Source organism: Campylobacter vulpis (assembly GCF_014217995.1).
GTDB classification, from domain to species: Bacteria; Campylobacterota; Campylobacteria; order Campylobacterales; family Campylobacteraceae; genus Campylobacter_D; species Campylobacter_D vulpis.
In genome coordinates this window covers 57,672-287,709 of sequence record NZ_CP041617.1, presented here as the reverse complement: position 1 = coordinate 287,709, position 230,038 = coordinate 57,672, and the positions used below count along the sequence as shown (strand labels likewise).

General features: G+C 35.1%; 240 protein-coding genes, 6 tRNA genes, 2 rRNA genes and 4 pseudogenes (2 of these 252 only partly in view). 120 read left to right on the top strand and 132 right to left on the bottom strand.

The window, feature by feature from the left end; translation table 11 throughout:
• The 5 genes from CVULP_RS01520 to CVULP_RS01500 form a co-directional block, all read left to right on the top strand.
• Positions 1-305 carry the 3' end of a restriction endonuclease subunit S gene (locus tag CVULP_RS01520; RefSeq protein ID WP_099507293.1) on the top strand. 1,120 nt of this gene lie to the left of the window's left edge, so only the last 305 of its 1,425 coding nucleotides appear in the window; its start codon lies off the left edge, out of view; the stop codon is at positions 303-305.
• Between the two features lie 112 nt (positions 306-417).
• A complete protein-coding gene (locus CVULP_RS01515; RefSeq protein ID WP_099461446.1) occupies positions 418-1,929 on the top strand; it encodes an AbgT family transporter in 1,512 nt (503 codons plus the stop codon).
• A 4-nt stretch (positions 1,930-1,933) separates the two neighbouring features.
• Positions 1,934-2,872 carry a polysaccharide deacetylase family protein gene (locus CVULP_RS01510; RefSeq protein WP_213355911.1) on the top strand — a complete coding sequence of 313 codons (939 nt, stop codon included), beginning with the start codon at positions 1,934-1,936 and terminating at the stop codon, positions 2,870-2,872.
• Positions 2,872-3,900, top strand: a complete 1,029-nt coding sequence (locus tag CVULP_RS01505) for a hypothetical protein (protein ID WP_099507696.1) — start codon at positions 2,872-2,874, stop codon at positions 3,898-3,900. The genes CVULP_RS01510 and CVULP_RS01505 overlap by 1 nt, the downstream gene beginning before the upstream one ends.
• 48 nt (positions 3,901-3,948) lie before the next feature.
• Complete coding sequence (locus CVULP_RS01500; protein ID WP_004275275.1) at positions 3,949-4,170, top strand: acyl carrier protein; 222 nt, start codon at positions 3,949-3,951, stop codon at positions 4,168-4,170.
• A 31-nt stretch (positions 4,171-4,201) separates the two neighbouring features.
• Here the strand turns inward: CVULP_RS01500 and CVULP_RS01495 are convergent, their stop codons facing one another.
• Positions 4,202-5,254 carry an acyl carrier protein gene (locus tag CVULP_RS01495; RefSeq protein ID WP_099507697.1) on the bottom strand — a complete coding sequence of 351 codons (1,053 nt, stop codon included), beginning with the start codon at positions 5,252-5,254 and terminating at the stop codon, positions 4,202-4,204.
• A 28-nt stretch (positions 5,255-5,282) separates the two neighbouring features.
• Entirely contained in the window at positions 5,283-6,512 is a 1,230-nt protein-coding gene (locus CVULP_RS01490) for a DUF2920 family protein (protein ID WP_213355909.1), read from the bottom strand.
• A gap of 118 nt (positions 6,513-6,630) precedes the next feature.
• Between CVULP_RS01490 and CVULP_RS01485 the strand changes: the two genes are divergently transcribed.
• The 4 genes from CVULP_RS01485 (at position 6,631) to CVULP_RS01470 (ending at position 11,199) form a co-directional block, all read left to right on the top strand.
• Positions 6,631-8,748: a methyl-accepting chemotaxis protein gene (locus CVULP_RS01485; RefSeq protein WP_265415680.1), complete on the top strand. Its 2,118-nt coding sequence runs from the start codon at positions 6,631-6,633 to the stop codon at positions 8,746-8,748.
• A gap of 127 nt (positions 8,749-8,875) precedes the next feature.
• The gene (locus CVULP_RS01480; RefSeq protein ID WP_265575624.1) at positions 8,876-9,001 is read left to right on the top strand and encodes a sugar transferase; all 126 of its coding nucleotides are present in this window, start codon (positions 8,876-8,878) and stop codon (positions 8,999-9,001) included.
• Between the two features lie 277 nt (positions 9,002-9,278).
• Positions 9,279-10,751, top strand: coding sequence for a DUF2972 domain-containing protein (locus CVULP_RS01475; RefSeq protein WP_265415679.1), 1,473 nt, complete (start codon positions 9,279-9,281; stop codon positions 10,749-10,751).
• Between the two features lie 238 nt (positions 10,752-10,989).
• Complete coding sequence (locus tag CVULP_RS01470) at positions 10,990-11,199, top strand: 2-hydroxymuconate tautomerase family protein (protein ID WP_099461234.1); 210 nt, start codon at positions 10,990-10,992, stop codon at positions 11,197-11,199.
• On the opposite strand, the gene CVULP_RS01465 is transcribed toward CVULP_RS01470, so the two are convergent.
• On the bottom strand, positions 11,196-12,038 hold the full coding sequence (locus CVULP_RS01465; protein ID WP_099461235.1) for a carbon-nitrogen hydrolase family protein: 843 nt from the start codon (positions 12,036-12,038) through the stop codon (positions 11,196-11,198). The genes CVULP_RS01470 and CVULP_RS01465 overlap by 4 nt on opposite strands.
• Before the next feature lie 131 nt (positions 12,039-12,169).
• Between CVULP_RS01465 and radA the strand changes: the two genes are divergently transcribed.
• The 4 genes from radA to pyrC are packed head-to-tail and all read left to right on the top strand — an operon-like array spanning position 12,170 to position 16,625.
• The gene (gene radA, locus CVULP_RS01460) at positions 12,170-13,510 is read left to right on the top strand and encodes a DNA repair protein RadA (RefSeq protein WP_099507219.1); all 1,341 of its coding nucleotides are present in this window, start codon (positions 12,170-12,172) and stop codon (positions 13,508-13,510) included.
• 47 nt (positions 13,511-13,557) lie between these two features.
• Positions 13,558-14,286, top strand: a complete 729-nt coding sequence (gene dapB / locus CVULP_RS01455; protein ID WP_099461237.1) for a 4-hydroxy-tetrahydrodipicolinate reductase — start codon at positions 13,558-13,560, stop codon at positions 14,284-14,286.
• Positions 14,287-15,627, top strand: coding sequence for an amidophosphoribosyltransferase (gene purF / locus CVULP_RS01450; protein ID WP_099507220.1), 1,341 nt, complete (start codon positions 14,287-14,289; stop codon positions 15,625-15,627). It abuts the gene before it with no gap.
• 2 nt (positions 15,628-15,629) lie between these two features.
• Complete coding sequence (gene pyrC, locus CVULP_RS01445) at positions 15,630-16,625, top strand: dihydroorotase (protein WP_099507221.1); 996 nt, start codon at positions 15,630-15,632, stop codon at positions 16,623-16,625.
• 22 nt (positions 16,626-16,647) lie between these two features.
• Here the strand turns inward: pyrC and CVULP_RS01440 are convergent, their stop codons facing one another.
• From CVULP_RS01440 to CVULP_RS01425, 4 genes are read right to left on the bottom strand one after another with little or no spacing between them, the layout of a single operon-like run.
• A complete protein-coding gene (locus CVULP_RS01440; protein ID WP_099461240.1) occupies positions 16,648-16,869 on the bottom strand; it encodes a hypothetical protein in 222 nt (73 codons plus the stop codon).
• 24 nt (positions 16,870-16,893) lie between these two features.
• Complete coding sequence (locus CVULP_RS01435) at positions 16,894-17,604, bottom strand: class I SAM-dependent methyltransferase (RefSeq protein ID WP_099461241.1); 711 nt, start codon at positions 17,602-17,604, stop codon at positions 16,894-16,896.
• A 1-nt stretch (position 17,605) separates the two neighbouring features.
• Positions 17,606-18,988 (bottom strand): FAD-linked oxidase C-terminal domain-containing protein, encoded by a 1,383-nt coding sequence (locus tag CVULP_RS01430; RefSeq protein ID WP_099507248.1) that lies wholly within the window; start codon positions 18,986-18,988, stop codon positions 17,606-17,608.
• Positions 18,978-19,718, bottom strand: a complete 741-nt coding sequence (locus tag CVULP_RS01425) for a plasminogen-binding N-terminal domain-containing protein (RefSeq protein ID WP_372441739.1) — start codon at positions 19,716-19,718, stop codon at positions 18,978-18,980. Before CVULP_RS01425 ends, CVULP_RS01430 begins: the two co-directional genes overlap by 11 nt.
• Positions 19,719-19,819: 101 nt before the next feature.
• Between CVULP_RS01425 and pgp5 the strand changes: the two genes are divergently transcribed.
• Positions 19,820-20,968, top strand: coding sequence for a peptidoglycan metallopeptidase Pgp5 (gene pgp5 / locus CVULP_RS01420; RefSeq protein ID WP_099507223.1), 1,149 nt, complete (start codon positions 19,820-19,822; stop codon positions 20,966-20,968).
• Positions 20,969-21,376: 408 nt separating this feature from the next.
• On the opposite strand, the gene CVULP_RS01415 is transcribed toward pgp5, so the two are convergent.
• Genes CVULP_RS01415 through CVULP_RS01360 form a run of 12 tightly spaced genes read right to left on the bottom strand, consistent with a single transcriptional unit; the run spans position 21,377 to position 31,426 of the window.
• Positions 21,377-21,877, bottom strand: coding sequence for a flagellar FLiS export co-chaperone (locus CVULP_RS01415; protein ID WP_099461299.1), 501 nt, complete (start codon positions 21,875-21,877; stop codon positions 21,377-21,379).
• 52 nt (positions 21,878-21,929) lie between these two features.
• Complete coding sequence (locus tag CVULP_RS01410) at positions 21,930-22,508, bottom strand: ABC-type transport auxiliary lipoprotein family protein (RefSeq protein WP_099461267.1); 579 nt, start codon at positions 22,506-22,508, stop codon at positions 21,930-21,932.
• Positions 22,505-23,392, bottom strand: coding sequence for an MlaD family protein (locus tag CVULP_RS01405; RefSeq protein WP_099461268.1), 888 nt, complete (start codon positions 23,390-23,392; stop codon positions 22,505-22,507). The genes CVULP_RS01410 and CVULP_RS01405 overlap by 4 nt, the downstream gene beginning before the upstream one ends.
• A gap of 2 nt (positions 23,393-23,394) precedes the next feature.
• Positions 23,395-24,117, bottom strand: a complete 723-nt coding sequence (locus tag CVULP_RS01400; RefSeq protein WP_099507224.1) for an ABC transporter ATP-binding protein — start codon at positions 24,115-24,117, stop codon at positions 23,395-23,397.
• Positions 24,117-25,223, bottom strand: a complete 1,107-nt coding sequence (locus CVULP_RS01395; RefSeq protein ID WP_099461270.1) for an ABC transporter permease — start codon at positions 25,221-25,223, stop codon at positions 24,117-24,119. Before CVULP_RS01395 ends, CVULP_RS01400 begins: the two co-directional genes overlap by 1 nt.
• A 2-nt stretch (positions 25,224-25,225) precedes the next feature.
• Positions 25,226-27,112, bottom strand: a complete 1,887-nt coding sequence (tkt, locus tag CVULP_RS01390; protein WP_099507225.1) for a transketolase — start codon at positions 27,110-27,112, stop codon at positions 25,226-25,228.
• Between the two features lie 9 nt (positions 27,113-27,121).
• Positions 27,122-27,961: a polyprenyl synthetase family protein gene (locus tag CVULP_RS01385; RefSeq protein ID WP_099507226.1), complete on the bottom strand. Its 840-nt coding sequence runs from the start codon at positions 27,959-27,961 to the stop codon at positions 27,122-27,124.
• Complete coding sequence (locus tag CVULP_RS01380) at positions 27,958-29,046, bottom strand: DUF7488 domain-containing protein (RefSeq protein ID WP_099507227.1); 1,089 nt, start codon at positions 29,044-29,046, stop codon at positions 27,958-27,960. The genes CVULP_RS01385 and CVULP_RS01380 overlap by 4 nt, the downstream gene beginning before the upstream one ends.
• The gene (locus CVULP_RS01375; protein WP_099461274.1) at positions 29,043-29,354 is read right to left on the bottom strand and encodes a YbaB/EbfC family nucleoid-associated protein; all 312 of its coding nucleotides are present in this window, start codon (positions 29,352-29,354) and stop codon (positions 29,043-29,045) included. The genes CVULP_RS01380 and CVULP_RS01375 overlap by 4 nt, the downstream gene beginning before the upstream one ends.
• The gene (locus CVULP_RS01370; protein WP_099507228.1) at positions 29,355-30,641 is read right to left on the bottom strand and encodes a UDP-N-acetylmuramoyl-L-alanyl-D-glutamate--2,6-diaminopimelate ligase; all 1,287 of its coding nucleotides are present in this window, start codon (positions 30,639-30,641) and stop codon (positions 29,355-29,357) included.
• The gene (locus CVULP_RS01365; RefSeq protein WP_099507229.1) at positions 30,622-31,167 is read right to left on the bottom strand and encodes a histidine kinase; all 546 of its coding nucleotides are present in this window, start codon (positions 31,165-31,167) and stop codon (positions 30,622-30,624) included. Before CVULP_RS01365 ends, CVULP_RS01370 begins: the two co-directional genes overlap by 20 nt.
• Complete coding sequence (locus CVULP_RS01360) at positions 31,154-31,426, bottom strand: NifU family protein (RefSeq protein ID WP_099461277.1); 273 nt, start codon at positions 31,424-31,426, stop codon at positions 31,154-31,156. Before CVULP_RS01360 ends, CVULP_RS01365 begins: the two co-directional genes overlap by 14 nt.
• Positions 31,427-31,567: 141 nt before the next feature.
• On the opposite strand from CVULP_RS01360, the gene CVULP_RS01355 reads away from it, so the two are divergent.
• Together CVULP_RS01355 and CVULP_RS01350 are read left to right on the top strand one after the other, a co-directional pair.
• Positions 31,568-33,322, top strand: a complete 1,755-nt coding sequence (locus CVULP_RS01355) for a DUF262 domain-containing protein (protein WP_099507230.1) — start codon at positions 31,568-31,570, stop codon at positions 33,320-33,322.
• The gene (locus CVULP_RS01350) at positions 33,322-34,512 is read left to right on the top strand and encodes a multidrug effflux MFS transporter (RefSeq protein WP_099507231.1); all 1,191 of its coding nucleotides are present in this window, start codon (positions 33,322-33,324) and stop codon (positions 34,510-34,512) included. Before CVULP_RS01355 ends, CVULP_RS01350 begins: the two co-directional genes overlap by 1 nt.
• Here CVULP_RS01350 and rimP read toward each other — a convergent pair whose 3' ends face one another.
• The 9 genes from rimP to CVULP_RS01305 all read right to left on the bottom strand — a co-directional run bounded on the left by rimP (position 34,513) and on the right by CVULP_RS01305 (position 42,559).
• Complete coding sequence (gene rimP, locus CVULP_RS01345; protein WP_099507232.1) at positions 34,513-34,929, bottom strand: ribosome maturation factor RimP; 417 nt, start codon at positions 34,927-34,929, stop codon at positions 34,513-34,515.
• Entirely contained in the window at positions 34,919-35,275 is a 357-nt protein-coding gene (gene rbfA, locus CVULP_RS01340; RefSeq protein WP_099461281.1) for a 30S ribosome-binding factor RbfA, read from the bottom strand. Before rbfA ends, rimP begins: the two co-directional genes overlap by 11 nt.
• Positions 35,272-37,827 (bottom strand): translation initiation factor IF-2, encoded by a 2,556-nt coding sequence (gene infB, locus CVULP_RS01335; RefSeq protein WP_099507233.1) that lies wholly within the window; start codon positions 37,825-37,827, stop codon positions 35,272-35,274. Before infB ends, rbfA begins: the two co-directional genes overlap by 4 nt.
• Entirely contained in the window at positions 37,814-38,098 is a 285-nt protein-coding gene (locus CVULP_RS01330; protein WP_099461283.1) for a DUF448 domain-containing protein, read from the bottom strand. The genes infB and CVULP_RS01330 overlap by 14 nt, the downstream gene beginning before the upstream one ends.
• Positions 38,092-38,970: a homoserine kinase gene (gene thrB / locus CVULP_RS01325; protein ID WP_099507234.1), complete on the bottom strand. Its 879-nt coding sequence runs from the start codon at positions 38,968-38,970 to the stop codon at positions 38,092-38,094. The genes CVULP_RS01330 and thrB overlap by 7 nt, the downstream gene beginning before the upstream one ends.
• An 8-nt stretch (positions 38,971-38,978) precedes the next feature.
• Positions 38,979-39,380 carry a glycoprotease gene (locus CVULP_RS01320; protein WP_099507235.1) on the bottom strand — a complete coding sequence of 134 codons (402 nt, stop codon included), beginning with the start codon at positions 39,378-39,380 and terminating at the stop codon, positions 38,979-38,981.
• 35 nt (positions 39,381-39,415) lie between these two features.
• The gene (lpxC, locus tag CVULP_RS01315; protein WP_099507236.1) at positions 39,416-40,300 is read right to left on the bottom strand and encodes a UDP-3-O-acyl-N-acetylglucosamine deacetylase; all 885 of its coding nucleotides are present in this window, start codon (positions 40,298-40,300) and stop codon (positions 39,416-39,418) included.
• Positions 40,297-41,667 (bottom strand): peptidoglycan metallopeptidase Pgp6, encoded by a 1,371-nt coding sequence (pgp6, locus tag CVULP_RS01310; protein WP_099507237.1) that lies wholly within the window; start codon positions 41,665-41,667, stop codon positions 40,297-40,299. Before pgp6 ends, lpxC begins: the two co-directional genes overlap by 4 nt.
• A gap of 64 nt (positions 41,668-41,731) precedes the next feature.
• The gene (locus CVULP_RS01305) at positions 41,732-42,559 is read right to left on the bottom strand and encodes a prephenate dehydrogenase (RefSeq protein ID WP_099507238.1); all 828 of its coding nucleotides are present in this window, start codon (positions 42,557-42,559) and stop codon (positions 41,732-41,734) included.
• Between the two features lie 83 nt (positions 42,560-42,642).
• Between CVULP_RS01305 and bamA the strand changes: the two genes are divergently transcribed.
• The 7 genes from bamA to sodB all read left to right on the top strand — a co-directional run bounded on the left by bamA (position 42,643) and on the right by sodB (position 49,132).
• Positions 42,643-44,859 carry an outer membrane protein assembly factor BamA gene (gene bamA / locus CVULP_RS01300; protein ID WP_099507239.1) on the top strand — a complete coding sequence of 739 codons (2,217 nt, stop codon included), beginning with the start codon at positions 42,643-42,645 and terminating at the stop codon, positions 44,857-44,859.
• Between the two features lie 9 nt (positions 44,860-44,868).
• Entirely contained in the window at positions 44,869-45,711 is an 843-nt protein-coding gene (gene accD, locus CVULP_RS01295; RefSeq protein ID WP_099461290.1) for an acetyl-CoA carboxylase, carboxyltransferase subunit beta, read from the top strand.
• Between the two features lies 1 nt (position 45,712).
• On the top strand, positions 45,713-46,162 hold the full coding sequence (locus CVULP_RS01290) for a 23S rRNA (pseudouridine(1915)-N(3))-methyltransferase RlmH (protein ID WP_099461291.1): 450 nt from the start codon (positions 45,713-45,715) through the stop codon (positions 46,160-46,162).
• 8 nt (positions 46,163-46,170) lie between these two features.
• Positions 46,171-46,524 (top strand): RNA polymerase-binding protein DksA, encoded by a 354-nt coding sequence (gene dksA, locus CVULP_RS01285; protein WP_099507240.1) that lies wholly within the window; start codon positions 46,171-46,173, stop codon positions 46,522-46,524.
• Positions 46,521-47,504 (top strand): hypothetical protein, encoded by a 984-nt coding sequence (locus tag CVULP_RS01280; RefSeq protein ID WP_099461293.1) that lies wholly within the window; start codon positions 46,521-46,523, stop codon positions 47,502-47,504. Before dksA ends, CVULP_RS01280 begins: the two co-directional genes overlap by 4 nt.
• On the top strand, positions 47,501-48,418 hold the full coding sequence (locus tag CVULP_RS01275) for a tRNA dihydrouridine synthase (RefSeq protein WP_099461294.1): 918 nt from the start codon (positions 47,501-47,503) through the stop codon (positions 48,416-48,418). The genes CVULP_RS01280 and CVULP_RS01275 overlap by 4 nt, the downstream gene beginning before the upstream one ends.
• A 72-nt stretch (positions 48,419-48,490) precedes the next feature.
• Positions 48,491-49,132, top strand: coding sequence for a superoxide dismutase [Fe] (gene sodB, locus CVULP_RS01270; protein WP_099461359.1), 642 nt, complete (start codon positions 48,491-48,493; stop codon positions 49,130-49,132).
• Between the two features lie 4 nt (positions 49,133-49,136).
• Here sodB and hisIE read toward each other — a convergent pair whose 3' ends face one another.
• From hisIE to hisH, 6 genes are read right to left on the bottom strand one after another with little or no spacing between them, the layout of a single operon-like run.
• Complete coding sequence (hisIE, locus tag CVULP_RS01265; protein ID WP_099507241.1) at positions 49,137-49,760, bottom strand: bifunctional phosphoribosyl-AMP cyclohydrolase/phosphoribosyl-ATP diphosphatase HisIE; 624 nt, start codon at positions 49,758-49,760, stop codon at positions 49,137-49,139.
• Complete coding sequence (locus CVULP_RS01260; RefSeq protein ID WP_099507242.1) at positions 49,747-50,061, bottom strand: competence protein TfoX; 315 nt, start codon at positions 50,059-50,061, stop codon at positions 49,747-49,749. The genes hisIE and CVULP_RS01260 overlap by 14 nt, the downstream gene beginning before the upstream one ends.
• A complete protein-coding gene (hisF, locus tag CVULP_RS01255) occupies positions 50,061-50,828 on the bottom strand; it encodes an imidazole glycerol phosphate synthase subunit HisF (protein ID WP_099461356.1) in 768 nt (255 codons plus the stop codon). Before hisF ends, CVULP_RS01260 begins: the two co-directional genes overlap by 1 nt.
• A complete protein-coding gene (locus CVULP_RS01250) occupies positions 50,829-51,785 on the bottom strand; it encodes an HTH domain-containing protein (RefSeq protein ID WP_099507243.1) in 957 nt (318 codons plus the stop codon).
• On the bottom strand, positions 51,770-52,507 hold the full coding sequence (gene hisA, locus CVULP_RS01245; protein ID WP_099507244.1) for a 1-(5-phosphoribosyl)-5-[(5-phosphoribosylamino)methylideneamino]imidazole-4-carboxamide isomerase: 738 nt from the start codon (positions 52,505-52,507) through the stop codon (positions 51,770-51,772). The genes CVULP_RS01250 and hisA overlap by 16 nt, the downstream gene beginning before the upstream one ends.
• 8 nt (positions 52,508-52,515) lie before the next feature.
• Positions 52,516-53,097, bottom strand: coding sequence for an imidazole glycerol phosphate synthase subunit HisH (gene hisH, locus CVULP_RS01240; protein WP_099507245.1), 582 nt, complete (start codon positions 53,095-53,097; stop codon positions 52,516-52,518).
• A gap of 91 nt (positions 53,098-53,188) precedes the next feature.
• On the opposite strand from hisH, the gene CVULP_RS01235 reads away from it, so the two are divergent.
• Positions 53,189-54,457, top strand: a complete 1,269-nt coding sequence (locus tag CVULP_RS01235; RefSeq protein WP_099461228.1) for an aminotransferase class V-fold PLP-dependent enzyme — start codon at positions 53,189-53,191, stop codon at positions 54,455-54,457.
• Here CVULP_RS01235 and CVULP_RS01230 read toward each other — a convergent pair whose 3' ends face one another.
• Positions 54,458-55,225: a basic amino acid ABC transporter substrate-binding protein gene (locus CVULP_RS01230; protein WP_099507246.1), complete on the bottom strand. Its 768-nt coding sequence runs from the start codon at positions 55,223-55,225 to the stop codon at positions 54,458-54,460.
• Between the two features lie 108 nt (positions 55,226-55,333).
• Here CVULP_RS01230 and dcd point away from each other — a divergent pair, with 108 nt between their 5' ends.
• Positions 55,334-55,894, top strand: a complete 561-nt coding sequence (gene dcd / locus CVULP_RS01225; protein ID WP_099461230.1) for a dCTP deaminase — start codon at positions 55,334-55,336, stop codon at positions 55,892-55,894.
• Here the strand turns inward: dcd and CVULP_RS01220 are convergent.
• The 12 genes and pseudogenes from CVULP_RS01220 to CVULP_RS01165 form a co-directional block, all read right to left on the bottom strand.
• Positions 55,895-56,086 (bottom strand): annotated as a pseudogene (locus CVULP_RS01220) (glycosyltransferase family 2 protein); the annotation flags it as partial. It lies immediately after the preceding gene.
• A gap of 24 nt (positions 56,087-56,110) precedes the next feature.
• On the bottom strand, positions 56,111-56,278 hold the full coding sequence (locus CVULP_RS01215; protein WP_180753030.1) for a hypothetical protein: 168 nt from the start codon (positions 56,276-56,278) through the stop codon (positions 56,111-56,113).
• Between the two features lie 9 nt (positions 56,279-56,287).
• Positions 56,288-57,226 (bottom strand): NAD-dependent epimerase/dehydratase family protein, encoded by a 939-nt coding sequence (locus CVULP_RS01210; protein ID WP_099507247.1) that lies wholly within the window; start codon positions 57,224-57,226, stop codon positions 56,288-56,290.
• 20 nt (positions 57,227-57,246) lie between these two features.
• Entirely contained in the window at positions 57,247-58,284 is a 1,038-nt protein-coding gene (locus tag CVULP_RS01205) for a GDP-mannose 4,6-dehydratase (protein WP_213273088.1), read from the bottom strand.
• A 9-nt stretch (positions 58,285-58,293) separates the two neighbouring features.
• The gene (locus tag CVULP_RS01200; RefSeq protein ID WP_257874386.1) at positions 58,294-58,425 is read right to left on the bottom strand and encodes a hypothetical protein; all 132 of its coding nucleotides are present in this window, start codon (positions 58,423-58,425) and stop codon (positions 58,294-58,296) included.
• Between the two features lie 54 nt (positions 58,426-58,479).
• Positions 58,480-59,535 carry an NAD-dependent epimerase/dehydratase family protein gene (locus CVULP_RS01195; protein WP_099507564.1) on the bottom strand — a complete coding sequence of 352 codons (1,056 nt, stop codon included), beginning with the start codon at positions 59,533-59,535 and terminating at the stop codon, positions 58,480-58,482.
• Positions 59,528-59,875 (bottom strand): hypothetical protein, encoded by a 348-nt coding sequence (locus tag CVULP_RS01190; RefSeq protein WP_180753066.1) that lies wholly within the window; start codon positions 59,873-59,875, stop codon positions 59,528-59,530. The genes CVULP_RS01195 and CVULP_RS01190 overlap by 8 nt, the downstream gene beginning before the upstream one ends.
• A 9-nt stretch (positions 59,876-59,884) precedes the next feature.
• Entirely contained in the window at positions 59,885-60,418 is a 534-nt protein-coding gene (locus tag CVULP_RS01185) for a dTDP-4-dehydrorhamnose 3,5-epimerase family protein (protein WP_099507563.1), read from the bottom strand.
• 2 nt (positions 60,419-60,420) lie between these two features.
• The gene (locus CVULP_RS01180; RefSeq protein WP_099507562.1) at positions 60,421-61,668 is read right to left on the bottom strand and encodes a protoporphyrinogen/coproporphyrinogen oxidase; all 1,248 of its coding nucleotides are present in this window, start codon (positions 61,666-61,668) and stop codon (positions 60,421-60,423) included.
• Positions 61,668-63,488, bottom strand: coding sequence for a hypothetical protein (locus tag CVULP_RS01175; RefSeq protein ID WP_252195516.1), 1,821 nt, complete (start codon positions 63,486-63,488; stop codon positions 61,668-61,670). Before CVULP_RS01175 ends, CVULP_RS01180 begins: the two co-directional genes overlap by 1 nt.
• On the bottom strand, positions 63,470-66,688 hold the full coding sequence (locus CVULP_RS08800; protein ID WP_099507561.1) for a glycosyltransferase family 2 protein: 3,219 nt from the start codon (positions 66,686-66,688) through the stop codon (positions 63,470-63,472). Before CVULP_RS08800 ends, CVULP_RS01175 begins: the two co-directional genes overlap by 19 nt.
• A gap of 14 nt (positions 66,689-66,702) precedes the next feature.
• Positions 66,703-68,019 (bottom strand): glycosyltransferase family 2 protein, encoded by a 1,317-nt coding sequence (locus tag CVULP_RS01165; RefSeq protein ID WP_099507560.1) that lies wholly within the window; start codon positions 68,017-68,019, stop codon positions 66,703-66,705.
• A 78-nt stretch (positions 68,020-68,097) separates the two neighbouring features.
• On the opposite strand from CVULP_RS01165, the gene CVULP_RS01160 reads away from it, so the two are divergent.
• A complete protein-coding gene (locus tag CVULP_RS01160) occupies positions 68,098-68,685 on the top strand; it encodes an IMPACT family protein (RefSeq protein WP_099507559.1) in 588 nt (195 codons plus the stop codon).
• Positions 68,686-68,687: 2 nt separating this feature from the next.
• Here the strand turns inward: CVULP_RS01160 and CVULP_RS01155 are convergent, their stop codons facing one another.
• The 7 genes from CVULP_RS01155 to CVULP_RS01125 form a co-directional block, all read right to left on the bottom strand.
• Entirely contained in the window at positions 68,688-69,023 is a 336-nt protein-coding gene (locus CVULP_RS01155; protein WP_099460962.1) for a hypothetical protein, read from the bottom strand.
• Complete coding sequence (locus tag CVULP_RS01150) at positions 69,013-70,590, bottom strand: ABC-F family ATP-binding cassette domain-containing protein (RefSeq protein WP_099507558.1); 1,578 nt, start codon at positions 70,588-70,590, stop codon at positions 69,013-69,015. Before CVULP_RS01150 ends, CVULP_RS01155 begins: the two co-directional genes overlap by 11 nt.
• 91 nt (positions 70,591-70,681) lie before the next feature.
• Entirely contained in the window at positions 70,682-71,164 is a 483-nt protein-coding gene (locus tag CVULP_RS01145) for a hypothetical protein (RefSeq protein ID WP_099507557.1), read from the bottom strand.
• A 39-nt stretch (positions 71,165-71,203) separates the two neighbouring features.
• Positions 71,204-71,665, bottom strand: a complete 462-nt coding sequence (locus CVULP_RS01140) for a hypothetical protein (protein ID WP_252195515.1) — start codon at positions 71,663-71,665, stop codon at positions 71,204-71,206.
• 12 nt (positions 71,666-71,677) lie between these two features.
• Positions 71,678-72,028 carry a hypothetical protein gene (locus CVULP_RS01135; protein WP_099507556.1) on the bottom strand — a complete coding sequence of 117 codons (351 nt, stop codon included), beginning with the start codon at positions 72,026-72,028 and terminating at the stop codon, positions 71,678-71,680.
• Positions 72,029-72,038: 10 nt separating this feature from the next.
• Positions 72,039-72,476 carry a hypothetical protein gene (locus CVULP_RS01130; protein WP_099507555.1) on the bottom strand — a complete coding sequence of 146 codons (438 nt, stop codon included), beginning with the start codon at positions 72,474-72,476 and terminating at the stop codon, positions 72,039-72,041.
• Between the two features lie 26 nt (positions 72,477-72,502).
• Positions 72,503-72,796, bottom strand: a complete 294-nt coding sequence (locus CVULP_RS01125) for a hypothetical protein (RefSeq protein WP_099507554.1) — start codon at positions 72,794-72,796, stop codon at positions 72,503-72,505.
• A gap of 167 nt (positions 72,797-72,963) precedes the next feature.
• Here CVULP_RS01125 and CVULP_RS01120 point away from each other — a divergent pair, with 167 nt between their 5' ends.
• Positions 72,964-73,173: a transcriptional regulator gene (locus tag CVULP_RS01120; RefSeq protein WP_099507553.1), complete on the top strand. Its 210-nt coding sequence runs from the start codon at positions 72,964-72,966 to the stop codon at positions 73,171-73,173.
• Here the strand turns inward: CVULP_RS01120 and CVULP_RS01115 are convergent.
• The gene (locus tag CVULP_RS01115; RefSeq protein ID WP_099507552.1) at positions 73,170-74,822 is read right to left on the bottom strand and encodes a 4Fe-4S dicluster domain-containing protein; all 1,653 of its coding nucleotides are present in this window, start codon (positions 74,820-74,822) and stop codon (positions 73,170-73,172) included. The genes CVULP_RS01120 and CVULP_RS01115 overlap by 4 nt on opposite strands.
• Positions 74,823-74,880: 58 nt before the next feature.
• Here CVULP_RS01115 and selA point away from each other — a divergent pair, with 58 nt between their 5' ends.
• The 17 genes from selA to CVULP_RS01030 all read left to right on the top strand — a co-directional run bounded on the left by selA (position 74,881) and on the right by CVULP_RS01030 (position 91,672).
• Positions 74,881-76,200 carry an L-seryl-tRNA(Sec) selenium transferase gene (selA, locus tag CVULP_RS01110; RefSeq protein WP_099507551.1) on the top strand — a complete coding sequence of 440 codons (1,320 nt, stop codon included), beginning with the start codon at positions 74,881-74,883 and terminating at the stop codon, positions 76,198-76,200.
• Positions 76,194-77,984: a selenocysteine-specific translation elongation factor gene (selB, locus tag CVULP_RS01105; RefSeq protein WP_099507550.1), complete on the top strand. Its 1,791-nt coding sequence runs from the start codon at positions 76,194-76,196 to the stop codon at positions 77,982-77,984. The genes selA and selB overlap by 7 nt, the downstream gene beginning before the upstream one ends.
• Before the next feature lie 37 nt (positions 77,985-78,021).
• Positions 78,022-78,735: a bifunctional thiol oxidoreductase gene (locus tag CVULP_RS01100; protein WP_099507549.1), complete on the top strand. Its 714-nt coding sequence runs from the start codon at positions 78,022-78,024 to the stop codon at positions 78,733-78,735.
• On the top strand, positions 78,732-79,253 hold the full coding sequence (locus CVULP_RS01095) for a cupredoxin domain-containing protein (RefSeq protein WP_099507548.1): 522 nt from the start codon (positions 78,732-78,734) through the stop codon (positions 79,251-79,253). Before CVULP_RS01100 ends, CVULP_RS01095 begins: the two co-directional genes overlap by 4 nt.
• Positions 79,254-79,384: 131 nt before the next feature.
• The gene (locus CVULP_RS01090) at positions 79,385-81,217 is read left to right on the top strand and encodes a flagellin (protein ID WP_265415678.1); all 1,833 of its coding nucleotides are present in this window, start codon (positions 79,385-79,387) and stop codon (positions 81,215-81,217) included.
• Positions 81,218-81,273: 56 nt separating this feature from the next.
• Entirely contained in the window at positions 81,274-81,867 is a 594-nt protein-coding gene (locus tag CVULP_RS01085; protein WP_308216810.1) for a bacteriocin, read from the top strand.
• A 2-nt stretch (positions 81,868-81,869) separates the two neighbouring features.
• Positions 81,870-83,168: a Cj0814 family flagellar-dependent secreted protein gene (locus CVULP_RS01080; RefSeq protein WP_213276795.1), complete on the top strand. Its 1,299-nt coding sequence runs from the start codon at positions 81,870-81,872 to the stop codon at positions 83,166-83,168.
• A 204-nt stretch (positions 83,169-83,372) separates the two neighbouring features.
• Entirely contained in the window at positions 83,373-84,470 is a 1,098-nt protein-coding gene (locus CVULP_RS01075) for an ABC transporter substrate-binding protein (RefSeq protein WP_099507901.1), read from the top strand.
• The gene (locus CVULP_RS01070; RefSeq protein ID WP_099462637.1) at positions 84,467-85,516 is read left to right on the top strand and encodes a FecCD family ABC transporter permease; all 1,050 of its coding nucleotides are present in this window, start codon (positions 84,467-84,469) and stop codon (positions 85,514-85,516) included. The genes CVULP_RS01075 and CVULP_RS01070 overlap by 4 nt, the downstream gene beginning before the upstream one ends.
• Positions 85,503-86,282 (top strand): ABC transporter ATP-binding protein, encoded by a 780-nt coding sequence (locus tag CVULP_RS01065; protein ID WP_099507899.1) that lies wholly within the window; start codon positions 85,503-85,505, stop codon positions 86,280-86,282. The genes CVULP_RS01070 and CVULP_RS01065 overlap by 14 nt, the downstream gene beginning before the upstream one ends.
• Positions 86,266-86,703 (top strand): pseudoazurin, encoded by a 438-nt coding sequence (locus CVULP_RS01060; protein WP_099507897.1) that lies wholly within the window; start codon positions 86,266-86,268, stop codon positions 86,701-86,703. The genes CVULP_RS01065 and CVULP_RS01060 overlap by 17 nt, the downstream gene beginning before the upstream one ends.
• Positions 86,703-87,548 (top strand): ATP-grasp domain-containing protein, encoded by an 846-nt coding sequence (locus CVULP_RS01055; protein ID WP_099507895.1) that lies wholly within the window; start codon positions 86,703-86,705, stop codon positions 87,546-87,548. The genes CVULP_RS01060 and CVULP_RS01055 overlap by 1 nt, the downstream gene beginning before the upstream one ends.
• Positions 87,549-87,592: 44 nt before the next feature.
• A complete protein-coding gene (ilvE, locus tag CVULP_RS01050) occupies positions 87,593-88,507 on the top strand; it encodes a branched-chain-amino-acid transaminase (RefSeq protein ID WP_099507893.1) in 915 nt (304 codons plus the stop codon).
• A 9-nt stretch (positions 88,508-88,516) separates the two neighbouring features.
• Positions 88,517-89,602 carry a prohibitin family protein gene (locus tag CVULP_RS01045; protein WP_099462646.1) on the top strand — a complete coding sequence of 362 codons (1,086 nt, stop codon included), beginning with the start codon at positions 88,517-88,519 and terminating at the stop codon, positions 89,600-89,602.
• Between the two features lie 9 nt (positions 89,603-89,611).
• Complete coding sequence (locus CVULP_RS01040; RefSeq protein ID WP_257874423.1) at positions 89,612-90,142, top strand: DUF2393 domain-containing protein; 531 nt, start codon at positions 89,612-89,614, stop codon at positions 90,140-90,142.
• Complete coding sequence (locus CVULP_RS01035; protein ID WP_099462683.1) at positions 90,142-90,651, top strand: DUF2393 family protein; 510 nt, start codon at positions 90,142-90,144, stop codon at positions 90,649-90,651. The genes CVULP_RS01040 and CVULP_RS01035 overlap by 1 nt, the downstream gene beginning before the upstream one ends.
• A 1-nt stretch (position 90,652) precedes the next feature.
• A complete protein-coding gene (locus CVULP_RS01030) occupies positions 90,653-91,672 on the top strand; it encodes an ATP-binding protein (RefSeq protein ID WP_099462649.1) in 1,020 nt (339 codons plus the stop codon).
• On the opposite strand, the gene CVULP_RS01025 is transcribed toward CVULP_RS01030, so the two are convergent.
• The 3 genes from CVULP_RS01025 to coaE are packed head-to-tail and all read right to left on the bottom strand — an operon-like array spanning position 91,640 to position 93,667.
• Positions 91,640-92,359 (bottom strand): glucosaminidase domain-containing protein, encoded by a 720-nt coding sequence (locus tag CVULP_RS01025; RefSeq protein WP_099507891.1) that lies wholly within the window; start codon positions 92,357-92,359, stop codon positions 91,640-91,642. The genes CVULP_RS01030 and CVULP_RS01025 overlap by 33 nt on opposite strands.
• Complete coding sequence (dapF, locus tag CVULP_RS01020; protein ID WP_099462652.1) at positions 92,334-93,083, bottom strand: diaminopimelate epimerase; 750 nt, start codon at positions 93,081-93,083, stop codon at positions 92,334-92,336. Before dapF ends, CVULP_RS01025 begins: the two co-directional genes overlap by 26 nt.
• Before the next feature lie 2 nt (positions 93,084-93,085).
• Positions 93,086-93,667 carry a dephospho-CoA kinase gene (gene coaE / locus CVULP_RS01015; protein WP_099507618.1) on the bottom strand — a complete coding sequence of 194 codons (582 nt, stop codon included), beginning with the start codon at positions 93,665-93,667 and terminating at the stop codon, positions 93,086-93,088.
• Positions 93,668-93,728: 61 nt separating this feature from the next.
• Between coaE and purM the strand changes: the two genes are divergently transcribed.
• From purM to CVULP_RS01000, 3 genes are read left to right on the top strand one after another with little or no spacing between them, the layout of a single operon-like run.
• Positions 93,729-94,715, top strand: a complete 987-nt coding sequence (gene purM / locus CVULP_RS01010) for a phosphoribosylformylglycinamidine cyclo-ligase (RefSeq protein WP_099507617.1) — start codon at positions 93,729-93,731, stop codon at positions 94,713-94,715.
• Positions 94,712-95,686: a glycosyltransferase family 9 protein gene (locus CVULP_RS01005; RefSeq protein WP_099507616.1), complete on the top strand. Its 975-nt coding sequence runs from the start codon at positions 94,712-94,714 to the stop codon at positions 95,684-95,686. The genes purM and CVULP_RS01005 overlap by 4 nt, the downstream gene beginning before the upstream one ends.
• Positions 95,670-96,503: a substrate-binding domain-containing protein gene (locus CVULP_RS01000; RefSeq protein ID WP_257874422.1), complete on the top strand. Its 834-nt coding sequence runs from the start codon at positions 95,670-95,672 to the stop codon at positions 96,501-96,503. Before CVULP_RS01005 ends, CVULP_RS01000 begins: the two co-directional genes overlap by 17 nt.
• A gap of 19 nt (positions 96,504-96,522) precedes the next feature.
• On the opposite strand, the gene infA is transcribed toward CVULP_RS01000, so the two are convergent.
• On the bottom strand, positions 96,523-96,741 hold the full coding sequence (infA, locus tag CVULP_RS00995; protein ID WP_004275892.1) for a translation initiation factor IF-1: 219 nt from the start codon (positions 96,739-96,741) through the stop codon (positions 96,523-96,525).
• Positions 96,742-96,916: 175 nt separating this feature from the next.
• On the opposite strand from infA, the gene CVULP_RS00990 reads away from it, so the two are divergent.
• Positions 96,917-97,597, top strand: coding sequence for a F0F1 ATP synthase subunit A (locus CVULP_RS00990; RefSeq protein WP_099462660.1), 681 nt, complete (start codon positions 96,917-96,919; stop codon positions 97,595-97,597).
• On the opposite strand, the gene CVULP_RS00985 is transcribed toward CVULP_RS00990, so the two are convergent.
• The 15 genes from CVULP_RS00985 to CVULP_RS00915 are packed head-to-tail and all read right to left on the bottom strand — an operon-like array spanning position 97,594 to position 112,423.
• Positions 97,594-98,733 (bottom strand): LegC family aminotransferase, encoded by a 1,140-nt coding sequence (locus CVULP_RS00985; protein WP_099507883.1) that lies wholly within the window; start codon positions 98,731-98,733, stop codon positions 97,594-97,596. The two genes, CVULP_RS00990 and CVULP_RS00985, sit on opposite strands and share 4 nt — an antisense overlap.
• A complete protein-coding gene (locus CVULP_RS00980; RefSeq protein ID WP_099462664.1) occupies positions 98,726-99,697 on the bottom strand; it encodes a GDP-mannose 4,6-dehydratase in 972 nt (323 codons plus the stop codon). Before CVULP_RS00980 ends, CVULP_RS00985 begins: the two co-directional genes overlap by 8 nt.
• Positions 99,694-101,595, bottom strand: a complete 1,902-nt coding sequence (locus CVULP_RS00975) for a motility associated factor glycosyltransferase family protein (protein WP_099507881.1) — start codon at positions 101,593-101,595, stop codon at positions 99,694-99,696. The genes CVULP_RS00980 and CVULP_RS00975 overlap by 4 nt, the downstream gene beginning before the upstream one ends.
• Positions 101,595-102,353: a flagellin modification protein PtmA gene (ptmA, locus tag CVULP_RS00970; protein ID WP_099507878.1), complete on the bottom strand. Its 759-nt coding sequence runs from the start codon at positions 102,351-102,353 to the stop codon at positions 101,595-101,597. Before ptmA ends, CVULP_RS00975 begins: the two co-directional genes overlap by 1 nt.
• The gene (locus tag CVULP_RS00965) at positions 102,340-103,041 is read right to left on the bottom strand and encodes an acylneuraminate cytidylyltransferase family protein (protein ID WP_099507876.1); all 702 of its coding nucleotides are present in this window, start codon (positions 103,039-103,041) and stop codon (positions 102,340-102,342) included. Before CVULP_RS00965 ends, ptmA begins: the two co-directional genes overlap by 14 nt.
• Positions 103,038-103,955 carry a Gfo/Idh/MocA family protein gene (locus tag CVULP_RS00960; RefSeq protein ID WP_099507874.1) on the bottom strand — a complete coding sequence of 306 codons (918 nt, stop codon included), beginning with the start codon at positions 103,953-103,955 and terminating at the stop codon, positions 103,038-103,040. Before CVULP_RS00960 ends, CVULP_RS00965 begins: the two co-directional genes overlap by 4 nt.
• A complete protein-coding gene (locus tag CVULP_RS00955) occupies positions 103,936-104,970 on the bottom strand; it encodes a nucleotidyltransferase family protein (protein ID WP_099507871.1) in 1,035 nt (344 codons plus the stop codon). Before CVULP_RS00955 ends, CVULP_RS00960 begins: the two co-directional genes overlap by 20 nt.
• Positions 104,967-106,121: a UDP-N-acetylglucosamine 2-epimerase gene (gene neuC, locus CVULP_RS00950; RefSeq protein WP_099507870.1), complete on the bottom strand. Its 1,155-nt coding sequence runs from the start codon at positions 106,119-106,121 to the stop codon at positions 104,967-104,969. Before neuC ends, CVULP_RS00955 begins: the two co-directional genes overlap by 4 nt.
• Positions 106,114-107,112, bottom strand: coding sequence for an N-acetylneuraminate synthase (gene neuB / locus CVULP_RS00945; protein ID WP_099507868.1), 999 nt, complete (start codon positions 107,110-107,112; stop codon positions 106,114-106,116). Before neuB ends, neuC begins: the two co-directional genes overlap by 8 nt.
• Positions 107,109-107,783, bottom strand: a complete 675-nt coding sequence (locus tag CVULP_RS00940; protein WP_265415677.1) for a methyltransferase domain-containing protein — start codon at positions 107,781-107,783, stop codon at positions 107,109-107,111. The genes neuB and CVULP_RS00940 overlap by 4 nt, the downstream gene beginning before the upstream one ends.
• A gap of 58 nt (positions 107,784-107,841) precedes the next feature.
• Positions 107,842-107,985, bottom strand: a complete 144-nt coding sequence (locus tag CVULP_RS00935; protein WP_180753053.1) for a hypothetical protein — start codon at positions 107,983-107,985, stop codon at positions 107,842-107,844.
• Positions 107,945-109,066 (bottom strand): N-acetyl sugar amidotransferase, encoded by a 1,122-nt coding sequence (locus CVULP_RS00930; protein ID WP_099507449.1) that lies wholly within the window; start codon positions 109,064-109,066, stop codon positions 107,945-107,947. Before CVULP_RS00930 ends, CVULP_RS00935 begins: the two co-directional genes overlap by 41 nt.
• 49 nt (positions 109,067-109,115) lie before the next feature.
• A complete protein-coding gene (locus CVULP_RS00925; RefSeq protein WP_265575623.1) occupies positions 109,116-111,047 on the bottom strand; it encodes a methionyl-tRNA formyltransferase in 1,932 nt (643 codons plus the stop codon).
• Positions 111,040-111,708, bottom strand: a complete 669-nt coding sequence (locus CVULP_RS00920) for a class I SAM-dependent methyltransferase (protein WP_265415676.1) — start codon at positions 111,706-111,708, stop codon at positions 111,040-111,042. The genes CVULP_RS00925 and CVULP_RS00920 overlap by 8 nt, the downstream gene beginning before the upstream one ends.
• The gene (locus CVULP_RS00915; RefSeq protein ID WP_099506876.1) at positions 111,701-112,423 is read right to left on the bottom strand and encodes a class I SAM-dependent methyltransferase; all 723 of its coding nucleotides are present in this window, start codon (positions 112,421-112,423) and stop codon (positions 111,701-111,703) included. Before CVULP_RS00915 ends, CVULP_RS00920 begins: the two co-directional genes overlap by 8 nt.
• 98 nt (positions 112,424-112,521) lie before the next feature.
• On the opposite strand from CVULP_RS00915, the gene gatB reads away from it, so the two are divergent.
• The 12 genes and pseudogenes from gatB (at position 112,522) to CVULP_RS00855 (ending at position 120,886) form a co-directional block, all read left to right on the top strand.
• Positions 112,522-113,940 carry an Asp-tRNA(Asn)/Glu-tRNA(Gln) amidotransferase subunit GatB gene (gene gatB, locus CVULP_RS00910; protein WP_099461643.1) on the top strand — a complete coding sequence of 473 codons (1,419 nt, stop codon included), beginning with the start codon at positions 112,522-112,524 and terminating at the stop codon, positions 113,938-113,940.
• Between the two features lie 9 nt (positions 113,941-113,949).
• Entirely contained in the window at positions 113,950-115,011 is a 1,062-nt protein-coding gene (locus CVULP_RS00905; RefSeq protein ID WP_099506877.1) for an HdrB C-terminal domain-containing protein, read from the top strand.
• Complete coding sequence (locus CVULP_RS00900; protein WP_099461645.1) at positions 115,008-115,391, top strand: ornithine carbamoyltransferase; 384 nt, start codon at positions 115,008-115,010, stop codon at positions 115,389-115,391. The genes CVULP_RS00905 and CVULP_RS00900 overlap by 4 nt, the downstream gene beginning before the upstream one ends.
• Positions 115,390-115,971: pseudogene (gene rsmD / locus CVULP_RS00895) on the top strand (16S rRNA (guanine(966)-N(2))-methyltransferase RsmD); the annotation flags it as partial. The gene CVULP_RS00900 and the pseudogene rsmD, both read left to right, overlap by 2 nt.
• 88 nt (positions 115,972-116,059) lie before the next feature.
• Positions 116,060-116,374, top strand: coding sequence for a DUF2325 domain-containing protein (locus tag CVULP_RS00890; protein WP_004275916.1), 315 nt, complete (start codon positions 116,060-116,062; stop codon positions 116,372-116,374).
• A 75-nt stretch (positions 116,375-116,449) separates the two neighbouring features.
• Positions 116,450-116,941, top strand: coding sequence for a flavodoxin FldA (fldA, locus tag CVULP_RS00885; RefSeq protein ID WP_099461647.1), 492 nt, complete (start codon positions 116,450-116,452; stop codon positions 116,939-116,941).
• Positions 116,942-117,031: 90 nt separating this feature from the next.
• Positions 117,032-117,835 (top strand): 3-deoxy-8-phosphooctulonate synthase, encoded by an 804-nt coding sequence (kdsA, locus tag CVULP_RS00880; RefSeq protein ID WP_099506879.1) that lies wholly within the window; start codon positions 117,032-117,034, stop codon positions 117,833-117,835.
• 9 nt (positions 117,836-117,844) lie between these two features.
• On the top strand, positions 117,845-118,315 hold the full coding sequence (ribH, locus tag CVULP_RS00875; protein ID WP_099461649.1) for a 6,7-dimethyl-8-ribityllumazine synthase: 471 nt from the start codon (positions 117,845-117,847) through the stop codon (positions 118,313-118,315).
• Between the two features lies 1 nt (position 118,316).
• Positions 118,317-118,715, top strand: coding sequence for a transcription antitermination factor NusB (nusB, locus tag CVULP_RS00870; RefSeq protein ID WP_099506880.1), 399 nt, complete (start codon positions 118,317-118,319; stop codon positions 118,713-118,715).
• Complete coding sequence (pyrF, locus tag CVULP_RS00865; RefSeq protein ID WP_099506881.1) at positions 118,712-119,392, top strand: orotidine-5'-phosphate decarboxylase; 681 nt, start codon at positions 118,712-118,714, stop codon at positions 119,390-119,392. The genes nusB and pyrF overlap by 4 nt, the downstream gene beginning before the upstream one ends.
• A 13-nt stretch (positions 119,393-119,405) precedes the next feature.
• Positions 119,406-120,296, top strand: a complete 891-nt coding sequence (msrP, locus tag CVULP_RS00860; RefSeq protein WP_099506882.1) for a protein-methionine-sulfoxide reductase catalytic subunit MsrP — start codon at positions 119,406-119,408, stop codon at positions 120,294-120,296.
• The gene (locus CVULP_RS00855; protein ID WP_099506883.1) at positions 120,293-120,886 is read left to right on the top strand and encodes a ferric reductase; all 594 of its coding nucleotides are present in this window, start codon (positions 120,293-120,295) and stop codon (positions 120,884-120,886) included. Before msrP ends, CVULP_RS00855 begins: the two co-directional genes overlap by 4 nt.
• A 7-nt stretch (positions 120,887-120,893) precedes the next feature.
• On the opposite strand, the gene CVULP_RS00850 is transcribed toward CVULP_RS00855, so the two are convergent.
• Positions 120,894-123,635: an autotransporter domain-containing protein gene (locus tag CVULP_RS00850; protein ID WP_265415675.1), complete on the bottom strand. Its 2,742-nt coding sequence runs from the start codon at positions 123,633-123,635 to the stop codon at positions 120,894-120,896.
• A gap of 198 nt (positions 123,636-123,833) precedes the next feature.
• Positions 123,834-123,909, bottom strand: a tRNA-Phe gene (locus CVULP_RS00845).
• A 124-nt stretch (positions 123,910-124,033) separates the two neighbouring features.
• Here CVULP_RS00845 and CVULP_RS00840 point away from each other — a divergent pair.
• Together CVULP_RS00840 and CVULP_RS00835 are read left to right on the top strand one after the other, a co-directional pair.
• Positions 124,034-125,377, top strand: coding sequence for a TrkH family potassium uptake protein (locus CVULP_RS00840; protein WP_099461120.1), 1,344 nt, complete (start codon positions 124,034-124,036; stop codon positions 125,375-125,377).
• An 11-nt stretch (positions 125,378-125,388) separates the two neighbouring features.
• Complete coding sequence (locus CVULP_RS00835) at positions 125,389-126,039, top strand: potassium channel family protein (protein WP_099461119.1); 651 nt, start codon at positions 125,389-125,391, stop codon at positions 126,037-126,039.
• Here CVULP_RS00835 and CVULP_RS00830 read toward each other — a convergent pair.
• Together CVULP_RS00830 and CVULP_RS00825 are read right to left on the bottom strand one after the other, a co-directional pair.
• On the bottom strand, positions 126,036-127,196 hold the full coding sequence (locus CVULP_RS00830; RefSeq protein WP_099507289.1) for an amidohydrolase family protein: 1,161 nt from the start codon (positions 127,194-127,196) through the stop codon (positions 126,036-126,038). The two genes, CVULP_RS00835 and CVULP_RS00830, sit on opposite strands and share 4 nt — an antisense overlap.
• Position 127,197: 1 nt before the next feature.
• Positions 127,198-128,100, bottom strand: a complete 903-nt coding sequence (locus CVULP_RS00825) for an NAD(P)H-dependent glycerol-3-phosphate dehydrogenase (RefSeq protein WP_099461117.1) — start codon at positions 128,098-128,100, stop codon at positions 127,198-127,200.
• An 89-nt stretch (positions 128,101-128,189) separates the two neighbouring features.
• Here CVULP_RS00825 and CVULP_RS00820 point away from each other — a divergent pair, with 89 nt between their 5' ends.
• Entirely contained in the window at positions 128,190-128,564 is a 375-nt protein-coding gene (locus CVULP_RS00820; RefSeq protein ID WP_099461116.1) for a hypothetical protein, read from the top strand.
• Here CVULP_RS00820 and CVULP_RS00815 read toward each other — a convergent pair.
• The 3 genes from CVULP_RS00815 to CVULP_RS00805 are packed head-to-tail and all read right to left on the bottom strand — an operon-like array spanning position 128,535 to position 131,765.
• Positions 128,535-130,643, bottom strand: coding sequence for a heavy metal translocating P-type ATPase (locus tag CVULP_RS00815; protein WP_099507288.1), 2,109 nt, complete (start codon positions 130,641-130,643; stop codon positions 128,535-128,537). The two genes, CVULP_RS00820 and CVULP_RS00815, sit on opposite strands and share 30 nt — an antisense overlap.
• On the bottom strand, positions 130,640-130,837 hold the full coding sequence (locus tag CVULP_RS00810) for a cation transporter (protein ID WP_099507287.1): 198 nt from the start codon (positions 130,835-130,837) through the stop codon (positions 130,640-130,642). Before CVULP_RS00810 ends, CVULP_RS00815 begins: the two co-directional genes overlap by 4 nt.
• A complete protein-coding gene (locus tag CVULP_RS00805) occupies positions 130,827-131,765 on the bottom strand; it encodes a cation diffusion facilitator family transporter (protein WP_099461113.1) in 939 nt (312 codons plus the stop codon). Before CVULP_RS00805 ends, CVULP_RS00810 begins: the two co-directional genes overlap by 11 nt.
• Positions 131,766-131,843: 78 nt before the next feature.
• Here CVULP_RS00805 and CVULP_RS00800 point away from each other — a divergent pair, with 78 nt between their 5' ends.
• The 4 genes from CVULP_RS00800 (at position 131,844) to CVULP_RS00785 (ending at position 136,356) form a co-directional block, all read left to right on the top strand.
• Positions 131,844-132,659: a thiamine-phosphate kinase gene (locus CVULP_RS00800; protein WP_099507286.1), complete on the top strand. Its 816-nt coding sequence runs from the start codon at positions 131,844-131,846 to the stop codon at positions 132,657-132,659.
• On the top strand, positions 132,628-133,749 hold the full coding sequence (truD, locus tag CVULP_RS00795; RefSeq protein WP_099507285.1) for a tRNA pseudouridine(13) synthase TruD: 1,122 nt from the start codon (positions 132,628-132,630) through the stop codon (positions 133,747-133,749). The genes CVULP_RS00800 and truD overlap by 32 nt, the downstream gene beginning before the upstream one ends.
• A gap of 54 nt (positions 133,750-133,803) precedes the next feature.
• A complete protein-coding gene (locus CVULP_RS00790) occupies positions 133,804-134,412 on the top strand; it encodes a hypothetical protein (RefSeq protein WP_099507284.1) in 609 nt (202 codons plus the stop codon).
• A gap of 111 nt (positions 134,413-134,523) precedes the next feature.
• Complete coding sequence (locus tag CVULP_RS00785; protein WP_265415674.1) at positions 134,524-136,356, top strand: flagellin; 1,833 nt, start codon at positions 134,524-134,526, stop codon at positions 136,354-136,356.
• Between the two features lie 26 nt (positions 136,357-136,382).
• Here the strand turns inward: CVULP_RS00785 and CVULP_RS00780 are convergent, their stop codons facing one another.
• The 10 genes from CVULP_RS00780 to CVULP_RS00735 form a co-directional block, all read right to left on the bottom strand.
• The gene (locus tag CVULP_RS00780) at positions 136,383-137,564 is read right to left on the bottom strand and encodes a type II secretion system F family protein (RefSeq protein WP_099506885.1); all 1,182 of its coding nucleotides are present in this window, start codon (positions 137,562-137,564) and stop codon (positions 136,383-136,385) included.
• Positions 137,561-139,168 (bottom strand): GspE/PulE family protein, encoded by a 1,608-nt coding sequence (locus tag CVULP_RS00775; protein ID WP_099506886.1) that lies wholly within the window; start codon positions 139,166-139,168, stop codon positions 137,561-137,563. Before CVULP_RS00775 ends, CVULP_RS00780 begins: the two co-directional genes overlap by 4 nt.
• On the bottom strand, positions 139,165-139,731 hold the full coding sequence (locus CVULP_RS00770; protein WP_099506923.1) for a transformation system protein: 567 nt from the start codon (positions 139,729-139,731) through the stop codon (positions 139,165-139,167). The genes CVULP_RS00775 and CVULP_RS00770 overlap by 4 nt, the downstream gene beginning before the upstream one ends.
• A 1-nt stretch (position 139,732) precedes the next feature.
• Entirely contained in the window at positions 139,733-140,338 is a 606-nt protein-coding gene (locus CVULP_RS00765) for a P-loop NTPase family protein (protein WP_099506887.1), read from the bottom strand.
• Positions 140,331-141,740 carry a pilus (MSHA type) biogenesis protein MshL gene (gene mshL, locus CVULP_RS00760; RefSeq protein WP_099462480.1) on the bottom strand — a complete coding sequence of 470 codons (1,410 nt, stop codon included), beginning with the start codon at positions 141,738-141,740 and terminating at the stop codon, positions 140,331-140,333. The genes CVULP_RS00765 and mshL overlap by 8 nt, the downstream gene beginning before the upstream one ends.
• Positions 141,718-142,017: a transformation system protein gene (locus tag CVULP_RS00755; RefSeq protein WP_099462478.1), complete on the bottom strand. Its 300-nt coding sequence runs from the start codon at positions 142,015-142,017 to the stop codon at positions 141,718-141,720. The genes mshL and CVULP_RS00755 overlap by 23 nt, the downstream gene beginning before the upstream one ends.
• Positions 142,014-145,577 (bottom strand): pyruvate:ferredoxin (flavodoxin) oxidoreductase, encoded by a 3,564-nt coding sequence (gene nifJ, locus CVULP_RS00750; RefSeq protein ID WP_099506888.1) that lies wholly within the window; start codon positions 145,575-145,577, stop codon positions 142,014-142,016. The genes CVULP_RS00755 and nifJ overlap by 4 nt, the downstream gene beginning before the upstream one ends.
• 345 nt (positions 145,578-145,922) lie before the next feature.
• Positions 145,923-147,047, bottom strand: a complete 1,125-nt coding sequence (gene cydB / locus CVULP_RS00745) for a cytochrome d ubiquinol oxidase subunit II (RefSeq protein ID WP_099506889.1) — start codon at positions 147,045-147,047, stop codon at positions 145,923-145,925.
• Positions 147,047-148,582, bottom strand: a complete 1,536-nt coding sequence (locus CVULP_RS00740; protein WP_099506890.1) for a cytochrome ubiquinol oxidase subunit I — start codon at positions 148,580-148,582, stop codon at positions 147,047-147,049. Before CVULP_RS00740 ends, cydB begins: the two co-directional genes overlap by 1 nt.
• Positions 148,582-148,803 (bottom strand): DUF4492 domain-containing protein, encoded by a 222-nt coding sequence (locus tag CVULP_RS00735; protein WP_099462469.1) that lies wholly within the window; start codon positions 148,801-148,803, stop codon positions 148,582-148,584. Before CVULP_RS00735 ends, CVULP_RS00740 begins: the two co-directional genes overlap by 1 nt.
• A 90-nt stretch (positions 148,804-148,893) precedes the next feature.
• Here CVULP_RS00735 and CVULP_RS00730 point away from each other — a divergent pair, with 90 nt between their 5' ends.
• Genes CVULP_RS00730 through CVULP_RS00720 form a run of 3 tightly spaced genes read left to right on the top strand, consistent with a single transcriptional unit; the run spans position 148,894 to position 150,992 of the window.
• On the top strand, positions 148,894-149,613 hold the full coding sequence (locus CVULP_RS00730; protein WP_099506891.1) for a cytolethal distending toxin subunit A/C: 720 nt from the start codon (positions 148,894-148,896) through the stop codon (positions 149,611-149,613).
• A complete protein-coding gene (locus CVULP_RS00725) occupies positions 149,613-150,413 on the top strand; it encodes a cytolethal distending toxin subunit B family protein (protein WP_099506892.1) in 801 nt (266 codons plus the stop codon). Before CVULP_RS00730 ends, CVULP_RS00725 begins: the two co-directional genes overlap by 1 nt.
• A 9-nt stretch (positions 150,414-150,422) precedes the next feature.
• Positions 150,423-150,992 (top strand): RICIN domain-containing protein, encoded by a 570-nt coding sequence (locus CVULP_RS00720; RefSeq protein WP_099462463.1) that lies wholly within the window; start codon positions 150,423-150,425, stop codon positions 150,990-150,992.
• 625 nt (positions 150,993-151,617) lie between these two features.
• On the opposite strand, the gene CVULP_RS00715 is transcribed toward CVULP_RS00720, so the two are convergent.
• Both CVULP_RS00715 and CVULP_RS00710 read right to left on the bottom strand, forming a co-directional pair.
• Entirely contained in the window at positions 151,618-152,697 is a 1,080-nt protein-coding gene (locus CVULP_RS00715) for an NAD(P)-dependent alcohol dehydrogenase (protein WP_099506893.1), read from the bottom strand.
• Positions 152,698-152,748: 51 nt separating this feature from the next.
• On the bottom strand, positions 152,749-155,061 hold the full coding sequence (locus tag CVULP_RS00710; RefSeq protein ID WP_099506894.1) for an autotransporter outer membrane beta-barrel domain-containing protein: 2,313 nt from the start codon (positions 155,059-155,061) through the stop codon (positions 152,749-152,751).
• Positions 155,062-155,296: 235 nt separating this feature from the next.
• Here CVULP_RS00710 and ccoN point away from each other — a divergent pair, with 235 nt between their 5' ends.
• From ccoN to CVULP_RS00620, 18 genes are all read left to right on the top strand, one after another.
• Positions 155,297-156,763 (top strand): cytochrome-c oxidase, cbb3-type subunit I, encoded by a 1,467-nt coding sequence (gene ccoN / locus CVULP_RS00705; protein ID WP_099462457.1) that lies wholly within the window; start codon positions 155,297-155,299, stop codon positions 156,761-156,763.
• Between the two features lie 11 nt (positions 156,764-156,774).
• Positions 156,775-157,440 (top strand): cytochrome-c oxidase, cbb3-type subunit II, encoded by a 666-nt coding sequence (gene ccoO, locus CVULP_RS00700; protein WP_099462455.1) that lies wholly within the window; start codon positions 156,775-156,777, stop codon positions 157,438-157,440.
• 4 nt (positions 157,441-157,444) lie between these two features.
• The gene (locus CVULP_RS00695) at positions 157,445-157,708 is read left to right on the top strand and encodes a cytochrome c oxidase, cbb3-type, CcoQ subunit (RefSeq protein WP_099462453.1); all 264 of its coding nucleotides are present in this window, start codon (positions 157,445-157,447) and stop codon (positions 157,706-157,708) included.
• On the top strand, positions 157,708-158,586 hold the full coding sequence (gene ccoP, locus CVULP_RS00690) for a cytochrome-c oxidase, cbb3-type subunit III (RefSeq protein ID WP_099462452.1): 879 nt from the start codon (positions 157,708-157,710) through the stop codon (positions 158,584-158,586). The genes CVULP_RS00695 and ccoP overlap by 1 nt, the downstream gene beginning before the upstream one ends.
• Positions 158,586-158,804 carry a DUF4006 family protein gene (locus tag CVULP_RS00685; protein ID WP_099462449.1) on the top strand — a complete coding sequence of 73 codons (219 nt, stop codon included), beginning with the start codon at positions 158,586-158,588 and terminating at the stop codon, positions 158,802-158,804. Before ccoP ends, CVULP_RS00685 begins: the two co-directional genes overlap by 1 nt.
• Positions 158,801-158,902, top strand: coding sequence for a hypothetical protein (locus tag CVULP_RS00680; RefSeq protein WP_099462447.1), 102 nt, complete (start codon positions 158,801-158,803; stop codon positions 158,900-158,902). The genes CVULP_RS00685 and CVULP_RS00680 overlap by 4 nt, the downstream gene beginning before the upstream one ends.
• The gene (locus CVULP_RS00675; protein WP_099506895.1) at positions 158,899-159,522 is read left to right on the top strand and encodes a hypothetical protein; all 624 of its coding nucleotides are present in this window, start codon (positions 158,899-158,901) and stop codon (positions 159,520-159,522) included. Before CVULP_RS00680 ends, CVULP_RS00675 begins: the two co-directional genes overlap by 4 nt.
• Positions 159,515-160,087 carry a hypothetical protein gene (locus CVULP_RS00670; RefSeq protein ID WP_099506896.1) on the top strand — a complete coding sequence of 191 codons (573 nt, stop codon included), beginning with the start codon at positions 159,515-159,517 and terminating at the stop codon, positions 160,085-160,087. The genes CVULP_RS00675 and CVULP_RS00670 overlap by 8 nt, the downstream gene beginning before the upstream one ends.
• A complete protein-coding gene (locus CVULP_RS00665; RefSeq protein WP_099506897.1) occupies positions 160,084-162,468 on the top strand; it encodes a PD-(D/E)XK nuclease family protein in 2,385 nt (794 codons plus the stop codon). Before CVULP_RS00670 ends, CVULP_RS00665 begins: the two co-directional genes overlap by 4 nt.
• Positions 162,465-165,194 (top strand): RecB-like helicase, encoded by a 2,730-nt coding sequence (locus CVULP_RS00660; RefSeq protein ID WP_099506898.1) that lies wholly within the window; start codon positions 162,465-162,467, stop codon positions 165,192-165,194. The genes CVULP_RS00665 and CVULP_RS00660 overlap by 4 nt, the downstream gene beginning before the upstream one ends.
• A 7-nt stretch (positions 165,195-165,201) precedes the next feature.
• Complete coding sequence (locus CVULP_RS00655) at positions 165,202-165,483, top strand: GIY-YIG nuclease family protein (protein ID WP_252195519.1); 282 nt, start codon at positions 165,202-165,204, stop codon at positions 165,481-165,483.
• A gap of 81 nt (positions 165,484-165,564) precedes the next feature.
• Positions 165,565-166,488, top strand: coding sequence for an adenine-specific methyltransferase EcoRI family protein (locus CVULP_RS00650; protein WP_252195518.1), 924 nt, complete (start codon positions 165,565-165,567; stop codon positions 166,486-166,488).
• A gap of 44 nt (positions 166,489-166,532) precedes the next feature.
• Positions 166,533-167,204 (top strand): hypothetical protein, encoded by a 672-nt coding sequence (locus CVULP_RS00645; protein ID WP_099506899.1) that lies wholly within the window; start codon positions 166,533-166,535, stop codon positions 167,202-167,204.
• Between the two features lie 84 nt (positions 167,205-167,288).
• Positions 167,289-167,714 carry a 50S ribosomal protein L13 gene (gene rplM / locus CVULP_RS00640; protein WP_027304373.1) on the top strand — a complete coding sequence of 142 codons (426 nt, stop codon included), beginning with the start codon at positions 167,289-167,291 and terminating at the stop codon, positions 167,712-167,714.
• A 2-nt stretch (positions 167,715-167,716) separates the two neighbouring features.
• A complete protein-coding gene (gene rpsI, locus CVULP_RS00635) occupies positions 167,717-168,109 on the top strand; it encodes a 30S ribosomal protein S9 (RefSeq protein WP_099462434.1) in 393 nt (130 codons plus the stop codon).
• 34 nt (positions 168,110-168,143) lie between these two features.
• Positions 168,144-169,058: an OmpA family protein gene (locus CVULP_RS00630; protein ID WP_099506900.1), complete on the top strand. Its 915-nt coding sequence runs from the start codon at positions 168,144-168,146 to the stop codon at positions 169,056-169,058.
• Entirely contained in the window at positions 169,055-169,699 is a 645-nt protein-coding gene (locus CVULP_RS00625) for an HAD family hydrolase (RefSeq protein WP_099462429.1), read from the top strand. Before CVULP_RS00630 ends, CVULP_RS00625 begins: the two co-directional genes overlap by 4 nt.
• Positions 169,700-169,768: 69 nt before the next feature.
• A complete protein-coding gene (locus CVULP_RS00620) occupies positions 169,769-170,191 on the top strand; it encodes a PepSY-like domain-containing protein (protein WP_099462427.1) in 423 nt (140 codons plus the stop codon).
• Here CVULP_RS00620 and CVULP_RS00615 read toward each other — a convergent pair.
• Positions 170,188-170,820, bottom strand: a complete 633-nt coding sequence (locus CVULP_RS00615) for a poly(A) polymerase (RefSeq protein WP_099506901.1) — start codon at positions 170,818-170,820, stop codon at positions 170,188-170,190. The genes CVULP_RS00620 and CVULP_RS00615 overlap by 4 nt on opposite strands.
• The gene (gene typA, locus CVULP_RS00610) at positions 170,820-172,628 is read right to left on the bottom strand and encodes a translational GTPase TypA (RefSeq protein ID WP_099462423.1); all 1,809 of its coding nucleotides are present in this window, start codon (positions 172,626-172,628) and stop codon (positions 170,820-170,822) included. Before typA ends, CVULP_RS00615 begins: the two co-directional genes overlap by 1 nt.
• A gap of 131 nt (positions 172,629-172,759) precedes the next feature.
• Between typA and CVULP_RS00605 the strand changes: the two genes are divergently transcribed.
• The 6 genes from CVULP_RS00605 to CVULP_RS00580 all read left to right on the top strand — a co-directional run bounded on the left by CVULP_RS00605 (position 172,760) and on the right by CVULP_RS00580 (position 178,793).
• Positions 172,760-173,086, top strand: a complete 327-nt coding sequence (locus CVULP_RS00605; protein ID WP_099506902.1) for a hypothetical protein — start codon at positions 172,760-172,762, stop codon at positions 173,084-173,086.
• A gap of 14 nt (positions 173,087-173,100) precedes the next feature.
• Entirely contained in the window at positions 173,101-174,957 is a 1,857-nt protein-coding gene (locus tag CVULP_RS00600) for a flagellar hook-length control protein FliK (RefSeq protein ID WP_099506903.1), read from the top strand.
• Positions 174,958-175,011: 54 nt separating this feature from the next.
• Positions 175,012-175,884 (top strand): flagellar basal body rod modification protein, encoded by an 873-nt coding sequence (locus tag CVULP_RS00595; RefSeq protein WP_099462417.1) that lies wholly within the window; start codon positions 175,012-175,014, stop codon positions 175,882-175,884.
• Positions 175,885-175,887: 3 nt separating this feature from the next.
• Positions 175,888-177,525, top strand: a complete 1,638-nt coding sequence (locus tag CVULP_RS00590) for a flagellar hook-basal body complex protein (RefSeq protein ID WP_099462414.1) — start codon at positions 175,888-175,890, stop codon at positions 177,523-177,525.
• 96 nt (positions 177,526-177,621) lie between these two features.
• Positions 177,622-178,269 carry a ferritin family protein gene (locus CVULP_RS00585; protein WP_099462412.1) on the top strand — a complete coding sequence of 216 codons (648 nt, stop codon included), beginning with the start codon at positions 177,622-177,624 and terminating at the stop codon, positions 178,267-178,269.
• Positions 178,269-178,793 (top strand): ribonuclease HII, encoded by a 525-nt coding sequence (locus tag CVULP_RS00580; RefSeq protein ID WP_099506904.1) that lies wholly within the window; start codon positions 178,269-178,271, stop codon positions 178,791-178,793. The genes CVULP_RS00585 and CVULP_RS00580 overlap by 1 nt, the downstream gene beginning before the upstream one ends.
• Here CVULP_RS00580 and CVULP_RS00575 read toward each other — a convergent pair.
• The 9 genes from CVULP_RS00575 to CVULP_RS00535 form a co-directional block, all read right to left on the bottom strand.
• On the bottom strand, positions 178,786-179,442 hold the full coding sequence (locus tag CVULP_RS00575) for a sulfite exporter TauE/SafE family protein (RefSeq protein ID WP_099506905.1): 657 nt from the start codon (positions 179,440-179,442) through the stop codon (positions 178,786-178,788). The two genes, CVULP_RS00580 and CVULP_RS00575, sit on opposite strands and share 8 nt — an antisense overlap.
• The gene (gene carA / locus CVULP_RS00570) at positions 179,439-180,551 is read right to left on the bottom strand and encodes a glutamine-hydrolyzing carbamoyl-phosphate synthase small subunit (protein ID WP_099462405.1); all 1,113 of its coding nucleotides are present in this window, start codon (positions 180,549-180,551) and stop codon (positions 179,439-179,441) included. Before carA ends, CVULP_RS00575 begins: the two co-directional genes overlap by 4 nt.
• A complete protein-coding gene (locus CVULP_RS00565) occupies positions 180,548-181,099 on the bottom strand; it encodes a DUF507 family protein (protein WP_099462403.1) in 552 nt (183 codons plus the stop codon). The genes carA and CVULP_RS00565 overlap by 4 nt, the downstream gene beginning before the upstream one ends.
• Positions 181,100-181,164: 65 nt before the next feature.
• Positions 181,165-181,713 carry a MotE family protein gene (locus tag CVULP_RS00560; RefSeq protein WP_099462401.1) on the bottom strand — a complete coding sequence of 183 codons (549 nt, stop codon included), beginning with the start codon at positions 181,711-181,713 and terminating at the stop codon, positions 181,165-181,167.
• On the bottom strand, positions 181,706-182,134 hold the full coding sequence (locus tag CVULP_RS00555) for a flagellar export protein FliJ (protein ID WP_099462399.1): 429 nt from the start codon (positions 182,132-182,134) through the stop codon (positions 181,706-181,708). The genes CVULP_RS00560 and CVULP_RS00555 overlap by 8 nt, the downstream gene beginning before the upstream one ends.
• Entirely contained in the window at positions 182,131-183,381 is a 1,251-nt protein-coding gene (locus tag CVULP_RS00550) for an adenylosuccinate synthase (protein ID WP_099506906.1), read from the bottom strand. The genes CVULP_RS00555 and CVULP_RS00550 overlap by 4 nt, the downstream gene beginning before the upstream one ends.
• A 15-nt stretch (positions 183,382-183,396) precedes the next feature.
• A tRNA-Sec gene (locus CVULP_RS00545) sits at positions 183,397-183,494 on the bottom strand.
• A gap of 17 nt (positions 183,495-183,511) precedes the next feature.
• Positions 183,512-184,204, bottom strand: coding sequence for a DUF1796 family putative cysteine peptidase (locus tag CVULP_RS00540; protein ID WP_215729090.1), 693 nt, complete (start codon positions 184,202-184,204; stop codon positions 183,512-183,514).
• Between the two features lie 4 nt (positions 184,205-184,208).
• Positions 184,209-185,414: a saccharopine dehydrogenase family protein gene (locus CVULP_RS00535; protein ID WP_099506908.1), complete on the bottom strand. Its 1,206-nt coding sequence runs from the start codon at positions 185,412-185,414 to the stop codon at positions 184,209-184,211.
• Between the two features lie 101 nt (positions 185,415-185,515).
• Here CVULP_RS00535 and CVULP_RS00530 point away from each other — a divergent pair, with 101 nt between their 5' ends.
• Positions 185,516-186,685, top strand: a complete 1,170-nt coding sequence (locus tag CVULP_RS00530) for a putative transporter (protein WP_099506909.1) — start codon at positions 185,516-185,518, stop codon at positions 186,683-186,685.
• On the opposite strand, the gene CVULP_RS00525 is transcribed toward CVULP_RS00530, so the two are convergent.
• From CVULP_RS00525 to CVULP_RS00495, 7 genes are all read right to left on the bottom strand, one after another.
• Positions 186,682-188,115 (bottom strand): nicotinate phosphoribosyltransferase, encoded by a 1,434-nt coding sequence (locus CVULP_RS00525; protein ID WP_099506910.1) that lies wholly within the window; start codon positions 188,113-188,115, stop codon positions 186,682-186,684. The genes CVULP_RS00530 and CVULP_RS00525 overlap by 4 nt on opposite strands.
• Positions 188,021-189,043 (bottom strand): ribonucleotide-diphosphate reductase subunit beta, encoded by a 1,023-nt coding sequence (locus CVULP_RS00520; RefSeq protein WP_099506911.1) that lies wholly within the window; start codon positions 189,041-189,043, stop codon positions 188,021-188,023. The genes CVULP_RS00525 and CVULP_RS00520 overlap by 95 nt, the downstream gene beginning before the upstream one ends.
• Before the next feature lie 2 nt (positions 189,044-189,045).
• The gene (locus tag CVULP_RS00515) at positions 189,046-189,456 is read right to left on the bottom strand and encodes an RDD family protein (protein WP_099506912.1); all 411 of its coding nucleotides are present in this window, start codon (positions 189,454-189,456) and stop codon (positions 189,046-189,048) included.
• The gene (gene pyrE, locus CVULP_RS00510; protein ID WP_099506913.1) at positions 189,456-190,064 is read right to left on the bottom strand and encodes an orotate phosphoribosyltransferase; all 609 of its coding nucleotides are present in this window, start codon (positions 190,062-190,064) and stop codon (positions 189,456-189,458) included. The genes CVULP_RS00515 and pyrE overlap by 1 nt, the downstream gene beginning before the upstream one ends.
• A gap of 2 nt (positions 190,065-190,066) precedes the next feature.
• On the bottom strand, positions 190,067-190,624 hold the full coding sequence (gene frr, locus CVULP_RS00505) for a ribosome recycling factor (RefSeq protein ID WP_099462380.1): 558 nt from the start codon (positions 190,622-190,624) through the stop codon (positions 190,067-190,069).
• A gap of 8 nt (positions 190,625-190,632) precedes the next feature.
• A complete protein-coding gene (gene secG, locus CVULP_RS00500) occupies positions 190,633-190,983 on the bottom strand; it encodes a preprotein translocase subunit SecG (RefSeq protein WP_099462377.1) in 351 nt (116 codons plus the stop codon).
• Between the two features lie 97 nt (positions 190,984-191,080).
• Entirely contained in the window at positions 191,081-191,776 is a 696-nt protein-coding gene (locus CVULP_RS00495) for a Bax inhibitor-1/YccA family protein (RefSeq protein ID WP_099506914.1), read from the bottom strand.
• A 117-nt stretch (positions 191,777-191,893) separates the two neighbouring features.
• On the opposite strand from CVULP_RS00495, the gene CVULP_RS00490 reads away from it, so the two are divergent.
• Genes CVULP_RS00490 through CVULP_RS00480 form a run of 3 tightly spaced genes read left to right on the top strand, consistent with a single transcriptional unit; the run spans position 191,894 to position 195,272 of the window.
• A complete protein-coding gene (locus CVULP_RS00490) occupies positions 191,894-192,529 on the top strand; it encodes a carbonic anhydrase (protein ID WP_099462373.1) in 636 nt (211 codons plus the stop codon).
• A complete protein-coding gene (locus CVULP_RS00485) occupies positions 192,526-194,400 on the top strand; it encodes a mechanosensitive ion channel family protein (protein ID WP_099462371.1) in 1,875 nt (624 codons plus the stop codon). Before CVULP_RS00490 ends, CVULP_RS00485 begins: the two co-directional genes overlap by 4 nt.
• A complete protein-coding gene (locus CVULP_RS00480) occupies positions 194,397-195,272 on the top strand; it encodes a fumarylacetoacetate hydrolase family protein (protein ID WP_099506915.1) in 876 nt (291 codons plus the stop codon). The genes CVULP_RS00485 and CVULP_RS00480 overlap by 4 nt, the downstream gene beginning before the upstream one ends.
• Here CVULP_RS00480 and CVULP_RS00475 read toward each other — a convergent pair.
• The 3 genes from CVULP_RS00475 to CVULP_RS00465 are packed head-to-tail and all read right to left on the bottom strand — an operon-like array spanning position 195,267 to position 197,381.
• Positions 195,267-195,500, bottom strand: a complete 234-nt coding sequence (locus tag CVULP_RS00475) for a replication/maintenance protein RepL (RefSeq protein ID WP_099506916.1) — start codon at positions 195,498-195,500, stop codon at positions 195,267-195,269. The two genes, CVULP_RS00480 and CVULP_RS00475, sit on opposite strands and share 6 nt — an antisense overlap.
• Complete coding sequence (locus CVULP_RS00470) at positions 195,493-195,852, bottom strand: diacylglycerol kinase (RefSeq protein WP_099506917.1); 360 nt, start codon at positions 195,850-195,852, stop codon at positions 195,493-195,495. The genes CVULP_RS00475 and CVULP_RS00470 overlap by 8 nt, the downstream gene beginning before the upstream one ends.
• Positions 195,849-197,381, bottom strand: a complete 1,533-nt coding sequence (locus CVULP_RS00465) for a phosphoethanolamine transferase (RefSeq protein ID WP_099506918.1) — start codon at positions 197,379-197,381, stop codon at positions 195,849-195,851. Before CVULP_RS00465 ends, CVULP_RS00470 begins: the two co-directional genes overlap by 4 nt.
• 102 nt (positions 197,382-197,483) lie before the next feature.
• Between CVULP_RS00465 and CVULP_RS00460 the strand changes: the two genes are divergently transcribed.
• Positions 197,484-198,242 carry an exodeoxyribonuclease III gene (locus tag CVULP_RS00460; RefSeq protein WP_099506919.1) on the top strand — a complete coding sequence of 253 codons (759 nt, stop codon included), beginning with the start codon at positions 197,484-197,486 and terminating at the stop codon, positions 198,240-198,242.
• Here CVULP_RS00460 and CVULP_RS00455 read toward each other — a convergent pair.
• The 3 genes and pseudogenes from CVULP_RS00455 to mutY all read right to left on the bottom strand — a co-directional run bounded on the left by CVULP_RS00455 (position 198,239) and on the right by mutY (position 200,800).
• A complete protein-coding gene (locus CVULP_RS00455) occupies positions 198,239-198,799 on the bottom strand; it encodes a manganese efflux pump MntP (protein ID WP_099506920.1) in 561 nt (186 codons plus the stop codon). The genes CVULP_RS00460 and CVULP_RS00455 overlap by 4 nt on opposite strands.
• A gap of 144 nt (positions 198,800-198,943) precedes the next feature.
• Positions 198,944-199,812 (bottom strand): annotated as a pseudogene (locus CVULP_RS00450) (radical SAM/SPASM domain-containing protein).
• On the bottom strand, positions 199,802-200,800 hold the full coding sequence (gene mutY / locus CVULP_RS00445; protein ID WP_099506921.1) for an A/G-specific adenine glycosylase: 999 nt from the start codon (positions 200,798-200,800) through the stop codon (positions 199,802-199,804). The pseudogene CVULP_RS00450 and the gene mutY overlap by 11 nt, the downstream one beginning before the upstream one ends.
• A gap of 72 nt (positions 200,801-200,872) precedes the next feature.
• On the opposite strand from mutY, the gene CVULP_RS00440 reads away from it, so the two are divergent.
• The 5 genes from CVULP_RS00440 (at position 200,873) to CVULP_RS00420 (ending at position 202,052) form a co-directional block, all read left to right on the top strand.
• Entirely contained in the window at positions 200,873-201,637 is a 765-nt protein-coding gene (locus CVULP_RS00440) for a hypothetical protein (RefSeq protein ID WP_099506922.1), read from the top strand.
• Positions 201,638-201,697: 60 nt separating this feature from the next.
• A tRNA-Gly gene (locus CVULP_RS00435) sits at positions 201,698-201,772 on the top strand.
• Positions 201,773-201,775: 3 nt separating this feature from the next.
• Positions 201,776-201,864 (top strand) — tRNA-Leu (locus tag CVULP_RS00430).
• Between the two features lie 23 nt (positions 201,865-201,887).
• Positions 201,888-201,961 (top strand) — tRNA-Cys (locus CVULP_RS00425).
• 3 nt (positions 201,962-201,964) lie between these two features.
• A tRNA-Ser gene (locus CVULP_RS00420) sits at positions 201,965-202,052 on the top strand.
• Positions 202,053-202,158: 106 nt separating this feature from the next.
• On the opposite strand, the gene CVULP_RS00415 is transcribed toward CVULP_RS00420, so the two are convergent.
• Positions 202,159-204,978, bottom strand: a complete 2,820-nt coding sequence (locus tag CVULP_RS00415) for an autotransporter outer membrane beta-barrel domain-containing protein (RefSeq protein WP_265415673.1) — start codon at positions 204,976-204,978, stop codon at positions 202,159-202,161.
• A 173-nt stretch (positions 204,979-205,151) separates the two neighbouring features.
• On the bottom strand, positions 205,152-205,688 hold the full coding sequence (locus CVULP_RS00410) for a gamma carbonic anhydrase family protein (protein ID WP_099507385.1): 537 nt from the start codon (positions 205,686-205,688) through the stop codon (positions 205,152-205,154).
• 74 nt (positions 205,689-205,762) lie between these two features.
• On the opposite strand from CVULP_RS00410, the gene CVULP_RS00405 reads away from it, so the two are divergent.
• Entirely contained in the window at positions 205,763-206,398 is a 636-nt protein-coding gene (locus CVULP_RS00405) for a protein-L-isoaspartate(D-aspartate) O-methyltransferase (protein ID WP_099461315.1), read from the top strand.
• Here CVULP_RS00405 and CVULP_RS00400 read toward each other — a convergent pair.
• A complete protein-coding gene (locus tag CVULP_RS00400; RefSeq protein ID WP_099461314.1) occupies positions 206,395-207,705 on the bottom strand; it encodes an SLC5/6 family protein in 1,311 nt (436 codons plus the stop codon). The genes CVULP_RS00405 and CVULP_RS00400 overlap by 4 nt on opposite strands.
• Positions 207,706-207,713: 8 nt before the next feature.
• Entirely contained in the window at positions 207,714-208,874 is a 1,161-nt protein-coding gene (locus CVULP_RS00395; RefSeq protein WP_099507386.1) for a tetrahydrodipicolinate N-succinyltransferase N-terminal domain-containing protein, read from the bottom strand.
• A 155-nt stretch (positions 208,875-209,029) separates the two neighbouring features.
• Between CVULP_RS00395 and CVULP_RS00390 the strand changes: the two genes are divergently transcribed.
• The 6 genes and pseudogenes from CVULP_RS00390 (at position 209,030) to CVULP_RS00365 (ending at position 214,268) form a co-directional block, all read left to right on the top strand.
• On the top strand, positions 209,030-210,322 hold the full coding sequence (locus CVULP_RS00390) for a hemolysin family protein (RefSeq protein WP_252195534.1): 1,293 nt from the start codon (positions 209,030-209,032) through the stop codon (positions 210,320-210,322).
• Positions 210,323-210,828: 506 nt separating this feature from the next.
• Positions 210,829-211,161: a hypothetical protein gene (locus CVULP_RS08795; protein ID WP_099507388.1), complete on the top strand. Its 333-nt coding sequence runs from the start codon at positions 210,829-210,831 to the stop codon at positions 211,159-211,161.
• Positions 211,162-211,199: 38 nt separating this feature from the next.
• Positions 211,200-211,421: pseudogene (locus tag CVULP_RS00380) on the top strand (SPASM domain-containing protein); the annotation flags it as partial.
• A gap of 36 nt (positions 211,422-211,457) precedes the next feature.
• Positions 211,458-212,372 (top strand): SAM-dependent methyltransferase, encoded by a 915-nt coding sequence (locus CVULP_RS00375; RefSeq protein ID WP_099507389.1) that lies wholly within the window; start codon positions 211,458-211,460, stop codon positions 212,370-212,372.
• Positions 212,372-212,926, top strand: coding sequence for a restriction endonuclease (locus CVULP_RS00370; RefSeq protein ID WP_099507390.1), 555 nt, complete (start codon positions 212,372-212,374; stop codon positions 212,924-212,926). Before CVULP_RS00375 ends, CVULP_RS00370 begins: the two co-directional genes overlap by 1 nt.
• A 43-nt stretch (positions 212,927-212,969) precedes the next feature.
• Positions 212,970-214,268: a Na+/H+ antiporter family protein gene (locus CVULP_RS00365; protein WP_099507391.1), complete on the top strand. Its 1,299-nt coding sequence runs from the start codon at positions 212,970-212,972 to the stop codon at positions 214,266-214,268.
• Here CVULP_RS00365 and ung read toward each other — a convergent pair.
• Positions 214,263-214,949 carry a uracil-DNA glycosylase gene (ung, locus tag CVULP_RS00360; RefSeq protein WP_099507392.1) on the bottom strand — a complete coding sequence of 229 codons (687 nt, stop codon included), beginning with the start codon at positions 214,947-214,949 and terminating at the stop codon, positions 214,263-214,265. The two genes, CVULP_RS00365 and ung, sit on opposite strands and share 6 nt — an antisense overlap.
• Positions 214,950-215,165: 216 nt before the next feature.
• Between ung and CVULP_RS00355 the strand changes: the two genes are divergently transcribed.
• The 9 genes from CVULP_RS00355 to rpmA all read left to right on the top strand — a co-directional run bounded on the left by CVULP_RS00355 (position 215,166) and on the right by rpmA (position 223,678).
• Positions 215,166-216,578, top strand: a complete 1,413-nt coding sequence (locus CVULP_RS00355) for an aspartate ammonia-lyase (RefSeq protein WP_099461307.1) — start codon at positions 215,166-215,168, stop codon at positions 216,576-216,578.
• A gap of 25 nt (positions 216,579-216,603) precedes the next feature.
• Positions 216,604-217,932: an anaerobic C4-dicarboxylate transporter gene (locus CVULP_RS00350; RefSeq protein WP_099461306.1), complete on the top strand. Its 1,329-nt coding sequence runs from the start codon at positions 216,604-216,606 to the stop codon at positions 217,930-217,932.
• Between the two features lie 82 nt (positions 217,933-218,014).
• The gene (locus tag CVULP_RS00345) at positions 218,015-219,373 is read left to right on the top strand and encodes a hypothetical protein (protein ID WP_099507393.1); all 1,359 of its coding nucleotides are present in this window, start codon (positions 218,015-218,017) and stop codon (positions 219,371-219,373) included.
• Between the two features lie 9 nt (positions 219,374-219,382).
• Complete coding sequence (locus tag CVULP_RS00340; RefSeq protein ID WP_099507394.1) at positions 219,383-219,751, top strand: YcfL family protein; 369 nt, start codon at positions 219,383-219,385, stop codon at positions 219,749-219,751.
• A 15-nt stretch (positions 219,752-219,766) separates the two neighbouring features.
• Positions 219,767-220,390: a penicillin-binding protein activator LpoB gene (lpoB, locus tag CVULP_RS00335; RefSeq protein WP_099461303.1), complete on the top strand. Its 624-nt coding sequence runs from the start codon at positions 219,767-219,769 to the stop codon at positions 220,388-220,390.
• Positions 220,391-220,457: 67 nt separating this feature from the next.
• Positions 220,458-221,786, top strand: a complete 1,329-nt coding sequence (locus tag CVULP_RS00330) for a DUF6844 domain-containing protein (protein WP_099507395.1) — start codon at positions 220,458-220,460, stop codon at positions 221,784-221,786.
• A 10-nt stretch (positions 221,787-221,796) separates the two neighbouring features.
• Complete coding sequence (locus tag CVULP_RS00325) at positions 221,797-222,999, top strand: CsgG/HfaB family protein (protein ID WP_099507396.1); 1,203 nt, start codon at positions 221,797-221,799, stop codon at positions 222,997-222,999.
• Positions 223,000-223,105: 106 nt separating this feature from the next.
• Positions 223,106-223,414 carry a 50S ribosomal protein L21 gene (gene rplU / locus CVULP_RS00320; protein ID WP_099461301.1) on the top strand — a complete coding sequence of 103 codons (309 nt, stop codon included), beginning with the start codon at positions 223,106-223,108 and terminating at the stop codon, positions 223,412-223,414.
• A gap of 9 nt (positions 223,415-223,423) precedes the next feature.
• The gene (gene rpmA, locus CVULP_RS00315; protein WP_002800974.1) at positions 223,424-223,678 is read left to right on the top strand and encodes a 50S ribosomal protein L27; all 255 of its coding nucleotides are present in this window, start codon (positions 223,424-223,426) and stop codon (positions 223,676-223,678) included.
• A gap of 133 nt (positions 223,679-223,811) precedes the next feature.
• Here rpmA and CVULP_RS00310 read toward each other — a convergent pair whose 3' ends face one another.
• The 10 genes from CVULP_RS00310 to CVULP_RS00265 all read right to left on the bottom strand — a co-directional run.
• Positions 223,812-223,967, bottom strand: coding sequence for a hypothetical protein (locus CVULP_RS00310; RefSeq protein ID WP_180753048.1), 156 nt, complete (start codon positions 223,965-223,967; stop codon positions 223,812-223,814).
• An 806-nt stretch (positions 223,968-224,773) separates the two neighbouring features.
• Positions 224,774-225,268, bottom strand: a complete 495-nt coding sequence (locus tag CVULP_RS00305) for an ATP-grasp domain-containing protein (RefSeq protein ID WP_099507398.1) — start codon at positions 225,266-225,268, stop codon at positions 224,774-224,776.
• Positions 225,265-225,513 carry an ATP-grasp domain-containing protein gene (locus CVULP_RS00300; protein ID WP_099507399.1) on the bottom strand — a complete coding sequence of 83 codons (249 nt, stop codon included), beginning with the start codon at positions 225,511-225,513 and terminating at the stop codon, positions 225,265-225,267. Before CVULP_RS00300 ends, CVULP_RS00305 begins: the two co-directional genes overlap by 4 nt.
• A 299-nt stretch (positions 225,514-225,812) precedes the next feature.
• Positions 225,813-225,935, bottom strand: a complete 123-nt coding sequence (locus tag CVULP_RS00295) for a hypothetical protein (RefSeq protein ID WP_257874354.1) — start codon at positions 225,933-225,935, stop codon at positions 225,813-225,815.
• An 84-nt stretch (positions 225,936-226,019) separates the two neighbouring features.
• Entirely contained in the window at positions 226,020-226,190 is a 171-nt protein-coding gene (locus CVULP_RS00290) for a hypothetical protein (protein ID WP_265415672.1), read from the bottom strand.
• A 30-nt stretch (positions 226,191-226,220) separates the two neighbouring features.
• Positions 226,221-226,517, bottom strand: coding sequence for a hypothetical protein (locus CVULP_RS00285; protein WP_099507402.1), 297 nt, complete (start codon positions 226,515-226,517; stop codon positions 226,221-226,223).
• 164 nt (positions 226,518-226,681) lie between these two features.
• The gene (locus CVULP_RS00280; protein WP_099507403.1) at positions 226,682-226,903 is read right to left on the bottom strand and encodes a hypothetical protein; all 222 of its coding nucleotides are present in this window, start codon (positions 226,901-226,903) and stop codon (positions 226,682-226,684) included.
• Between the two features lie 177 nt (positions 226,904-227,080).
• On the bottom strand, positions 227,081-227,398 hold the full coding sequence (locus CVULP_RS00275; protein ID WP_213315929.1) for a hypothetical protein: 318 nt from the start codon (positions 227,396-227,398) through the stop codon (positions 227,081-227,083).
• Between the two features lie 1,091 nt (positions 227,399-228,489).
• Positions 228,490-228,606: ribosomal RNA gene (rrf, locus tag CVULP_RS00270) — 5S ribosomal RNA — on the bottom strand.
• A 339-nt stretch (positions 228,607-228,945) separates the two neighbouring features.
• Positions 228,946-230,038, bottom strand: a 23S ribosomal RNA gene (locus tag CVULP_RS00265) (it continues 1,949 nt past the right edge of the window).

Sequence of the window (230,038 nt, the reverse complement as noted above, 5' to 3'; positions counted from 1 at the left end):
TTTTGCGTTTAGAATTAAAGGCGGAAGTGAATAAAGACTTTTTATGCTTTTTGCTTGGCTCTTATATGATGAATGTCTTTGCAAATCGTGTAAGCATTGGTGCGGTGATTAAGCATTTAAATATAGGCGAGTTTTTAAACCTAAAAATCCCCCTGCCACCACTCACAGAGCAAAAAAGAATCGCTAAAGAAATAAGCCAAAGAAAAACAAGGGCAAAGGCATTAAAGCAAGAAGCAAAAGAACTTTTAGAATCTGCTAAAAAAGAAGTAGAGCAAATTATTCTAAATTGTGTAAAAAAGGTGTAAAATTTGCTTGTAATTATGATTATATAGTGTTTTTGCTTTTTTAAACTTGCAAATTATAAAAAGATTATGCTATAAAATTGCATTGAAATTTTGCAATAAATAAGGAGTTTTAATGCAACAACAAAAATTTTCTTTTCTTAATCTCGTCGAAAGGTTGGGTAATGCCCTCCCACATCCTGCTATGATTTTTGTTTATTTAACTCTTATACTGATGATAAGTTCAGCTTTGGCATCTTATTTTGGTTTAAGTGTAAATTTTGGCGATAAAAATATACAAATTGTCAATTTACTCAGTATGGAATCCTTTGTGAAATTTACAAATAGTTTTGTAGAAAATTACGCTAAATTTCCACCCCTTGGCGTTGTTTTAGTGGCTATGATAGGCATTAGCATTGCGGAGCATTCTGGCTATTTAAAAAGCATTTTAAGAGCCTTAGTTTTAAGTGCACCTAAGGCTTTGGTAAGCTTTTTCGTAGTTTTAGCAGGTATAGTGTCAAATCTCGCTTCAGATATAGGCTATGTCGTGCTAACTCCCCTTGCAGCTATGCTTTTTTACTCCATAGGTCGCCACCCTTTAGCTGGTTTGGCGGCGGCTTTTGCTGGGGTTTCTGGAGGATATAGTGCGAATTTACTGATTTCTACTACTGACCCCTTATTAGCAGGGATTACGCAAAGTGCCGCACAAATTATCGACCCAAATTATATCGTTGGACCTGAAGTTAATTATTATTTTATGTTTGTTTCTACCTTTGTAATTGCCATTGTGGGAGCGTTCATTACCGATAAGATTATCGAACCTCGCCTTGGCGTATATGAATCACAAGATACACAAGTAGAGGCTATTGTAGGTATGGACGCAAAAGAAAAGAGAGCTATGATACTCGCTTCTTTAGGTGCCTTACTTTATGTAGCTTTGGTTTTAATGATGATTTTACCGCAGGATAGTCTTTTTAGAAATGCAGAAACAGGTTCTTTCATAAAATCACCTTTCATCGTTGGGATTATCTTTTTTGTCTTTTTTCTTCTTGCAATACCGGGCATCATTTATGGGTTTTTAAATGGGACTTTTAAATCAAGCACTGATGTTGTCAATGCTATGAGTGAGGGAATGAAAACTATGGCGATGTATTTAGTCATCATCTTTTTTGCCGCACAATTTATCTCTCTTTTTGCACAAAGCAATATTGGACAATATACCGCCATCAAGGGTGCTATTTTTCTCAAAAGCTTAGATTTAAATCCTAGCTTATTAATACTCTTATTTATCGCCATTTGTGCTTTTATTAATCTTTTTGTCGCTTCAGCTTCTGCGCAGTGGGCTTTAATCTCGCCTGTGTTTGTTCCTATGTTTATGTTACTTGGCTATGCACCTGAGCTTGTGCAAGCGGCTTATCGTATCGGCGATTCAACGACTAATATTATCACGCCCCTACTAAGCTATATGCCAATTATCCTTAGTTTTGCTATGAAATATCAAAAAAATGTCGGTATGGGAACGATGATAAGTCTTATGTTGCCTTATTCTATGGCATTTTTTGTGTTTTGGTCAGCCTTACTTTATGTGTGGGTTTTCGTTTTCAACCTGCCTTTAGGTCCGGGCGTTGAAAGCTTTATTGCGAGTTAAATTAATGAAAATTGTAATGTATCATTATGTAAGAGAGAGCGTGAAAAATTTGCCCTTTTTTCGCTACCTCTCTTTTAGTAATTTTAAAAAACAGCTCGATTTTTTTGAGGCAAATTTCGGTCTTGTTTCTTTTGAGGAATTTTGCCGTCTTAAAACAGAGCCTGATTTTATCTCCTGTCTTAAAAATAAGATTTTACTTAGCTTTGATGACGGCTTAAAGGAGCATTTTAGCCTTGTTTATCCCGAGCTTTTAAAAAGAAAGGCTTTAGGAATTTTCTTTATGCCGACTGCAGTTTTAGAGGAAGAAAAAGCCTTATGTGTGCATAAAATTCACTATTTGCTAGGACACGGGGGGGGGGGGGGTAAGCTCCTTGATTTAGCCCTAAAGCTTGTCGAACCTCATATGTGCGAAAGTGAAAACGCCTATTTGTTCGAAGATTATTATGATTTACTTGATGATGAAGAGAGCGTGAAGAATTTTAAGCTTTTATTAAATTATAATCTCAAAGAAGAATTTAAAGAAGAGGTTTTATCCGCCCTCATTAAAAAATGTGGCTTAAGTGAGGCACAAATTTATGAAAATTATTATCTTAACCACGAAGAGCTTAAAATAATGAGTGCAAATCAAATGCTTATCGGTAGCCACGCTCACGCTCATATTAATTTCTTAAATCTCAATGCAAAAGAGGAAGCAAAAGAAGTGCAAAAATCTTTTGAAATTTTGAGTTTTTTAAACCCTGCCATTCGCACTTTTTGCTATCCTTATGGGGAATTTAGTAGAAATTCAAGGACTATTTTGCAAAATTTGGGAGTTGATTTTGCCTTTGTAAGCTTAGATGAATATAAAAAAGACATCGATGAAGAGGATTTAAAGCTCAATCCTCTCACCTTAAGCCGTTATGATTGTAATGCCTTTAAATTTGGAAAAGCGAGTATGGGATAATGCACGAGTTAAGATTTTGCCGCCTTGATGAAGTGGCACTTTTACAAAGCTACATTGCTAAGGAGTGGAGGGCGGAGCATATCTTTGTAAAATCACGCAAAGTGCTTGATTTTCAATATTTAGACCGCAAACACTCCCGCTATAATGTCCTCATCGCTTATAATACACAAACTAAAGAATTTGATGGAATTTTAGGCTTTACTCTGCTTAGTCAATATGATAAAAAATTGAAAGATGAGTGGATTTGGACCTCACTTTGGAGTGCTAAAAAAGCCTATGCTTCACTAGGACTAAAGCTTTATCGTCATTTATTTGAGCTTTTGAAAATTCAAAATACTTCAACGGCGGGACTTTCTGGAGATTCTATTAAATTTTCTAAACTTTTTTATGACAAAATGGATAAGCTTTATCATTTTTACATTAAAAATGATAATAAAAAAGCTTTCAAACTTGCCGTTTTTAAGCAAAATCCCCCAGCCAAAAAGCCAAATTTAAAACTTAATCTTAAAAAACTTAGCCTTAAAGAATTTAAAAACTCCACACTTAAATGCCACTTCACTCCGCAAAAAAGCAAGACTTATTTTATCAATCGATATTTAAAACACCCATTTTATAAATATGAGGCTTTGGGTGTTTTTAAAGAGGGGGTTTTAAAAGCGGTATTTTTTATAAGAATTGTGCGAGCTGAAAAAGCTAAGGCTGTGTTGATTGTGGATTTTTGGGGAAATGTAAGCGGAAATTTACGCGAGGCATTTGTGGAATTTTTGCAAAAAAGGCGTTGTGAGTTTGTGAGTTTGCTTTGCTATGTTCCCAAAAAAGAGTATTTTTTAAAAATGGGCTTCTCCCTGCCAAGTGATGATGAGCTTTTGCCTGTATATTATGAACCTTTTTTAAAGCAAAATGTCGCCATTTACTTCGCCCTAACTAGCAAACATAAAAACGCCTCCTTTTTCAAAGGCGACAGCGACCAAGATAGGGTCAATAATATAAAATGTAAATTTGCACTTTCTAAACCTAAAGAGCATTAAGATTTGTATTTTTTGCTATAATACCCCTTTCATTTAAAAGGAGTAAAAATGGAACAAATCAAGCAGTTTTTCATCAATATAGAACGAACAGACATCGATGAAAATATGGATAATCTCGTCAGTGATGATGTGATTGATAGTATTGACATTATGGCTTTGGTGGCGGAGATTGAAAAGCACTATGGCAAAGCTTTAAAGGCGGAATTTATCAACGCAGAAAATTTTGAAAATTTCGCAAGTATCAAAAAAATGCTAGAAAGTGCTTTTTAAACCCCTCCCAAAGTGGCAGGGGGGGGGGGCTTTAAGCCTTTAAATTTTGCTCTTTAAGAGCTTTAATAACCGCATTTTTAGACTGCAAAAGCTCTGTGAAAAAATCGACCACCTTATCCCAGTCTTCTTGTGTTACTTTTTCTAAATGAAAATTCTCTTTATATGCGTCCCAATTAACAGGCTCAAATAAATGCGTTTTATGCGGAAAATACTTCGCTCTCACCCACTCTAAAGACGACGCATAATAATCCACATAAGCCTTTGCTAAATCTTTTTGCACCCTAAATTTGAGTCTATCTTCTTTCACGCCCTCAAAATGCTTCCTTGAGATATAAAGCAGCGAATTAAAATTCCCGCCTAAATCCTTTTTGTTAAGTCTTGATTGTAGCTCTATGCCAAGGAGATTAAAGCTTTCATTTTTATGTTGTTTGAGTGAAAATTCCTCGTCCCATTCTATGCCTAAATGATGTGTAAAGTCCTTAAGCATAGTCCCTCCTACATAATCCTGCCTTAAAAGACGCACGATGATATTCTCCTCCCCCCACACTGCTTCGTGGTCTTTTACGATTTGCGCGTAATCAAAAATGTGCTTTCTTGGGTGCTTATCTGGGGTAAAATCGCCCGAATAAAAGCCCATATTATTCTTATAATCTTGCGAACAATGTGAATTTAAATAATCCAAAGTATTTCTAAAATACACGATGATTTTCACTTCATCAAAGCCCAAATTTCGCATAATATTTTCTAAAATTTCTATGTGGCGACGCGTTGGAAAGTCCCACACTATACCCTCAGCTGAAAAGATGAAAGTTTTATCCCTATGCTCTTTAATTTCTTCTTTAAAATTCTCTAAAGCCCTAAGCAATCTTTCATTTTCTAAGTCTTCTAAAACATTTGTGCTTAAATTTGGTTTTTCTACAAGTTCTAAAACCATATCCACCAAAGCCCAGTGGCGATTTGCCACGCGTAAGCTTTTAGGATAGATAAAGCCCTTTTCTAAAAGCTTGGCTTCATTTTGCATTAAAAAGCCTTGTTTTTCTTGATTGCCCGAATTTGTCGTGCCGATGTGTAAAAATGCTTTCATTAGTTTGCCTTTCAAATTTTTTCTTATTTTAGCTTAAATTCTGTAATGTCAAGCACATACCCCCCCCCCCCCCCCGCACATCTTTAAAGGTAAAAAGCTTGTCTTCACACACATAGCTGATTTCATTATCCTCTCCCACAGGACTTTTCCTGCCTTGTAATTTTTCGAGCATTTTAGGCAGTTCTTTACGGCATAAAGCCTTATCACTCATTCTAAGTCCGTGCTCTAGGCTTTTTACCGCGCGTCCGTCTATGTCATTTTCATCTTTGATTAAATGCAGCGTATCATCAAAGCCCAGTTCTTTAAGTTTTTGGCTTAGTTCTATCTTTTGTGCAGCAGGTGCGCCATCATCTAAATTTGAGTGATAATGCACGAAAATCGTTTTTGTGGATTTTTGAGCGAGAGTTTGAAGATGTTTGGTATTTAAAATCGTTCTTGCATAATAATTTGCATTAGAAAAATAATAAGGCGAATTTTCATCTTTCGTCCAAAATTTCTTCACAAAACAAGCAAGCATATAATGCTTTCCTTTAATGGCAAATTCAGGCACCCCCGTCTCACGCCCTAAAATGTGCGGCAACCAAGGTAAAACGACCCCACTATTATCCAGCACGCCATCGACATAAAAAGGTGCGATTTTCGCACAAAGCATAGCTAAATAGCCCCCGTAACTCCCTCCCACATAAATTTTAGGAAGCTCTGCAAATTCAGGCATTTGTAGGGCTAAATCTTTCACAACGCACATTATATCAAGTGCGCTCATAATGCCGTAATTTTGATAATCCCCATTTTTAGGCACGACATCACAATTAAGACGCACCATAAAATTTTCTTCCAAAACCTTATTATTCTTATACTCTTGCAAATGCTCATCTATCCACGGCAAAAAGCCTAAATAATTGCTCGCATCAACTTTATCATTACACTTTAAAAGCTGCAAAATTTTTTGCATAAGCTCTATATCCTTAGCATTTGGAATTAAGTAAGGATTATAAGGCTCTATGACACCTACCCTTGCACAAAAGCAGTGATAAATGGGACTTATAACGCATACAGGGTGTGCTTTCGCCACGCTTTTACGCTCAAAATCAAACAAATTCATATTATTATTTGCACCAAAACCGCCGATTAAAAACACTAAAGCCTTAATGTCCTTGCTATCATCGTAACTTAAGCGGTATTCAAGCTTTGAATTTCTTTTAATCCCAAGCTCCACATCACAGGCTCCGTCTATAAAAAAACTCTTTTCTATAAGCATTAATTCACCTTAAAATTTTAAACGACATTATAATCAATTTTACAAAATATTTAAGTTTTGTTTTTTTTTTTTTTTTGATAGAATACGAATTTTTAAATTCTCAAATGAAAGGTTTAAAATGTTTAATTCCCTAAACATAGGCGTAAAGCTTGTCATATCCGTGGCGATTGCCATTATTATCGGCTTGATAGTTTTTGTTGGTGTTGTATCTGTTCAAGTTAGCAACACAATGCAAGGAGAAGCCGAAAAATTAATGCTTCAAGCCTCTAAACGCTATGCAAATAATATCGAAGGCGCACTTAATGAAAGCATAGCCTTAACCAAATCTACCGCAAGAGCCATCACAAACTCAATCAGAAGTGAGGGCTATTTCAGCATTACTAATGCAGAAAATGTTATAAATAATATTTTTGATAGCTCCGCCTATGCTTCTTACACTTTTTTATATCTCAATGATAATACTATGCTAAATGGAGCAAATGTAAGAAAAGAGTATAGAAGTGAAAAAGGGAAATTTGGTATGCTTCTTTACGATACAGACACCTCCAAAGCAAGTGAGCTTGAAAGACTGCAATTTAGCGAGAAAATGACAGAACTTCCTGCTGTTAAAAGGGTCGCTCAATCCGTCAAAGCTATGGACTTAGATACCATTTATGTAGGAATTCCTGTGAAAATGAATTTTGGTAAGGGAGAATTTATAGGAGTTAATATGGCTATGCCTTTATTTGGTCCTAGAGGAGAATATATCGGTATAGTAGGCTACACTTTTGATTTAAACGACTTTTCAGATGCTTTACTTGATTCACGCCTAGATCTTTTTGAGGGGGATTATAGAGTCTTACTAGCAAGTGATGGCACAGTAGCCGCACACGAAAATCCAGAAGTTTTACTCAAAAATGTAACTGAAATCAACAAATACTCCCCAGAAAGCTCTGCTAAAGTTTTAGAAGTTGTCAAGGCAAATGAGGACATCGTTTTAAGCGACTACACCTCACCAGCTGGCAGACCAAGCTTTGCTGCCGTAGCTAGTATAGCGACCATAGGAGATAGTAGCCACTGGAGCATTTTAACTGCCGCACCAAAAGATAGCGTTTTAGCACCTTTGCGTAAAATGCAATTTCTTTTTGCTGCTTTATCAATCGTTTTCTTAGCGATAGTTTTATCAGTTGTATATTTCCAAGTGCATAAAATTGTAGGTAAAAGACTGCCTATACTTGTCAATGCACTCGATTCTTTCTTCCGTTACATCAATCACGAAAAAGTAGAAGTTCATACCATCAAAATCAATGCTAAAGATGAGTTAGGACACATCGGCGAAATGCTTAACCAAAACATTCAAGCCACCAAAGAAGGCTTAGACCAAGATAAACAAGCTGTAAAAGAAAGTGTTACCACAGTAGGCATAGTTGAAAACGGAGATTTAACAGCAAGAATCACAGCTAATCCTAGAAACCCACAACTCATAGAACTTAAAAGTGTGCTTAATAATCTCCTTGATGTCTTACAAACTAAAGTGGGTAAAGATATGAATAAAATCCACTCTATCTTTGAAGAATTTAAAAGCTTAGATTTTAGAAACAAAATAGAAAATGCCACAGGTAGTGTAGAAGTAACCACTAATGCCCTAGGCGAAGAAATCATCAAAATGCTTAAACAAAGTTCTGATTTTGCAAATTCTTTAGCCAATGAAAGTTCCAAACTTCAAAACGCTGTGCAAAATTTAACTTCAAGCTCAAATTCTCAAGCTGCTTCTTTAGAAGAAACTGCTGCTGCTTTAGAAGAGATTACCTCCTCTATGCAAAATGTCTCTCAAAAAACCAGTGATGTGATTACTCAAAGTGAAGAGATTAAAAATGTTACAGGCATTATAGGTGATATAGCTGATCAAATCAATCTTCTAGCCCTTAATGCTGCCATAGAAGCAGCACGTGCAGGAGAACACGGAAGAGGCTTTGCCGTCGTGGCTGATGAAGTGAGAAAACTAGCTGAAAGAACCCAAAAGTCTTTAAGTGAGATAGAAGCAAATACTAACTTACTTGTTCAATCTATCAATGATATGGCAGAAAGCATTAAGGAACAAACTGCTGGTATTACACAGATTAATGAAAGTGTGGCTCAAATAGACCAAACCACCAAGGATAATGTGGAAATTGCTAATGAAAGTGCCATCATCTCTAACACAGTAAGCGACATCGCTACAAATATCCTTGAAGATGTGAAGAAGAAGAAGTTTTAAAAAATTTAACTCTTATAGGTAATCCCCATTTCAGGGATTACCCTTTCATTTTTTTTTTTTTTGATATAATCCCTCTTTTTAATTTTAAACTTCATTTTGAATTAAATTTAACCACAAAAGGAACATAATGATTACTAATCCAAACTCAGCCACACAAAGAATTAAAAATCATCTTTCTTATAAACTTGGTCAAGAACTCATTAAGTATGACACGGGGGGGGGGGGGGGGGGGGGTAATATCCTTATTTTTTAAACTCTACCATATTAAAAGAACGCATCACAAAGATCTTAAAATTTACCAACAAATTACCAAAATCTTTCCACAACTTCACTATCCGCCTTTAAAACAATGTGAGGATTATCAACAAGGCTTAGAATGCAAATTTCATCTTTCATACCTTTTAGGCTCTGCCCTCATTAAAGCAAGTAAAGCTTGGTATAAAGGAGGATATTTAAAACTTTTTAAAGATATTAAAGGGGCAAAAAAACTTTATAAAGCCTTAAAAGAAATCAAAGAAAGCTTAGGAGTAATGCCAAATTTAGAAGGTATAACAACAGCTCATCTACAAAGCTTACAAGCTTTTAAAACCCTTTTAAAGACTTCTTATGAACCTTTAAAAAGTCTTCTTTTGCAAAATTTTATCTTTGCACTAACACATTTTAATGAAATTTCTTTATGGCTAAACTCTAAAGAATTTAAAGAAAAATATGAGAAAGAAAATCACCCTTATCCACCTTTATTAAATCCTGATATTTTAAATGAGCTTTTACTCATAGAATGTGATGATAAACAAAACTTAAAAAGTGTTTTAAAAGAACAAGCCTTCAAGCTAAGCAAGGAAGCTTTAGCTTATATCAATGCTAATCTTGATTATAGACTAATCCCTGCTGAAAAAGCTTGGGAGATGAACTTGCCTTTGCCTAGGAGGTATGAGTTTGTGTTAGTGGCCACACATGGAACTGGCTCTAAAGCATTAGGTATTTTTTTTAAATTGTGCCAAACAATATGGATTGAATGTACTGAAAATGGTAAAGAAAGTTTTATATATTTTTTTAATTGTTTAATTTCGTATTCTGGGTATAAATTTTTAGCATTTCAATGTTTACCCATGGAATATAAAAAACTTCTTGCACTGATAACTCTCAATGTAGATTATCTATTTTTAGTTAGAGATCCATTTGAAATTTGGACATCTTATTCAAATCATAGAATAAAAAATGATTCATTCAATAAAACCATTAATATAAATGATGATTTATACGAGGCTTTAAATATATTCTTATATTTAAGTAGTTGGACAGATAAGCCGTTAAGACCCGACGAAAATAATGAAGATACTTGGATGAGATTAGATGAAAGAAATATGAATGGTAGATCATGTGCATTTGAAGGTAGCATCATAAAATATAGTAAAAATTGCAAAAATGTTTATTATATACAAACAAAAGACTTATATAAAGACAGAGCTTTTGAAACTATGAAATATCTCGGCAAAACATTTTCTTTTGATGTTCCAAATAGTCCGAAGCTATTTGAAGAACAAAGAATAGGTGATTTAAATATTTTTTTTCCTCGAACAATATTGTTTAATAAAAAATTTAATTTAACAATTGAAATTCAAACAATTTATATGAACTATGATGAAAATATCTTTACAAACATTAAAACTTTAATATATCCAAAAGATGGAGCTTTTTTTAACGAGATTGTTTTATTATACGAAAAGAAAAAAATGGAATTTTTAACAAAATTTCAAATTGAACAACTTGTAGAATATTTTAAGAAATTTTCAATGACCATTAAAGAGCGATTAAAAATAGAATCCAAAAATAGAATTAAACCCGAAGATCATTTGAAAGTTTTTCAAAAATCCAGTAAAACTAGAACTAAATTGAAGGAAATTTATGATAGAGAATTTCAATTTATCAAAACCCATCGTCCTGATATCGTAGCTTCGTGGAAGTATTATCAGGAGTTTGAAAAAATGTGTGAAAATTTATAGATTATGAGAAATTTAAGCCTTTAATTTATTATCGGAGTCGATAGATAAGAAGAAATATAGCTTTTTAAAATAAAGTTTATTTGCAACTCCGTTAAAATGGCTTTTGGTAAATTAATAGAGTCTAAATCACCTATCTTAAATCCTATAAATTTTCTTTAACTTTATCTCTTGTGTGAAAATTTGAGTTTTTCTATTATAATTTTATGACATAATTTATAAAAATTGTTAAGGAGAAAATATGCCTTTTGTTAATATCAAAATTACTAAAGAAAATGAAATACCCACAAAAGAACAAAAAGAGGCATTAATACAAGGCGTAACCGAACTCATCGCAAAAATCTTAAACAAAAATAAAGCCTCCACCGTCGTCATCATCGATGAAATCAACACCGATAATTACGGACTTGGAGGCGAAAGTATCACGCAGGTAAGAAAAAAGCGGTCTTAAGCTTTTAAATTTTTATACATTTTTTGACAAAGTTTTAAATTTAAATCTTTAAGATAGGTTAAATTCTCTCTTTGTGCTTTCACATCATCAAGTTCTAGCTCTACACAGCTTATCCCCTCATATTCACCAAGCTCTTGGATAATCTCACCTTTGGGGCTAATAATTTTCGTTTTTCCAGCAAATTCAATGTAACTATCCTTTACCTTAGAAAATTCCTTTCCACAACGATTCGCCGCTACGACAAAACACCCACTCTCCAAAGCCCTTGCCCTGCTTGCTAAGTCCCACACATAAGCCCTTGCCACGCCAAATGCAGCAGGGTAAATAAGAATTTGCGCCCCTTGCAAAGCCAAAAATCTCGCACCCTCGCTAAAGCCTATTTCATAGCAAATCCCAAGTCCTATCTTGACCTTAAATTTTTCAAATTTCAGTTCAAAAATGGGATATTTTTTGCCCCTATTAAATCTCTTTTTCTCATTATCATAAAGATAAATTTTGCGGTACTTACCCAACACACCCTTTTTGGAAAGTATGTAGGCTGTATCGTAAAGCTTATTTTTACTTTTTTCTATGCTATTTGCGATGATGTAGGCATTATAAATTTTTGTTAATTCTATTAGAGGAGCTAAGGTTGAGCTTTTAATATCATTTAAGTCAAGCCCTAGTTTTAAGTCTTTATCCTCCACACAATAGCCACTATCAAAAAGCTCTGGTAAAACCACTATTCTAGCACCTTCCTCTAAAGCCTTCTTAGTCCAAAACACCGCTTTTTCCATATTAGCTTCACGCTCAAAAGACGCCGGAGAGAATTGAACGCTGGCAAGTTTTACTTTACTCATAAAAACTCCTATTTGTAAATATTTATTTAATTGTAATTTTAATTATTTTAAATTATTCTTAACAAATTTTGATTTAAATTTTTTTAGTTAAAATGTAAATAAAATTAAAATTTCTGTTACAAAGTGAAACAATGGCAAAAAATAAACCCGTTTTTGAATGTGAATCCTGTGGAAATCAGCAAAGTAAATGGCTAGGAAAATGCCCTGAATGTGGAGCTTGGGATAGTTTTATCGAATTAAAAGCCGAGCAAGTAGCTACCTTAAAAGAACTTGCTAAAAAAATTTCCACTCCAAGTGAGGCAGTGTGCATTGAAGATGTGGAGCTTGAAAATTTCACACGCATAAGCACCGAAGATGCGGAGCTTGATCTTGTTTTAGGCGGAGGCATAGTAGAGGGTTCTCTTATTTTAATAGGCGGAAGTCCTGGCGTGGGTAAATCCACTCTTTTGCTCAAAATCGCTTCAAATTTAGCACAAAAAGGCAAAAAGGTCCTTTATGTCAGCGGAGAGGAAAGTAAAACGCAAATCAAACTAAGAGCCGATAGACTCGAAGCAAATAGCCCCAATTTATTTCTTCTAACAGAGCTTTGTTTTGAAAATATCATCGAAGAACTTCACAAGCAAAATTATAATTTTCTCATTATCGATTCCATACAAACGCTTTATACTTCAAAAATCGCCTCCGCCGCAGGTTCTATCACGCAAGTAAGAGAGCTAACTTTTGAGCTAATGAAAGTAAGCAAAATGAAAAATATCAGCACTTTCATCATAGGACACATCACAAAAGACGGCGCCATAGCAGGTCCTAGGGTTTTAGAACATATGGTCGATGTGGTGCTATACTTTGAAGGCGATGCAACTAAGGAAATAAGGCTTTTAAGAGGTTTTAAAAATCGCTTTGGAAACACAAGCGAGGTGGGGATTTTTGAGATGGGTTCTAGGGGTTTAATTTCGGCTAAAGATTTGGCTAGTCGCTTTTTTTCTCGCACAAAAGCAAGTGCAGGTAGTGCGCTTAGTGTCGTGATGGAAGGCTCACGCGCCCTTGTGCTTGAAATTCAAGCTCTCGTTTGTGAAAGCTCCTATCCTAAACGCAGTGCCACAGGCTATGAAAAAAACCGCCTTGATATGCTACTAGCCCTCTTAGAACGCAAACTTGAAATCCCTCTAGGGCATTATGATGTATTCATCAATGTCAGCGGAGGGGTTAAAATCAGCGAAACGGCAGCAGATTTAGCAGTCGTGGCGGCTATCATTTCAAGCTTTAAAAACCGCCCCTTGAGTAAAGATAGCGTTTTCATCGGTGAGCTAAGCTTAAATGGTGAAATTAGGGAAGTCTTTAGCCTTGATGTGCGTTTAAAAGAAGCGAAAATGCAAAATTTCAAAAATGCCATTATCCCTAATAAAAGCTTAGAAAATTTAGGTTTAAAATGCTTTGTCGCTAAAGAAATTTCACAAGTTTTAGAATGGATGTAACAAAATAGAAAAAAACAAATGCTACAATTTTCTTTTAAGGATAAAAAATGACTCAAATAGGAATTTATGGTGCAAATGGGCGTATGGGGCGTATGATAGAGCTTTGCTTAAGGGAGGAAACGGAGGCAAAACTTGCTATGCTTTATGATAAAGGCGGAAATTTAGACCAGCTTTTTGAAAAAAGTGAGGTGATTATCGATTTTTCTTCACCTCTTGGGACAAGTGAGCTAATAGCCTACGCTAGAACCACGCCAAAGCCTTTAGTCATAGGCACAACAGGGCTTGACGAAAAGACTATGCAAACTCTTCATCAAGCAAGTGAAGTAATGCCCATTTTTTACGCGACAAATATGTCCTTAGGTGTTGCAGTGCTAAATCATCTTGCCACAAAAGCAAGTGCTATGCTTAAAGAATTTGATATAGAAATTTTAGAAATGCATCATCGTCACAAAAAAGACTCTCCAAGTGGCACGGCAATGACCCTAGCCACAGGCGTAGCAAAAGCGAGAAATTTGGAATTATCTAAAGTAAGAATTAGCGGTCGTGATGGTTTAATAGGCGAGCGTAGTAAAGATGAAATCGCCGTGATGAGCTTAAGAGGTGGAGATATCGTAGGAAGGCATACTGTTGGCTTTTATGAAGAGGGGGAATTTTTAGAACTTAACCACACAGCAACCTCAAGAGCGACCTTTGCTAAAGGTGCGATTAAAATCGCTAAATGGCTCCACAAAAAAGAGGCGGGGCTTTATTCAATTAATGATTTTTTAGGAATTTAAATGTGTGCAGTTGTAGGAGTGATTAATTCATCAAATGCTAGCACTTATGCGTATTACGCACTTTTTGCTATGCAGCACAGAGGACAAGAGGCAAGTGGGATAAGCGTGAGTGATGGGGAGAAAATAAGAACCATTAAGGCAAAAGGCGAAGTGAGTCAAATTTTTAATGGGGAGAATTTAAAAAATCTAAATGGAAGCCTAGCCATAGGACACAATCGCTACTCAACCGCCGGAAATTCAAGTCTAAATGATGCCCAGCCCATAGCCGCCACTTGTATCCTAGGCGACATAGCCCTAGCACACAATGGAAATTTAGTTAATAAAGAAGAAATTCGAAACGCACTGATTAAAGATGGTGCCATTTTTCGCACAAATATGGACACAGAAAATGTCGTGCATTTAATCGCAAGAAGCAAAAAAGATAGCTTGAAGGAAAGATTTATAGAAAGTTTATCAAAATGCGTTGGGGCATACTGCTTTGTTTTAGCAGATATTAATAAGCTTTATGTGATGAGAGACCGCTTTGGTGTGCGTCCTCTTTCTTTGGGGCGTTTAAAGGACGGAGGCTACATTGTAGCAAGTGAAACTTGTGCTTTTGATTTGATAGAGGCTGAATTTATCCGCGATGTTAAACCCGGAGAAATGCTCATTTTTACGCAAGGTGAAGAAGAATTTGAAAGCTTGCAGCTTTTCAAAGAAGAACCTAGGATTTGTGCTTTTGAATACATTTATTTTGCAAGACCTGATAGTATAGTCGAGGGAAAAAGTGTGTATGAGGTGCGTAAAAAAATGGGCGAGAATTTAGCGAAAAAATTCACCCACAAAGCCGATTTTGTAGTTCCCGTGCCAGATAGCGGAGTAAGTGCTGCCATAGGCTTTGCACAAACTTTAAAACTCCCTCTTGAAATGGCTATTGTGAGAAATCACTATGTAGGACGCACCTTTATAGAGCCAACTCAAGAATTACGCAATCTTAAAGTTAAATTAAAACTCAACCCTATGCAACCCGTTTTAGAAGGTAAAGAAATAGTCGTCATTGATGATAGTATAGTGCGTGGAACGACCTCAAAAAAAATTATCTCCCTTTTACGCGCAGCTGGGGCGAAAAAAATTCATCTTGCCATAGCCTGTCCTGAAATCAAATTCCCCGATCTTTACGGCATAGACACGCCGACTTTTGAAGAGTTAATTAGTGCCAACAAAAGCACTGAAGAAGTAAGAGAGTATTGCGGTGCGGACACTTTGAGTTTTTTAAGCATAGAAGAGCTTGTTGAAAGCATAGGAACTGAAAGGGCTTACTCTCTCATTAGTTTTGATGGGGATTATTTTATTAAGGAGTGAAAATGAAGCTTACAAATCCTCTTGATATGCACCTGCATTTAAGAGATACACCTATGCTTGAATGCGTTACGCCTTATTCTGCGAAAGATTTTAGAGCCGCTGTGATTATGCCAAATTTAATCCCCCCACTTTGCGATTTAGTCTCCTTAAAAGCTTATAAAAGTCGCATTATAAAGGCAAGTGAAAATGAGCTTTTTACGCCATTAATGACCCTTTTTTTTCAGCATTATGATGAGAAATTTTTAGAAAAAGCAAGAAGCGAAATTTTTGGTATCAAGCTTTATCCTGCGGGGATTACGACCAATTCAAACGGAGGCGTTTCAAGCTTTGACTTAGAAAATTTAAAACCCACGCTTTTGGCAATGAGTGCTTTGGAAATCCCTCTTTTGATCCACGGAGAAACGAATGATTTTGTAATGGATAGAGAAGCGAATTTTGCCAAAATTTATGAAAAACTTGCCCTTAATTTTCCAAAACTTAAAATCATAATGGAGCATATCACTACAAAAGCACTTTGCAAACTTCTAAAAGACTACGAAAATTTATATGCGACCATAACCTTACATCATCTTATTTTAAGCCTTGATGATGTGATAGGAGGTAAAATGCAACCTCATCTTTTTTGCAAACCCATAGCTAAAACTTACGAAGATAGAGAAGCCTTATGCGAGTTAGCCTTTAGTGGCTATGAAAAAGTAATGTTTGGAAGCGATTCCGCCCCACACCCAAAAAGCGAAAAAGAGTGCTGTGGCTGTGCGGCTGGAGTGTTTTCTTCCCCTGTGGCTCTAAGTGTTTTAGCGGAGCTTTTTGAAAAAAATTCAAATGAAACAAATTTGCAAAAATTCATTTCAAATAACGCTTGTAAAATTCATAAACTAAGCTTTGAAAAAGACAAAATTATTGAGCTTAAAAAAGAAGAGTGGCAGGTAGCAGAAGAATATAATAAAATCGTGCCTTTTATGGCTGGGGAAAAATTAAAATTCCAAACAAGCTACTAATTCCGCCCTAAGGCGGAAGTTTTTAAGCTTTATGCACAAGTGCGTCTCTTATATCTATGACAAGATAGATAACAAAAAAACTAAGAAATAAAGCAATAAAACTGCCTATTAAAGAAAATAAGCCAAAGATAAATCCAACGCTAAACATCACAACAAGAGAATAAATCAAAGCAATGACAAAACTCGCAACCACAATAGCATCGAGAAGTAAGCGTCCAAATCTTACGACAAAATTTTTAACCATTAAAATTCCTTTAAAATAAATAATTTAGCCATCTACAATCAAAAGTTTAATTGTAGAATGGATAGTTTCGACAATGTCATTTTTCACAAGTTTTTCCACTTCATCTTTTGAGGCTTTTACGCCGTTCATATCCAAATGCCACAAAGCATTTTCAATCGCCTCTTCACGCGTTCTTTTTACCACGCGTCTTTCCTCAAAAATCACCTTATGAAAGTCGATGTCATTTTCTAGCAAAAAGCTCTCAAAATCTTGTTTGTAAAAACCCTTAAATTCTGTTTTAAAATGCTTAAAAATAGGGTCTAAGAAATCACTCTTTCTCAAATCTGCCCAAGCAAGATAAATTTTCTTCTGTGCTAAATTTAAAAAATGTTTATAATCGTTTTGCAAGGCTGGAGACATACTTAAAAAAGCGATATCAAAGCGTGAATTTGCGTTTTCTTTTATAAAATCTTTAAAGCTTAAATTCACACTTTTAACATTACTAAGTTTTAATTTTAATGCATCTTCTTGCAAAATTTCAAGCATAGCCTTAGAATTATCAAGAGCTAGAACTTCTTTTGCTAAAAATGCTAAATGCAAGGTCCAAACGCCCGTCCCACAGCCTATATCAATGACGCTTTTATCTTTAAAATCAAGCCCTAGTTTTTGAAATTCCTCAAAGCTTTGTTTTTGAATTTCATTTAAAGTAGGACTAAATCTCGCATAAGTTTTTGCCTTTTTATCCCACAAATTCATATTAAAGTCCCATTTTGAAAGGGTTTAAAATATTATTTGGGTCAAAGGCTTTTTTAATATTTCGCATTAAATTAAGCTCGGCTTCACTAAAAGCAAGGCTCATAAAAGGTGCTTTTGAAATGCCTATGCCATGCTCCCCACTTAGCGTTCCACCAAGCCCAATAGTAAGCTTAAAAATTTCTTCCACCGCCTCATAGCCTTTTTTCACTTGCTCTTTATCATCTTTATCCTTAACCATCACATTTGTATGCACATTTCCATCGCCTGTGTGTCCAAAACAAGGGATTTTAAAGCCATATTTTTGCGAAATTTGCTCTATCCCCTCCAAAAGTTCTGGAAGTTTTGAGCGTGGGACCGTGATATCCTCATTAAGTTTTAAAGTGCCATATATCGCTATACTTTGAGAGCAATTTCTCCTAGCAAACCATATGTCGGACACTTCATTTTCATTTTGTGCAACTTTAAATTCAAGTGCTCCAGCCTCTAAAAAATGCTCTCTTAAACGCTTTAAATCCTCCTCTACACTCTCCTTGACATTTCCATCCACATCACAAATTAAAATCGCTCCAGCCTCGACATTTAAGCCCTTGTGAAATTTCTCCTCCACAGCTCTTATGCTTAAATTATCCAAAAATTCCATACTTACAGGATTCACTCCTCCTGCAAGACTTTTATAAACAGCATTCATCGCTTCTTTAACGCTTGCAAAGGTAGCAAAGGCAGTTTTTTTAAGCTTTGGCATAGGGATAAGCTTTAAAGTCAGCTCACTTAAAATAGCTAAAGAACCCTCACTAGCAATCAAAATCCCCGCTAAATTATACCCTGCTACATCTTTAATGGTGCGTTTTCCAGCCCTTATAATATCGCCATTTGCAAGCACAGCCCTTAAAGCCATCACATAATCTTTTGTAATGCCGTATTTCGCCGCTCTCATACCGCCAGCATTTTCACTCACATTTCCTCCAAGACTTGAATACTCCATACTAGCAGGATCAGGCGGATAAAAAAGTCCGTGTTTAGCAACTTCTTTTTGTAAAGCCATATTAATCACGCCCGGTTGCACTACGGCAACTAAATTTTCTAAATCAATTTCTAAAATTTGATTCATATGCTTTTCAAAGCTTAAAATTAAGCCTCCATTAACAGCTAAAGCCCCGCCTGTAAAGCCAGAGCCTGAACCTCTTGGGATAATGATGATTTGTTTTTCATTGCAGTATTTTAAAATTTCACTAATATCCTCTTCATTTCTAGGAAAAAGCACACCATCGGGCAAATAATGCTTCCTAGTCGCATCGTAGCTATAAGCTCTTTGATGTATAGCGTCAAAATGAGCATTTTCTTCGCCTAAAAGTTTTTTAAAATGTTCTTTAAATTCACTTTTCATCATTTTTATTCGCTTTTTTTAAGTCAATTAAAGTTTCGTAATAGCGGTAAAAATTCCCCATTTGCACCGGATTAAAATCAAAAAAATCACGTTCATATCCACCCACTCTTGAGTAAAATGGTTGTTGCAAACTCTTAGGCTTAATATTTAATGCTTCCTCATATAAAGTCATAAAACTTTGACAATCCACAATTTTAAATTTATCCCTCAAAGCAAGAATTAAAACTCCCACAGCATTTTCTGAGCAAAATTTTCTCAAATCAGAACGCTTAGGAGCAAGTCCCCCTGTGCGTATGAGCTGTGCACCCAAAATATCAATGTGTGTAAAATAAATTTGTGGAAATTTTTGCGTCAAAAAATCATAGCTTTGCTTATCAGGAGCGATTACCAAGCCCCTATCATACAAGAAATTTAAAATCACCTCATCACCAGCTTGAGGCAGGACATTTGGCAGAGGTAGGGCATCTTGTGCTAGGGAGTCAAAAACGCTAAATTCAAGTTTAGCTATGCCATTATTTTTCTCTATGACTTCAGCTCTTGCGATGATACTTTGAGACTCTTTAAAACGATACATCACAATTCCACTAGAATAAAGTGCCAAATTTTCATTATCTTTCACATAGCCATAAATATCCTCAACCTTTAAAAGTGGTGTAGAAATAGGCTTTAAATTAAATTCAGCCATTAAACTCGCACCTGAAATCATCAATAACAAAATCCATCGTAACACGCTAACTCCTTAAGTAAAAATATGATTATAATAGCTTTTTGTTAAAGAATTGTAAGAAAAATAAAGTAAAATTAAGATTTTAATCAAGCAAAAGGCACTTTATGAAAAGATTTATTTTGGCATTAAGCTTACTTACCAGTTCCCTTTTTGCCTCATCTAGCGTGGAAGAGAGATTGTGGGATAATGGCGATACACTTTTACAATTTTTACAAAGAAATTCTATACCTATGGCTTTATACTACAATCTTGATAGAGAAGACCAAGAATTAGCCTCCGAAATCGCCTCAAGAGCAAAATATCAAATTTTAAAAGACACAAACGGACAAATTGAGCAAGTGCTAATCCCCATTAGCGATGAACTTCAAATTCACATTTATAAAAGCAAAGATGAATACAAGCTCACCTTCACGCCTGTGGATTACACAAAAGAAGAAAGGGTTTTACGCATAGAGGTTAAAACTTCCGCCTATCAAGATGTTTATGAAGAAAGTCAAAGCTCAACCTTAGCAAGGGCTATGGTAAGGGCTTTTAAAAGCAGTGTAAATTTCCGCTCTATCCAAAAGGGGGATAAAATCACTCTTTATTATTCTCAAAAAAGACGCGAGGGTAAGCTTTGGGGGGATATAACTATTCATATGGCTATGGTCGAGATTAATAAAAATGCTAGAGAAATTTTTCTTTTTAATGACACTTATTATGGACGCGATGGTAAAGAGCTAGAGTCTTTTTTACTTGCTAAACCTGTGGTTTATAAAAGAATTTCTTCCCATTTTACCACTGCACGCTTTCACCCTGTGCTAAAACGCTACCGTGCACATCTTGGGATAGATTATGCCGCACCCACAGGCACACCCGTAAAAAGTGCTGGTAATGGCACGGTAAGCTTTGTCGGCACACAAGGAGGTTATGGTAAAGTGATTAAAATCAAACATGCCTCAGGCTACACAACCCTCTACGCTCATCTTAGCCGCTTTGCTAAAATCAAAACAGGACAAAAAGTCAAACAAGGGCAGCTCATAGGCTATGTAGGCTCAACGGGTATGAGCACGGGACCGCACCTTCACTTTGGCGTGTATCTCAACAATAAAGCTATCAATCCTCTTTCAGTCGTCAAAATAGCAAAGTCCGAGCTTGGTGCTCAAGCTAAAGCTGAATTCAAGCAAAAGATTAACGCTTACGAAGAGGCTTTACAGAAAATTCAAACAAACCCTCCTAAAGAAGAAGAATTTGGTAATTATATTGAATTTTAAGCCAATGTTTTTAGTGAAATTAACTTTTGCTTTAACTTAGCAAATTGATAATTTCCCTAAAATTTCTTATTGTCCTTATTCTTGGATTCCTACAAATTGATTTTAAGCTATTATAAATTTTCATTTAATACTTTAACATTTACACAATTTGGTGCTTTTCTAAAGTGAGTTTCATTTAAAATTAAGACTTTTAAATGAACTTATAGTAAACTAGATAATTATAATATTTAATTTCTAAATTCAAATTTTCATTTATATTGCCATAAAAAACAATAGGAGTATTTTTTAATCTTTATGTTCCTTTTGTGTTCGTTGTGTTTTAAATTTAATTCAAAATGAAGTTTAAAATTAAAAAGAGGGATTATATCAAAAAAAAAAAAAATGAAAGGGTAATCCCTGAAATGGGGATTACTTGAAGAGTTTTTTAAAGTCTTGCGTAGTGTCAAACATTGAGGTAGTATTAAGATTGGCTCCCATTAAAATAGCTCCACTAAGCTCACTTAAATTTACCCTAATCTCTTCTCTTTTATCTTCGATATAGGCTAAAACTCCTTCATATCCGCCCTTATCAAGCACTAAAAGAGGATTTGAAATTTCAAATTCAAAAAGTTTTTGCCCCACATACACATTAAAAATATTATCAAAAAGTGCTGTCCCCATAAAAGAACAACTATTCACAAGTTGCGATGAGGCTGCGTCTAAAGTGCGTTTTTGCACCTCATCGGTGTCTTTTTGAAGTCTTTGAGTGATATTATTTTGAATTTTCTTAAGACTTAGGTCTAAAACTTGCAAAGCACCTATAAAATCATTTGCATCGCTAATTTGTGAGCAAAGCTGTTTCGCCTTAAATTCACTCACGCCATCAACTTCGCCTAAATGCTGTTTTAAAATGTCTAATTCACTTTTCATTTGCTTCCTTTCAAATATTGCTAAGTTTAAATAAGCAAAAAGCGTTCCTCTTTTAGCCAAATTTCGTAAGCCACGCAACAATTTTATCGCAAAGTTCATTTAAGCCTTTCTCAAAGCCTAAAACTAAAGTATCTATTTGTAAATCCTCAAGTGCAACAAGCACTTCAAAAAATTCATTTTCAAGAATCTTTTGCTTTTTTAAATCAAAAAGTGTTATGCTAAGGCTTATTTTTGCAAAATTTCCTTCTTTTGTGATGACTTGCTCAAAGGACTCCAAACGACTTTTTAAGACTAAATCGACAGGCGTTAGATTCGCCTTTTCCACAACGGCGTTAAAAATGCCACTTTTTTCTAATTTATCCAAAAGCACAAAGCGATAAAAATTACTCGGTAAATCCGCCCAAAAATGATAAGCATAAGTCCCGCTTAAGCCTTTTTTAACATAAATGATTTCCTTAGAATTTAAATATAGAGGCATTTTGGGTTTTAAAATTTGAAGTGTTTTTTGCGAGTGTGTGAGACTTTTTTCATAGCCATAGCTTTTTAAAATGAGGCTTTGCTCCTTATCCACAGAAATTTTAGCACAGCCACTTAAAAAAAATAGTAAAAAAAATGTGAAAATTCGCATCATCTTTCTCCTGGTCCTAGTTTGGGTTGAATTTCTTTAAAAAGTAAATCAGACGGACTTCTTTGCAAATTCTTAATAACCCTATTACTTTCTAAAAGCCAAATTTTAAGAAGCTCTAAGTCTTCTAAAAGAACATCGCGAAGTTCATCGTAGCTATCTATTTTCCTAGCACCTTTTTGCATTAAAAGCGTAAAAGCTTTGCTACTTTCATCGACATTTTGTAGGGTTTGGCGTAAATTTTTCGCACTAAGTTGCACTTCTTTAGCCATCAAAGCGACATTTTTACTAGCCTCGTTTAAATTTTTGCTCAAAGCCTTAGAATTTGCATTTAAATTGACACTAAGTTGGGCTAAGTTGTTTAGCAAAATTTCAATATTTTGTAAATTTTCATCACTTAAAAGCTTTTTGCTTTTATCGTCCGCTGTTTTAATGAGAGAGAAGATCCTCTCTCCCTGTCTGTCAATGGTCGCTAAAAAGCTCTCTTTAAAGGTTATCACAGGGTAGCCTTCATCACTCATTAGTTTTTTAGAATTCACACTTCCTCCTTGAAGCTGTATGAATTTAAGTCCTGTAATACCTTGAAGCTGTAAGGTTGCAAAAGTGTCCTCTTTAATAGGCGTTCCCTTTTTAACCTTAATGAGTATATTAACTCCTAAATTTTGCCTTGTGTAAATGCTGATATTTTCCACACTTCCAACCTCCACGCCAAGAAGTCTCACAGGGGCTTTAAGTCCAAGTCCAGCCACTGATTCTTGTGTGTGAATTTCATAATACTCAAAACTCTCTTCTTCTGAATACCCTCCAAGCCATAACATAAAAATGAGGCTTGCAAAAAACACTCCAAAAATAAAAATCCCAACCCAAAAATAACTCGCCTTATTTTCCACTTTTACTCCATAAATCTTTTAAAAAGTCTTTCATTTTGTGCTTTTAAATCCTCAAAAGTTCCGCAAAAAGCGACCTTTTTATCTTCTAAAATAATAAATTTATCCAAAATGTTCCTCATACTTTCCTTATCGTGCGTTACCAAAATGATATTTAAATCTAAACTTTGCTTTAGTTTTAAAATCAAATCATCAAATTCGCGTGAGCTATAAGGGTCAAGTCCAGAAGTTGGCTCGTCTAAAAAAAGCAAACGACTATCAAGTGCTAACGCCCTAGCTATCGCGACTCTTTTTTGCATACCCCCACTTAACTCACTAGGATACTGCTTTAAAACACTCTCATTTAAACCCACCATTTTAAACTTCATCATCACAAGCTCTTTAACGGCTTCATCGTTTAAATTTGTATGTTCTTTGAGAGGTATAGCGATATTTTCAAAAACAGAAAAAAAGCTAAATAAAGCGGCAAATTGAAACACCACGCCCCACCGTGAGCGTAAAATTTGTGCGTCTTCTTCACTGATATTTTTAAGCTTAAAGCCTAAAATTTCATACTCTCCGCTGTCAAAATGCTCCAAAAGTAGCATTTGTTTTAAAAGCACGGATTTGCCACTCCCACTTCCCCCTAAAATACCAAAAATTTCATTTTCCCCCACTTCAAAACTCACACCATTATGGATACATTTAGAGCCAAATTTAGTGATAATATTTTGCGCCCTTATAACCATTACACACCCATTTGCGTTAAAATGACAGAAAACAAAGCGTCAAAAGCTATCACCCAAAAAATCGCATTTACCACGCTTTTAGTGGTATAAATTCCTATGCTTTGCGTTGTGTGCTTTACCTCAAGCCCTCTAAAACAAGCAATTAATCCTATTAAAAAGCCAAAAATCGGTGCTTTAACTAAGCCTATAATAATATGCTTAAGCTCCACAGCCTCCTTAAAACGGCGTAAAAATTCAATAAAATTAATGTCTAAATTAAGATGAGCGACAATCATACCTCCAAAAATACTGACAAAATCACTTACTGCGACAATTAAAGGCATAGCCACCACTAAAGCTAAAACGCGTGGGATAATGATAAAATGAAAAGTTGAAAAACCCATAGTATTCATTGCTGCAATTTCATCGGTAATCTTCATCACGCCAATTTGTGCGGTGTAAGAACTTGCACTGCGTCCTGCTATCACAATAGCTGCTATCAAGGGTGCTAACTCTCTAGTCGCTGAAATTCCTACTAAATCGACTATGAAAATATTTGCACCAAATTGTGCTAATTGAAATGCTGCTTGATAAGCCAGAACTACACCCACAAGCAAAGCTGTTAAAATGACTATGGGCAGGGCTTTAAGAGCTGAGTTTTCTATATGATATAAAAAGGCGATAAAGCGAAAAGTTTGAGGCTTTTTAAAGCACTTAAAAAATGTAGCAAAAAATTCTCCAACAAAACAAATAAATCTTTTTAAAATTCCAAGCAAATCAAGACTTAAAGCACCTAAATCGACAAATAGTTTTGCTATATTAAAAGGCTTTTTTTCTCGCTTTACAATCCTTTGATAATTTTTTCCGCAAAGCTCAAATAAGGCATCAAATTTCTCATCTAAATGCACTCTTTGACTAACAATGCCCTTTTTTTGTAATTCATATTCTAAAGCTAGGAAAAATCTCACTCCAGCCATATCAATAAATTGCAAATGATGAAAATCTAAAATACACTGTGTTTGAAAATGCTTCATAAAATCAGCAATTTTAAGGTCTGCAACGCTATTTTTATCCCAACTTTCTAAAACAAAAAGCGTTTGATTTTGAATTTGAAATAGCGTTTTCATTTTTAAATTTGACGCACGAAAGCACAAAGCTTTGACACACTAAAGCCAAAATGCTCAAATACCTCTTTATCTTTACCACTTTCGCCAAAACTTTCAATGCCATAAAGCACATCACAAAATTGATAAAGCTCTTTAGAATTCGCCGCTTCAACGCCAATAATCTTGCCTTTTAAAAGCCTTTCTTTATAAGATTTATCTTGCTTTTCAAAAAGCTCATAACAAGGCATAGAAATGACATTACACAAGATCCCCTCTTTTTCAAGCTCTAAAGCTGCTTCTAGGCAAAGGCTCACCTCACTACCACTTGCTAAAAGCGTGTGTGTAGGGTTTTGATACTCTTTTAATAAATAGGCTCCATTTTCCACATCGCCAAAAATAGCTTCCGGAAGGGCTTTTAGCTTCTGCCTTGAAAGGATAAAGGCACTTGGATACTCACTTTTTAAAGCTACCTGCCACGCCTTAGCATTTTCAACTCCATCAGCAGGACGAAAGCTAAAGAAATTGGGCATTGCCCTAAAAGTGCTTAATTGTTCTATGGGTTGGTGTGTAGGACCATCTTCTCCTACGCCTATGCTATCGTGAGTGAAAATGAAAAAGTGTTTAAGTTTCATCAAAGCCGCTATCCTAGCTGCTGGTTTTAAATACTCGCTAAAAATGAAAAAAGTCGCCGAAAAAGGAAGGAAAAGTCCATATCTTGCAAAGGCGTTATTAATAGCCGCCATAGCGTGTTCTCTTATGCCAAAGTGGATATTTTTACCCTCTACAAAATCGCCCATTTCTTTAAGCTCTGTTTTATTAGACGGCGCAAGGTCTGCACTCCCTCCCAAAAAACCTTCCAAATTTTTAGCCAAAACATTTAAAATTTCGCCATTACTATCTCTAGTTGCTAAATCTTTGCCTTTAAAATTTGGAAATTCTATCCCAGAAAAATCAGGCTTTAAAAGCCTTTCAAGCAATTCTTTTTTACTTGAATTTTCCAAAATTTTATTCCATTTTGCTTCAGCCAAATCGCCAAGCTCTACCGCACTTAAAAAGCGAATTTTTACATCTTCATCGATAGCAAAAGTCGCTTCCTTATCAAAATCAAGTTTTTCTTTTGCCCTTTTAATCAAATCCTCACCCAAAGGCGCTCCGTGGCTATGATGACTGCCCTCAAGCTCTAAAGCCCCCTTAGCTATGGTTGTTTTAGCGATGATAAGATAAGGTTTAGGGCTTTTTTTCGCTCTATGAAGTGCCGCATCAATTTCCTCAAAATGATGCCCATCGATTTGCTCCACTTCAAAGCCTTGCGACTCAAAACGCTTCACAATATCCTCATCAAAAGCAATGCTAACATCACCCTCAATAGAAATATGATTACTATCATAAATTAAAATCAAATTATCAAGCTTATGTAGTCCCGCTAAAGAACAGGCTTCATAGCTAATACCCTCTTGCAAGTCCCCATCGCCACACAAACAATAAATGTTGTGATTTATCAAATCTTTACCTAGCAAATTTTGTGCCTTTTTCGCCGCCATAGCAAAGCCTACGGCATTTGCCACGCCTTGTCCCAATGGTCCTGTGGCAATTTCAACGCCGCTTGTGCTAATTTCTGGGTGTCCGGGCGTTTTAGAGTGAAGCTGACGAAAATGTTTTAAATCCTCTAAGCTTAAATCATAACCACTTAAATGCAAAAAGCTATAAAGCAAAGCTGAAGCGTGTCCGCCTGAAAGCACGAGGCGGTCGCGGTTTAGCCATTGTGGATTTTTAGGATTATGACTTAAATGCTGACTTAAAATAACCATAATATCCGCCAAGCCCATAGCCGCACCCGGATGCCCAGAATTTGCTTTTTGTATCATATCTGCACTTAAAAATCTTAAGGTATTTGCCTGTTTTTTTAACATCTTTTTCCTTTATAAATATTCTTCAATTAAGCCCTTTAAATGTGCAACAAAGTCAGGATTTAAACCCTTAAACTCACACTCTTTCAAAAGATTATCCTTACACTCTTTTGCTCCTTTAAGTCCTAATAAATTGACAAAAGAATTTTTATGAGTATCGGCATTTGTGGGCTTTCCGCTTTCTTTTTCGCTTAAAGTCGCATCGATAATATCATCATTGATTTGAAAAATTAAGCCAAGTTTTAAGCCAAGTGTGTAAAGTTGATTTGTTTTATTCAAATCAAGCTCACAAATTTCACAGCCCATTTTTAAAGCTGCTGCAATGAGTTTTGCGGTTTTATGTATATGTAAAAATTCTAATTCTTTCAAATCAAGCTTTTTATCTTCAAAATAGCAATCAATCGCCTGTCCTATAATCATACCATTAAGTCCCGCATTAAAAGCGAGAGTTTTTACAAGCTTAAGGGAGATTGAGGCGGGTAAGTTTAAGCCACTTAAAAGTAAAAATGCCTCCGTATTTAAAGCATCTCCTACTAAAATTGCCGTTGTTTCATCATAGCTTTTATGTAGAGTGGGTATAGAGCGTCTAAAATCAGCATTATCCATAGCAGGCAAATCATCGTGTATGAGTGAATAAGTGTGGATAAACTCTAAGGCTAAAGCTGCATCAAGAGCCTCATCAAAACGCTCTTTTTTGTAAAAATAAACCACGCTTAAGAGAAGTTGCGCTCTAAAATACTTCCCTCCAGCCTTTAACATCACAGCTAAAGCTTCGTTAAAAAAGGGGTGAAAACTTGAAATTTGAGGTAGATTTCGCATTAAGTGCTTGTGAAATTCCTCTCTTAAATTCACTTCACAAGCCTTATAAAAAATTGAAATTTCCCATCGCTTTTTTGAGATAAATCAAGATTATTATCAAAATTATGTAAAGGGAGTTTTTTCTCTAGTCTTTCTATAAGTATGTTAAAATCATTACCTTTGGCTAAAAGCTCTTGTAATTGCTTGAAATTCTTAATCACTTCATTATTAACGCGTAAAATTTTATCTCCCACTATAAAACCAGCCTTACTTGCTTTTGAATTTGCATCGACTTTAGTTACGATAAGAGCAGAATTGACACTTAAGCCGAGATTACTTCTAAAGCTTGTTGGAGCAGGTTTTGGTTTATTACTTGGTAAATTAAAATGACTAATATCTTTTTCAAACACTATGCTAGAGATATTTAAATCCTGATTGTCTCTTTTAACGCCAAAATAAATCGTGCTTCCCCTATCGGCAAAAAGTATTCTTTCATTAACCTTTCTCACATCACGCACAGGCGTCCCATCAATGCTAATAAGCTCATCATTGACTAAAAATTGCGGATTTTTACGAACATTTCCTACATAAATTTTATTTTCACGAACGACAAAATCGACACCTATATCACCCCAATATACATCATTATATTTCATAAAATGCTTAAGATAGCGATTACCTATAAAAGAGCCATTATTAAGAGCAATGCCAAGCATATTGCAACAAGGCTCACCTAAAAGTCCTACCTTACTTTGAAAATCAAGCTGATCTCTTTCGTCAATATTTTGTGCTAAATACTTAATATGTCCTATATAAGGCTTATTAGGGTCCCAAATGCCTACCCAGTCATTTCTCGTAAGCTTTTCTTCATCTGCCATAGGCGTTGGGATAAGAGAAAAGGGTGTTCTTACAAGATATAAATTTAAAAAAGGGTCATATTTAACATATTGATTTAACTTTGTGTTAGGTGTTTTTAAAACGGCGAGTAAATTTTCGCTTAAAACAAAGGCTTGCATACCTTCATAATTTAACATACTTGCCTTATTTCTCTCATATCCTGCAGCAAAGTCCTCAAATCTCGGTCTTTCAATCGCCCATATCGAAGAAAATAAAACAAAAAAAGCTAATAAAATTTTCATACCTTAAGCCCTCCTAAACCGCCAAGCATCTCGCCTGCTATGCTATTTTTATTTTGCGTTACCATAGTCAAAACATCGTTTATTGCTGCTATGAGTAAAATTTGTAAGGACTCCTTATCTTCAAGTAAAGAATCATCAATGCTCACATCAATAATCTCACCCTTGCCATTTGCACTGACTTTCACAAGTCCCGCTCCACTTTTGGCACTAAATTCCTTTTTATCCAGCTCAAGCTCCATAGCCTTAGCTTTTTCTTGCACCTTGTTTAAAAGCTCACCCATTTTAGAAAAATCGATATTTTCAAACATTTATTTTCCTTGATTTTTATAAAAATTTAATACAACTTCCTTATCGCTAAAAGGATACTTCACGCCCTTAATTTCCTGATAAGTTTCATCACCCTTGCCAAGTATGATGACTAAATCGTCTTCTTTTTTTAATTCTAAAGCCTTATAAATGGCAAGTTTTCTATCTTCTATCATCAAAGGAGTATTTTTCCCCTCAAAACCTCGTAAAATTTCTTGCATAATGCTTTTAGGGTCCTCGCTTCTAGGATTATCGCTTGTAATGATAGCATTTTTTGCATAATGAGCGACCATTTTTCCCATTAAAGCCCTTTTGCTTTTATCCCTATCTCCCCCTGCTCCAAAAACGACAATCAAACTTTTATTTTTCAAGCTATCAAGCACTTTTTCTATGCCATCTGGAGTGTGTGCAAAATCAACTATCACGCCCTCAACTATCTTTTCAACCCTTCCACAAACCCCACCAAAACCGCTAATTGCCCTTTCTAAATCCGCCAAATTCGGTTTTACAAGCTCATTTACACAAGCACTTGCTGCTAAAAGATTATAAAGATTAAAAAGTCCTAAAAGTGGGGATTGTATGTGAAAGCTTTGATTTTTAGCTAAAACTAAGGCATCAATTTCATTTTCTAAGGCATAGGCTTTAATTTGATAAAAAGCGGGATTTTCTATGCCGTAAGTGTAGGCATTTTTAACATTAAAATGGATATGAAAAGCGTCTTTATTAATAAATTTCAAGCTTTCATCTGTGAAAAAACTCTCCTTTGCCTCTTTATAATTTTCAAAAGAGCCGTGAAAGTCTAAATGATCTTGGGTTAAATTGGTAAAGATTTTCGCCGCAAATTCAAGCCCTTCGATACGCCTTTGCACTAAAGCGTGGGAGCTTACTTCCATCACAAAAAATTCACACCCTTTTAAGGTCGCTTTTTGTAAATATTCTAAAGTTTTTAAAATCGGCGAAGTGGTTAAGGACTTCTCATCGATTTTTTCATCATTAATAAAAGCTCCCCTTGTCCCACAAAGCCCACATTTAAAGCCTAAATCAAGCAAAATAGAATAAATCGCCGCTGCGGTTGTTGTCTTGCCATTAGTGCCTGTGATACCGATGATTTTGATTGCTTCATCAATGCCCAAAAGCCTTTTAGCCTCTCTTACATCGATGATTTTAGCACCTTTTTTCAATGCTTCATCTTTAAATTTAGCATTTTGAAAGCAACTCAAAAAAAAGCAATCTTTCTCACACTCGCTTGAATTATCCGTGATAAAAGTTTCATTTAGCCTTATTTTCACTCTTAAACCCTTTAAATTGTTTTTTGAGTTTTATAAAATTTTCGTGGTCCCAAAAATGTGGAAAAATATCCTCAATATAATTCAAAGCCGCTTCCTCATAGCCATTTTTACATAATTGCTCTAAAAAATTTAAAAAATCTTTTTTATCATCAATGACAAGTTTGGTATGAAAAATAATATTTTCAAAACTTTTCTTAAAGCCTATTTTTTTCACACTTTCTAAAAAATCTTTATAATTTAAAGCGTGTCCGTCTTCAAATTCATTCTTAATATTTGTCTTAAACATCACTAAGGCTAGAACATTTTCAAAATCTTTTTGCATTTTTTTACTTTTTGCATGTTTGAGGTAAAATTCAAGCAAAGCCTTAGCCTCCTGCTTTTTTTCAAGTCCAAATTCGCAGAGACTAATAAGATTTAGCAAATGCTCGTCTTTTTTCTCTTTGTAAGCTAGGGAAAGATAAATGAGGGCATTATTAAAATCTCCTGCTTTTAAATATTTGAGTGCGATTTTTTTATAATCTTGCAAATTCTTGCTCCCCACCTTCTAAATTTACAATGCTAATTTCAGGGTGAATGTCGATTTTAAGCTGTCTTTCGAGAGAATATTTAAGCGTAATCCCACTTGAGGCACAGCCCTTACAAGCACCGATTAAATGCACATAAACAACGCCATTTTTTACACCTAAAAACTCAAGTCCTCCTCCATCACGCTCTAAAATGGGCAGAGATTTTTCTAAACTTTTTTTTACAGGATTTATTAATTCTTCATCGCTAAAAGGCATCATTTTTAAACCTTAACTTTCATTTTTTAAACTTTAGCTAATTTGTATTAAAATAAAGTAAATTTAATTTTTAAACGCAATTTGTCATAAATAATTTTAATTTTATTTTGCTAAAATTTATAATGCAAATTACAGGAGACTAAAATGGCAGAATTAAGAGCGGAGGCAAATACTATCGCGGATTATCTTTCTAAAAATCACTTTCTTATCCCTATGTATCAAAGAAATTATGTCTGGGGAGAAGATGAATGTGGGCAGCTTTGGGACGATATTTATCATTTTTATAAAAATAAAACAGACGATGATGAGTATTTTTTAGGCTCTATGGTCATTTATGCAGAAAATAAGGTTCAAAATATCATAGACGGACAGCAACGCACCACCACGCTTTTATTACTCATTCGTGCCCTTTATGAAAAGGCAAAAGGACAAAAAAAAGAAAATGTCGATAAACTAAAAGATAGCTTAGCAGATTGCTTATGGGATACACATCGTAGAACCGGAGAAATTTTTTACGAAAAAACGCATTTAAAAAGTGAGGTCGCCACAGATAAAGATAGTGAAAAATTAGAAAGTCTTTTTAAAGAGGATATAAAAATAGACGAAAAAGACAAAAAGCTTTCTTCATATGAAAAAAATTATCTTTATTTTAAAAGAAAAATTGATGATTTGGCACTTAATGAGCCTGTGGAGTGGCTTGGCTTTTGTGAATGTTTGCTTGATGATTGCGTGATTTTACCCATAGAATGTAGCGAAAGGGACAAGGCTTTAAGGATTTTTAATACTCTTAATAATAGAGGCATTTCGCTTAGCACGGCTGATATCTTAAAGGGCATTATTTACGCAAATAAAAAAGAAGATGAAAAGCCCATTTTTGCAAAAGAATGGCAGAATTTAGAAAGCTTACTTCAAGATTCAAATTATCTTAAAAAAGAAGATGTAGGCTTTTTATTTGAGCAATATGAGCATATTATTAGAGCTTTACACGAGGAATTAGACACGGTTATCCCTGCTGTGCTTGATTTTTGGACTAAAAAAGATAAATTAAATTCTAAAAAGAAAAATGTCAATTTCGCAGCAAATGAGGACTTACTCACGCAAAAAGAAAGCTTTGAATTTATCAAAAAACTGGGCGATTTTTGGGCGAATCCTTATGATTTTTTAGACGAGCAGGGTAAAAAATATTTTGCGATTTTAAATCTATTTCCTAATAAATTATGGCGTATGGTCGTTTCGATGTGTTTTTACGAAGCATATAAAAATAAAGAGAGCTTAAAAGAGCTTTTAGATACCATTTTGCCACAAATTGCGTCTTATTGTGCGCTTGGTTTATTTTGGGGTAAGGGCGGTGGAGCTGGGCTTTTTTGGGGCTTTATGAAGGCTAATATCAATTTAAAAAACAAAAAAAGAGAGAAAATTTTTGAAAAATCTTTAAATTTACCCACTTTAAAAATGCCGAGTTTGGAAAATTTCATCGATTTTTCTCAAAAAACTATCCCTAAAAATATGCGTTATGTCCTTGCTTTTTATGCCTTAATTTATGATGAAAAGCAAATTTTTTGGTGGAATAGTGCAAATAAAAATTTCAGTTTTAATCTTTTAGAGATAGAGCATATACTCCCTAAAAAATGGCAGGATAATTACTACAAGCTTGAAGAAGATGAAGTTAAAGGCTTAATTGAACAAATAGGCAATAAAATTCTTATAGAAAAAAAGCTTAACATTAGCGCTTCAAATGAATTTTTTGCTAAGAAAAAAGAGCATTATGCCACTTCATTTTGTGCCGAAGTAAAAGCCCTTTCCAAAAGCTCTAAAAAGAACTGGGATTTTAAGGACATTGAGGAAAGAAACAGGCAAATTTATGGCGGATTTGGCGAATTTTTCAGCAGGATATTTTAATGCAAAAGCACACTAAAATTAAGGGTTTTGCAAAATTTAGACTGATTTTCATTTTAGCCTTAATGTCAAGCATAGCCCCACTTTCTACGGATATGTATCTCCCCGCTCTTTCACAGGTTAAACAAAGTTTTGAAACAAGTGAATTTTTAACCCAACTTTCTCTTGCGAGTTTTTTTATAGCCTTTGCTTTAGGGCAGCTTATTTATGGACCTTTAAGCGATGTTTTTGGGCGTAAAATTCCTGCACTTGTGGGCATATTTATCTTTATGCTTTCTAGTCTTTTTTGCGTGATTATTGATAATATTTATATTTTTATCATTTTGCGTTTCTTTGAGGCTTTGGGCGGATGTGCTGGGGTCGTCATTGCTAGAGCTATTGTTAATGATTTGTTTGAGCTTAAAGAAGCGGCGAGTATTTTTGCTCTAATGATGGTTTTTAGTGCGCTTGCACCTATGCTTTCTCCTTCGTTTGGAGGCTTTTTAATCGAATATTTTTCTTGGCATAGCATTTTTGCCACTCTTTTTGGACTTGGAATTTTGCTTTTTTTGCTCATTTTGTTTGCTCTTAAAGAATCCGCCCCTCATCTTAAAAAACAAAAATTTTCCCATAAAGAAACGCTAAAAAGCTATCAGTTTGTGTTCAAGGATAAGCCTTTTGTTCTTTATGTTTCTTGTGCTTCTTTGGTTTTAGCGGCGATGTTTGCTTATATTACTGGGTCTAGTTTTGTGTTTATTAATTTTTTTGGCTTAGACGAGAGGGATTTTGGTTTGCTTTTTGGAATTAATGCTTTAGGTTTTATCATCTTTGCGAATATTAACGCAAAAATGGTTCAAAAAATCCCTAGTGAAAAAATTCTATTTTATGCTCTTATCTTAATGCTTGTTTCTACACTTATTTTATTTTTAAATGCGTTGATTGAGCCAAATTTCTGGCTTTTTGAATTGAGTATTTTTACCAGCATAGCCCTGCTTGGCTTTATCGCTCCTAATACCACAACTTTAGCAATGGCACGTTTTAAAGACCACAGCGGCACAGCTTCTGCGGTGCTTGGCACTAGTCAATTTGCCCTAGCAGGAGTCATAGCCTTCATCGTGAGTGCGGTGGGTGCAAATACCCCTGTCATTTTAGCCTTAATTATGCTTATTTGTGTTGTGCTTGCAAATGGACTTTATTTTGCGATGAAGAACTAATCACCACTCTATAAAGGTTTTTGCTTTTTTAATTTGATGAAAATTAATACAAATTTCAGCTTTTTCATCTTGCAAAAAGATATTTTCTCTCTCGACTTTTACGAGTTTTCCTTGAATTTTCTCTTTTTCGTTTGTAGTGATTTTAAGCATTTCACCCACACTTTTTTCAAAATGCTCTAAAGTGCTTAATTTTCTTTCAAGTCCCGCAGAAGACACTTCCAAAAAATACTCCCCATTTACAGGCGGCTCCACATCAAAAATTGGAGAAAGAATTTCGCTAAGCCTAGCACAATCGTCCAAATTTACCCCACCCTCTTTCATAATATAAATGCGGTAAATTTTCTTACCATTTTCACTCACCAACTCACTATCATAAAGCTTAACTCCAGCTTCCTCGCATAAAGCCTTAAGATTCATCATTTTTCCTTTTTATCTTTTCAAAAAGTGCGTCTATATGATTTTGATACTCTAATCTATCATCAAATTTAAAGTGAAAATTAGGACATCGATACCAGCCTTGCTCACTCATACAATAATTTTGCAAAGCCCTAGAGGCTTTTTTCAGGGTATTTAAAATCTTTTCTTGTTCGTGAATATTAAAAAACATCTTATCCAAATATACAAAAGCATCATAACGCCCCTTGCGACACTCCACATCAACCACGCAAAGATTTTTCAAATTTTCATCATCTAAATGTGCTAGAGCTTCAGGGATAAGCTCTTTTAAAATGCTTTCGGTGCGAAGTTTCTTAATTTCACTCATAAACTCACTCTTTGCTCAACTTCTTTATAACTTTCTATATAATCGCCCACACGCATATCATCACAGCCTTCTATCCCAACGCCGCATTCATAGCCTTTAGCTACCTCTTTTACATCATCTTTAAAGCGTTTAAGAGAGCTTACATTGCCCTCAAAAACGACTACGCCATCACGAATGAGACGAATTTTAGCCCCGCGGTTAATAACCCCCTCGCTTACCATACAACCTGCAATTTGCCCAATTTTTGGCACAGAAATGACCTGTCTAATCTCCGCTTGTCCAAGTTGCTCTTCAGAAATAATAGGACTCATCATACCGCCAAGCAAGGCTTTGACATCGTCAAGCAAATTATAAATAACATTGTAGGTTTTAATTTCCACGCCCTTATCTTTAGCTCTTTCTTTAATCTCACCTGTCGGGCGTATATTAAAACCAAGCACGATAGAATCTTCACTCGCACTAGCTAACTCTATATCGCTTTGCGTGATACCACCCACACCACTATGGATAATATTAACCTTAATTTCATCATTTCTAAGCTTTTCCAAACTCGCCCTTAAAGCCTCAAGTGAGCCTTGCACATCGGCTTTTAAAATCACACTTAAAGCCTTTAAATTCCCCTCTTTAATCTTAGCTCCTAGCTCGTCAATGCTAACTTTAGTGGATTTGCTAAGTTCTTTTTGTCTATTATACTCATAACGCTTCGCAGCATACTCTCTTGCTTCTTTATCACTTTTAACGGCGATAAGAATTTCACCTGCATCAGCCACCTCACTAAGCCCTACGATAACTCCGCATTCCCCGGGCTTAATTTCCTTTAAAGCCTTACCTGTATCATCACTCATAGCTTTTATTTTACCATAAGCCACACCAGCAACTACGGTGCTTCCAACCCTTAGCGTTCCATTTTGCACGATAATAGTCGCCACAGCCCCACGCCCCTTTTGCACGGAGCTTTCTATTACACTAGCCTTAGCTAAAGTTTTAGAATTTGCCTTAAGTTCCAAAATATCCGCTTGTAAAAGCACAATTTCTAGCAAATCCTCTATCCCCGTCCCCGCTTTAGCTGAAACGCCTACAAATTCATAATTCCCGCCCCATTCCACAGGCATAATTTCCATTTCGGCAAGTTGGGTTTTAACCATATCAGGATTAGCGTTTTCTTTATCCATTTTGTTAATCGCTATAATCATAGGCACATTGGCTGCTTTAGCGTGATTAATCGCTTCTTTCGTTTGAGGCTTAACTCCATCATCAGCCGCTACGACTATGATGACAATGTCCGTAATGCTCGCTCCTCTTGCACGCATTGCCGTAAAAGCCTCGTGTCCTGGAGTATCGATAAAGGTGATTTTGCGTCCATTTTTTTCCACCATATAAGCACCCACATGCTGGGTAATGCCCCCTGCCTCGCCACTTACCACACGCGAATTTCTTATATAATCCAAAAGTGAAGTTTTACCGTGATCGACGTGTCCCATAATGGTAATTACAGGTGCTCTAGACTCTAAACTTTCTTCACCCCCCATATCATAGTCTTTCACATAGTCAAATTCACTTACCTCATCGATAATCTTAATTTCAATGCCAAATTCCTCTGCTAAAATTTCAATCGCCGTCTCGTCCAAAAAGTCGTTTTTCGTTGTCATCATACCAAGCATAAAAAGCTTAGAAATAATTTCGCTTGTATTTTTACCAAGTTTATCTGCAAATTCATACACGCGAATTTCTTTAGGAATTTCTAAGCTAGTAATGGCTTCACTTTCTTTTTTCTCCACTCTTTTAGGTGGCTTTTTGCGGCTTCTTCTTTGTATGCCAACTTCGCCAAAATTAATAGAATTATTTTGACGCAAAAAATTTGGCGGTTTTTTAGGTGTGTTTTGAACAACTTCCTTTTCTCTTACGCTAAAATCAGGCAAAACGACCTCATCTTCATCGTCTAAAGAAATATCGCCAAAATCTTGACTCTCCAAAAAGTCCATTTTTTCAACGCTTTCCTTTTTTGTAGCAACAAAGGCTTTTTTTTCCTTTTTCTTTTTCTTTAAATTTTCATCAGCATTGGAAAAAATCATCGATAAGCTAGGACGCTCTGCGGCTGGAGTGCTAGGCTTTTGCTCCTCTTTTTTAAATTCTTGCTCATCTTTTTTCTTTTTAACGATGACAAGTCCCCGTCTTTTAGCTAAAGTCGCACCAGCTAAACTTTGAGATTCGCTTTTTTCTTCCTTGATTTCCTCTTCAACTTTTTCTTTTGGGGGCGTAACCTTCTCTTTAACTTCCTCTTTAGATTCTTCCTTTTTTATTTCTTTTTTAGCTTTAATCGCCTTTGGCTTTTCTTCTTTTTTTAAATTTTTACTTGTTTTTTTCTCTTCTTTTTTGAAAATGGCAGGAATTGTTTTAGTTTGGATATACTCATAAATTCCAGCCGCTATCTCTGGTTCTACGGCATTTGAAGCGGTTTTAATGTCAAGTCCCAATTCGTTAGCCTTTTGGATAATGTCTTTACTATCATAGCCTAGTTCTTTTGCAATTTCGTGTATTCTAACCTTTGCCATTAAAAATTCTCTCCTTTAAATCCTGCTGTGATGTTTTGATTGTGTTTTTACAAGCCCTAGAAAGTGCTTTTTGCCATTTATGATTGTCCTTTAAGATACACGCTTTACACAAATATACGCTACGACCGCACTTTAAATCAGCACAAAGTTCATTATTTTCAACTCTAAAGCGGTATAAGATATTTTGTTTAAAACGATTTTTGCATAACACACACATTCTAATAGGTGTGTGTTTGGGCGTAATTATACTTTTTTTTGTGTTATTTAGCAAATTTTAAAGCCTTCATTATCAAATTCTACGCACTCTACACGAAAGGCAGGAAATTTTTGTGCCATTTTTATGCTTAAATACTTTGCTTCATCTTTAAAGGCAAGAGAGAAAAAGCTTGAGCCTGAACCTGAAAGTGTGCTCATTAAAGCCTTATTTTCAAGGGCAAATTTTTGCACTTCAAAAAGCTCGGGCAGGGCTTTCATACGCTTAAATTCGTGGAGTTTATCTTGACTTGCTAGGCGTAAAAGCTCGTATTTTTTCTCCAAAAAACAAGCTGTTAAAAAAGAAGAATGAGAAAGATTAAAAATGCAATCTTTTAAGCTTACATTAAGAGCTAATGCTCCTCTACTTTGCTCCGTATTCATCGCTATATTTGGTATAACTATAACCGCTCTTAAGGCTTCATCAAGCTCTTTTTTGATACTAAAAACCTTACCATTTTCCACCATAGAGCAAACAAAACCTCCAAGTGTAGCGGGAGCGATATTATCAGGGTGATTTTCATATTTTAAAGCCTCATTTAAAATGCGTTCTTTTTCCGCCTTAAAACCACTCATATAAAAACCTGCCGCAATCGCCCCCACAATCACAGATGAAGAGCTTCCAAGCCCTCTTGAAAGGGGGATATTATTTTGAAAAATAAAGCGAAAATTCTCTTTTTTACCGCTTAAATTTTCATAAATTTCATTAAAAATTCGCACAAAGGCATTGTTTTTTTTCAAAAAGATATTTTCACTACCCTCGCCATTAATGCTAATGCTAGTAAAAGGTGCTTTTTCAATTATAACTTCATTAAAGAATTTAAGACTCAAGCCTAAGCAGTCAAAACCGGGACCCAAATTCGCACTCGTAGCGGGGACTAAAATCTTCAAAAACTATCCTAAATCACATCTAAAAAATAAAAAGGGAGATTGTCCTCTTTTAAACATACTTCTTTTAAATTTGAAGGTAAGAAAAATTCTCCCTCCGCCGCCTGTTTTAAAACAATTTCGCCTCTTTCATAAACAAAACAAAAATGCTTATTTGCCCTTATGGGTTTGAAGTGATTTAATTCAAATGCACTCAAAGCAAAAAGGGGAATTTCTTTCACAATACTTAAGGTTTTAAGGCTTATATAAGAAATTTTTATCCCCATATAAGAGCCCGGACCATTTGCATAAACAAGCCTTTTAAATTCAAATTCTTTAAGCAAATTTTGCAAAATTTCTGGGATAAATTCGCTCGCCTTTAAATCGCTTTGATACTCCCTTATAAGCGTGTCATTTTCATAAATTCCAAGCATTATAGGCTTAGAAATGGCGTTTAATAAGAGCGTTTTTATGCAAAAACCTTTTCGTAAGCTTTTTCAAAAGAGTTCTCAAGAGTAACAATTTCATAACTTTGCTTATCTTTTAAAAGCTCCTTTGTGAGCAAATGATTTAAATGATGACTTCCAGCATAAGAAGTATAATCTCCATAAATTCGGTATCCAAGCAAGGTTAAATCCCCAATAGCGTCTAAAATTTTATGACGGACAAATTCATCTTTAAAACGCAAACCTTCAGGGTTTAAAATGCGGTTTTCATCGACAACTATGGTATTTTCAAGACTGCCTCCAAGCCCTAAATTCATAGCTCTTAAGACTTGCACATCTTTTAAAAAACCAAAAGTCCTAGCTCTGGCGATATTTTCTATATAATTTTTTTTGCTAAATTCAAAACAATAGCTTTGTTTGCCGATTAAGGCATTATCAAATTTAATGGTATAGTTGATTTTAGGCTCTTTTGTGGGGCTAAGACGCACAAATTTATCTCCATCTCGCACCTCAATAACTTTTTTAATCACCATAATTTTTTTAGGCATTTCAAGCTCTCTTACTCCCGCTTCATCAAGCATCATACAAAAGCTAATGCTAGAGCCGTCCATTACGGGTGCCTCATTAGAATTTAGCACGATACGAACATTATCAATCCCATAAGCATTAATCGCACTCATCAAATGCTCAATAGTCGATATATAAGCCCTTTCATCGCCTATGACGGTTGCGAGCTTTGTATTAATCACATTTTGTGGTTTTGCTTCATAACTTATATTAAGGTCGCTCCTAAAAAATACTATACCAGAATTTGCCTCCAAAGGCTCTAAAATAATTTCAATAGGCTCACCCTTATGAAGTCCTATGCCTGTGCCACTTACGACTTTTGCTAAAGTTAATTGTTTCATCTTGTCTCCACTATCACTTTTTTAGCGTCATTAAAAACTTTATAGATATTATTTTCTAGCCATTTTTTATCTTGCCACTGCTCGGGTCTTGTTTCAACTCCTTGCACCAAAACTCCAAAATGCAAATGATCGCCCAAAGCCAAGCCACTTACACCCGTTTTGGCAATGATACTATTTTTCGCTACATTTTCATTAAGCTCGACATTAGATGAAGAGCAATGTCCATAAAGAGTGTAAATTCCAAAGCCGTGATAAAGTATGAGATTAAGTCCATAAATTCCATTTTCTTCTGCAAAAACAACCTTGCCAACATTATTGCTAATAATAGGTGCTTCGCTCGTGCTAGCTAAATCAAGTCCCATATGATAAGAATCGCTCACAAATTGCCCATTATAAGAATAATATCTATGATCGGCAAAATCAGCAACCTTAGCAGCATTTTTTAAAGGTAAAAATAAATTGATATTAAATTCTCCAAAGCTTTCTTCAGGCACGGCAGAAGTGATTTTATGAATAAGTTCTTCATTTGAGAGTCTTAAGGTTTCATTAACGAATTTAAATTTTTCAAAACGCGTGAAAGTATTATTTTTAGGAGCGTATATGGAGGCTAAACTTTCTATTTTTCCGTCTAAGAATTTATCGCTTAAGTTAATGTTAGAAACGCGGTATTTTCGGTTTAAAAGATAATATCTTATGCGTTCTTTTGCAATATTTCCTGCCGCATCTTTTGCGATAACATAGGCTCTAAATTCTTCATCTCTCGCGTCCCAAGCGATTAAAGCGGCGTAATAATCCTTCTTAAGATAAGGCGTAACCTTAAAAATTCGACCCTTATTTGTTTCTATAAAAAGTTCTTTTAAATTCGTATCCTCAGCCTTAAAAACGACACTTGCTGCCCCTCCTTGTTCTATATGATAAGAATTGCTAATGATATTTAATTTAGGAGCTTCATTATCGATCTTAATTACAACTTGTTTATGAGCCTCATTTCCATTAAAATTCCAAAAACTTGTATCTTTAGCCCAAATTTCTAAGATGTAAGAATCTGTTTTTTCCTTATAGGCTTGTTTAGGAAGATTAATTTGCAAGGAGACTTCTTTATCTTGTTTAATTTTACTATCCGCAAGGATAATTCCTGTGTCATTATTATCTTTTTTGAGAACGATTTTAATAGACTTTACTGCACTTTCTTCATCTTTTACTTTGACTAAAAGCGGGGATTTAAGATTGGTATAAAGCGTATTTTCAACAAGAATTTGTGGAGCATTTTTTTCAAAGATACTTAAATTTAAAACAAAAAAACTGCCTAAAAACAATAAAATAACAATCAAAAACCACAATAAATTCTTCGTTTTTTTTCTTGCCATCATTTTTCCTAAGTGTTAAAGTAAGTAAGGAATTTATAGTATTTTTGCATTAATATAAAGTAAATTATAAAATTTCTCTTAAATGATTTGCCTTTTCCATCCATTTTTTAAGCTCATTTTCATCGCAATTTTTTAGCATTTTTTTACAATTTTCTAATTCTTCTTGAAAATGTTCTATGGAGGCTAGGATATTTTCTTTATTTTGCGTAAAAATTCCTCCCCACATTAGAGGCGAGGATTTAGCAATACGGCACATTCCTTTAAAAGATGGTCCGCCAAGATAGGCGATATTTCTCCTATCTTCTTCACGCATAACATAATTTGCCAAAGAAAAGCTAATGGCGTGAGGCAAATGTGAAATAATTGCTGTGTGATGATCGTGTGAAGTGCTATCCATAAATACAATACGCATACCAAGATGAGAAAAAATTTCCACCGCTCTTTTTTGGTGTAAATCATCAGCCACTTCACTATCGCAAAGCACACAAACAGCGTCCTTATAAAGCTCTTTAAAGGCGGCTTTTGGTCCGCTATTTTCTGTTCCAGCCATAGGATGTGCGAAAATGGTTTGCTTGACTAAGCTGGAGGGTAAGCTTTCTACTATCTTTCTTTTTGTGCTACCAAGTTCTATAATAGTCGTTGTTTTTGGCATTTTTTTTAAATTTTGCAAAATTTCAACAATGGCATTAACAGGCGTAGCGATGAAGATAATATCACAATTTGAAAGCTTATCGTAGCAAATTAATTCGTGAATCAACCCAAGCTCCAAAGCATCTTTGGCATTTTGCGTATCTAAATCTAGCCCATAAACACTACTAATAAGCTTATTTTCTCTTAGGCAAAGTCCTAAAGAACCTCCCATTAATCCAAGCCCTATAATTGCCACTTTCATCTACTTCCCCTAGCTACTTTAAAGATTGTTAAATTTTCTTTGCTATTATACACAATTTTTAATCACAAAATAGGTAAAGTAATATGAAAAAATTCATCAGTATTTGTGCCTTAGCACCCTTTTTGAGTGCAGCAAATATAAAAGATATTCAATTTAGTGGCTTATATCATCTCTCTAATGAAACGGCATTAAGTCTTACAGGACTTAAAAAAGGCGAAGAACTTAACGAAGCGAAAATTAACACAGCTATTTTAAATCTTTATAAACAAAATTATTTTCAAAACATTGTCGTTGAAGAAAATAATGGAATTTTAACTTTCAAATTTAAGGAAAAACCAAGTGTCGCTAAAATCACCATCACGGGTATAGCTTCAAATGATAGAAAACATTTAGAAAGTCTTTTAGGGCTTAAAAGAGGAACTTTGCTTGATGAGACTTCTTTAAAAGAGGCAAAAGAGAGAATTAAGGGCTATTATGAAGCAAAGAGCTATTTTGATACTGTGGTTGAAGTCAAGCAAAAAAAACTTGAAAATACAGAAAGCCTAGAGCTAGAATTTATCGTCAATCGTGGTGAAAATATCATCATAGATAAAGTTCATCTTAGCGGAAGTAAAGAGCTATCTTATGGCGATATTGAACCTGCTGTTACTAATAAAGAACGCGAATTTATGGGTTGGATGTGGGGTAGAAATGATGGCAAACTCAAGATTTTTGAACTTGCTAACGATAGTGCTAGAATTAGTGATGAATATATGAAAGAAGGCTATTTAGATGTGCAAGTTTCTTCACCTTTTCTTAAAACATATACCGACACTTATAAGGCAGATTTGACTTATTTTATCAAAGAGGGTGAGCCTTATAAAATCATCGATATACAAATCAAAAATCCTCTTTTTAGTGATGAAGAAAATCAAGAAATTTTAGAAGAGCTTGAATCACAAGTTAAAGATATAATTAACATAGAAGATGTGAGAAAAGACCTTAAAACCATAGAAACCAAAAGTGCAGATTTAGGATATGCTTTTGCCCAAGTTTTTCCTGATATCCAAAAAAATAACCAAACACACGAAGTGAGCATTGTATTTCAAGTTGTGCCAAATGAAAAAGTTTATATAAGAAATGTTATTATTTCCGGAAATTCACGCACGGTTGATAGGGTTGTGCGTAGGGAGCTTTTTCTTACAGAAGGCAATCTTTATCATAGAACTGACCTTCAAGAATCAATCAACGCATTAAGAAGAACTTCTTATTTTGAAAAAGTTGAAATTAAGGAAGAAAGAGTTGATGCAACACATATAGATTTAGTTGTAGAGGTGAAAGAGGCTGCCACAGGTGCTATTTCTGGTGGTATAGGATATAGCTCAAGTGATGGTATGCTCCTTAATGCTTCCCTTTCGGATAGCAATATCTTTGGTTCAGGGATTAAAAGTTCAGTTAGTATTGATAAAAGTGATGAAACCCTTTCAGGTAGAATTAATATAACTAATCCAAGAATAGCTGATAGTGAGTATAGTCTCGGCGGTTCACTTTACTCAAATGACTATGAGTGGGACGAATACTCAGAGCAAAATTACGGCTTTGATATCACGCTTGGTAGGCAATTTTGGCGTTATTTTAATGCAAGCTTAACTTATAATTTAGAACAGAGCGATATTTATCATTTAAGTCCAACACTTATAAGAACGGGTTATAATTTAGGCGAGACGATTAAAAGCTCCATTACTCCCGCGATAAGCTTTAACAATACGGACGATTATTATCTCCCACGCTCAGGGATTATAGCTTCTTCAAGTCTTGAATTTGCTGGCATTGGTGGAGACCAGCAATTTTTATATTCTAAATCGAATTTTAATTTTTATCAAGGTTTGGAAGATTTTATAGGCTATGATTTAATTTATCGTTATAAGGCAAGTTTTTATAAGGTTTGGGATCAGGGCTATTTGCCGATTAATCAGCGTGTTTATTTGGGTGGTATGCGTTCTTTGCGTGGTTTTGAAAGTCGCACAGTAAGTCCTAGAAACCAGTGGGGCGATGAGATAGGCGGAACGATAGCCTTTGCAAATTCTTTTGAGCTTAGTTTTCCACTCATTGATAGGATTAAATTACGCGGAAGCGTATTTTTCGATTATGGTGCCATAGGTAAAACGCAAATTGATGATATGCAAAGAATGAGCACGGGCGTTGGTATAGAGTGGATTACGCCTATAGGTCCTTTACAAGTTGTCTTCGCTAAGGCACTTAATGATAAACCTGGCGATGAAACTAGCTCTTTTGAGTTTAATCTCGGAACAAGATTTTAAAGGCTAAAAATGAATTTTACCGATATATTTTCCAAAATTAGAAAAAAACAATCAAGCCCTCACGAAGCACCTAATCACTGGGTAAAATGTCCTTCTTGCCACGCTTTGATGTATTATAAAGAGATAGAAAGTTGCTTTGATGTTTGCCCTAAATGCTCTTATCATATGAGAATTTCTGCGAGCAAACGCATAGAGCTTTTAAGCGACGCGGGAAGTTTTGTGGAATTTGATAAAAATTTGGAAGCAATCGATCCTTTAAAATTTGTCGATAGCAAGTCTTACAAAAAGCGTTTAAGCGAGGGAGAGAGTAAAACAGGGCGTAAAAGCTCTGTTATCAGCGGAGAATGCACAATTAATGGTTTGAAGACTCAACTTGTTGTTTTTGATTTTGCTTTTATGGGGGGGAGTTTAGGTTCTGTGGAGGGTGAAAAAATCGTCCGTGCCGTGCAAAGAGCCATTAGCACAAAAAGTTCTTTAGTAATTGTTAGTGCAAGTGGAGGTGCTAGAATGCAAGAAAGCACCTATTCTTTAATGCAAATGAGCAAAACAAGTGCCGCTTTAAAACTTCTTAGCAAAGAAAAATTGCCTTATATTAGCATTTTAACAGATCCTACTATGGGGGGAGTTTCAGCCTCTTTTGCTTGGCTTGGGGACTTAATCATTGCTGAACCCGGTGCGCTTGTTGGCTTTGCAGGTGCAAGAGTAATTAAGCAAACCATAGGAGCAGACCTACCCGAAGGCTTTCAAAGGGCGGAATTTTTACTTGAGCACGGACTTATTGATAATATCATCGAAAGAGCGTCTCAAAAACAATTTATCAGCGATGCTTTGAAATTTTTTGGCGGAAAATAATTTGCAACTTAATATTTTCTACCTGCAAAAAAGTGAAGAATTGGCATTTTTAAATGAAAAATATACCAAGCTTATCTCTAAATATGCTGTCTTAAAAGAGCATAATCTTTTTGATAAAAAAATAGCCAAAGCCCAAATTCAAGGAACGCAAAACGCACAAAAAAGCTATGAAGAAGCATTTTTACCCAAAAGAAGAGGTTTTTGTGTGCTTTTAGATGAAAGAGGAGAACAGCTAAATAGCCTTGAATTCGCAAAATTGCTAGCAAATAAAAGCGAAATGAGTTTTTTCATCGGCGGTGCTTATGGGTTTAGAGCACAAATGCTTGATAAATTTGATTTTAATCTTGCTCTTAGTCGCTTAACCTTAGCCCATCATTTTGTAAAGATTTTATTGCTAGAGCAGCTTTATAGAGCCTTTTGCATTAATCACAATCACCCATATCATAAATAGGAGTTTTAATGAAAACAAGCGATTTGAAATTTTTTGAAAATTTCTTACGAGAGCGTAAAAAGATCATCTTAGAAAACATACAAAGTAATTCAAAAGAAATTGAAGCCTTACATAATTCAGCACCCAGCGATAGTGTCGATTTTTCAACCATAGAGATTAATTCCCAAATCGACTTTGCCATTAGTGCGAATTTGAAGCAAGAATTAAAAGAGATAGAAGAATCGCTTAAAAAAATTCAACACAAAAATTACGGCATTTGCGAATCTTGCGATGAGCTTATTGACATTGAACGCCTTAAAGTAAAACCTCACGCGAGATACTGCATTGTTTGTAGGGAAATCGTAGAAAAAGGAATGCAATGAAAATTCGACTTTTTATCTTAGCAAGTTTGATTTATATCGCTTTAATTGTGGCTTTTATGTTTTATCTTAATTTGGGTTATTATGAGCTTGTTTTGGGAACTTTTGCTTTAAATTTACCCATTATGCTTTGGCTTATTGCACCTTTGGTGCTTTATTTTATCCTAGCCTTGTTTCATATAAGTTTTTATGCCTTTTTAAGATATTTAAAATTTAAACATTTCTTTAAAGATGCGGCAAAATTTGAGGACTTTACTAAGGATTTGCTTTTAGAAAAAGAAAGTAAAATTTCTTTTTATACTAAAGAATTTAAGCAAGTTAGTGAGCTTTGTAAAAGCTTAAAAAATGGCACGAAAAATGCTGATTTTCACGCTATTAACGACCTTTTAGATTTACTCGAAGCTATTAAAGGGGGAAAATTTCAAAATCTTAACAAATTCAAACTTGATAAAAATAATCCTATTGTTTTGCAAAATGAAAAAAATCACATTAAAAATGATTTAGATTATGCTTATTCTAAACTTAAAAATTTAAGTGAAATTAGCACAGAATTTGAAAAATTAGCTTTTGAAATGGTGCTTCAAAAAGGCACTTATGAGCAAATTAAAAATCTTAAAATAAGCAAAACAAATGAGCAAATTTTAAGCCTTATCAAGCGTTTTAAAGATGGCAGCCTAGAGCTTACTTTAGCCGAATTTGAAGTCTTAGTTGAAAGAGCGAATTTAAATGAAAATGAGTATCTAACCCTTGCGAAAATGTGTGTCAAATGCTTTAATCCAGATGCTATTATTAATATTTTCTTAAAAATTAAAAACGCTAAAAACGAAGCTTTAAAAGCTTATTTGTATTTATTAGCTGAATTTTCTATGTTTGAAGAATTAGAAAATCAAATTAGAAATAAGGAAGAATTAAGCGATTTTAAAGCCGTTCTTGCCTTAAGAGAAAAAAATATTAAATTTGATTTAAATCGCCTTATCGTATGATTGATTTTAAAGCAAATCCCTTATTTTTAGCACCTATGGCAGGTTTTACAGACCCGCCTTTTCGTAGTGTTGTCAAGCAATTTGGTGCTGATGTTACCATAAGTGAAATGATAAGCTCAAATGCCTTAGTTTATGAGAGTCAAAAAAGCCTTAAAATGCTTGAAAAAACGTCTTTTGAAACGCCTTATATCGTGCAAATTGCCGGAGGAGATGAGGATATTCTTAAAAAAGCGGTCTTAATCTTAAATGAACTCGATTTTATAGACGGCATTGATTTTAATTGCGGTTGTCCTGTCAATAAGGTCGTTAAACAATGTGCAGGTAGTGCTTTGCTTGAAGATTTAGAACTTTTTAAAAGACTTGTTGGAGTGATTAAAACGCATAATAAAAAGCAATTTACAAGTGTAAAATTTAGGCTAGGTTTTAATGAGAAATACCCAGAAAAAATGGCAAAAATTTGCGAAGAACTTGGGGTGGATTTTATCAGCATACACGGACGAACGAGAAAGCAACTTTATAGCGGAAGTGCGGATTATAACTCCATAGCTAAGGCAAAAAAAAGCGTGAAAATCCCCGTCATTGCTAATGGCGACATTAACGCACAAAATGCTAAAGAAGTGCTTAAAATCACTGCTTGTGAAGGTTTGATGATAGGTAGGGCGAGTGTGGGAAATCCTTGGATTTTTTACGAAATTAAAGAGGGTAAAAGCGTGGATAAAGCACTTAAAAAGCGTATTGTTTTAACGCATTTTGAAGAAATGATAAAGCATTATAAGGCTATGGGGGTTAGCATTTTTCGTAAGCATTTACATGAATATTCCAAAGGACACAAAGACTCTTCCGCTTTTAGGGATATGATAAACCGCATTGATGATGTAAATTTGATGCAAACAAAAATCGAGGAATTTTTCTAAATTAAAAGAGTATTTTACTCTTTTTTAACGAATCTTTGCTAAAATTTCTCATCAAACTTAAAAGGAGAAACAATGTTTGAATTAAGAAAATTACCTTACGATACTAACGCTTTTGGCGATTTTTTAAGTGCTGAGACCTTTAGCTATCATCACGGCAAACACCACCAAACTTATGTTAATAATCTTAACAATCTTATCCAAAATACCGAATTTGCGGGAAAAGATTTAGTAAGCATTATCAAAAGCTCAAGCGGTGGGATTTTTAACAACGCAGCTCAAGTTTATAATCACGATTTTTATTTTGACTGCATAGCTCCAGCTCAAAGCACCTGTGAATGCCCTACCTTAAAAGCGGCTTTAGAAAAAAATTTCGGCTCTTTAGAAAGCTTTAAAGACGAATTTATTAAAGGTGCGACAGGGGTTTTTGGCTCGGGTTGGTTTTGGCTTGTTTTAGATGCTAAAACACAAAAACTCGAATTTGTAGGCACTTCAAACGCTGCTACACCGATTTGTGAAGATAAAATTCCTCTTTTAGTTGTCGATGTGTGGGAGCACGCTTATTATGTTGATCATAGAAATGCTAGACCTGCGTATTTAGAGAAATTTTACGCTCATATTAACTGGAGCTTTGTTGCTAAGGCTTATGAATGGGCTTTAAAAGAGGGTATGAATTCTGTTAGTTTTTATGCTAATGAGCTTCACCCTGTCAAATAAGGCTTTAAGCCTTATTTCTTTCCTTGAGCTTAGCGATAAGATCATTTAAGCTCAAGTTTTTATCACTTAGCAAAACGCTAAGATGATAAAGCAAATCCGCCCCCTCGCAAATAAGCTCCTCCTTATCCCCAGCCACAGCCGCTAAAGCCGTTTCCACGCCCTCTTCGCCGACCTTTTGTGCGATTCTTTTCGTGCCACTTTTAAATAAACTCGCCGTGTAAGAATCGTTTTCATCAGCCATTTTTCTAGCCTCTATCAAACGCAAAAGCCTTGAAAGAAAGACAAAATCCGCCCCCCTAGAAACCCCATCAAAGCAAGAAATTGTGCCTGTATGACAAGTCGCACCGACAGGATTTACTAAAATCAAAAGCGTGTCCTTATCGCAATCAAGCCCTAAATCTACGATATTTAAGAAATTTCCACTTTCTTCACCTTTTTGCCAAAGCCTTTTTTTTGTGCGAGAGTAAAAAACGACTTTACCGCACTCTAAGCTTTTTTGCAGGGCTTCCTCATTCATAAAGCCTAGCATTAAAACCTCACTCGTGCAAAAATCCTGCACAACAGCAGGCACTAAGCCTCCTACCTTTTGCCAGTCAATTTCTTTTATTAAATTCTCAAATTTTTGCATTCTCTCTCCTTAATACTTTTTCTAAAATTTCTTCTAATAAACTTAAATTTTCAAAATCGACAACATACCAGTCCTTAGCCTTTTCAAAAGGTTTATCTTTTTCATCTAAAAGCGTTTCAAGCCCCTCATAACACTTAATAAACAATCTTTCATCACACAGCAAAAATAAAGGCTTTTTCTCGTTTAAATGCACATAAATGCAATAATTTCCAAACATTTTCCTTGCACTAAAAATAAAGCCTAAATTTGTATTTTTAAGGCACTCAAGCACGAAATTTTTAAAATCCTCACTTGTCGCCATTAAAGCCTCACACTTACGCCATTTGCTTTTAAAAAAAGTTTTAATTCTTTAATGTCAATCAATCTTTGATGAAACACGGAAGCCGCCAAAGCCCCGTCAATACCAAGCCCAAAAGCTTCTAAAAAATGCCTCATCTCTCCAGCACCCCCACTAGCAATCAAAGGCACAAAGCAAAGCTCACGCACCAAGCGAAGCTGCTCTAAATCATAGCCCTTTTTAACGCCGTCTTGATTCATCATATTTAGCACCACCTCCCCAGCTCCTAAATCTTGCACCTGTTTTACCCACTCAAGCGTGTTTTTACCGCTATGCTTACTCTTATTTTCATCGCCTGTGTATTGAAACACCTTTAAATTTCCACTCTCATCTTTAAAGCTATCCACACCCACGACAACGCACTGCACTCCAAAGTTTTTTGCTAAACGCGTGATGAGAGTGGGGTCGTTTAAGGCGGGGGAATTGATAGAAATTTTATCCGCCCCATTAGCCAAAAGTTCTGCCGCGTCAGCCTCACTCTTAATACCTCCTGCCACGCAAAAAGGGATATTGATATTTTTAGCCACCTCACGCACCCATTTACGGCTTACCCTTTCCCCACTCGCACTCGCACTAATATCATAAAACACAAGCTCATCAATGCCATTTTGAGAGTAAAATTTCGCAAGTTCTACGATATCTCCCATATCTTTATGATTTTTAAACTGCACTCCCTTTACAACCCTGCCGTCTTTAACATCTAAACAAGCAATAATGCGTTTTGTTAGCATCTATCCCTCCAAAATATGCTTTTCTTTAAGATATTTTGCCATTTCCTCATCGCTTTTAATCTTATCAAAACTTGATTGAATTTTGATATTATTACCAACCTTAATTTGCTTATTAATATCTCCGATAAATTCTTTAAAGTCCTTATTTTGACTTACAAGCATATCGATAGTTTGCATATCTAAAGCTTTTTCTTTTGCACTTAAAACGATTTTAGAATTTGAAATTTCGCTGCCATCAAGCTGTATTACACCTATACCAAAACTTTGATTAAGCCGTCTAAGCTCACTTAAAACCTCACTATCAAGCTCTTTTAAAACCACTAAATAACCCTCATTTGCCCAGCTAGAATTACTCACCGCTTGAAAATAAGACTCTTTTAAATTTGAAAAATTAATGCTAATTTTAAGCTCAAAAGAAAAGATTTTATAGCTATTGAGTTTCAAACTTTCTAAAAGCCCTAAAGTTTCATTTTGATACTCCCCATAAGGAAAATACACCCCCACAACATCAGGGTAATTCCACTTATCCTTGCCACTCTCGCTTTTTTTGCTTTTCTCGTGGTAAATGGTCTTGGAATTTAAGCGAAAATCAAGATTTTCATAAAGAAATTTCACAAGCAAGGGGTGCAAATCCCTTTCATTAAATTTAGTTTTTTCAAGTCTCACTTCTTTTTCTTCGCTTAAGTTTAAAGTCGCAAGTTCATTTTGTCTTGCTCTTAGCCAAAAAGTTGTAGGTTTTTGCGTCGCTTTGATGAAAGTGGAGTTTTCACGCTTTGTTTTTATATTGACATAAATATACGCTGCTAAACTAGCAATGGGCGTTTTGCCTAGATTAGGAAATTTTTTCTCTAACCCCATCTCACAAGATTTTTCCCAAATTTCATTGACACTTAAGGGTTTTTTAGCTTCTTTTAAAATCTCAATTGCTAATTCTTTATAAGTTAATTTTCCAGACATTTTATCCCCTCCTCCACGCTAAAAATCCCCTCCAGCAAAGCCTTACCTACGATGACACCACCGCAAAGCCCCTTTAATTTTTCTAAGTCCTCAAGTCCTGCCACACCTCCACTAGCTTGCGTGTGAATTTGTGGGAATTTAAGAGCGATTTGTTTATAAAGTTCTACATTGACCCCACTTAGTGTGCCGTCCTTTGAAATATCCGTGCATAAAATGTGCCTTAAACCCTCCTTCGCATAAAGCTCAAGCACTTCAAAAAGCTTTTTTTTGCTTGTATCTTGCCAAGCATTTAAAGCGAGGTAAAAATCCTCCTTCACAGGTTTTACATCAAGGGCTAGGCAGAGTTTATCCGCTCCAAACTCACGCAAAATTTCTACACAAAGCTGTGGATTTGTAAGAGCTAAAGAGCCGATAACCACGCGTTTAACCCCACTTTCTAGCAAATTCTTCACTTCAGCTTTAGTGCGTATGCCCCCGCCCACTTGTAAATTCACATTAAGATTTAAAGCAAGGCTTTGAATTAACTCAAACTGCCTTTTATTAGGCTCTTTCGCCCCACTTAAATCGACTAAATGAAGCCATTTTGCCCCCGCTCTCTCATACTCTTTTAACTTCTTTAAAGGCTTAAAATCGTAGCTTTGCTTACTTTCATACTCCCCCTTGACAAGCCTTACAACCTCCCCGTCAATCAAATCAATCGCTGGTATCAGCTCACTTTTCATCTCTTCTCCTACAATAAAATAAAATTTTTTAGCAAAAGCTCTCCTGCCTCACCACTTCGCTCAGGGTGAAACTGCACGCCGTAAAAATTCCCCTTTTTCACAGCCGCACTAAAAAGCTTAGAATACTCACAAGTAGCGATAGTATAGTCATTTAACCCCACACAATAACTATGCACGAAGTAAAAATAAGCCCCATTTAAGTCTTTAAAAAGCTCATTTTCACTTTCAACCTCATTCCACCCCATATGCGGCAGGGAAAAGTTCTCTTTTTCCTCAAATTTCAAGGTTTTAAACGGCATAATACCAAGCGTTTTTTGCTCTAATTCTTCACTCAATTCCCCTAAAATCTGCAATCCCAAACAAATGCCAAGAAGAGGTTTTTGCGTATTTTTAATAAATTCGCAAAGCTTAAATTCATTTAAATTTCTCATCGCTGTCGCTGCTGTGCCAACACCGGGCAAAAAGAGCTTATCCGCTTTTTCAAGTTCTTTTAAATCCCTTGAAATCTCCGCCTTAAAGCCTAGTCTTTCAAGGCTAAATTTCAAACTCGCCAAATTCGCACAAGCTGTATCAATGATGTAAAGTTTCATTAATTGCCTCATTTTAAAATAAATTCTATAGTTTAAAATAAATTATTTTTAATCTTGTATAATTCTAACAAAATTTCATTAAGGACACTATTTGCAAATTGAGGATTTAAAAAAAGACATCATTTTGCGTAAAAATACGCTTTATTTGGACTTTGCAGCGAGTGCTTTAGCACTTAAAAGTGTAGAAAAACGCATAAGAGCCATTTTACCTTTTTATGCAAATACTCATTCAGAAAGCTCCCTTAATGCCTTTAAAATGCAAAAACTCTACGAAGAAGCAAGAACTAGCATTAAAAAAAGTTTAAATTTAAGCGAAGATTTCGCCTTAATTGCTTGTGGGACGGGTAGTAGTGGGGCGATTAAGAAATTTCAAGAACTTTTGGGACTTTACGCACCTCCTGTCTTAAAACAAAAATATTTTAGCCAAAGCGATCCTAAATCCCTCCCGCTCGTGCTTGTAGGACCTTATGAGCATCATTCTAACGAGCTTTCCTTTAGAGAAGCCCTTTGTGAATGCGTAAGAGTGCCGCTAGATAAGCAAGAAGGCATTGATTTTAGCTTTTTAGAGCAGGTTTTAAAGCAAAATGAAAAAAGAGAAATTATCGCAAGCTTTTCCCTCGCCTCCAATGTAACGGGGATTTTGAGCGATTATGAAAAAATTGCAGACCTAGTGCGAAAATATGGCGGTTTAGTTGCCTTTGACGCTGCTAGTTTTATCCCCTATAAAAATATCCCTTGTAAATTCTACGATGCCCTTTTTATCAGCACCCACAAACTCATAGGCGGGGTAGGATCGTGCGGACTTTTAGTCGTCAAAAAAGCTCTATGCGGCTCTAAACCAAGCTTTGCTGCTGGAGGCACGGTTGGTTATGTTTCACGCACTTCGCAAAATTATCTTTGCAATGAAGAAAATTTAGAAGAAGCTGGAACACCCGGAATTTTACAGCTCATACGTGCAGCCTTAGCCTTTGAAATCAAAGATAAAATAGGGCTTAAAAACATAGAAAAAAAGGAAAAAATCTTAAAAAATTATTTCTTTAAAAAATGCCAAGAAATCCCAAATTTAGAACTTTACGCTAAGAATTTAACACATAGACTTCCCATTTTTTCTTTTAACATTAAACATCTTTCGCCTTTTGATTTAGCCTATGATTTAAGTAAGCGTTTTCACATCGAAACGAGGGCTGGTTGTGCTTGTGCGGGACCATATGGACACGATTTGCTTCACTTAGAAGATAATCAAAAACTTAATTTTAAACCGGGTTGGCTTCGAGTTAGCTTTCATTATACGCACGAAAAAGAGGACATTGACAGCTTTTTCAAAGCCTTGCAAGAAAGCATTGCAAGGCTTAGTTTTTAATTAATTAAGCTCGTATTTAGCTAAAATTTTATCATAAGTGCCATCTGCTTTTAAATCTTTCAAGCCCTTATTAAATTTCTCAATCGCCTCTTTTTGTTTGTCTTTATCAAAAGCAAAACTAAAGCCCTCACTACCGTCCTCTTCTTCAAAAAATTCTATCAAATCAGCATTTTCTTTCAAAAAGCCCTTAGCAACATCTTTATCAGCGATCACTGCATCAATTTTACCTTCTTTAAGCTCCATAATCATCACGCTCAAGCTTTCATTACTTTGCACTTTAGTATCTTTAATCGCCTTAGCCGCTGGCTCTTGCAAAGTGCCAAGCTGAACGCCTATAATCTTACCCTCTAAATCCTCCTTAGAATTCAAAGCCTCATTATCTTTTTTCTTAATGTAAAGATTCTTAGTTGTGTAATACACATCGCTAAAATCCACACTCTTTCTCCTCTCCTCTGTCGCACTCATCGCAGAGGCTATCATATCAATCTTACCTGTTTTTAAAGCTGGAATTAGCCCATCAAAACTCATCTCCACCCAAGTAAGCTCTATACCCTCTCTCTTAGCAATCTCATTAACTAAATCAATATCAAGACCTGTCAATTTCGCATCTTCTTTATAATCGAAAGGTTTATAATTAGGTGCTGTACCAACCTTCAAACTTAAGCTTACATTCGTATCAGCACTAGGCGTAGGAGTTTTAGAATCACCGCAAGCAACAACAAAAAGACTTGTTAAAGCCACCAAAAAAATAGAAAATATTTTCTTCATCTTAATCCTTTCAAAAATTTAAAAGCATTATTGTAATATTTTTAAGTGTATGATAAGAAATTTAAACTCTTTTTTGCTAGAATTCACACAAATTTTTAAAGGAAAAAAGTGGGTTTAAAAGCAGACAAATGGATAAGAGAAATGGCACAAAAACACCAAATGATAGAGCCATTTTGTGAAGCAAATATAGGCAAAGGGGTCGTAAGCTACGGACTTTCAAGCTATGGCTATGATATAAGAGTGGGACGCGAATTTAAGATCTTTACTAATATTAATTCCACCGTCATTGATCCTAAAAACTTCCTTGAAGCTAATGTGGTTGATTTCATAGGTGATGTATGCATCGTGCCTGCAAATTCCTTTGCTTTGGCTAGGACTGTGGAGTATTTTAAAATGCCTGATAATGTTTTAGCCATTTGTCTGGGTAAAAGCACTTATGCAAGATGTGGGATAATAGTTAATGTAACTCCTTTTGAGCCGGGTTTTGAGGGGCATATCACCATAGAAATTTCTAACACCACCCCCCTACCCGCTAAAATTTATGCCAATGAGGGCATAGCACAGGTTCTTTTCCTGCAAGGCGATGAGCAATGTGATACAACCTATAAAGACAAAAAAGGCAAGTATCAAAAACAAACAGGCATTACCTTACCCCGTATTTTGAAGTGATTAAGGGCGTAAAAGTTTTAAATACGCCTCTAAATCCTGCGGTGTGCCAAGTCCGTGCATATTTTCAAAAGCTATGTTGTAAATTCCTATCTTTAAGCCATTTTTTATAGCATAATTATACACAGGACAAGTGTAAAATTCTTGATTGACCCTATCATTTCGACAAATCATATCAATCGCTCCATTCACAAAATCACGCCTCTCACATATTAAAATTTATAACTTACCCAATCCCTGCAAAAGATTAAAATCATTTTGCCCCTTTAAAGAGGCAATTTGCCTCTCTACATTCTCCACCACAGCTCTATTTTGCTGATGATTGATGAGTTGATTTTCTAGGGCTTTAAGACTTGTTTGTAAATTTTTAATCGTTTCTAAATTCATATTTTTTCCTCACACATTAGCAAAGGCATTGACCTTCATCATAGAAAAAGCTCTTAAAAGCTCCTGTATGCCCTCTTCTAAGCTCACATCGGCACTCCAGCCTGTGGCTTCAAGCTTGGCATTACTTACCAAATAATCCCTCTTATCAGGATCCTCACCTATACTTGCACTATGAATATAAAAATCTGGAATGAATTTTTTAATCGTTTCGGCAAGCTGTCTTTTAGTCAAATTTGCAGAGCTAAGTCCCATATTATAAGCCTCACCTTTCATTTTATCATAATTTTCAATCCCGTGGATAAAGCCCTTTACCACATCACGCACATGGATATAATTACGCCTAAAATGCTCCTCAAAAAGCACGATAAATTTATCTTTATAAGCTCTATAAGTAAAGTCATTGACAAGTAAATCAAGTCTCATTCTAGCACTCACACCAAAAACGGTTGCGAGGCGGAAGGTTACGCAGTTACCTTTCTCAAGCAAGTAAAGCTCGGCTTCGACCTTATCCTTGCCATATTCACTAATGGGATTTAGCGGAGTATTTTCATCACACATCACATCTTTAGCCCCTATGCCGTAGCCACTATTTGTGTTAGGATAAAGAAAAATTTGCTCCTTACTTGCAAAATCACTTGCCATTTTAATCGCTTCGTAATTAATCATTCTAGCTAACTTAGCGTTTTTCTTACACAAAGGCGCACCCACAAAAGCTGCTAAAGGTATGATAATATCAGCCTTTGCTACCTCTTGCTTGATAAGTCTTTCATCAAGTGCGTCGCCATTGACAAAGCGAAAATTTTTACAACTTGCTAACGGAAGAAGAGAGACTTGATGATAAAACAAATTATCCACCACGACCACTTCGTAGCCCTTTTGCAGTAAAATCGGCGTTAAAACCGAGCCTATATATCCTGCTCCACCTGTGATTAAAACTTTTTTTGGCATTTTATTCCTTTCATATCGCCTTAGCGATTGAGAGGAATTCTGCCTTTTTTAATTTCAGCTCTCCAGTGATTAAGCAAATCTTTTAACATCTGCCGCACTGGGATTTCCGCCCTCCAGTCGATAAAGCGTTTAATTTTAGTATTGTCAAACATTTGATAGTCCGCATCAATGGGACGCAGTCTATTTTTATCTTCTAATAGGCGTATTGCACCCCCCCCCCCCTCAAAGTTTGAGAATTCAAGTAAAATTTCAACCACTTCAGGGAGTTTAAAAGCTTCTTCACCAGCGATATTAAAGCACTCTCCGCAAGGAACATTCCCCTTAGCACTCTCTAAGGATAGTAAATAATACGCCCTCACAGCATCACGCGCGTCTTGAAAAGTGCGTGTGCTATCTAAATTTCCTACCTTAATGACAGGTTCTTGAAGTCCTGCTTCAATGAGAGCGATTTGCTTTGCAACCGTGCTTTCAAAAAACACATCGCTACGCCTTGGACCACTATGCGTTCCCATACGCGTAACAAAAGTGCGTATCCCATAAGCCTCGCCGTAAAAGCGTCCCAAATAATCCGTGCCAATTTTAGAAATGCTATACGGACTAGCGCCGTGGAAAGGAGTGTTTTCATCAAGTCTCACACCCTTTGGAGCGCGTCCATAAACCTCGCTTGAGCTACAAATATGCACCACAGGATTATAGCCGTCCTTTTGTCTTAAAAGGCGGATATTTTCTAGGATATTTGCCGTGCCTATGATGTTAGTTTGTAGGGTTTCAATGGGGATTTCAAAAGATGTTTTAGGAAAAGATTGTGCGGCTAAGTGAAAAATCACATCAGGGCGGTGCGTTTCAAAAAGCTTTTGTAAGCTTGAATAATCATTTAAATCCGCATAAAAAATTTCTATCCTGTCTTTGCGGTTAATCCTCTGGCTTAGATGATAGATATTATCCATACTTTCTTGCCAACGCATTAAGGCGATGATGTCATAGTCTGTATTTTCTAACAAGAAATCCGCCATTTGAGAGCCGACTTGCCCCGTAAAACCTGTGATTAAAGCTTTCATTTTTTTCCTTTACAAAGAGAGATATTGTATCCCTTTAGCACTTAAAATAACTTTACCTTTAAAATGGTTTTTAAGCTCTTTTTCGAAAACAACACCCTCATAACAAGGCATACACATCAAAACGCATTCTATGCCTTGCAAATTTTTACTTCATTATTTTAATTGAAAAATTAAATTTTTCAAATGACAACACATTTATTTTTTAACATTTTCATTTTTTAAATACCACTGATACATCATTTGAACTCCTTCTTTAAGATTAATTTTTGCTTTCCAGCCTAAAGCATTGATTTTAGAATTATCAAGCACCCTATCCATAGTGCTATCAGGTTTAGAAGTATTAAAAACAAGATCGCCCTCAAAACCCACAATATCCCTTATCAAAGAGGCTAATTCCCTAATGCTTAAAACCTCCCCAGAGCCTACATTAAGATGTGAATTTTCGCTCTTAATTTGCTTAAAGCTAATATTTTGCATAATATAAACCGCAGCATCTGCTAAATCCTCACTATGGATAAATTCCCTCCTTACCTTGCCACTTCCCCAAATTTCCACGCTTCTTTCACTTACGCCAAACTTAGCTAAATACTCCTTAGCCTCGCTCAAATTGTTTAATTTTAAGCTATCTCTTAGCCAAATATCCTCTAAAACGCCTTTTTCATCGTTTTGACTTAAGAGTTTAGCTAGATGAAATTTTCTAAGCATAGCGGGTAAAACCTTAGCTGTTTTAAAGTTAAAATCTTTCGTTTGTCCATATAAATTTGCTAAGGCTAAACTTAAAAACTCCGTTTTAAATTCATCATTATAAGCCTCGCAAAGCTTAACTCCAGCAATTTTAGCTAAGGCATAGGGCGTGGCTACACTATCTAACTTATCGCTTAAAAGCGTATCTTCTTTGATAGGATTTGTCGCATTTTTAGGATACATCCAAGCGGAACCAAAAAAGAGTAATTTTTTAACTCCGTTTTTAAAACTAGCATTTAGAATATTATTTTGTATCATTAAATTTTCATATAAAACCAAAGCGGGTTCAAATTGACCAAGATGCGCTAACTTTGCCGCCGCTAAGAAGACAAATTCTATCTTTTGTGAAGCAAAAAATTCTTCCACTGCCTTTTGATTTGTCAAGTCAAGTTCGGCGTGGGTTTTTGTGATGATATTATTAAAGCCTTGTTTTAGAAGTCCCTCGAGTATGGCACTTCCAGCTGTGCCCCTATGTCCTGCGACATAGATTAAGCTATCTTTAAGCACAGCTCACCTCCGCTTTGCTTAAAGTGGGATAAAATGAGAGAGTTACCCCCGCACTTAGTGCGTTAAACATCACATAACCGCCGTCATTAAATCCACCCACACGCACTAAATTTTCAAGTGGCAAAGCCAAAGGACGAAGTAAGCTTAAATACTTCTTAATATTTTCATAAACCTGCTCGTTATCATTAAGCCTTACATAATTTCTATCCCTATCTTGCAGACACCAAAGGAGGATTTGCTTATCCTTTTCATCGATTTTAGAATGTATGATGATATTTGACATCAAAAGATTGTAATTTAACTCGCTCATTTTTTTCAAGTGCATTTTTAATTCTTGCATTTTTTCTCCTTAACTTCCACTTGCTTGCATATCACGCTCTGATAAAATAGGCTTTTCAATGCCCCATTTTACACCGATTCTCTCATCGTTCCACGCATAAGTAAATTGATCCTCTGCATCGACATATTCACCCTCATAAGCACATTTATAATAATACACAGCCTCCTTGCTTCTTACCAAATGCGCATTACCAAAGCCTTTTGGCGCTAGGATTAAAAGCTGATTTTCAGGGTTTATCACAAAGCTTTCGTGTTTTAAATAGGTCGGACTATCCTCACGGCAATCAACCACCACTTGTAAGATTTCCCCATACAAACAAGTAGCTAATTTATAAGTCTTCGTATCGCCGTGAATTCCACGAATCACATCTTTTTTAGAAGTGATGAATTTATCGTGTTTAAACGGCACAGGTGCTAAATGGGCTAACTGCTCCTGCGTGAAAGCCGTCCAAATCTCCCCGCGTAAATCTTTAAATTTATTAGGTTTTATGATGAAAACTCCTTTTAGAATTTCACTTTCTTTGATATCAAATTCGATTGCCATACTTAATCCTTATATTTTTCTTTCAACTTCTTAGCCAAATCAATAGATCTCTTTATGCAAACATCCATATTATAATATTCCCACTCTCCGAAACGACCATGAGAAATCAATCCCAAAGAATCTAAATATGATATGGTTTTTTCCTTGGCCTGTTTATAATTTAAATCAAAAAATACATAAGCATGTTCAGTTACATTATAATCAATAGGTTTCTTCAAAAACGGAATCTTCTTTCCCTCTTCTACTAAGTGCTTATAAGAAACTACGCCTATAGCTTCTTGAGTACAAAACTTGCTATGAGGTTGTACCACACAACCAGTATTTGAAATTCTATGAAAGCCTATTTTTGGATCAGGAATGTAACCCCAGGTCATATCTAAACTACCGTCAGTTTCCCAAAAGACATTGGAAACTTTATTAAATTTTAATTGCTTAAAATAGTTCTGAATTTCAGAAGGAATATTTTTTAAAATGCTTGGAATCAGATCTAAAGGACTTGTATTGATTAAAATGTCGTATTTTTTTTCTCCATTTACAATCCAAATGTTATCTTCTTTTGTTATGTTTTTCACTTCATAGTTGGTAACAATTTTTACACCATCTCCAATAGCCTCTATAAAAGTGTTTTGATTATTAGTTTTCGGATAATAAAAACTTGCATGAGACATTTTATCACTCGCTTTATCCATTAATGATCTAAAAAAACTTTCTTTAGTTGGGACAGGCAATTTCATCTGTTTTTCATCTTCTATCCAAACATTATCCATGTTTTTCGGCTCAATACCCCAAATTTTAGTATTATATGGGATAAAATATTCTTTTGATAGCGTTGGTCCAAAATGATTTACAAACCATTCTTCTAAATTATTTCCCCTTTCATAACTTGCTTGAAACATCTCACTTGTAATATTAAAAGCCAAGTCAGAATCTATCTTGTCAATTTGAGTTATGGAAAATTCTATAGGATAACTAATCCAATTATCCCTAAAAAGTACTTTCGCTTTTCTTTGCATATAGTTCCAATTTTCCTTTTTTAAAACTACATTAAAAACAAAATCTAAAACATCATCAAATTTGGAGTTGAAACAATGTCCGCCATTAACATGGTAAGGTTTGCCATCTACATCCTTCGTTCTAGCAATGCCTCCAATGACAGAACTTTTTTCCAAAACTTCCACTTCAAAATCATCTTTTAAAATCCTAGCCAATGACATACCGGAAATTCCAGCACCTATAATTCCTATTTTCATTAATCTATTTCCTTTCTATATATTTTTTTTAATTTCATAATTTCAAACCAAAGCCAAATATATCCTCCCTTATACCAGTTTTTGTGAGCCTTTATTAAAGCTTGACCTAGTTTATAAGTTAAACATTCTTTTTCTTTTAATGCTTTTTGATAATCAGAATAACACTCCAAAGGAGGTAATTTTAAAGAAGAATTTTTTTTAATTTTTTCGTAATATATTTTTTGCTCTTGATTATGTTTATCTTTTATATAAGATAATACAAAGGGCATCCTTATATAACCCACAATAGATTTAGAATTTAAAATCATAGCTTGTCCTAACTTGTAGGAAAGATGATTTTGCACCCTCAATACAGCCCCCAATTGATTCGAATAAATTTTCTTTTCAAAATGCTTAACAAAATAAACTGATAAAGTTTTTATAACATCTTGTTTGTTCTCCATAAAAGGACAATTCTCTATTAATTCAAAATTATTTAAATTTTTATACAAAAAAGCATTCATATTATTAATCACAAGTTTACTATCTACCTCAATTAATTTATATGCCAAAAAAATAGCGATATTAAATAATATAGGATATTTTTCAATGTTTTTAATATTAAAATAATTATTAAATAAAAAATAATATAAAAAATCTCCTCTCACACCATGAGTTTCATATAATAAATCTTTAAAAAACAAATGCATTTTGTCTATTATATTAGACTTAATCCAATTTTCAGCATCTTGATATCTCTCTTGTTGTAGTAAAATATCGATAAACAAAACTTTATAAATAAAAGCATCGTCTCTCAAAGTTATAGCCGATTCTAAATGTTCGAGTTGAACGGAAAGTGGCAAACCTAATTCTTGACCATATTTATATAAATACATATAAGAAAAAGATTGATGCCATAGATCAAATTGATAATTCTTCATATTTTTTTCAATTATTTGATATTTTTCTTTTGTTGAATACTTATCATATATATATATAGGCTCACAAGAACCTATTAAATAGCTTAAAACGGAAAATCCACTATGTCCGCTAAAATAAAGTTTTTTAGAACGACTCATTAGAATAATATCAAAAATAGCCTTTTGTGTTGCATTAAATTTTTTTTGCCCAAAAAAATCCTCGGCAACAAAAATTTTTCCTTGCTCATTAAACATTGTTTTCAATTCTTTATTTAATCCGATATCATTACCCATTATAACAAGTTTATTATCGCAAGATTTGATAATTTCAATTGCTAAATGAGCTGGTAAAGCTATGGAGGTAAGCAAATATAAAATATCGCTTCGATAAACAATATCGCCACCTCTAATATGTAAAGTAGAATAATTATCGAGCTCTTTGGAAATTGTATTTGCGTAATATATAGCTTCGCTAATATCTTTTGAAAAAGGAATGTTATGCCAAATATTGCCAATTTGTTTTCTATATTCAAAAGGCTCTATATCATTAAAGTATGTATCAATTCTAACAGCTAAATTACACTGAACAACCTGTCTATTCTTAAATAAATCTTTGATAATATTCTTTATGTTTTGATTTTTATGGTACCACAACTCGTGATCAAAATGGGGATCTTGATAATTATAAAAAAAGAATTTTTCTATAAAAGCACTTTCAAAAAAATACTCTTTGGTTGGAGTAGAAGGAAATATAATATTTTTGCCCTTACCAACATTTTCATCAAATTCATCCATATCATTCCAAATAAATTTAAATGTAACTTTACAATTATTTGCAAGATATATCGCATTTAATATCGCAATTAATCTTTCTCCCAAACCATCAAATCTATTTGCTACAATTATTTTGTTTTGATCCATTTTTTAACCTTTTCCTTCATACTATCAATGTATTTATAGCCATTTTGTCTATATGATAAATACCTCTTATACTCATCGTTAAAGCTTTGACAAGAATTTTCAAAAAAATTCTTTAAGAATTGCTCTTTACGCGTCTCAAAAATAATCTTTAGCATTTGATCGGCATCCTCGTATCGCTTATATTGCAAATAAAAATCAATAATATAAATTCTATAAGCATCATTTTCCTGGTCACATTCCAAAGCTTTAGTAAGAAAGTTAAAAATTTCCTCCTTACTCTTTCCCATCATTTTGGACAAAACATATAGCCTATAATAAGCCATTGCAGTGTGTAATTGATGTAAATTTAAACAAAATAAATTTTTTTGGATTATATCATACTGCTCTTGCAAGCTAAAAACATCGTGATAGGAGATTAAATTATTTTTACCAGAAATCATCATAGCTACTTTGGAAAATACGGATTCTTTGGCAGAATAAATAATTTTAGCTCTTGAAATAAAATTCATATCAAAAAAGCTTCGCTCCATATCAGTATAATCGCACTCTATAAAATCATCTACACATTTGATCATATTCATATTTGTTTTATTTGCTATAAAATTTGTCAAAATAGCATTTGATTTAAGGTCTTGACCGAATATAATAACTAAATTGCCCTTATTTAGTTCCCGTAAAGCCAATTCTAAAGCTATCTCATAAGGAAAATATCTTTCTTGCGTAACATGCCAACCTGGAACTTTTCTAGAATCCGAAAAAATAACCTCCCCTCCCCTTATATGAATGGCAATAAATTCTTTATCAATTCGTTTAAATATCAAATCTAAATCATTTAATATTTTATTGAATCTGGAAGAAAACTTAATAGAATGATAAATTCTTGATAAATCCTTCAAACATTCTTCCTCATCGCAACCTTCTATCCATTTGCTCGGTAAAATATCAGTTGAATACCAACCCCAAACTTCATCGCTTTTTCCATATTTTAACTCTTTTAAAGTTCTTTTTTTGAAACCTAAATTATGACCCCAACTTGGCGTTGTGCATTTTGAATCTATGAGATAGTTATTTAAAAAATCTGAGTCGAAAATGTAGTCTGCTTTTTCCATAGCATTTCCCAAATAATGAATATCATCATTTTTAACACTTTGACGAACATTTAAAAAATCTACATCAATTTTATTTTCCCACACAAAAGCAAATTTAAAATTAATTTGTTTTGCAAGATACATTCCAACCATAATACCAGCAAGTCTCATTCCGAAAGCATCGGGTTTAGCTGAAACAACATATCCCAAAGTTTTTCTTGTAAAAATTTTAAATTCTAATAATTCTATATCATCTTTTACAAATATATCAACTTGTTGAATAACTATAGATTGAGATATATTGATGTAATACCCATACTCTTCATCATCAAAAAATAAATCTGACTCAACCAACAATTTTTTATCATATGAATACAAAAAAATTTTAACATCTTCTCTATTGATTTTTTTATCAAATTTTATTTTAATTCCTTCCAAAAGCACATCATAGCCTATACAACAATTCCAATACTTATCACCCCTTTTTTGATTTATGAAAGAATTTTTTAAAACATCCTTCTTGTAAGCAACATCTATCAAATCACACTCTTTAAATATAGGATATTGCATTCTATCATTTTTTTCTATTTTTCTTAAAACTGTATGTTGTTTTACTTTCAACCTCTTCCTCAAAGACCATATAATAAAAACTCCCAATAATTGCATAAGCAACCAAATATAAGAGCGATGCTTCACACTCTTTTTTGACACTATCTTACATCCAATTCTATAAGAAAGATGTTGTTGCACTTTAAGAATTTGCTCATAATCCGGATAGGCTTCATATGGAAGCTTTGAAAAATTTTCATCTTGTATTTTCTTAGACGATTCAAGTATAAATGAAAGTGCTTTAAATATCTTCTTGCGTTTAAATAGTTTGATGACCTTAGAGCCTGTATGATACTCTAAACTTGTTTTTATTTTTTGAACTCCTGTCCCATTTTTAACAAAAAAATCAAGCTCTGGATATTGCAATTCATGCTCTTTAAAGATTATTTTTAGATTTTTTAATTTTTCAACTAAACCTAGAGGATCTTTATCAAATTCAAGCAACGCAAAATGATAAAAATATAAAAAATCAAGAAAACTACGCTCTATCTTCCGTGCAAAATCTAAATCCTCCTGAGCTTTGATAAATTTAATAATTTCTAAAGCATTGATAAAAATACTACTTATCATATGATATTTTTTTGCTAAATCCATATCGCCAAAAATTTCGTAATACCCATTAATATAAGCGGGAATGCTTTTTATTTTTTCATCATAATGACAAGTTGTTCCAGCGGTGATTCGATACTTATATAATTCTTTAAGAAGCACATAAATATTATTTGCTTGCAAAAAAAGTAAAATCCCAAAATGATGATCTTCGTGGATAACATTATCTAAAAATTTCAGTTCGATCTTCTTCAAAAAGCTAAAATCAATCAACCCCCCACACACACACGCGAAAGTCGAATTACTATTATCAACTCTATCAAGCCATTCTAGTTTTGTAATCTTTTTTGAAAATTTATATCCATAAATTTTCAAAAAACTATCCCTAACGGCTATTTTATGTGCATAATGTTTTTCATCAATTTCATGCTTAAAACCATAATCAAACCAAACAATCTCAACTCCGTCCATTTTAGCAACGCACTCTTCCAAACAATTCAATTCCCAATAATCATCACTATCTAAAAAAATAATATAATCTATATTAGAATGCGAGAAATCACCAACTTCTCGATTATTGTTAAAGCACTTATAAACATTTGAGATGCCATATTGATTTTCTCCCTCGATATCAAATTCCACTAGAGCTTTTTCATCTACAAAATTTGATTTGTTTTTTAATTTATATTTACCCTCAAAATATTCTATACCCACATTTCTAGACGAACTTTGCCCTCCATTTTTTTTATCAAAAAGAATAAATCTTTCATCTTTTAAAACATATTCTTTAGCTATATTGAAAGAAATTTCATCTGTGCTACCATCATTTACCAAAACAACTTCAAAATTCTTATAAGTTTGATTTATCACACTATCCAAACACTCTCTTAAATACTTCCCTGAATTGTAGATAGGTATAACTATTCCAACTTTTTTCATAATTCTTTGCTCCATTATTAAACAAACCTTCAATTTAAAAATTTTTCAAAAAAACTCATAATTTTACCCACTTTATATGAATAATGCCTTTTAATTTTCAAAATTTCTATATTATTTTTATCCTCATCAAAACGCAAAAAATGAAATTTAACCTTATTTTTCGCAAATTCCCTCCACTCTCTTTCGCACTCCAAAGCACCCTTTTTAAGTTCTTTAAAAAGCCTTTTAAGTCCCCCAAAACTCTTATAATTTTGCAAGAAAATAAAACCAAGCTTATAAGCTTTTTCGTGCCTCACACACTCCGCCCCACTTAAAATATAACGCTCAAATTCCTCGTTCAAAACCTCAAGTTTTTGCCTTAAATTTAAAGGGTCTTTTTCCAAAAATAAACACGCCACCGCCCTATCCAAAAAAATAGGCATAAAATGCTCCCTAAATTCCCCCTCAAAGCCCTCAAACTCACTCATATACATCGCACTCAAAACCCAACTTTTAGCCCATTGCTGTGTTTTTAACGCCTCAAAATCCTCCCCCACAGCCAAATAAAGCTCATAAAGATAAGAATGCCTTGAAAGCTCCCTTTTTTCAGGGTTCATAGTAGAATTTGCACGCAGTCTATAATGATAAAGCTTTTTCTTACAAATGGCAATTTTTTTAGCCATCGAAAAAAGCAACACCCCAAAGCAATTATCCTCATAAATCGCTCCATTTACAAAGCGAAGTTTAATTTTTTGCAAGAATTTAAAGTCTATCATACCCTGCCAAGTCAGCCAAAACAAAGGCTTAGTTTTCGCTACTTCAAGCCATTTTTTAGCACTGATGATGCCCTCACTCAAATCAAAAAGCTCCATTTGACTTTTGGGAATTTTTTTTAGAGCAATTTCGCATAAAAAATCATAGTTAAACCACAGCACATCAGCGTCTTTAATGGCTTTTAAGCACTCACTCACAAAGCTTTTTTCAACTACATCATCGCTATCGACAAAGAGTAAATAATCTGTGTTTTTAAACTCAAATTCGGCATTTTGCCACGCTTTAAAACCCTCCCCAACAAACGCACACAGCCCCCCCTCATCGCCCTTAAAATCAAATTTTAATTTACTCTCTAAAAAGTCAAGTCCTAAATTCCTAGCCGTCGCTTGTCCGGCATTTTTCTGACTTAAAATGCAAATGCGACTATCTTTTTGTGCGAATTCTTTAGCTATATTTAAGCTTTTATCCGTGCTTTCATCGTCGATTAAGATGAATTGTATATTTTCATAATCTTGATTTACAAGGCTTTCTAAGCACTCTCTAAAATACTTTTCAACATTAAAAAACGGCACGATAATGGAAACATTTTTCATAAAAGGCTCTTTGATAAAAAACTAAATTCTAACACACTTTATTTAATTTACGCTACAATAATGCAAAAAAGGTGTCCTTTGCAAACCATATCTTCACTTTACACAGCACACTATGAGATTAAAAAATCGCTCTTCATAGCACATCTTAGCCCCTTTAATGAATTTAAAAATTTGCTTAGTGCCTTAAAAAAAGAGCATAGTAAAGCCGTGCATTTTGTATGGGCGTATCGCTTTTTAAATGAAAATCATCAAATCGTAGAGGATAAAAGCGATGATGGTGAGCCTAAAAACACTTCCGCGCTGCCTTGTCTTAATGTGCTAAGGGGCAAGGAGCTTGTTAATGTTAGTGTCATTGTAGTGCGATATTTTGGAGGCATTAAGCTTGGCACGGGAGGGCTTGTAAGAGCTTACGGCGAGGCGGTAAATTTGGCAGTAAAAGAAGCGATTTTAGAGCCTTTTGAGCTTAAAGAGGGGGTTGAATTTAGTCTTGATTTTAAAACTTCTTCCAAGATGGAGCATTTTTTAAAGAAAAATAATATCGCCTTTCAAAGGGAATTTAAGGAAACTCACATCATCTTTAAGCTTGAATTAAGTCAAAAAGAAAAAGCGGAATTTGAAAGCTTTTCAAAGACTTTCAGTCCGCAAGCTTTCAAGATCTTATCATAAACTTAGTCCCCGTGCGTTGGTAAATGCTCAGGCTCGATTTCGTTATTTTTGATAAATTCCTCTTTAGCCCTTTTGCAGTTTTCATCACGCATTTTGCGGTATTCGTTGCGGATAAGAATTTCCTTTTCGCTCAAAGGTCTATCCTCTAAAAAAGAAATGTGAAAATAGGTATCATCGCTCTTAGAATAGGCTTTATAAAAATCCACATAGTCAAAATAGTCCTTGCCATTGTCAAATTCCACCACCTCTTCTATATAAATGGTCGGTCCAAAGCCCTTATGATTTTGCGTTGAGTGTCCAAAACCTGCGCTGTATTGAATTCTAAATTTAGCCATTATTCTCTCCTAAAAATTCCTCATAAGTCCCGTGAAAATCACGCAACTTTCCTCCGTCTAAATGCCAAATGCGATTCGCAAAAGCACTCACTAGCTCCCTATCGTGCGTGATACAAAGCACCACCCCCTTAAAACGATACAAAGCCTCGCCCAAAGCAATAATGCTTTCTAAATCAAGATGATTATCAGGCTCGTCCAAAAGCAAGAAATTCCCCCGCTCTAGCATAAGGCGAGAGAGCATTAATCTGTGCTTCTCACCCCCACTTAAACTCCCCGCACTTTTTTCCTGCTCCGTGCCACTAAAAAGCATTCTACCTAAACACTTGCGAATTTCATCTAGGTCTTTAAATTTTTCACTCATCAGCCATTCGTAAAGTTTCAAATTTTCACAAATGATATTACTTGTATCCTGCGGAAAATAGCCAAGTTCTATGGTCGCACCCAAATGCACCAAGCCACTATCAGCCTTTAACGCCCCGGCGATGATTTTAGCCAAAGTGCTTTTACCCACGCCGTTTGCACCGATAAGGGCGATTTTATCCCCCTTTTCTATTTTAAGCTCCAAATTTGAAAACAAAGCCTTATCATAAGCCTTGCTAATGCCCTTAAATTCCAGCACCTCGTTCCCTATTTCACGCATAGGACGAAAGACTATGCTAGGGTCGCGTCTGCTTGAGATTTTAATCTCCTCTAACTCTAATTTTTCCAAAGCCTTCGCCCTAGATGTGGCTTGCTTTGCCTTTGAAGCATTTGCAGAAAAACGGCGTATGAAATTTTCTAGCTCCTCACGCTCTTTTAAAGTCTTATCACGCTTGAGTTCGGCTTGTTTTGCCAAAAGCGTAGAAGCCATATACCACTCATCATAATTACCCGCAAAATCGCGAATTTGTTTAAAATCCACATCTAAAATTCGCGTGCAAATTTTGTTTAAAAAATGCCTATCATGGCTAATGACTACAAGCGTTCCCTCGTGGCGTAAAAGCTCATTTTCAAGCCAAGAAATCGCCTCTAAGTCAAGGTTATTTGTCGGCTCGTCCAAAAAAAGCACATCAGCACCTAAAAACAGCACCTGTGCTAATAAAACCTTAAATTTATCCGCACTTTGCAAACTACTCATAAGTGCGTTAAAATCCTTGATTTTTAAAGAGCTTAAAATCTTCTCACACCTCGTTTCGCAGTCATAATTGGGGTCTTCTTCGGCTGTTATCATCTCAAGTTCCCCTAAACGCTCATTTATCTCATCTGTAAATTCCTCACTTAAATAAAGCTTTTCTTTTTCTTTTAAAGCCTCGTAAAGCCTTTTATTAGCACACATTACCGCATCTTTTATGGTGTAATTTTCAAAGGCGAATTGGTCTTGCCCTAAAACTGCCACTCTTAAGCCCTCATCAAAGCAAACTTCCCCACTACTTGCTTCAAGCTCTTTTGAGAGGATTTTTAAAAAGGTCGATTTACCCGCTCCATTTGCCCCGATAAGTCCATATCTCTGCCCTCTAACAAGCTTTAAATTCACATTTTCAAATAAAAGCTGATTTGCAAAACGCATAGTAAGATTTTTAACCTCAACCATAATTTTCCTTAGAATTTTTGAAGTATTGTAGCGAAAAGTTTTGAATGAAGAAGAAAGGTTTGAACTAAGTCAAACCTAAAAAAGCGTCATATTAGAGACAAGCTTTAATTGCCTCGTAAAGCTCTTTAGAAGTCTGTTCGATGTGTTGCTCCATTTTTTTGTGTAAAAATCCCCCATTTTCATCATAAAATTCACCTTTGGTTAGACTTTTAAATTCTCTAATCTTAGCTTGAGTATTTTGCTTTAAGCATTCTTTTATAAAATCGCAAGTTTTACCACTTGTGCGATGTGCCACTATAAAAACATCAAAGCACTCAATGCCTTGCTCTAAAGCTTCTTTGTTTAGCAACTCAAATTGATTTACAAGCTCTAAATCAACATCACCAACTGAGCAAAAAGCTACATATTTACCATCAAATTCCACTATGGCTACAAAATCGCCTTTTTCATAATATTTAAAATATTTCACTAAAACTTTATTTTCTAAAGTGTGTAAAAATGCACGAGAAATACTTGCAGTCTTTCCTGTGTTAGCTGCACCTTGAAGTGTAATTAACGCGTTAAATTTAATCATTGCTTTTTCCTTTTTCATCTTTATTTTTCAACAAAATAATTATAGCTGCATAATATTTAAAATTTTTTCATAATTTTGCCTTTTAGCCTTTTGATAAACTAAAAATAAATCAACCATCCACCAAACTACACCAACGATAAGAAAAAATAGTGCAAATCCCAAAAAAATTTCACTTCCTATAATTTCGCCCTCCTCTTCTAAATATATTCCAAGAAAAAAGCAAGTTAAACAAAGTATAAGACTAACAAAAACTCGTAAAAACGCTAAAAAATAATCTTTAACGATAAAGCGGTCTAAAGCTAACCATCCGCAACATACACAACCTGCGATGATGCTAGCTATCAATGGGGTTATAGGATTTATTAAAGGGCAGTATAAAAGAGCTTGCAGAACTCTTTTTTGCTTTTCTTCTGGCATATTTTCTAATATGGCGGAAAGGGTTAAAAAATCCCCCTCCGTTGTTTTATCCCTAATGCCAAGCAAAACTATTTTCTCATTCACGCAAATATCCTATTAGTGCATTTCTACATAAATTTGCTTATCATCTGTATAGCGCGCAGAATAATTAATCCACCTATCATATTTATACGGACGAGAATTGATTGTTCCGCTTATCTTCATTTGTGCTTTACAATGCTGAGTTTTAGCCTCCTTATCTGTCAATTCGCTCATAAATCCACCATAAGTAAATTTTAATTTCTTACGCTCCACTTCCGATACATTAGCAAGAAGCCCACTATCTAACATTATGTCAGTAAGAACATTTTGGACATCTTTATCTCCACATTTTGGAATTCCTCCACCGCAAGCACTCAAAAGCACAGCTATAAAACTAGCAAATAAAATTTTCACTAAATTTTTCATCTTTTCTCCTTTATTTTAAATTGTCAAAAACAGCACTAATTTTTTCGTAATTTTTCTTACGCAGTTTTTTACCCACTAAAAACATATCGACAATCCACCAAATCCAATTGGCAACCGTCAATAATCCATACAATAAACCCACAAAATCATTCATTGATGATGCGTAAAAGATACTAACCACCATAGCTAAAACCGTCAAGACTAAACGCACAAAACCCAAAATCATATCGCCTATCATAAAACGACCAACTCCTAAAGCTCCTAATAAAAAAGTCCCTACCCAAAATACTAAAGCTGGACTTTTGAGATTAAGAACAGATAGTTGCGTGATAGCATTTTTTTGACTCTCTTCGCTTAATTTTTCAAACTTATCTTTTAATGTTATAGAAGCTACTCCATCTCTTGGCAATTTATCGCCAATACTCATTAAAACCGTATTAAAATCCATAATTTCTCTCCTTTGTTAATTAAATATTAATCCGCACAAGAATAAATAATTTGTTCATCAAGACTCAATTGCAGAATTTTTGCTTGCAATTTTTGAATTTTTTGAGCATTACTTGGCGTAACAGCTCTTTCATTAAGCAATGCTCTTTCCTCATCACTCAAACGATTTAAAACGCTTTGTGCCATACAAATGCAATACTCCCTATACTCTATGCCACCAGCTTGTTGCTCACAACTATCTGCGTAAGACTTTAAAAATTCCTTACTTCCATTAGCAAAGATAACGCTTGTCAAAAATGCTAAAACTAAAAGAAACCGCATAAAAACTCCTTTCTTAAAAAAATGAAATGGAATTGTTCCACAATTTAACTTATAAAATATTGAAATATTAAATATATTTTTAATAAAACATTGATTATTTCAAGTGTTTTTAATAAAGAATTTTTAATGTAAAATCACCCCAAAGCATTTAAAATTTAAGGTAGCTTATGGCGAAAAAAAGCAAACGCGATATGGCGTATCATTTGGGTGTTGATGTTAGCACTTTATATAATTGGAGAAAATACAAGCCAAACCTTTATCGTATCGTAATGCTAGGCTTTAAATTTGATGAATTAGTAGAAACACATAAGAAAAATTACGAAGAGCTTTTAACGCTAGAACAAAGCATAGAAGAGGAGCTTGAAAAATTCCGCTAAGTCCTCATCATAGCCCCTAACATCACCTTAGCCTTGCAGTCCGCACAGCAATATAGGCTTTTAAGCTTGGCTTCATCGTTTGCAAATTTATCTCTCATCAAAGAGGCGATTTTCTCCACCGCTTTTTTAGTTGCAAATTCCTTTCCGCACTCCACGCAAGCAAAAAGCTCATCTTTAGCCAAAGTGCGAAAATCAAAATAACTCTTTTCAAGCCTTAGCCCACTTCGCTCAAGCTTTAAGGTATCCTTTTCCGCACAGCTTGCCTCGCAGTATCCGCAAGTTGTGCAAAGGCTAGGATTAAATTTCAGTGCGTTTTCCTTGCTATCTGCCACTAAAGCACCGACATTACAAGCACCCACGCAAGCAAGGCAAAGTGTGCAAGTATCGACATTTAACCTTAAATCCCCATAGCGAAGCCACTCCCCACTCTCCACCACGCCTAAATCCTCATCACCAATTAAATGCCTTAAACGCACGGCAAAATTTTCCCTATTTGTTTGGGTATGATTATGAAAAGAAAAGTTTAAACCCTCGATAAATTCAAGCTTTGTCAAAGCATTTTCAAGCTCTTTTTCATCACTTGCTATCAATATGGCTTTTTTACCAAATTTGCGTTCAAAAACTACATTTAAAAGCTCTATCGCCTCAGCACTCCCACGCGAAACAAAATCCGTATAAAAAACAAGATTAGCCCCACTAGCTTGAAGTAAGCTTAAAAAATGCAAATTTGAAAGCCATTTTTCTCCCTCTATCATAAAGGGCAAAACACCCTCACCAAGCCTTAAATTTAAATGCTCTAAAGGCATTTTTTTAGGGATAATGCAAATTTTACTCCCCGCTACAAAATCAAGCATTTTAAAAAAACTATCCCTATTCATCGGCGCATAATCAAGCGACCCGCTAGGACACACACTCACGCAACCTCCACAGCCAAGGCAGTCAATTTGCGAAAATTCCAAATGCCTCTCTTCATCGTCCTTTAAAATCGCCGTTGTAGGGCAAATTTCCGCACATTTAGCACAATGCTCACTGCGTCTTTCGTGGTATTGACAAACGCTAGAATTATAAGTGATGAAAGTTTTGAAACTATAATTTGGGCTTTTGCTTTGCAAAAAGTTTAAAAGCTCTTTTTCATCTTTAAAATTTGCTAAATTATAACAGCCACTTTGTCTTTTAAAATCCTGCCTCTCTTTTTCATACAGCAAAATATCAAAATCAAGCTCCACTTCCTCGCCCTCATTTTTAAGCACCGCACAAAGCTCCCCCACACTCCCAAACACGCTTAAAACTTCGCTTTCTTCAAGGCTTATTACTTTAAATCCCGCCTCTTTTAAAAAGCTTTCTCTTTTTTCATCTTTTTTAGCAATGATTAAAATGCGGTTTGCTATTTCTTTAGTATTTTCAAAGTCAAGTCCGTTTTCATAGACGCTTAGCCTCATTTCATAAAGCTTTAAAACAAGCTTGCTTTTTTGCAAAATGCTATCTTGGGAATTTTTGAGATAAAAATTAATTTCAGGGGCGTAAATTTCAGCCTTTTGGCGAGGATCATTTGTGATTAAAACCTCCTCTTTACTAGGTTTTTCTAAAAGAGTGATTTTATCATCTAGGGGTTGAATAAATTCGTTTTTAATATAAGTAAAATTAAGCATATTCTTTCCTTTTTAAAATTATATGTTAAAATAGGCTAATATTTTCTTAAGGCTTAAGATGAACGATTTTCAAAAATTCCCCCAAATTCAAACCCTGCTTGATGATGAGCGTTTAAAGAGCTTTCCTCACACCCTTAAGGCATATTTTGCTAAAAAAGTCGTAAAGCAGTGTAAGAAAAATAAGGAATTTTTAGATAAAAATGCCCTTATTTTAAGAATTTTAAATGCCCTTAAAGAGTATGAAAATAGGGACTTTAAAGCTCTTATCAACGCCACAGGCGTGGTAATTCATACAAATTTAGGTAGGAGTATTTTTGATGAAGAGCTTTTTAAAAGCTGTCAAAAAAGCCTTTGCTCTTATACAAATTTAGAATTTAATCTTAAAAGCGGAAAAAGAGGCTCAAGATATGATGCCGTGCTTGAAAAGCTTCAAATTCTTTTTGAATGCGAGGACGCTTTAATCGTTAATAATAACGCCGCCGCTGTTTTTTTGGTGTTAAATTCCTTAGCTTTTGGCAAAGAAGTGTTAAGCTCTAGGGGCGAATTAGTCGAAATCGGGGGAAATTTTAGAATCCCTGAAGTTATCAAAGCAGCAGGTGTAAGCTTAAAAGAGCTTGGCACGAGTAATAAAACTCATCTTAAAGACTACGAAAATGCCATCACAAAAGAAACAAAGCTCATTTTAAAAACGCATAAATCAAATTTCACGCTTAAGGGCTTTTGTGAGGAGGTTGGCATTAAGGATTTGGGAATTTTAGCGAAGAAAAAAAGACTCATTAGCTATTATGATTTAGGCTCTGGGTGGTGCGAAAAGCTACCTAAAAATTTAAGTTTTAACGAACCTGAGATTAAAAAGCTCGTGAAGCAATGCGACCTTTTAAGCTTTAGCGGAGATAAGCTTTTTGGCTCGGCACAAGCTGGTATTATACTTGGTAAAAAAAGGCTCATTGCAAAACTAAGGCAAAATCAACTCTTAAGAATGCTACGCATTGATAAACTTAGCCTTGTTTTTCTCAATGAAAGCTTAAAGGCGTATTTACAAAAAGAGTATGATAAAATCCCTACCTTAAAGCTTTTAAATGATGATTTAACGCACATTAGGGCAAAGGCTTTAAGGGTGCAAAAAGAGCTTAAATTTAAAAGCGAACTAAGGCAAAGTAAAGGTCTAGTTGGCGGAGGCTCACTACCTGATAAAATGCTTGAAAGTTTTGTTCTAAGCTTTAACGGAAACGCCCTTAAAATGCAAGAAAATTTAAGAAAACAAGGCATTATCGCAAGGGTGGAAAATAAAGCTTTGGTGCTTGATTTTAGAAGCATACAAGAAAGCGAGCTAGAAAGGCTAATAAAGCTCATCAATGAAATGGAGAATTTATGCTAATCATCGGCACAGCAGGACACATCGACCACGGCAAAACCTCACTCATTAAGGCACTTAACGGCTTTGAGGGCGACACGCTCAAAGAGGAGCAAGAAAGGCAAATTACGCTAAATCTTAGCTTTTCAAGCTTAGAAACAGAGGATAAAAAACTCTCTTTCATCGATACGCCCGGACACAAAGATTTGCTTAAAACAATGATAAGTGGGGCATTTGGCTTTAATGTTTGCTTGTTTGTTGTAGATATAAATGAGGGCTTAAAGGCACAAAGCTTGGAACATCTTAGCGTTTTGGAGCTTTTGGGTGTTAAGGATATTATTTTAGTGCTTAGTAAATGTGATTTGTGTGAGGATATGGAGGGCAAAACAAAGGACATTTTAAGGGGGCTTTCTTTTAAACCCTTAAAGATTTTCCACACTTCAACTCACACAAATTTAGGCATTAAAGAGCTTAAAGATTATCTTCTTAGCCTAGAGGAAAAAAACACAGATGAAAATTACATCTTTCGCTTTTATATCGATAGAATTTTTTCCTTAAAGGGTATAGGCACTATCGTTACAGGCTCTTTAAATGAGGGAGAAATCGCCCTTAAAGAAAAAATCATCTGCCTTGACACACAAAAAGAACTTATCATCAAAAATATACAAAATCACGATTCAAATTTAGATAAAATCAAAGCCCCAGCTAGGGTTGCACTGAGTCTAAACTGCGATTATAAAAGCTTACAAAAAGGCTTTTTGCTAAGCAAAAAAGGCTTTTTTAAACCCTTTTTACAAATCGAAGCTTATGTGAAAGCTCCAAATTTAAGTAATCAAAACTACATCTTTTGCGTTGGCACAAAACAGCTTGAAGCAAAAATTCATATCTTAAAAGACTTACAAAATGGGCAGTTTTTCGCACAAATTCGTTTTAAAAAGCCTATGTATTTATGCTTTGATGAGAAATTTATCTTGCTTGAAAATGGGCGTGTAAAAGGCGGTGGAGTCGTGCTAAATCCTGTGAATGAGCCGCTAAATAAAGAGCTAAAACTAAGGCTTTTAAATTTGCTTTACGATAAAGATTTTTCAAACGCCTTTAACTTGCTTAAAAACGCCCATAAAAAAGGCTTTGGTTTGCTTTCAAGCTATCAAAGATTTAAACTTAATCACAGCCAAGCCCTTGAAATAGCTAAAAATTTAAAAGAGGTTTTTGTCGATGAGAAAAACCTTAACATTTATGATTTAAGTTGTGTTGATTTGCTTAAAACGCACATTGATAAAATTTTAGAAAAAAACCCCTACGCTATGCTTTCAGCACACTCCCTAGCGCTAAGAAATGCGTGGGCGAGTGAGAGAATTTGTGCTTTTGCTTTAGAAAATATGTCTATTTTGGAATTTAAAAATGGGATATTTTTCAAAAAAGGCGTGGATTTTGAAAAACTACAAGAAAAAAATTCAAACGCTTTATATGAGAAAATCAAAGCTCAAGCTTTGCAAGTAGAAGCACCTTATAATCTTTATGAGAGCTTAGAGTTTGATAGAAAAAGCGGCGATCTTATGCTTAAAAAACTCACAAAAGAAGGCTTAGTCGTGCGTTTAGCACATAATCTTTTTGTCGATAAATCCGCCCTTTTAGCCTTTAAAGAACAAATGCTAAATTTATTAAAGGCTACTCCCCTTGATGTGCAAACGATGAAAGGCAAATTTAACTTTTCAAGAAAATATGCCATAGCCTACCTAGAATACCTCGACCTTGATGAAAACATCATAAAAAAAGATGAAAAACGCTTTTTAAAATCAAACATTTAAATTCTCACTCTATAATGTCAAAAACGAAAGGATACAAATGAAAAAAATTATAATATTAGCAAGTGCTTGTTTAAGCCTTTTTGCCGCGAGTGATAAAGAAATTTTAGACTTTTACTCTAGCAGTGTTAAAGCGCAATTTCCAGACGCAAAACTAAGCATAGTCAAAAGAGAGAAAGTTGCCGACACAGGCTTTGAAAGCATAGTGTTAAGCATAGAGGTGCAAGGTGCAAAGCAAGAAGAAGTGCTTTTCACAAAGGACAATTTAATCGTCCCTGACATCATCGACCTTAAGGCTAAAAGCTCTTACCGCCAAGAATTTGAAATCAAAAAATTCGAACAAGCGCGTGAAAATTTTGCCAAAAATGCCAAGAAAGAAGTGCAAAAAGAAAAAATGATTATCTCTTTAGGGGATAAAACCAAGCCTAGCATTTATGTTTTTTCTGACCCTGAATGTCCTTACTGCATAGAGCAGCTTAAAAGTATAGAAGAAGAGCTTAAAACCAAGCAAATCAACCTTATCCTAGCCCCTGTCGCACACGGAAAAAGTGCTTTTGAAAAGTCCGCCCTCATCTATAAAGAAAGCAAAAATGCCAAAACAGATGCGGAGAAAATTGCCATTTTAAGAAAGTATTTTAACCCAGAGCTTAAAAGCTACCCTAAAATAAGCGAAGCTGAAACAAAAGCCGTTTTTGAGCTTTATAGAAAATACCGCTCCTTAGGACTTGTCGCTACACCGACCATTATAGAATGAAAGCTTTTTTTAGCCTTTTTATAGCCTTGTTTTTGGTCTCTTGTGCCTCACAAGGCTTAATGCAAACTGCCCTTACAACAAATAATGAGGGCATTTTCATCAAAGCAAAAGAGGGCGAAAGCTTTAAAATCATCTTTCATAACGCCTCCTCCACACAAAGCGAACTTAGCGTTAAACTCTCACGAAGTCTTCAAAATTTAGGCTTGAAAGAGGTAAAAGAAAATCCAACCTATGAAATTTTACTCAACTACATCGACTTTAAAAAACGCTCTTACGCTCAAAGGGTCAGCACTTCAGCGGACTTTTTCTTTAATCTTGACCCCCTTGAAAGCAAAGGAGAATGGCTAGTGGAAAATTTTTACACCCTGCAAGTTAATCTTCAAATTCAAAGCCAAAATACCACACAAAAAACAAGTCTCTTAGCAAGAACAGCTTATTTAAGCGATAAAATTCGCTCCCAGCTTTCCTTAGAAGACAAGATTATTAAGCAAATCGTAGGCTTTTTTTATTTTGACTAGGCACACCCGCCACCCAAAATTCGCTTTTTGTTAAATTTTTGAAAAAAGCTATAAACTTTTTTTTAAACTAAACGATATAGTGGATAACAAGCTCAAGGATTAGAGCTTGAATTCATTTAAAAGGATTTAAAATGGGATTTCGTATTAACACAAATGTTGCGGCACTTAACGCTAAAGCTAACTCCGACCTTAATAGCAAAAGCTTAGATGCTTCTTTGGCAAGACTAAGTTCTGGTCTTAGGATTAACTCAGCAGCAGATGATGCTTCAGGGATGGCGATAGCGGATAGCTTACGCTCTCAAGCTTCTACTTTGGGACAAGCTATTAACAATGGTAACGATGCGCTTGGCATCTTGCAAACAGCAGACAAGGCTATGGACGAGCAGCTTAAAATCTTAGATACAATTAAGACTAAGGCAACTCAAGCAGCTCAAGATGGTCAAAGTCTTAAAACAAGAACAATGCTTCAAGCAGACATCAATAGACTTATGGAAGAGCTTGACAACATTGCTAATACAACTTCCTTTAACGGAAAGCAGCTATTAAGTGGTGGTTTTATCAATCAAGAGTTTCAAATAGGCTCTAGCTCAAACCAAACCATCAAAGCAACTATCGGTGCGACTCAAAGCTCTAAAATCGGTCTTACGAGATTTGAAACAGGTGCGCAAGTCATTAAAAGTGGCACGGCTCAAATGACCATTAAAAACTATAATGGTATTGACGATTTCAAATTTCAAGCGGTTAAAATCTCTACTTCCGTTGGAACTGGACTTGGTGCTTTAGCTGAAGAGATTAACAGAGTAGCTGATAGAACAGGTGTTCGTGCTAGCTTTAATGTCCAAACTGTAGGTGGTAGGACCGTTATGGCAGGCACAACAAATGACAATTTCGCAATTAATGGTGTAATTATCGGTAAAGTAGCATACGAAAATGGGGACAAAAACGGCTCCCTAATTGCCGCTATCAATGCTGTTAAAGATACTACAGGTGTTCAAGCAGCTTTAGATGAAGAAGGTAAGCTAGTGCTTACTTCAGCTGATGGTCGTGGGATTAAAATCACAGGTAGCATAGGTGCTGGTGCTGGTATAGCCATTAATATGATGGAAAACTATGGGCGTTTATCCTTAGTGAAAAATGATGGTAGAGATATAGCAATAGAGGGAACTGGCTTTGGCTTTGAACACGATAAGCTTGTCTCTCAATCTTCTGTTTCTTTAAGAGAGACTAAGGGGCAAATTTCTAAAGATTTGGCTGAAGCTATGGGCTTTAACTCTGTGGAAAGACTAGGAAGTATCCAAGTAGGCGTTAGTTCTCTTACGGTGCTTGCAGGAACAGGTATGAGTACTATAACAACTCTTGTCAATAGTGGTGGTAGTGGTTTTTCTATATGGGTAACTTCTAAAATTTCAAATGTTGGACTAATGGTTGATATAGGACCTGGACTTGGACAGCTCTCCACCATATCATTCTCTGCTATGGGTGTAAGCGGTCTTTCAGCTCTTGCTTTCTCAACTGTTTATACTGTGGCTGTAAATGCAATCTCGAGTGTTAGAGGCGATCTTTTAATTGGTTCGGCTCAAGCAAATGGTCTTAGTGTAGTTTTATCTAATCTTGGCGTTGTAAGAGAAACGACTAAGGCTGAAAATATCGGTCAAGTGCAAACCGCAGGTGTAACCACACTCAAAGGTGCTATGGCTGTAATGGATGTGGCTGAAAGTGCTATCATCAACCTAGACCAAATCCGTGCGGACATCGGTTCTGTGCAAAATCAAATCTCAGCAACCATCAACAACATTACCGTAACTCAGGTTAATGTCAAAGCTGCTGAATCAAATATCCGCGATGTGGATTTTGCAAGTGAAAGTGCAAACTACTCTAAAGCAAATATCCTAGCTCAAAGTGGAGCTTACGCGATGGCTCAAGCAAACGCTAGCCAGCAAAATGTTCTAAGACTACTTCAGTAATCATACTCTAGTGGCTTAAACTTTCTTAGCTCTCGCTTCGTGCGGGAGCTTTTTTTATGAATAAATTAATAATGTTTAAAAGATTATTAAATATCATAGCTTTAAGTGCTTTATTAGCAAATTTTGCTTTTGCAAATGATCTTCTTGCTAAGCTAAGTAATGATGCGGTGAGTGATAACAGCGTAGGAGTAAAAATTCTTAGCCTTGATGAGATGAAAGAGGTTAGGGGTGGGTATGTGGTTTCATTACAAATTGGAAGTGGCTGGGGCAATGCTAATGAAATGTATGCGGTGGCTTTATACAGCGGAGAAGAATTTTCAAAAGGTCTATGTCCTTTAGGACAAACAACCTGTAATAATCACAATAAAACAATGCTTACAGCTTTCAATCAAGTGGTTAATCAAAAATACGGTGAATATGGGCTATTTCCCGTTTATACCATTAAAAGACAGGTAAAAGTTTCAAATTTAGGAAAACCTTATGTATTTTTTACTTACGGAACGGGTGCTTTAGACGCAAATATGATGCTTTACAAATTTGATGCCGTAACTTCTGGCTCCCATTTAAATTATAATGCCCTCATCAAGGATATTGCAAAAAATTATAAAGCATATATGGAAAATCAACTTGGTGGCTGGAGTGTAAGGTAAAAATGATTAATAGTATAAGCCCTTATCCAAATAATCACGCAAATGCTTTTAATAACACATCAAACGCAAAATTATCAAGCACCACATCAAGTTTGATTAGCGATAAAACTCAAGCGGTAGATAAAATTTTAGGCTATGGCGTGGATAAAGAGGGCTTTTTTACAAGTGATTTTAATGAAGCAGCAGGATTGCCAAAGGATTATAAGATTTATGCTAAAGATATGGAAAGCTTTGTAAGATGGGAGACTGGAGATGGATATTTTTATGCAACTCACACTTCCATAGATATTGCCAAAACCATAGGTAATGCTTATAAAGTATTCTCACAACTTATACCGCAAACTTCAAATTCCACCTTTTCTCAAGAAGAATTAGCAAACATACCTTATGCTTTTATCTTAGATAAAAATCTCAACATCACTCAAACTTTCACTAAAGATGAATATGAAAAAATAACTTTCGCACAAGATAGAATTAATTTGACTTTTAACACTTTTTCTAATTATGGATTTGACAAAATTGACATTAATAATATTTTTAGCAACAATAATGGCGATGTTGTTTTAAATAAAAATGCCTATATTGAAAATGGTAATGCAAATAAGGGCGGAGTTTTAATGGCTCTTTTGAATTCTCAGCTCTATGGTGCGACAATGTATTTTTTAGAAGGCGATACAAAATTATTTGGAAAAATATTAAACGATAAAAATATCAGCGATTTAGAGCGTAAAGATTTTCAAAATTTTATGAATATTAATAAAACACAAAGTGCTTTTTTAGCCTCAAGTAATCCTAATGACTGGAACCCTTTTGAAGAGCGGTTGTCGATGAAGCTTTTTATTCAGCGTGCTAATATTACAGGAAATGCTGAATTATCCAAACTTGCAACAAGCTTAGATGAAGAATATCAAATGATGATTAACTCTAATATAAGCTTAAATGAATTTAAAAACACATATTTAGATTTTAAAAAAAGACACGATGAATTTGTAAATCTCTTAAAAGCAGAAGAGAAAATGCGAGGAATTAATAATATTGATTTAACAAAAATGATTAAAAGCGATCAAACAAAAAAAACAAAAAATCCCCGCACCCCCATACAAAGCGAAAGTCAAAACAAAGAAACCTATAAAGATGACAATGCTAAAAACGAGCTTTTAAAAAAATTATTAGAAAATAAATTTGGTAAAAGTGAAGAATTAGAACTTCTTTTTGGGATTAAATTTAGTGATGATAAAACAGGAGAATTTAGCAAAATTCTTTCTAAAAACACTCTAAAAAGTGTGGATATAAAGGCGTGAGATCTATGTTTTTTCTTAATATAAACTTTTTAATTTTAAAATGATTTCATATTTAAAAATACACAAAAATTCCTATTCGAAATTTTTTTATTTATATAATGATAATAGCTATTAAAAAATTTATCAAATTATAAGTTTTTAAAAAATACAATACGCTTTTAATTTTTAAAATGAAATTATTTATCATTTTTAAAAGGAGTAAAAATGCGAAAAATTTTTAAAGTTGCATTGTTTATAATGCTAATTTCTTCTTTTAGTTTTTCTAAAGAAGTGATTCTTAAAGATGTTTTAGATAGGGAAGTGAAGCTCAATCTGCCTGTCAAACGCATAGCTTTGGGTTTTTATTATACGGATTTTTTAGCTGTTGGCGGAGTGAAAGCCCTGGATAAGGTTGTGGGATTTTCTAAAGCAGTTTGGACGGATTGGACTCCTGCAAGTTGGGAGCTTTATAGTAAAACTTTACCGAAATTAAATTCCATTGCAGATTTTGGTGAGGTTGAAGTAGGAACCTTTTCCGTAGAAAAAGTGCTTTCCTTAAAGCCTGATTTACTTATCTTAGCGGCGTGGCAATATCAAGTTTTAGAATTTGATTTAGAGCCTATTATAGAGGCAAATATCCCCATCATCGTGCTAGATTATAATAAGGAAAAAGTCGAACTTCACGCCAAAAGCACGGAACTTTTAGGGGTAATTACAGGAGAAGAAAAAAGAGCTAAAGAGCTTGTTGATTTTTACAAAAATACCGCAAATGAAGTTGCTAGCAGAATAGAAAAGGCACAACTTCCTAAGCCCAAAATTTACATAGAATTTGGCAATAAAGGTCCTAATGAAACAGGCTTTACCTATGGAAAGGATATGTGGGGAGCTTTGATTGACTTAGCAGGAGGTGAAAATATCGCCGCTCCTTTTGTTAAACAATGGGCGCCTATTAATCCTGAGCAAGTTCTCATCTCAAAACCCGATGTCATTATGATAGCAGGACGCGAAACGGAACTTAAGAAAAATCAAGAAGCGATGGTTATGGGCTTTAATATCGATGAAAAAGAAGCGTTAAAAAGACTAGAGGCGTATAAAAATAGACCGGGTTGGAGTGCATTACCCGCCATAAAGGATAATAGACTTTATGGGCTTTATATGGGTGCTTCAAGGACCTTAGCTGATGCTGCAATGATACAATACATCGCTAAAGCTTTGTATCCAAGCTTGTTTGAGGACATTGACCCAATTCAAACCTATATCAATTTTCACAAAAACTATCTCCCCGTTATACCTGAAGGGACTTTTGGGATACAAGCAAAATGATAGAAGAAAGCTTAAAAGCACATAGAAAAAGGGAGCTAAAACGCCTATTTATCATACTTATATTTATGGGCGTGGCTTTCATCTCTTTAATTTTTGACATCGCCACAGGTCCCTCACTACTCGCCCCTAAAGAAGTTTTAAACGCACTTTTATCGCCTTTTTCTTCAAAAGAAATCGACCAAACAACCTTAAGTATAGTCTATGATTTAAGACTTCCTATGGCTTTGATGGCTTTGGTTGTGGGAGCAGCTTTAGGTATAGGCGGAGCTGAAATTCAAACTTTACTCAATAATCCTATGGCAAGCCCCTACACTCTAGGACTTGCGGCGGCTAGTGGCTTTGGGGCGTCTTTGGTGATAGCCTTTGGGAGTTTTGGCTTGCCTCTTATCACAGCTGTTCCTGTGGGAGCGTTTTTAATGACGATGTTAGCTGCCTCTGTGCTTTTTGGTTTTGCAAGTTTTAAGAGATTTGACTCAGCTATGCTTGTTTTGGTAGGAATTTCTTTACTTTTTTTATTTCAATCTTTTCTCTCTTTGGTGCAGTATCTTTCTGCTCCTGAAATTTCACAACAAATTCTTTTTTGGCTTTTTGGCTCTTTGCTAAAGTCAAATTGGACAAATTTGCCCATCGTTAGCATAGTAACTCTCATTTGCGTTTTGTTTTTGCTACGTGATTCTTGGGCTTTAACCGCACTTAAATTAGGCGAGGCAAGGGCTAAGAGTATGGGGATTAACCTCAACTTCCTACGCTTTAAAACCCTTGTTTTAGTGTCCATTATGACCGCTACGGCGATAAGCTTTGTTGGTGTTATAGGTTTTATCGGGCTTGTCGCACCGCATATTGCTAGAATGTTGGTTGGAGAGGATCAGAGATTTTTCCTACCGAGTGCTATGTTTGTGGGAGCGGCGTTTTTATCCATCGCTTCGGTTTTATCTAAGGTCATTATCCCAGGGGCTTTATTTCCTGTTGGCATCATCACTTCTTTAATTGGTGTGCCTTTCTTTTTTTGGATTATTTTCTCAAGGAAAAGCTATGCTAAAGCTTGAAAATTTCAGTGTGCATCGCAAAGATTTATGCGTTGTAAATCAAATCAATCTAAATCTTGCAAGAGGTAAAATTTACGCTATCTTAGGCGCAAATGGAGCGGGAAAATCTTCGCTTTTAGGAGCTATTTTTGGAGACTTTAAAAGCGGAGGAAAAATCAAATTTGAAGATAAGGAGCTAAATAAAAAACTCATAGGCTATATGCCGCAGGATAATTATATTGAGGCGAGTTTAACCGCTCTTGAAGTTGTTTTGCTTGGACTTGGAAATCAATTAGGAATGTATTTAAGCGATATGCAAATCAAAAAAGCCGCAAAAATTATGGAAGAACTTGGCATTTTGCACCTAGCACAAAGGGACATCAACACACTTTCAGGCGGTCAAAGACAAATGGTAAATTTTGCCTCTGTGCTTTTGAAAGAGCCGCAAATTTTACTCCTTGATGAGCCTGTTTCGGCTTTAGACTTGCATCATCAGTGCGTTTTGTTAGAAAATGTCAAAAAGCACACAAAAGAGCAAAATTTACTTACCCTTGTGATTTTGCACGATTTATCCCTTGCGTCGCAGTTTGCTGATGAGCTTATTATCTTACACGAAGCTAAAATTAAGGCTAAGGATAAGCCCGAAAATGTGCTAAATAAGGACTTGCTAAAAGAGGTGTATCGCATTGATGCAGATATTTTTTATTGTGAGCGAGGTTTGCCTTGTGTTTTGGCTAAGGCAGCCGCTAAAGAATTGAAAGGAAAATATAATGAAATTTGTAGTTAAAATAGTGCTTTTAGGGCTTTTTATGATGAGTTTAGAAGCGAAAAATTATGAAGTGAAAATGCTTGATCTTGATAGCGAAAATCAAACGATGATTTTTGAACCAGCCGTCTTACACATAGAAGTGGGCGATAGTGTAACTTTTATCCCAACCCACAAAAGCCACTGGGCTAAAAGTATCATCGTGCCTGAGGGCGCTAGCAAATTTGAAAGCAAGCTTGATGAAAAAGCAACTTTTACATTTGAAAAAGAGGGCGTTTATCTTTATGAGTGTCCGCCACATAGAATGATGAATATGGTAGGACTCATACAAGTAGGAAAGGCACAGAATTTAGACAAAATCAAAAACGCCGTTCCTAAACTTGAAAAAAGAGTGGTAACTAATCAAGGACGCCTTGAAGCTTATGTCAAAGAGCTAAAATAATGCTCCTCATCGCCACCTGCAAGGCTTATAAAGAGGGTAATAAAGCCTTAAAAAATTTGCAAAAAAGCTTAGAAAATTTGCATTTTGAGTGTGAATTAAAAGCTTGGCAAGAAATTGATGTAAAAAATTTAGCCTCAAATACCCTCATCTTACCCCTTGCCGTGTGGGATTATAGCTTAGAATATGCGAATTTTTTACATTTTTTAAACGCACTTGAAAAGGCGAAAATTAGCATTTTAAATCCTAGTGAAATTTTAAAAGCAAACGCTGATAAAAGCTATCTTAAAAGCTTAGAAAAAGCAAATTTACCCATTATCCCTAGCGTGATTTTTAAGCAAGATGAGGATTTTAATCTTAGTCAAATTCCTTTTGAAAAAGCCGTAATTAAACCCTTAGTCGGGCAAAGTGGAAATGGAGTGCGTTTTTTAGAGCAAAAAACACCCACTAAAGCAGAATTTCCCCACGGCGCACTTATTCAACCCTTTATCGAAAGTGTGGAGGAGCTGGGGGAGTTTTGCCTTATCTTTTTTGGGGGGAAATTTGCTTATGCTATCCATAGACAAACACAAAAGGACTGGAGAGCAAATTCAAATTATGGTGTTAAAATATCTCCGCTTAAAAATCCTCACAAAGCCTACATTAACTTAGCTTTAAAAGCTTTAAAAGCCCTTAATAGCTCAAATTTACTCTACGCTAGAGTGGATTTACTTCCACAAAAAAACGGCGATGCTTTCATCAATGAAGTTGAGCTTATAGAGCCTAGCTTGTATTTTGATTTTTGCGAAAATTCCCTTGATGAATTTATAAAAAATTTACTTCCTTTTTATCAAAAAGCTAATTGTTAGCCTATTTTTGCTACAATCAGGCTTTTTAAATGAAAAGAGGTAATATGATACACGCAGAAAAAATTTGGCTCGATGGAAAGCTTGTCGATTTTAAAGATGCGACCTTGCATTTTCTTACCCACTCTTTACACTATGGAAATGCTGTATTTGAGGGAACTAGAGCATATAAAACGGATAGAGGTTTGGCGATTTTTAGACTAGAAGAGCATACAAAAAGACTGCTTGAAAGTGCCAAAATTACGCTTTTGAACTGCCCTTTCTCACAAAAAGAGCTTCAAAACGCTCAAATAGAACTTTTAAAAGTGAATAATTTTAAAGAAAATACCTACATACGCCCTTTAATCTTCTTAGGTGATGGCGTTATGGGACTTTACCATATCAAAGCACCCGTGCGTGTGGGAATCGCCGCTTGGGAATGGGGGGCTTACCTAGGTGAAGAGGGGCTTGAAAAGGGCATTAGGGTTAAAATTTCTTCTTTTGCTAGAAATAGCGTCAAATCTTGTATGGGTAAGGCTAAGGCAAGTGCAAATTACCTCAATTCTCAAATTGCCAAATTTGAAGCCATAGAGGCAGGCTATGAAGAGGCTTTAATGCTTGATGAAGAAGGTTTTGTAGCGGAGGGAACAGGGGAGTGCTTTTTCATCGTTAAAAACGGCGTTTTAATCACTCCGCCTAATGATTTTTCTCTTAAAAGTATCACGCAAGATACCGTGCTTAAAATCGCTCACGATTTAGCAATCCCCGTGCTTAGACAAAGAATTTCACGCGATGAAGTTTATACAGCAGATGAGGCGTTTTTCACAGGCACAGCCGCAGAAATCACGCCTATTAATAACATTGACGCGAGGATTATAGGCAATGGCTTACGAGGAACAATCACAAAAAAAGTCCAAGATGCCTATTTTGACATAGTTTATGGGCGTAATGAAAAATATGCCTCAATGCTAACTTATATTTAAAGGAAAACAATGCCAGCAGATTTAAACGATTATTTTAATAAAAAAAATGGAAATTCAAACAGCGGAAACAATCAGCGTCAAAATTTCAATTTTAAGACTCCAGAATTTAATTTTAAAGGCTTTGGTAAATTTGCACCTGTGATTTATACACTTATTATCATTGTTTTGGTTTTAATTGTCGCAAAACCTTTTGTTATCATAAATTCCGGTGAAATGGGTATTAAGGCACGCACAGGTCAATATGATCCTAATCCTTTAGAGCCCGGACTTCACTTTTTCCTACCTTTCATCGATAGGGTGATTGTCGTGGATACTAGAGTAAGACAGATTAATTACGCTTCTTTAGAAGGAACGAACGAAAATTTAGGAATTGGCACAGGTGTGATTAATAAAAATAGCATTTCCGTGCTTGACTCGCGTGGTTTGCCTGTGTCTATTGATGTAACAGTGCAGTATCAATTAAATCCTATTCAAGTGCCTCAAACCATAGCCGTTTGGAGCTTAAACTGGGAAAATAAAATCATCGACCCTGTTGTGCGTGATGTGGTGCGTAGTGTCGTAGGACGCTACACGGCTGAAGAATTACCAACCAATCGTAACGCCATAGCCACACAAATTGAAGAGGGCATAAGAAAAACCATCGTAGCTCAACCAAATGAGCCTGTCGAACTTAGAGCTGTGCAACTTAGAGAAATCATACTTCCAGCCAAAGTTAAAGAACAAATTGAACGCGTTCAAATCGCTAAGCAAGAAGCCGAAAGAACAAAATATGAAGTTGAAAGAGCCAACCAAGAAGCCCTTAAAAAAGCTGCATTAGCAGAGGGTGAAGCAAATGCGACTATCATCAGTGCTAAGGGTAAGGCAACAGCTGTAAAGATAGAAGCGGACGCACAAGCCTATTCTAATAAAGAAATTGCACAAAGTCTTAACACACCTTTGCTTAATTTAAAACAAATCGAAACACAAAAAGCCTTTAATGAAGCCTTAAAGGTTAATCAGGACGCAAAAATTTTCCTAACTCCGGGCGGTGCAGTGCCTAATATCTGGGTTGATACTAAGGATGCTAAAAAACAAAGTGCAATTAGTCCAAACTAAAGGAACTAAGTGGAAAACATAAAAGAGTGGATTCTTTTTTATACCAGCCATTTTTATTTAGCAGATTTTATGCTTATTTTGCTGGTATTTTTGTTTTTCACTTGCATTTTATTTTTATGTATTTTTCTAAGCCACAGACCCGTCATAGCCCTATTTATCATCGCTTTAGATATTATCGCTTCATTTTTCATTTATATTTATGCTTACCGCTTTATCGATTTTGAGTTAAGAAGTAGGATTACAAGCATACAAAATCAAAGAATCATACAAAGCTCTGGAGCTTTTATAGTCGATTTTAACATCACAAATACCTCTAAATTTAACTTTAAAGATTGTAAAGTTACTGCCAAACTTTATCAAAATCCAAATGAAAATGATAATTTCATCACTCGTTTTAAAAAACGCTTTATAGCCTTTAGACAAAAAAGCAAAAGTTTTAATAATTTAGAAAAAGGTAGCACCCAGTTTCAAAGAATAGCCTTTGACAATTTTGACAAAGAGGGCAATTATACCCTTCGTTTAAGCTCGGAGTGTTTTTAATGCAATTTACCTTTTTTCATATCCTCGCCTTTGTGCTTTTACTCGTTTGTTTCGCCCTAATTTGCGTTTTAATCTTTCTCAAATTTAAACAAAAAGAAATCGCTCTTATTCTTTACAGCATTAACACTATATTTATGGCGATTTTAATTTATTCTGTTTTAACGACCATTAGCGAATTTACCACACAAGCTTCACTTTCTAAGCTCACTTATACTAGAGATCTAAGGCACGAAAGCCTCATTGTAAGTGGCAGAGTGCAAAACCTTACAAAATACGACATTAAAAAATGCTACTTGCATTTAAGTATTACTAACAAAAAGGCAGTCGGCGGAGAGGTTTTTGCCGATGAAAATCTCAAAAACGCCACGATGAAAAATACAAGCGCAACCTACACCATAGAAATAGCCAACAAACTCCCAGGCAACACCTATAAAGAATTTAGTGCCAAAGTCCCTTTTCCACCGAGCTTTGACAATGCTGAATTTTATCACACTCTAAAATGTATCTAGCGTGAAAGTCTTAAATTTTTTCTATGAAAATCACCCCAAATTTGAGCTAAATTATGAAAGAAAACTTAAGCTCTATCCTGCAAATATCCTTTTAAAAGGTGCGAAAAATAGTGGCAAAAAACGCCTGATTTTAAATTTTCTCTCTTCTTTTAAAAGTGAAGAGGTGCTATTTATCGACCTTGAAGATGTGCGTTTTGAAAAAGAAAGTCTAAATAACTTAACACCTTTTTTAAAACAAAATACGCAAATAAAAATTCTCTGCCTCTATAATGCTCCTACTAATTTAAACTTTCAAAGCCCCATAAATACCATAGTTTGCACAAATAACGCTTTACTGAATTTAAAAGGCTTTAAGGAACTTTTTTTAAATTTTTGCGATTTTGAAGAATTTATTAGCATTAGCAAAAAAAATCTCCCCATACAACAGCTCTTAGGACTTTTCCTACAAAACGGACAAAAAGAGCATAATAAAATTTCCCCGAAAGAATTCAGTTTTTTAGAGCTTGAAATTTTAAAATACTTAGCCCTCAATTTAGGCAAAGAAATTAGCATTAATCAACTTTTTCTAAGCCTTAAAACAAAAATAAAAACCTCAAAAGATAGTGTCTATAAAAGTATAAAAGATTTAGAAAATCGCTTCATTATCACAATTTTAACGCACGGAGAAAAAAAACTTTTTAAAATTTATTTTAAAGATTTTAGTCTAAGAAATGCCCTTTGCATACAAAAAAATTTTAACGCCCTTTTTGAAAATATGCTTTTATGTGAGCTTTTTAAGTGTCAAGAAAATCTTTTTTATAATAAATTTTTTCATTTTTACACGCATCATCACGCCTATATCTCAAGCCCGACCTTAGACATAGATCTTATTAAACTAAGGGCTAAAAAAATCCTACCAAAAGCCCTTGAACTCGGTATTTTTCATATCGTTTTCATCACACTTTCAAGCGAAGAAAGCTTTTTTGAACAAGGCGTTAAATTTGAGATTTTACCATTTGATAAGTGGGCTTTGAGTTTTTAAGTCATATTCCATAAGTTTATACTTTTGTATCACTTGACTTACCATTTTAATATAGCTTCCACCAAGCTCGGAATAAGAATGAAGACTTTTAGCCGCCTCAAGTCCGCTAAATTCTCTACCATCTTTAGCAAATTCGTAGCGTTTCTTGCGAAAATTTTCATAAGCAAAATGACGATTTAAATTTAGCAAATAAGAATCCACACTTTCCTCCAAGCTATCAAAAATGCGAATTTTATGCTTAGAATTTGGCGCTCTATTTTCAGGAACTATGCCTTTTTCTCCCCAAGTCCATTCTCCAAAAAGATTATTTGCTTCTCTTGCAAAACGGCTTGTTGCGGTTGCACTTTCAATCAAGGCTTGTGCCATTGCCAAAGATTTAGGCACTAAACGCATTTTTTCATCATACTCCTGCCAAGAAAAGAGATTTTTAACGCGGTATTTTTCCCTTAAACTTGCAAGTTTGATTAAGCCCTCACTTTCCCTAAAGCCATTTTTAGCACTATTTTCTAAAAACAATTTTACAAAAGCCCTATCTTTAGCCACCTTAGCAAAAGAGCGGTCTAAAAGCGTGTTCATTTTCGCAAAAAAAACAGCTCTTCTTTCTTCACTTGGAAGCTTATAATAACTTTCATCAAAACCAGCAAAAGCTAGAGAGAATAGGCTAAGAAAAATAATAATTCGCTTCAAAACAGCACTTCACCTTACCCTTAAAATAAATTTTCTCATCTTTTAAAGAAAAACCAAGCTGTTCCCCACTTTTTGGGACAACTTTAACTTTATCCTTAATCCTTTTTTGCAAATATGCCAAATAAAAACAAGCTCCCATTCCCGTCCCACACGCTAAGGTTTCATCTTCAACCCCACGCTCAAAGGTTCGCACTTTCATCAATTTATCATCGATTATTTGTGCAAAATTCACATTAGCATTATATTTTTTTCTTAAAATTTGACAGGTTTTTTTGTCAAATTCCTCAATATTTTCACAAAAATGCACCAAATGCGGCACTCCAGTATCACAATGCTGCCACACCCTCCCCCCAAATTCAAAAGGCTCTTTAATATCCCTTGCCCCCCCCAAAACGACCTCAACTCCACTTTTTTTCACACTCGCTTCAATCACTCCCGCCTCGCTTAAAAAACGCATCTTAGATCCCACGCCATTATTATAATACGCAAAATGTGCCGCCGCTCTTGAGCCATTCCCACACATCGCCGCTCTTGAGCCGTCCTTATTGTAAAATTCCCATTCAAAGTCGTATTTTTCGTGGGGTAAAATCACTATCATACCATCAGCACCAACGCCCTCATAACGATTACACAAAAGGAGTGCTAACTCGCTTCTATTTGCTTTTTTACCAGCATTGAAAATCACAAAATCGTTCCCACTAGCACAATATTTAAAAACCTTCACCCCTACTCCTTTAAACTTTTAATAAATTTAACACAATTTTGCCTAAATTCTTCATAAGAGCCAGTGTTTTCTATCACAAAATCTGCCATTTCACGCTTTTTTTCTATATCCATTTGTGCCTCAATCCTCTTTAAAGCTTCTTCTTTATTTAAACCATCTCTTTGCATTAATCTTTGCAAACTCAAATTTTTAGGCGCATAAATCAGCACGCTTTTCCCTAAATTTTTATAAAAATCACTTTCAAAAAAAAGCGGAACTTCTACAAAAAAAATGCGTCCTTTTTGCTCTAAAATTTGCATTTTTTCAAAAAGCTCTTCGCGAATTTTAGGGTGCATAAAATTTTCTAATTTTTCTTTAGCTTCTTTATCATTAAAAATTAAATTTGCAAGGATTTTTTTGTCAATCTTGCCCTCTTTATCTAAATTTAAAGAAAAAAGTTCTGCTAATAAAGCGGCATTATTTTGCAAAATATCATTAGAAATAGTGTCCGCACTAAGGCTTTTAAAACCTAGTTCATTTGCTATTTTTATAAAAGAACTTTTACCACAAGCTATGCTCGCACTCACAAAATACGCATTTTTCATTTTATACCTTGTCGAAACTTTTTTTGACTAAAATACCCTTTAAATTCTTAAAGGTAAATAAATGATTTCATACGAAGATGCTGGAGTAAGTATAGATAATGGCAACGCCTTTGTAGAGGCTATCAAACCCCTTGTAAAAGAGACTTTTAACCAAAATGTTATCGGCGGTATAGGCTCTTTTGCTGGGGCTTTTAGACTGCCAAGCGGCTATCAAAAGCCTGTGATTTTAGGGGCGACTGATGGGGTTGGCACCAAACTACGCCTTGCTATTGATGCGAAAAAATATGGCACCATAGGACAGGATTTAGTGGCGATGTGTGTGAATGATTTGATTTGTAATTTTGCTACGCCTTTATTTTTTCTTGATTATTACGCTACGGCAAAGCTTGAAGTAGAGGTCGCAAAAGCTGTGGTTGAGGGCATAGCTAAGGGCTGCAAAATGGCAAATTGTGCTTTAATAGGCGGAGAAACGGCTGAAATGCCCGGAATGTATGCTAAAGATGATTTTGATTTAGCGGGCTTTGCGGTAGGTATAGCCGAAGAAGAAGAGTTAGAACGCTCAAATTATGTCAAAAATGGGGATTTACTTTTAGCACTTCCTAGTTCCGGGCTTCACTCAAATGGCTATTCTTTAGCTAGAAAGGTGCTTTTTGAAAGCCTTAAAATGAAATTTGATGATAAAATCGAGGGTAAAGATTTAATCGACATCTTACTTGAGCCTACACGCATTTATGTAAAAGACTTTTTAGCTATAAAACCCTATATCAATGCTCTAGCACACATCACAGGGGGGGGCTTAGTTGAGAATTTGCCACGCGTTTTACCCAAAGGCTTAGGTGCTGTAATAAGAAAACATCATTTAAAAACCCCTGAAATTTTCTATCACATCGGCGAAAGGGTCGAAGAGGCTGAAATGTATCGAAGTTTTAATATGGGCATTGGCTTAGTGCTTGTCGTAAGTCCTAGCAATGCCTCTAAGGTTCTAGAAAGCACAGATGCCTTTATCATCGGCGAAATTGTGATTAATGAGGGCGTGGTTTTAGAATGAGACGCATAGTCTTTCATCAAAACGGCTTTGGCGATTTGCTCGTATGTTTTAAAGCCCTTTATGCTATAAAATGCCTTTATCCAAAGGATAAACTCGTCTTAGCACAAAAGGGCTTTAGTGATGAAAACTTTCTTGAAAATATCCCTTTCATTGATGAAATTTATACTGGGGATAAGAATTTTGAAAATTTAAAAAGTGATATTTTTATCACAAATATACGCAATTCAAGCTTTTTTAAAACCCTACATAAACTTAAACTAGGACGCATTATCACCCAACCTCATCTTCTTAGTCTCCTTTATTTTGACACACCTATGCCTTACAAAAGAGCTAAACTTCATATGAGCGAAATTGCTCTAAAGCTCGTAAGAGCCATAGATAAAAGGCATTATGATACGAATTTTTCTAAGATTAATTTTAAAGAAGTGAAAAATTTACTCCCCAGTGATGATACTTTAAGCGAAAAATTCTTTAAGCAAAATAAGCAATTTTCCAAAATCATCGCCCTTAATATTTTTGGAAATCAAACTGAAAACATAGGCTTTAACCTCCTGCCTAAAACTTGGCTTGATTTAAGTAAAAATTTGAGTGAAAAATTCCCTGAAATTTTATTTATCTTAGTTAATTTCACACACAATACCTTACAATTTAACATTAAAGAAAAAGAAAATTTAAAAGTCTTTGTTAATAGTGATAGCATAGCCTCTCTTGTAGCTTTTTGCAACAGACTTGATGGGCTTATCTCTGTGGATACTGGCATAGTGCATCTTTGTGATATTTTACAAATTCCAAGCCTCATTTTTATCCCAAAACATACTTTTTATAGGTTTAGTGGCGGAAGCTATGGAGGGAAATGTGAAAAATTTTCTCTAGAAAATGGTTATCAAAAAAACTATGCTAAAATTATGCAAATTTTTTATAAAAAAGCAAATCACTTTACTACAAGGATTAAAAATGAAAATTCTATCTAAAATGGCACTAGTTGCTATTATTTCACTTACGGGGGTTAGTGCTATGGACTGCACGGCTATTTATGGAAAAGGTAAAGAGCAAATCAAGCTTGCCACAGGAAGCCCGGGAGAACTTGGACTTTTAGAAGCTTTAGCTAAGGCTTTTAATACTAAACATAATAGCTCTCTTTGTTGGATTAAAGCAGGAAGTGGAGAAAGCTTAAGACTCCTCAAAGAAAAACAAATTGACATCGCTATGGTGCATGCACCAAAAGCAGAAAAAGAAGCGATAAAAGAGGGCTGGGCAGCCAATAGAACTCTCATTGGATCAAATGAATTTTATATCCTAGGACCAAAAGATGATCCTGCTGATATTAAAAATTCAAAAAATGCCAAGGAAGCTTATAGTAAAATCGCACAAAAACAAGCACTTTTTTACACAAGAGCGGACAATTCAGGCACACACAAGAAAGAGATGAGCATTTGGAAAAATGCAAATGTCAAGCCTAGTGGAGCGTGGTATGTGGCAAATAAAGATTTTATGTTAGCCACCTTAAAAAAAGCAGATGAGACAAAGGGTTATTTTATGAGTGATTCTAGCACTTATAAACTTGCAAAAAATGAACTAAAAAATTTAGAAATTCTTTATGCAGGCGATAAAGTCCTAATCAACACCTATGTTGCGATGACGACAGAAAATCCTTCAAAATTAGCACTTCTTTTTGTAAAATTCTTAAGTTCAAAAGAGGGGCAGGATATTATTGCAAATTACGGAAAAGAAAAATATAAAGAAAATTTATACGAAAATGCCGCTTACGCGAAGCAGTATTTTGAGTGAAAAGGGAGCTTTTTAGCTCCTATTTATATCTAAAAGTAATACGACCCTTATCAAGACTATAAGGCGTAAGCTCGACCTTAACCCTATCTCCTGGCATAATGCGGATATAGTGCATACGCATTTTACCTGCTATGTGGCATAAAATGATATGTTTATTATCAAGTTCAACTTTGAAATTTGCATTAGGTAAAGCTTCGATTACATTTCCATCAATTTCTATGACATCATCTTTTGCCAAAATTTATCCTTTATAAGTCAATTTAAAGCCGTCATTTTAACAAAAAAAAGGTTTTTTTACAAGAAAAAAAATGTGTAAAAATATCGCTTTTTTTGAAAGCATATTAAAATATTAAGCAAAAATTTGCTAAAATTGCCTTTTTGATTTTAAGAATTAGCCTTTTGAAGGAATATAGATGAAAGATTTATTTTTATTTAGCTCTTTAATCGACCCAAGTCATACTTTTTCATACTTTTTTCACTTAGCTTTGGTAGCTTTATTTGCTGTGATTATTGCTAAACTTTCTACCCGTTCGATGCAGCTTATCCCAAGGGGGATGCAAAATATCAGTGAAGCCTTTTTAGAGGGCGTTTTGTCTATGGGTAATGATACTATGGGTAATGAAAAGTCCGCTAGAAAATACCTCCCTCTCGTGGCGACTTTAGGTATTATTGTATTTTTTAGTAATATCATCGGCATTATCCCGGGTTTTCACGCCCCAAGTGCAAGTTTAAATTTAACCCTTTCCTTAGCCTTAATCGTCTTTGTGTATTATCATTTTGAGGGCATTAAAACGCAAGGTGTGGTAAAATATTTCGCCCATTTTATGGGACCCGTGAAAATTCTAGCTCCTTTAATGTTTCCTATTGAGCTTGTTTCTCACTTTTCTCGTGTGATTTCTTTATCCTTTCGTTTGTTTGGTAATATTAAGGGCGATGATTTATTTTTAGCCGTTATTTTGGCTCTTGTGCCTTATATAGCTCCACTTCCTGCTTATGTGCTTTTGACCTTTATGGCATTTTTGCAAGCCTTTATTTTCATGATTTTAACTTATGTCTATTTAGCGGGAGCGACCATTGTAGAAGAGGGGCATTAAGCCCTGACGCTACTTGGCAAATTTAGCAAGGTTTTTTCTAAAATTTTCGTATTTTTTAACGCATCTTTTTGACAATTTTGATACATCTTTAACCCTGCCAAGCTTTTCCACACAGGACGAACAAAAATTTGATTTGCAAGGCAAACTTTAATAAATTCTTTTCTCAAACTAGGTTTTTTAAATTTTAAAGCACAGAGCCAAAAATTACTTTTCTCTCCCTCATTTTCATTGACAAATTCACAAAATTCACTCTCTTTAAAAAATTCTTTATAAAGTTTAGCCGTGTTTCTTTTATCAATCAAAAAGGCATTAAGCTTTTTCATTTGTGCTACGAGCAAGGCGGCATTAACATTACAAAGCCTATAATTAAAGCCTAGCGTATCGTGCTTATAGTGATAAGCATGAGGGATTTTAGCAGTTGTGCTTAAATGCCTTGCTCTTTTAGCGATTTTTTCATCGTCTGTTAGCACCACGCCCCCACAGCCTCCTGTGATGATTTTATTGCCATTAAAGCTATAAATTCCACATTTTCCAAAAGTGCCTAAGGCTTTATTTTGAAAAAAGCTCCCAAGTGCCTCTGCGGCGTCTTCGATGAAGATGAGATGATATTTTTCACAAATTTTCTTAAGCTCTACAATTTCGCCACTTAAACCAAAAGTGTGCATTAAAACTAAGGCTTTGATGTGCTTTTTTGTGTGCTTATTGAAACATTTTCCATTTTTAATAAAGGTATTTTTTGCTAAAAATTCACTCACAGCCCTCGCACTTAAACTTAGCGTTTTTAAGCTCACATCTAAAAAAATAGGCTTTGCACCAGTATAAGCAATGGCATTTGCAGTCGCTACAAAGCTTAAAGCTTGTGTGATAACTTCGCATTTTTCATCGATTTTATTTGCCAAAAGGGCGATGTGAAGGGCTGAAGTGCCGCTATTTGTCGCTATGGCGTATTTTGCGTTGCTAAATTTTTTGATTTGCTCCTCAAATTCGCCTACAAATTTCCCCACACTTGAGACAAACCCACTTTCTATACATTCATTTAAAAGCGTTTTTTCCTCCGCCCCAAAGCAAGGCTCGTGAAGGGCAATTTGCTCTTTTTTATAAAGCTCTTTAATAAAAGCAATTTCTTTTTCAAACATTATAAATCCCTGTTTTATAAGCATTTAAATTCGCTTTCACATAAGCTAAAGTTTGCTCTAAACCCTCTTTGAGTGAAACCTTACTTTCCCACGCACTCACGCTTTTTAACTTAGAACTATCACAAAGTAACCTCGTAACCTCGCTATTTTTAGGGCGAAGTCTTGTTTTATCTTGAGTGATTTTAACTTCAACTTCACTTAACTCACAAATCAACTCTAAAACCTCGCTCATTGTATATTCCACACCACTGCCTATATTATAAACCTCGCCAAAGTCGCCATTTGTGAGTAAGGTCGCAAAACCCTCGCAAGTATCCCGCACGAAATTTAAATCCCTCTTCGTGCTTAAATCCCCCACCTTAAGTTCCCTCGCTCCGCTTAAAATCTGCACCATCATCGCAGGGATAAAAGCCCTTGCACTTTGACGCGGACCATAAGCATTAAAAGGACGCGCTACAATGATAGGCAAATTAAAGCTATAAAAATAACTAAGAGCAAGCATATCTGCACCGATTTTACTCGCAGAATAAGGACTTTGAGGCTGGAGAGGGTGCTTTTCATCAATGGGCGTATAAATCGCACTTCCATAAACTTCACTCGTTGAAGTATGGATAAAGCGTTTAATGGCGTGTTTTTTAGCCGCTTCAAGCAAATTTAAAGTGCCTTGTATGTTAGTATCAACATAACTTTGCGGTGCAGCGTAAGAATAAGGTATGGCAATTAAAGCTCCTAAATGTAGCACCGCATCAACGCCTTTTACAAGGCTATCGCAAAAAAAGCTATCCCTTAAATCTCCACTGACAATCTCCAAATCCTCCCTACACTCCAAATGCTCCAAATGCCCCCAAAAATTAAAAGAATTATAAAAACTCAAAGCCCTAATTGCATAACCCTTAGCGTGTAAAACCTCGCAAAGATGTGAGCCTATGAAGCCGTCCGCTCCTGTGATGAGAATTTTTTTCATTGACTTAGCCTTTCTACATATTTGCTTAGATCCTTTGCTTTTAGAGCATTTTCAAGCGGAGTGATAGCAAATTTTAGCGTTTCTTCTTGTGCTTTTACAAAGCCAAAAATGCTTTGCATAAAATCAAGATGTTCTTTAATATAAAGCACATTTTTATTAAAAAAATCCTCTTTAGTGAGAGGATTTAGCACTAAAATTTTATTTAAATTCATACAAAAATGTGCAAAAAAGGAGTGGATAAGCTCATAAAAAACACTACTAATCACACTAAATTCATCTCTAAATTTATCAACCTTTAGCACAAGTGAAAAACTCGCACTCGCACCCTCTTCTAAATCAAGCGTATTAAGCCTTAAAAACTCAGGCTCGATATCCTCATAATAAGCCCTTAACATCGCTTGAAACCCTACACATTCTTTAAAAGCTTTTTTGACTTTAGCATAGGCTTTAAGGGCGTATTCTTTTTGCTTATCCTCGCTTAAAGACTGGAGCTTCTCTAAGTTTTGCTTATTTTCACTAAAATCCTTGCAACACTCGCTAAAAGGCTTTTCTATCATACCCTCTATCCTCGCACCTCCCTCTGTGGCGTTATAAATCTTAGCACTTACGACATATTTAATTAAATCCTCCAAAATCTGCCTAAAGAAAATCCATATCTCGTGGCTATTTACAAAACCCTCCCCACCATAAGCTACAACCTTGACTTTCTCATAAGCCTCGCTTTCAAAATTTGCACTATGTTGATAATCCTTAGGATGCGAATACCCCACATCATTATAAGCTAAGTCCTGTCCAATGAAAACAAGCTCCTTAAACTCAAGCTCTAAAGCTATGGCTAAAGCCATATGTGCCACGCTCACAGCAGAAGATAGCAGGGCAAAAGCCTTTAAATCAACATATTGTGCGAAATTTAAATGTTTTGGGATTAGGACATAATCTCTCCCTCTTTTTTCTAAATACTCAACGGCATTTGGATGCACTAAAGAAGCGAGTAAAAAAGTTGTTTTTTTATCCTTATCCCCAAAATCGTGCTTAAAAAACTCCGCCGTAAAGTCCGTGCGTTCTACCATACACACATAATCAGGCACGATGTCATTTTGCATTAAGATAGGATAAGCACTATCAGCCGCAAAAATGATAACTTTTTCTTGCACCTCTTTTAAAAGCGGAAGTTGTTTAGTAAGACTTGGTCCCGTGCTAACAATCACGCAAGATTTAAATTTAGCCTTTCTTTTTGCCAATAATTCTTTTAAGCTAGGATTTTTAATCATAGAAGCTAAATTATACACATATTGTCTAATGCCCTGTAAGGCGTCTTTTGGGTCGTTTCCCTGCTTTAAAATGCTCTTTTTAAAACCCTCCATTAAAAAGGAATTTAGGGCTAAAATTTCCTTTTGCTCTGTCGCATAAAAATCACTCATAAGCTCTAAAAAATAAGTCCTAGAATAAGCTAAAAAAGGCTGGGTCTCAAAAATATACTCCATTTGGCTCACTTCATTAAAAATCAAAAGCCTTTTTTGTGCTAAAGCCGTGCTTAAATCAATGTTTGACAAAACAACATAAAGCAAGGCTAAATCTTTCTCATAAATAACTAAATGACAATGATAAGGATTTTGCAACAAATTCTCTATCATAAAAGCATTAGAAATACCATAAAAATAAAGCACAGGATAAAGCAGATACTTTTCTTTAAATTCCTTTAGCCTCTCTTCAAATTCCTCATAATCAAACACCAAACTCCCATTTTCTGCAATGAAATTTTTATAAAACACTCTTTCGTTTTTTGCATATTCCTCCGTAATTTTAAAGGCATTTTTGTTTTTCTCATCAAGGCTTAAAAGTGCGTTTTGTAAAGAGGGACTAAGATGGGCTAAATTTCTTTCAAAAATACCAGACATCAAAGCCCCCAGCCATCTGCTACGACTAAGGTTTGCCCTGTGATAAATTTGGCCTTATCGCTCAGTAAAAATGCTATCATTCCGCATACATCACCAGCTTCTAGCATTCCCTTACTCGCACAACATTTTCGGTAAGCTTTTAAAAAGCTATCAACTTGATTATCCAAAATTCCCCCACTTGCTAGGGTATTAACCCTGATATTTGTATTAAAAAGCTCTTTAGCCATCCACACGCCAAGATGATTAATCCCCGCTTTTATCACGCTATATTCTAAAGAACTTTGCATAGAAGTTCCCGCATAATTTTCAAATTTAGGCGCATAAACGCCCATAATGGAGCTAAGATTGATGATATTTCCATAGCCTTGCTTTTTAAAAAACTTCACAAAAGCATTTGCCGCTAAGATAAAGCCACCAAGATGTAAATTTAAACTCTCACAAATTTGCTCAAAACTAGCCTCATAATAACCCACTTTCCCCCAGTCCTTTCCGCAAGGATAACTTGCATTTACAAAGCCATCAATTTTAGCAAAATGCCGCACAGCCTGACTAATAGCACTTTCTAAGCTTTCCTTACTTGTAATGTCAAGCCTCACGCTTAAAAATTCGCCCCTTAATCCTTGCGTAAGTTTGCTTAAATTCGCTTCATTGATGTCTGCTAAAACAAGCTTAGCATTTTGCTCTAAAAGCTCCTTACTTAATGCAGAGCCTATACGCCCACAAGCTCCAGCTATGAAAATGACCTTATCCTTTAGCATTTAGCCTCCTTTCTCTTAGTAAAAACTCCACAATTTTAAAATCTAATTCGCTATCAATGTCAAAGGCACTCTCCTCACTCATCACATATAAAGCCGTTTTCGTGCCAAAAACATCATCTTGCTTTAAAAGCCTCTCCCTATCAAATATATAAATGCTCGCATTCATATCATAGCATTTAGGTGCTTCTTGACGGCACACAAAAGAACAAGGCTTAGAAGTATCAAAGCCTCCCTCTTTAAGTTCTTCGATGAGATTAAAATAAGGATTACGCCTAGCAGGAACGGCGGTAATTAAATTCTCATAATCCCCACTTTTAAACAAGGCGTAAGCTTTTTTAATATCTTCACTCGTGCGAAGGGGTGCGGTAGCGTCAAGGTCGATTAAGGTGTCAAATTGCCTCTTAAAATGCTCCTCACTTCTTAGTAAAGCGTCCCTTATTACAGGCACTTTTGCCGCACTATCACTACTCATCGCTGCTTCTCTTTTGAAAAAAACCTCGCCGCCATATTTTGTAGCGACACTAGCTATCTCATCGCTATCGGTGCTAATGACTATATGCTCAAAAAGCCCGCTCTCTTTTGCTTGTAAAATGCTATAAGCAATGAGTTCAAGTCCGTCAATTTTACGGATATTTTTATTTTTAACGCCCTTACTTCCGCCCCTAGCGCAAATCGTGCAAAGTATCATTTCCTTACCTCATCACAAAGTTTTAAAAGCCTTTTTGCAACTTTGAGTGTGCAAAGGTTTTTATCATTTCTTAAAACCGCTTTTTGAAGTTTTGCTAAAAGACTGATGGTATCGCTTTGATAATTTAAAATTTCACTTTCATTTTCTTTAAAAATGCTTATTTTAGCCTCTCTTAAATCCACGCTTAAGCTTAGTTTTTTCGTATGGATAATGATTTGTCTTTTTTCAAATTTAGAAAAATAATTCAGCCTGATATGCACTTTTAAACCCTCTTTTTCTAAGGCTAAAAAGGCAAAATCATCGCTTTTTATCTCAAGCTCACTTATTTTGGCATTTTGAGAAAATTTAAGCCTTAAGTCTTTAAATAAAAATAAAGCCAAGTCAAGCTCGTGAGATAAATCAAGCAAAACGCCCCCACCAAGCTTCTTTTTCGCACTATAATTTTGTCTATAATCCACACTTCGCCACTTAGGCAGATAAGAATCGCACTCCAAACTCGCAAAATAAGGCTTTTCATCTTTTAAAAGCTCTCTTAATTTCTCCACCACACTATGAAAACGCAACAAATAAGCCACAAAAATGCGGTTTTTCCCACTTTCTTTAAAGGAGTAATTTTTCTCAAAAAGCGGTTTTTCCACTAAAATGCTTTTATTTTTCAACCTTTTATCTAAAAATTGAAGAGTTTTGTAATGCTTAGTAGTAATATTTGCGATGATAAAAAGCTCAAATACACTTAAATCAAGTCCTTTTAAAGAACGATAAATTGCAAATTCCCCAAATTCCTCAAATAAGCTTTCATTAGCACTTTTTGACACGACACTCACTTCAAAACCAAGGGTTTTAAGGGCTAAAAAATGCTTTTTGCCTATGCTTCCAAAACCAATAATTAGGGCTTTATTCTTTGATTTCATCATTTGCCCTTTTAAATTCCTCAAGTCTGCCTATATCAATCCAATAATCTTCTATCAAAAAGGTATTCACGCGACCCTTTTGCATCACTTTTTCTATAAGCTCTGGCATATCAAGGTAGGTATTTTTAGCTAAAAGCTCCAAAATTTGCGGCTCACACACATAAATACCCGCACTAACTAAAAAGCTTTGCATAGGCTTTTCCTCGATGTGTGTGATAAAGCCATTTTTTTGCTTAATCACCCCATAAGGCACTTGCTGATGAAATTCTCTCACACAAACGCTCATCAATGCTCCGCTTTTTTGATGTGCTTTTAAAAGCTCGTTAAAATCAAGTTCTGTTAAAATGTCCGCATTCATCACAACAAAACTTTGCTCCATTTTATGCTTTATGAGACTTAAAGCCCCTGCCGTTCCTAGCTTTTTACGCTCTTTCACATAAGAAATGCTTACATCAAATTCTGCACCCTTTTTGAAATAATCCTCAATAATTTGCCTTTTATAATTCACGCAAAAAATGAATTTCTCAAAACCTTGTGCGTGAAGTCTTTGAATAATATTTTCTAAAATAGGCTTTTTACCAACCTTTAGCATAGGTTTTGGCGTTTCTTTGGTCAGCTCTTTAAGGCGTGAGCCAAGCCCTCCTGCCATTAAAATAACATAAAAGGGGAGTTTTTTCGTGCTTAAAAGTGAAGAAATAGAGCGGATAGAAACGACCTCTCCCTTTTTATTTAAAACAGGAAAATCGTAAATATCCGTCTTAGCACTTAATTCTAAAAGCTTTTGTTTGCTTGTATTTTCTGCTATGGTAATGGGATTTTTGGTATAAATTTCTTTAATATTGCTCTTTAAGGTTTTGCCATTAATCAAAGCTTTTCTAATGTTAGAATCCGAAATGATTCCTAAAAATTCCCCCTTTTTACCTACCACTACGCCAAGCCTAACCCTCTCTTTTCCTATAATCTCAAGGGCTTTTTCTATGCTAGAATTTACACTTAGTTTTAAACTTTCAATATTCATTTTCTATCCACAAAATCTTTTTGTAAAATTGTAGCTAAATTTGTATTTTTAATCACATCTTTTATAAAAATCGATGGACTTTTTTTACTTTCAAAAGGGTTTTTAAAATGCTTCATTTTTTCTTTAAATTCCTCACTTTCAAGCCTTTTAAAAGCCTTTTTTAAATCTTTCATCTCACAATCTATGATGTTAGAGCCTCTTAACCTGCCTTTTTGTCTATCGCCTATATTAATGCAAGGGGTTTTAAAAAAGCCACTTTCACAAATCCCACTTGAGCTATTTCCCACCACTGCTTTAGCGTGTTTTAAGGCACTTAGATACTTAAGCGCTCCAAGATTATCAAAAAGCTTTGCTTTATGCGTGTTTTTAAGGCAGTAATTCTTTAGGGCTTGATTGATTAAAAGTCCGTTTTCATCGGCATTTGCCTTAGTAAAAATTAGAGTAATGTCTTTAAGCGTATCTAAAAAATCAAGTAAAATTTGCACTTCTTTTTTTGTATTTTTCAAATTTAGCGTTTCGCTGTGATAAGTGATGAGTAAGAAATTTTTAAGGCTTAAACCAAGCTTATTTTCAAGCTCTTTTTTGCTTAAAAGCTTTAATTTTTTGACATTTTCCCCCGCTAAAGAGCCGACATTAAAAATTCTTTTTTTCTCCTCTCCAAGCTGCATAAGCCTTTTTTTATAAGCTTTGGTGCTTACAAAATGAAGACTAGCCATTTTAGAAATGCTATGCCTAATGCTGTCGTCCATCGCGCCTAAAGTAAGCTCCCCACCGCAAAGATGAATAATAGGGATATGCATCATCAAAGCCGCACTTGCAACACCCAACATTTCATATCTATCCCCTAAAATAACCACCGCATCAGGCTCTAATTCATCAAAAGCCTCCGCAAAACCACTCACCGCCACCGCCAAGCTTTTCGCAAGGCTTAATCTATCGTCATTATCCTCTAAAATGGGAATTTTACGCGTGATGTTAAAATCTTTTTCGATTTCTTGATAAGTATTACCAAAACCCTCGCTCAAATGCGCCCCCGTTACCAAAAGCAAAAGCTCTATTTCCTCATCTTTCTCAAGCTCTTTTGCCAAATTCCATAGCAAATACCACTCCGCCCTAGTCGCACTCACAAGGGCTATTTTTTTTCTATTCATTGATAAGCTCATCTTTTTTGTAGGTTTTTAACGCCCTTTTTCCTAGATACTCCTCATAACGCATCGCACTTATGCCGTTTCCGGGGCGTTTTGTCGTTAAATTCTCTATGCTAAATTTCTCACCTTTTTGAATTGCACATCTTGCCACCAAGCTTTTTCTAGCGATGATTTTATTTTTCGCTTCGCTTTTACTTGCTTTTTTTATGCCACTTCCTAAAGCCTTTTCAAGCTCTCTTACACCCTTACACAGTGCCTTTAACTCTTCAAATTCCAAACTCGCCCTATGGTCAGGTCCTTCCATCGTCTTATCTAGGGTAAAATGCTTTTCTATCACCACAGCACCCAAAGCTACCGCACCCAAAGACGCCACGATACCCTCAGTATGGTCTGAATACCCCACCTCAAGTTTGAAAGCCTCTCTTAAAGTTTTAATCGCGTTTAAATTTACATCTTCAAAAGGCGTTGGATATTCGGTATTACAATGTAAAAGCGTGATCTTTTTCGTGCCGTTTTTGCGTAAAATTTCAAGGGCAGCTTCAATCTCACCCAAATTTGCCATACCTGTGGATAAAAACACCTTTTTTTTACATTTTGCCACCGCTTTTAGATAAGGTAAATTCGTAATTTCTCCACTTGGAATTTTAAAATAAGGCAAATCAAGCTCTCTTAAAAACTCCACACTTCTTAAATCAAAAGGCGTGGATAAAAAAACGATATGATGCTTTTTACAATGCTCTATAAGCTCAAAATGCGACTCGTAAGAAAGCTCGAGTTTTTTTATCATCTCAAGTTGGCTTTCCTCCTTAGTAGTGCTTTCTAGCTGATATTTTGCCTTTTTCGCACTCACACTGACGCAATCCTTTGCTTTAAAGGTTTGAAATTTCACCACATCAGCCCCTGCTTTTGCGGCTTGTTCGATGAGTTTTTTCGCTAAGTTTAAATCTCCATTATGATTCACCCCTGCTTCTGCGATGATAAGCACTTTTTTCACTCTTTAACCCCTACATAAATAAAATGATGCGCACTACCCTCAAATTCATAAAAATAAATCGGGTCATACTCTCCCAAATATAAGCATTTAAAAGGCTTAAAAAGCTCTTTCAAATCTGTCGCATTTTTGACAAAATGAATATAACTTGTCTCATTAAGCCTACCCTCTAAAACAACCTTTCTAAGCCCTTGCGAGTCCTCTTTTCCTGCGTGTTTGAAATAATAATTTTTCTCGCTCATCATCGTCGCAAAAAATACAGCCCCCTTTTCGCTCATTTCATAAAACTCGTCCATATTTTGCACTAAAGTGTTTTTAGGTAAATAATAAAGACTTTGATTTGCTAAAATTAAATTCATCTTTTCCTCAAAAAGTCCCACGAGACTGGCATTAGGCTGGATAATCTTACACCCCCCCCCCCCCCCAACAAGTTTTTCATAAGCTTGCTTTAAGCTTGGCACTATATCCACACCAAAGCATTGATAGCCCTTGCTTTTAAAAAAGGCACTATGCACACCATTTCCGCAACCAAAATCAAGCATATTCCCCGCTTTAAAATCAAGCTTGTATTTTAAAATTCTCTCATAAAATCTTACAATATGCCCATCGGCAAAACTAAGTCCGTAATTTAAATCATCATATTTTTTTGTATAAGCTGATAAAGAATTTTGCATTGTTTATTCTTTCCTTTCTAATTTACTTTTTAACGGGATTTCGCCTAAAAGTAACTTCTCAAGCATAGCGTTCGCACTTGTGCGATGAGTTACGAAAACGCACCGCGTTTGAAGTAAAAACGCTAAAGCCCAAGCCGTCCCTCGCAATGCTAACAAAACGCCTATTTAAGCTCGTTTTTAAGCTTAAATTCCCCAAATTCATTTTGATAAAAAAGCTCCTTATTGTAATGTTTTTCTATAATTTGCCAAAATTTTGTTTTTGAAATGCCTACAAAATTACAAAAATCCTCCACACAACGATTATCTAAATTATGGTCTTTCTTTTTGACGATTTGCACCGCTTCCTCACGGCTTAGTAATCCATACCTCACAAAACGCGCTGCATAATCACTACTCATAGCATGCCCAAATTTAGGATATTTCATCCACGCATGCACGATATAAGCTATGCTATCAACTTGGTCAAAATTTTCTGCCGTGTGCGTTCTATCCCACTCGCCTTGCAAATCGCAAAAACCACGCTTTTTCGCAAAAATATAATTTTGATACGAATTCCACTTTATAAAATAACTCAAATATATAGGCTCAAGCTTCTCTAAATCGTCCTTGCTAGGGTCGAAGAAAAGCTGTAAATTTTCCTCTTTTATCTCATCATCTAAAAACTCACTTAGGTCTATATCACTTGCTACGCCGTTTAGAAAAATGCCCTTAGCACTAGGAGTTTCCACTGCGTCCCCTCCGCCGTATTCATAACTCACATTTTCCCCATACACAAGCAAGGGCGTGTTAAATTTCAAAGCCATACCAAAAGGATAACTATAAATGAGCCTATCTAAAAACCAAGTCGGTTTGCCATATTTCTCAAAGGTTTTTAACATCACTTTTTTTTGCGTTTTAATGTCAGGCTTAAGCGTGATGAGATGACAGCCAAATTCCTCGCTAATATTTCGTAAGTTTTTCTTCCCAGCTTCAGTCATTGTGAAATTATCCTCCACACTAAAAAGCACAGGATTCATACCTAATTTTTCTTTCATAATATGCACTTGAAAATGACTATCCTTCCCCCCACTTACAGCAATCGCACAATCATACTCAAATTTACCATTACGGCGACGATGCTTATCACAAAGGGCTTCAAGCTCTTTAAAGCGTGCTTTATAGTCGATTTTATCTTTATTTTGATGATTGATACAAGCAGAACAGATATTTTTACCCTTTTCATCAAGGCTAAATTTAATCCCCGGACGCGTATCTGGCATAACGCAGTAATCACAATATCGCATTTTAATCCTTTTTGAAATTTAAAGCTAAATCGGCAAAGCTAGAAAAAACTCAACCCCCCCCCCCCCCCCCCGCACAAGAGCGGTATTTTAAAAAGAAAGCATTTTGCTTTCCTTCGCATAATTTTTCATAATTAAGAGTATCAAATACAAGTCCGCCTATACTAAAATGTGTCCAAAGGGTCGAAAAACGACTTTTAAAATAATATAAATTATCATCATCTTTCACGCCTCCGCCCAAAAGCACAAATTTCACACCCTTTTTCACACAAAATTCAAAGAAGAAATCAAGCAAAGCCGCATTTGCATTTTTTTCATTACAATTTGCACTAAGATGATAATAAGCAAATTCCTCTCCCACAAAAAAACTCGCAAAAGCTAGGATTCTACCCTCAAATTCAGCCCTTAAAACGATATTTTGCTTAAAAGTAAAAAGTGTATCAAAATATTTTTGGTTGAAAAAATAAAAGCTATCCGCCCTATTTCTTTGCATCGTTTTTTCATAAAGCTCACAAAAATCCTTAGAAAAACTTTTATCACAAAAAGAAATTTTAAGCTCTTTTCGTGCTTTTTTCACATAGCTTAAAATGCGTGGAGAATAAGCCTTTCTAAGACTTGTAAATTCTTGAGTGCAGTTGATTAAAACGATTTGCCTTTCTTTTTTAAAAAAGTCTAAATTTGCCTCATAAAAGCTCAAATTTGTATCAAAGGGGTGAAGTCTTAGAAAAAAGGCGATGATATTTTCACTCAAAGCCCTTTGTTTAAGGCTCTCTAGGGCTTGTTTTAAAAAGCTTTCATCGTTAGAATTGCTATAAAAACCGCTGTAACCATAAGGACTTTGCAGGTCAAAAAAGGGCGTGTTTGGAATTTGCTTTTTAAGGGCTATGGTTTTAAAAAGCTTTCCATTTTTCTCAAAGCTAAATTCAAACACCTCTCCATAAAGCCTCGCATAATCCTTGTTAAAATAAAGATCCTCACTAAAATTCCCGCTTTTTTCTCCCAAAAAAGCGTCTAAACTTACCCTACTCATTTTCCAAAGCTCCGCTTTCTTTAGGGGAGTTACCCCCCCCCCCCCCCCGTGTGTATCAAAAAAACTTCCCAAAGCCACCTCTCCTTTATAATGAGTTATCTTTAAAGCCCCGTCTTTTGTGCAAACAACAAAGCCTTCATTATTTACGCTTACAATCTCTCCAACAACTCCTTTAAATTCTTGCTTTAACATTTTGCTTTTATAAAACTTAATCAAAACACCATCAATAAAGGCTGAAGCACCTAAATTTGGGACATTTAAAGCACGGATAAAATTAAAAAGCTCCCTCGTGCTTAAAGTCCAGTCAATTCTCTCATCGCCCTCAACGCGGCGTTTGCAAACAAAGCCTTGTTGGGAATACGCCCTAACAGGTGGATTTAAAAATAAAAGCACCGCCTCATAAAGCAAAAATGCACACGCCTTATAAGCCCTCTTTAAAAGCGTGCTATAATCGTCCTTGTCATTAATCGCAAAACATTTTTGCAGGATAAGATCCCCTGTATCCACTCCGCTATCTACAAAATGCACACTCACGCCAAATTCTTTTTCATCATTAATCAAAACCCAATTTAAATTATTACGCCCACGATAAAAGGGGAGTTTGCTCGCGTGGCAATTGATGATTTTACCCTCAAAAGCTTCTAAAATCCTCGCTTTAAAAATTTGGTCAAAACTCATCGATACAAGCAAATCGGGCTTGAAGCTTTCAATAAGCCTCAAACTCTTTTCATCGTTGATATTTTCACACACAAAATGAGGGATAGCAAATTTTTGTGCTAATTTTTGCAACTTCATATCTTTTTTCACTCTTAAAATGACGAAAGCCACCTTTAATCTTTCATCATTTAAGAATTTCAAAAGGGCAAATCTCGCCCATTTTCCATCGCCTAAATACCCTATAATAAGAGGTTTTGCAGGAGTTCCCCCCCCCCCCCCGTGTGTGAAACTAGGCATTTTTAAGCCCTTCAAAAATTAAAATTTTATCAAGAACTACGCCCTCATTTTCTAAAATTTGAGTGCTAAGGCTAAGGCATTTTAAATTACTATGTGCATAAAGCTCTTTAAGACTTAGCTCATCATCAAAACGAAGTTTTCCCACATTGGTATAAATGCCCTCTTTAGGCTCGAAAAAATCGCCCTTACCCAAAGAGCCTAACGCACCACGCCCCAAAGCAGTAGAAAAAAACTTACCGCCCACTTTAAGCTTTTTAAAGGCTTTTAGGAAAATTTGACGCGTTTTTTCTCTGTCATTACAACACAAACTTGCCACATCAATCACCGCATCAAAGCTTTCATCTTTAAAATTATCAAGCTTTTCTAAATAATCGCCAATTTCAATTTGTTCTATTTGTGTGCTTAACTTTTCATCTTGCATTCTTGCTTTAAAGCGTTCAACCCCTGTTTTACTCCACTCTATGCCACTGACCTTAAAGCCCTCTCTTGCACAAAACCACAAATTTGCTCCTGTGCCAAGTCCTAGTTCTAAAATTTTAATGCTATTTCTATCTTTTACATTATAAAAATTCCTAGCGATAAAGCGAATCACACTTTCGCTTGGGTATTTACCCCATTCTTTTTTAGAAAAGATTTCTTCCCACAAAACACTTTTATTCATAACGCTCTCCCTCGATGATGTAAAGTTCATTAAGTTGTTTTTCTAAATCTTTTTGAATATGGATTTTAATACTTGTAATTTTGTAACCCTCCCCCTCATAAAGCTTTCTTAAATCTCCCTCATCACAATAGCGAATCACGCCCGTGAAAGCATCGCTACCGCTAACAGGCTTTACCAAATGATAGCCCAAATTCGCCTCCTCTTTAAAGCCCTCATTATAAAGGCTAGGGGTTAGGGAGAAAAATTTACCGCCTATTTTTAGCTTTTTAATCGCTTTTTGTATGATTTGCTTCGTTTTTTCAAAATCATTATAAGCTAGAGAATAGCTATCTATCCACGCATCAAAGCTTTCATCTTTAAAATTATCAAGCTTTTCTAAATAATCGCCAATTTCAATTTGTTCTATTTGTGTGCTTAACTTTTCATCTTGCATTCTTGCTTTAAAGCGTTCAACCCCTGTTTTACTCCACTCTATGCCACTGACCTTAAAGCCCTCTCTTGCACAAAACCACAAATTTGCTCCTGTGCCAAGTCCTAGTTCTAAAATTTTAATGCTATTTCTATCTTTTACATTATAAAAATTCCTAGCGATAAAGCGAATCACACTTTCGCTTGGGTATTTACCCCATTCTTTTTTAGAAAAGATTTCTTCCCAAATTTGCTCATTTGAGCCTTGATTACTCGAAACTTCTTTATTGTCTGCGTAAATTTTCATTATTTTCCTTTAAATGCAATGCGTTATTTTAACATAAGAATATAAATTAATATTATTTGATTATAATACTATGAAAATTAAATCATAAGGAAAACTCAATGTTTGAAGTTGTGATAGGGCTAGAAGTGCATGCCCAGCTTAATACCAAAACGAAAATTTTTTGCTCTTGTGCCACCTCTTTTGGTGAAGAGCCTAATACTAATGTCTGTCCTACCTGCCTAGCCTTACCCGGTGCCTTGCCCGTGCTAAATGAAGAGGCAGTGAAAAAAGCCATTTCTTTTGGAAAAGCCATTAATGCTACTATTCATAAAAAAAGCATTTTTAACCGCAAAAATTATTTTTACCCAGACCTGCCAAAAGCTTATCAAATTTCGCAATTTGACATACCCATCGTTGAGGGAGGGGAGCTTTTTATCACTATAAATGACACGCAAAAACGCATAGGCATTACAAGGGCACACTTAGAAGAAGATGCGGGGAAAAATATCCACGAAGCAAATTTTTCTAAGGTTGATTTAAACCGCTCTGGCACTCCTTTGCTTGAGATAGTAAGTGAGCCTGAGCTTAGAAGTAGTGATGAAGCGGTGGCTTATCTTAAAAAACTGCACTCCATTATACGCTTTTTAGATATTTCAGACGCTAATATGCAAGAGGGTAGCTTTCGCTGCGATGCAAATGTAAGCATACGCCCAAAAGGCGATACAAAGCTTTATACGAGGGTAGAGATTAAAAATCTTAATTCTTTTCGCTTTATCCAAAAGGCGATTGATTATGAGGTAGAAAGACAAAGCAGAGCGTGGGAGGACGGCACTTATGAAGAAGAAGTCGTGCAAGAAACAAGGCTATTTGATACAACTAAGCTTATCACGCGTTCGATGAGAGGAAAAGAAGAAGCGGCGGAGTATCGTTATTTCCCAGACCCTGACCTTTTACCCGTGCTTTTAAAAGAGGAATTTTTAACTTTAAGCATACCTGAACTTCCTGATGAAAAAAAAACGCGTTATATGCGTGAGTTTGGCATTAAAGAAAGCGATGCAGAGGTGCTAATAAGCTCTCTTGAGATGAGCCGTTTTTTTGAATATTTATGCGGACAAAATTTAAATCCTAAACTTTGCGTAACTTGGCTTACAACCGAGCTTATGGGACTTTTAAAGGGTGATTTAACCCTAGAAAATTCCCCTGTGAAAGCATCAAAACTTAGTATTTTAATCAAACGCATTGAAGAGGGGCAAATCAGTGCTAAAGCGGCTAAAGAAGTCCTAGCCTTTGTCTTTGAAAATGTGGAAGTGGAAATTGACGCAGCGATTGAAAAATTAGGACTTAAACAAGTCAGTGATGATGGGGCTATTGAGGCGGTAATTACACAAATTTTAGAAGCAAATGCCGATAAGGTCGCTGAGTATAAAAGCGGTAAAGATAAGCTTTTTGGCTTTTTTGTAGGGCAAGTGATGAAAGAGGGTAAGGGTGCTTTCAATCCTGCTAAGGTCAATGAGCTTTTAAAAGCGAAACTGACTTAAAGGATAAAAATGAAAAAGCTAGAATTACACATTTTTCGCTTTGATAAAGAGTTAGATTATGAGAGCTATTATAAGCCTTATATTTATGAGAATTATGAAAATTTTTTAAAGCTTTATGATTTACTCTTACAAGTGCAAAATGATGATATTTATTTTAAATTTGATAAAAATGAAAACTCTTATGTAAAAATTAATAATGTCCCAGTTCCTCTTTCTACGCCTTTAGAGGATATTTTGCTGCAATTTGGCTTAAATCTTATCATAGAGCCGCTTAGCACAAAAAGAGCCTATAAAGATTTGTTGTTTGATAAAAATGATTTTTGGGAGAAATTTACACTTTTAGCACCCTTTTGCGATGAAGAGGATAAAAGGCTTTATGGGAATTTGGAGCATTTTTATTACGCAGATGATCTTTTGGAATTTCATAGTGAATTTATGGGGAATGCCCTATTTTACCTTGCCTTTAAACTGATAGAAAAAGACTCTAGCAAAAAAGAGGCTATTTTGAAAATTTTATGCGATAAAGAAAGGGGGATTTTTTATCATCTTAAAAGCCCTTTTGATGAGCTTGAAAACGCTGTAAAATGGCTTTGTGAGGAAATTTTAAAACAAAATCTATTTGATAAAAATTTACTTTGCTTCAAAAAAGAAAATGAAAATAAGCCAAATTTTAAAGAACACTTGAAACATAATTTTTCAAATTTCAACATCGCTTGTTATAATTTTGACTTAGACAATTCTTTAAAAGCTAGATTAAAAGCTCGTTTTATCACATTTGAAAAGGCTTATCAAAATAATGGCTACACACTTTTAAAATTAAACGAGGATTTAAGCTATAAAATGGCAAGTGAAATTATTTTAGACGCTTATGATAGCGGAAGTGATTTTTTGTTAGTTAATAATGAAGATGATTTTTACCTCTTTGACACTTGTGCAAAAAAATTAATGCAAAGTTGTGGGAGAGATTTTAGCGATTTTTATATTTTAAGTCTTAAGGAATTTGAGCTTTTAACACAAGGCATTAAGCCAGATAGCCTTAGAAATCATACTTTAAAGGTAAGTTTAATATGAAAATTTCTTTAGAATTTAAAGATTTACTTTTAGAAAGGGCTTTGGAATTATTTTTAAAAGAGCATTTAGTGATGAAAAAAGATTGCGATTTTATCATTAGTGATACGAAAATTCCAAGCTCCAAACCGCTTTTCATCATAGCAAAAAACTCGCCCTTTTTATCCACACCTTTTAGCAAAGAAAAGCTTTTTTCAAGTTTAGAAGAATTTGATACTGCTTTAGAGCTTGCCACACAAAAACGCGTAGAAGAGGAAAAAAGAAAGCTTGAAACAAAGATTGATTATATCGCTAACGAATTTAAAAAAGACTATCAAAATAAAATCGATATGGCAATTTTAGAACTTAAAAATAAACTCGTCAAAGCCTTAGTTAATGAGTAAAAACTCTCAAAAACTCTACGCCACCATAGAAAGCGGTCGATTTAAGGGTAAAAAGCTACTTTTACCAAGTTTTGAAAAAACAAGAAGCACCAAAAGTATAGTAAAAGCTTGCGTTTTTAATGTCTTAAGAGAGAATTTAAGAGGGAAAATTTTCATTGAAGCCTTTGGTGGAAGTGCCTTAATGGCTGCTGAAGCTTTAAGCAATTATGCTTTCAAAGCCTATGCTATCGAGCTTGACAAAAATGCCTTTAAAATAGCCTCGCAAAATGCCAAAAATCTCGAAGCCAAACTTGAAGTTTTGAATAATGATAGCTTTTTACTCTTGCCAGAACTTTTGAAAAACCTTAATAAACCTGTCATTTTGTATTTTGACCCACCTTTTGACATAAGAGAGGGATTTAGTGGAATTTATGATAAGATTTATCATTTTTTAGAGAGGCTTGATTTAAGCCTAGTAGAGTGCATCATCTTAGAACATCAAAGTAAGGCTAAAACACCTGAAAATATAGCAAATTTCACAAGGATAAAATTAAAAAAATTCGGCATAACAAGCTTAAGTTTTTATGAAATTTTAAGCTAAATTCTTTTTATTTTGATAATAAAATTCAAAATTTATTCAGTTTTTTATAATATAATAATTATTATCAAAATCTAAAAAAGGAAACATAATGTCAGTTTTAGTCATCGGCGCAGATGAGATTACGCCTATTCGGGCTGTTTTGCAGGATTTAGGTGCTAAAAAAATCGTGCATTGGGACGCAAGAAATGAAAACAGAGTTAATAAAAAGCCCATTCCAAATGACACGCAATGTGTAGTTATGCTCACGAGCTTTCTCAACCACAACACAATGAAAAAAATCAAAACCGAAGCAAAAAAGCGTAAAATTCCCTTAGTATGTGCTAAAAGAAGCGTAAGTTGCGTGTATTGTGAATATTGCAAAATTTTTAAATTAGATAAAGAATTTTCTTGTTCTAAATTTTAACAAATAAAACTTTTTTTGTATGATTTAGCAAAACTATGCTAAAATTAACAGATACTAAAATTTCAAGGAGAACAAATGGCAGTAGCAGTAATTTATGGAAGTGCTATGGGAAACACTGAAAGTGCGGCAAACATCATAGCCGATAAGCTTGGCATTAGCGATGTTTTAAACATAGCAGACATTGACGCAGCAAAGATCAATTCTTACGATAAACTCATTTGCGGAACTTCGACTTGGGGAAGTGGTGATTTGCAAGATGACTGGGATAGCTTTGATTTTTCAAGCTTAAGCCTTGGCGGAAAAGTTGTAGCGGTTTTTGGTATGGGTGATAGTGAAAGCTATTCGGATACTTATTGTGGCGGTATGGGAAAATTAGCTCAAAATTTAAAAGACGCTGGAGCGACTTTAGTGGGCGAAGTTTCAACAGATGGTTATAATTTTGAAGCTAGTGATGCGGTTGTTGATGGTAAATTTGTTGGACTAGCTTTAGATAATGACAATCAAGAAGACCAAACTGAAGCAAGAATAGACGCTTGGATTGCACAAATCAAAGCTCAATTTTCTTAATCTCAAGCCCTCTTAATGAGGGTTTTCTCCTTTCATCTACTTAATTAAATTTTCTTTGATATAATTTTTTAAATTTTACGAGGAAATATAATGAAAAAAATGATTTTAATCGCAGGTCCTTGCGTGATAGAAAGCGAAGAGCTTGTTTTTAGCGTGGCAGAGGCTTTGCGAGAATTTAATGAAAATGATAAAATCGACTTTTATTTTAAATCAAGCTTTGATAAAGCAAATCGCACAAGCATAAGCTCTTTTCGTGGTCCCGGACTTGAAAAAGGCTTAGAAATTCTGCAAAAAGTTAAAGAAAAATTTGAAATGCAAATTTTAACAGATATTCACGAAAGCCAACAAGCAAAAAAGGCAAGTGAAGTCGCCGATGTGCTTCAAATCCCTGCTTTTTTATGCCGTCAAACGGATTTACTCATCGCAGCCGCAAAAACTCCCGCAAAAGTTAATATCAAAAAAGGGCAGTTTCTCACTCCAAGTGATATACAATACAGCATTAAAAAGGTGCTTCAAACGCGTGGAATTAAGGAGCAAGGCTATGAGATAGCGGAGAAAAATGGCGTTTTTGTGGCAGAGAGAGGAAGTAGCTTTGGCTATGGAAATTTGGTTGTTGATATGCGTTCTTTAGTGATTATGCGAGAATTTGCACCTGTGATTTTTGACGCTACTCATAGTGTGCAAATGCCAGGAGCCGCAGGAGGTAGTAGTGGTGGAAAAAGTGAATTTGTCGAGCCTTTAGCAAGAGCGGCAGCGGCTGTGGGAGTTGATGGCTTTTTCTTTGAAACGCATATTAATCCTTGCGAAGCCTTATGCGATGGGGCAAATATGCTAAATATCAAGCGACTAAAAGACTGCGTTAGCACACTTTTAAAAATTCAAGAAATCATATAAGGAAAAATTATGCAAATTTTAGAGGGAAAATTAAATTTAAAAGGTAATGAAAAAATTGCAATCATCAATTCAAGATTTAATCACATCATCACAGACCGCTTAGTCGAGGGTGCTAAAGATGCCTTTTTAAGACACGGCGGAAAAGAGGAAAATTTAAGTCTCATTTTAGTGCCGGGTGCTTTTGAAGTGCCTTTTACGCTTAAAAGTGCGATTGAAAGTAAAAAATTTGATGCGATTTGTTGTCTAGGTGCGGTGATAAGAGGCTCAACGCCCCATTTTGATTATGTTTCGGCTGAAACAACTAAAGGCATTGCAAATATAAGTTTAAAATATAATGTGCCTGTAAGTTTTGGCGTTTTAACCACAGACAATTTAGAACAAGCCATAGAAAGAGCAGGTTCAAAAGCTGGAAATAAAGGCTTTGAAGCTATGACTAGCCTCATAGAAATGCTTGAACTCACTCACATTTTAAAGGCTTAAAATGGCTAGCAGACATCAAGCAAGACAAAGCGTGATTTCTCTGCTTTATGCTCTAGAATTAAATGGCAAAAATGACAATTTCATCACGGAATTTTTACAGGAGAAAAAAATTCGCAATGAGGCGAAAAATTTCACACTAAGCCTATATAATGGCGTTTTAGAGCATTTGCAAAACCTAGATGAACGCATTGATACCTTTTTAAATGAAAATAAAATTCATCAAATAGGACACATCGAAAGGGCGATTTTAAGGCTTGGAGCTTTTGAGCTTTTATATACCGACACCTTAGCAGCTATTGTGATTAATGAAGCAGTAGAGCTTGCAAAAGAAATGGCAAATGAAAACGCCCCAAAGCTTATTAACGGCGTTTTAGACGGCTTACAAAAGGCTAAAAAATGAAACTTTGCGTAGCCTTAGATTTAGAAAATAAAGAGCGTTGTTTAGAGCTTGTAAAAAAGCTAAAAGACCTTGATATATGGCTTAAAATAGGACTTAGAGCCTATATAAGAGACGGCTTTAAATTTGTAGAAGAAGTGAGGAAAATAAGTCCCCAGCCCATTTTTTTAGACCTAAAGATTTATGATATCCCAAACACTATGAGCGATGCTTGTGAGGAGTGTGCGAAACTTGGAGTTGATATGATAAATCTTCACGCAAGTGCTGGTAAAAAGGCTATGCAAAGCGTAATGCAACGATTAGCAAAAATGCAAAAACGCCCCCTAGTGCTTGGCGTTTCAGCACTCACTAGCTTTGATGAAGAGGAGTTTTATAGCATTTATAGGCAAGATTTACAAAAAGCGGTCATCAATTTTTCAAAACTTGCTTATGAAAGTGGGCTTGATGGTATGGTTTGCTCTGTGTTTGAAAGCCTGTTAATTAAGCAAAATACAAGTGAAAATTTCCTCACTCTAACCCCTGCAATCCGTCCCTTTAAAGAGGAGGCAAATGACCAAAAAAGAGTGGCAAATTTAGAAAGTGCAAAAGCAAATAAAAGCGATTTTATAGTCGTTGGGCGTCCCATTTATGAGGCTTTAAACCCTAAAGAAGTCTGTGAAAAAATACTAAGAAATCTATAAAGAAAGGAAAACAATGATAACCCCAGAAAATTTATACAAAAAAAGAAGAGAATTCTTAAAACTTGGAGCGGGAGCTTTGCTAAGTCCAGCTTTAATTGAAGCGAAACTTTTAGAGCTTAATTTTAAACCCGATGAAAATCCTAATAATTTTAAACTAAGCGATGAAAAACTTGCGACTAGCTATGTAAATTTTTATGAATTTTCTGTCAATAAAAAAGAAGCAGTCGAACACGCGAAAAATTTCACAACAAAAAATTGGGAAGTTAGCATAGAAGGAGAGGTTGAAAAGCCTTTAAAGCTTAGCATGGAGGACTTTTTAGCCTTTCCTTTGGAGGAGAGGATTTACCGCTTTAGGTGCGTAGAAACTTGGTCTATGGTCGTTCCTTGGATAGGCTTTGAGCTAAGACATTTAATCGATAAAGTCAAGCCCACAAATGAGGCGAAATTTGTGAAATTCACCACGCTTTTTGATAAAAGTCGCTTTCCTGACCAAAACGCCTTTTTTCCAACGCTTAAATATCCCTATGTTGAGGGCTTAAGGCTTGATGAGGCGATGAATCCTTTAAGTATTTTAGCCGTAGGTATGTATAAAAAACCCCTCCTCGCACAAAATGGCGCACCAATACGCCTAGTTGTGCCGTGGAAATATGGCTTTAAAAGCATTAAATCCATAGTCAAAATAGAATTTGTCAAAGAGCAGCCTGTTAGCACTTGGCAAGCTTACGCACCTGATGAATACGGCTTTTACGCTAATGTCAATCCAGCAGTCTCTCACCCAAGATGGTCCCAGGCTGATGAAAGAGCCTTAGGAGAGTTTTTTACCAAACCTACGCTTTTATTTAATGGCTATGAAAAAGAGGTCGCACATTTATATGCAGGTATGGACTTAAGGAAGCACTTTTGAGGCGTTTAAAAGCTAAATTTTATAAAAATTTAGCTTTTATCATTTTTATTTTAAGCCTTATTTTTACCGCTTATGCTGCGGTTTATAATGTCTTTTTTGTGGGCTTTGATTTGATTAAGGAGCTTTATTTTTATACAGGCATTTTTGCCCTTGTATTCTTACATTTAAGCCTTATTTTTTCTCTTTTTAAATTTAAGCTTACTAAAACTTATCCAAAATTATTAGGACTTTTTGGGGGAATTTGGGTTTTTTTGCATTTTTTTGTGTATTTTGTTTTTTCTAAGAATTTGAGCCTACTAAAACTTTATGATGACATTAGCAAAAGATTATTTGAGGGGAGTGGCTTTGTAGCTTTTGTGATTATTTTTTTGATGTTTTTAAGCTCTTTTAAAGCCTTTAAAAAACTTGAAAATGTAAGAAAACTTGGCTATTTGTGTGTTGTTATAGCGAGTTATCATTATTTTTTATCCGCAAAAGTTCCGCAGTTTTTTGAGTATCTTGCTTTAAGTCTTGCTTTGTTTTATTTTGCTTTGCGTTATACAAAAAGATTTTTTGCTAGATTAAAAGGAGCCAAAAAGCTCCCTTTATAAAAGTGTATCACCACCACCAAGCATATCTAAACATAAGGGCGTGAGATCTTATAGTATTAGCTGAAGAGAAAATTCCACTATATCCTAAAGAAATATCAGAATCCTTAGTCAAGTCATACGAAACTCCCCCTTGCACCACTCCATAAAGTCTAGCGATGTCAAGTTCAGCATTTAAGACATTGCTATCAAGGTGTAAAGTTCCTTTTGCGTCCTTATAGACATTAAAGATTGTTCCTAGTGCCACAGCTGTTTTAAAACGATTAATCCAAGGCGTTTCATATTTGATTGTCGCAACTGCATCGATGAAATTAAAACTTTGTGCTAGATAATGCTCTCTTGTGCCTCCTAAGTGATTAAGAGTAAAAGGCTTATTATGCATACCTAGATAGTTAAAGCCTATTTGAGGAGTGATTTTCGCATCATTGTGAAGATAATGGCTTAACCCTACTCTAGCATTTGCCCCATATCCAAATACCTTTGCAGTAGAACTAGCAGAGCCTATATAACCACGATAAGTTTTTTCTACATCTCTTTCTATATAGTCAAGCTTAGTAGTAAGATTCATAAAATAAGTTGTTAAATCATCTTCATAAAAGCTATGATTATAAGTTAAACCTGCATAGTAAGAATTCCCGTCCATTTCTATTCTTTGACCTGCGACCTTTTGGTCAGCATTTTCAAAGCCTGCATATACTCCAAAGACTCCATAATCATTTGGTAATTCTCTTTGCGTAGCGATAAGCATACCAGAGGAATTTGATTTTAATTTCCCCGTATGACTTCCTAAGTCTGCACTAAAGTTTTGATAGTAAGGAATCACAAAGGTATGATTTTTTGTATTCTCATCTCTGTGATTGGTGTGGAGTTGTTCTAGTTGGCTTAAGCTTTTACCATTAGCATTAACTTCACTTTCTTTACCTGAAACAAAGACTTGAGTGGTGGCTTCTCTTAGTATCCTTGAGAGATTGACATTTCTTACTCTTTGAGAATAAATGATCGATTGTGCTAGGGTTCTACCACTTAGCTCATCTCTGTTGATATTAGCTCTATACTGACCAGCTCCTCCGAAATTTTCAAAGCTATAAATGCCTGAAACTGAGTGGAGTTTATTCACATCTATGCCTTGACCATTATTGACCTTATCTCCTACGGCATTGCCGTCTTTATCTGCGATGAGGGAATAAGAATTATAAGTTTTATCCACATCTAAGCCCTTTGTGTTGATAAAGGAATCTCCTATGCTTATGTTTGCAAAATCTCCATCTACTAGTAGGGCATTTGCTTTTCTTTCTTCAGCTGTGGCGTAATCTTCTTTATTAAAATACCAAGCATTAATGTGAAGTTTGCCTCCACCCTTATTTTCTATATGGACACCACTTGCTGTTTTACCTATCTCTCCTATGGTGTGATAACCATCTGCTGCGTTTTCATCTCTTCTAAAGTCATTGATAACGGTTAAAGTTCCACCATCATTGATGATACCACTTTGAATTTTGCCTTGATTACGGATAGTGGCTGTGCCTTTGTTTTCTATGCCGTTTGCGATACTAGCTCCTGGTCTATTGTAAATGGTAATGGCATTTTTTGCTTCGTTTTGTATTTTACCACCTATGGTGCCTGAGCTGTCTATATCGCCATTGAGTGTTCCTTTTACGATGATGTCTCCTTCAACTTTTCCAGCAGTTTTTGAACCAATAGTGCCAAGGCGAATGTTTCCAGTTACATTAGCATTTTCTTGAATTTCAATACTACCTGTAATAGTCCCACTATAATTTCCAATATTACCATTAACCGTTCCATTGACCTTAATGTTTCCATTGACCTTACCATCGTAAGTTAATTTCGTATTTCCAATCCCCCCATTTAAAGTAGCATCTTGTTTTATTTCAATGTCTCCATTTATCGTTCCATCATTGACAATAGCCAAATATAAATTAGTATTAAATTTTTGCCCCCCCGTCAAAATAGCATTATTTTCTACAACAATACTCCCATTAATAGTCCCTCCATTACCTAAGGCTGCTGCACTCTCACTAGTTGAAGTAATATTACCTGTTACCTTAATGCCAGGTGTTGTTGTTCCACTACTCCCACCACTACCATTACTACCTATGATTCCATCATTCCAAACCCCTCTTCCATTAGTGATGGTTCCTTGTATGTCGATGTGATTGATTGTTGCATTTTTATTAACTAGTATGGCTCTTCTGTGTTGAGAGCTTATGCTACCATTAGATCCTAAAGTAATAGTGCCAACATTGGCATTATTATTTATATTAATCCCTTGTCCATTGTTACCACTAGCACTTAAATTTCCATTGATGCTAATCTCACTAACATTGGCATTACTATTTATATTAATCCCATGATGTTGTGTGCTTAGACTTCCATCACTACCTATTGTGATAGTGCCAACGGTGCGACCATTACTTACATTGACCCCACCTCCAGTGCCAGTGCCACTTGCACTAAGATTATGATTGATAGTTAGATTTCCATTAGTGCCTGAATTTGAAGTATAAAAAATCCAGTTTTTATTTTGAACCGTTGCGTTGCTACTAGTTGTTATATTTTGACTATTTTCAGGTGAGCTACCAGGTTTATTATACACCCAGTTTGCTTGCAAGGGGCTATATAAAGCAGTGATAACGCTTAAGGCTAAGAAAGAGGGGATTAAACGACTTTTAAAACTATGAGAGTTTAAGTAACTTGGTAGATTGTGAATTCCTTGCTGATTACAGGAGAGCATTGTGTGTCCCCCCCCCCCCCCCCGCAAGAGAGTTGATAAGATGTTTTTGCATTATAGACCTTTCGTAATTAAGATAAAAATAATCGCAATTATAAAGAAAAATTAACAAAAAGTAAAGAGAAATTCAAAAAATCGTTTTTTTTTTTTTTTGTGAAATGTGGATAAATGGGGGTTTTAAAGGGGTAAATGTAGTAAAAGTGGTGGTTAGAGGCAGAATCGAACTGCCGACACGCAGATTTTCAGTCTGCTGCTCTACCGACTGAGCTATCCAACCACAATAAAAATGTAATTCTATCTTTTTAACTTTAAGATAAGTTTAAAAATTCCAAATTTATTTTATACTTTTTAAAGTTTTGATAAGATAGAATAAAAATTTTTAGCTTGAAAAAGAGGAATTTTTGAAACAATTTGGACTAGATAGACGCACCTTTAAAATTTTTCTTGCGGGTTATATCATCATCGCTTTTTTTGGTGCGGTGCTTTTGAGTTTTGACTGGGCACATACTAAGCCTATATCCTTTATAGACGCTTTTTTTACCAGCACTTCGGCTGTGAGTATGACGGGGCTTGTGGTGAAAAACACGGCGGCGGATTTCACACTACTGGGGCAAATCATCATCTTAGCACTAGTGCAAATTGGCGGTTTGGGTTATATGGGCATAGGACTTTTTGTCTATATACTCATACGCAAAAAGGTCGGCTTTAGTGGCAGAAATTTACTAAAAGAGTCCCTGCTTTATCCCTCAATGGACGGGATTTTTAAATTTTTTAAAAAAGTTTTGCTTTTTATTTTCATTATAGAGCTTATAGGCACGGTGCTTTTTACCCTGCGTTTTGCTTTGGAAATGGACTTTACTAAGGCTTTGTGGTTTGGCTTTTTTCACGCTGTGAGTGCCTTTAATAATTCAGGCTTCATACTTTTTGAAAATGGCTTGTTGCACTATAAACACGACCTTGTGATTAATCTTTTAATCACTTCTTTAGTGATTATCGGGGGGCTTGGGTATTTTGTGGTGATTGAGCTTTATTTCTTTCAAAAAAAGCGTTTGCAAAGCCTTAGTTTGCATACGAAAATTGTCGTTTTTGCTACGATTTTTTTCATCATTTTTTCTACGCTTATCACTTTTATTTTTGAATATTCTAACGCTAAAAGCATAGGGGAATTTTCCTTTTTTGATAAGCTTTTGGCGTCTTATTTTGCGGCTGTGAATTACCGCACTTCAGGCTTTAATACTTTGGATATTGCAAATTTTAAAGATGCGAGTTTGTTTTTTGGCTCTTTGTTTATGGTGGTAGGGGGTGCACCCGGAGGCACGGCTGGGGGTATGAAGGTAACAACTGTGATGGTGCTTTTGCTCTATGCTTACTGGACTTTGAGAAATGGGCGTGTGAGAATGTTTGGCTATGAAATTCCGCAAGAAACGATTAATAAGGCTTTTATCATCGCTGTTGGTTCGGCTGTTTATATAGTCGTGGCGGCGATTTCTATCTCCTTGCTGGAGACGGATTTTAGATTTATCGCTTTGTTTTTTGAGACCTCTTCGGCTTTTGCCACGGTGGGACTTTCGGTAGGAGATGGGGGGACTCTTTCTTTATGTGCGAAATTCCACGATGCGAGCAAAATTATTATTATTATAATGATGATAAGCGGTAGGATAGGCGTTTTTGCCTTTTTTCTTTCTGTTTTTAACCAAGATAAGGCTATACATTTAAGATACCCTCAAGGCAGGGTTAATTTATAAAAAGGATAGAGATGAAAAATTTAACTTATGGCGTGATAGGACTTGGAAAATTTGGCTCTGTGGTGGCGGAGGAGCTTTTAGCCGCTGGGCATACTGTGGTGATAGCCGATAAAGATGAGGAAGCACTTAAAAATATACAAAATAGCGTTAATTACGCTTATATTTTGGACTCTACTAATGTCGCTGCCCTTAAGGAGGCGGGCTTTCACGACCTTGGAGTTGTGATTGTAAGTATAGGGGAAAATGTCGAAAAGAGCATTTTAACCCTAATGGCACTTAAAGATATAGGCGTGAGTAATATCATCGCAAAAGCCACTTCTAACATACACGGACAAATTCTTTCAAAGCTGGGTGCAACTAAAGTCATCTACCCTGAAAAAGAAAGCGCAAAAAGACTGGTTAAGGAATTTTTGGTGCAGAGTATGGACTTTGAAGTATTTGACCTCTCTTCTAATACTATGCGCGCGGTAAAAATCACTATCGATGATAAATTAGCAGGAAATTCACTCAAACACATCGCACAAAATATGCACTTAGTCGCTTATAAAAAACTCAATAGCGATTGGGAAATTTTGCCCGATTTAGAGACCATTACGGCTTTTTCGGGTGATGTTGTGATTTTACTTGGCACAACTAAAGAGCTAAAAGAATTTGAGCATTAAAAGACAAATTTGCCCTTAAGCAAGTGGTGTTTAACTTCTCCCTTAAGTTCATCTTCATAATAAAGGGAAGTTGAAGGGGCTTTTATATTGGCATTTTCGTCAAATAAAATCAAATTTGCTTCTTTGCCCTCTTTGATTTCTCCGCTATTTAGTTTTAAAAACTTGGCTGGATTGAGGCTTGTCACTTCGCATAATTTTTCCCACGATATAAAATCATTTTGCACTAAAAAGCTGTAACAAAGGCTCACATACTCGCAAATGCTATGAATTCCAAACGCCGCTTCATCAAAGGCTAAATCTTTTAGATTTGAAGACTTAGGGCAGTGCATTGCACTTAAAAAGCGAATTTTGCCCTCTTTAAGAGCATTTTGTAAAAAAGCACAATCAGTCTCACTTCTTAAAGGAGGCTTGATTTTCGCGGCGGTGTTAAAGTCCATACAAGCATTTTCATTTTTAATTAAATGATGTATGCTTACCAAAACCGCCTCATTTTGTGCTAAATCAAGGGATTTTGCGAGGCTTAAGCAATCAAAAATGACTTCACTTTGATAAAAAGCGGCAATTTCCTTAATCTTAGCCACCTCACTTAGCTCACCTACCGCACTCATACCCATAAGTCCTAATTTAGAGCTTAAAAGGCAATCATTCATCACGCCATTATCGTCAAAGTCTTCATTTAAGCATTGTGTAAAAATAGGCACTTGTTTCATTAGGGCGTATTGCATAGCGATTTTAAGGATATTTGCATTAAGTTTGCTTTCAAGCTCCAAAGCTACTGCACCTTGATTAATCATTGAAGCGATATTTTTAAGCGGCTCTTTAACCTTAATGCTAGAAAAAATTTGTAAAGTTCTGTGTGATAAATTTTGCAAAAATAAGCCAAAAGTTTCTTCATCAAAGTCCATCACATCACGCAAAAGTATAGTGCTAACTCCGCCTTTTAAGCATTCTTTTTCTAAAAGGTCTAAATTTGCTAGAGAAAATTTGTCATTTTTAAGATAAACGCATAAATCGATAAAAGAGGGCAAAAGCGTTAGGCTTTTAGCGTCAAAAATTTCTTCTCCTTGCAAATTTTCGCCTATTTTTTGTATAAGTCCTTGTGAAATTTCAAGGTCTTTTAGCTCTTTTCCATAAATTTTTGCATTTTTAATTATCATTTTATATCCAATCACTTTGTTTTAAAAGCTTTTCTACCGAATTTTTTACGCTCTTACCCTCTAAAATCCTCGCAACTTCGCTTACTATGGGCGTGTAAATTTGATTTTCTTTAGCTAATTTTTCGATAGCAAAAGCCGTTTCAACGCCCTCTGCTACTTCGCCAAGCGTTTGTAAAATTTCTTGCAAATTTTTATTTTGTGCTAACATTAATCCTACGCGGTAATTTCTTGAAAGCACACTAGAAGCTGTTAAAAACAAATCCCCAGCCCCACTTAATCCTAAAAAAGTCTCTTCTTTCGCCTGAAAGAATTTACCAAAGCGGTGCATTTCTATTAAGCCTCTTGAAATAAGACTTGCTCTTGCATTATTCCCTAGCTTTAAACCATCGCATATCCCGCTAGCTATGGCAAGGACATTTTTATACGCTCCGCAAATTTCAGCTCCTCTTACATCATCATCAATATAAGTTTTGATAAAGGGAGGGAAAAAATTTGCAAATTCTTTACAGAGGGTTAAATTTTTACCATTAATCATCAAGGCAGTTGGCAAGTGCTTTTCTACCTCCGCAGCAAAGGACGGACCGCTTAAGACGCAAATTTGGCTTTCATCTAAAAATTCTTTAAAAATTTCATCTAAAAATAGCCCCGTTTTAGCCTCAATCCCCTTAGACGCAATCAATACTTTTGCATTTTGATTTTTAAAATGCGTTTGAAGCCAAGTATGCAAGGCTTGAGAGCTAAGAGCGAAAATGAGATATTCGCATTTTAATGCCTCTTCGATGGGAATGAAATTAGCCATTTTTCTCGGGGTTGGGGAACTGATAAAGCAAGGATTTTTAGCATTTAAAGCGTGGTATAAGGCACTTCCCCACTTTCCAGCACCGATGACAGCGATTGAACTCATTTAGCACTTTCTTTTGAATTTGTTTTATTTTAGCGTTTTTTCATTAACTTTAAGCAAAATAAGGTAAAATCAAAGCGAAAAGGATTTTTATGCTGATTTTTGGACACGATTTGATTAAAACACCTTCTTTCATCTTTACACATAGGAATTTTCGTAGTGAAAAGGGGGCGATTTTTTGTTTTGAGTATGATGAAAAGCAAATTAAAGAAGCGAAGAAGCAAGGGGTAAAATTTGCCATTTTTGTAAAAGAAAAAGATGAAATTTTTCTCTCTAATGCTTTGGGGGCGGAATATTTAATTTTTAAAGATGAAAATTTGGCTAAATTTGGTGCAAGGGCGGCGGAGTTTTATTTGTTTGATAGTAAAATTTTAGCACTCGTTAAAGAACTTTGTCATTTAGAAAAATACTATGAAATGGGCGTTGATGGTGTGATTTTAGAAAGTTTTATCCATCTTAAGTCTTAGGGAATTTAAAACCACTGCTAAAGAGCTTAAACTCATCATCAAAGCGGCTAAGTGCGGACTTAAAGAAAGGCTAAAAGCCCCTGCCGCAAGAGGTATGCTAAAAAGATTATAGCTAAAAGCCCAGAAAAGATTAAGTTTGATGATGTGTTTTGTTCTTTTTGCTAGGCGAAAACAAAGCTTAACAAGAGCTAAATTCTCACGCATTAAAATAATATCTGTGTTATTTTTAGCCAACTCACTTGCCTCGCTAAAACTTATGCTAAGATCTGCTTTTTTAAGGGCAGCAGCGTCATTTAAGCCATCGCCGATAAAAAGAATTTTATACTCTTTTTGAGCATTTTGAAGGAAGTTAAATTTATCTTCAGGTTTCATTTTAGCGTGAAAATCAATGTTTAATTCTTTAGCGATTTTAGCCACGCTTTTTTCATTATCTCCGCTTAAAATCACGCTTTTAATGTGTTGCAAATTTAAAAAATCAATAAGCTCTTTTGCGTCTTTTTTAAGGGCATTTTTTAGGGCTACCCCTCCAAGACAAATGCCATTTTTAGCAAAATAAACCCTAATGGGTGCAAATTCATCGCAAGTATTTAAAAATTGTTTTGTTTTTTCTAGTTCTTTTACGCCTTGCAAAAGCTCTTCATTGCCTATGAGATAGGTATTTTCGTCCTCTTTGTAAATGAGACCCTTGCCGATTTGATGAGTAATTTCTCCTTTTAAGGTGTTTTCTTTTGATTTTTTAGCGATAGCTTTTGCGATAGGGTGAGAACTTTGAGTTTGAATTTGGGCGAGTTTGAGAAAATTTTCATCGCTTAGATTATGTTTGAAAATTGTTAGAGTATTTTGCGTAAGTGTGCCTGTTTTATCAAATAGCACAAGTTTGATTTGACTTAAAATTTCAAGTGCGGCAGGGTTTTTGAGTAAAATGAAATTCTTAGCGCCCTTTTCAAAGGCTAGAGCTAAGGCTAGAGGCGTGGCAAGCCCTAAGGCACAAGGGCAGGAGATTAAAAGCACGGCAAGAGCGTGTAAAAAAGCCTCTTCTAAATTTGGTAGATAAAATAGAAAAACACAAAATGCTAAAATAAGAATAAAGCCCACAAAATAGGCTGAAATTTTATCGATGAGTTGCATTAAAGGGCTTTTAAAAAGACTTGCCTTAAAAACAAGGTCTTTAAGCTGTTCTAAGGTGCTATCCATAGCCTTTTTGCTTGCTTTTAGCTTTAAATTTCCGCTAATGATTAAAGCACCTGCTTCTAAGCTTTCTCCTGCCTTTTTAAGCACGGGCATAAATTCGCCATTTAAAAAGCTCATATCAACTTCCGCACTTCCTTCTAAAATCACCCCATCAACAGGACTTACTTCATTTTGAGAAAGTTGTAAAATGTCATTTACTTTAACAAATGAGCTAGGAAGTTCTTTTATCTCGCCATTTTCAAGCACGATTTTTGCTTTTTTAGCTTCTAAATTTTGGAGTTTATTTTGATACATTTGAGCTTTGTTTTTTGTTTTTTCCTCAATGAATTTTCCCAAAAGCACAAAAGAGATAATCATCGCCGCTCCGCTAAAATACAAATGCTCTCCAAAAAGTTCAAAATACACACATAAAGAGTATAAAAACGCACTTAAACTTCCCAAAGCAACTAGGGTATTCATCGTCAAACTTTTATATTTTAAACCTTTAATAGCACTTGCAAAAAAGTCAAATCCACAATAAAAAATCACAACGAAACTTAAAATAAGTTGAAGATTGTAAGAAAAAGCATTAAAAACAAACATTTCAAAAAACATCATCAAAGCACTTAAAACTAAGGCAAGTAAAAGTTTAAATTTTAGGCGTTTTAGCTCTTTTTGCTTAAGCTTTTCTATGTTTTGTTCATCTTGTAGAATTTCAAAGCCAAGTTGAGAGATTTTATCTTTTACGCTTTGTTTTGCTGTGTCATTTTTAAGTAAAAAAACTCCGCTAGAATTTGTGTAAGAGATGCTAACTTCTTCAACATCTTCAATTTTTTTCACGGCTCTTTCTATGGCATTTGCACAATTTACGCAACTCATTTTGCCGATTTTAAGTCTAAATTCTCTCATTGAATTTGCTCTAAAATTTCAAAACCTAGTTCGCTTAATTCTTTTTCAAAATTTTCTTTATCTTTTTCTTGTAAATTGACGCTTAAAATTTTAGCCTCAAGGTCAATTTCAATCGCACCAAAAGTGTCTTCTAGCGAATTTTTGATGAGATTAACGCAATTAATGCAATTTACATTAGCGACTTTAAATTTCATTTTTACTCCTTAAAGCTTGTATGGTTGAATGTCCTATGCGAAAGTTTTCAAGTAAATTTTTTGCTAAATCTTGCGATAAAAGCTCGAATTCATCAAGGCTAACAAGAGGCGTTTTGATATGCATAGTCGCCACTAGCATTTCATTAGTAATTTGTGTAATGTGCAAATCAAATACCTCTTCAACTCTTTCATCTTCTAAAATCATAGCCCTAACGGCGTTAATATCCACAGGAGAGCTTTCAAGGAGTATATTTGTGCTTTGTTTGAGTAAAATCACAGCCCAACGCAAAAGTAAAAAAGCTAAAATAAGTGCTAAAAGACTATCGATGTAAAAAATTCCACTCAAATACACAGCCACTCCACCTACCACAACCACAACAGAGCCTAGTAAATCACTCATCATATGGTAAAAGGCAGATTTGATGTTAAGATTATCTAAATTTGCATTTTTAAACATCAAAAAAGCGTTAAAGGCATTGACTAAAAGCCCCAAAAAAGCCACGATAATCATAGTCTTAGCGTCGATTTCTTCAGGATAAAAAAGCTTATAAATGCTCTCATAAATGATAAAAATCGCCGATACGATAATACTTAAAGCATTGACAAAGGCGACTAAAACTTCAAGACGAAAATAGCCAAAGGTTTTTTGCTCGTTTTGCCACTTTTGCACGGCAATGAGGGCTAAAAGGCTTAAAGCAAGGGCAAAAACATCTGAAAACATATGCAAGGTATCACTTAAAAGGGCTAAGGAATTTGAAAGCAAGGCATAAACAAATTGCACAAACATCATTGAAGCTGTCATCGTTAAAGAAATGATTAAAATTTTCTTATCCATAGCTCTCACATCGGCGTGATTATGGTTGTGATGATGAGTATGCTCGTGCTTACAAGTCTTTAATAAAGGCTGATGTGAGAGATAATCATACATTTTGATCCTTTTGCTAAATTATAAGCAATTTTTACAAAATTTCACTAACAATTAAAGAAAATTCTATAAAATTTAACTATGAATAAGGAAGATTTTATCATCAAGGCTTTTAAAAATAAGCTTAACGGAGATGATGGTGCTGCGCTTGGAAAATGGTGCTTTAGTAAGGATTTGTTTGTCCAAGATGTGCATTTTAAACGCTCTTGGCTAAGTTTAGAGCAAATCGCTACAAAAGCAATGCTAGTTAATATTTCAGATGCCATAACTATGAACGCCGTGCCAAAATACGCACTTTTAGGACTTAGCTTACCAAATTTAAGCAAAAAAGAGATAAAAAATTTACAAAAAGGCTTTTTAAAAACGGCGAAAAAATTCCGCATTAAAATCATAGGCGGGGACACAATACAAAGTGATAAAATAGGCATTAGCATTACTTTAATTTCTAAGGTTAAAAAGCCTGTGTTTAGAACAGGACTTAAAAGGGGGCATTTACTCGCTTTTACAGGCAAACTAGGTCAAAGCTTAAAGGGGCTTAAAACCCTACAAAATAGGGGGAAACTTAGTAAAAATCACAAATTCATCAAACCCAAACTTCGCCATAAATTTTTTTACGCAATCGCCCCTAAAATCTCTTGTGCTATGGACATTTCAGACGGCTTAAGCAAGGATTTATCTCGCCTTTTAAAGGCAAATCATTTGGGTATTTCTTGGCGGAAAAAATTTAACAAAAAAGAGCTTTATAGTGGGGAAGAATATGAAATTTTATTTGGCTTTGACAAAAAGCACAAAAAAGAGCTTAAAAAAATCGCCAAAAAACATAAGGTTAAACTTAACATTTTTGCTAAAGCAGTGAAAGGAAAATATGAATTTAAAGGACGAGAACACCATTTTTAAGCCCTTGCGTGTATTAAGGCATAGCAAAATTAATGCGTATTTTAGTAAAAATAGCGAAGATTTTGTCGTAAGGGAAAAGCCTCTTTATGAATTTAGTGGGGAGGGTGAGCATTTAATCTTACACATTTGTAAAAAGGATTTAAGCACACACGAGGCTTTACGCATTTTAAGCGAATTTAGCGGGATTAAAATGCGTGATTTTGGCTATGCTGGGCTTAAAGATAAGCAAGGTTGCACCTTTCAACACCTCTCTTTACCTAAAAAATTTGAAAAAAATTTGCTAAATTTTTCTCACCCTAAAATAAAAATCACGCAAAGTTTTATCCACAATAATAAGCTAAGAATAGGGCATTTAAAGGGAAATTCCTTTTTTATCAGGCTTAAAAAAGTGCTTCCAAATGACGCACTTAAATTAGAACAAGCTCTAGAAAATCTTAACAAAATAGGCTTTGCAAACTATTTTGGCTATCAGCGTTTTGGTAAATTTAAAGATAATTATAAAGAGGGACTTGCCATTTTACAGGGTAAAAAAATGAAAAATGTCAAAATGAAAGATTTTCTCATCTCCGCCTTTCAAAGTGAGCTTTTTAATCGCTATCTTAGTAAAAGAGTGGAAATTTCGCATTTTGTTAAGGAATTTAGCCTTAGTGAGCTGGGCGAAATTTATAAAATTTCTAAAGAAGAAGCAAAAAATTTAAAGGCACAAAAGCAGTTTTTTAAGCTTTTGCATAATGAAGTTTTGGGGCATTATCCTTTTGGAAAATGTTTTTTGTGTGAGGATTTAAAAAAAGAGCTTGAAAGATTTAAGGCAAGGGATCTTAGTGCTATGGGACTTTTGGTGGGACTTAGGGCGTTTGAGTGCGGGGAGGGTTTTGCTAAAAAGTTGGAGCAAGAGTTTTTTAGAGAGGGCTTGGAATTTAAAAATCAAATGCAAGGCTCAAGGCGTTTTATGTGGGGATATTTAAAGGATTTAAAATATCACTATGATGCACAAAAGGCACATTTTAGTTTTGAATTTTTCTTAGAAAAAGGCTCTTATGCGACAGTGATTTTAAACGAGCTTTTGCAAGATGAGGACTTAGAAAACTAAAATTTTTTTAAAAAAAGTCGATATTAAGAATACCCCACGCGTAAAGGAGCAAAAATGCAAGTGAATACTTACGCAAATGTCGCTAGCATAACGCACGCGGTTAGCAATAAGAAGGCAAATGTGGAGTCTAACACCCAAACAATGAATTTGCAAAGTGCGAATTTAAAGGATGAGGAGACTTTAGACAAATTAAATTCTCTCGGCGGAAAAGGCTTGTCGCAGCTTTATTTTATGGAGTTTGCACAGCAAAGTATGAATGCCATTTTTGGCAATACTAACGCACAAACTGGAGTGTCAAATTTATTAGGTGGCACGGCGGAGTCTATCCTTTCTAAGATAGATTTTGCAGGGCTTGGCTATATGGGTAAAAGCCCTTTGGCTATGAATCAAGATGAGCTTAAAGAGCTTGTTGGGGAGAATGGATTTTTCGGTGTCGCAAATACGGCAAATCGTATCGCAGACTTTGTGATACAAGGTGCTGGAGACAACCTTGAAAAGCTTCAAAAGGGCTTAGAGGGTATGAAAAAGGGCTTTGAAGAGGCACAAAATTTGTGGGGTGGAAAGCTACCTCAAATAAGCCAAGACACCATAAATCAAGCCATAGAAAAGGTTAGCAAACGCATTGACGAACTTGGCGGACAAACGCTAAATCTTGAGGCTTGAGTCTAAGGCACATCTTGTGCCTTAGCTTACTTTTATCTCACAAAATCATTATTTAAACTTGGAACACTTCTTGCTTTATCCCTTTCGAGCAATATTTTGAAAGGATTTAAAATGGGTTTTAGAATAAACACAAATATCGGTGCGTTAAACGCTCACGCGAATTCAGTGGTTAATGCAGGACAGCTCGATAAGTCTTTATCAAGACTAAGTTCTGGTCTTAGGATTAACTCAGCAGCAGATGATGCTTCAGGGATGGCGATAGCGGATTCTTTGCGTTCTCAAGCAGCCACTTTAGGCCAAGCTATTAATAATGGTAACGATGCTATAGGCATCTTGCAAACAGCAGACAAGGCTATGGACGAGCAGCTTAAAATCTTAGATACTATCAAAACTAAGGCAACTCAAGCAGCTCAAGATGGTCAAAGTCTTAAAACAAGAACAATGCTTCAAGCAGACATCAATAGACTTATGGAAGAGCTTGACAACATTGCTAATACAACTTCCTTTAACGGAAAGCAGCTATTAAGTGGTGGTTTTATCAATCAAGAGTTTCAAATAGGCTCACAGTCTAATCAAACTATAAAAGCAACCATAGGACCAACACAATCTAGCAAAATCGGTCTTACGAGATTTGAAACAGGTCAGCAAATCATCAAAAGTAGTGAAGTAGAAATGGTTATTAAAAACTATAATGGCTTAGAAGATTTTAAATTTCCTAAAATCAAAATTTCAACTTCAGTAGGCACAGGTATAGGTGCTTTGGCTGAAGAGATTAACAGGGTAGCTGATAAAACAGGTGTTCGTGCTAGCTTTAATGTCCAAACTGTAGGAGCAAGACCTGTTATGGCAGGCACAACAAATGAAAATTTCGCAATTAATGGTGTAATTATTGGCAAAATTTCTTATGAAAATAATGACTCAAATGGTGCTTTAATTGCCGCTATCAATGCTGTTAAAGATACTACAGGTGTTCAAGCAGCCCTAGATGAAAATGGAAAACTTCTCCTCACTTCAGCTGATGGTCGTGGGATTAAAATCACAGGTAGCATAGGAAATGGTGCTGGTATAGCCATTAATATGATGGAAAACTATGGGCGTTTATCCTTAGTGAAAAATGATGGTAGAGATATAGCAATAGAGGGAACTGGCTTTGGCTTTGAACACGATAAGCTTGTCTCTCAATCTTCTGTTTCTTTAAGAGAGACTAAGGGGCAAATTTCTAAAGATTTGGCTGAAGCTATGGGCTTTAACTCTGTGGAAAGACTAGGAAGTATCCAAGTAGGCGTTAGTTCTCTTACGGTGCTTGCAGGAACAGGTATGAGTACTATAACAACTCTTGTCAATAGTGGTGGTAGTGGTTTTTCTATATGGGTAACTTCTAAAATTTCAAATGTTGGACTAATGGTTGATATAGGACCTGGACTTGGACAGCTCTCCACCATATCATTCTCTGCTATGGGTGTAAGCGGTCTTTCAGCTCTTGCTTTCTCAACTGTTTATACTGTGGCTGTAAATGCAATCTCGAGTGTTAGAGGCGATCTTTTAATTGGTTCGGCTCAAGCAAATGGTCTTAGTGTAGTTTTATCTAATCTTGGCGTTGTAAGAGAAACGACTAAGGCTGAAAATATCGGTCAAGTGCAAACCGCAGGTGTAACCACACTCAAAGGTGCTATGGCTGTAATGGATGTCGTTGAAACTGCGACTATAAACCTAGACCAAATTCGTGCGGACATCGGTGCTGTGCAAAATCAGCTTCAAGTTACGATTAATAACATTACCGTAACTCAGGTTAATGTCAAAGCTGCTGAATCGACCATACGCGATGTGGATTTCGCCGCTGAGAGTGCAAATTTCTCAAAATATAACATTTTAGCTCAAAGTGGATCTTATGCTATGAGTCAAGCAAATCAAGTTCAACAAAATGTTCTAAAACTTTTACAATAATTCTTAATGGGTGCTTTTTGCACCCATTATACTCCACCACTTAGCTCCCACATCGGCAAGAAAATCCCTAGAGCTAAAAATAAAACCAAAATTCCTACAAGTAAAGTCATCAAAGGTTCTAAGAATTTTAAAAATATCTCAATAAAATCTTCTTGTTTTTCTTCATAAAAGTGGGCGATTTTAGCACTTAAAGTATCTAAAGTTCCGCTTTTCATCGCGCTGTGCAGCAAAGAAATAACAAGCTCATCAAAAATCCCCGCTTTTTTAAAGGCTAAAGAAAGTTCCAAGCCCTGCTCTAAAGAAGTATTAATGTGCTTAAATTTCTCTTTGATATAATAATTTTTTACGCTAGAACTTGCCAAATGAAAAGCGTGTGTGAGAGCATTGCCACTTTGCAAAAGTAAAGAGAAAATCATAAAAAAATAATAATTTTGATGATAAAGAATAAAACGCGAGAAAAAAGGAAATTTTAAAAGCATAAAATCCACCCAAAAAGCAAATTTTACACTTCTTTTATAACTTAAAACAAATGCTCCACAAAAACCTACAAAAACGCAAATCAAAAGCAGATAATTCTCACTTAAAAATACATAAATGCTAAGTAAAATTTGTGTTATTAAGGGTAAATTTGCTCCTAAACTTTCAAAAATATCTAAAAATTCTGGCACAACAAAAAACATTAAAAATAAAAATGCCCCAAAAAGTGCCAAAAGAACTAAGCAAGGATAATGAATCGCTTTTTTAAAACGCTTTTTGTTTAAAATCAATCTTGTTCTTAATTCTGCAATTTGGGAAAAAATATGTGCCAAATTTCCTGTCTTTTCACTCATTTTAATAAGGCTTAATTCACTCAAGCTTAAATTTAAAGCCAAGCTACTAAATGCCACACTTAAACTCTGTCCCAGATTTAAATTTGCATTTAATTCTTTAACCACATCTTTTAAACCTTTACTAGAACTTTCACTCATCAAGCTTAAAGCCTCCTTAATGCTTAATCCCGCATTAAGCAAAAGGGCAAATTCTTTAAAAAAAGCACAAAAAAGCGTATCACTAATCTTAATCTTATTTTGCTTTTTGAGCTCTTTTAGGCTTAAGATTTGTAAATTTTGCCTTAAAGCCATAGCTTGAGCAGTGTTAAGATTTTTCGCTTTTAAAATTTTCCTTAATTTTTGCTGGTTTTTAAGATAATAAAGCTCGTAGGTTTTCACCCTACCACCCTCATAAGTTCCTCTATGCTGATGATTCCAAGTCTTGCTTTTTCAAGTCCTAGTTCATACATCGTTAAAAATCCTCGTTTTTTAGCATAAGTTAAAAGCTCGTTTTTACTAGCATTTTTGCGTATAAGCTCTTTCAAGTCCTCATCAAGCTCCAAACATTCGCTTAACAATTCTCTCCCCAAAAAGCCGCTAAAATCACATTTTTCACAGCCCCTAGCTTCGTAAAATACCTCCTCATTTTTGAACTTTTGAATTTTACAATAAGGACAAAGTTTTCTTGCAAGGCGTTGAGCGATAATGAGATTAAGCGAAGAGGCTATTAAATAGGGCTTTGCCCTCATATCAAGTAAGCGTTCTATGGTAGAAAGGGCGTCATTAGTATGAAGTGTGCTAAGGATTAAATGCCCCGTTTGTGCGCCTTTTAAGGCTATGTCAAGGCTTTCTTCATCGCGGATTTCTCCTATCATAATGACATCAGGATCCTGCCTTAAAATCGCCCTTAAAGCATTGCTAAAATCAAGCCCGGCCTTGGCATTAAGGGCGATTTGCTGAATTTGAGGCATTTTATATTCTATGGGATCTTCTGCGGTGATGATTTTTTTCTCCACACAAGCAAGACTTTTTAAGCAAGCATATAGGGTCGTGCTTTTTCCACTACCTGTGGGTCCAGTAAGCAAGATCATACCGAAAGGTTTTTGAATATTTTTTGTAATTAAGGCTAAATTTTGCTTAGAAAAATGCAAATTTTCAAGGCTTAAAAGCTCCAAATCCTGCCTTAATATCCTAAGCACCACGCTTTCACCCTTTTGCAAAGGCAAAGTTGAGATACGAAAGTCAAATTCTACACTCTCAAAACTCTTATTAAAACTTCCATCTTGTGCTTTTCTGCTTTCAGCGACATTTAAGTGTGCCAAAAGTTTAATGTGAAAAATTAAGGCTTGGTAAAGCTCTTCTTCTAAATGGCAAAAAACACGCAACACCCCATCCACACGAAAGCGGATTAAAGCCCCATTTTCTAGGCTTTCTATATGCACATCACTTGCCTTTAATTTGAGTGCTTCTTGTAGGATAAAATCAAAAAGCAAACTTACGCTACTTTGCTCGTTTTCTTTAGAATTTGCGTTTAATTCTTGTTTTAACTTCGCACTTAATTCTTTTAATTTTTGCTTAATATAAAGTTTGTTTAAGTTTTGCTCTAATTGATAGCTATCACACAGGGCATTTTTGATAAATTTAGAGCGAAAAAGATGCTCTATCTTATTTAAAAGCTCTAAATTTAGAGGTTTAGCAGAAAGTATGAAAAGATTTGCGTCATCTTTTTGCAGGGGGAGAATTTGATTTTGCCATAGCAAAGAAAAGGCAAAAGAATCACATAAATTTTCATCAATTGTTTCAAATTCCACAAATTCCAAGTGCAAATACTGAGCTAAAGCCTTCAAAAAATCCTCACTTTTTACGCCTAAATTTAAAAAAAGGGCGTTTAAATCAAGCTCATTTTTTAAATACAGCTCAAACAAAAAATGCCTTAAATTCTCATCTTTAAAGCCCTCTTTTAGCTCCTCCTCAAAGCCTAAATTTTTTAAAAATTCCATTATCTTGCCTCATAAAGTTCATATACTTTTTGTGCCTCCATTACCTCGCCTAAAGCCTCCTTAGCCTTAGCAAATAAAAGCAAACTTTGCTTAGAATTTGTGTCCATTTCATTTGCCTTTAAAGACCAAAAAATCGATTTTTTATAATCTTTTGCCTCCAAATAAAGCTCGGCTAATTTTAAGGCTTTTTCAAGGCTAGGATTTTGATAAAACGATTTTTTTAAATTTGCCAAATTAAGGGCGTTTGAAGTGATGATAAATTTTTGTGGAGGGTTTTGCAAAAGCTCTAATTCCTCTTTTAAGCTTTCTTTTTCCCTTTCAAGTTTTTGAGTGCTTAATTTTTGCTTTTCTTGTAAGATTTTTGCTTGGTCTATCTTACTTTCTAAAGCCCTTTTTTCAGCACTTGCTTTTAGAGAAAGTTCTTTTTTTTCCTGCCATTTTTCCCAAAATAAAATGCCACAAGCTACGAAAAAAATTCCACATAAAGCAAACAAAATGCGTTTAAACCATAGTTTTTTTAAATATCTTTTATATGCTTTTTCTAACTCATAAATTCGCTCTTGCATATTAACCCAATAAATGATTTTCCAAGGCACTAAGCCTTAAAATATAAAAACGCTTTTTATCCAAAAAAGCTTGAAGTTCTTTGAAACTTTTTAAAAGTTTATCGACATTTCTTAAATTATGCTTACAAATTTTAAAGACAAATTGTAATTCTTTTTGGTCTAATTCTATGCCGTGCTTTTCTTTAACATAGTCAAAAAGCTCTTTTTTTTCTAAGTTTTTTAGTTCAAATTCTACTAAAATTCTGCTTTTAAAATGCTCTTTTGTAAAAATTTTTAGTTTTTTGTGTGAGCTTAAAATAATCAAAGCTTCATCACTATAAAGGCGTAAAAGCTCAAACAAATCCTCCCCGTACAAACCCACTTCATCAAATAAAAGCATTGATTTTTCAAGCTTTAAAGCACTTAAAAAATCTTTTAATTGCTCTTTATCTTTAAAAATTTCTGTGATTTTTAAGGTGTTTTTTTGCCTTGCAAAACGCTCTAAAATCACGCTTTTCCCACTCCCACTTTTACCATAAAGGCAGATTAAGCCCTTTTTTGCCACACTAAGCTCATTAAGTCTTTTTAAAATCTGCTCTTGATTTTTAATGCAAACAAACTCACTCATAGTGCTTAAATCCCATATCCTTAAGGCTCATATTTCCCGTTTGTTTATCCACTATGCTAGGTGTGATGATGAAAACGATTTCTGTGCTATTTGAGTTTGTCTCCTCTCCGCTAAATAAAAGCCCAAGCAAAGGGATTTTAGAAAGAAAATTGACCCCACTTGCTTCTTTGATTTGATTATGCGAGATGAGTCCGCCTAAAATCAAGGTTTGATTATTTTCCATAGAAACGACTGTGGAGAGCTTTTTTTGTATGGTATCAGGTGCTATGGTGCGAGGAGAATTTTGTCTTTGATTATCTTGAGGATATTTAAAATCACTAAGGCTAGGATTAATGCGAAGCATAATTTTATTATCATCAGAAATTTCAGGCAAAATGCTAAGTAATATCCCCACAAAAATAGAATAATTACTAAAACTCTCACTCACAGTTGTGCCATTTTCCGTGCCTTTGGAACTTTCTTTGACTTGATAATTAATGGTATCACCGACTGAAATGATGGCTTGTTGGTTATTTAAAGCCATAAGTTTAGGGTTTGAGAGAACTTGAGTTTTGCCATTTTGTGAAAGAAAATTTAACACGGAATTAAAATTAAGATTCGCTCTTAAGCCCAAATTTTTCACAAAACCCTGCCCATTTTGAAGTTGGATAAAAGAATTTTGCCCATTTTGAGTCGTGCTAGCAAAATCAATATTGAAATTTTGCCAATTAATCCCACTTGAATGGTTTTCATTTAAATTTACAGCAATAATGCTAACATCGATAATCACTTGCTTTTTAAGCCTATTTTCAAGTTTATTAATATACTCTCCCACTTTTTTAAGCTGTAAAGTTGTGCCTGTAACGATGATAATACCAGCATTTGCATTAATAATAGGCGTTTTTACTTCCCCATAGGCATTAAGTAGGGTGGTGATTTCTTTCTCTATATTTTGCCAAAAGTCAAATTTTTCCATACTTTTAATCATATTTTCATCGCTTTCATTGTCTAAGCTTATATCATTTTGTCTAGGTTTAGAATCCACAGAAGCCTTGATAATGCTTTGCCCTTCACGAATAGAAGTGATGTAACTTAACTTAAAAATTTGAGTTGAAATCCCCCAAATGCTTAAAATTTTGCCATCAAATTCATAATTTAAATTATTTTCTTTTAGCAAAAGTCTAAAAAGTTCCTCTAAGGTCATTTGACTTATATATAAGCTTTTTTGCATTTTACTTAGTTCATTTTTCGCAAATTCATCTTTAACAATTATGCTAAAAGTGCAGTAACTTGCAAGCTCATCAAGTGCCTCTTCTATGCTTAAACTTTCTTTAATGTGAATATCAAAAAGCCTTTTTTGACAATCTAAAGCATAAAGAGAACTTAAGCAAAAAATTAATTTAATCAATAGCAATCTTAGCATTTTGCTTAAACTCTAAAGTAATATTTTGCTCATCATATTCAAAAATGACAAATTTGGTATCAATGTGTCTCAAAATAGCATTGTGAAGCATATCGTTTTCTTTATACCACTGATTATTAATTTTAACTTTTTGTGGAAAAATGGCTTGAATTTCTAATTGTGCCATTTGTTCCAAAGTGGGATTTAAAAAAGGATTTTGCAAATTTGAAAATTTATCTTGCATATCCTGTGCGTATAAGTTAAATCCTAACAAACACGCACAAAAAACGCCCCTCACTCGCCTTGCTTTTCATCACTATAATCAGCCATAGCGATGCGTTTGAGCTGTCTATAACGGCGCTGGGCGTCCTTTTTATTACGTTCAAAAAGCTCACTAGCGTGCTGTGGATTAGCCTTTTTTAAGGAATTATAACGCACTTCATTCATCAAAAACGATTCATAAAGCTCCCAATTAGGCTCTTTGCTTACCATAGTGAGAGGATTTTTCCCCTCTTCTTCAAGGCGTGGATCAAAAGTATAAAGAGGCCAGTAACCGCACTTAGTGGCTAATTCACCTTGCTCACCAGAATAACCAAGCCCCCCCTTAATCCCATGTGCGATACAAGGAGAGTAAGCTATCACCAAAGAAGGTCCCTCATAAGCCTCCGCAGCTTTTAAAACCTTAATGAGATGATTATAGTTTGCACTTGAATTTACTTGTGCAACAAAAATATAACCATAAGTCATAGCAATTTGCCCTAAGTCTTTTTTCTGCACAGGCTTACCTGCAGCGGCAAATTGTGCTACCGCACCCGTGCGTGAAGATTTAGAACTTTGACCACCTGTGTTAGAATATACTTCCGTATCCATAACTAAGATATTCACATTTTCCCCACTTGCTAAAACATGATCAAGCCCTCCATAGCCTATATCATAAGCCCAGCCGTCCCCGCCGAAAATCCAGTGTGATTTTTTCATCAAAAAGCTTTTTAAATTTAAAATGTCTTTAACGCCCTTAATATCTTGATGCTGCTCTAATAGTGGGACTAGTTTATCACGGATTTGTAAGGATTCCTCGCCCTTGTCTTTATTGGCTATCCATTCTTTAAATAAGGCACTTAGAGCATTTGGAACAGCATTAATATTTTCATTCATAATACTTTCTATGCGTTCTCTTGTATTTTCAGTCGCAATCTTCATACCTAAGCCAAACTCGGCATTATCCTCAAATAAGGAATTTGCCCAAGCAGGTCCGTAGCCATTTTTCACACTTTTTCTATAAGGCGTAGAAGGTGCAGAACCTCCATAAATCGAACTACAACCCGTAGCATTTGCAATAATCATTCTCTCACCAAAAAGCCTTGTAATCAGTGTAATATAAGGTGTCTCTCCACAACCCGGACAAGCCCCGTGAAATTCAAATAAAGGCTGTGCAAATTGTGCTCCCTTAACGCTTTCTTTACTCAAAATATGGTCTTTATACTCAATTTGCTTAAACAAATAATCCGCATTTTCTTGCTCACCAAAGTCCATTTCTTCTTGTAAAGGCACCATAACTAAGGACTTTTCTTTAGTAGGGCATTCATGCACACAAAGCTCACAACCCGTGCAATCAAGAGGAGAAACTTGAATTTTAAAGCTTAATTTCTCTCCCTTAGTTCCTTTAGCGTCTAAAGCGTGTTCTTTCACGCCTCTTGGGGCTTTTGCCATTTCTTCATCATTAATTAAAAACGGACGGATAACAGCGTGAGGGCAAACAGATGCACATTGATTGCACTGGATACAATTTGCCTCTATCCAGCGTGGCACCATAACGCCTACACCCCTTTTTTCAAATTCGGTCGTGCCGTGTTCAAAACTTCCATCTTCATAACCCAAAAATGCCGAGACGGGCAAATCATCTCCCTTAGCTGCGTTCATAGGTTTGACGATTTTTTCTACAAATTCCGTGCCTTTGTAAGTATTAACTTCCTCTTTTTCTTTGATTTCTAAATTTTTCCATTCAGGTTTAACTTCCACTTTAACAAGTCCATCAGCACCCATATCTATGGCTTTATAATTCATCTCAACAATAGCATCGCCTTTTTTACTATAAGATTTATAAGCAAGCTCCTTCATAAATTTTTGTGCATCTTCGTAAGGGATAATATTAGCAAGTTTAAAAAAAGCTGATTGCATAATAGTATTTGTGCGATTTCCAAGCCCTATATCGCGAGCTAATTTGGTAGCATTGATAATATAAAAATTCACTTCTTTTTCAGCCAAGGTTTTTTTCACAAAATCAGGAAGTTGCCTTATAGTCTCTTCGGCATTCCAAATACTATTAAGTAAGAAAGTTCCACCTTTGCGAATTCCGGCTAAAACATCATAAATTTCCAAATAAGCTGCCACAGAACAGGCTACAAAATGAGGTGTTGAAACGAGATAGGTTGAGCGTATAGGTTTTTTAGAAAAGCGTAAATGACTTCTTGTGTAACCGCCTGATTTCTTAGAATCATAGGCAAAATAAGCTTGTGCGTAAAAATCCGTCTTGTCGCCGATAATTTTAATGGAATTTTTATTTGCTCCCACAGTGCCATCAGCTCCAAGTCCATAAAAAAGACATTCTATCGTGCTTTCATCGCCAAGGGCGATTTTTTCACCTGTTTTTAAAGAAGTGTGCGTTACATCATCATTTATCCCAACAGTAAAGCCGTCTTTTGGGCTGTCAAGCTTAAGATTTTCAAAAACGGCAAGCATTTGTGCAGGATCGACATCTTTAGACGATAAACCATACCTACCACCCACGATAATAGGGGTATTTTCTCTACCATAAAAAGCAGTTTTAACATCGACATAAAGCGGCTCACCTAAGCTTCCCGGTTCTTTTGTTCTATCTAAAACGGCGATTTTTTTGACAGATTTTGGCATTACATCAAAGAAGTATTTAAGACTAAAAGGGCGATAAAGATAAACTTTAAAAACGCCGACTTTCTCGCCTTTAGCGCTTAAATAATCCACAACCTCCTCTAAAGCCTGCGTTACTGACCCCATAGCAATCACAATGCGTTCAGGCTCTTTATGTCCGTAGTAAGTGAAAGGTTTATACTCTCTACCTGTAATTTTAGAAATTTCTTGCATATAGTCATTAACCACATCAGGCAAGGCATCGTAAAAGCGGTTTGTCAATTCTCTTGTTTGAAAATAAATATCATCATTTTGTGCTGTGCCGCGTGTTTTAGGATTTTCAGGATTTAAAGAAGAATTTCTAAACGCTAAAACCGCTTCTCTATCAAGTAAGCGGTCAAAGTGTGAATAATCCATCACTTCAATTTTTTGAATTTCGTGGCTTGTTCTAAAGCCGTCAAAAAAATGTAAAAATGGCACACGCCCCCTAATCGCCGCTAGATGTGCCACTCCTGCTAAGTCCATAGTCTCTTGCACGGAGTGTGAGCAAAGCATAGCAAAGCCTATTTGTCTAGCAGCATAAATATCCTGATGGTCGCCAAAGATGGATAAGGCTTGAGAGGCAATGGATCTTGCTGCGACATGAATTACGCAAGGGAGAAGTTGTCCCGCTATCTTATACATATTAGGAATTTTAAGCAATAAACCCTGAGATGCGGTGTAAGTAGTCGTTAAAGCTCCTGTTTGCAAAGAACCATGCACAGAACCAGCTGCACCTGCTTCACTCTGCATTTCGACTAATTTCACAGGCATACCAAATAAATTTTTCTTTCCTGCAGCCGCCCACATATCGGTATAATCAGCCATAGGAGAACTTGGGGTAATAGGGTAAATTCCAGCCACTTCAGTAAAAGCATAAGCTGCATAGGCGGCAGCTTCATTGCCGTCCATAGTTTTCATTATTTTACTCATCTAATTTTCCTTAATTTTATCTTTTTTCAAATATACTATAATTTTATTAATCAAGATATTGAAAAAAACAATTGTGAAAAATTTGCTTAAATTTTTAGTTAATTAAGAGAAAAATTTACTCATTTAGCTTATAAAAAATATCGAAAATAAAAAAGCCCAAGTTTTAATTAACCTGGGCTTATTGCAATATTTTGAAAAGATTCATCTACTATATCGTTTATTTTTCAAAATACTTTATAGTTTTTTATCTTTTTCTAGTTGATTAATATTTAACATAATGAATTTATAACTAAGATAAATTGCTAGGGGCCAAGTTAGTAAAAATAAAGCTTCCATTTTTTCTCCTTAATAAACATGTTCATCATTTGCGATTTCTTCTTTGGTAATTTTAACCCTATCCATAGCTCTCCATACATAAGCAATATAAGCTAAAACAAAAGGCACAAATAAAGAAACATAAGCCATAACGCTAAGAGTATAATAGCTCGAACTTGCGTTTTTAATTGTTAGCGAACTTTGCAAATCACTAAGACTTGGATAAAAGGCACTCTGCCCTATTCCTACACTTAAAAGCAAGGCAAAAACCGCCAAAACTACCCCTACACCTAGAGTCCAAATGGCTTTAGTGCATTTTTTAGCACCTTGTATCATACCCAAAAGCACTAAAACAACACCTAAAAGCAAAAGCACTGCAAAAATAGGGTAAGAAAGAAAATTCTGTAAATATACATTAGCTTGTAAGCTTACAATGCCATTATCATCAACAAAAAAGCCGTCTTTAAGGAAAATCCACCCCAAAAACGCTAGGAAAAAAAGTAAAAATAAGAGGCTATTTAATTTAAGTTTAGCGATACATTTAGCTTTAATATTTTCATCATCAATATTATTCATAAAATATGCCGCACCTAAAATTCGGCTTAAAAATACTAAAGCAAAGCCTAAAAGATAATTGTAAGGATTAAGCAAAAGCTCAAGTCCTCTTAAAGGATGTTGCCACTGGACAAAATTTTGCGAATTTAAAGTAAAATGCGAACCGCTAAAAAAGCTACTTACCGCCACACCGATTAAAAACACACCTAAAAAACCATTGATTTTAAGAAAAATTTCGTAAGTTTTTGAACCAAAGACATTATTTTCTTTCAAGCGGTATTCATAACTTACCGCTTGAAGTATAAAACAAAGCAAAATAGCAAGCCAAGCCCAATAAGCTCCCCCAAAACTAGTTGAATAAAAAAGTGGAAAAGCCGCAAAAGCCGCCCCACCAAAAAGCACCAAAGTCGTAAAACCTAGCTCCCATTTGCGTCCTAAAGAATTAATAAGCATTGTTTTTTCTAAAGGATTGTTTGAAAGCTCGTCCATTAAGGTTTGCCCTCCTTGAACAAAAAACATAAATACCAAAAGTCCGCCCAAAAGGCTCAAAATTACCCACCAATAAATTTGCAAAGCTTCAAGCTCTAAACCAAAAAACATTATTTAGCCTCCTTTTGGGTAAAACCTTTTTTAATCTGTGTTAGCATAATTTTAATTTCAGCTAAAAGTAAGGCTGTAAAAAGCACAGCAAAAATCCAAAATGAAATTTGCACATTAAGCTTTCCAAGCTCTGTTGCCGCAATTCCCACAGGCATTAAATCCTGTATAGCCCAAGGTTGGCGTCCCACTTCAGCCACAATCCACCCTGCTTCAGCGGCTACATAACCAAGCGGTATGCAAAGCACACAAAGCCATAAAATTTTGCGAAATCTTTCAATATCATTTGCCATAGTCAAATAAAGCGTTACAATAAATAATACAAAAAATAAGCTCCCAAGTCCAACCATAATATGAAAACTATAAAAGGTCAAAGCCACAGGTGGCACAGCATCTTCTGGCTTTTCTAAATAGCCATAGCCAAAATCTTTAAAATTGCTTTCAAGCAAAGCTCTACTTGTTTGCATTAAGCTTGTATTATTATTTTCTTTAGCATTTTGATAATCCTTAAAGGCATTGATGGCGATTTTACCTCTATCAATACGGTTTTGCAAAGGCTCGATGCCCTTTTCTGCATTACCATAAACAATATCTTCAATGCCCGGAACAAAAGAATGTGGATCACGGTTCCCCAAAATAGACAAAGCATAAGGAATTGTTATATCAAACAAAAACACGCTTTCATTATTATCAATTTCTTTTTTAGGATTTAACAGACCAAAAGCCACGATACCGGCTCTATGTTCTCCCTCATAAATTCCCTCCATAGCAGCGAGTTTCATCGGTTGAGTTTGGGTAACCCTATAAGCACTCTCATCACCACTAAAAAATAAGAAAATCGAACAAATAAAACCAAAACTAGCTCCAACGACTAAAGACTTCTTCGCCTCTATAATATGTCTTTTTTTCAATAAAAACCACGCTGAAATTCCCATCACAAAAAGTGCAGAAATCACATAACCACTTCCTATGGTATGTAAAAATTTCGCCACTGCCACAGGAGAAAGAGCCACCTCAAAAAAGCTTTGCATTTCACTTCTTGCAGTGTCTGGATTAAACGCCATACCAACAGGATACTGCATCCAGCCATTAGCCACTAAAATCCAAAATGCCGATAAGTTAGAGCCTATCGCCACACACCAAGTTGAGATAAGGTGAAAGCCCTTACTAACCTTATCCCAGCCAAAAAACATTACCGCAAAAAAGGTTGCCTCCAAAAAGAAAGCAAATATCCCTTCCACAGCTAAAGGTGCACCAAAAATATCTCCTACAAACCAGCTGTAATTTGCCCAATTTGTTCCAAATTCAAATTCCATTATAATACCAGTAGCCACACCTATGGCGAAGTTAATGGCAAATAAAGAAAGCCAGAATTTAGTGATGTTTTTCCAACGCTCACTACCAGTTTTCACATAAATCGTTTCCATTATCGCTATGATAAAAGAAAGTCCTAAGGTTAGTGGCACAAATAAAAAATGATAAAGTGCCGTAAGAGCAAATTGTGCCCTTGACCAATCCACGCTACTTAGTTCGCCCATTAATTTTCCTTTGAGATGAGATTTTGTATTACGAAATTTGTTTTGCTTACATCGTCCTTATAAAGACTTTTAAAATTCACATCGAAAATAAAAAGTTTGAGGATAATAAGAATCACAAAAAGCTTTATAAAGATAATTTTCCAAAGGGTTTTGCCCAGAGTTAAATTTTTAAAGCCCTCCTTATAAAAATCAAAAATTTTAAAAATAAAACGCAAAGCCATCAAAACTTCCTAATAATTCTAAAATTGAGTTTGGGATTTTATCTTATTTTATGTTATGATAGACTTAAACAAAAAACAAGAAAGGTTTTTATGCAAAAGTTGCTGAAATTTGGAATTTTATTATTCGTCTTATTTGCACTGAGTGCTTGTGGGACAAAGGAAATTAACCCACTTGGTTCTTCTTTTGGCGCGAAAGATGATAGCGATCCTTTAAAACTTGGGGCAAATCCTACCTTTCCAGCCAAACAGAAAACTCCCGCTCTCATCGAGGGGCGTGAGCTTGTCCCACAAACTAATGTCGTCCCCTTACCACGCCCTATTTTAGGCTCATCAGGAGATAGTCCTTTAACAAGTGATTTTATGAGTATTTTAGGACCTAGCGGGGCGGCTTTGACCGTGTGGGCTCTGGCACAGGGGAATTGGATTTGGGGTTATACTTTACTCGATAGTAAAAGTTTTGGCGATGCGAGAGTATGGCAGCTACTCATAAGACCGGATAATATTGTCCTAATTAAAAATGCGAAAACTTTAACTTGTCTTAACGCTTATAAAAATGGCATAGTGCATTTTTCTTGCGATGCGAGCAATCCTGCTCAGCTTTGGAAACTAAGACCTATGGATAATGGAGCCGTGCAAATTCAAAATATTGCCACTCAAAAATGTATCCAAGCACCTATTGATAATCCTTTAGGTGATTTTAAGGTATTTAGCATTTTTATCAGTGAATGTCAAAATAAACAAAATTTAGACCAGCAGTGGTATCTTACCACTCCGCCTTTTAAGGCACAACCTTTATATAGGGAGAGATAATGAAAAAAATTGTAATATTTTTGTTTTTAACGCTAAGTTTTCTTTGGGCAGATTTGGAAAAATATAATGTCGGCACTTGGAATTTACAAGGCTCATCAGCAGCAAGCGAAAGCAAATGGAGTGTGAGCATACGCCAACTTATCACAGGTGATAATCCCTTAGATATTTTAATGGTGCAAGAAGCAGGAGTTTTACCAAATTCGGCAATGATGACAGGTAGAATGGTGCAGCCGGGTGGCATTCCCATTCACGAGTATGTTTGGAATTTAGGCTCAAATTCGCGTCCAAATTCTGTTTATATTTATTATTCTCGTGTTGATGTGGGAGCAAACCGCGTGAATTTAGCCATAGTAAGCCGCGTTCAAGCTGATGAAGTCTTTGTTTTACCTCCTCCTACCACTGCTTCACGACCTATTATAGGCATACGCATAGGAAATGATGCTTTTTTCTCCATACACGCTCTTGCTAGAGGAGGTAATGATGCGGGTGCTATTATCACTGCTGTGGATAATTTTTTTAGAAACCGCCCTAACATTAACTGGATGATAGCTGGGGATTTTAACAGACCACCTGATACGCTTTTAAGATTAGTCGATTTTGATGTGGCTAATCATGTTAATATCGTCTCTCCATCAAGCTTCACGCAGGTAAGTGGAGGAACTCTTGATTACGCAGTTACGGGAAATTCAAACAGAAGAGAGCCTTATACCGCACCGCTTTTGAGTGCAATTTTGATGTTGGCAAATTTAAGAACGCATTTAGTATCTGACCATTTTCCTGTTAATTTTAGGAAATTTTAAGGAGTAAAAATGAGAAAAATTTTAATATCAATCTTATTTTTTGCAAGCTTTGTTTTTGCAGAAAATCCGGGCGAGGGGGATTTACAGGATTTTACGCAAATTTTTTCCTTGCGTAGTTTAGAAAATGGCATAGTTTTAAGCGTATTTAGAGATAGCACGGAGCTTTTACATCAAAATTGGCGTTTAAGAGAGCTTGTTTTAAGCTCACAGCTTAGGGCTAAGGATAAAATGGCAGACAAAGCACCCTTTGGCTATGTGCAGTTTGTAACTCCTACGCAAGATGATACTTGTATGGCGATTTTGCCTAGTGGTTTTTTTGGAGCTAAGTCTTGCTCAAGGGACTTAGAAGAAGGAGCTTTAGAGACGGTTTTTTCTATTATGCCTACAACCACTTCGGCGGTGCAAATTCGCTCTTTAGTGCTAAATTCTAATGAATGTATAGGCACTTTTTTTAATCCTAATGTCCCCATAGAAAAGCGTTTTGGGCTGAAGCGTTGCACCTTTGATCCTTTTTCGGTTATTGTGCCCGAAGATTTGATGATTATTACTCCGCCTCTGCTTAAAGCTAATGTTTTATAAGAGTTCTTAAAGAACTCTTAACTTGACTTATCATATTACTATGCGTTTTAAAGAGTGATTTTAAAATAAGCTGTTACTTTTTGAAACATTTTTTTCATTTTTTAAATTTTTTAATCAAGCAATTTTTCCTTGATATTTACACTTGATTTTCTAAAATAATTTGTAAATATTTTTTACAAGGAGTTTTAATTAAATTTTTTAAAATTTAGGACTTAAATTGAGTGTAGAACTATGTGTTTTATTAATAGCTCGTATGGGCGGAAATCCTAATCTAGTTTTTAAAATGCAAACTTCTTCTTCACTACACATTAAAAAAATTGAGAGTGAATTAGCTCAAATTTAGGCGGTCATACTTACCCTAGAATTTTTTTATAGTAGCGATCGTCGCTTTTCAAAAGAATATTTAAAGCTAGAGCAAAATTAATAATGAGATTAACTAGCACAAAGTAAGGTAAATAGTGCATATGTTAAAAATTGGCTTAACTTTATCAACAAAATTCTAAAACCTTAAAATTTGGCAAAAAGGTATCTATTTTCTAAAGTAGAGCTTCACACGGATAAAGGCAATATCGCCTACAAAATGCAATAAAATTGCAAAATAACCCTGCCTAAGCAGGGCATACTTCTACTCTAAATTCCTCATATCAATTACATAGCGGAATTTTGCTGTGCCATTTGTGAGTTTTTCATAAGCCTCATCGATTTGAGAGGGTTTGATAAGCTCTGTTTCTGGGTAAATTGCGTGCTTGAGTGAAAAGTCCATCATCTCTTGCGTTTCTTTAATGCCCCCTATGAGTGAGCCATAAACCTTTTTACCTGCTTTATACACTAAGTCTTTTACGCTAAGGCTTGGCATAGTATCGTGCGGTGGAAGTCCTACTATGGCAAATTCTCCTCCAAATTTGAGTAAATCTAAATACGCACTCACATCATAAAAAGTTGGGATTGTAGAGAGGATTAAATCAAATCTTTCTGCTATATCAGCCATATTTGTGCTAGTGTAAAAGCCTGTTACGCCCATTTTAAGTGCTTCTTCTTTTTTCTTCTCATTTCTCGCAAAAACGCTTACACTAGCACCCATTTTTAAGGCGTATTTAACCGCCATTACTCCAAGCCCTCCAAAGCCTGCCACGCCGACTTTAAAGCCCTCTTTAACCTTGCTAAATTTCAAAGGACTATAAGTGGTAATACCCGCACAAAGAAGTGGCGCAACCTTTTCTAATGGGGCATTTTGTGGCACTTTTATCGCAAAATTTTCACTCACGACTATATTATTTGAATAGCCTCCATAAGTGTTTTCTCCGCCGTGAAAGATGTCCTTGCTGTTGTAGGTAAAAATGGTCTGCCCTCTTTGACAAAACTGCTCTTGACTTTGCTTACATGCCTCGCACTCTCCGCAAGAATTTACCATACAACCAACCCCTGCATAATCACCTACTCTAAATTGACTGACTTTTTCGCCCACAGCTACGACTTCACCTGCGATTTCGTGTCCGGGCACACAAGGATAAGTAGCCTCTCCCCACTCACTCCTTGCCGTATGTATGTCGCTATGACAAATTCCAGCGTAAAGGATTTTAATCAAAATATCCTTTTGTCCTAAGGCGTGACGCGTGAAGTCAAAAGGTGTAAATTTAGCGTCCTTGCTTAACATCGCAAAGCCCTTACTTTGCACCCTACCATTTTCTAAAATCTTGTATGACATCAGCTTTTCTCCTTTTTACAATTTATGAAATTCTAAAGCAAAAAGGTAAATTTAAAAAACAAGCTTAAAGACCAAATTTCCTCCAAAATAGCCTATTTCATCTTTATTAAAACTATTTTTATAAAAACCCTCTAAACCGACCACAGAATAAGGCGTGAGGTAAAAATAAGAACCTGTATTGATGAAAAATTTATAAGTATAAGGTGCTTTATATCTTAAAGGCTCTTTTGTCGTCCCTGCTAAAAAGTGCTGATAATCCTCTGTGTTAATGATTGCACCTTGTAAGCCAGCATTAAGCTTTAAATAATTTTTCTCAAAATAAGTGCTAAATTCCACTCCACTCACTACATCTAAATTATAGGCATTTAAACTTTCACTTTCCAAAGGCACGGCGTTACCCTTTTCTGCAATCTTACTTCTATGATTATAAAAATGCTCCAAACCCACATAAGGCTTGATATTAAGCATATTATTATAAACATAATTATAATTTAGCAAATTTTGCATGCTTAGTTGATAAAAATTATAATCCCCCGTTGAGTTAAGATTAAAAGCTGGGAAAATCATAGTCCTAGAAGTGTCAAAAAGTCCTACACCAAGATAAAGTCTATTATTTGTAGAAAATCTATCATCAAATTCATAATGTTGCGAAATTCCCACACCAAATAAATTGCCCTTTGATGAAGCTTTATGATAATCATCTCTTTTATGTAAAGAACTATAACCATAATCTAACTCAAATCTTAAAAGATGGTCATACGCCTCTTTGTAGTGATTGATATGAAAGCCAAAGGTATAGCCCTTACCCTCTCCTAAAAAGCCTGAAGCAAAGGTGCTAAACTCATAAGGTTCATAATCCTTATGAAAATTTAAAAGCTCTCTATCTCGCATAGCATCTAAACTAGCATTTGGTAAAGATAAATAGCTCATTCTAATGCCCTTATCCGTATCGTCTAAAATGCCTCGCATAATATTAGAATTATAAGAACTTACGGCAAAGAAATTTTTTATCGCTTTAGCTTTTCTAAATTTAGTCGTTGAAATCCCCACAATGTCGCCTAAGGCTAGACTTCTTAATAAGGCTCTTCCATTAGCACTTGCACTATTTCCATAGACAAGCTTTTCAAGTTGCTCGACTTTAGCAGGTGGATTTGAGCCACCGCCACTTCCACCTCCTGAACCTCCACCCCCTGAGCCTCCACCTCCTCCAGAGCTAGGACAGGTAAGCGTTTGCCCTACCATACCTACGATGATAGAGCCATCAGGACAGGATAAGGTTTGAGTCATATTTGTGCCGCCGTTGATTGCTATATTTGTATTACCGCTGATATTTCCCGTGATAAGTTGTAAATTTCCTTGCTGATTTATCCCTGTAATGTCGGCTTTAATTTCGCCATTATTTTGAAGCCCACTTCCCCCTACTTCAAGCTTTCCAAAAACTCCGCCACTTTGAGCAAATTCTATGGTTGAATTTGTTTTATTTTCCATACCGCCTTTTACAATGACACTTCCACCCTGAATAGATAAGCTCGAATTTGTATTATTTTTATTATCGTCAAAACTCGAATTTGTCAGCTTTCCCTCTATGGTAATGCTACCTCCCTCATTGACGATTTTACCATTACCACAAGTGCCAAGCTGGGCACATAATTCTGGTTTGTTACCATTACCTGAGTTAAAATATCCATTATTCACATCACCTTTGATGTGTATCGTGCTATTTCTATTTGTAAGTGTGCTAAGTTTTAGCTCATCGCCCTGTATTGTCCTATTGATACCTTGTATGGTTAAAGAATTTGCGGTAAAAGTGCTGTTTTCAATTAAAGCATCTTGACTAAAAAGAACCTTAGTTTGTAAGTCTATGGTGGAGCTATTTTTCGCCGTAAAAATGCCCGAAGTTGTAAAACTCTGCGTGTTTTTAATCGTTAATTTGCTATTGTCTATATCGATATTTCCGTGCGTAGAGAAAGAATTTTTAGCCTTATTTGTGCCTGTAAATATAAGAGAAGATTGATTTGTCAAGCTAATACTTTGCCCAATAAAGCTATCAAAACCTTGAATATTGAAAGTAGATTGATTTTGAATTAGACTATCGAAATAAATCGGTATGTCTTTATTTGGCGTGGTAATCCCTCCTGCTGGGTCTTGCTTTGTGATATTTAAAGTATGATTGCCCGTTAGGGTTAAAGCATAGCCTCCATTGTTACCATTATAATTAAAGGCACATTGTTGATTATAACATTGTGCTTGAGCTTGATGTGTTTCATCTTGCGTTAAAGTAATGCTAGCATTTGGAAATTTAGTTTGATAATCCGCATAAGAATAAATAGCACAAAACACACTCAAAGATAGAAATTTTTTCATTATTAATTCCCTTATTAAAAATTTAAATTGCGGATTATACAAAAAAAAAAAAATGATTGCTAAAAATTTTCAAAATTGATTAAAGAATTTAAAATGTAATAAGACTTTTTAAATCCTAAATTAAATAAATTTTAAAGTTTTATTAACAAAAATTAAAAAATTTAAGATTTTAAGGCTAAATCTACAAATAATATTTTATAATACGGCTTTTATGATTTAATTTTAAGGAGAGTCGATGCACCCAGGTAATGTGTTGAACTACGACTATACGGTAGCAAAATACTTTATGTTTGCGACCATATTGTTTGGAATTGTAGGTATGGCGATAGGAACGCTCATAGCATTTCAAATGGCATATCCTGATTTAAACTATTTAGCAGGTGAGTATGCTACCTTTTCAAGACTTAGACCTTTGCATACTTCAGGCGTTATTTTTGGTTTTATGCTTTCAGGGATTTGGGCTACTTGGTATTATATAGGACAACGGGTTCTTAAAGTTTCTATGGCGGAATCGGCGTTTTTAATGGCAGTAGGTAAGCTTCACTTTTGGCTTTATATGATAACGATGATTTTAGCAGTCATTAGCCTCTTTTTAGGCGTAAGCACTTCTAAAGAATATGCCGAGCTTGAGTGGCCCTTGGATATTTTAGTTGTTTTAGTGTGGGTTTTATGGGGTGTAAGTATTTTTGGACTTGTAGGAATTCGCCGTGAAAAAACTCTTTACATCTCTCTTTGGTATTACATTGCTACTTTTTTAGGTATAGCTATGCTTTATCTTTTCAACAATATGGCAGTGCCGACTTATTTCGTAACAGGACTTGGAAACTGGTGGCATAGTGTTTCTATGTATGCTGGGACAAACGATGCCTTAGTGCAGTGGTGGTATGGACATAATGCCGTTGCCTTTGTTTTCACCGTGGGAATCATCGCTCAAATTTATTATTTCTTACCTAAAGAAAGCGGACAGCCGATTTTCTCCTATAAGCTTTCTTTATTTGCATTTTGGGGCTTGATGTTTGTGTATTTATGGGCGGGAGGGCATCATTTGATTTATTCGACCGTGCCTGATTGGATGCAAACTATGGGTTCGATTTTCTCTATTGTATTAATTTTACCTTCTTGGGGTTCAGCGATTAATATCCTTTTAACGATGAAAGGGGAGTGGAGTCAGTTAAGAGAAAGTCCGCTTATTAAATTTATGATTCTAGCTTCAACTTTCTATATGTTTTCAACCCTTGAAGGACCGATTCTTTCTATCAAATCTGTCAATGCCCTAGCACACTTTACAGACTGGATACCAGGACATGTCCATGATGGCACACTGGGCTGGGTAGGCTTTATGACTATGGCGGCACTTTATCATATGACACCTAGAATGTTTAAAAGAGAGCTTTATAGCAAATCCTTAATGGAAGCACAATTTTGGGTGCAAACAACAGGTATTGTGCTTTACTTCTCATCAATGTGGATAGCAGGGATTACTCAAGGTATGATGTGGAGAGCTACTGATGAATATGGCAGCCTACTTTACACCTTTATCGACACGGTTGAAGTGCTTATGCCTTACTACTGGATAAGAGCAATCGGCGGGTTGTTATATTTGCTAGGATTCTTTATGTTTGTTTATAATATTTACAAATCAATTAGCTGTGGAAAAGTGCTTGACAAAGAGCCAAAAAGCGCTTCGCCTATGGCAGCATAAAAGGAGAAAAAATGTTTGCTTGGTTAGAAAAAAATCCATTCTTTTTTGCTGTGGCAGTTTTTATCGTCATTGCTTATGCGGGTATTGTTGAAGTTTTACCAAATTTCGCAGATAATGCAAGACCTCTTGAGAGCAAAAAGCCTTATTCTGTTTTAGAACTTGCTGGGCGTCATATTTATATTAAGGATAGTTGTAATGCTTGCCATTCTCAGCTTATCCGTCCATTTAAGTCTGAAACAGACCGCTATGGAATGTATTCTGTGAGTGGCGAATTTGCCTATGATAGACCATTTTTATGGGGTTCAAAAAGGACGGGACCTGATTTAGCAAGAGTGGGGAATTATAGAACAGCAGATTGGCACGAAAATCATATGCTAGACCCTACTTCTGTGGTGCCTGGTTCTATTATGCCAGCTTATAAGCATATGTTTAGCAATAATGCCGACATTGAAACAGCCTATGCGGAGGCACTCACAGTAAAAAAAGTCTTTAATGTCCCTTATGATGTAGAGGGGCAAACAAAGCTTGGCACTTGGGAAGAAGCACAAGAGGAAGTTAAGGCTCAAGCGGCTGTCATTGTGGAGCAGATGAAAAATCAAGAGGTTAAAGACGCTTTTGCTAGAGGGGAGATCAAAGAAATCGTTGCTTTGATAGCCTATTTAAATAGTTTAAAGTAAGAGTATGCAGGATTTAGAAATTTTTTTTAGCGTAATAGGACAGCTTTTAAGCTTTAATTTATCTGGTATAGAAAAACACGAATGGGAGATTTTTCAAGGCTATGGCTTTTTCTCCCTTGTTGTTTTTTTAGTCGTTGTTTTATATGCGTATTGGTTTCATCTTTATAGAAGCGAAAAAAGAGGTGAAAGAAATTATGAAAAATATGCCGACCTTGCTTTAAATGATGAACTTGATGACCGTATTTTAGAAAATAAAAGGAGTGCTTGATGCAATGGTTAAATTTGGAAGATAATATCAATCTTTTGTCTTTGATTGGTGCGATTCTTATTATCCTAATCACGCTTGTGGTGGTAGCTAGAATTTTCCAACAAATGAAAGAAAAAAAAGGCAATGCCGAATTAAGTGAGCATAATTGGGACGGCATAGGTGAATATAAAAATCCTCTACCTATAGGCTGGGCGGTTGTATTTTTTCTCACTATTGTTTGGGCAATTTGGTATTTTTTATGGGGGTATCCTTTGAATTCTTACTCAAGAATAGGCGAATATAATGAGGAAGTCGCTGCTCACACAGCTAAATTTGAAGAAAAATTTAAAAATCTCTCTAAGGAAGATAAAATTGCTATGGGGCAAAATTTATTCTTAGTGCAATGCTCCCAGTGCCACGGAATCACCGCTGATGGGATTAATGGCAAGGCGCAAGATTTAACGCTTTGGGGTTCAGAAGAAGGGCTTATCGATGTCATCACTAAAGGCTCTAAGGGTATGGGATATCTTATGGGAGAAATGGCTCCGGCAGCTGATTTAGGTATTAGCGAGGAGGATATCCCAGCCGTAGCTGCCTATGTAGCAAAAGAAATTTCAGCCATTAAAAAAACAGCAAATGAAAACTTAGTTGCTAGAGGTAAAGAAGTGTTTGCTACTTGTGTAACTTGCCACGGCGAAGATGGCACGGGTGTTATAGGGGGCGAGGTTATGGCTCCTGATTTAACAAAATATGGCTCTGCTGAATTTGTGGTTGAAGTTTTAAATAGAGGCAAAAATGGTGCAATTGGCTCTATGCCTAAATTTAATAGCGATCTTTTAAGCGATATTCAAAAACAAGCTGTTGGCGAATATGTCATTTCTCTTTCAAGGGGTGAGTAATGGAAAACACTAATCGTTGCGTATTTTCACTTTCGGGTGTTACGGGTATGCTTATAGCGACAGTTTTATTATTGGCGATTTTAGTTGGGCTTACTATTTGGGGCATTAAGGCACAGCAAGATGTTATGCAAAAGCCTTATAAACTTGAAAATCCACAAGCGGTTAAAATGATAGGCTCTAAAGAACAAGACCATATGATTATAAAGGATGTAAAATGAGTAAAACGCTTGAATATTTAATCGTTATCGGCTTAATCATTAGTGCTGTGGTTACAGCTTGGTCTGTTTTAACTCTCAATCATCTTAACATAGGATGAAGAATTTCTTTCAAGGTGGCTTTTTAGCCACCTTTTTATCTTTGTTTGCTCCTCTTTCTTGCTTCGCTTTAGATGCGGTTATTTATAATGAAAATGTTTTAAGTCAAAAAGTTAGTGATGAAATTAACCTCATCGGCAAAGAACTCTATGAGAAAACGGGAATTTTTCTAGCCTTAGCCGTAGGTAATGAAAGCTCGTTTGAAAGCTTGGCTCAAAAACAAAAAGAACTTCCAGAACCCAACATTTTGCTAGTTCTTTCTAAGAATTCACACAAAGTTGATATAATAGGCTCTAGCGAGACTTTAAGCTTTTTTGATAAAGAGGCAGTTTTAAGCCCCTATGCTGGCACAGGCACTATACTCCCCATACTAGCTTCTAAAAAAGGTGATATTTATAACGCTGCTCTTTTAAATGGCTATGGTGATATAGCTGATAGACTTGCTAAGTATTTTAACATCAAACTTGAAAGCTCCATAGGTAATGCCAACAGAGACACGCTAAACATACTCCGTATTTTACTTTATGGTTTTATTTGCTTTGCTTTGCTTTATTACACTCAAAGAAGAATGAAAAAGAGGTATCAAAATCAAGTAACAAAAAGGAGAAGACGCTTTGGATAAAAAGAAAACTTTTTGGCCTTATGGGATTTTACTCTCTCTTTTTGCCATTGTTTTAGCTTGTGTGGCAACTATCATTTTTGCAAGTGGGTATCCCGTTTATGAAGATGATAGCTTTTTCTTAAGCTATCAGGAAGTGGAAAACAATTATGATAAGCTTGAACTTAAACAAAAAAAATTTTTTGAAAATTTTGCCTTAATACTTGATGATAGCAAGACAAATTTCGAAGAAAAAATTATTGACAAAAAACGCTCAAAAAAAGCTTATATTTTAAAAGATGACAATATTATCCTACTTTTGGTCAAACAACCAAAAGGTAAAATTGAATTAAAAGATATAAATTTAAGTGCTAAACTCACAAGACCGCATACAAGTGAAAATGATATGTTTTTACAAGGTTTAGAAAAAAATGTTAGCATTAAGCTCTCTAATAATGAGACTAATTATGAAGCAAAGGCTTATTTGTTTAGCTTAGCTACGCTTGCAAAAGGGAGATGGCAACTTAAAATAAAGGCTGAGAATAAAGACATTTTGGGCTTTAAAAGCTTTGAATTTTTCGTGCAATGAAACTTTATATTTTTAGCTCTTCAAGAAAGATTAAAGAATATTATCAGCAAAGTAAAAATATAAATGCTCTTATTAGTCAAGCTTTAAGTGTGGCGGAATTTTTGGATAAAATTTGTCTCAATCAAGGCTTTAAGGCAAGTGCTTATGAGCAATTATTACTTATGCAAGAAGCGTGTAAAAAAAGTAAGGATTTAGAACAAAAGCTTGGAATTTCAACCGAATTTTTTTCCTTTTTGAAAAATAATGAATATCTTTTTTCCTTCTTTAGAGAACTTGCACTGGAAAATAAGAGCATTAAGGACTTACAAAATAGTGATTATTATGCGAGTTACAATGAGCATTTAGAAATTTTAGACTGCGTTTTTCAAAATTATCTAAATCTTTTAAAAAGAGAAAATTTATACGATGATCTTTCTTTACCTCTTTCTTACACTCTTGATTTGGACTTTTTGGAAGATTATGAAAGTATTATTTATGATTTGGAGGGCTTTTTAAGTCGTTTTGAGCTTTCTTTACTTTTACAAATAGCAAAGCACAAAGAGCTTATTTTGCGTTTTAAAACAAGTAAATTTAATCTCGCTTATTTTAAAGAGCTGCCCTTTTTAAAAGATGTAAATTTAAAAGAAAACTATCATTATGAGTTTAACATCACGCAAAATATTTTATTAAAGCAAGAGCCTTTAAAGCCTAAAAGCTCCTTTATAAAAGTTCAGCAATTTGAGCTTAGGATTTTACAAGCGGCTTTTGTTTTCGATGAAATTTCATCTTTTATAAGAGCGGGTTTGAGGGCGGAGGATATTGTCGTCATTACGCCAGATGAGGGCTTTTGCGATTTCTTACGCCTTTTGGATCAAAATAATATGCTTAATTATGCAAGTGGGATTAGCATCAAAGAAAGCCTATTTTATCAAAGCTTAAGAAGTCTTTATGAGAGTGCAAATTTGGACGATTTTTATTTTAATGAAAACAAAAATTATTTTGATGAAGCACCAAATTTCGACCTACACAATAGCCTTTTGCATTATTTTAAGCTTGATTTTAAGGAATTTAAGGAGCATTTTACTAAAGAGTGTGAATTTTCTTATTTTGAAACCTTGATTAAGCAATTTTTGGCAAATGAAAATAGCGAATTAAGCCTTTTTGTAGAAAAGGAGCTTTTTTTCATCAAAAATTTACTTAGCAATCAAAAATTAAACCTAAAGCAACTTTTAGAGCTTTTTTTCATACAAATTTCTTCCTTTAAACAAAGCTATGTTGGGGGTGGGGCTGTTACTGCTATGGGGATTTTAGAAAGTAGGGGACTTAGTTTTGATGGGGTGATTGTTGTGGATTTTAATGAAGATCTTATCCCAAAAAGAAGTGTTAATGAGCTATTTTTAAATAATGAAGTGCGTTCCAAAGCGGGGCTTATAAGCTATGAAAAAAGAGAAAATTTGCAAAGATTTTATTATGAACAGCTTTTTAAAAATGCTAAAAAAATTAGCATTTCTTATGTAGAAAATGAGGAAAAAAGCAAATCGCGTCTTTTAGAAGAGCTTGATTTTAGACTTGATTTTGCTAAGGATTTAAGTCAAAAGGCGTATTTAAATGCCTTAAAATTAAACTATCAAGCAAAGAAAATCAACTTAGAGCCGCCTCAAGCGCCCAAATTAAAACACAATCTTTTCGCCACACCCCTTTCTTACTCAAGGCTGACTTTATTTTTAGAGTCTAAACGCACTTATTTTTATAAATATATCAAGCATTTAAAAGAGCCAAGAGAGCTAAAAATGGACATAAAAGAGCAAAATGATAGAAAGAGGCTTAAAAATTTAGGTATTTTTGTCCATTATATTTTGGAGCTTTATTATAAACATTATGATTTTTTTGATGAAAAGCTTTTTGCTTCCTTGCTTGAAAAAGAGGGGCAAAAAGAGGGACTTGACGCTCTTGATTTAGAACTTTTAAAGATAAAATTTAAAGAATTTGCAAAAAAGGAACAGGAGCATTTTAAGCAGGGCTACCATATTAAGCATTTAGAACTTAATGTGGATAAAAGCATTATTTTAGAGGGTCAAAAGATAGAGCTTACAGGTAAGATTGACCGCATTGATTCAAATGAGCGTTTTAAAGAGCTGATTTTAGATTATAAAAGTGGGAAAATTCCCGAAAAATCCTACCAACTCGCTTTTTATAAGCTTTTATATGATGAAAACGCCGATGCCGCTTTTTATGATTTAAATGATTTTGAGCTTAAAGAGGGTAAAGACACAAAAAGCGTTTTAGCTCTTAAAGAGGAGCTTGAAAAGCTTTTAAAAGAGGTGGATAAAGAAATTGTTTTTGAAAATGAAAAAAGCGATTTTTGTCCGTATAAATTACTTTATGAAAAAGATTTAAAATGAGTGAATTTAAGCCTTTTTTAGCCCTAGAGGCAAGTGCTGGCAGTGGAAAAACCTTTGCCTTAAGTGTGCGTTTTGTTGCTTTGATTTTAAGTGGAGCTAAAATTGATGAAATTTTAGCCATTACCTTTACTAAAAAAGCTACAAATGAAATGAAAAAAAGAGTGATAGAAAATTTTTTAACTTTTGACAAAAAAGAAGCCGAAACAAAGGAGCTTTGCAAACTTTTAGCTAAGGATAAAGAGGAGTTAATCCGCTTAAGAGACTCTAAAAAAGAGGAATTTTTAAGAAAAAATCTAAAAATCTATACCTTTGATGCTTTATTTTCTCAAATTTTACGCTCCTTTGCTTTAAATTTAGGCTTGATGAGTGATTTTGAAAGCGTTGAAAATTCTCAAGATCTAAGAAGGACTTTTTTAAAAAAGCTTTCTAAAGAGGAGCTTAAAAAACTGGCAACTTATATTTTAAAAATTGATGAAAAAGAGCATTTTTTTAGTGAGCTTGAAAGCCTTTATCAAAACGCTTATTTTAAAAGTCTTAATATAACAAATCAACCAGGTTTATCCAAGCTTCAAAATGCCTATGATGATTTGAGAAAATACTGCTTAAATTTTGATAATAAAAATTTAAAAAGCAATTTTAAAAGCGAAAAATTACATCTTAAAGAATTTTTAAAAAGTCCTATTATTGACCAATTTGAGGAAAAAAAATATTTGCGAGATTTAGCCCAAGAAGATGTCAATTTTACCGCAAAAAGAGAGCGTTTTTTAGAAAGTCTAAGGCAGTATGCCCTAGAGCTAGAGAACTTTAAAATAGCGAATTTAATGGAGCTTTTAAAGATTTTTATCAAAGCAAAAAATGATTTACATAAAAATAAAAATATTTTAAGCTTTAGTGATATTAGTAGAAGAGTTTTAGACCTTATACGAAGTGATTTAAAGGATATGATTTATTTTAGGCTTGATGGGCGTATTAGTCATCTTTTAATTGATGAATTTCAAGACACTAGCGTTGTGCAATATGAGATTTTAAAGCCTATTATCGCCGAGCTTGTGAGTGGAGAGGGCGTGAAAAAAAATCGCAGCTTTTTTTATGTCGGGGATAAAAAGCAAAGCATTTACCGCTTTAGAAATAGCAAAAAAGAGCTTTTTGACCTACTTAGAGACACTTTTACGCAGATTAAAACAGAAAGCCTTGATACAAATTACCGCTCTTTAGGGCATTTAATCGAATTTGTCAATACTCAATTTAAAAATAAATTTGAAAATTTTATCCCTCAAAAGATTTTAGAGCAAAATCAAAATAAAGGCTTTGTTCGCATAGTGCAAAGTGAGGAAAAAGACGCTAAAAAGACCAAGCAAGAACTTCTTAAAGTTTTAAAAGAACAGCTTGATTTTTTACATCAAAAAGGTGTTTTGTATGAGAAAATTTGCATTTTATGTTGGCAAAATAATGACGCAAATGAAATTTTAGAATATTTAAAAGAGCATAAAATCCCAGCTTTTACACAAAGTAATATTTTGCTTGAAAATAAGGCTAGCGTGCGTTTGGTGTTAGAATATGCAAAATACTGCATTTTTGGCGATGCTTTTTATTTAGAAGTGATGAGGGAATTTTTAGGCTTTGAGCCTGAAAGATTGCAGCTTGATTTGGCTAAAAGTGCCGAAGAAAATGTGCTTTATCTCATTAGAAATTTAAAGCTTAACCTAGCCGATATAGCCTTGCTTCAGTTTTTAGAATATGCCAAGCAAAAGGGCAATTTTATGGAGCTTTTATTTAGCCCTTGTCCTTTAAAGATGATGGGTGAGGAAAATTATGGCATTAGCATTATGACCGTGCATAAATCTAAGGGGCTTGAATTTGACTATGTTATCGTGCTTGATAGACTTTCAAAGGGTCAAAATGATAATGAGCAAATTTTACTTGAATACGACATTCAAAAGGGTTGGGAGCTAAGGATTAAAAATGCTTTTCACAAAGCCGTGCGTGATGCCTCCTATCAAAATTTTTTAGCTAGGATAGAAAAAGCTCAAAAAGATGATGATATTAATAAGCTTTATGTCGCACTTACAAGGGCTAAAAATGGTCTTATTGTCATTAAAAAAAATCCATTTTGCGTTAATGGTAACAATCCAAGCTATTTTAACGGCAAGGGCTATTTAGACCTTGAGTGTTGTGAAATAGGCACTCTTAATGAGCAAACAGCTCCTAAAAACGAGGAACAAAAAGAGCAAAACGCCCTTAAAGAATTTGTTAAAATCCCTCTACAAAATGTCGAAAAAATAAAACTTAGCGAGGAATTTCATTTTGGCAATGCCTTTCACTTTTGTATGCAAAACTTAAGACTTCCAAGGGGAGAAAATTTAGAAAATGTCAAGCAAAAAACAAGGGATAAATTCCGCCATTTCTTAAACGAAGATGAATTTAACACCCTTTTTAAAAAAGTGGAAAATCTACTTCAAAATAAAGATTTTCAAGCCCTTTTACAAGGCAAAAAATTATTAAAAGAGCAGTCGCTTAGTTTTAATGGTGAGCTAAAAAGGCTTGATTTACTTGCTTTTGATGAAAAGGAAGCGTTGATTATTGATTATAAAACGGGTGAATTTAATGCTAAAAATGCCGAGCAAATCACACTTTATAAACAAGCCATTGAAGAAATTTTAAATAAGCAAAACACAAGAGCTTTTTTGATATATTGCCAAAATGAAATTCAAATTTTAGAAAATTAATGAGAAAATGATGAAGCAATACCTCTACATCGCACAAGGAAGCTTAGAGCCTAGCAAATGCAAAATAGGCATTACAAACGACCTTAATCGCCGCTTAAAAGAATACAACTCCATTACAGGAATTTCAGCTGAAAATTCGTATAGCTATCTTTTCGCTGCTGAAGTGAGTGATATGAGAGCTTTAGAACGAGACTTTAAAAAAACATTTTTTAATTTAAGAGAGCTTGAAAAAAGAGAAATTTATTTTTATAACCCAACTTTGTTTGATATGTATGTAAATTGCATATGAGCAAGTCCCTATTTTATTAAAAAAGTTGTTTTTAAAGAGAGTAAAAAATCTAGCATTGTCAAAGCAAAAACCCAGCCCACTATGGAAGAAAGAGGATTTACACGAAAAGAATTAATAGAAAGAGCGAAACGCATTAAAGACGATGAGTTTTATACGCGTATAGAAGATATAGAAGCCAAACTTGCTATGTATCCCACTAAGATATGGAAAGATAAAGTCGTCTTTTGTAACTGCGATGATGCGGTGGGCGAAAGGCGGGATTATGTGGATACTTCAGCCTTTGCTTTGTATTTTTTAAAGAATTTTTCTAGACTTAAACTTAAAAAGCTTATTTGCACCCATTATGGCGGAGCGGTGGATTTGTTTAACACAAAAACAGGAGCTAGAGGCTATATTTTTACTAAAGAAGGAGCAAATGAAATCATAGAAACACCAAAGGACTATACGGGGAGTTTTGACTCTGAGCTTTCTCTTAAAATTCTCAACGAGGAAGCTAACATCGTTTGCACTAATCCGCCTTTTTCAAAAGCGATAGAATATTGGGACATTTTAATAAAAAGTAAGAAAAAATTTATCGTCATCTCAAATATTACAAATTTTATCACCCCCTCTTTTATCCCTTATTTTGCAGATAAAAAAGCGTGGGCGGGTTACACAAGAGTGGATTGGTATTTAAATCCTAAACGCATTCCCGTGCAAGCAGCAGGGCATTTTTTCACAAATTTCCCCATTAAAGACCGCCCAGCCATTAAACGCCTTAAATTTGTGCCTTTAAATGAAATCCCTGATGTATATCAACAATATGATGATAGCGGCACACTTTTAGTGGATAATAGCTATATTCCAAATGATTATGATAGACCCTTTGCTGTTTCTACAAGGCAAATTTTAAATGGAGTTTTAGAGTATGGTTATGAGATTTTTTTAAAACAAGAATACGCACCCTATATTAACGGCAAGAAAAAATTTAATAGAGTGCTAATCCAAAAAATTAAAGAAAACTAAACTTGAACTTGGTATATGTTTAAAAGATAAAGTGGAGGTAATATATGTGTAGTATAAATAAACAACAATTTTGTAATAATGTTTTATTTTTTCACAATAAAATAAAAAAAATAAATAATCATCGATATTTATCTTGGGAGCATTGCTATGAGTATTTTTATATCAATAGGAAAAATGTAGATTATGATTATGCTTCTTTGATGTTATCTTTTTATTTAGCTAGTTGGGGCATGTATAGAGGCTCTTCTTTTTTGTTGCATTATGACTATCAAATATATAAAACAATGCTAAAAGAGCTATTAGATATTAATTTATGGGATAAGCATGATTGGAGTCAAATAATCAAAGCAAATGAAATTATAGAAGAAAAATTATTACTCTATAAAAATAATAAAGAAAATGAGAATAATGAAGAAGATAAAAATAATAAAAATAAAATTAGCAATACACTGATCACAAAAATTTTATTAGGAATTTTTGGCTGCACCCCTGCTTATGATAGATTTTTTGTAAATGGGTTAAAAAAGCATAATATAAACAACAATAAGATACCGATACAATATTGTGAAGATAGTTATATAGGAATTATGGACTTGATAGATAGATGTAAAAGTAGCTTTGAATTTCCAAAGATATCATTAAAATATAACGAAAATATATATTATCCAGATATGAAAATTATGGATATGTATTTTTGGATTTTAGGAAAAGAATAAGCTTTAAATATTCTTAAATTAAGTAATAATTAAGATAAAATGACTATAATCACATTTTAAAAATTTTTGGCAAAAGGTAAGAAAATGACAAAGATAACAAAGCCAAACGAAGTCAAACGCGAATGGATCGTTTTAGACGCTGAGGGAAAGCGTTTCGGTCGTCTTTTAACAGAGGTGGCGACTATTTTAAGAGGTAAAAATAAGCCTTGTTATACACCAAATGTTGATTGTGGAGATTATGTCGTCATCATCAATGCTTCAAAAGCTGTTTTCACTGGAGCAAATAAGGCTGAAGATAAGCTTTATCATAGGCATTCTGGCTATTTTGGAAGTGTGAAGAGTGAAAAATTTGGAGATTTGCTTGAAAAAAACCCTGCAAAGCTTTATAAATTAGCCGTTAGAGGTATGCTTCCTAAAACAAATTTGGGTAGAGCTATGCTTAAAAAACTTAAAATTTACGCAGGAAGTGAGCATCCTCACACCGCACAAATCGCTAAAGAAGGAAAATAATTATGGCAAAAGCAACATACGCAACAGGTAAAAGAAAAACCGCTATCGCTAAGGTTTGGGTTAAGGCAGGTAGTGGGAAAATCAGCGTCAATGGAGTGGATTTAAACACTTGGCTTGGCGGACACGAGGCGATAAAACTTAAAGTCGTGCAACCTCTACTTGTAACAAAACAAGAAACTTCTATGGATATACGTGCAACGACTTTAGGGGGAGGCTACTCCGCACAAGCTGAAGCTTTAAGACACGGGATTTCAAGGGCTTTAGCTGCTATGGACGCTGACTTTAGAGCCTTACTTAAACCGCAAGGCTTATTAACAAGAGATAGTAGAAGCGTAGAGCGTAAGAAATACGGACGCAGAAAGGCAAGAAGAAGTCCGCAGTTTTCTAAGCGTTAATTTGGATTTTAAAATCATTTTTGAAAGGTTTGTTATGAAAAAAATATTTTTATGTTTAGGTTTAGCAAGTGCTTTATTTGCGGCGGATAATAGTGTCAAATTTGAGCTAACTCCTACTTTTAGTTTTAATAAATTTGAGGGAAATTTAGACCTTGATGATAGGGCAGCGCCTGGTGTGAGACTTGGCTATCATTTTGATGATTTTTGGCTTGACCAGCTTGAGCTTGGCTTGGAGCATTATTCTAATGTAAAATATTCTAACACTGATAGAACAAATCTTACGAAAGTATTTTTAAGTGCGATTAAGGGCATTGATGTAGGTGAAAGCTTTTACTTTTATGGTTTAGCTGGTGGAGGTTATGAAAGATTTTCTAACGAGCAATTTGACAATGAAAGTGGTGGCTTTGGACATTATGGTGCGGGTATGAAGTATAAACTTACAGATTCTTTAGCCTTAAGACTTGAGACAAGAGACCAAATAAACTTCCACGAAGCAAATCATAACTGGGTTACTACATTTGGTGTAAGTTTTGGTTTTGGCGGCTCGAAAAATAGCTCAACAATGAATACTCAAAAAAGCTCCCCAAAAGAAACTTCACTTGAGGGAAAAACTATTAGTTTAGAGGGGCATTTTGAATTTGACAAAACAACTATAAATCCAGCTTTTGAAAGCAAAATTCAAAACATCGCTAAGGTCCTAGAAGAAAATGAAAAATACAACACCATTTTAGAGGGACACACAGATAATACAGGCTCAAGAGCTTATAATCAAAAGCTTTCTGAACGCCGTGCGCAAAGAGTTGCTAATGAGCTTATGAAATTTGGTGTAGATAAAAAACGCATTGAAGTAAGAGGCTATGGACAAGATAGACCACGCTCAAGCAACGACACTAAAGAAGGTAGAGCGGATAATAGAAGAGTTGAGGCAAGATTCTTCCTCGCTCAATGAAGTCTAAAACTCTTCTTTTCGACTTAGATGGCACTTTGATTGATTCAACGCCTGCCATCTTAAATTCTTTTCACTTCGCCTTTGAAAAGCTGAACTTAAAGCCTAGCTTAGATGAGGACATTAAGAGCTTGATAGGACTTCCACTTGATGAAGCCTTTATTAAGCTTTACCAAGATAAAGCCTATCTTGTAAATGATTTTGTTGATTTTTATAGAGAAAAATACCGCACGATTTATTTAGATCAAACCACGCTTTTGCCTTTAGCCAAGGAAGCTTTAGAATTAGCCAACGAATTTGCAGATTTAGCTGTCGTTACGACTAAGGGGTCGCAATTTACCAAGCCTTTGCTAGATTTTTTAGGAGTGGGACATTTCTTTAAAAGCATAGTAGGGCGTAATGATGTGCAATTTGCAAAACCTCACCCAGAGCCTATTTTAACAGCTTTAGATAGATTAAATAAAGACAAAACTCACGCTTTTATGATAGGTGATACTCAATTTGACATTTTAGCGGCTAAGGCGGCAGGGATTTCTCACATAGCCTTAAGCTGTGGTTATGAGAGTATAGAAAGCCTACAAAAATATAGCGATTGTATCAAAAATAACGCTTATGAAGCAGTTAAGCACATAGCAAAGCTATAAACAATTTTAACTTCACATTAACTTCACAAAAAAATGTTAAAGTTCTCTTATTAATTTAAAGGAGAAACAATGAAAACAAAAATCGCTCTAGCAGCTTTACTAAGTGCGGCTGTGCTTTATGCACAAGATATGGTTATAAGTCCAGCTCAGCTTCCTAACAATGTGCAAAGCTTTTTAAATACACATTTTAAGGGTGTTAATATAGGACTTGCAAAAAAAGACCTAGATTCTTACGATATAACTTTGACAGATGGAACGGAGATTGATTTTATCATCAACGGAGAATGGAAAGAAGTCGATGGTAAATATAAGGCAATTCCGCTTGGCTTTTTACCTTCCACTCTTGTAGCAAAAGTCCAAATTAGTCAGCCAAACGCACAAATTTTCAAAGTCGAAAAGCAAATCAATGGCTACAAATTTAAATTTAATAATAATATAGAAGTTTATACAGACTTTAATGGTAATGTTTTAGGACAGAAATTTGACGATTAAACGTTAAAAAGGGAATTTAGTTTTTCTAAATTCCCTTGCATTATTTTGTGATTTTCCTCCACGCTCTTTTTTAAATCTACAAAAAAAGGATTTGCCAAACAAGCAATTAGGGCTTTTCCGTCTTTAGCAAAATAGCTTGAAAGTTCGAAATTTTTTCCCACCACTTTCTTATAAATTTGATTTTCATCGCCACCATTTAACACCTGCTTAGAAATCAAACAAATTCCGCAAAAAAAGCGTCCTAATTCATCTTTAAACTTTACATCATACAGGGTAAAACTCTTAAATTCTATCCCTTCTCCAGCTTGAAATTCTTTTAAATTTTCACTCAAATTAAGGCTTGCAAATTCCTTTTGCAAAATGGGTTTTTTAGGGAAATACGCCTTATGGTGCGTTAAAAAAAGCTTTAAAACATTAAATTCTAGCTCTTTTTTGGCTTTGATAAGTCTTTTACTAGTGAAGCGGTAAAAAAATACGCCCACAAAAATGGCACTAATTATAGCAATCATCACATCTTTAATAAAAACAAAAGTCAAAAAGCCCACAAGTAAGGCTTCAATGACGCTTAAGAATTTTAAAATTCCTAAGCGTTTTAAAATATATAGTCTTTGACTTTCTAAATTTGCCATTAAGACTTACTTTTTTCCATTCTCTTTCTTTGAGTTGGGTCAAGATAGCGTTTTCTTACACGTACATTAAGCGGTGTAACCTCGACAAGCTCATCTTCTTCTATCCACTCTAACGCCCTTTCAAGACTTAGTTTTCTAGGAGGGACAAGCTTAATCGCATCATCACTCCCGCTTGCTCTAACATTTGTTAAATTCTTACCTTTGATAGGATTAACATCAAGGTCGTTGCTGCGACTATGCTCACCTATAATCATACCTGTATAAACCTTAGTTTGTGGTTCGATGAAAAGCACACCTCTATCTTGCAGATTAAATAAAGAATAGCCCAAAGCCACGCCATTTTCCATACTAATCAAAGCACCATTCGCCCTTTTTTCCACTGCCCCGCTAAAAGGACGAAATTCTAAAAAACTATGATTCATCACACCCTCACCTTTAGTATCTGTTAAAAACTGACTTCTAAAGCCTATGAGTCCTCTAGCTGGAATTTCAAATTCAAGCCTTGTTTGTCCATCTCCTGTGGGCGACATCGTTTTCATTTCTGCCTTTCTTTTGCCTAGTTTTTCAATGACTGCCCCGCTAAATTCCTCCGGCACATCGATAACTAAATGCTCAAAAGGCTCTGTTTTAACGCCGTCTTCGTTTTTAACAATAACTTCAGGTCGCCCCATACAAAACTCAAAGCCCTCTCTACGCATATTTTCTGCTAAAATAGTGATTTGCAACTCACCCCTGCCGCTAACTTTAAATTTGCCCTCGCCACTACTTTCATATTTCATAGCGATGTTGGTTTTCATTTCTGCTTCTAGGCGTTCGGCGATTTTATTGGAGGTTACATGTTTGCCCTCTGTTCCTGCCAGAGGTCCGTCATTCACTGCAAAAACAATGCTTAAGGTCGGCTCTTCAATGTGAAGAGGGTCTAAAGGCATAGGATTGTTAGGACATACGACACTATCTCCTACATCTAAGGTTTCAAAACCTGCAATGGCAACTATATCTCCACTGCTTGCTTCCTCAATGTCCATTTTTTCTAAGCCCATAAAGCCTATGAGTTTTGAGACTCTACCATTAAGCTTTTCTCCGTCTGCTTTAACTAACATCACGGATTGATTTTTCTTCACTACGCCATTAAAAATCCTTGCTATGCCTATTTTGCCGACAAAATTATCATAACCTAGCGTGAAAACTTGAAGCTGGAGAGGATTTTGTTTATCTCCGCTTGGAGCAGGAACTCTTTCAAGGATTGTCTTAAAAAGTGGCTCCATATTATCACTTGTATCGTTTAAATCAAGTTTTGCATAGCCATTTTTAGCTGCCGCATAAACAATAGCAAAGTCAAGTTGCTCGTCATTTGCGTCCAAAGCGACAAAAAGGTCAAAAATTTCATTAATGACTCTTTCAGGGTCAGCTGCTGGTTTATCAATTTTATTAATCACAACTATGGGTTTTAAACCAAGCTGTAAAGCCTTTTTAACCACAAATTTAGTTTGCGGCATCACGCCTTCTTGCGCATCAACTAAAAGCAAAACGCCATCAATCATCTTTAAAACCCGCTCAACCTCACCACCAAAATCAGCGTGTCCGGGGGTATCGATAATATTGATCTTCGTGCCTTTATAATTAATGGCTGTGTTTTTAGAAAGTATGGTAATGCCTCTTTCTTTCTCTATATCATTACTATCCATAACGCGTTCTGCGATTTGCTCTCTCTCGCTAAAAGTGCCCGATTGCTTTAAAAGCTCATCAACCATAGTTGTTTTTCCGTGATCAACGTGGGCGATGACGGCGATATTTCTTATATTTTCCATTGTAACTCCCAAATCATTTAAAAGGGCGTATTATATAAAAACTTTGCTTAAAGATTGAAAATTTGCTTATAGCAAAGTTGGAACACTTTTTGCTTTTATAGCTACAAGACTTAATTTTGAAAGGATACAAAATGTCAAAACCACTTAACGAAGTGCTTTTAAGCGAAATTTTTAACGCAGAGTGTGAAGCAAGGGAAAGCGAAACATTGATGCAAGTTCTTAATTTACTAGAAATTTTAAAAAGTAAAAAAAATAATAAAATGGCACGAATTTCAGGCGAATTAAGCGAACTTTTAGACAATGAGAAAAATTTCAAAAAAATTTCAAAAGCAAAGGATTTAAACGAACTTTTAGATATTTTGGTGAATTTACAAAAAGATAAAATGATAAAAGTTTATGAAAATTCTTACTTAGAAAAAAAATTTCCAACCTTAACAAAGGATAATTTTTTAAAATAAACTAAGGATTAAAAATGTCAAATTTAGCCCCACAAAGCGAGATTTTAAATCTCGCCCCGAGTAAAACTAGCCAAACTTCTTTTAGTAAAACGATTAAAAATAATCCAAAGGAAGAAAAAGCTAGTGAAAATGAAAGGGAGAGCTTTTTAAATTCTTTACTTGCTTCCATTGAGGAGACAAATGAGCATTTGCCAACGCATATGAAGATAAGCGAAAGTGAAATTGTGGGTGAAGTGATGCAAAAATTACAAATCGGTAATTTTGATGAGGGAGATAAAATAAGTATTTTTGAATCTGCTCCTCTTATGCAAATTTTATCGGTGCTTGACAAATTAAAAACAGATCTTTCTAATGTCAAATTAGCCAATCTTGCAAATAATAATACCCTTTTACAACTCATCAAAAATGAAAACAATTTTAATGCTCTTAAAAATGCAAATAGCTTAGGAGAGCTTTTGAATTTGGCTAAAGATATGGGGCTTGAAGTTAGAGACATTAAGGTAGATAGACTGCTTGATTTAAAGGCAACTTTTCCAAATTTAGATAAAAAAGACTTTTTTAAGGGAGCTATCGATAATGTTTTTAAAGAAATTTTAAACAGCAAATTAGCACACATCGAAAAAAACTTAGATAAAAATTTGCACACGCAAAATAAAGCACCCATAAAAACAAATGAGGCAAATTCCTTACTTTCTAAAACTTTGCAAAATTTAGACTCTCTTATCAAAAAAGAAGATAAAACTCATCAGTTAGATAAAACTAAAAAAGAAAACGATGAGGAGATAGAAATAAAAACTCCTACAAAAACCAGTAAAAATGAAGTTTTAAATGAGCTTGTGGAAAAATTTTCACAAAAAACTAAAATCACAGAAAAAGAAACACAAAGCAAAGAAATTCCAACTTTTAAAGAAGAAATAAAAGAGCCAAATTTAGAACCTAAAAAAGAAAATTTTAAAACTCAAAAAGAAAATTTAAGCATTCAAAAAGAAAATTTTAAAACTCAAAAAGAAGATTTAAAAGAAACAGCACATTTAAGTAAAGAGCCTTTAAATAAAACTGATGAAAATGTCAATTTGCAAGAAAAAACTAAATCTCCCTTAAAAGAAGCTGTTTTAAATGCCACTTTGGGTAAAGAAACGCCAAGAGAAACTTTAAAAGAAACGCTTAATGTTAAAGATTTAATGCAAAAAGAATTCGCACAAAAAGAAATTAGTAAAGAAAGTCCTAAAGAAAATCCTAAAGAGATGAAATTAAATCATTCTAATGAGGGATTAAAAATCACAAGCGAAAATTTTACAAAAGTCGTGCAAAATAAAACAAATGAAAATCTTTTTAGTGAGCTTTTAAACAAAGAAACAAATAAAGAATTATTCACTAAAGAAAATAGCGAAAATACTACTAATACAGAAAAATCTAGCGTAGATGATTTAAATAATCTTGTCAAAGACTTAAGTAGGGTAAATCAAAATCAAAAAATCATTTCCCCAAAAGAAAGCTTACAATACTTTTCTAAAGATTTAAAAGAAGCGATGGAGCAGCAGTATAAAGCACCCATTACTAAACTAAGCATTACGCTTAATCCTTCAAATTTGGGTGAAGTTGAGGTAACTTTAGTGCAAAGAGGAACAAACCTTCACATTAATTTCAATTCAAATCATAATGCAATGAATTTATTTTTGCAACATCAAGCCGAATTTAAAAATTCTCTTGTAAATATGGGTTTTACAGGACTTGAAATGAATTTTAGCGAGCAGGGTAAAAAAGAGCAACACCAAGAAAAGAAATCAAAAACGCATTATTATGAAGAAAGCATTGAAGAAGAAAGTAATCCTAAAATTAATTTAGAACTTGTTTTAGCAAAATATTTCTAAAGTGGAACGATTTTTGCTTTTTTATACAAAAAGACTTTAAATAAGGAGCTTAAAATGACAACGGAATGGAATCCAAATTTAAACTGGCAAAATACACAAAGCAAACCAAACGGCACCACACAAAATAGTGGAAATAATTTAACTGCAGATCAAGGTAATCCCGGAGCTGTTTTAGATAAAGATGCCTTTTTAAAGCTTCTTTTAATCGAAATGCAGCATCAAGACCCAACCGATCCTATGGATAGCGATAAAATGCTTACTCAAACTTCGCAGTTAGCCGCACTTGAAATGCAGCAAAATACTAATAATACTATGCAGAAAATGGTGGCGACAATGGAAAAGCTTTCAAATGCTATGGGAACAAGCCAGAGTATAGGTGCTTTAGGGGCTATTGGTAAAATGGCTACTATCGCGGATAATAAAATTAAGCTAACAGGATCCGATGAAATCATCGCCCTTAAGATGTATTTACCAGAAGCAGCAAATAAAGATGGAATTACCCTGGAAGTCTATGATAAAGATAATAAGCTAGTTTATACAGAAAAAGCGAGCGAGGGCAAGGAAGTTTCAGCAGGACACTTTACTATGGAATGGCCGGGAAGAGATAACAATGGCGTTTATGCAGGCGATGGGGAATATACGGTTAAAATCGTCTATAATAATCAACAAGGTGAGAAAATAACAGCAAGCTATGGAACTTATCCTATTGAAGGGGTTGTTTTTAAAGAAGGAGTTGCTTATGCAAAAATGGCAGGACAAGAAGTGCCATTTGATGCCTTAGGGGAAATTACAGATTATAAATTTAGTCTGGGTTCTAATGGTTCAAACAATAATACAGGTGGAAACAGCGAAAAACCAGACACAGAAAAACCAGATAATAAACCAACAGAACCTGACACAAAACCCGAAGAAAAACCTAAGGCTTAAGCAATGATGGGTGCGTTTTATAATGGGATTAACGGAGTTAAATCCAGTGGTTTTGGTATTGACATTAGTGCGAATAATATAGCAAATGTCAATACCACAGGCTTTAAGTATTCCAATGCTGAATTTAAGGATATTTTTTATAGCACCATTACTTCACAATCAACCAACCCAGCTCAAGGAGGATATGGCTCGACGCAAGCTTCTTCAAAGCTAGTTTTCGAACAAGGCTCTCCTGTGGCAAGTGAGGGAGAATTTGATGTGGCTTTACAAGGTAAAGGTTTTTTTGGTGTTTTAGGTGCAGATGGTATGCCTTATTATACTAGAAATGGAGCTTTTAAACGCGATGCAAATGGCTACTTAGTCGATTCTTATGGGAATTTTGTGTTAGGCACGATGAATCCAGCCTTTCAGGGCATAACATATAGTGATAGGGTAGCGGGACTTATGGGGGATTATTTAAACACAGGAACACCCGTTAATAACGGCTTTACGGTAAATTCTAATGACAAATTTACTCTAGGCACCACAGGTTCGCAAGGGGCTTTACAAGTGCCTGTAAATATGTATCTTCCTCCAAAAGTTACGCAAAATGTGCAATGGAAGGGAAATTTAAATACCAACACAAAAACTGAAGTGGTAACCATCGATTTAAATCCTAATAATTTTAAGGTGGAAAAAACTGCGGATGGAAAATTTAAAGTCAGCGGAAGTGTAAGTAAAAATGAGGTTTTTAGTGCTAAAGAAAATGATAGAATTTTACTTAATTTCATCGATAAAGATGGGGTCAAACAAAGCTTTGAAGCGAGCTTGGATAAAGATTTAAATTTCGTCAGTAAAGAGCTTGACTTAAAAGGCTTAGATACTGACTCTATCAAGCTTGAATCCGCACAAATTAGCACAGAGCAAGAAAAGGCAAATAAAGACATCTTAGAAGCACCTATTTATAACGCAGATGGAAGCAAAAGCACACTAAGACTGACTTTGGAAAGAATTTTACCTCAAGTAGGTGATACTATGGTTTATAAAGTAAGCGCACAAATTTATAATGCTAAGGGCGAAGCAGTGGGAGAGCCGACCGAAGGAAGTATGACCTTTAATCAGCACGGAGCCTTGCTAAGTAATGACATTAAAAGCGTTAATAACCCAGAAGGAGGAACGATTAACATCGATTTAGGAACGCCTTATGACCCTAATATAGCGGGAAGTGGTTATAGTGGAATTTATGTCCAAGCAGGAAAAGAAAAAAATGTCATCACAAGGCACGACGGCATAGCGGAGGGCTTTTTTGAACAATATCGCATCGGTGATGGGGGCGATTTAATCGCTCAATTTAGCAACGGACAAAATGCCATAGTCGGCAAAATAGCTCTTTATAATTTCATCAATGAACAAGGCTTGATGGCTATGGGAGATAATATCTTCGCAGCCACAGGAAATAGTGGTGAGGCAAGTTTTATAATGAAAGATGGAGAAATTGTCAATACTGCCAAATTTAAGGGAGGCTTTTTGGAACAATCAAATGTCAATTTAAGTATGGAGCTTTCCAATTTAATCGTTACCCAAAAGGCTTTTGATGCAAGTTCTAAAAGCATCACTACAAGCGATCAAATGATACAAAAAGCCATTAATATGAAAAAATAAGTCCTAAAATAGGACTTATTGACACATAAAACCTTTTGTACTATAATTTTTTGATTCTCAAAAAAGAATTAAAATGAAAATCAAAAAGGATACAAAATGAAACAATACGAAACTTATCAATGTCAAAAGTGTGGCAATGAGGTTGAGGTGCAAAATGTAGGTGGTGGGACTTTGACTTGCTGTAATGAGCCTATGCAGTGCATTACGAAAGATTTGACTGCCGTGAATTTAATGAAAGCTTTCGCAGGCGAGTCAATGGCAAGAAATAAATATGATCTTTTTGCCGATATAGCAGAAGATGAGGGTTGGCACGCTGTGGCAAGGCATTTTAGAGAAGCTGCAGAAAATGAGAAATGGCACGCTAGAGCGCAGTTTAAAGCTTATCACGAATTAGTTGATGGTAAGGCTTTAGACATCACGACTAAAAATCTCGTTTGTGCTGCTGATGGGGAAAATTATGAACATACCATAATGTATCCTAATTTTGCAAAAATCGCAGAAGATGAGGGCAAAAAGGCTATCGCTAGGCTTTTTACAGCCATAGGTAAGGTAGAGATAGAACACGAAAGGGAGTATTTAGCCCTTAAAAAAATGCTTGAAGAAGAGGAATTTTTTAATAGCGAAGTTGAAGAATTGTGGGTTTGCGAAGTGTGCGGACATATTCATCGTGGCAAAAAAGCTCCAGCAGCCTGTCCTTTATGTAAAGCTCCAAGAGAGTATTTTAAAAGGGAATTTTTAGGCTAATGCTTGTTGGCATTGATGAGGCGGGGCGAGGGGCTTTAGCGGGACCTCTATTTATAGCGGCTTGTGAGCTTTTAAAGCCCCTTGATGAGCTTAAAGACTCTAAAAAACTTAATGAAAAAAAGCGTGAAAAGCTTTATAAAGAGATTATTTCAAACTCAAATTATCTAATCCTCGCCTTTTCAAATGCCCAAATTGACACGCTAGGACTTAGCAAGTGTTTGCAAAAAGGACTTGAAATCATTCATTTACATTTTGAAAATAAAAGAAAAATTTTTGATGGTAATACAAATTATGGTGTTTTAGGTATAGAAAATTTAATCAAAGCGGATAATCTTATCGCTGAGGTTAGTGCAGCTAGCATTTTGGCTAAGGTTAGCAGAGATAAGGTGATGGAATTTTTAGCCTTAAAATATCCACAATACGGCTTTGAAATTCATAAAGCCTACGGCACAAAAACGCATAAAGAAAGCATAGTAAAATACGGAACTTGTGAGCTTCATCGCTTAAGTTTTAAACTTATATAAAACCTTTAAACCCCATAAAGGCAAGATAAATTCCATATCCTATTATCAAAATGGACGCAAGAGCTGAAAAAATGTGGTTAAAACGCTCTTTAATATAATTTGAAACATAAGCAAAAAAAAGCAAAGAGGGCAGAGTAGAAACCCCAAAAATAAGCATAATTAAAGCAGAATCGATAATACTTGACTGACTTAAGGCACTAGCTAAGAAAAAATAAACCAAACCGCAAGGCACAAAACCATTACAAAAACCCAAAATAAAAGCACCCTTAAGGCCTTTAAAATAGATAGCTTTTTTAGCGAGTTTTGAGAAAAAAAGCTCCCACAAAATATTTCTTTCTAAAAAATTTAAAATCTGTCCTTTGAAAAATAAGGCTAAACCCAAAAGACTCACAAAAACACCCAAAACAAAAAAACTAAAACTTTGAATTTTTGCATTAAAAGCAAGTAAAGAGCCAAATATACCGCATAAAATTCCAAGCAAAACATAAGCAAAAATACGCGATAAATGATAAGATAAATTTAATAAAAAAGGATTTTTAGCTCTAGAGCTTATCTTTAAAAAGGCAAGGTTAAAGCCCCCGCACATCGCGTAGCAATGGCTAAAACTTGATAAAAATGCTATGGATATAATGCTAATGATTTCACTCAAAGTAAATTCGCAAATTCTTTAAAGATATATTTACTTTCGTGAGGACCTGAGGAGCTTTCAGGGTGATGCTGCACGGAAATGATAGGATAGTCTTTATATCTTACTCCCTCAACATTATCGCCAAATAAATTTCTATGCGTGATAAAAGCGATCTTACAAAGCTCTTCTGGGACATTGTAATTATGATTTTGAGCGGTGATTTCAACCTTTTTATTTTCTAAATTAATGACGGGGTGATTTGCTCCGTGCTGACCAAATTTCATTTTATAAGTTTCATAACCAAAAGCATTGCTTAAAAGCTGATGTCCCAAACAAATACCAAGCATAGGCACTTTAGCTTCGGCTAATTTTTTGATTTCCGCAATTTCATCTTTTAAAATTTTAGGCTCACCCGGACCATTTGAAAGAAAAACGCCGTGAATTTCACCCTTTTTAAAAAGAGTGATTAAATCCTGTGCTTTGACATCGTAAGGAAAAACCTCCACCGCCAAATTTGCATCTACAAGCTCATTTAAAATATTTTTTTTGACACCATAATCAATGACAGCAACTTTTTTTTGCGATTTTTTAGGTTTATCATAGGTTTTGCCGTTCCATACGCCCTGCTCGTGTTTGTAAGGCTTTTTAGTTGAAACTTCTTTAACGAAATTAATCTCATCAATCTTTTTACTTGCCAAAAGCCTTTCTTTAAGCTCTTCTTTGCTTGCAATTTCTGTTGAAACAATAGCTCTTAAATTTCCGCTATCGCGTATGAGTTTAACTAAAAAACGCGTATCTATGTCGTAAATTCCTATTTTTTGATGTTTTTTAAGATAAGTTTCTAAGCTTTCTTTTGCTCTGTAATTTGAAAATGTGGGACTAAACTCACGCACAAAAATTCCACTTGCAAAAACTTCTTTACTCTCATTATCGTCCTCATTTGTGCCGACTATGCCGATTTCTGGCATAGAAAAGACTATAAATTGCCCCGCATAAGAGGGGTCTGAGATGATTTCTTGATAACCACTCATTGAAGTATTAAAGACAAGCTCTCCCAAAAAGGTCCCCCCATAGCCAAAAGCCCTAGCACTTAAAAAAACATCATTTTCTAAATAAATATAAGCTTTCAAAACATACCCTTTTTTCTAAGCTCTTCTTGGTAAAGTTTTTCAAAGATGAGTTCATATTCTTCACTTCCTGGCACAGGCTTATTTTTATAATTGCTAATCTTATCATAAACCTCATCTTCAAGCTTTTCATAAATTCTTAAATAATCCTCAATACTTGAAAAAATTAGATTTTTGACCCTATTTTCACTCACGATAAAATTAATATAATCATTTTCGACAAGTGCATTTAAAATTTGGTGAGAAAGACGACTATGTCTTTCTTCTTTATCTAAAATCACATCGTATTCAGCAGCCAACTTTCGCTTCACAAGCCAAAACATATTTTTTCTATCGACTTGCATAAGTTCCATTTCATCTTCTTGCTTTTCAAGCAATTCTCTCGCTCTTTCATCTAATTTTTTTTCTTTATTTAAATCCTCTTCTAAAATATTTTTTACGCATAAATTCAACTTTTCTAGCTGGTCTTTAATCTCTATAAAAGAAGATTGGCTAATATCGAGCATAATTTTATTGGCTATATAGGGGATATGTGGGAATTTGATACGCATTTTTAAACCTTTATTTTTAATTTGAAATGATAGCTTATTTTCGGTAAAAAATGGTAATAAAAGCCTTAATTACTTGCGTTATTTTCTGTAGTATTGTCGCCCTTATCTTCCTCTTTTTTATCTAAATTTTGCAATAGTAAGGTTAGCTCACTAGCCTTTTGTGGCTGCATTTTAGAAAGTATGCCCGAAATTTTTCTAGACTCTAAGGAAAGCATTATCTTGCTTGCTTCTTCTGCGTCCATTTGACTTAAAACATCTGCTACGGCTGTGTCTTTCATTTGAGAATAAATTTCTTTAATGCGACCTTCTGTTTTGCTATTGATAGAATTTAAAATTTCCTCATTTTGCTTTAAAAGCCTTTCATTTTCCTCTCTTAAACTTTCAATTTTAGCTAAAGTCGCATTAACCTCAGCTTCTTTTTGATTTAAGGCATCTATTTTTTCTTTTTGTAAGCTCTCAAAAGAAGCCTTATAAGCCTCCAAAGCCTGTCTTGCCTCATCAAATTCGCGTGTTTGAATTTCTAATTCACCCTTTCTTGATTCAAAATATTGTTGGCAATCCTCCGCAAAAACAGCTCCAAAAAATAATGCCAAAATTACAATTTTTTTATTCATTTTTTTCCTTTTTAAAAAAACGGCTAACCGCAAGTTCGTCAAGGAATTTTTCCTCAGCCTTTTGCATAGCCTTTTGCATAACCTTAAGCTCTTCACTTTGTAAATATTTCATTTTTTCATAATCCAAATGTGCTTTTTGATATAAAAACTGATAATGATTAATCTCTTTATGAGAAAGCTCCACTTTTTCCTTAGCTCTAGCCAAAGCTTCTCTTGCAACGCCCTCCATAAAAACATTTGCCCTTAATTCTTCGCTAGAAATTTGACCCTTTAAAGAACCTAAATTTAACAACTCCTGCTGTGCTAATCCCAAAAGCTTCTCATTTTCTTTTTGTCTTTGCAAGGCGGCATTTAAATCCGTTTGTGCCTTGTCAAGCTGCTGCTTTTTAACTTTGATAACGGCGTTAAATTTGCTTTTCATAAAATGATAGTATCATCTCTTTCCGCACTTGTAGAAATGAGTTTGACTTTTACGCCGACTAATTCTTCAAGCCTAGCAATGTATTTTTTAGCATTTTGTGGAAGAAGGTCATAGTCCCGTATCCCAAAGACCTTATCCCAGCCTTCCATCTCCTCATAAATAGGCTTTACCTTATCCAAATCGCTTGGCATATAGTCAATTTCCCTGCCCTCATATTCATAAGCACGGCAAATTTTAATTCGCTCAAAGCCGTCTAAAACATCAAGTTTCATCAAGGCTAAGTGATCAAGCCCATTAAGCCTTGCTGTATATCTTACTGCCACAGCATCAAACCAACCACATCTTCTTTTACGCCCAGTGCTAACGCCTATTTCCTTACCTATCCTTGCGATTTTCTCTCCCTCTTCGCCCTTATCCTCACTAGGAAAAGCTCCATTTCCCACCCTAGTCGCATAAGCTTTAACTATACCCGTGATAGAACCAGCCTCCTTAGGATTTAGTCCAAGCCCCGTTAAAGCACCTGCTGAAATGGTATTTGAGCTTGTTACAAAAGGATAAGTTCCGTGGTCGATGTCTAGCATAGAACCTTGCGCTCCCTCTAAAAGCACTCTTTTATCTTCATCTAATGCCCTCCAAAGCAATCTTGTCGTATCGGTAATATAAGGCGTTAAAATTTCACTAAAACGCTTTAAATCAACCAAAAGTTCATCTTGATTTGGAATTTCCACACCCAAAAATTCCAAAAAAGTTTGATTATTTTCAAAATCTCTCATTAAATTTTCACATAATTTTTCAGGCTCTAAAAGCTCGGCAACTCTGTGTCCTACACGATTAATCTTATCCGCATAGCTAGGTCCTATGCCCTTACCTGTCGTGCCTATGGCATTTTTACCCTTGAGTTTTTCTTTTGCTATATCTATTAAAGAATGGTGTTTTAAATTTAAATGTGCTCTATCACTGATGTAAAGTCGCCCCTTAAGATTATCAAATTGTGCCATTTCAGCGATTAGAACTTCAGGTGAAACAACCACGCCATTTCCTATGATGTTAATGCAGTTTTGATGTAAAACGCCTGAGGGCATTAAGTGAAGTGCGTAGCGGACTCCATTGACCCAAATTGTATGTCCGGCATTATGCCCTCCCGCACTTCTGCAAACAAAATCATAATTTTCACATAATTTATCAACTACCTTGCCTTTACCCTCATCACCCCATTGAATTCCTACGACTATATCAGCCTTACTCATCGTTTTCCTTTTTTATGGCGAGAAGATGAGAGAATCGAACTCCCCAAAGAATAGCCAGCTACCCTTTCATCTGATTTGAAGTCAGTGGCGCTCACCAGAGTCGCTTATCTTCCGCTTTGATTATAGCATTTTAAGTCAATTTTACAAAATAAGTGCTTATGATGCCTTTTTTTGTTAGAGCTAAAGAACGCATAATTTTATGCCAACATTTTGTATTGCCACGCCAAGCTTTTTTGTGCTGTTCGCCTTTTGGATATTTATCATTAAAGCTATATTCCATTAAATGCAAATCCCCCCCCCCCCACTCTAACTCAACTCGCTTTATATCCTTGCAATTTGCATCGTGGCGGATATTAATGAGAGTGTATTTTGCGTGATGAAAAAATTGCATTTGTTTTAAAAATTTTTCAAATTCTGCATAATCATCTTGCCTACAAGAAATAAAACAAATATGCCTAGAGGCTTTAATGTGGCGTTTTAAATTTTCAAATCTTCTTCTTTTTTGCGTGATAAAACGCTCATAGCCCTGCTCTAAACTCTCCTCAAAAGAAAAATCGTGCATAGAACGCATTCCGTTTTGTCTATCTCTTATCCAACGCTTATTTGTCGTGCTAGGAACTTCTTCATAATCCTTGAAAAAATTTGCAAAATCGTCCTCAAAACACTGACTAATATCCTCCAAAGTATAAAGTCCTAGCCAGTCAAAGGGAGAAGAAAAAGTGCGTAATCTAAATTTTTTCAAATAAAACGCCACCTTACAACCTAAACCAACGCTAATGAAGACATCGGCTCTAAATCTTGTGCGGCGTTTAAAAAAAGACAAAAAATTAAACACCTAAATCAGGCTTCATCTCCAAAATTTTCCAAGGAAGTCCTTGAGTGTTTAACTCGTCCATAAAAGCTTTGGCGTCGAATTCCTCCATATTTTTAACTCCCACTCCACTCCAAATTCCACGCGCTATAAGTTTTGCACCTATCATCGCTGGAACTCCTGTGGTATAACTCACTGCTTGTGCCCCTGTTTCTTTAAAGCATTCTTCGTGATTGCAAACATTATAGATATAAACTTGTCTATCTTTGCCGTCCTTAACGCCTCTTATCACGCAACCTATATTCGTATAACCCTTTGTTCTTTCTCCAAGCGATGCTGGGTCTGGTAAAAGGGTCTTAAGAAATTCGATAGGAATGATTTCTTGTCCCTTATGTTTAATAGGCTTAATGCCTAGCATACCGACATTTTCAAGGCATTTCATATGAGTGAGATAGCTTTGTCCAAAGGTCATAAAAAAACGAATTCTTTTCAAACTTGGGATATTTTTAACCAAACTTTCAAGCTCCTCGTGATAAAGCAAATAACTATCTTTCACGCCCACTTCAGGGTAATCCCACTCTATTTTTATCTCCATAGGCTCTGTTTCTATCCACTGCCCATTTTCAAAATATCGCCCCTTAGCTGAAACTTCTCTAAGGTTGATTTCTGGGTTAAAATTGGTCGCAAAAGGGTAGCCGTGATCCCCTGCATTACAATCTAAAATATCAATATAGTGAATTTCATCAAATAAATTTTGCTTTGCATAAGCACAAAAAACATTCGTTACCCCCGGGTCAAACCCACTGCCTAAAAGCCCTAAAATCCCCGCTTTTTTAAAGCTTTCATCTTTTGCCCATTGTTCTTTATATTCAAATTTAGCTAGGTCTGGGTGCTCATAATTTGCTGTATCAATATAGTGAATTCCTGTTTTCAAACAAGCGTCCATTAGGCTTAAATCCTGATAGGGCAGAGCAAGATTAAGTAAAATTTCTGCCCCCGTTTTTTGGATTAGGGCAACCACAGCTTCGACATTATCCGCATCAACTTCTGCCGTCTCCACACCCACGCCCAAACGATCTTTGATAAAAGAAGCTATGGCATCGCATTTACTCTTTGTCCTACTTGCGAGGGTGATTTTAGTGAAAACATCGCTATTCATCGCACATTTCACACTTGCAACCCTACTAACTCCGCCCGCACCGATAATGAGAAGATTTGCCATTTTATATCCTTAAATTCAATTTTTGCTTATTGTAGCAAATTTAAACTAAACACTATTACGAATTTTTATTATAATTTCTCATCTTTTTTATAAGGCTTTTAATGTTTTCAGCGTTTTTTCTCTCTAAAAAATGGGCTTTATGGGCTTATGCGGGACTTTTTGTGCTTTTAGCTTTTTTGTATTTGCAAACAAGCCTTAATGTCGCTATAAATGAGTGGTATAGGGATTTTTATAATATTTTACAAAAGCCAAATGTGCAAAACGCCCCTTTAATCTTAGACGCAAATGCGACCAAAATCGCTAACGAAAATGCCCAAAAAGCTCTAGAAAATGCAAATTTTATTAACAAAGGCTCGATTTTTTACTATCAATTTTTAAACGAATGCTTTTTTTCTAGTAAAAGCATAGCTGCTAAAGAAACCTATGCGATGAGTGATTTTTATTCTAGCATCGCTGTGTTTTTGTGTATAGCCTTGCCTTATGTTTTTATCGCCACTTTAAGCATTTATTTTGCAAGTGTTTATACCTTTAAATGGCGTGAGGCTATGACCTTTTCTTACCTTAAATTTTGGAAAAATAAAAATGATAATATCGAAGGAAGTTCCCAAAGAATCCAAGAAGATACTTATAATTTTTCTAAAATTGTTGAAAGTTTAGGACTTGCCTTTGTGAAATCTTTGATGATTTTAATGGCATTTATCCCTATTTTATGGGCTTTGAGTGAAGATGTTTCCAAAATTCTTTTTAAAAATTTAAGTGAAGATAGCATTTTTTATTTTTTAAAAGATATGCAAGGACTGCTTGTTTATGTGGCTTTGTTTATCTCACTTGGAGGGCTTGTTGTATCGTGGTTTGTAGGCATTAAACTGCCCGGACTTGAATATAATAATCAAAAAGCAGAAGCCGCCTTTAGAAAAGAGCTTGTTTATGCGGAGGATAACCGCAAGGATTATGCTAAAAATGAGACGATGATAGAGCTTTTTACTGGACTTAAATTCAATTACAAAAGACTATTTTTACATTATGGTTATTTTAATATTTGGCTCATAATGTTTGAACAAATTATTGTCATCGTGCCGTTTTTGATTATGGGACCCTCACTTTTTGCCGGAGCTATCTCCCTTGGCGTTGTGATACAGATTAACAATGCTTTTGACCAAGTGCGAAGTTCTTTTAGTATTTTCATCACAAACTGGACTAAAATCACAGAGCTTAGAAGTATCCACAAACGCCTTAGCGAATTTGAAAAAAATATTTTGTATAAAAATTAAATTTTGCTTAATCTTTCTTTGAGTTCTTTTAGGGCATTTGAAATTTTAATCGTATAAGTTTTTCTAGCCTTTAATAAATCTTCATCAAGCCTTGAAAGTTGAGAGTTAGCAAACTTTGCTAACTCTTTTACGCTTTTATTTTTACCCTGCCTTTTTCCATTTTTAAAGACACATTGTAAAAGTTCTTCACGCCTCAAATGAGAGGGTAAATTTTCTAAGCTTTCATCATAAATTATAAGCTCATCATACAAAGCCTTTTCCCCCTCATAAACACGAAAAAGTCTTTTAAAATGCGGTATTGTCGTTTTGTGAAGATCTTGAGAAATTTTGATTTTAGGATAAAGATCTCCGTTTTGTTCTACCGCCACAAGCTTATAAACATAACCAAAAATCGTATCACTAAAAGCCGTGATTAAACGCTCTCCAACCCCAAAGCCGTCAATTTTTGCACCATTTTTAAGTAAAGCTTCAATACTTTTTTCGTCCAAAGAATTTGAAACGATGATTTTACACTCTTTAAGCCCTACTTCATCAAGCCTTTTGCGAATTTTAAAGCTTAATTCACATAAATCCCCAGAATCAATCCTCACTGCCCCTTTTTCAATACCAAATTCCTTAAAAACCTTAATCGCATTTTCAAGTCCCAAAAAGCAATCATAAGTATCAATAAGCAAGGTTGCATTTTCAGGATAAAGCTTCACAAAAGCCCTAAAAGCCTCATATTCGTCCGCAAACATTTGCACCCAAGAGTGTGCCATAGTTCCACTTGTTTTAAGTCCATAAAGCTTCGCGGCAAGGGTATTTGAAGTGCCACTACATCCGCCTATCATCGCTGCTCTAGCACCCTTAAGTGCTGCTTCGCCGCCGTGTGCTCTCCTTGCTCCAAATTCTAAAACAGCTCTCCCTCCGGCTGCTCTTACAATGCGACTTGCCTTTGTGGCGATGAGGCTTTGATGATTGAGAGTGCAAAGCAAAAAAGTTTCCAAAAGTTGTGCTTGGGTAGCCCTAGCCTTAATCATCATCACAGGCTCATTAGCAAAAACGACTTCACCCTCTTGCACACAATAAATTTCTCCCTCAAATTTAAAAGTTTTTAGAAAATTTAAAAACTCTTCCTCAAAACCCTTTTGCCTTAAAAACTCAATATCCTCCGCATCAAAATGCCAAGTTTCCACAAAATCTAAAATATCTTCAAGTCCAGCAAAAATGGCAAAAGTCCCCCCATCAGGGACCTTTCTAAAAAAAACATCAAAATAACAAATTCTATCCTCAAAGCCCTCTTTTAAATAGCCTTGAGCCATAGTAAGCTCATAAAAATCACAAAGAAGATGATAATCAAAAGTCGTCAAAACTGATGCTGCCTTTAGAATAATTTGTAACCTTGCTTTCAAAAAAATTGCTTTTTTGGTCGTTGAATTTAGAGAAATCATCAACCCATTTAATCGGGTGTTTGGCATTGTAAATTTTGTCTAAATTAATCGCCACAAGTCTTAAATCCACAAGATAATGGATATATTCCTCGATAATATCGTCTGTAAAGCCCATAATTTGATTTTGTGTGATGTATTTACCCCATTTTATCTCAAGCTCCCCAGCCCTTTTAAACATTTCATAAATTTTATTGATATTTTGCTCGTTAAACAAATCAGGTCTTTCTTTACGCACTGAATTAATCATATTTTGAAATAATAATAAATGCGTAATTTCGTCCCTTTGTATGAAGCGAATCATTTGTGCAGAGCCTAGCATTTTCCCAGCTCTAGCTAGTGCATAAATTGCCGTAAAACCGCTATAAAAATACACGCCTTCTAAAATTTGATTTGCCACCATAGCAAGTAGTAATTTATTGTCATCAACATCGCCGGCTAATTCCTCATAAATGCTTGAAATAAAGTCATTTTTCTCCCTTAAGGTCGCATCGTGCTTTTCCATTTCGTAGATTAAATCCGTATTATCACAAATGGCTTCAACCATTACAGCGTAGGATTTAGAATGATTTGCTTCCTCGTAGGCTTGGCGTGCTAAGACAGCGTTAATTTCAGGGGCTGTGATGTAGGGGTTGATATTATCAGCTAGATTATTTGTTTGAAAACTATCCATTGAGATAAGTTGAGACCATACCAAATCATACATTCTTTTTTCTGCGGTGGTTAGATTACAACGATAATCAAGAGCATCTCTTGTGGTATCAACTTCTTTTGGAAACCAAGTGTTTGCCTCCATCAAATCCCACAACTTCAAAGCCCAAGTATATTTTGCCTTAGTGAAATTTAAAATCCCGTGCGGATTACCAGAAAAAATCTTTCTTTCACTTAAACTCTCACTTGAATTTGGATTATAAATTCTTTTTCTTTGCATTTTTATCCTTTCAAAACGATGCAAGTTTGTGTTAAAACATCGTGCAAATTTAAAGTATCTTTTCTTAAAAAGCTTATAAATAAGCCAAAAAACAAGCCAAAACTTACGATAAAAATTAAATATCTTAAAAAAATTCGTAAAAAATTTGCTTTTTTACCCGTTTTTTTGTCTATCAAATATAACTCATACGCTTTTAAACCTGGGCTTTGTGCCTTTAAGCTTAAAAATAAGGCTTGTATAAAACCAAAAAATAAAGTGCAAAAAAGCGGTATCAAAATACTAGCCAAAAAAGCTTCTTTTGAGCCTAAAATAAAATAAAAAGTGTATAAAATCGGCACATAAATCAAAAAAATATCAATTAAAAAAGCACGAAATCGAAGCCACCTTGACGCAATCCTCGCCTTAGTTTTCATCAATTTCCACGACTTCCCGGTTTAACTGCTTTACTTCCTTGCTGACAAAAAGGACATTGATGTGTCTCGTAAATTTCAAAGTCAAAATTTCCTAAAGCAAAAAGCGGTAAATTGCTAGGAAGTTTGGCATTTTCTTTTCTTTCGTTAGCTAAATTTTTAACCGCACAAAAGCCACGATTTGCCAAAGCTGCGTAAGCTACGACCTCTCCACCTAAACTTTCAATAATCTTCGCACTCTCTAAAGCGCTACCACCTGTGGTGATAATATCCTCACAAATGATGAATTTCTCGCCTTTTCTCACTTCAAAACCTCGTCTTAAAGTCATCACGCCCTCAACTCTTTCTGTGAAAATAAAACGCTTTTTACTCGCTCTAGCTAATTCATACCCTGCTAAAACTCCGCCCAAAGCAGGAGAGCAAATGCTCTCAAATTCAACGCCGTAAGCTATGATGATTTGAGCTAATTTTTCGCATAATTCTCCCGCTAAAATAGGATTTTCAAGCACCTTTGCACTTTGGAGATAAAACTGCGAGTGTTTGCCAGAACTTAACAAAAAATGTCCCTCTAAATACGCTCCACACTCTTTATAAATTTGCTCCAAATTCATTATCAAACCTTTAAAAGTTGTGTTTCTTTATCTTTAACGCTTTCGTCAATTTTATGTGTGTAAAGGTCGGTTAATTTTTGCACTTCATCATAAGCTTTTTTAGCCTCATCTTCTGAAATAGCCTTATCTTTTTCAAGTTTTTTAATCGCATCATTTGCATCTTTTCTGCCATTTCTTATAGAAACCTTAGCCTTTTCTCCCATAGCCTTAGCGTGTTTGACATTTTCTTCTCTTTGCTCCTTAGTCATAGGAGGAAAAAAAAGCTTAACGCTTTCGCCATCGTTGTTTGGATTTACACCTATATTTGCTGCCGCAATAGCACTTTCGATAGCTTTTAACATAGGCTTTTCCCAAGGGGTAATGCTAATGGTTGAAGCATCACTTGCTAACACAGTAGCGACTTGATTTAGCGGAGTTGCACTTCCGTAATAATCCACTTGAATAGGATCTAAGATATGGATATTAACCTTACCTGTTCTTAGCGTTGTAAAATCTTTTTTTAAAGCTTCTAAACTTTTTTCCGCTTGAGTTTTTTGTTTTTCATAAATTTCGTTTAGCATTTTAGTCCTTATTTGCTTGAATTGACTTCGTTTGGAAGCTGTGGAGCGCTTGGCGCACTAGGTATAGCTGCTGGTAAATTAGGTAAAGTTGTATTAGAGTCGATTTGCACTTTTTCTGCTAAGGAATTTTTATTAGAACTATTATAAAGATAGCCTAGAGCTATGGTGTTTGCTATGAGTAAAAGTCCCATTATAAAGGTAAATTTGGCTAAAAATCCCGCAGGACCTTTCGCACCAAAAAGGCTTTCATTACTTCCACTATACGCACCAAGACCTATACTTGAGCTTTTTTGGAGCAACACAGCGATACAAATCACCACAACAATCACAAATTGTAAAACAATTAAAAGAGTCATCATAACTAAATCCTAAGATAAAAAATTTAAATTTACATTGTAGCCAAAAAAGCTTGAAAAGAGTTTGAAATCCCAAAATTTGCGAGAAAACTCGCAAATTTTATCGACTATTAAAACTTCTTAAGATGTTAAGTAAAGATACAAAAAGATTGACAAAGTCAAGATAAAGTGCCACTGCACCCTCAATAGGCGTTTCATAATTTCCGCGTATGATATTTTGTGTATCATAGAGGATATAAAATGAAAAGAGTATCGCCGCTACAGCAGAAACTGCTAAATTTAAAAGACTACTTTGAAAGAAAAGATTAAGCAAAGATGCCGCCACAACGACAATTAAAACAATAAATAAAGCCTTACCCATCATCGTAAAGTCTTTTTTAGTATTCATCGCAAAAATGCTAAGCCCTCCAAAAGCCACTGTTGTCAAAGCAAAAGCCTGTGCTACAATCACTCCACCCGCTGGTAATGCCAAAACAGAAATCAGTAAAGGCGTGAGCGTAAGTCCTGAAACAAAAGTAAAAGCAAAAAGCAAGATGAGATTAAGCGGAGCTTCTCTTTTCTTATACATTAAGCCGAAAAGCAAACCTAACTCAACTGCAAAAAGAATCCAAAATGTGATTTGAGACTGCACAAAAAATTGTGCTAAAGCAAAAATTCCTATATAAGCACCCGCTGTCGCTGCCAAAAGTGAAGCGGCAAAAAGCTGGTAAGTTTGCTTAATAAAAACGCTTAATTCGCTTGAACGAGTGTTTTCAAATGTGCTAGATTTAGAATAATCTCTATCATAAAGACTCATTATATACTCCTTAAATTTTAAATTGTGAAATTTAGCATACTTTTTTTAAAAAATAGTAAATTAATCTTTCTTTTACACAAATTTACTATAATCAAGTTTTATTAGGTAGGGAAAATTATGGAAAATCTTATTAGCGGTGCAATTAAATTTATGCAAGAAGACTTTAAAGAGCATTCTGCACTTTTTGAAAGTTTGAAAAATAAGCAAAATCCTCATACGCTTTTCATAGGCTGTTCTGATTCTAGGGTAATCCCTAATCTCATCACAAATACAGGTCCGGGTGAGCTTTTTGTCATAAGAAATATTGCAAATATCGTCCCGCCTTACCGTGTAGGGGAGGATTACCTAGCTACAACCTCAGCGATAGAATACGCACTTACAAGTTTGCAAATTAAAAACATTGTCGTTTGTGGGCATAGTAATTGTGGGGGTTGTAATGCACTTTATAACAGCGAAGAAGAGCTAGAAAAAGTGCCAAATGTTAAAAAATGGCTTGCTATGCTAGAGCCTATAAAAAAAGATGTTTTGCTTTTCGCTAATAATGATTTGGCAATGAGAGCGTGGCTGACTGAAAAGCTAAATTTGGTCAATTCTTTGCAAAATATCCTCACTTATCCCGGAGTTGAAAAGGCTTTGGAAGAAGGCAAAATTGAAGTGCATGCGTGGTATTATATCATCGAAACGGGTGAAATTTATGAATATGACTTTAAGGCTAAAATTTTTACCCTAATTCAAAATAGGAGAAATGTATGAAAAAAATCTTTTTAGCACTCTTTCTTTTCGTCTCTTTCGCCCTAAGTAGCGACTTAACAGAAAATAATAAAAATGTAAGAACAGAAAATAGTCTTTTTAATCTCGTCCAAGGTTATGTGGAGCTAAATTCTAAGATTAAAGAATATGCTCAAACAAGCGATACAAACTCAAGCACATATAGGCAAATCATTGAAGAATTAAATGAAGAAAAACAAAAAATCCTCTCAAGAATCCCAGAAATCATCGTCTCACAAGAAATCGATCAAAAAGATGTCAAGCTTTTTTTGCAAAAAAAAGAAGATTTAGAAAAGCTTAAAAATAAAAGTCCTAAGCAAAGCTTTACTTACATTAATGCTGGTCTTGATTTGCTTTATTTACAAGTTATCGAAGAATTTTATAAATCACTTGCCGAGCTTAAAGAGCTATTTAAAAATGCTGCAAGTAGTAAGGATATGACCAAGCTTATTGACACAAGTATGGAAAATTTGCAAATGCTTATCAATACAGATTTTTCTCCTTATAAAGATAAAATTACAAACACAGCACAACTTGAAACAATAAATACAAAAGAAACACTTATTAAAAATACTTTTAGCTCTTATAGTGAGATTTTAAAATATCTTAGAACGAATGCGCATTTGTTAGAAAGTAATTATCTCTTTAGTGCTTTGGGTCTTCAAATTTGGATTGATAAAATCAATTCTTTTTTTAATATAGAATTTCTTAATGTCGGTAAAATTGTCATATCCTTGCTTGTTTTAGCTTTTTTTATGTCGCTTAGGAAATTTTTCTCTCACATTGTATATTTTTTCCTCGTGAAGCTTGTTTATCGTGGCAGAGCAAATGTTGATGACATTAAAACAATGTTTATAGAAAATATCAAAAAGCCCGTGGGTTTTTTGCTTGTTGTTTATGCGTTTAGCCTTTGTCTTACCATAGCTTTTTATCCAGCACCTATGAATTTGACACTTAGCAATGCTTTTTATATTATTTATGCAATTTTTATCGCTTGGCTTATTTTGACTATTTTAGACGGCTATGGTATGGTTTTAGTCTCAAAACTTGCCCAAAAAAGTGGCAAAAAAGAAGTTGTCAATCTCATCATTAAAATTTTATATTTTGTCATCATCGTCATCGCCTTTTTATTTATCTTAGCACAGCTTGGTTTTAATATCTCTGCTATTATAGCCTCACTTGGTATAGGTGGTTTAGCCGTGGCTCTAGCAGCAAAAGACATTATTGCAAATTTCTTTGCCTCCATCTTGCTTTTATTTGATAATAGCTTTAATCAAGGCGATTGGGTTGAGGTTTCAGGCGTGGAAGGAACGGTTGTAGAAACTGGACTTAGAAAAACGACTATTAGAACCTTTGATAATTCTTTAGTTTTTTTACCAAATTCAGTTATTATGGGAGCAAATATCAAAAACTGGAGTAAAAGACGCATAGGACGCCATATTAAAATGTATTTGGGTGTGGGCTATGATGCGACTCCTGAAAAATTAGAATCTTGTGTTAAAGATCTTAAAGAGCTTTTAAGCACAAGTGCTTTAGTTGCTCACCCTGAAGATAGTGCTTTAAAATACGGCGATAGCTCCGCTAAATATAGGCAAAATCTCGTCTCCATTAACGACCTTGAGGGTTATAAAAATGCTTGTTATGTGGGGCTTAGTGATTTTGGAGAAAGCAGCATTAATATAGAAATTTATTTTTATACAAAAGCTGTTACAGCAGATGGTTTTAGAGATGCTAGACAAGCTTTAATGCTTGAATTTATGCGTATTATAGAGAAAAATGGACTAAGTTTTGCCTTTCCAAGTAGAAGCATTTATATAGAAAATTTACCTCCGCTTGATAAGGCTTTTAAAGTATGAAATTTGTGCATTTTAACTGGAACGGCGAAAGGCATTTGGGTGTGCTAAATGCTGAAAATAAAGTTATTTGCTTTAAGCATTTAGGTATTAAAACAAATGATATGAACGCATTTATTATCCACTATGATGAATTTAAAAATAACTTAAATAACTTAGCTGGTTACCCTACCATTGATCTATCGCCTGAAAAGTTTTTAGCCCCCATCATTGAACCCTTGCAAGATATTATTTGCCTTGGGATTAATTTTTTAGACCACGCAAAAGAATCAGCGAAATTTAAGGGCGAGAATTTTGAAGAAAGAAAATACCCCGTTTATTTTGGCAAAAGGGTTAATGACGCCACTGCCCCTTATGCTAAAATCCCTCTACATCAAAGTGTAACAAAACAGCTTGATTATGAATGCGAATTAGCCGTGATTTTAAGTAAAGAAGCCTATAAAATCAAAGCTAATGAGGCGAAAAACTATATCTTTGGTTATACTATCATCAACGAAATTTCGGCTAGAGATTTACAAGCTAAGCATAAGCAATTTTACCGCGCAAAAAGTTTGGAGGGTAGCACTATAATGGGTCCTTGTATAGTAAGCGTTGATGAAATAGCCTATCCGCCACAACTTAGCCTTAAAAGCTATGTTAATGGCGAGTTAAGGCAAAATGACAATACAAAAAATTTCATCTTTGACATCGCTTATGTTTTGGAAGAATTAAGTGCTGGAATGAGACTAAAAGCAGGGACTATCATCTCAATGGGAACACCAAGCGGGGTTGGTATGGGGCTTAATCCTCCGCAGTTTTTAAAAGATAAAGATGAAGTGCGTTGTGAGATTGAAAAAATCGGCACACTTTGCAATATTATCGATAAGAACTTATAAATTTAATTGATAAAAGCCGTTTTTAAGTCTTTTAAAAAGTTTTTTGTCTTCTAAAAATTTAAAAGTAGCGATAATGGTCGGCTTACTTTGTCCAAGTTTTTCTTCCAAATCGCTGATTTTAATCATTACAAAGCCGTTTTCATCGGCATTTTCGCAAAGAAATTCTAAAAGTTCAAAACGCTTTTTGCCTAGAATTTTTTCTAAAGCCTTTTTGAAATTTTTATTCATAAAAAACCTTAAATAAAACAACTCCCCAAGAAAAGAGAGCAAAAACTATGGCAAAAAACACAGCCGCACTCCCACAATCCTTAGCCCTTTTAGCCTTTTCGTGCCACTCATTTGTAATCAAATCCACACAGGCTTCAATCGCAGAATTTAAGGCTTCTACGATAAGTATTAGCACCAAAACCCCTGCTAAAAACAAATGCTCCACTAAGCTAAGGGGTAAAAAATAATCTAATATCAAAGCGGGAATGATGATACTAAGCTCTATTTTAAAAGAACTTTCAAATTTAACTAAAGAAAGTAAGCCTTGTAAGGCATATTGTGTATTGGAAAAAAGCGAGTATTTTGGTTTCACTTTTTCTCTCCAAATTTGAGATTTAAAAGATCAAATGCTTCTTCATAAAAGGGTGTTTTAACCTCAAAATAACCCAAAATCGTGCTAAAAAGATTATCGTGCGAAAGCTCCATATTTTTATGTTTGAAAGCAATTTGCCTTAAATTTTCATCATCTGTCCATAAAATGAAAGGAATTTGCGTTTGCGTTTTGGGTGCTATGGCATAGGGCATTCCGTGCAGGTATATACCATTTTCTCCTAAACTTTCGCCGTGGTCTGAAATGTAAATAAGAGTGTTTTGATAGTCTTTAATCATTTTAAGCTCGTCAATCATTTCTTCGACAATATAATCTGTGTAAAGTATGGTATTATCATAAGTGTTAGTGATTTGCTCTAAAGTGCATTTTGAAAGCTCATTTGTATCACAAGTGGGCGTAAATTTTTCAAATTCCTTAGGATAGCGTTTGTAATAAGCTGGTCCGTGTGATCCTTGCAAATGCACAATGATAAAATTCGCCGTATCTAAATTCGCAAGAGTTTTTTTAAGCTCTTCAATCAAAAAGCCATCATATTCTTCTTTAAAAATGTGTGTTTGTTTAAGCCTTTGACAAACACCTTGACAACCGCCTGAATTATTATCCAGCCAAGTCGTTTTAATGCCCACCTTATCTACAAAATCTAACAAATTTTCCTCATAAGCCTTATTGGAAAAATTATTTTTTTTCGAAGCAGAAAACATACAAGGCAAACTCACAGCCGTAGAAGTGCCACAGCTTGAAACTTTGTCAAAATATATTATGTCTTCGTGAGGGGTTGCCAAATTAGTTTGATTTTTATATCCTCCAAGAGAATAATTTGCCGCCCTTGCCGTTTCTCCTATGACAAGCACTAAGTTTCTTTTTGTAGTATTATTTTCCCTATAAGCTTTATCGCTTAAAATTTTAAGCTCTGCCTTAGGGGCTAAATAAATTTGATAGTAGCGAAATAGGGCGTAAAATTGATAAAAAGGCACATTATACATTCTCATTTCACTATAAGTTCTAAAAAACGGCACAAAGCTTTTTGTTAGTGGTAAAAAAACGGCACAAAAAATGCCAAACGCTAAAAAAATGTTTAGAAATTTAATACCAAGTTGTTTTTTAAAAGACGGATAAAGAATTGTGATTTTTAAAATAAAAAAACTCACAAATAAAAGCCCTAAAATAAGCAAAATTAAAGACATATTAATTAAATCAAAAGCTTCTTTAGTATCCGTGTTAAAAACATTGCGTAGCATATCGCTATCGATTAAAACCCCATAACTTTGCATAAAATAAGCACTCATACCAGCCGTAATTAAAAAAATAATAGAAAAAAATTTGCTTAAAAACCTTACGAAAATCACGCAAAGTATGATATGCACTAAACAAGCATAAGCTAGGATTATAGCTATGGTTAGCCATAATTGATTTGATGATAAATTTTTATAAATAAAAATAAAGCCATTAAAATTCATCAAAACAATTAAAAATGTATTTAAAAATACAAATTGAAACCAAGAAATTTTCAAATTTTATCCTTTTTAGTGTCCGTTTAAAGAGCGTGATTATATTTTTTTATCATTAATATTTAGCAAAATTTGATAGAATTAGCCCTTTTTGAAAGGATAAAAATGAAACTCATTTCGTGGAATGTCAATGGCTTAAGAGCCATTTGTGATAAGGGTGCTTTAGAATGGATAAAGGAAGAAAAGATTGATTTTATAGGCTTTCAGGAGATTAAAGCAAGTGAGGATAAATTTCCTAAAAAAATTTATGAATACCCTTTTAAACACATGTATTTTAATTCTGCTAAAAGAGCGGGTTATTCTGGCGTGATGAGCCTTTGTAATTTTGAGTGCGAAACGAAAAAATGCGAATTTTTTGACGATGATGAGGGGCGGGTTTTAGAACACAACTTCGAAAATATCGTGCTTTTTAATATCTATTTTCCCAACGGACAAAAAGACGAAGAACGCTTAAATCATAAAATGAAATTTTATGCGGATTTTTTAATTTATTTAAACAAGCTTTTAAAAGAGGGTAAAGAAATCATCATTTGCGGCGATGTCAATACCGCTCATAAAGAGATAGATTTAACTCACCCTAAAGCTAATGCCAACACTTCAGGCTTCCTGCCGATAGAAAGAGCGTGGATTGATGATTTATTAAAGCTTGGTTTTATTGATAGTTTTAGAGAAATTAACGGCGATATTAAGGAAAAATACTCGTGGTGGTCTTATAGAATGAAGGCTAGGGAGAGAAATGTGGGCTGGAGGATTGATTATTTTTTCATCTCCAAAGGGTTAAAATCCAAGCTTAAAAATGCTTTCATTAAAGATGAAATTTTTGGCTCTGACCACGCTCCTGTGGGTATAGAGCTAGATATTTAGGCCCAAAATAAATGCGAAATAAGTATTTTAAAACCAAGTAAAATTAGCACACCTCCACCTAATAATTCCGCTTTGCTTTTAAGATAAACGCCAAAGCGTTTGCCTATTTTCAACGCAACAACGCAAAAGATGAAAGTAATGCCACCTATAAGAAAAAGTGCAAGAGTAAGAGAAACTTGCAAAAAGGCAAAACTCACACCAACAGCTAAAGCGTCGATACTTGTCGCAATAGCAAGAGTAAGCATAGTTTTAAAATGAAATCCATCATCACTAGGGCAACTTTCTTTTTCAAAACCTTCCTTCATCATTTTAAAACCAATAAAAACAAGCAAAACAAAAGCAATCCAATGGTCAATTTTTTGAATAAAAGAACTAAAACTCACACCAACTAAAAAACCAAGTGCGGGCATTAAAGCCTGAAATCCACCAAAATAAATTCCAACAATAAGATAATGTTTTAGCGTGAGAGTTCTAGCACTAAAGCCCTTGCATAAAGATACGGCAAAAGCGTCCATCGCCAACGCACAAGAAAGTAAAATAAGCTCAATAAAACTCACAACTTAGTCCTCACCTTCTTCATCTTTTATTTTTCAAAAAGCATTTTGGCAATCTCTGGCTTTGTGAAATACTCATCAAAATGATTATTGAGCACTCCGCCATTAACATATTTTAAAGTCATTTTGCTCCTAGATATTTTTGCATTATAGCAAATTTTTATGATGGCTTTTCGCCTTAAAAAATTCACATCTTTGACATAAATTTTCTAACCTTTCCCCCCTTTCAAAGCCTTGTTTTAAGTCTAAAAATTTTTTTGTTTCTAACAGATTTTGAAAAGAATTTTTAAGCACATTGCCCAAATTAATCGCCCCACCACTATCCAAACAGCAAGGCACAAGCGTGCCATCGCTTAAAATGCCAATTTGCTCTTTTAAAGCGTGGCAAAAACCCTTTTTAGAAACAAAAGGGGCGTTTAGACTAGGCCAAGTAAAACGCCTTGCTTGGTGCAATATGATATGTCTTTGAAGACGAATTTTTGACATTTGAAAATTAAATTTCCCCTCAAAATTTCCTCTTAAAAGCTCATAAATCGCTTCATTTTCTTTAGGTGCTTTAAAATTCATATTAAAATTCCATAATCTTAAATTGATAAAACTTGAATTTTTACGCTCAAAATGCCCTTCGCAAAGCTTTAAGATAGGTTTTAAATAGGCGTTTAAATCAAGCTTTTTTTGCGAAAAAAAGCAGCAAGAGAAAAATTCATTTGATGGATATTTTCATAATTTAAAAGCAAATTTTGATTTTTCTCACTGAGATAAAATCCACTTGTTGTGATTTCAAGTTTCATTTTATAAGCCTTAGCTATGCTTAAAAACTGCTCTAAATCATCTAAAATCAAAGGGTCTCCCAAAAGATGAAAGGTAAAAATTTCAGCCTTATCACAAATTTGCGTAGCAATTTTTTCAAAATCTTGCAAGGACAAAACGCCTCTTCGTGCTTTTTGAGAGGGGCAAAATTCGCATTTAAGTCCGCAAATATCGCTTAATTCTATATAAATTTTTTTAAAACGCATTTTGAGCCTTAAAGATTTGCAAAGCCTTTAAAGAAAGCTTTGAAAGGGCTAAACTTTCAATTTCTTCTAAGCTTTTAAACTCAAATTCCACATTTTCTTTTTGTAAGATTTGATGATAAATTTTAATCCTTAATTTATATTTTGTATAAGTATGCTTAAATTCTCCTAAAAACACTGCGTCCGAGGGTTTTAAGCCCTCTTTAAAAGGAAAATTATAAAGTCCCTTATAAAGCTTTTTTGTGCTTTTTTCAAGGGCAAATTTACCTCCAAATTCCAAAAAAACTAAATCAAATTCTAAATTTTCGTAGGATTTTTTAGGGCTTTTTGTGTAAAGTTCAGGCGTATTTTTACCCTTACAAAAAGCATTTAAGGGGCAAAGCTTACATTTTGCATTTTTAGACAGACAAAGCAAAGCACCCACATCAAGCAAGGCTTGATTATGATTAAAAGGCTCTTTTTTGTTTAAAAGAAGTCTAGCCTTTAGTTCAAGCTCCTTTTGACTAGGATTTTGCAGGGCAAAAAGGCGTTTTAAAATACGGCTAATATTCGCATCGACAAAGCTCTCACACGCACCATAGCCAAAGCAAGCCACCGCCCCAGCCGTATAAGCTCCCACTCCGCACAATTTTAGCAAATCGTCTTTTTTACGCGGTAAAAGCCCTTCAAATTCTGCCACGCACTGCCTTGCTGCCTTTTTTAAATTTCTAGCCCTTGAGTAATAACCAAGTCCCTGCCAAGCCTTTAAAAGTGCGTCTTCTTTAGCATTTGCGAGGCTTAAAAGCGTGGGGAATTGTTGCAAAAAAGGGAAATAAAATCTCTCTAAAACGACCCCAACTTGCGTTTGTTGAAGCATTATTTCGCTGATATAAACCTTATAAGCCCTATTTGTATCATTTTGTAAATTCCGCCAAGGAAGTGTTTTGCGTCCGTTATTTTCATACCATTTGAGTAAATTTTTTTGTAATTTTTCTATCATCTCTTTTTGCATAAGGGCAAAAGTATAGCAAAAATTTTCATTTTTTTGTTAAAATTCATCAAATATAAATATCAAGGAAAGAAAATGCTAACATTTTTTAAAGGTTTAGGCGTAGGATTTTTGTGTCTCTTGCTTTTTGTGGCGGGAGTTGTTTTTAATGTCGAGTTTTTGGGTAAAGAAGCGAATTCTAAGGCAATGCAACTTAACACACAAATTGAAGCTTACACAAAGTTAAAGCCCGATACTTACGAGACTGAAATTAATTTTTGGGCAAATGAAAAATTAAGCACGACACCCGATTTAAGCGAAAAAGAAAAAGCAGACATTTCACAAAGTTTTAAAGAAATTCTAGCAAGAAGTGCGAAAGATCATTTTTGCATAGGCGGAGCTTATAGTTTGGAGGCAAATTATTCTTATGAAAATAATCTTAAAATCCCTAAAGGACAGAGACTAAACGCTACTTTACAATGTGAGATAAAAGAGGGAAATTTAAGTGCTTTTAACAGCTTTTTAAACGATATTAATGCCCTTGTAGCCAAGAGTGAGTTTATAAGCGTTTCAACCCCCGCTTTAAAGGCAAGTTTTTCAAACACCACGCTCCAAAATGCAAAAGAAAAGTTAAACGATGAGCTTTTAAACAAGGCTTATGAATATGAAAAGATTTATTCTGCTAAACTTAATAAAAAATGCGTTTTGATAGAATTTAACCTTAATCAAAATGGCATTGCGAGGAATTTTCAAGGTGTGATGATGAGTGCGAAAAGCTTAGAAAAAGAGGCTGTGTCATTACCTTTAACTAAAGAAGAAGAATTAAACGCTAGAGCAAATTTACTCTTTACTTGTAAATAACTTAAAGCAAAATAAACTCTATTTAAGTTTATTTTGCTATAATTTCGCTTTTAACTTTATGCGGGAATAGCTCAGGGGTAGAGCACAACCTTGCCAAGGTTGGGGTCGCGAGTTCGAATCTCGTTTCCCGCTCCACCTGCCCGGGTGGTGGAATTGGTAGACACAAGGGACTTAAAATCCCTCGGAATTTTTCTTCCGTGCCGGTTCAAGTCCGGCCTCGGGCACCACACTTACGAAATTTAGACTTTGAGGCGACATAGCCAAGTGGTAAGGCACGAGCCTGCAAAGCTCTGATCCCCGGTTCGAATCCGGGTGTCGCCTCCATAACGGGAGATGGCTGAGTGGTCGAAAGCGGCGGTCTTGAAAACCGTTGAGGGTAACACCTCCAGGGGTTCGAATCCCTTTCTCCCGGCCACGATACCCACTATCTAAGTAAAACTTAAATGCTAGTCAAATATCAATTATCTTAATGCGAAGAAACCAAAAGCGTGAGCCCATAGGCTCACATAGTAGTTAAACTCTCACCACCACCAAGCATATCTAAACATAAGGGCGTGAGATCTTATAGTATTAGCTGAAGAGAAAATTCCACTATATCCTAAAGAAATATCAGAATCCTTAGTCAAGTCATACGAAACTCCCCCTTGCACCACTCCATAAAGTCTAGCGATGTCAAGTTCAGCATTTAAGACATTGCTATCAAGGTGTAAAGTTCCTTTTGCGTCCTTATAGACATTAAAGATTGTTCCTAGTGCCACAGCTGTTTTAAAACGATTAATCCAAGGCGTTTCATATTTGATTGTCGCAACTGCATCGATGAAATTAAAACTTTGTGCTAGATAATGCTCTCTTGTGCCTCCTAAGTGATTAAGAGTAAAAGGCTTATTATGCATACCTAGATAGTTAAAGCCTATTTGAGGAGTGATTTTCGCATCATTGTGAAGATAATGGCTTAACCCTACTCTAGCATTTGCCCCATATCCAAATACCTTTGCAGTAGAACTAGCAGAGCCTATATAACCACGATAAGTTTTTTCTACATCTCTTTCTATATAGTCAAGCTTAGTAGTAAGATTCATAAAATAAGTTGTTAAATCATCTTCATAAAAGCTATGATTATAAGTTAAACCTGCATAGTAAGAATTCCCGTCCATTTCTATTCTTTGACCTGCGACCTTTTGGTCAGCATTTTCAAAGCCTGCATATACTCCAAAGACTCCATAATCATTTGGTAATTCTCTTTGCGTAGCGATAAGCATACCAGAGGAATTTGATTTTAATTTCCCCGTATGACTTCCTAAGTCTGCACTAAAGTTTTGATAGTAAGGAATCACAAAGGTATGATTTTTTGTATTCTCATCTCTGTGATTGGTGTGGAGTTGTTCTAGTTGGCTTAAGCTTTTACCATTAGCATTAACTTCACTTTCTTTACCTGAAACAAAGACTTGAGTGGTGGCTTCTCTTAGTATCCTTGAGAGATTGACATTTCTTACTCTTTGAGAATAAATGATCGATTGTGCTAGGGTTCTACCACTTAGCTCATCTCTGTTGATATTAGCTCTATACTGACCAGCTCCTCCGAAATTTTCAAAGCTATAAATGCCTGAAACTGAGTGGAGTTTATTCACATCTATGCCTTGACCATTATTGACCTTATCTCCTACGGCATTGCCGTCTTTATCTGCGATGAGGGAATAAGAATTATAAGTTTTATCCACATCTAAGCCCTTTGTGTTGATAAAGGAATCTCCTATGCTTATGTTTGCAAAATCTCCATCTACTAGTAGGGCATTTGCTTTTCTTTCTTCAGCTGTGGCGTAATCTTCTTTATTAAAATACCAAGCATTAATGTGAAGTTTGCCTCCACCCTTATTTTCTATATGGACACCACTTGCTGTTTTACCTATCTCTCCTATGGTGTGATAACCATCTGCTGCGTTTTCATCTCTTCTAAAGTCATTGATAACGGTTAAAGTTCCACCATCATTGATGATACCACTTTGAATTTTGCCTTGATTACGGATAGTGGCTGTGCCTTTGTTTTCTATGCCGTTTGCGATACTAGCTCCTGGTCTATTGTAAATGGTAATGGCATTTTTTGCTTCGTTTTGTATTTTACCACCTATGGTGCCTGAGTTATGGATACCGCCATTGAGTGTTCCTGTGTTTTCGACTTTAATGTCGCCTTGGAGTTTTCCTCTATTATCTACTCCGCCTCCAACTGTTCCTTTTATGGTAATGCCTCCTTGGATTGTTCCAGCTAATCGAGAAGTAAAAGAATTAAAAATGCTTTCAGTCACATTAGCACCATTTTCAATCTCAATACTACCACTAATAACCCCTCCAAAATTCGCAACCATACCATTAACCGTTCCATGGACTTTAATGTTAGCTACCTTACCAGCATTTGTAGTGCCAAACGAATCCCAGTTTATAACCCCTCCTTTTAAAGTAGCACCTTGTTTTATTTCAATATCTCCATTAATTACCCCCTCATTGGCAAGAGCTGCGTGTAAAGGATTATTCTCATATTTCATTCCTCCACTTAAAGTTCCACTTTCTACAACAATACTCCCATTAATAGTCCCTCCATTACCTAAGGCTGCTGCACTCTCACTAGTTGAAGTAATATTACCTGTTACCTTAATGCCAGGTGTTGTTGTTCCACTACTCCCACTACTCCCACCACTACCATTACTACCTATGATTCCATCATTCCAAACCCCTCTTCCATTAGTGATGGTTCCTTGTATGTCGATGTGATTGATTGTTGCATTTTTATTAACTAGTATGGCTCTTCTGTGTTGAGAGCTTATGCTACCATTAGATCCTAAAGTAATAGTGCCAACATTGGCATTATTATTTATATTAATCCCTTGTCCATTGTTACCACTAGCACTTAAATTTCCATTGATGCTAATCTCACTAACATTGGCATTACTATTTATATTAATCCCATGATGTTGTGTGCTTAGACTTCCATCACTATCTATTGTGATAGTGCCAACGGTGTGACCATTACTTACATTGACCCCACCTCCAGTGCCAGTGCCACTTGCACTAAGATTATGATTGATAGTTAGATTTCCATTAGTGCCTGAATTTGAAGTATAAAAAATCCAGTTTTTATTTTGAACCGTTGCGTTGCTACTAGTTGTTATATTTTGACTATTTTCAGGTGAGCTACCAGGTTTATTATACACCCAGTTTGCTTGCAAGGGGCTATATAAAGCAGTGATAACGCTTAAGGCTAAGAAAGAGGGGATTAAACGACTTTTAAAACTATGAGAGTTTAAGTAACTTGGTAGATTGTGAATTCCTTGCTGATTGCAGGAGAGCATTGTGTGTCCCCCCCCCCCCCCCCGCAAGAGAGTTGATAAGATGTTTTTGCATTATAGACCTTTCGTAATTAAGATAAAAATGATCGCAATTATAAAGAAAAATTAACAAAAAGTAAAGAGAAATTCAAAAAATCGTTTTTTTTTTTTTTTGTGAAAGCCTATAAAATAGGCTTTTAAGTAATGGAGCTTTCTTCTAAAAAGGCATTTTTAAACGCGACATAATTTTGAGCGGATATTTTAAGAAAAGCAACTTCTTCTTGGCTTAATTCTCTTATAAGTTTGGCTGGGTTGCCTAGTATGAGAGAGCGAGGGGGGAATTTTTTATGCTTTGTTACCACGCTTCCTGCTCCTACTATGCTATCCTCTCCTATACAAACGCCGTCCATTATAGTGGAGTTCATACCAATCAAAACGCGGTCCTTAAGCTCACAAGCGTGAATCACGCAGTTATGCCCTATGCTGACATCATCGCCTATAATGGTAGGATAGCCCTTATCATTAGGTTCTTTGTGCCAAATGTGGATAGTGGTTAAATCCTGTATGTTGGTCCTTTTGCCTATTTTGATGAAGTTAAAATCGGCTCTTAAAACGCAGTTAAACCATACGCTACTATCCTCTCCGAGCTCGACTTCACCGATGATTTTAGCTCCTTGTGCGATGAAGACATTATCGCTAAGTTGAGGCGTTTTGCCTTGAAATTTGATAAGCATTTTTTCTCCTTTTCGTTAAGTATAGCTAAAAAATTTAACCTTTTTCGTTACAATTTCTCTTTTTAGGAGTAAAAATGAACGCATTTGAGCAAAAACGCTGTCAAGCTATGGCGGAGGAAATCGCTACAAAAACCTTTATCAACGAAGAGCTTTTTAACGCCTTTTGCCAAGTGCCTAGAGAAATTTTTTCTCCACTTAAAGCCCACGCTTATAGCCTTAATGCCCTACCTTTGGCAAATTCGCAGTGGATAAGCTCTCCTTTAACGGTGGCTAAGATGACTATGGCACTACAATGCAAAAATGCTGATAGCGTGCTAGAAATAGGCTGTGGAAGTGGGTATCAAGCGGCGATTTTAAGTCGCATTATAAGACGCGTTTTTACCATAGAACGCATAGAAAAACTTGCTAAAAATGCCGCAAATACCTTTAGGGAACTTGGCTTTTTAAATATCAATGTCCGTTTTGATGATGGACAAAATGGCTGGAAAAATTATGCGCCTTATGATAGAATTTTATTTTCCGCTTATGCGACTTCTATCCCTGAAATTTTACTTGATCAGCTAAGTGATGGGGGGATTTTAGTCGCACCTATTTTGCATAATGGTAAGCAATTTATCACAAGAATTAGCAAAAGTGGCACAAATTTACAAAAAGAAATTTTAGAAGAATGCCTTTTTGTGCCTGTTGTCGATGGTAAAGAACAGCTTTAAAAGCTGTAAATTACCGTGATGATAGTCAGTAAGCCTGTCGCAAAGACAAACAAATCTAAAGGCTTATTTTGAAATTTCTTAAGCTTTGAAATGCTATAAATCGCAATCACAGGCATTAAAAATAAAATCGCCGCTATAATAGGACCGCCAAGCTTTTCTATAAAATCTAAAACGCTAGGATTATAAAAACCCACAAGTAGCATAATAATATACATCGTAGTTCCGCAAATGAGCCTGATGAGCTTTTGATTAGGATTTAAAATTCCTGCCATTTTACAGCACTTACGCACTATGCCATAAGCACCCTCTCTTGCACCAAAATAATGCCCAAAAAAGGAACTCGTAATCGCTAAAAACGCAACCAAAGGACCACCATAGGCGATGATAGGATTATCAAGCTTATTTGCAAAATACGAAAGCACGGGGATATTTTGTGCTCTAGCGTCGCTAAATTCTTCGCCGCTTAAGGAAAGCACACAAGAAAAGACAAAAAACATCACAAAAATGAGAAGCATTAAAGAAGTTTTAAAAAGAATTTGGTCTGCTTTTTCTATGCTTTTATGCTCTTTATAGTGCCTTTTGACACTTAGGGTAAAGGTTGAAATGGCTGGGGAGTGATTGAAAGAAAAAACTAAAACGGGTAAGGTAAGCCAAACTATGGTGATAAATTCTTTAAAATGAGGGATTTGCGTAAAGCTTTCTAAATTCCAGTGAGGGATAAGATAGAGTGAAAATAAAAATAAAATCAAACATAAAGGATACACGAGCCATTCGCAAATTTTTGTGATAAGCTCTTCGCTTAGAAGCATTACTAGCATAAACGAACTTACCAAAATAAATACTAACAAAGCTCTATAAAATGGGGTAAGGTTGGCTATAATTTTGCCATTTTCACTTGTGCTTACACTATAAATGCTTTGGATAAATTGGACTGCATTTTCACTAGCTAGGGGCATAAACTGATGATAAATAAAGCTTTCAAAGGTATTGCTAATCCCAACACAATAGGCAAGGCATATAGGAAAAATCGCAAAAAAATAAAGCACTGAAATAAATAAAGCCGTCTTTCTACCAAAATACTCTTCCGCAGCGTGTGTGATGTCTCTATCCGCTCCATTTGCCCCGGAAACAAAGCGACTTAAAGCCCTATGACTAAGATACACCATAGGAAAGATGATAAAACACATCGCTATGACGGGTAAAACACCTCCAGTCCCAGCTTTAATGGGTAAATAGAGTATCCCAGCCCCCACAGCCGTGCCAAAGAGTGAAAGTATCCACCTCGTGTCAAATTTATATGTTTTCATAGCTTGCCTTAATGCAAGGCGGCATTGAGTGTTATGGCTTTTTTATTAAAACCCACTATCATCGCACCGCTAATGCTATCTTGTCTAAAATGCAAAGCGTTAAGGTTTTTAAGCTCTATGCCCTTATATATTTCTTTATTAAAATCAAAGCCTAGATTGACTTTTTGAAGCTCTTCTTTGTCTTTGAGTAAAAATTTCGTCCCCTCAAGCACTGCAATGCCCGCATCGACTATGCAATTATCCCCCAAAGGTATGCCTGTAACAGAATTCGCACCTAAAAGACAAGCCTTACCCACGCTTATGGCATTTCCACTAGTGCCGCTTAAAACGCCCAGTATAGACGCCCCACCGCCTATATCGCTACCCTCGCCCACAATGGCACTAGAGCTTATACGCCCCTCAACCATACAAGCACCCGTTGTGCCCGCGTTAAAATTCACATAAGAAGCACCGGGCATTATAGTCGTGCCAGCGGCTAGGGCTGCACCCATACGCACTTTAGAACTCTCTAAAATACGCGTGTTATCCTCGGGGATAATGTGAGCTAAAAAGCGTGGGAATTTATCGACAAAGTCTATTTTAGGATATTGCTTACTCATTTTAAGACGCATTTCATTTTCTCTTAAATACTCAAGCTCGATAGGCTTATCCTCACTCCAAGCGACATTGTGAAGTAAGCCAAAAGCACCATTTAGATTAAGCCCTCTTAGGGGCACTTTTTTAGTAGAAAGCAAATAAAGCTTAAGATACACACTCTCCACACTCAAAGGCTCTTTATCTTCAAAAAGGCATACAAAGGCAAATTCATCATCTTTAAACTTGTCTTTAACAACCTTAAGCAAGTCAATGTTTTTATGCCCCTCTTCTTCTAAAAAAGGCTTAAAGCAAGAAAGAGCGAAATCTATATCCTCAAGCTTTAAAAGCTCCACAAATTCGCTTTTGCTAAAGTCAAGCTCCACACCCCGCCTTGCAAAAGCCTCAAGCATAATTGCCGCTGAGGCGTAATTTTGCTCGTAATTAATAAGAGCAAAAGAGGCTTGTAAAATTTTATTTTTATTCAGCTGTCCTCTATCTAGCCTTGCAATGCCAAAGGCATAGGGCTTTTTGTAGTTTGCTTTTTGCTCGATTTGCTTTACCAAAAGCAAAAAATCTTCTTTAGTGTTTATCATCAGCTATCCTTTTTAAAAAATGCCTCAATTTTAACTTTTTTTGTTTAATAATTTTTGTGAAAATTGTAGTTTTTGTGTATAATGACACATTTATTTTCTAAGGAGTTTCATTGGACCCCAGTCAAATCGCTACTGATACTAGCTATTCTATCTTTATGATTTTTGTTGCACTTGCTTTGGTTTTTTTAAATGGTTTTTTCGTTTTGTCTGAATTTAGCATTGTTAAAGTTCGCCGTTCTAAACTTGAAGAAATGGTTAAGGAAAAAAAGCGTAATGCTAAAAAAGCTTTAGAAGTAACCTCAAAGCTTGACACCTATCTAAGTGCTTGTCAATTAGGCATTACCTTAAGCTCACTTGCTCTTGGCTGGATAGGAGAACCTGCCATTGCTAAAATGCTTGAAGCTCCGCTTTTAAATTTGGGCTTAAGTCCGGTTTTAATCCACACCATAGCTTTCATCATCGCCTTTAGCATTATCACGCTTTTACATGTGGTTTTAGGCGAGCTTGTCCCTAAAAGTATAGCCATAGCCATAGCCGATAAGGCTGTGCTTTGGGTGGCTAGACCCTTGCATTGGTTTTGGATTTTATTTTTACCTTGTATTAAAATTTTTGATATTTTGGCGGCTTTAACACTTAAAATTTTTGGTATTAAACCCGCTAAAGAACACGAGCTAACTCATAGCGAAGAAGAGATTAAAATCATAGCAAGTGAGAGTCAAAAGGGCGGGGTTTTAGATGAATTTGAAACGGAGATTATCCGTAATGCTGTGGATTTTAGCGACACAGTGGCAAAAGAAATAATGACGCCTAGAAAGGATATGATTTGCCTTAATAAGCAAAAATCTTATAGTGAAAATATGCAAATTATTTGTGAGTATAAACATACGCGTTTTCCTTATATAGACGGCTCTAAAGATGTGATTTTGGGTATGGTGCATATAAGAGACATCGTGCAAAATGAATTAAATGCTAAAAGTGAAAAGTTGGATAATTTTGTCAAGCCTCTTATTTTAGTGCCTGAAAATCTTAGCATTTCAAAAGTGCTTGTGATGATGAATAAAGAAAGATCTCACACTGCCTTAGTGATTGATGAATATGGCGGCACGGCGGGACTTTTGACGATGGAAGACATTATGGAGGAGATTATCGGCGAGATTAAAAGCGAATATGATGAGGATAATTACAAAAAACTTGCCGATAATATTTATGAATTTGCGGGGCGTTGCGATATAGAAAAGGTTGAGGAGCTTTTACTCATCACTTATGATAAGGATTTGGAGCAAGTAACCATAGGCGGTTATGTCTTTAATCTTTTAGGGCGTTTGCCTGTGGTGGGCGATAGGATAGAGGACGAACTTTGCTATTATGAAGTGAAAAAAATGGACGGAAATTCCATTGAGAAAGTGAAAGTTGTGAAAAAAATAAAAGATGAAGAGAGTGAGGACTAACTCGCTCTAAATTCTTTTTTGATAAAAACTACAAGAAAAGGTTTAAATAATTCTTTTCAATTTGATAAAATTAATCCAAAATACGATTATGATTATATTTTGCTAGGCATTACAGCAGAGAGTGTGCGTTATACAATGTATCCGTATAACAGCAAATAAAGCCCATAAACGAATTTATGGAGAAATTACGCTTTATCTCGCCTAAATGAAAGCTCGATTAGCTTTCATTTACTAGACTAAGATTCAGGGAGAAGTTATAAGATGAATTATTGCAAGATTTAGAAAATCGCTTTGAAACTTTAAAGTATATTAGAAATTTAGCACAAAGCTATGATGAGAAACAAAAGATTTTTCAATAAGATTTTAGCAAGAAATGAAGTTGATATACTATTTGCAAGAAAGGCGTTACAAAATTTCGTTCTTTAGAACAAGAGAGTTTTTAAGTGAAGGTGGCGTGATATTTATACAATGTGATGATAATGAACAAGCTTATTTAAAAGTGCTTTATGATGAGATATTTAATCGTGCATGGGGAAGGGAATAACTTTGTAGGTTATATAACTTGGCATAGAAAACGGGAGAAAGATAACTCAGCTAAATTTTTAAGTCGTGTCAGTGAGTATATTTTAGTTTTTACAAAAGATATTTCAAAGCTTACTTTTAATAAAACAGAACTTGATAAAACAACATTAAAACAATACACAAACCTAGATGATGTTCATAGAGGCAATTATAGAAAATTAGTTTTAGCAGAACACGAAGGAAGCATACTTGAAACGATTTGGATAAATTTATCAAACACTGCAAATGCAAAAGATGAAATTAAGTCTTTGTTTTAAGATAAAGATTTGAAAACAGACGAGGAATTTAGCCTTTTTGCCACGCTTTAAAAGAGCAGATTGGCATTTTAAGCGATGGCACGCTTGTGCCTTGCTGTTTGGATAGTGGTGGGGCGATTAATTTGGGCAATGTGCTTGAAAATTCCTTTCAAAATCTGCTAGAAACAAAAAAATTTTTAGATTTAAAGCAAGGCTTTGAAAGGGGGGAAAGGTTAGAAAATTTATGTCAAAGATGTGAATTTTTTAAGACGAAAGCTTGAAATTTGCTATAATATGAAAAATATATAAGGACAAAAATGACTTTAAAATATGTCAATGGTGGAGTGATGAGAAAAAATCTCAATAATCATTTTGACGCCTATTTTACAAAGCCAGAAGTTGCGAAAATGCTTTTTGAAAAAACTAAAAAAATCATAGCAAAATATGAAAATTTAGATAAATACACTTGGCTAGAGCCTAGTGTGGGTGATGGGTGTTTTTACTCGCTTTTGCCTAAAAATAGAATCGGTATTGATATAAATGCAAGTAAATTTGATATTTTACAAGGCGATTATTTGCAGTTTGAGTTGCCTAAAAAGCCCCTTATTGTGATAGGGAATCCACCTTTTGGGCATCGCGGGGTGTTAGCCTTAGAATTTATCAAGCACTCACAAAAAGCGGATTTTGTGTGTTTTATATTGCCGATGTTTTTTCAAAGCTTGGGTAAAGGTTCAGTGCGTTACCGTGTGAAAGATTTTCATTTGCTTCACGAAGAATCTTTGCCACATAACTCTTTTTACCTTGAAAATGGTAAGGAAAAAGATGTGAAGTGCTGTTTTCAAATTTGGAGTAAAAATTATAAGAACGAAAAACAAGAGTTTAGCTGGTATGCCCAAAAAGAAAAGCAAGAGCCCTTTAGTGAGATTTTAAAGGTAGTAACTGTGTCTCTAGCAAAAAATAGGGAATGTGGCAAAGAGTGGATTTTTAATAAAAAGGCAGATTTTTATCTCTCAAGCACATTTTTTAAAGAAAATGCAGTGGTAAAAGATTTTTCACAAGTCAAGTATAAAAGTGGAGTGGCAATTATTTATAACGACAATGCCCCAAAAGAAAGGCTTGATGAGTTGTTTTTAAAAGCTGATTGGACAAAATATAGCTCACTTGCTACAAATGGTTGTAGGCATATTGGCAAATCACATATTTTTAAGCTTTTGCACGAGTCGGGGTTTTAATGGACTTAGAAAAACTTTTATTACAACTCATAGAGCAAAAATATAACGAAGTGCAAAAGAAGCAAAAAAGCGGAATTTTTGAAAAAATTTTACATTTTGAAGGAAATGCAATAGGACAAATTGGCGAAAAATTTGTTAAGGAAGTGTTTAAAGCTTTGAATCTACCACTTGATGAATTGCCTGGGGATATTATCCACGATGAGTTTGACTTACTATCAAATGGTAAAAAGATAGAGGTTAAAACCGCAAGGAAAGGCTTAAACAATAACACTTTTCAATTTAATGGAATCAATCCAAAATATAATTATGATTATATTATTTTACTAGGCATTACAACGCAGAGTGTGCATTATTACATTGTGGATAAGAAACAAGATTATTATTATAATCATACTTTAAGAAAAGAATATATTAAAGTTAATGGCAAAGATAAGCAGCTTGTGATGATGAATCCGGGCAATCAAGTTAATCTTAAGCTGACATTAAATCTAAAAGATTTAAAGTCTATTGCAAATTTTGCAAACGAACTTTATGCTATTTTTACATCAATTTAAGAAAGATTTTCTACAATACTTCTTTTGATTTTAAAGGAAAATTATGCTTTTAACAAATCCCATTATCATCAGTGTTTTGGTGATGATAATCCTTTGTTTGCTTCGCTTTAATGTTTTGCTAAGTGTGCTAATTTCTGCTTTAATCGCCGGACTTGTCGCACAAATTCCTATGCTTGAGACGATGAATACTCTCATCAATGGTATGAAAGGAAATCTGCAAACGGCTCTAAGTTATATCCTTTTAGGTGCTATCGCAGCGGCTATTTCTAAGACAAATTTAACGGCTTTTTTAATCAAAATTGTCAGCCATTTCATCTCACATAAAAAATATTTACTCATATTCTCTTTAGCTCTAATCGCTTGTTTTTCGCAAAATTTAGTGCCTATCCATGTGGCTTTTGTGCCGATTTTAATTCCTCCCTTACTCACGCTTTTTAATAAACTTAAAATCGATCGCAGGGGCGTTGCTTGTGCTTTGACCTTTGGGCTGACTACGCCTTATATGGCTTTACCTTTGGGTTTTGGGCTAATTTTTCAAAATTTACTCGTGGATAATTTAAATCAAAACGGCGTAGCTGTGAATTTAAACGATGTAACAAGCACGATGTTTTTAGCGATTTTTTGTATGCTTTTTGGACTTTTGCTTTCTATTTTCATTTTTTATTCTAAGCCTAGAGAGTATCAAGAAATTGCTATTAAAAATATGGATTATGAAAATATCAAAATGACGCGTAGGGAATGGGGCGTTTTAGCGGGGCTAATTCTTACTCTTGTGTGTCAAATTATGACGCAAAATTTACCTTTATCTGGGCTTTTAGGTTTTATTTTGATGATAGTTTTGGGCGGAGTTAGCTATAAAAAAGTAGATTTAGTCTTTGATGATGGGCTTAAAATGATGGGTTTTATCGCCTTTGTAATGCTTGTAGCGGCTGGTTATGGCGAGGTTTTAAAGCAAAGTGGAGCGGTAGAGGAGCTTGTAAATTCCGTCATTCCTTTTGTAGAGGGAAATAAGCTTCTAGCCATTTTTGCTATGCTATTTATAGGACTTATCATCACCATAGGTATAGGCACTTCTTTTGGAACTATCCCCATTATAGCGACTTTATTTTGCCCTATTTGCTTAGAGCTTGGCTTTTCAGCGAGTTTGATTATTTTCATCATCGGCGTGGCAGGAGCTTTAGGCGATGCGGGAAGTCCTGCTAGTGAAACAACTTTAGGCGTGAGCGTAGGGCTAAATGCTGACAAACAACACGACCATATCAAAGATACTTGTATCCCTACCTTTATCTTTTATAATGGTCCTCTGCTTATCATCGGCACTTTCATTGCAATGTTCTTATAAGTCCCATTTTATAGGTTCTTTGCCTATTTTTTCCAAGAGAGCATTGCTTTTAGAAAAATGTCTGCACCCCAAAAAACCCTGCCTAGCAAGAGGGCTTGGGTGTGCCGCTTCTAGGATAAAATGCTTTTTTGTGTCAATTAAATCTTTTTTGTTTTGAGCGAATTTACCCCATAAAATGAAAATAAGTCCCTCTTTTTCAAGACTTAGTTTTTTAATAACATTATCGCTAAATTCTTGCCAACCCCATAAACTATGACTTAAGGGCTTATTCTCCTCTACGCTAAAAATGGCATTTAAAAGCAAAACGCCTTGTCTAGCCCACGCACTTAAATCACCATTTTGAGGGATTTTAACACCTAAATCCGCATTTAATTCTTTAAAAATATTTCTAAGACTTGGAGGAATTGGCACACCCTTTGGCACAGAAAAACTAAGTCCCATAGCTTGATTTTGTTTGTGATAAGGATCCTGCCCTAAAAGCACGATTTTAAGGGAATTTAAGGGGGTAAGATTAAAAGCATTGAAGGTTAAATTTGCGGGGGGATAGATGATTTTTCCAGCTTTTAAAGTTTCGATATACTGCCTTTTAATGTCTAAAAAATAAGGTTTTTTAAATTCTTCTTTTAAAAATTCTAGCCAGTCGGCACTTATTTTGATCTTATCAAGTTTAATTTCTAGCATAATATCCTTTACTAAATGATTTATTATAGAGATTTCGCATTATTTTATATAATTTTAAATCTTTTGTAAATATAAAAATAACTTTCAAATGCCCAAAAATAATGAGTTATATTATATCTCATTAATTTTTTCTTAAGTATTTTGGAGTATGATTAATCAATTTTAGGCAAATTGTAGTTTGCATAAAATAATCTAAATTATTTAGAAAGGTTCAAAATGGGAACGAGAAAAGAACACGATTTCATCGGCGAGCTTGAAATTGCTGATGATGTGTATTACGGGGTTCAAACCTTTAGAGCTCTTGAAAATTTCCATATGAGTGGAAGGAGTTTAAAAAACTATCCTTTCTTTATTAAGGCTTTTGCACAAGTGAAAAAGGCAGCAGCTTTAGCAAATAAAGAAGTGGGCGTTTTAGACGCTGATAAGGCAGATGCTCTTGCAAAAGCTTGCGATAGACTTATTGCGGGTGAGTTTTTAGACCAGTTTGTCGTTGATATGATTCAAGGTGGAGCTGGCACAAGCACAAATATGAATGTTAATGAAGTTTTAACAAATATCGCATTAGAGAGTATGGGACATAAAAAGGGCGAGTATCAATATCTTCACCCAAATGACCATACAAATTTAGGGCAATCTACAAATGACACTTATCCTAGCTCGATTAAGGTTGCCACACACGCTAAATTGGGCGATTTACTTAAGGCTATGGAAGAACTTAAAAATGAGCTTGAAATTAAAGCAAAAGAATACAAAGATATGATTAAAATGGGTAGAACAGAGCTTGAAGACGCTGTTCCTACGACTTTAGGAAATACCTTCAATGCTTTTGCAAGTTATATTAAAAGTGATATTGCAAAATTAAGTAAGGCAAGAGAGTCTATGGCGGTTTTAAATTTGGGTGCAACTGCGATAGGCACGGGTATTAACTGCCATCCTGATTATAAAAATGTCGTTGAGAAAAAACTTAAAGAAATCACAGGTGTTAATTTCACTCCCGCTGAAGATTTAATTGCCGCTACTCAAGACACAGCCGATTTTGTTTATGTAAGTGGTTGCTTAAAAACCGCTGCAGTGAGACTTTCTAAAATTGCAAACGACTTGAGATTAATGAATTCAGGTCCTAGATGTGGGCTTGGCGAAATTACCCTCCCTGCAATGCAACCGGGAAGCTCGATTATGCCGGGCAAGGTAAATCCTGTTATTTGTGAAGTTGTGGGTGAAGCGTGTTATGAAGTCATAGGTAATGATGTTACCATTATGCTCTGCTCTGAAAGAGGCGAATTTGAGCTTAATGCTTTTGAACCGGGTATTGCTTATGGCTTGTTCAATTCTTTAATTTTACTTGAAAATGCTATGAAAACTCTAGCAAATAAAGCGATCAAAGGCTTAAAAGCCAATCCTGAAGCTTGCAAAAAACTCGTGCTTAATTCTATTGGCATAGTTACTGCCTTTAATCCTGTGCTAGGCTATGAAAAATCGGCAAGTATGGCTAAAGAAGCTCTACAAACAGGAAAAGCAGTAGGTGATATTTGTCTTGAAAGAGGCTATTTGACAAAAGAGGAAATTGACAAAATTTTAGACCCTGAAAATATGCTCAATCCTCAAATGAAAGAAAAAAGAAAAGCTTAATTAACTTTTTATACTAAGGAAAATTATGGATATTATGGTTATTTTAGAACTTATCGTTCTTTTGGGGGCGATTTTTGTCGGTATTAGACTTGGAGGCATTGCTATTGGCTATGCTGGTGGTCTTGGTGTTGTGATTTTATCACTTGTTTTAGGTATGAAGCCCGGAAGCATTCCTTGGGATGTTATCCTCATCATTGCCGCGGCAATTGCGGCGATTTCTGCTATGCAACAAGCAGGTGGTCTTGATTATATGGTGCGTGTAGTTGAAAAGCTTTTAAGAGCAAATCCTCGCTTTATCAACTATCTAGCTCCGGCTTGCGGTTGGTTGCTAACCATCTTAGCGGGAACGGGAAATGCAGTATTTTCTCTTATGCCTGTTGTTGTAGATGTGGCTAAGTCTCAAAATATAAGACCTTCAGCACCTCTTTCTTTGATGGTTGTCTCTTCACAAATCGGCATTACCGCCTCTCCTGTAAGTGCGGCTGTTGTTTATATGAGTGGCGTTTTAGAGGGTTTTGGTTGGAATTATCCTACTCTAATAGGAATTTGGATTGTTACTACTTTCGTTGCTTGTATGGTAACTGCTTTCATCGTTAGTCTTATCACTCCGCTTGATTTAAGTAAAGATCCTGTGTATCAAGAGCGTTTAAAGGCTGGTTTGGTTAAAGATGCGGGTGAAATTCTACACGGCACAGACAAGCCGGGTGCAAAACTTTCTGTGGGAATTTTCCTATTCACAGTTTTAGCCGTTGTTTTATATGCGACTGCCATTTCAAATAATATCAAGTGGATTGACCCTGTAATTATGCCTAGAGATGCTGCTATTATGAGCTTCTTGCTAACTGCTGCAGCTTTGATCACTTGGCTTTGTAAGGTAGAGCCGGGCAAAATTTTAGATACTAGCGTATTCAAAAGTGGTATGACTGCTTGCGTGTGCGTTTTTGGTGTAGCGTGGCTTGGAAATACTTTCGTTGCAGGACACGAACAAGCAATTAAAGATGTTGCAGGTGAGTGGGTTAAACAAACTCCAGCTCTATTAGCGGTAGCATTTTTCTTTGCTAGTATGCTTCTTTATTCTCAAGCGGCTACGGCTAAGGCGATTACCCCTGTTATCATCTCGGCTTTAGGTTTAGCAACTGTTGCGGATTCTGGTATGCTTGTAGCTTGTTTTGCGGCGGTTTCTGCACTTTTCGTTTTACCAACTTATCCAACTTTGCTTGGTGCGGTTCAAATGGACGATACAGGCTCAACAAGAATTGGTAAATTTATTTTTAACCACGCTTTCTTCTTACCAGGCGTTTTAGCTATCGCAATCGCTGTGGCTTTAGGTTTCTTGGTTATCTCACTATTTTAATTCAATTCCCGCTTGAGCGGGAATTTTTATTTGCTTTATTTATTTTTGTTATAATTTTTCATTTATTTTATAAGGAGTTTTGATGAAATTCAAATTCTGGTTAATTTTTATTAGTTTGGGGGCTTTGCTTCTTAGTGCTTGTTCTAATGGTGTCAAAAATAATACAACTTTTGAAAATGCTTTAATAAACAAATATTGCAACGAAGAAATTTACACTACAAATTTGCAAAAATTAGAAAAAAATGATGATGTGATTTATACGGGATTAAATGTAGGCTTGATCGCTAGAAATTGCGGTGATTTTAATAAAAGCAATGTTTTTTTTGATAGGGCTGAAGAGGCTTATAAATATGATGTAGATTTACAAAATGTCGGCAAAAAGGGTGCTAAGGTCGTTGCAACAACTTTGATTAATGATACCATAGTTGATTATGAGGGTTCTTTGTATGAAAGAATTATGGTTAATGTTTATAAGGGCTTAAATTATATGAGTTTAAGCGACTATGCAAATGCTAGAGTAGAATTTAATCGTGCCTTAATGAGACAAGATAAAGCCAAAGAATATTTTGCCAAAGAAATAGAAAAAAATAGAGAAGAACTTAAAAAAGCCAAAGAAGATCCAAATTATCAACAAAATATGAACGAAAATGCTAAGATTATTGATAAAGAATACGAGCATTTATTTGAAGCTTTTGACACGACTAAAAATTTCATCAATCCTTATGCGAGCTATTTAGCTTCCGTGTTTTTCTTTATGGATAATGATTTTAGAAAGGCAGGAGGACTTTTTAGAGAGGTCGCCGCCATCAATTCTAAAAATGCTGAAATCACAAAACAAGCAAAACTTTTTAAAGATGCTTCACGCAAGAGTTCTAAAAATAAGAAAAAATACATTTTTGTCGTTTATGAAAATGGCTTTGGCGTGGTGAAAGATGACTTTACTTTAACCTTACCTTTCCTAGTTGAGGGCAAAATCATTAGTGCGAGCGTAGCTTTGCAAACATTGAAGAAAAGAGAAGGCTCTTTTGAATTTATAAAGGTAAATGGAGCAAAAACTTCTCAATTTGTTGATTTAGATAATATTGTCGCAACGGAATTTAAAATCAATATGCCGGCAATGATTAGCAAAGCCTTAGCACAAACAATTCTTAAAACGACTTTAAATCTTGTAGTAGCAAATAACGACTCCACAGGCGGTTGGCTCACTTTAGCAAGTTCTGTTGCCACAGCGGCGACCAATAAAGCTGATGTAAGAAGCTGGAGAGGCTTACCAAAAAATATTTCCGTAGCTATGGTAGAAAATAAAGGCGAAATCAGCCTCAAAAACCCTCAAGGGGCAGAACTTTTCAACACAACACTCGATAAAAAGAAAAATGCTCTTATAATCGTGCGTTCTTTTTCACCTGTCTTACCCGTCAATGTTCAAATCATCGAAAAATAAAGGCTAAAAATGAAAAAATATTTTCTACTTTTTACTATGCTTTTTTTATGTGCTTGTGCTCCCACACAACAAAATACAAATAAATTTTCTAGTGTAAATTTGAACTCAAATTTACCCAAAAGCCTTGTCAAGCAAATAAAACAACGCATTAATGACAATGGCTTTTTAGAGGTCGAACTCGTGCTAAAAAGCACTTTTGCTAAAGATGTGTTTTATAAGGTAAATTGGCTAGACAAAGACGGCTTTGTGCTTAGAAATTCCGTTAAAGAAGACTATGAGTTTATAAGAATTCCAGCAGGTCAAGAGGTGATTTTAAAAAAACTTGCTTTTGATAAAAGAGCGGTCGATTTTAGAATTGATATGAAAACAAAAAATTAATCGAAAGGAAAAACAATGAAAAAAACAAAAATTTTAACAGCATTTTTAGCAGGGTCTTTGTTTTTAGGCGGTTGTGTGCAAAGCACCTACACAGATGGCAAGGCTTCTCAGGTAAAAAAGGGCGATGCGCTTACTTTAGGACTTGATAGAGAAGATTTTGAAAATGCGGCTGAAACGATGATAAATAGTATGCTTAGCGATCCAGCCTTTGCGAATATTAAGCCTGGAACTAGAAAGGTTATTGCCATTGGTAGAGTTATTAATGATACTCCACAAAGAATAGACACGGAAAAATTAACCGCTAAAATCACTACCGCTTTAAGAAAATCGGGTAAATTTGTGCTAACTTCAGCCGTAGCAGCTGGTGGGGCACTTGATAGTATGAGCGAAGATGTGAGAGAGCTTAGGGATAATGACGAGTTTAATCAAAATACCATAGCTAAAAAAGGCACACTTGTCTCTCCTGACTTTTCTTTAGCAGGTAAAATCCGCCAAGATAATGTCAAGTTAAGCAATGGCAAAATACAGGTAGAATACTTCTTTTTACTAAGATTAACTGACTTAAATTCAGGACTTGTGTATTGGGAAGATGAGCAAACGATAGACAAAACAGGTTCAAGCAAAAGTGTAACTTGGTAAATCTTTAAACCTCAAGTTGTCTAAGTTTCGATGAAGCTTAGACTTTTGATAAACTCAAAGGACAAAAATGAAAAAAATATTAATTAACTCTTTAATTCTCGTAGGTTTTTTATACGCAAAACCCATAGAAATTTCACAAAATGATATTAATTTACAAAATGAGCTTTCAGACGCTAACCAAAAAGATATTAGCCCTCAAAGCTTAGATGATTTTTTTGATGAATTTGCACAAAAATATAATATAGAATATTCTCAAACAAAGGACGGAAAGACCTTTTATACAGGAGAAGCGGAAGTTTTGCTGAAAGAAAATGACCCTGAATTTGCTAAAGCTTTATCAGTAGCTTATCAAAGGGCAATTTTAAATTTACAAAGAAATTTTATAAAAGATGCCTTTGGTAGAAGTGCGACAGAAAGAATTTCAAAATACTATGCGGACAATTCTACCAATGCAAAAGAATTTGAAGAACTTCCTAAGGGCGGGACTATGGAGCAAATTTTTGGCAAATTGACGCAATTAGTGGGTGCAAAACTTGATGCTGCGTTGAAAGATTTAGGTGTTGGCGTTGAGGGATTGAGTGAAGAGCGTAAGAAAACATTGCTTAAAGATGAATTTATCACTAAAATCATAATAAATGCAGCGGGACAAATGAGTGGCTTAGTCCCTGTGCAAAGTATCATAACACATAAAAATGGTGCTTACCGCATAGGTGTTGTAGCTGTCATCTCCAATAAAACGCGTCAAATCGCCCGCGATATGGCACTTGGTAGAGAAAGCCTCATTAAAGGTAAAGGCAAAAATATAATGGAATATTTGCCTAAAGAAAATGCAGGCTTTGCCAATGAATATGGAATTCGCCTTGTTTATGATGAAAATGGTGTGCCTGTGATTTTAAGCTATGGGCATTGGGGCTTCGTGCCAAATGCAAGCGATGCAAGAATTACAAATCGCTTAGAGAACGCCTCTAAAGAAAGTGCGTTAAATCAAGCTAATGCGGCGATTATTGAATTTATAAATCTTAATGTAAGCTTAAAAGATGAGCAAACTACGGGAGATAACTTTGAGCAAAGCATTAAACAAAGCGTTAGCGTTAATGATGGTAGCACGGAGGAAATAGAAAGCACAATGGCAAATGTGATTGATAAAATCAATCAACAAGTCAAAACTAAATCAAGTGGTAAAATTCGCGGAATTCGCACTTTAAAACGCTGGAGTTTCACCGCTGAAAATGGCGTGGAGCATACTGGCGTTGTGAGAGTTTATTCTTTTGCTAATCTTAAAAATACCAACGAAATGCTTCATCAAAAGCCAAATTCTCAAGGCACAACTTCTAAATCAAGCGGAGAAAAGGTGCAAAGAAGCTCTAATATTGTCAATAACATAGACGATTTTTAAGGAGTAAGCAATGAAAATTATTCAAATTTTTTTCTTAAGCTTATTTTTAAGTCTAAGCCTTAATGCAAAAGTAATAACTTCAACTAGCACTCAATCAAGCACAGGTGAGGGGGTGGGCTTGACAAGAGAAGAGGCGATTAATAATGCCATTATTGAAGCGGTCGGTAAAATGGGCGGAGTTAATATAAATTCCCTTAGAAAGTCTAACTCAAGCGTTTTTTCAAATGGCTTAGATACGACTATACAAGATCATTATAGTGAGCAAATTTCAAAAGCGACTAAGGGCAGAGTGGATAGCTATGAGATCAATAGTGTCGAACAAGATGAAAATGGCAAATATATGGCTAATGTTACAATTTTCAAAACTACAACAACTAAGAAGTATAAAGCACCTGGACTTAGTGCGGATAATCGTAGAAGCATCAGCGTCTTTGACTCCACACCAGACCCCACAAAAAGAGGAATTGGTGCTGCCTTAGAGCAAAAAATCATCACAAATTTACTTCAAAGTAGGAAATTTAATGTCTTAGATAGAGATTCAAATGGCTACTATGAAATGGAAAAAGCTTTAATTCAAAGCGGCAATGCGGCAAAAGATGAAATTTACAAGCTTAAAAATGTGCTAGGGACGGATTACATCTTGCTTTTTTCAATTTCTGCACTTGATGGGAAGCAAAAAACAAGTAATTTGACAGGAAAAAGTAAAATAGAAGCTGAGGTTGTGATAGATTATCGTGTGCTTTTATTTGCAACAAGACAAATTAAATTTGCCAACACACTTTCAATGAAAGTTAGCCCTAAAGATAATAGTTTGAGTGCAAATGAGCAGATTTTAAGTCAAATTGCTAACCGAATTTCAAATGATATTTTAAACGCTATTTATCCCTTAAAGGTCGTCAGTGTAGAAAGTAATGAGGTTATTTTTTCACAAATTTTAAATCGAGGTGATGTTTATGAGTGCTTTTCTCTTGGTAAAGTTATAAAAGACTCTTACACAAAAGAAACAACAGGCAGAATAGAAACAAAAAGTGGTAGCATAGAAGTAACACGCTCCACGCCCAAACTCTCTTACGCAAAAATCACAGAAGGTAGTGTTAAGGTGGGCGATATATGTCGTCCCTTAAATCATAATGAAAGTGGAAATGGCTATACAATAGGACGTGATGCAAATTACAAAGTAGAGGAAGGCGGCGGTGTAAATCTTGGTTTTTAATAAAATTTAAAGCTAATTTTTATATAATAAGCCCTTTTATAACTACTAGAGCTTTTAAATCCAAATTTTTGGTGCTTTGTAGGACTACCATTTAAAGGAAAGAGCAATGTATGCTATTATCAAACACAGCGGAAAGCAGTATAAGCTTAGCGTAGGCGATGAGCTTAAATTAGACCGCTTTGAAGCTGAAGAGAAATCTAGCATTGAGGTAAGTGAAGTGCTTGCGATCAATGATAAGGAATTAAAGGTAGGTGCGCCTTTTGTAGCAGGCGCAAAGGTTGTTTTAGAAGTGATTAATCACGGCAGAGACAAAAAGGTCGTAATTTATAAAAAAAGACGCAGAAAAGATTCTAAACTAAAAAAAGGTTTTAGAAGGTCTTTCACACGCGTCAAAGTTAAAGAAATCAAAGCTTAAGGAGTAAAAATGGCACACAAGAAAGGTCAAGGCTCAACGCAAAATAACCGCGATTCCATAGGTCGCCGTTTGGGTGTGAAAAAATTTGGTGGCGAATTTGTCCGTGCAGGAAATATCATCATCCGCCAAAGAGGCACAGCAACTCACGCTGGAAACAATGTGGGAATGGGTAAAGATCATACCATTTTCGCTTTAATTGATGGCTTTGTCAAATTTGAAAGAAAAGATAAAGATAGAAAAAAAGTCTCCGTTTATCCTGCGTAAAGATGAGGAAGATGTCCTCATCTTTTCCTCGTAAATTTTCAAATGCACCGCGTATCCTCTTTGTATGCGAAGTAAAACAATCTATTTAAAACCCATTTTTAAAGCCCAATAAAAAGATTTTAAAGATAAAATCCTACCAAAATCCCCAAAGCAAAATGGCAAAGATAAGTAAGATAACATTAAGTTTATAGAGTATGAAAAGCTTATATAATGCCTTTTTAGAAAGCAAAAGGCTTGAGAATATCATACTCAAACCCATCGTCGCATCTAAAATCCCAAACTCTGTCATATCGCCCTTTTCAAAGGTAATTTGCACAGAGAGCATAAAGTTAAAGAGGGCTAGGTGGATCATGCTAGAAGTTTTTATTTTTTTTCATTTGTGTAAGTTTCCTCTTTTAATTCACTCGCTTTTGTGAGGTAAAAAACACCATAAAAAAGACAAATAAGAAAAGCAAAGAGCTTATTAAAATAATCATTTGGGGCTTATCTTTAAAATTAAAGTGGCAATAATGGGTCCTAGCATTAAACTTGCTTGATTCGCACCCATCGATAAGAAGCTCAATTTAAGAATTTTTTCCTTAGTATGAGTCTTTGCTAAGACTGGAAACCACGCCTCCCAACTTGACTCCATAATAAAAAAGAAGAGCCAAAGTGTAGTATTAAGGCAAGGATTAAAAGTTGATGTTGCGTAAAAAATAAGAGCAAAGTGGTCGAAAAAGAAACAAAAAGTGCATAAGCTGTGAGTTTTGAGCCACTCATGGTTTTATTTTTGTAAGATAAAGGCACTAAGATAGCGGGTAAAAAAGTCAAGGCAACTAAAATCGTTAGGTAAGAAAAGGAGTAATTTTTCGTCGCCATAAGCTAGTGAATCGCAAGGATTAAAGCCTCGCAACTTAAGGAGTAAAGCCCTGAAAGTAAGATATAAACATACATCATTCAAGCTCGAAAATCTGTTCACTCAAAGCATTTGCCAAGTCGATAGGTAAGGTTGTCTTTTCTTTAAAGAAATGATTGCCCCAAATCAATTCCACAACCTCCTCTCTCGTACTCCAGTCCTTCGCCTCTACGCTTTTATCTCCAATATTTGCTGTGATTTTAAGGCTGGTGAATTCTTGAGGGGAGTTTTTGAGGCAGATGAATCCTTTTGATTGTGCCTATTTTAGCCTTTAAAAAGGCTATGCTTGTGGTTCTTTTTGCTTCTGGAACTTCGTAATGTTCTAAATTAGCACCCAAATAAGAGGCAATGTGTAAATGATAAAGATTGAAGTCAAAAGCGTTTTCTATCTGGTCCATTATCCCATCTCCTCCTGTTCTAGTGCCCACCTCTATGAGATAAAAATTTCCATTCTTAATCTTAATCTCCACATGTGCAATACCCATATCAATGCCTAAAGCCTTACAAGCTCTATGTACTAGGTCGTTTAAGGCATTGTCTTTAAGCCTATGGCTTGGCACTAAATGTGTCATTTTGCTAAAATAAGGCTCATTGAAAAGATATTTTTCACTCACGCATAAGGTTTTATAAAAATTCTTTCCGTAAAGCACTTCAACAGAAATCTCCTCTTTAGAGGCTAGATATTCCTCTATCAAATACTTATCGCCTTGGATTTTAAATTTTCTTTATGTTTAGCGATGAGTTCTTTTGCCTCCTTTAAGCCCTTTATCGCCTCTGCCTCATTAAAGGCTAGAAAAACGCCCCCACTTCCACCAAAATCATAAGACTTAATGATTAAGGGAAAGCCTATTTTAGCAATGGCAAATTTTAGCTCGCTTTCATCTTGGAGCAAAAAGAATTTAGCATTTGGAAGTTTAAATTCCCCAAATTTGAGTTTCATTTTTAATCCTTTTTAAAATAATGAATGTAGAGTCTCCAAACGCCTCAGTATCGGTATTTAACGAATGCTCCACCTTAAAACCAAAAGAAGAAATTTTCTCAATTAGCTTCGCTTTTCTCTTTCCAAATAAGGAATAACTTCCAAATCTATCAATTTATCTCCATCTTTTGCTCCAATATGCCGCTTTATGATATTTCCAACAACCATTTGATTTTTATCATACAAATGAGGGGGCAAAGAAAAAAATCCTTTTCCCCAATTTCTTTGACAATGATCGATGATAAAAATTCCTCCCTTTTTTAAAATTCTATGCACATTAAAAATGTGCTTTTTCTCTCTTGCTCATTAACTATCATATGCAAACAACCCATATTAATAGCCGTATTAAAATACTCATCTTCAAAAACATTTAAAAAGAACATTTGCCTCTATAAAATCGATGTCTAAATTTTGAGCCTTAGAAAGCTCTCTAGCCTTTGTTAAAACAGAGCAAGATATATCCACACCTATGTGACATGAACGCCATTCTTTTTTAAAAATATACTATCCCCACAACCCAAATCAATAACTTTTTTATCTCTAAAATAGCTTTTAAATTGTCTATGAATTGCAATTAAAGATTCATTAGCTAAAGTTGCTTTCCCAAATGTTAGCCTCATTTTGATAAATTTTTTCATAACGCTTTTCATAAGCTAGATGGTAAGGATTTAAATAAGAGATAAATTCTTTAATTTCCTTAAAAACTGCGTATGATTTATTTTATTAAATTGTTTTTTATAAAATACTTGCACGCAAACCTTAGAATCTTTTTTTGCAATGAGGCAAAATTTAGCATTTATAATGATAATTTCTTGTTTAAATGCAAAATTAATTTCATTTTTATCAAAATTTTCATAATCGTCAAATTCTGCATCTTGTGCGTATAAAATAATAGGATCTGATAGCTCAAAAAGCTCTATTTTATCAAGTATATTTGTATGATTGTATCCTAATTTTAATGCCAAATTCTCTAATCCACCCTCTTTTTTAAAGATCTAATAAACGAATTTTTCCATTATTTTCCTTTAATTTTGCCCTTTCAAACATTTCATAAATAATGTTGCGTTATGCCTTACTTTCTCCTATAAAAGTATAATCAATACCCCTATCAAGCATTTGCAACACTTCATCACAGATAAAAATATTTAACAGCTTTTAAAAGTTTTATTTTTTCTTTATAAAAACCAAAAGGCAAACTCGAGCGAGTCTTTTTAATTAAAACATCTATTAATTCCATCTTATCAGCCAAAACAAAAACTAAAGATGCGTGAAAATCATTAAAAAAGTAAAATCTCAATTCCCCAAAACAATTCCAACTTTTAAATAATGCCCCTACATCAAGCTCTATCAAATCTACATCATATAAAATTTTAACCTAAAGGCTAAAAAGCTAGCATCTAAATCCTGCAACCCTTCATCATTTTTTATTCTCAAAAATCGATAAATTTTTTCCATATCTTCTAAATTGTGAGTGCAAAATAAAAACAAGGCATAATGTCAAGTTAATGCAATCTCATCGAATAATTATTTATCCATAAATCACATACATATTTTGCATTAATTTTTTTGCATCATAATAATGGCATAAAGCGTGAAAAGCATAAATATTCTTTCGATTATTTTTTAATGTGTATTTTGCTGATGAAAAAGACTGATTGCAAATGCAATTTTCATTAAGTATAAAAGCCTTTATACCCTCATAATAAGAATAAAATTTATCCGCAAAATTAACTTTCATAACATTGAGTGTTTCAAGCATAAAACTTTTGAGTCCAAAATTAAATTCTATCATATGACATACATAAAACAAATAAACATCTTTAGGATTTTTATTAAGATATTGCAAAATCACCTCTCTTGCCTCTAAATATTTTTCTCAAGAATAATCCTATAAATCTCATCTAAAATACATTCACCCAATTTATCATTTAAAATAATGTAATTTAAATATCTTTTGATTTTTCACTAATTGATTTCTCTCTATAGAAAGTAAAATTTCAATAAGATAAATCCGCAAAATACTTCTTGGCATCTCATCATTCATAGGGTCAAATAAGTCAAAAACCCTATTTTTACTCATAAAAAAATATATCCTCTAAGCACTTTTCAAGAAGTATATTTTCTAAATTTTTCATCACAACTCCACAATCATATTTTAAAAATTCTACATTCTATTTTTAAATCATACAATTATTTTTTACAGAAATAAAAAATATAATCTAATTTGTTACAATTTTCCACAACTTAAATCGTTTTACAAGTATGCTTAAAAATTTAATCCTCAAAAAGCTCGTCAAGAAAAAAAGAATACTCTAAACCATTTAGCTTTTTTATATCATTTTTGAGTATTAAAGGCTAAAAAAATTTGATTTAGATTTCTTAATTTTCCTTATAAAAGAGAATTTTAACCAAACCCTCACAGCAATTAAACATTAAAAACTTAGTTTCAACTTTTTGACACTAAATTTTCAACAATCAAATTTCAAAAATCAAACAAAAATTTTTTAATACGACTTTATAAGGTTTTTTAAGAGAGTTTAAAAAAACTTAAAGCAATAAAAACTAAGTTCTTATTAAGGCTTTCATAAAGAATTCAACGGCAAGAAGACATTATAATAAAAAATAATAGGCTTAAAAAAAGAGCTTTTTAATAGCTCATTTATATTATGCAAAGTAGTCAAATATAAGATAATAATAATTCCAAATTCATCAATTTTCATCATTTTAAATCGATACTTAGAAAAATTAGCAAATGAGTTATGTGGCATTTAATGTCGTTTTATTTTGCAAATTATTTTACCTGTGCTAAAAAATTTAATTTTGTGTCATTTTAATTCATTAAAACTAATTAAGGAGCATTCAAACAAAAAGTGCTTAAAATATCGGCATTTGTTTATTGTATAACTTGGCTTGAAAGGAAGTTTGTAGAAACTAACAAGTCCGCAATGAGCTACTTTCCCCCTGCCAGTAAGGCGTAGTATCATCACCCACGATGTGCTTAGCTTCTTGGTTCGGGATGGAGCAAGGCGTTTCCACATCTGTATAATCACGGACATTGTTATTTAAATGTTTTATGGATATTTTATTTAAACTTTCAAAGATAAGCTTAATTTAGGATAAATTCCTAGCTATGAAATATATCAAATCATATCTTGCTAATAAAGCTTAATGAAATCTCATCTTTAGTTTAGAACTAAAAACACTTAAAAAACAATGTTAAGAGCAAGTTTTAATCAAACTTTTTACACTTATATTAAGGTTAAACCTTAACAAGGAAGTGATGCTTATTTGTTTTTTATTTTTTGTCTTAGGCTAGGCAGAGTGAGCGTAGCATATTGATAATATGTGAGCGAACTCTAACGACACATAAGCAAAAAAGAATAACAAATATTTTAAGATAAGCCAAACGCTCTATTAGTACTGGTCAGCTAAAGGACTTTCATCCATTACACACCCAGCCTATCAAACTAGTAGTCTTCTAGAGAGCTTAGAGAAGATTCATCTTAGAGTTGGCTTCACGCTTAGATGCTTTCAGCGTTTATCCTTTCCAAACTTAGCTACGCTGCGATGCTCTTGGCAGAACAACAGCTACACCAGTGGTTTGTTCAACCCGGTCCTCTCGTACTAGGGTCAAATCTCTTCAATCTTCTTACGCCCACGGCAGATAGGGACCGAACTGTCTCACGACGTTCTGAACCCAGCTCGCGTACCGCTTTAAATGGCGAACAGCCATACCCTTGGGACCTGCTCCAGCCCCAGGATGCGATGAGCCGACATCGAGGTGCCAAACCTCCCCGTCGATGTGAGCTCTTGGGGGAGATCAGCCTGTTATCCCCGGGGTACCTTTTATCCTTTGAGCGATGGCCCTTCCACACAGAACCACCGGATCACTAAGACCGACTTTCGTCTCTGCTTGACTTGTATGTCTTGCAGTTAAGCTGGCTTATACCTTTATACTCTACTAGCGATTTCCAACCGCTATGAGCCAACCTTTGTAAGCCTCCGTTATTATTTGGGAGGCGACCGCCCCAGTCAAACTACCCACCAGACATTGTCCCACTTGAGGATAACTCAAGCTGGTTAGCTACCCAAATAAGAAAGAGTGGTATCTCAACAATGGCTCATATACAACTGGCGTCATATACTCAAAGCCTCCCACCTATCCTGCACATTCTTATCCAAATAGCAGTGTCAAGCTGTAGTAAAGGTCCACGGGGTCTTTCCGTCTTGCCGCGGGTAGGAGGAATTTTCACCTCCACTACAATTTCACTGGATCCCTCTTTGAGACAGCTCCCATCTCGTTACGCCATTCATGCAGGTCGGTATTTAACCGACAAGGAATTTCGCTACCTTAGGACCGTTATAGTTACGGCCGCCGTTTACTCGGGCTTCGATCAAGAGCTTCGCTAATGCTAACCCCATCAATTAACCTTCGAGCACCGGGCAGGCGTCACACCCTATACATCCTCTTACGAGTTAGCAGAGT

Coding starts and splice junctions, on each gene's coding strand:
- CVULP_RS01515 (WP_099461446.1), top strand. CDS start 418: ATGCAACAACAAAAATTTTCTTTTCTTAATCTCGTCGAAAGGTTGGGT.
- CVULP_RS01510 (WP_213355911.1), top strand. CDS start 1,934: ATGAAAATTGTAATGTATCATTATGTAAGAGAGAGCGTGAAAAATTTG.
- CVULP_RS01505 (WP_099507696.1), top strand. CDS start 2,872: ATGCACGAGTTAAGATTTTGCCGCCTTGATGAAGTGGCACTTTTACAA.
- CVULP_RS01500 (WP_004275275.1), top strand. CDS start 3,949: ATGGAACAAATCAAGCAGTTTTTCATCAATATAGAACGAACAGACATC.
- CVULP_RS01495 (WP_099507697.1), bottom strand. CDS start 5,254: ATGAAAGCATTTTTACACATCGGCACGACAAATTCGGGCAATCAAGAA.
- CVULP_RS01490 (WP_213355909.1), bottom strand. CDS start 6,512: ATGCTTATAGAAAAGAGTTTTTTTATAGACGGAGCCTGTGATGTGGAG.
- CVULP_RS01485 (WP_265415680.1), top strand. CDS start 6,631: ATGTTTAATTCCCTAAACATAGGCGTAAAGCTTGTCATATCCGTGGCG.
- CVULP_RS01480 (WP_265575624.1), top strand. CDS start 8,876: ATGATTACTAATCCAAACTCAGCCACACAAAGAATTAAAAATCATCTT.
- CVULP_RS01475 (WP_265415679.1), top strand. CDS start 9,279: ATGCCAAATTTAGAAGGTATAACAACAGCTCATCTACAAAGCTTACAA.
- CVULP_RS01470 (WP_099461234.1), top strand. CDS start 10,990: ATGCCTTTTGTTAATATCAAAATTACTAAAGAAAATGAAATACCCACA.
- CVULP_RS01465 (WP_099461235.1), bottom strand. CDS start 12,038: ATGAGTAAAGTAAAACTTGCCAGCGTTCAATTCTCTCCGGCGTCTTTT.
- radA (WP_099507219.1), top strand. CDS start 12,170: ATGGCAAAAAATAAACCCGTTTTTGAATGTGAATCCTGTGGAAATCAG.
- dapB (WP_099461237.1), top strand. CDS start 13,558: ATGACTCAAATAGGAATTTATGGTGCAAATGGGCGTATGGGGCGTATG.
- purF (WP_099507220.1), top strand. CDS start 14,287: ATGTGTGCAGTTGTAGGAGTGATTAATTCATCAAATGCTAGCACTTAT.
- pyrC (WP_099507221.1), top strand. CDS start 15,630: ATGAAGCTTACAAATCCTCTTGATATGCACCTGCATTTAAGAGATACA.
- CVULP_RS01440 (WP_099461240.1), bottom strand. CDS start 16,869: ATGGTTAAAAATTTTGTCGTAAGATTTGGACGCTTACTTCTCGATGCT.
- CVULP_RS01435 (WP_099461241.1), bottom strand. CDS start 17,604: ATGAATTTGTGGGATAAAAAGGCAAAAACTTATGCGAGATTTAGTCCT.
- CVULP_RS01430 (WP_099507248.1), bottom strand. CDS start 18,988: ATGAAAAGTGAATTTAAAGAACATTTTAAAAAACTTTTAGGCGAAGAA.
- pgp5 (WP_099507223.1), top strand. CDS start 19,820: ATGAAAAGATTTATTTTGGCATTAAGCTTACTTACCAGTTCCCTTTTT.
- CVULP_RS01415 (WP_099461299.1), bottom strand. CDS start 21,877: ATGAAAAGTGAATTAGACATTTTAAAACAGCATTTAGGCGAAGTTGAT.
- CVULP_RS01410 (WP_099461267.1), bottom strand. CDS start 22,508: ATGATGCGAATTTTCACATTTTTTTTACTATTTTTTTTAAGTGGCTGT.
- CVULP_RS01400 (WP_099507224.1), bottom strand. CDS start 24,117: ATGGTTATAAGGGCGCAAAATATTATCACTAAATTTGGCTCTAAATGT.
- CVULP_RS01395 (WP_099461270.1), bottom strand. CDS start 25,223: ATGAAAACGCTATTTCAAATTCAAAATCAAACGCTTTTTGTTTTAGAA.
- tkt (WP_099507225.1), bottom strand. CDS start 27,112: ATGTTAAAAAAACAGGCAAATACCTTAAGATTTTTAAGTGCAGATATG.
- CVULP_RS01380 (WP_099507227.1), bottom strand. CDS start 29,046: ATGAAAATTTTATTAGCTTTTTTTGTTTTATTTTCTTCGATATGGGCG.
- CVULP_RS01375 (WP_099461274.1), bottom strand. CDS start 29,354: ATGTTTGAAAATATCGATTTTTCTAAAATGGGTGAGCTTTTAAACAAG.
- CVULP_RS01360 (WP_099461277.1), bottom strand. CDS start 31,426: ATGATGCCTTTTAGCGATGAAGAATTAATAAATCCTGTAAAAAAAAGT.
- CVULP_RS01355 (WP_099507230.1), top strand. CDS start 31,568: ATGGCAGAATTAAGAGCGGAGGCAAATACTATCGCGGATTATCTTTCT.
- CVULP_RS01350 (WP_099507231.1), top strand. CDS start 33,322: ATGCAAAAGCACACTAAAATTAAGGGTTTTGCAAAATTTAGACTGATT.
- rimP (WP_099507232.1), bottom strand. CDS start 34,929: ATGAATCTTAAGGCTTTATGCGAGGAAGCTGGAGTTAAGCTTTATGAT.
- rbfA (WP_099461281.1), bottom strand. CDS start 35,275: ATGAGTGAAATTAAGAAACTTCGCACCGAAAGCATTTTAAAAGAGCTT.
- infB (WP_099507233.1), bottom strand. CDS start 37,827: ATGGCAAAGGTTAGAATACACGAAATTGCAAAAGAACTAGGCTATGAT.
- CVULP_RS01320 (WP_099507235.1), bottom strand. CDS start 39,380: ATGCTTGGAATTTATGAAAATGACACGCTTATAAGGGAGTATCAAAGC.
- lpxC (WP_099507236.1), bottom strand. CDS start 40,300: ATGAAACAATTAACTTTAGCAAAAGTCGTAAGTGGCACAGGCATAGGA.
- pgp6 (WP_099507237.1), bottom strand. CDS start 41,667: ATGGCAAGAAAAAAAACGAAGAATTTATTGTGGTTTTTGATTGTTATT.
- CVULP_RS01305 (WP_099507238.1), bottom strand. CDS start 42,559: ATGAAAGTGGCAATTATAGGGCTTGGATTAATGGGAGGTTCTTTAGGA.
- bamA (WP_099507239.1), top strand. CDS start 42,643: ATGAAAAAATTCATCAGTATTTGTGCCTTAGCACCCTTTTTGAGTGCA.
- accD (WP_099461290.1), top strand. CDS start 44,869: ATGAATTTTACCGATATATTTTCCAAAATTAGAAAAAAACAATCAAGC.
- dksA (WP_099507240.1), top strand. CDS start 46,171: ATGAAAACAAGCGATTTGAAATTTTTTGAAAATTTCTTACGAGAGCGT.
- CVULP_RS01280 (WP_099461293.1), top strand. CDS start 46,521: ATGAAAATTCGACTTTTTATCTTAGCAAGTTTGATTTATATCGCTTTA.
- CVULP_RS01275 (WP_099461294.1), top strand. CDS start 47,501: ATGATTGATTTTAAAGCAAATCCCTTATTTTTAGCACCTATGGCAGGT.
- sodB (WP_099461359.1), top strand. CDS start 48,491: ATGTTTGAATTAAGAAAATTACCTTACGATACTAACGCTTTTGGCGAT.
- hisIE (WP_099507241.1), bottom strand. CDS start 49,760: ATGCAAAAATTTGAGAATTTAATAAAAGAAATTGACTGGCAAAAGGTA.
- CVULP_RS01260 (WP_099507242.1), bottom strand. CDS start 50,061: ATGGCGACAAGTGAGGATTTTAAAAATTTCGTGCTTGAGTGCCTTAAA.
- hisF (WP_099461356.1), bottom strand. CDS start 50,828: ATGCTAACAAAACGCATTATTGCTTGTTTAGATGTTAAAGACGGCAGG.
- CVULP_RS01250 (WP_099507243.1), bottom strand. CDS start 51,785: ATGTCTGGAAAATTAACTTATAAAGAATTAGCAATTGAGATTTTAAAA.
- hisA (WP_099507244.1), bottom strand. CDS start 52,507: ATGAAAAGTGAGCTGATACCAGCGATTGATTTGATTGACGGGGAGGTT.
- hisH (WP_099507245.1), bottom strand. CDS start 53,097: ATGAAACTTTACATCATTGATACAGCTTGTGCGAATTTGGCGAGTTTG.
- CVULP_RS01230 (WP_099507246.1), bottom strand. CDS start 55,225: ATGAAGAAAATATTTTCTATTTTTTTGGTGGCTTTAACAAGTCTTTTT.
- CVULP_RS01215 (WP_180753030.1), bottom strand. CDS start 56,278: ATGAATTTAGAAACGATTAAAAATTTACAAACAAGTCTTAAAGCCCTA.
- CVULP_RS01210 (WP_099507247.1), bottom strand. CDS start 57,226: ATGCCAAAAAAAGTTTTAATCACAGGTGGAGCAGGATATATAGGCTCG.
- CVULP_RS01205 (WP_213273088.1), bottom strand. CDS start 58,284: ATGAAAGCTTTAATCACAGGTTTTACGGGGCAAGTCGGCTCTCAAATG.
- CVULP_RS01190 (WP_180753066.1), bottom strand. CDS start 59,875: ATGCAAGAATTAAAAATGCACTTGAAAAAAATGAGCGAGTTAAATTAC.
- CVULP_RS01185 (WP_099507563.1), bottom strand. CDS start 60,418: ATGGCAATCGAATTTGATATCAAAGAAAGTGAAATTCTAAAAGGAGTT.
- CVULP_RS01180 (WP_099507562.1), bottom strand. CDS start 61,668: ATGAAAATAGGAATTATAGGTGCTGGAATTTCCGGTATGTCATTGGCT.
- CVULP_RS01175 (WP_252195516.1), bottom strand. CDS start 63,488: ATGGATCAAAACAAAATAATTGTAGCAAATAGATTTGATGGTTTGGGA.
- CVULP_RS08800 (WP_099507561.1), bottom strand. CDS start 66,688: ATGGAGCAAAGAATTATGAAAAAAGTTGGAATAGTTATACCTATCTAC.
- CVULP_RS01165 (WP_099507560.1), bottom strand. CDS start 68,019: ATGAAAAATGTTTCCATTATCGTGCCGTTTTTTAATGTTGAAAAGTAT.
- CVULP_RS01150 (WP_099507558.1), bottom strand. CDS start 70,590: ATGGTTGAGGTTAAAAATCTTACTATGCGTTTTGCAAATCAGCTTTTA.
- CVULP_RS01145 (WP_099507557.1), bottom strand. CDS start 71,164: ATGATTAAATTTAACGCGTTAATTACACTTCAAGGTGCAGCTAACACA.
- CVULP_RS01135 (WP_099507556.1), bottom strand. CDS start 72,028: ATGAAAAATTTAGTGAAAATTTTATTTGCTAGTTTTATAGCTGTGCTT.
- CVULP_RS01130 (WP_099507555.1), bottom strand. CDS start 72,476: ATGGATTTTAATACGGTTTTAATGAGTATTGGCGATAAATTGCCAAGA.
- CVULP_RS01125 (WP_099507554.1), bottom strand. CDS start 72,796: ATGCGGTTTCTTTTAGTTTTAGCATTTTTGACAAGCGTTATCTTTGCT.
- CVULP_RS01120 (WP_099507553.1), top strand. CDS start 72,964: ATGGCGAAAAAAAGCAAACGCGATATGGCGTATCATTTGGGTGTTGAT.
- CVULP_RS01115 (WP_099507552.1), bottom strand. CDS start 74,822: ATGCTTAATTTTACTTATATTAAAAACGAATTTATTCAACCCCTAGAT.
- selA (WP_099507551.1), top strand. CDS start 74,881: ATGAACGATTTTCAAAAATTCCCCCAAATTCAAACCCTGCTTGATGAT.
- selB (WP_099507550.1), top strand. CDS start 76,194: ATGCTAATCATCGGCACAGCAGGACACATCGACCACGGCAAAACCTCA.
- CVULP_RS01100 (WP_099507549.1), top strand. CDS start 78,022: ATGAAAAAAATTATAATATTAGCAAGTGCTTGTTTAAGCCTTTTTGCC.
- CVULP_RS01095 (WP_099507548.1), top strand. CDS start 78,732: ATGAAAGCTTTTTTTAGCCTTTTTATAGCCTTGTTTTTGGTCTCTTGT.
- CVULP_RS01090 (WP_265415678.1), top strand. CDS start 79,385: ATGGGATTTCGTATTAACACAAATGTTGCGGCACTTAACGCTAAAGCT.
- CVULP_RS01085 (WP_308216810.1), top strand. CDS start 81,274: ATGAATAAATTAATAATGTTTAAAAGATTATTAAATATCATAGCTTTA.
- CVULP_RS01080 (WP_213276795.1), top strand. CDS start 81,870: ATGATTAATAGTATAAGCCCTTATCCAAATAATCACGCAAATGCTTTT.
- CVULP_RS01075 (WP_099507901.1), top strand. CDS start 83,373: ATGCGAAAAATTTTTAAAGTTGCATTGTTTATAATGCTAATTTCTTCT.
- CVULP_RS01070 (WP_099462637.1), top strand. CDS start 84,467: ATGATAGAAGAAAGCTTAAAAGCACATAGAAAAAGGGAGCTAAAACGC.
- CVULP_RS01065 (WP_099507899.1), top strand. CDS start 85,503: ATGCTAAAGCTTGAAAATTTCAGTGTGCATCGCAAAGATTTATGCGTT.
- CVULP_RS01060 (WP_099507897.1), top strand. CDS start 86,266: ATGAAATTTGTAGTTAAAATAGTGCTTTTAGGGCTTTTTATGATGAGT.
- CVULP_RS01055 (WP_099507895.1), top strand. CDS start 86,703: ATGCTCCTCATCGCCACCTGCAAGGCTTATAAAGAGGGTAATAAAGCC.
- ilvE (WP_099507893.1), top strand. CDS start 87,593: ATGATACACGCAGAAAAAATTTGGCTCGATGGAAAGCTTGTCGATTTT.
- CVULP_RS01045 (WP_099462646.1), top strand. CDS start 88,517: ATGCCAGCAGATTTAAACGATTATTTTAATAAAAAAAATGGAAATTCA.
- CVULP_RS01035 (WP_099462683.1), top strand. CDS start 90,142: ATGCAATTTACCTTTTTTCATATCCTCGCCTTTGTGCTTTTACTCGTT.
- coaE (WP_099507618.1), bottom strand. CDS start 93,667: ATGAAAAATGCGTATTTTGTGAGTGCGAGCATAGCTTGTGGTAAAAGT.
- purM (WP_099507617.1), top strand. CDS start 93,729: ATGATTTCATACGAAGATGCTGGAGTAAGTATAGATAATGGCAACGCC.
- CVULP_RS01005 (WP_099507616.1), top strand. CDS start 94,712: ATGAGACGCATAGTCTTTCATCAAAACGGCTTTGGCGATTTGCTCGTA.
- CVULP_RS01000 (WP_257874422.1), top strand. CDS start 95,670: ATGAAAATTCTATCTAAAATGGCACTAGTTGCTATTATTTCACTTACG.
- CVULP_RS00990 (WP_099462660.1), top strand. CDS start 96,917: ATGAAAGATTTATTTTTATTTAGCTCTTTAATCGACCCAAGTCATACT.
- CVULP_RS00985 (WP_099507883.1), bottom strand. CDS start 98,733: ATGTTTGAAAAAGAAATTGCTTTTATTAAAGAGCTTTATAAAAAAGAG.
- CVULP_RS00980 (WP_099462664.1), bottom strand. CDS start 99,697: ATGAAAAAAATTCTCATCACAGGAGCGGACGGCTTCATAGGCTCACAT.
- CVULP_RS00975 (WP_099507881.1), bottom strand. CDS start 101,595: ATGTCTGGTATTTTTGAAAGAAATTTAGCCCATCTTAGTCCCTCTTTA.
- ptmA (WP_099507878.1), bottom strand. CDS start 102,353: ATGCTAAAGGATAAGGTCATTTTCATAGCTGGAGCTTGTGGGCGTATA.
- CVULP_RS00965 (WP_099507876.1), bottom strand. CDS start 103,041: ATGATACTTTGCACGATTTGCGCTAGGGGCGGAAGTAAGGGCGTTAAA.
- CVULP_RS00960 (WP_099507874.1), bottom strand. CDS start 103,955: ATGATGAAATCAAAGAATAAAGCCCTAATTATTGGTTTTGGAAGCATA.
- CVULP_RS00955 (WP_099507871.1), bottom strand. CDS start 104,970: ATGAATATTGAAAGTTTAAAACTAAGTGTAAATTCTAGCATAGAAAAA.
- neuC (WP_099507870.1), bottom strand. CDS start 106,121: ATGAATAGAAAAAAAATAGCCCTTGTGAGTGCGACTAGGGCGGAGTGG.
- CVULP_RS00940 (WP_265415677.1), bottom strand. CDS start 107,783: ATGCAAAATTCTTTATCAGCTTATACAAAAAAATATGATGATTTAAAT.
- CVULP_RS00935 (WP_180753053.1), bottom strand. CDS start 107,985: ATGAATTTGGGGAATTTAAGCTTAAAAACGAGCTTAAATAGGCGTTTT.
- CVULP_RS00930 (WP_099507449.1), bottom strand. CDS start 109,066: ATGCGATATTGTGATTACTGCGTTATGCCAGATACGCGTCCGGGGATT.
- CVULP_RS00925 (WP_265575623.1), bottom strand. CDS start 111,047: ATGCCTAGTTTCACACACGGGGGGGGGGGGGGAACTCCTGCAAAACCT.
- CVULP_RS00920 (WP_265415676.1), bottom strand. CDS start 111,708: ATGAATAAAAGTGTTTTGTGGGAAGAAATCTTTTCTAAAAAAGAATGG.
- CVULP_RS00915 (WP_099506876.1), bottom strand. CDS start 112,423: ATGAAAATTTACGCAGACAATAAAGAAGTTTCGAGTAATCAAGGCTCA.
- gatB (WP_099461643.1), top strand. CDS start 112,522: ATGTTTGAAGTTGTGATAGGGCTAGAAGTGCATGCCCAGCTTAATACC.
- CVULP_RS00905 (WP_099506877.1), top strand. CDS start 113,950: ATGAAAAAGCTAGAATTACACATTTTTCGCTTTGATAAAGAGTTAGAT.
- CVULP_RS00900 (WP_099461645.1), top strand. CDS start 115,008: ATGAAAATTTCTTTAGAATTTAAAGATTTACTTTTAGAAAGGGCTTTG.
- CVULP_RS00890 (WP_004275916.1), top strand. CDS start 116,060: ATGTCAGTTTTAGTCATCGGCGCAGATGAGATTACGCCTATTCGGGCT.
- fldA (WP_099461647.1), top strand. CDS start 116,450: ATGGCAGTAGCAGTAATTTATGGAAGTGCTATGGGAAACACTGAAAGT.
- kdsA (WP_099506879.1), top strand. CDS start 117,032: ATGAAAAAAATGATTTTAATCGCAGGTCCTTGCGTGATAGAAAGCGAA.
- ribH (WP_099461649.1), top strand. CDS start 117,845: ATGCAAATTTTAGAGGGAAAATTAAATTTAAAAGGTAATGAAAAAATT.
- nusB (WP_099506880.1), top strand. CDS start 118,317: ATGGCTAGCAGACATCAAGCAAGACAAAGCGTGATTTCTCTGCTTTAT.
- pyrF (WP_099506881.1), top strand. CDS start 118,712: ATGAAACTTTGCGTAGCCTTAGATTTAGAAAATAAAGAGCGTTGTTTA.
- msrP (WP_099506882.1), top strand. CDS start 119,406: ATGATAACCCCAGAAAATTTATACAAAAAAAGAAGAGAATTCTTAAAA.
- CVULP_RS00850 (WP_265415675.1), bottom strand. CDS start 123,635: ATGCTCTCCTGTAATCAGCAAGGAATTCACAATCTACCAAGTTACTTA.
- CVULP_RS00835 (WP_099461119.1), top strand. CDS start 125,389: ATGAAAAATTTAACTTATGGCGTGATAGGACTTGGAAAATTTGGCTCT.
- CVULP_RS00830 (WP_099507289.1), bottom strand. CDS start 127,196: ATGATAATTAAAAATGCAAAAATTTATGGAAAAGAGCTAAAAGACCTT.
- CVULP_RS00825 (WP_099461117.1), bottom strand. CDS start 128,100: ATGAGTTCAATCGCTGTCATCGGTGCTGGAAAGTGGGGAAGTGCCTTA.
- CVULP_RS00820 (WP_099461116.1), top strand. CDS start 128,190: ATGCTGATTTTTGGACACGATTTGATTAAAACACCTTCTTTCATCTTT.
- CVULP_RS00815 (WP_099507288.1), bottom strand. CDS start 130,643: ATGAGAGAATTTAGACTTAAAATCGGCAAAATGAGTTGCGTAAATTGT.
- CVULP_RS00810 (WP_099507287.1), bottom strand. CDS start 130,837: ATGAAATTTAAAGTCGCTAATGTAAATTGCATTAATTGCGTTAATCTC.
- CVULP_RS00805 (WP_099461113.1), bottom strand. CDS start 131,765: ATGTATGATTATCTCTCACATCAGCCTTTATTAAAGACTTGTAAGCAC.
- CVULP_RS00800 (WP_099507286.1), top strand. CDS start 131,844: ATGAATAAGGAAGATTTTATCATCAAGGCTTTTAAAAATAAGCTTAAC.
- truD (WP_099507285.1), top strand. CDS start 132,628: ATGAATTTAAAGGACGAGAACACCATTTTTAAGCCCTTGCGTGTATTA.
- CVULP_RS00790 (WP_099507284.1), top strand. CDS start 133,804: ATGCAAGTGAATACTTACGCAAATGTCGCTAGCATAACGCACGCGGTT.
- CVULP_RS00785 (WP_265415674.1), top strand. CDS start 134,524: ATGGGTTTTAGAATAAACACAAATATCGGTGCGTTAAACGCTCACGCG.
- CVULP_RS00770 (WP_099506923.1), bottom strand. CDS start 139,731: ATGCAAGAGCGAATTTATGAGTTAGAAAAAGCATATAAAAGATATTTA.
- CVULP_RS00765 (WP_099506887.1), bottom strand. CDS start 140,338: ATGAGTGAGTTTGTTTGCATTAAAAATCAAGAGCAGATTTTAAAAAGA.
- mshL (WP_099462480.1), bottom strand. CDS start 141,740: ATGCTAAGATTGCTATTGATTAAATTAATTTTTTGCTTAAGTTCTCTT.
- nifJ (WP_099506888.1), bottom strand. CDS start 145,577: ATGAGTAAAATAATGAAAACTATGGACGGCAATGAAGCTGCCGCCTAT.
- cydB (WP_099506889.1), bottom strand. CDS start 147,047: ATGTTTTTTGGTTTAGAGCTTGAAGCTTTGCAAATTTATTGGTGGGTA.
- CVULP_RS00740 (WP_099506890.1), bottom strand. CDS start 148,582: ATGGGCGAACTAAGTAGCGTGGATTGGTCAAGGGCACAATTTGCTCTT.
- CVULP_RS00735 (WP_099462469.1), bottom strand. CDS start 148,803: ATGGCTTTGCGTTTTATTTTTAAAATTTTTGATTTTTATAAGGAGGGC.
- CVULP_RS00730 (WP_099506891.1), top strand. CDS start 148,894: ATGCAAAAGTTGCTGAAATTTGGAATTTTATTATTCGTCTTATTTGCA.
- CVULP_RS00725 (WP_099506892.1), top strand. CDS start 149,613: ATGAAAAAAATTGTAATATTTTTGTTTTTAACGCTAAGTTTTCTTTGG.
- CVULP_RS00720 (WP_099462463.1), top strand. CDS start 150,423: ATGAGAAAAATTTTAATATCAATCTTATTTTTTGCAAGCTTTGTTTTT.
- CVULP_RS00715 (WP_099506893.1), bottom strand. CDS start 152,697: ATGTCATACAAGATTTTAGAAAATGGTAGGGTGCAAAGTAAGGGCTTT.
- CVULP_RS00710 (WP_099506894.1), bottom strand. CDS start 155,061: ATGAAAAAATTTCTATCTTTGAGTGTGTTTTGTGCTATTTATTCTTAT.
- ccoN (WP_099462457.1), top strand. CDS start 155,297: ATGCACCCAGGTAATGTGTTGAACTACGACTATACGGTAGCAAAATAC.
- ccoO (WP_099462455.1), top strand. CDS start 156,775: ATGTTTGCTTGGTTAGAAAAAAATCCATTCTTTTTTGCTGTGGCAGTT.
- CVULP_RS00695 (WP_099462453.1), top strand. CDS start 157,445: ATGCAGGATTTAGAAATTTTTTTTAGCGTAATAGGACAGCTTTTAAGC.
- ccoP (WP_099462452.1), top strand. CDS start 157,708: ATGCAATGGTTAAATTTGGAAGATAATATCAATCTTTTGTCTTTGATT.
- CVULP_RS00685 (WP_099462449.1), top strand. CDS start 158,586: ATGGAAAACACTAATCGTTGCGTATTTTCACTTTCGGGTGTTACGGGT.
- CVULP_RS00680 (WP_099462447.1), top strand. CDS start 158,801: ATGAGTAAAACGCTTGAATATTTAATCGTTATCGGCTTAATCATTAGT.
- CVULP_RS00675 (WP_099506895.1), top strand. CDS start 158,899: ATGAAGAATTTCTTTCAAGGTGGCTTTTTAGCCACCTTTTTATCTTTG.
- CVULP_RS00665 (WP_099506897.1), top strand. CDS start 160,084: ATGAAACTTTATATTTTTAGCTCTTCAAGAAAGATTAAAGAATATTAT.
- CVULP_RS00660 (WP_099506898.1), top strand. CDS start 162,465: ATGAGTGAATTTAAGCCTTTTTTAGCCCTAGAGGCAAGTGCTGGCAGT.
- CVULP_RS00655 (WP_252195519.1), top strand. CDS start 165,202: ATGATGAAGCAATACCTCTACATCGCACAAGGAAGCTTAGAGCCTAGC.
- CVULP_RS00650 (WP_252195518.1), top strand. CDS start 165,565: ATGGAAGAAAGAGGATTTACACGAAAAGAATTAATAGAAAGAGCGAAA.
- CVULP_RS00645 (WP_099506899.1), top strand. CDS start 166,533: ATGTGTAGTATAAATAAACAACAATTTTGTAATAATGTTTTATTTTTT.
- rplM (WP_027304373.1), top strand. CDS start 167,289: ATGACAAAGATAACAAAGCCAAACGAAGTCAAACGCGAATGGATCGTT.
- rpsI (WP_099462434.1), top strand. CDS start 167,717: ATGGCAAAAGCAACATACGCAACAGGTAAAAGAAAAACCGCTATCGCT.
- CVULP_RS00630 (WP_099506900.1), top strand. CDS start 168,144: ATGAAAAAAATATTTTTATGTTTAGGTTTAGCAAGTGCTTTATTTGCG.
- CVULP_RS00625 (WP_099462429.1), top strand. CDS start 169,055: ATGAAGTCTAAAACTCTTCTTTTCGACTTAGATGGCACTTTGATTGAT.
- CVULP_RS00620 (WP_099462427.1), top strand. CDS start 169,769: ATGAAAACAAAAATCGCTCTAGCAGCTTTACTAAGTGCGGCTGTGCTT.
- CVULP_RS00615 (WP_099506901.1), bottom strand. CDS start 170,820: ATGGCAAATTTAGAAAGTCAAAGACTATATATTTTAAAACGCTTAGGA.
- typA (WP_099462423.1), bottom strand. CDS start 172,628: ATGGAAAATATAAGAAATATCGCCGTCATCGCCCACGTTGATCACGGA.
- CVULP_RS00605 (WP_099506902.1), top strand. CDS start 172,760: ATGTCAAAACCACTTAACGAAGTGCTTTTAAGCGAAATTTTTAACGCA.
- CVULP_RS00600 (WP_099506903.1), top strand. CDS start 173,101: ATGTCAAATTTAGCCCCACAAAGCGAGATTTTAAATCTCGCCCCGAGT.
- CVULP_RS00595 (WP_099462417.1), top strand. CDS start 175,012: ATGACAACGGAATGGAATCCAAATTTAAACTGGCAAAATACACAAAGC.
- CVULP_RS00590 (WP_099462414.1), top strand. CDS start 175,888: ATGATGGGTGCGTTTTATAATGGGATTAACGGAGTTAAATCCAGTGGT.
- CVULP_RS00585 (WP_099462412.1), top strand. CDS start 177,622: ATGAAACAATACGAAACTTATCAATGTCAAAAGTGTGGCAATGAGGTT.
- CVULP_RS00580 (WP_099506904.1), top strand. CDS start 178,269: ATGCTTGTTGGCATTGATGAGGCGGGGCGAGGGGCTTTAGCGGGACCT.
- CVULP_RS00565 (WP_099462403.1), bottom strand. CDS start 181,099: ATGCGTATCAAATTCCCACATATCCCCTATATAGCCAATAAAATTATG.
- CVULP_RS00560 (WP_099462401.1), bottom strand. CDS start 181,713: ATGAATAAAAAAATTGTAATTTTGGCATTATTTTTTGGAGCTGTTTTT.
- CVULP_RS00555 (WP_099462399.1), bottom strand. CDS start 182,134: ATGAAAAGCAAATTTAACGCCGTTATCAAAGTTAAAAAGCAGCAGCTT.
- CVULP_RS00550 (WP_099506906.1), bottom strand. CDS start 183,381: ATGAGTAAGGCTGATATAGTCGTAGGAATTCAATGGGGTGATGAGGGT.
- CVULP_RS00535 (WP_099506908.1), bottom strand. CDS start 185,414: ATGGCAAATCTTCTCATTATCGGTGCGGGCGGAGTTAGTAGGGTTGCA.
- CVULP_RS00530 (WP_099506909.1), top strand. CDS start 185,516: ATGTTTTCAGCGTTTTTTCTCTCTAAAAAATGGGCTTTATGGGCTTAT.
- CVULP_RS00525 (WP_099506910.1), bottom strand. CDS start 188,115: ATGATTTCTCTAAATTCAACGACCAAAAAAGCAATTTTTTTGAAAGCA.
- CVULP_RS00520 (WP_099506911.1), bottom strand. CDS start 189,043: ATGCAAAGAAAAAGAATTTATAATCCAAATTCAAGTGAGAGTTTAAGT.
- CVULP_RS00515 (WP_099506912.1), bottom strand. CDS start 189,456: ATGAAAACTAAGGCGAGGATTGCGTCAAGGTGGCTTCGATTTCGTGCT.
- pyrE (WP_099506913.1), bottom strand. CDS start 190,064: ATGAATTTGGAGCAAATTTATAAAGAGTGTGGAGCGTATTTAGAGGGA.
- frr (WP_099462380.1), bottom strand. CDS start 190,624: ATGCTAAACGAAATTTATGAAAAACAAAAAACTCAAGCGGAAAAAAGT.
- secG (WP_099462377.1), bottom strand. CDS start 190,983: ATGATGACTCTTTTAATTGTTTTACAATTTGTGATTGTTGTGGTGATT.
- CVULP_RS00495 (WP_099506914.1), bottom strand. CDS start 191,776: ATGAGTCTTTATGATAGAGATTATTCTAAATCTAGCACATTTGAAAAC.
- CVULP_RS00490 (WP_099462373.1), top strand. CDS start 191,894: ATGGAAAATCTTATTAGCGGTGCAATTAAATTTATGCAAGAAGACTTT.
- CVULP_RS00485 (WP_099462371.1), top strand. CDS start 192,526: ATGAAAAAAATCTTTTTAGCACTCTTTCTTTTCGTCTCTTTCGCCCTA.
- CVULP_RS00480 (WP_099506915.1), top strand. CDS start 194,397: ATGAAATTTGTGCATTTTAACTGGAACGGCGAAAGGCATTTGGGTGTG.
- CVULP_RS00475 (WP_099506916.1), bottom strand. CDS start 195,500: ATGAATAAAAATTTCAAAAAGGCTTTAGAAAAAATTCTAGGCAAAAAG.
- CVULP_RS00460 (WP_099506919.1), top strand. CDS start 197,484: ATGAAACTCATTTCGTGGAATGTCAATGGCTTAAGAGCCATTTGTGAT.
- mutY (WP_099506921.1), bottom strand. CDS start 200,800: ATGCAAAAAGAGATGATAGAAAAATTACAAAAAAATTTACTCAAATGG.
- CVULP_RS00440 (WP_099506922.1), top strand. CDS start 200,873: ATGCTAACATTTTTTAAAGGTTTAGGCGTAGGATTTTTGTGTCTCTTG.
- CVULP_RS00415 (WP_265415673.1), bottom strand. CDS start 204,978: ATGCTCTCCTGCAATCAGCAAGGAATTCACAATCTACCAAGTTACTTA.
- CVULP_RS00410 (WP_099507385.1), bottom strand. CDS start 205,688: ATGCTTATCAAATTTCAAGGCAAAACGCCTCAACTTAGCGATAATGTC.
- CVULP_RS00405 (WP_099461315.1), top strand. CDS start 205,763: ATGAACGCATTTGAGCAAAAACGCTGTCAAGCTATGGCGGAGGAAATC.
- CVULP_RS00400 (WP_099461314.1), bottom strand. CDS start 207,705: ATGAAAACATATAAATTTGACACGAGGTGGATACTTTCACTCTTTGGC.
- CVULP_RS00395 (WP_099507386.1), bottom strand. CDS start 208,874: ATGATAAACACTAAAGAAGATTTTTTGCTTTTGGTAAAGCAAATCGAG.
- CVULP_RS00390 (WP_252195534.1), top strand. CDS start 209,030: ATGATTTTTGTTGCACTTGCTTTGGTTTTTTTAAATGGTTTTTTCGTT.
- CVULP_RS08795 (WP_099507388.1), top strand. CDS start 210,829: ATGATGAGATATTTAATCGTGCATGGGGAAGGGAATAACTTTGTAGGT.
- CVULP_RS00375 (WP_099507389.1), top strand. CDS start 211,458: ATGACTTTAAAATATGTCAATGGTGGAGTGATGAGAAAAAATCTCAAT.
- CVULP_RS00370 (WP_099507390.1), top strand. CDS start 212,372: ATGGACTTAGAAAAACTTTTATTACAACTCATAGAGCAAAAATATAAC.
- CVULP_RS00365 (WP_099507391.1), top strand. CDS start 212,970: ATGCTTTTAACAAATCCCATTATCATCAGTGTTTTGGTGATGATAATC.
- ung (WP_099507392.1), bottom strand. CDS start 214,949: ATGCTAGAAATTAAACTTGATAAGATCAAAATAAGTGCCGACTGGCTA.
- CVULP_RS00355 (WP_099461307.1), top strand. CDS start 215,166: ATGGGAACGAGAAAAGAACACGATTTCATCGGCGAGCTTGAAATTGCT.
- CVULP_RS00350 (WP_099461306.1), top strand. CDS start 216,604: ATGGATATTATGGTTATTTTAGAACTTATCGTTCTTTTGGGGGCGATT.
- CVULP_RS00345 (WP_099507393.1), top strand. CDS start 218,015: ATGAAATTCAAATTCTGGTTAATTTTTATTAGTTTGGGGGCTTTGCTT.
- CVULP_RS00340 (WP_099507394.1), top strand. CDS start 219,383: ATGAAAAAATATTTTCTACTTTTTACTATGCTTTTTTTATGTGCTTGT.
- lpoB (WP_099461303.1), top strand. CDS start 219,767: ATGAAAAAAACAAAAATTTTAACAGCATTTTTAGCAGGGTCTTTGTTT.
- CVULP_RS00330 (WP_099507395.1), top strand. CDS start 220,458: ATGAAAAAAATATTAATTAACTCTTTAATTCTCGTAGGTTTTTTATAC.
- CVULP_RS00325 (WP_099507396.1), top strand. CDS start 221,797: ATGAAAATTATTCAAATTTTTTTCTTAAGCTTATTTTTAAGTCTAAGC.
- rplU (WP_099461301.1), top strand. CDS start 223,106: ATGTATGCTATTATCAAACACAGCGGAAAGCAGTATAAGCTTAGCGTA.
- rpmA (WP_002800974.1), top strand. CDS start 223,424: ATGGCACACAAGAAAGGTCAAGGCTCAACGCAAAATAACCGCGATTCC.
- CVULP_RS00310 (WP_180753048.1), bottom strand. CDS start 223,967: ATGACAGAGTTTGGGATTTTAGATGCGACGATGGGTTTGAGTATGATA.
- CVULP_RS00300 (WP_099507399.1), bottom strand. CDS start 225,513: ATGAAACTCAAATTTGGGGAATTTAAACTTCCAAATGCTAAATTCTTT.
- CVULP_RS00295 (WP_257874354.1), bottom strand. CDS start 225,935: ATGTTCTTTTTAAATGTTTTTGAAGATGAGTATTTTAATACGGCTATT.
- CVULP_RS00290 (WP_265415672.1), bottom strand. CDS start 226,190: ATGAAAAAATTTATCAAAATGAGGCTAACATTTGGGAAAGCAACTTTA.